Source organism: Clostridium cylindrosporum DSM 605 (assembly GCF_001047375.1).
GTDB lineage: Bacteria > Bacillota > Clostridia > Clostridiales > Caloramatoraceae > Clostridium_AB > Clostridium_AB cylindrosporum.
On sequence record NZ_LFVU01000026.1, the window covers coordinates 115,344 to 312,805 of the forward strand.

Below are 197,462 nucleotides of genomic sequence, written 5' to 3' on the forward strand. Positions count from 1 at the left end.
AATTTTGTAAAAGGAGGCGCATATGAAGTTAGATAGAAGAAATTCTTAGATGATATTAAAAAAAGGGCTAAAGGCATATGGTATATGTATTTGGTTGTTACAATTGTTACTTTTGTCATATACCCATTTAACTTAAATATTTATAATGATGTTGAGAGTATTTTGTATGTTGTAGGAATAGTAGCATTTGTGGTTTATATTTCTATTATACTTTTAGTAAAGTCTACTATAAATGAGTGTAAAGAATAGGAGGATAAAAATGTTAGGTAAGGAAGAAATGCTTTATGAAGCAATAAATATAGCGAGTACGAAACACAGGGGACAAAAGGATAAAGGGGGAAGCCCATATATTCTTCACCCTCTAGCAGTAATGAATAGTGTAAGGACAATAGATGAAAAGATAGTAGCTATTCTTCATGATATAATTGAGGATACTGATGTTACAAAGGAAGATTTATATGCTATCTTTGATAAGGATATAGTTGAAGCTGTAGATACTATAAGTAAGAAAAAGGGACAAAGATATGAAGAGTACATAGAGCTTATTAAGAATAATAAGCTAGCTAGAAAGGTGAAGATAGCAGATTATAAGCATAACTTAGATATTTCAAGACTTAATAGAGAATGCACAGATGAGGATTTAAAAAGGGTTAATAAGTATGTAAAATACATGATATATCTAAACTCAGATCATAAGGAAGACTTTGATGTTGTATGTCCAAGATGTGCATCTAGGAATAATTACTCCATAGAAGGAAATCAAGAGCTTCATGTTAAGTGTAGTAGATGTGAGTACATTACTGAGATAGAGGAGTAAGGGGAGATGATAATGGACCTTTTTCAAATAGGGGCCTTAGGATCAATATTTATATTTTATTTAGCATACTTTATAAAGCAAGTTATGCTAAGAAGAAAAGGTATATCAACTAATAGATTAGCTAAGGGAGACAAGAAAGCTAAGACATTTTATATTGAATTATGTTTAATTATAGTGACATACTTAACTGCTGCAATTCAGCTTTGTAGTATAATTTTTCAAAGGTATTTAGTAATTATGATAAACTCTAGTTATATTAGAGCTTTAGGTATTTTTATTGCCTTTAGTGGAGTAGTATTTTTCATTATGGCACTTATAGTTATGAGGGACAGCTGGAGGGCAGGTATAGATAATACACAAACAACTAAGTTAATAAGTAGTGGTGTTTATAAGCTAAGTAGGAATCCTGCTTTTGTGGGATTTGATCTTTTATACATAGGTATAGCACTATCTTTTTCAAATATATTTAACGTAATAATCTCATTAATAGCAGTAATAACACTTCATCTTCAAATCTTAGAAGAGGAAAAGTATTTGCCTACTGTATTTGGAGATGAATATGAAAGATATAAAAGGAGCACAAATAGATATTTTATGTTTTAGTTTTAAGTAGAAATTAAACTTAGGTGTAAGATTTGGTTTTACATAAGAAAAGAGTACAAAGGGGAATTAGAGAAAATGCATATAGATATGATAGATAAACAGGAAGCGAGTATAGATAACATTCAATGGATTAAGCAGCATAAGGTTTCGGATATATTAACTGCATCTAGTGGAGTGAATTATAGTTTTAGTGACACTAGATATGTAGCTACTAATGAAACAGAAGAACAGTTAATTGAGGAAGAAATTGCTGAAGAAAGTGAATTAAGTGACAAGGAGATTTTTGATTTATATAAAAAAGGAGCTGCAGATGGCGACCCTGATTCTATGAATAGTATAGGATGGATGTATAATTACGGCGAAGGGGTAGAGATTGACCTTGATGAAGCTATTAAGTGGTATAAAATGGCCTCAGATAAGGGACATGCAGAGGCTACATATAATATAGGTATGATATATGATAGTGCTGAAGGAGATAAGAGAAACATGGAGGAGGCACTTAAATGGTATAAAAAGGCTGCCGGCATGGGAAGTATTGATTCTATGTATAGTATAGCATATACCTATGAACAGGGGGATGGTATAAAAAAAGACTATCAAGAAGCTTTAAAGTGGTATAAAAGAGCTTCACAAGCAGGTGACCCAGATGCTACATATGCAATAGGAATAATGTACGAAAAGGGAGAAGGTGTAAAGAAAAACTATGCAGAGGCGCTTAAGTGGTATAGGAAGGCAGCGGAGGAAGGAAGCTCAGATGCTATATACAACTTAGGAGTTATTTATGAATTCGGAAAAGGCGTAGATGTTAACTTAAAAGAAGCATTTAAGTGGTATAGGAAGGCCGCAGAGGAAGGGTATGTAGATGCTATGAATAGCATAGCCGCTATGTATCATGATGGAAAAGGAGTAAAGTTAGACTATAAAGAGTCACAAAAGTGGTATGAACTTTCAATAGAAAATGGAAGTCCAGAGGCTACAGTTAGACTGGCAGATATGTACTATAGGGGAGAAGGTGTGAGACTAGACTACAAAAAAGCCTTTGATATGTTTAGTGAGGCAGCAAGAAATGGAGAACCAGAGGCTATGTTTAAGTTATCTCTTATGTATATGGATGGACAAGGCGTAAAGGCAAATGATAAAGAGTCATTTAGATGGTTTTTAAAGGGTATTGTTGAAGGTACAAAGTACATATATAGAATGGCAGTAGAAGATATATAGAGTATGTATTAAAATTATTAAAATGCAAATAATAGTATTAAGTTTTTAGCAAGTAATTAGTACTTAGGAGAGTTATTTATGTGGAGAGAATTTAAGAAGTTTGCATTTAAAGATAATGTTATTAGTTTAGCTATAGGGGTTATTATAGGTGGAGCATTTGGAAAGATTGTAACTTCACTTGTTAATGACCTTTTTATGCCTGTTTTTGGTTATATTACAGCAGGTGTAGATTTTAAGGATTTAAAGTTTGTTTTAAGTCCAGCTTTATATGGGATTAATGGCTCGCTAGTAAAGCCTGAGTCTGCTATTATGTACGGAAGATTCATTCAAAATGTAGTTGATTTTTTAGTTGTATCATTTTGTATTTTCTTATTTGTTTATATAACTAATAAGATAATGGAAAGAGATTGTATTGAGAATATGACAGCGAATAATGGAGGTAAAACTGATAAGGTTGAAGACCTTTTAGTGGAGATTAGGGACCTTTTAAAGAATCAAGAAAATAATAAGTAAATTAATGCTACCGACCGTATTAATAGTTGGTAGCATTTTCTTATATTAAACTATTGTTTAGAACCACTTTTGCTTTTTAAAGTAGATAATGGAAACTCCAACTACCACAAGGCTTAAAATTATAACAAATGGATATCCATACACCCAATTAAACTCTGGCATTTTTAAGTTCATTCCATACCATGCAGCAATTAGGCTTAGTGGTAGGAATATAGCTGTAATAACAGTGAATATCTTCATAATTTTATTTAGGCTAATATCTACCTGTGCTTGGTAAGCTTCCCTTACCTGAGTTATGTACTCCCTTAAGTTAAGGGTCTTCTGGCTTAACCTATCAATACGATTAGAAAAAATCTTAAAGTACCTTAAAATATTCTTACTTAGAAGGTTATTTTCGTTTTCTTGTAGTCCATCTAGCACTGTATAAAACTGCTCATAGTAGCTTTTTAGAATCATAATTTTTCTACGTATAACTATGATTTCCTTAATATAATCCTCTGAACCGCCTTCTAGTAACTCATCCTCTAGAGAAGATATTCTTTCTTCAATGTCACCTAGTATATCAGAATCATAAAGGGTAAGCTGCTTAAGTATATAGTATAGTGTTTTTTCAAGTGTGATTTCTTCATCGGATTCAGTAATATATTCAGTAATAATTCCTAGAATCTTCTCATCATCACAAAACAGCAACATCTTTCCCTTATCTAAATAAATAAGTATTCTATTCTTAAAGATGGTAACATCATTTTTATTTATTACATTAAGAAAAATTAAGTCAAATCCCTCATGACTTTCAAACTTTCCCTGTTTTGATACTTTAAACTCATCTATTATACTTTTCCTTATAGAAAACTTTTGAAATACCTTTTCTAGTTTTTTAGTTGTAAATACACCAATGTAATTAGAATCCTTATCCTTAAATTGGTTTAATTCTATTGCTTCAGAACTAGAGCCATTAATCTTATAAAGCAATTTTTCTACCTCCTTTGTATTTTATAGTACTTTTTAAATATACTACATTTATTCCTAAATGTTAAAACTAAAAAGCTACCAACGAATAGTTGGTAGCTTAAAAACTCTTTTATTTAGAAAAGAACTTAATTATTCCATTTGCTATACCATTTGCAGCCTTAAGCTGAAAGTCTTCATCCTTTAACTTGGCTTCTTCATTTGGATTATTAATAAAAGCAAGTTCTACTAATGCAGCTGGCATAGTCGTATTATCAAGTACTGCTAAGTCATTAGGTTTTGCACCCCTATCACGTAGCCCTATAGATTTAACTAATTCTTTTTGTATTAAGGTTGCAAGTTCCTTATCTTTACTTGATTTTTTTGTGCTATAAAAAGTTTCTGTTCCACTTCCAGGAACACCATCGGTACTATTGCAATGAATTGAAACAAAAATATCAGCACCATTTGTATTTGCAAGGTTTGCCCTATACCTTAATGACTCATTTTTGTTTAAGCTATTCCAGTTAACATTTTCATTATCATCCCTTGTGTAAAGAATTTCATATCCATTTGATTCTAAGATAGGTCCAAGCTTTAAAGCAACACTTAAAACTATATCTCTTTCATTAGTACCGCTTGAGGATAAGCTACCTGGGTCTTTTCCACCATGACCTGGGTCTATAACTATTTTCTTTTTAACAGGTTCTGGTTTTGTTGCATTTATCTCTAGTTTCTTAAAGTCTTCGTATACATCATTTTTTACACTGGACCTTTTAGACCAAATAAGAACCTTGTTTTTACCCTCTTCAAGTGGAGTATTAAGCTCAAGTGTAGTCACCTCGCCACTTTTTATATCATTTATATAATTAGAGGCATCAATCCACTTATCCTTATTCTTTGAGTACAAGAAGGCCTTGTAGCTTATATTGCTTCCATCTCCTGATTCGCCTTTAATACTTATCTTTGCCTTAGATCCTATGGTAAATTTATCTCCCTCAGCTTTTACATCTAAAATCTTAGATGCATTTTTATCAACAGGTACATCAACTATGTAATTCGTAGATGAATCATAGCCACTTGAAGTCATTGGTGGAAGTCCATCTTTTTTAATCCATACTCTAAATGTATTTTTACCTGGCTTAAGTGGAGAGGTTGTTTTTATAGTTGTAGGCTTACTTGGTTCTGTACCCTTTGTATATCCATTTGAAACATCCTCGAATACTTCTTTACTTTCTGAGTATAAAAGCACCTTATATTGTACCTTTACATTTCCGCTTGACTTTACTGTTACTGAAGGTATTTGTCCTAGTTTAATTTCTTTTTTGTCTATACTTACACTTGTAACCTTAGGAATGAAATTATTATCAGCTACTTTAACTTTATAGCTTAAGGCACTGTCATAGCCCCCCTTATTAAGAGGCTTTTTTCCTGCCCTTTTTACCCATACACTGAAAATATTATCACCTTGGTGTAGTGGAGTTTTTAGTTTAATTGAGTAAGGTTTAGTACCTGATACAGCCTTAGTATATCCTCCAGATACATTTTGCCAAGTTTTCTTAGCTGGAATATATTTATAAACGCTATACTGTACAGAAGAATATCCCTTAGAAGTTAACTTAAGAGTTGGATATAAACCTACTCTAGGAGACTTGTCTACTATTTGAGCTCCTGTTATTTTAGGATATGATGCTGCATGTACATCTTGAGCCGGATTTACTAGTCCTAAAACATTTAATACAAAAGTAAATAGTAAGACAAATGGTATTATGATTTTTGTTCTAACTCTTTTAATTTTGCACACCCCTTTTAATTTAAATTTACAAATAATGTTAAGTGATATATACATGATACCATAAAAATCCATATTATATTACCTTAGTTATTTAAATTATAAATATATTAATTAGGGCTTAGCTTAGCATTTATTATGAGTCTATGAGTAGCTACTCTTACAGGGGTACAGGTTATAAGAGTCATTGTTGCATTCTTTGTAGAATTTAACACCTCCACCTGTTCAGGAAGAACTATCTTTTTATTATAAACAATGTACTTATATGTTCCATTTGTTGTTTTTACTATTATTTCATCCCCGACTTCAAGCTCGTCTAGTCTATTAAAGTATTCACCATAGGTATAGTTTCTATGACCAGCAACACAAAAATTACCCTTTTCTCCTGGCATTGCTGTGTCTTTAAAATGTCCTATAGCATACTTTAAAGTGGATGAGTCGGTTCCCTCACCAATTGTTACTTTTAGATCTATTTTATTTATTATCAATATCCCTATTGTGCCGGATTTATATTTATCAACACCTGAAGATGTTTTGTTAGGATGTTTTTGGTGATTTTCTATTTGTTTCTCATAGTATTTGGTTAAGTGATTTTGTTTATTTAATGACCATAACTTAGCTAAGATAGCATATGAAATCATAATAATACCTATACTAATAAGTATCAAACTAAACAATTTCAATCTTTTCAATAGTTTATCCTCCTGATTTAGGGTATAGTTCTAATAATTCTAATCACTTGAAGGATATATGTCAATATGGAATATAATTGCTACTTTTTACAAAATAATACTGTAAGATAATTGTCACATCTTTGTGAGAGAATGACTATATATTTTAAAGTAAAGTAGGAGAATGTAATATTCAATGAAGAGTCTATTAAGATTATTTATAGTTTTAGGAATGGTATTTGTTTTATTAGTTATATTAAACTACGAATCAGTATACTCACATAAAGGTATAGAAGCAAAAAAAGGTAAAATGGATCTTACTAATTGGGATTTTGGAAGAGACGGAATAATAAGACTTGATGGTGAGTGGGAAGTATACGAAGGTAGACTGTTAACACCTAAGGACTTTAAAGGAATAGGGAACTTAAAGCCACTACCAACAGGGTACGTAAAGCTAACCTTATCACCTATTCATAATGAAGAAGGTTTTAATCTAAGTCCTAAGGGAGTAAGAACCTACAGGTTAAATATTACCCTTAAAAACACTAAGGATATTTTGGGGTTAAAAGTAGAAAACATAAAAATGAGTAATAGGGTATTTATAAATAGCAAATTAGAAGGACAAAGTGGAAACCCTGCATTTAAGGATAAAGGTTACAAGCCTAATACTGCTCCATATAGTACCTATTTTGCTATAGATGGAAACAAACTTCAAATAATCTTGCAGGTAGCCAATTTTGATTATCCCTTTCAAGGATATTTATACAAGTTGCATTTAGGATTACAAGAACATATTTCCTTAGTTACAACCACTAAGATTTCATTAGAAATGGCTGTAACTATATGTGCATTTTTCTTTAGTATTTACTATTTAAGTATATATTCTATGAGTAAGAAGGATAAGAGTTATCTCTACTGGGGAATTAATATTATTACGATTATGATAGCTTTGTTCGTCTCAGGCCAAATGATACTAGTAGAGCTACTTCCTAGAATACCTTTTTATGCCTTCATTAAACTGAAACAGCTTGCTTATATGCTACGTATATTATCGCTAATTGGGATTGTAAATCAGATAAATAAAAATATTATAAGAAAAAATGAGTTAAAGGCTGTTAAGATTATTGGAATTTCTTATATAACTGTAGTTTTAATTACAAGTTACTCTATAAGTGTTTATATAGACTCAGTTATTTACATACCTATGATTTGTTTTTTAATTATACTAACTACACGATTAGCAACTGATATATTTAAAAACAAAAAAGAAGCCTTAGATAGAAAGGAAAGTACACTATTTGTTCACTGTATGATTTCTATAATAATCAATGCAATAAATAATCAACTTTATTCATTTAACTTGGTCTATAGTAGGCTTATAGGATCTAGTGCATTAGGCTTTTTTATGATATATATGGCTTATATTTTATCCAATAGATATTTTTTAGCATATAGAAATATGGAAAGCATGGCAGACAGGCTTATGCAGATGGACATAATAAAGGATGAATTTATCACAAAAACATCCTATGAACTTAAGGCACCTTTATATGGGATAGTTAAAATTTCAGAAACAATTATAAGAGAGAATAGGGAACTATTAGATAACTCAGATTTCAACAAAATAATAATGCTAAGAAGTATGGCACTTAGGTTATCTGGAATTGTTAATAATACTTTGGATGTAACTCTTCTAAGAAATAATCAACTTAAGCTTAGTATATCATTTGTTGATATTATGGTTTGTGCAAACATAGTTGTAGAAGGATTTAAATACATAACCCAAAAAAAAGATATAGAAATAACAAACAATATAAGAGAATCTGTAATGGTTAAGGGGGATAAAAACAAAATAGGTCAAGTACTTTTCAACCTTATTAATAATGCTGTAGAAAATATGGATAAGGGGAAAATTGAAATAAACATTAAAAAACAAGGCAGTAGGGTATCTATATCAGTTGAAGATACAGGGTTTGGTATTTCATTAGAAAAGATAGAAAAGGTATTTAGGCCATATGAGTATGAAGGTTCAGAGGAAAGAAGTTTTGGACTCTATATTAGTAGACAGCTAGTAGAACTTATGGAGGGAGAACTGTATTTAGATTGGACAGAAGTAAATGTAGGAAGTAGATTTATATTTTCCCTACCATATACAGATAAAAAGAGTAATTTAGAGTCTAAAATAAGTGAAATAGATAATTATAATATTAAACCATTAACAGGCATCTTAGAAAAAGAAAACATAGCTGGAGAGAGAAATACTATTTTAATAGTAGAGGATGAGATGGAAAATATTATGGTGGCCCTTAGCATTTTAAGAAATGAAGATTACAATGTTTTAATTGCTTCCTCTAAGGATGATGCTATGAGAAAAGTTGCAGAAAACAATATTGACTTAGTAATTTTAGATTTAATTATCCCAGGAGCATCAGGAATAGACATATGTAAGGAAATGAGAAAAGTATACACATTAATAGAGATGCCAATACTAATATCTACACTTAAAAACACAAATTATGATTTAAACTTAGCTTTAAGAGCAGGTGCAAATGACTTTATAACAAAACCATTTGAAGAAAAGGAAATGATTGCGAGAGTAAAGACATTAATTAACTTGAAAAAATCCATGGAAGAGGCAGTTAAAAATGAATTGGCTTTTTTACAGGCTCAGATAAAACCTCACTTTTTATATAATTCATTAACCGCTATTATATCCTTTTGCTATACCGATGGAGAGAGGGCAGCTAAGTTACTTACCCATTTTAGCAAGTATTTAAGATTTACATTTGATATGGACAATAAAGCTATGTATACAATACTGAGAAAGGAACTTGAAGCAGTAGATGCATATGTGGAGATTAAAAAAGCACGGTTAGGAGAAAAAATAAAAATAGAATATGATATTCAACCGGATATGATGGATGAAAAGATTCCTTCTTTATACATACAGCCTCTAGTAGAAAATGCAATAAACCATGGGCTTTATGAAAAGGAAGATGGAGGAACAGTATCCGTATCTGTTAGAAGAATAGAAGGAAGAGTTTTTATTCAGGTTAAAGATGATGGGGTTGGTATGACTAAGGAGAAACTTAAGGAGCTTAATAGCATGGACTATAATAACTCTGGAGTAGGACTTTCGAACATAAGAAAAAGGGCCAGAAGGCTTAATGAAGCTGATATGATTATTCACAGTATTGAGGGAAAAGGCACTACAATAACTATAATTTTTAGATATTTGTAGTTAGGATCTTTTCGGGAGGAAGTTTGAATGAGGACCATAATTATTGATGATGAAAAACCTATATTAGACCTTATGAAAATAATGATTAGCAAAAATAAGAATTTAGAAATAGTAGGTGAATTTACTAGTTCTAAAGAGGCCCTAGTAGAAATACAAAGACTTATGCCAGATGTTATTTTTGTTGATATTGAAATGCCTTATATGAATGGTATAGAGTTTGCAGAGAAGGTAGAGAAGTTAAATCAAGATATTCAAATAGTTTTTATAACCGCATATGAAAACTATGCAATTGATGCATTTAAAGTTAATGCAGTAAATTATATTTTAAAACCAATTAATGAGGAGGACATAGATACAACTGTATCTAGACTACTTAAAAATAGAGGCTTAAATACTTCAAATGAGGTATTAGCTGAAAGCAACAAAATATACTGTCTCGGACATTTTAAGGTATATGGAAAAGATGGATGTGAAATAGAAAAGTGGTATACATCTAAGGTGCAAGAAGCCTTTGCATATTTTATATATAAGGGTGGAGAGGGAGTAGATAAATGGCAGCTATGTGAGGTTCTGTGGGAGGACTCTCCACCGAAGAAAGCAGAAAGTAATCTACATAGCACTATATATAGACTGAAAAGGGTTTTAAAAAATGCTGCAATAGAAAATAAGGTAATTAATCAAGGTGGAAAATACAAAATGGATTTTACAGGGTTTAGTTGTGACTTATGGGAGTTCCTAAGCTTTATGAAGAAAAACCCAAGAGTTAATGGTGAAGGCATTGAAAATTATAAGAAAATAATAGATCTATATAATGGGTCTCTATTTGGTAGTAAGGATTATGTATGGGCTGTAGAATTAAATGAGAAGATAAATAGATATTATAGCTATGGAGTTAAGAATATAGCCAATTACTATATTGATATGGAAAATTACAATGAAGCCTATGAATATCTAAGAAAGTTAATTGAAGTAAATCCATTTGATGAGGATGCACATGAGCTAATAATAAGGGTTCACTTCCTTATTGGAGATAGGATTGGATTAATTTCTCACTATACTAAAATGGTTGAGATATTTGAAAAAGAGCTAGATATACCTATTAAGGAATCTACTAGAAAACTTTATAGAGAAATGCTGGGGAAGCTATAGTTAAACAAGGGGTTGATGCAAACTTAATTTGCATCAACCCATTAATCTTTAGTAAGAATATTGTAAGTTATATGATAGTTATTTGTTAGAGAGGTTTATTATCATCTAATTAGCCGAGAAAAATTGACAAAAGACTAAAAGAAAGGAGTGAGAGTATGATTAAACAAAAAAGGCTAGTATCTCTAATAATAGCTAGCATATTTATCCTACAGGTAATAGGAATGAATTTTCCTATTACTGAAGTAAAAGCACTGAGTAATGATATTACCAGTAAGTTTCAGTTTATAACTGGAGTAAAATTAAAAGATGGGAATGGAAATGACCTATCCAGTGTTAATGGTGTAGACATAAATTCAAAAGTTCGTATAGAATATGGCTTTGAACTCCCAGATGATGTTGAGATTAGTAGTGGAGATTATTATAAAATGTCCTTACCGAAGGAGATTAAAATCGTATCTACAATATCCAAGGGCATTTATAATGGGAGTGATAAAGTAGCTGACCTATATGTTGGTACCGATGGGGAAATAAAAATAACATTTACAGATTACGTAGAGAACCATTTAGGTATAGCTGGAGGTTTTTATGTTGAATGTGGTTTTGATGAAAGCAGTATACCAGAGAAGAACCCAGTAGAAATATATTTTGATATTCAAGGAGATTCAGATCCAATTAAAATAATTATAAATTTTAATGAGCCTGAATATGATCCAATTACTGTTCTAAAGTCTGGAGAATATATTTCTAGTTCAAAAGAAATAGAATGGAAGATTATAGTGAATCCTAAAAAATCTATGATTTATGCAAATGATGTATTTGCAGATAATATTCCAAAGGGACAAGAATATGTAGAGGGATCAGCAAGAATTGATAACGGGGCAGATATTTCAGGATTTTCATATGAGAAATCTTCAGATGGAGTAAAAACAGGGACTTTAAAATATAAGTTTACTGAAAATACTAAGAATACCTATACCATTTCATTTAAAACTAAACCAGACCTAAATATGGCACAGCATATAAATAAGGCGACAGTGATGAATGGAGATAATCTAATAGCTTCAAATGAAGCAAGGGTTAATATTCAAGTAGGAGAAGTTGTCACATCTATTAAAAAGTTAGGAAAGTATGATGAGATAAATAAAAAAATTGACTGGCAGATAATTGTAAATGAAAATAACCAATCAATTCAAAATGCGATTGTTACTGACACAATCCCAAAGGGATTAGCCTTAGATAAGGAAAGTGTAAAATTAAATGGTGTGTCTATACAAGAAGGGAAATATACCTATATAGATAATAAAATTATCTATAATTTTGAAGGTACTATTACAGATAAACAAGTAATTACCTTTTCCACCTATGTAGACCCTAGTTACTATTATACAAATAAAATTTATAATTTTGTAAATACTGCAAAATTAAATGGTGACAATATACCTGAAGTTACAGTTTCATCTAATGTGGTTCAAGTTGTAGCCAGTGTTATCTCAAAGTATGGAGTTTATGATGAAGACAAAAAAGAGATAACATGGTTTATAAAAGTTAATAGTAAAAGTGCAGAGTTAAATAATCCTAAAGTTATAGATAAAATACCTGTAGGACTAGATTATATACAAGGTTCAGCATATATAAGTAAAAATGGTAGTACCGATAAAAAGTACGATGGTTTTGAATATAATTCTGATAAAAATGAATTAACCTATCAATTTCAAGAATCAATTCGTGAAGTATATACAATCGTATTTAAAACAAAGGTACAAGAAAAATATTATTATACTAACGCCACAGTAACATTTAAGAATTTAGCTGGTATAGAGATTAATGGTTTGTATACTGAATATCCAAGCTCATATATGTTTGATAGTAATTTAATTAAAAAGTCTGCAAATTATACGCAGGGGAATGATTATATTGACTGGACTATAAATATTAATAGTAATGCTATACCAGTTGATAGCCCAACTATAGAAGATAAGCTACAAGATGGACTTGAACTTCAAACAGATACTGTAACACTTAATAAGTTAGTTAAAGATAGTAGTGGGAATATTACAAAGGAAAATATACCTATATCTGAAGGGAGCATTATTTATGATATAAAAACAGGAGTATTTCAGTTTAAGTTTTCAGGAGAAAAAATTGATAGTACATATGAGTTAAACTTTAGAACAAGTGTTACGAAACCTGGAGAGTACAGTAATACTGCTTCATTTAAAGGTAAAGGTGTAGATGAGAGTTCAACAGTTAATAAGGTTGGTGTTTCATACTCTGATGGAGGAGGATGGGCAACTGGAACAACTGCTAAAATAAAGATTATAAAAGTGGACTCCGAGGATAACTCAAAGAAGCTAAAAGGAGCAGTATTCGAGCTGCTAGATCAGTATAAAAACCCTATAAAGATGTCCATGCCTACAGGGGATGATGGAGTAGTAATTTTTGATAAGGTTAAGTATAGATTAGCTCACTATATCAGAGAAGTTACTCCACCAGAAGGATATGAAAAAAGCGATATGCTTTATGAATATAAGCCACAAAGCGAATCAACTGGGAAAGATATAGAATATGTAGTTGAAAACGGGAAGGCAAAAATAAGAGGTAATATAGAAATAATCAAAGTAGATCCAAGTGGAAATGTTCTTGAAGGTGCAGAGTTTAAGATCTACAAGAAAAGTGACACATCATTTAGTAATCCTATAGATACTAAGATTAGTGATGTAAATGGGCTTGTAAGATTTGAGAATATTGAATCTGGGGAATATATTGTTAAAGAAACCAATGCTCCTATAGGATATTTTCTTTCAACTGAAGTTAGGTTTGTAAGTATAGATGTAAATGGAGAAACAATAAAACTTGGCACTTTTGTAAATAAAGAAGGTATTCCGTTACCTAGTATTGATGGAGAGATAAAACTTAAAAAGATTAATGAAGAAGGAACTCCATTAGAAGGAGTAGAGTTCTCCTTAATAGATGAAAAAGGTAATATAGTAAAAACTGGTTTAACAGATGCTAATGGATTACTAGAATTTAAAGACTTAGAATATGGTAAATATACTGTAAAGGAAACTAAGTCACTTGTTGGATACAATACTTCTAGTGAAGTATTTAATGTAGAACTAAGTGGAAGCAGTAAAATCCATGATATAGGAACAGTAACAAATACCAAGATTAAAGGTAATATTCAAATCAATAAGGTAGATGAAAGCTCAAATCCACTTGAAGGTGCAGAATTCACTTTATTTGATATTAATGAAAAGGCTATAAAAAATAGCGTAGCAGATGCAAATGGTTATGTAAAATTTGAGAATATCGAATATGGAGAATACAATATAAAAGAAACAAAGGCACCAACAGGATATGAAATTTCAGATAAGATTATACCTGTAAGTATTAAGGAAAATGGAAAAACAATTGAGCTAGGAGAGTTTGTAAACAATAAGATTCCGAAGGACGGAATAATAAAACTTAAAAAGATTAATGAAGAAGGAACTCCATTAGAAGGAGTAGAGTTCTCCTTAATAGATGAAAAAGGTAACATAGTAAAAAATAGTTTAACAGATGCTAATGGATTACTAGAATTTAAAGACTTAGAATATGGTAAATATACTGTAAAGGAAACTAAGCCACTTGTTGGATATAATACTTCTAGTGAAGTATTTAATGTAGAGCTAAGTGGAAGTAGTAAAATCCATGATATAGGAACAGTAACAAATACCAAAATCAAAGGTAATATTCAAATCAATAAGGTAGATGAAAGCTCAAATCCACTTGAAGGTGCAGAATTCACTTTATTTGATATTAATGAAAAGGCTATAAAAAATAGCGTAGCAGATGCAAATGGTTATGTAAAATTTGAGAATATTGAATATGGAGACTACAATATAAAAGAAACAAAGGCACCAACAGGGTATGAAATTTCAGATAAGATTATACCTGTAAGTATTAAGGAAAATGGAAAAATAATTGAGCTAGGAGAGTTTGTAAACGATAAAATTGATTCCACTAATAATGATACTGAAATTCTTGATGATGATGGAATAATAAAACTTAAAAAGCTTAATGAAGAAGGAACTCCATTAGAAGGAGTAGAGTTCTCTTTAATAGATGAAAATGGACAAGTAGTTAGAACATTAACAACAGATGCTAATGGATTACTGGAATTTAAAGAATTAGAATATGGTAAATATACTGTAAAGGAAACTAAACCACTTGTTGGATACAAAATATGTACTGAAAGTTTTAACGCTAATCTAAGTGAAACCCAAAAAACCCTTGATATTGGAACAATTATAAACACTAAGATAAAGGGGAGTATCGAGTTTGTAAAGATAGGTGAAGGTTCAGACTTAAATGGACTTAAAGGAGCAGAGTTTACTCTTTATGCAAAAAATGATAGTACATATTCAACTTCAGTTGCTACAGCAATTAGTGATGATAATGGACGAGTACACTTTAAAAACATAGAGTATGGGGAATATAGAATTAAAGAAACAAAAGCTCCATCAGGATATAATCTTTCAAGTGAGGTTATACCTGTAAGCATCAAGGTAGATAAAGAAACAGTAGTACTTAGTAAGTTTGTTAACAATAAAATTACTTCGAATAATAACGGTAGTGGAAGTAGCAATAATTCTGGAGATAATGATGATGGGATAATAAAGCTTAAAAAGATTGGTGAAGATAATACTCCACTTAAGGGAGTAGAGTTTGCGCTATTAGATGAAAACCAAAAGATAATAAAAACAGGCCTAACAGATATTAATGGATTACTAGAGTTTAAGGGATTAAGGTACGGTAAGTATACAGTTAAGGAAACCAGGGCACTTGATGGGTATAAGATAAATAATATAAGTTTTATATCAAAGCTAGATAGTGTCAATAGAATTTATGATATTGGAACAATTATTAATACTAAAATCAAAGGGGATGTTCAAATAAATAAGGTAGATGAAAATTTAAAGCCTTTAAAAGGTGCAGAATTTACTTTATTTGATAGTAATGGACAAAGTATTAAGTCTAAGATATCAGGTTCCAATGGAATAATAATATTTGAAAACCTAGTTTATGGAGAGTATGTAATTAAAGAAACAAAATCACCTAAGGGTTATGCTATTAACAAGAATCCTATAAATGTTTCTATAAAAACATCTGAAACTCAGGTCTTTACTGTAGAGAACAAAGTTGATAAGAATGCTGAGGAAGAAGATAAAGATGAGGTGAAACCAGGGGATGAGGATAGCGATAATACTAATGGGGACAAAGAAGATAATGGAGAAATAAAGCCAGAGGATGAAGGTAAAGATAGTACTGATGCTGATAAAGAAGATAATGGACAAATAAAACCAGGGGATGAAAATACAGATAGCAATGCTGAAAAAATCAAGGGTAAAATACCACAAACAGGATTTGCCTTAGACACAGTTGTTTTATTAGTGGCAGGAGTAGTGTCAGTTATCATAGGAGCTATTATGCTAATTACAAGATATATTTTCTATAGACAATAAAGTAAAAAGAACCTAGATTATAAATCTAGGTTCTTTTTCATTATGTTATCTTTTTTTTACTTTATGTGAATTAATTATAATTCTTATATCCTGACCGAAGAATTCAAAAATGTCAAAGTTCCCAAAGATTCTCGAAACTATTCTTTGATGATACTTTACTTGAAGTTCATCAAGTGATAGGTTCGTTGATATTATGGTTTTTTTACGTCTTAGAATTCTTTCATTAATTATATTAAAGATCTCCGATTGAGAAGATTGGGTTATGTTCTCTGTTCCAAGGTCATCTATGATAAGTAAGTCACAATTAAGTGTATAATCAAGTTTTGATTTATCAGTATCACTGTACTTAATGTTTCTTATATTATCTATTAATGTAGATGATGTATTATATACAACAGACTTTCCCTTTTTTAGAACCTCCATTGCTATACAGTTACAAAGGAATGTTTTCCCAAGGCCTGTACTACCGGTAAAGAGGAGGTTGGTATTATTGTTATCAAATGTCTCACAAAAATCTACACAACGAGCGCTGATTTCCATAATGTTGTCCCTTGGAGAAACCCCATAGGTTTCACTTTTAACAGTACTATAGTAGTCCATTTTAAAGGTAGTAAAATTCTCTCTTTGAAGAACATTTGTAAGATTTGATTGTTTGTAGTAAAGGTTTATAAGCTTTTGCTTAAAGCAGTTGCATTTTTTAGCATCAACGTATCCTGTATCCTTACACTTACTACATTTATAATTTATATCCATGTAATCATGAGCAAAGCCGTTTTCCGTAAGTATAACAGCTTTTTCCTGCTTTAATGATTCTATTTCTTTACGTTTATTTGATATAAACTCCTCAGCATCAATTCCTTCCTTAGAAAGCTTAAAAATGCTTGATGCTATTTCAAATCCAATTGAACTTATTTTACTGTCTATATCCCTTATAACTGGAAGACGAGTATAAACCTCTTCAATTCTTTGTCTTTGGAGGTTTTCATTTCTTAAGCGTAGTGACTCGTATTCCTCAAGTATTTCTGTAATATTAGATTTCATAGTTAATCACCTAATCCTAATAGCTGTTTTCTTATTTTAGACATATCATAGCTATACTCATCCTTCTTAATAGGCTCAAATGATGCAGGTTGCACTTTAGGTGAGTAACCTTTCTTCTTATGAACATCTATATCTTCAGGTGTTTTAACACCTTTTTTGTGCCAATCAGTAAGAATGGTATCTATATATTTAAGATTTGTTCCGTTAGTTTTTAGTATACAAATCTCACAGGCTTTATATATAATATCCGTGGAGAATTTATATACGAATAACCATTTATTAAATAATTCTTCCTGAGGCTTAGTAATGTCTGCACCTGTTTTTCCAAGAAAGCCAAGTATATCTCTGTATTTGCTCCATTTTTTATCATAGTCCGCTATAAGATTCATAGCATCATCAGGAGTTTTGACACCTGCCTCGTGCCAACTCATAGCAACCTTTTCGATATATCTAACATCTGGTTTGTTTTTAGATATACAATACTGAACAAGTATCATTATAACCTCTGGACAAAGAGAGTAATCAGATAGTATAGATTTAAATATATCCACATCTCTAAATGAAAGAGGTCTTCCAAGTGTTTGCTCAAGTTCGGTTAACATATCACGAAGACGGTTATCAAATAAAAGCTCATCATCCCTTTTCTCTGTAAGAGAATTTATTTCTATATGACCTGTATTCTCAAGAGTTAAAACACCAAGCCTGTTAAGCTCTTCAAATGCTCTATAAACATCGGTTTCAAGCATTGCAAGGGTGTTTGCTATATGAGATATATTAACCTGTCTTTCCGCAAAACCTTGTCTTAAACAAAAAAGATATACCTTTAGAAAATCTCCACGTATATCTTTTAGGTAGTTATCTATGAAAGTATTGTCTACAGGGGTAAACCCTGGTGACTTTAAGCTTATTTTTATGTTTGACATGTAATCACATCCTAATTATATCAAGTTCTAAAATTAAAGACTGCCTACATTATAACAAAACGAAAAGCTACACTCAACATCGAATAAACCTTATATAATTCTATAAATTAAGCCTATACCTACATAGGGCAATATAACCTTATTTTTTGTTAGGGTTTGAGAAGATACCTCTTTTATAAGCTGCAAATAAAAATAGTCCAATTGTAAGAACGGATACTCCTACAGACCATAAAATGAAGGTCGGATTGAAGCCTGATAAGTAGCTGAACATAAAGGCAGAGCCAATAATTGTTATAATTCCAAGTATCATAGCGTCTCTTCTAGTCATAATAAAACCCCCTAAATATATTAATATAGTATATCTTTATTCTAATGTATAACCTTATATAAATAAAGTATAAAATTTTCAAACAATTTAAAGGAGACATATTTAGTAGACATAATTATATTCCCCAATAATTTAGTAACTAATCATTTAAAGTTGCATAATCAGTGACAAAGCTTTCGGTTTGTCTTAAAAATCTTAAAAGTATAATTTAATTAAAACTATAAAAATTTATAATAATCATCTATTATATGGGAACACTACTTTTGTGACTAAAAATCAATTTTTACGAAAGGTAGTGTGTTCTATGAGAAGAGGTAAAGCATCTAGAAGAGGAAGTAGTATAGCCCCAAAGGTTATAGCTACAGCATTTTTACTTATAACTATAGCAGCTATGATAGTTATAGTTAAGATGCCAAATGAAACTTTTATGAAGGTGCTACCAGACACTGTTAAGACTAATATTAATGTCCTAAAGGAGGAGATTTCTGCTTTAGGAGAGGAGAAGGAAGGGGCTGTTGAAACAGGAACAAAGCCTGTAGTTAATTATAAAGTTCCTGATTCAATGGAGGCTAGAAAAGAGAGAGCAGAGACATATCTTGAGACAGCTCTTCTTACCACAATCACTAGAAGTGTAAAAACTAGTACCACCATAAATCATAAGGTAGAGGTTATTAAGACAGCGGCTCTTAAAAAAGGAGAGAAGAAGATAATAACTAAGGGACAAGACGGGCTAAAGGAGATTAATAAAGAACTTACATATAAAGGTGATGAACTTACAGAATCTGAAGTAGTAAGTACTAAAACCGTGAAAAAAGTAGTTAACGAGGTTATTCTACAAGGAATAGAAAGCAAAGTACCTATTTTAATGGTACCAGCTAAGGGAAGATACTCATCTTTCTATGGTGAAAGATGGAACAGAATGCACAAAGGAGTGGACATAGCAGGTCCAGTAGGAACCCCTATTAAAGCCGCAGAGGGAGGAGAAGTTGTCTTTTCTGGTGACAGAGGTACATATGGAAAGTGCGTAATTATTAAACATATAAATGGCTATGAAACCCTTTATGCACATAATAGTAAGCTTATCGCAAAACAAGGAGATAAGGTAGATAAGGGAGAGATAATCTCAGAGCTTGGAAACACAGGAAGATCAACAGGGCCTCATCTTCACTTTGAAGTTAAAGTTAACGGAAAACAAATAGATCCGATGAGTTATTTAAAGAAGTAGTTGTTTAAAGATGCTGTGTTGCAATAGTGTCCTATTTAGTTGAAGTCACGAGATACTTAGCAGAGCTTCTAAACCCAATATATTTACCTTAGACTAAGGAAGTCCATAAACTCGCTGCGCTCAAACATATGGACTTGACTAAGTCTAAGGTAATATATTGAGTTAAGAATCTCTAGCCTCACACTCTATACTTCAACTAAATAGGACACTATTGGCATAAAATCATACTTTTAAAAATTTTTGAAGACTTTAGTTAAGCTTTGTTTTATTAATTTAGAAGAAAAGCTGAGTAGTAGTATTTTTAGTGCATCGAACTATTACTTGGCTTTTTTACTTTTAAGTAAATTATTTTAGATAGAAATAATATACCGGTTAATGGGAAAATAAATGTTTTAAATAAATAAAATACATTTTTATATACTTCATGGTTAAATTCTTGAAGTTCCATACGCTGTACAAGATAAAGTACTAGGAGTGTAAGTAATATAAAATGATTAATATTGCTACCATAATCGGAATCAAGCATTATTATATTTAAAGCCATAGTAACTGATAGTATAGGTAGAACGGTACTAAAATAAATGTCATTTAACAGATTGATTTCTACATACTTTGAAAAGTAAGTATAAATACCAATAGACATAAGCCATATAGGTATAGTAGTTAATAATATTTTTGTTTTCCCCTTCATTTTTACCTCGTATATTAAAATTCTTTTAATAAAAGTATTTTTTTTTATTATCTTTTCTGCAGAAGGGAAGTCGGATTAGACTTCCCTTCATTTATGCTTTATAGTAAAGTTGCTTCAAAGCATAGGGCATCATTGCTGTACCCTTTAATAATATTTCCTTCTTGTTTTATGTACACTTGATTGCATCCGTAAACAGGGTGGACATATTTTACTTCTATTTCATTACTCTTAGTTGTGTCACAAAGTTCTTTTAATATAAATAGCCCTTGAACAACAGGGTTGTCTGTTAGGTGAATAGAGTTTGTATCACCTGTTACATGACTAAACTCTGCAATCTCTTCCTTAGAAAAGTTTCTCCATAAAGATCCTGTGGCCTCTACAGTTTTTGTTTCAACAGGTTCCTTAACAACTGCATTCATCATTAAATAAACTGTTAAGGTCTCAGAGGGTTCATTATTAATATATCCACTACAACTAACAACACAAAGTCGTCTATTACTTTTCACAATTTCAACTTTATATGTTTTCTTATCTGTATTTTCTTGAAATCTTTGATATTTTACCTTACCTATAAATGCACCTTCATAGAAGAAATCTTCTTGAGTTGCAAAGGCTCTAAATAAATCTAACATTATTATTCTCCTTATATCAATTTAATAAAGACAATCACAATTAATTATAGTTGGGATTATCCTTATTAAATTATACAAGAATATTAATATAAGTTCCAATACTTAACATTTACCCATATGAAAGGATTTCTCTACTAACTCCCTAATCACAAAGAAGTTCTTCAACCAATCAATCTATAGATCAAATTTTCATAAGCAATGGGGATATAGGTAATGTAGACAGTAGAGCCGAGAATTAGAGTTTCTTGCTTATGTATTTATGCTAAGCTTAATAAGAAAGCATGTTTGAGCGTTAGCGAGTTTGCGTCGCATTTGGCTTAGCATAAATATATAAGCTTAGAAGCTCTATTCAAGGTCTCGTTGTCTAAATTACCTATATCCCCATTGCCTTAGGAGAAAACTTTTATCTATAGCCTACTTTTTATCTTTTATTAAATTACTAAACATTACTATTCCTCTACCTTGGGTATTTCTATTTTCACCGATACTTTTACTACCTAAATAGAGGATTGATCTTATATCCTTAGGGGTTAGGTCACCGTACTTTTCTATTAGTAGGGCACAGACTCCAGCTATGATGGCAGATGATACAGATGTTCCACTAAGCGATGTTGTGCCGATAGTTTCCTTATCTATAAGTTTACCACCTGGAGTGTAGAATATATCTGACCTTAATGATATTATTCCTTCAGATAGTGAAAGTACGTCTGGTTTTAGGTAATCTACCTTAAGGGGTCCCCTTGATGAATAATCAGTTATTCTAAAGTTATCATCCTTTATAGTACATCCACCTACAGTTATTACTTCCTTATATGATGCTGGCTCGTGTATACTGTATGGATTAGGTCCACTATTACCCGATGGAGCTATAAAAACTATGTTTTTGCTATGAAGCAGTTCTATAGTTTCTCTTAAAGGATTAGCCCTAAGGTCTGGCATATCCTTTATTTCAAATGGAAGTAGGAATATTTTAACCTCTGGGGTTGATGCATAAATATCTTCTACAGCTTTTAGGATATTTGAAAGGCTTCCATAGCCTGTTTTATCAAATGCCTTTGCAACTGAAAGTGAACAGTCAGGGGCTATTCCAAGTGCATAGTCGAAGTTAGATGCTATAATTCCACTTAAATATGTTCCATGACCATTATCGTCATAGGGCTTTGAATCTCCATTTATTATATCTTTAAAATACTTTATAGTATTTGGTTTTAAGGTTAGGCCTTTATGGGGAAAGATACCACTATCAACGATTCCAATGGTTACATCTCTCCCTGTTAGATTGAAGCCTTTGCTTAAATCTATAGAAAGTGACTTTGTTGCTCTATGAATACATAGAGACGCTTTATGGTCATAATAAAGTGATCTAACCTCTGGCATAGATGAAATTTTTTCTATTGAGCTTAGTGGAATGCTTGCAGCAAGTGTTTGAGTTAAGACATATTCATGTGTAATACCTGCCCCTGTGTATTTAATTTTATTTTTGACAGTTTTTGTATCACCTTTATATGATATAAGAACAGGCAATTTAGTCCTGGTTGTAAGCTTAGATAATGACTTAAGATAAGGGTCTAATTTCTTCTTTCGATTAAAGGGCCACATAGATACCACCTATATAATTGATGCAATATACATTATATGCTGAGAGAAGAATTATGTTACTTAATGAACATAATTCAGAGTATGATAAAAGTGAAAAATTTTTCATTTACCTTAAATAGTGTGAATAATTTAAGAGAAAAAGTAATATAATAAAAGAAAACTCCAAGACACGTCTTGAAGTTTCTAATTATCTGTTCCAGTTATGTTTTTATAAAATGCCTTTGAAGCTGGTGATAAAGTTCTTTTTGTATGAATAACAGCGAATATTTCTCTTGAAATATTTAAGCCTTTAACTATATGTTTTCTTATAAGTCCAGATTTTATGTAGTCCTCACATGCGAGTTCAGATACTACAGATACACCAGTTCCATTTTTTACGAACTGAAGAACAGCCTCCAGTGAACTTACTTCAGCAAATATTTTAAGCTTTGATGGAGGGAAGCCTTGTGCTTCTAGTGCATCCTCAAAGGTACGTCTTGTTGCTGAGCCTTTTTCTCTAAGTATAAAGCACTCATTGAATATATCCTCAAGTTCAAGTTCCTCTGGTAGATTCTTTTTATTACTTACAAGTACAAGATTATCATCAGATATTTTTAAATACTTTAGTCTACTATCCTTTAGGATTTCTCCTACTATACCTATTTCAGATTCCCCACCGATAATCATATCAACAACATCCTTAGTACTTTGTTCCTTGATATCAAATGTTACATCATCATATAAACTTTTAAATACAGTAACAAGCTTTGGTAGAATAAATCTACATGGGGCTGTACTTGAGGCTATAGTAAGTTTACCTGCTATTTTATTGTTATAGTCTGCAAGGTTAGTTATTGCTGTATTTCTGATATTGATAAGATTGATAGCGTACTCTAAGAATAGTGATCCGCCATGTGTAAGTCTTATATCCTTTCCATTTCTATCAAATAAAGTAATACCCAGTTCCTGTTCAAGTGATGCGATGTGGGCACTTATAGTTGGTTGTGAAAGGTATATAGCATCTGCGGCTTTTGAGAAACTCTTATATTTTGCAACGTTCACAAAGGCTTCTATTTGTTTAAAATCCATGTAATCACCCCACATTCATTATCACCTATATTATAAGTTTTTTCAATACCTTTTATTAAAAATTCCTATTATAAAGTAATAATAAGTTGTTAATATATGTAACTTAAAAAGTATAAATAAACCGTTACAAAAATATGCATTCAATGGTATAATAACAAAGTATAGTTATATAATGCTGAAATTATGTCTATAACACATAGGTTAAAATAGAAAAGGATGGGTGCAATAATGGAAAAATTACTTATAGAAGGTGGAAAGAAGCTTAGTGGTAAGGTTAAGATAAGTGGAGCTAAAAATGCTGCTGTTGCAATACTACCTGCTGCTATCCTTGCTGATCACGGAGTTTGTACTATAGATAATTTACCTGACATAGAGGATACAAATTGCTTAGAGCATATAATAAGAAATCTTGGAGCTACTGTTGAGAAACTTGACGGGGCCATGAAAATAGATCCAACAGGAATAACATCCCACCTTGCACTTAGAGACGAAGTTAAGAGAATGAGAGCTTCATATTACTTAATAGGAGCATTACTTGCTAAATTCGGTAAAGCAGAAGTTGTTTTTCCAGGTGGTTGTAATATAGGGGTTAGACCTATTGACCAACACATCAAGGGCTTCGAAGCTATGGGTGCAAAGGTTAGTATAGAACATGGGGTAATAAAGGCTTATACAGAAAATGGGCTAAAAGGTGCCAATGTTTATCTAGATGTAGTATCTGTAGGGGCTACTATAAATATTATGCTTGCAGCAACAAGAGCGGAAGGTACAACTATAATAGAAAATGCTGCAAAGGAACCACATATAGTTGATGTTGCTAATTTCCTAAATTCAATGGGAGCAAACATTAAAGGTGCAGGAACAGATGTAATTAAGGTTAAAGGGGTAACTGAAATGGTAGCAAATGATTATTCAGTTATACCAGACCAAATTGAAGCAGGAACATTCATGATAGCAGCTGCTGCAACAAGGGGAGACGTAACACTATTAAACGTTATACCTAAACACTTAGAATCAATAACAGCAAAGCTTCTTGAAATGGGTATATCTGTTGAGGAAGGCGAAGATTCTCTAAGAGTATATACAAATGAAAGACCTAAGGGAATAAACCTTAAGACACTTCCATATCCAGGATTCCCAACAGACCTACAACAACCAATGTCTACACTTCTTGCTATATCAGAGGGAAGAAGTATGATTAATGAAAGTATATGGGAAGGTAGATTTAAGCACATTGATGAGCTTAAGAAAATGGGAGCAAGCGGTAAGGTTGAAGGCAAAATTGCAATACTTGAGGGAGTAGAAACTCTTTCAGGAACAGAGGTTGAAGCCACTGACCTTAGAGCAGGTGCAGCAATGGTTATAGCAGGACTTGTAGCTAAGGGGACAACTAGGGTAACTAATCTTGTTCATGTTGATAGAGGATATGAAAAGATAGAAGATAAATTTACAGCACTTGGTGCATCTATAAGAAGAATAGAAGAGTAAACTTTTTTCTTATTACATAGGCTGGATTTAAAATACACTTAAAATGAAGATAATAAGAGGGCTATGCTAGGGATTAACCTTGGCATAGCCACTTTTATTTTTATATATATGTATAAAGTCGTTTTTCACAGAACTTATATCTTCGTATGTTGGTAAAAACCCCATAAGCTTCTTAAGAAATATCATTTCATCCTCATTAAGAGACAACTCATTATACCAAGGCTGACTTTTTTTAGAGGTTACTTCGTAGTTTGAATAGTATAGATATAGAAGAAAATCACCTATTCTTGAAAAGTCATCTGAAAAGTGATATCTATTACTTTGATATCTAGCTAGACCAAAGTCAATAAGATATACATCCTCACCGTTTATGATAACATTAGGTATTCTAATATCTCTATGAACAATGTTTTTACCATGAACATACTCAAGTATTGATAGTAGCTTTAAGCCAATGTTATAGATTTCACTGTAGGAAAATTTTTGATTGTCACCAAAAATAATATCCTCAGCGGTTTTTCCCTCTATATACTCAAGTATATATCCATAAATTTTTGGACTTTTGATAAAGTCAACTAACTTAGGTATGTTTGGATGACCAAGACTCATAAGAATCTCTCTCTCATGGGGAACAGTGTTTGGTTTTTTCTTAAGATATTTTCTTTTAAGTTCCTTTAAGATGTACTTTCTAGAGTCCTTTTCTACGAGATAACATCTTCCGAAGCGGCCTTCCCCTATAAAGTCTAGTATTTTATAGCCGTTTATAATGGAGTCCTTTTTAAGAAGTTTCCTAAAAAAGGGAAACTCTAGGACCATGAACTATATTTCTTTCTATGGTGTTTTCTGTGGTAATCACTACTTGAAAAGCTTGTAAATACATTGTGTCTTTTCTTACCAGAATGAGATTTAGATAGGAATGCATTAAATAATTTATCTAAAAAGCCTGTTTTCTTATAGTGCTTACTTCCATGATGTTTGTGCTTATGATGCTTATTGCTTGAAGATGAGAAAAAACTCATAATCATCCCTCCTATATTTAACTTTTACTATATATTACATTAAAAAGATTAATAAGGGAACAACATCTAGTCAGTAGGTAAAAGTTACTGATTTATCTATTTCTACTAAAGTAAATTAAAGTGTGAAAACTTGAAAATATCCCTGTGGATGGTCACATGCCGGGCAAACCTCTGGAGCTGAATCTCCTGTATGAACATAGCCACAGTTATTACACTTCCAATCTACAAATCTACTTTTTTTAAATAATGTGTTTGCTTCTAGGTTCTTTAATATATGATTAAATCTAGCCTCATGGAATCTTTCTGCTACAAGTATGTTTTCAAATGAAGTTGCAACATCTTCAAATCCTTCTTCACGGGCAACTTTTGCGAACTCTGGGTAAAGGTCTGTCCACTCTTCATTTTCTCCATATGCTGCTGATTTAAGATTTTCTACAGTAGAGTTATTTAGAGATACTGGGAATGTAGCTTCTATAGTAAGACATTCTCCGTTAAGATCTCTTGATAGATAGCGGAAAAAAGTCTTAGCATGCTGAGATTCTTGATCTGCTACTTCATTAAATAGGTTTGAAGCCTCTATATAGCCATCTTTTTTTGCTGCCTTGGCGAAGAATGTGTATCTGTTTCTAGCCTGTGACTCTCCTGCAAATGACTTCATTAGGTTCTCAGCTGTTTTTGTCCCTTTTAGTGATTTCATAAATAATACCCCTTTGTTTTTTATTTCTTATGTATAAGATAAATGATAATTATTATTTATAAATACAAATTATCATAATATGAAATACTTGTCAATATTGGTTATACTCTAAATACATATGAAAGTCCTCCTAAGAAAAGGTTCCTAGGAGGATTTGTCTACTTTATAAATATATATCCATCTATATAGTTGTCTTTAGACTCTAAACTTTCGTACTTTAGGAGAGAAAGTGATACCTTGTTCTTTAACTCATTTTCCTCAAGGCAGTACTCCTTATTAAATCCATTTTCTCTATGATGATTCATATTAAAGGTGCAATAAATAAGCCTTCCACCTGGATTTAGCATTCCCTCAATTGTAGGTATTAGAAAATCATCTATTTTATATTTACTTATTAGTATATTATCAAATTTACCAAGGAAAAGTAGGTTCTCCTTTAATGATAGATCAAGTAGTGCTGTTTTTAGAGATGCATTTTCACTTTTGGAGAATCTTTCAAGGCGTTTAAGGGCCTCAATAGAAAAGTCCGCAGCGGTAACATCAAATCCTTTTTTAGCAAGAAATATAGAGTTTCGACCATCACCTGAAGCAAGGTCAAGAAGTGAACCCTTTAATAAGTTATCAACATTATCCACAACAAAACCCTCAGGTTCTTTTAAGTTATCCCCTTTATTTCGGTATTTGTCGTCCCATTTTTTGATACTCTCCATAAAACCCTCCTAAATAAAAACTCTTCTTAAGAGTAATTATATCCAATTAAGAAGAGTTTCAGTATTGTCTTAGTATTAAGTTTTAGTTATTTTAGTCTTGAAACACCGCTATCTATAGCAGCCTTATGTACATACTCAGCAACCTTCTTTTGAACAGTTATATCAAATGCCTTAGGAATTATGTAGTCCTCATTTAATTCACTTTCTGTTACTGATTCGGCAATTGCAATAGCTGCAGCTACCTTCATTTCCTCATTAATGTCTGATGCCACTGCATCTAGTGCTCCTCTAAATACCCCTGGGAATGCAAGTACATTGTTGATTTGATTAGGGTAGTCTGAACGTCCTGTACCAACTATTTTAGCTCCAGCTTCCTTTGCTTCATCTGGGAAGATTTCTGGAACAGGGTTTGCCATAGCAAAGATTATAGCATCAGAATTCATTGTCTTTACCATATCCTTAGTTAGTGTTCCAGGTGCTGATACTCCGATAAATACATCTGCATTTTTAATAACATCTGAAAGCACTCCATCCTCACCATTTGGGTTAGTGATAGTTGAGATTTCTTCCTTATAGCCAGTAAGGTTTCTCTTTGTGCTTATAGCACCTGTTCTATCACACATAATTATATTCTTAGCACCTGAAGATAGAAGAAGCTTAGTTATAGAAACACCAGCTGCACCTGCACCGTTTACTACTATCTTTAGGTCAGCTATGTTCTTGTTAACGATTTTTAGTGCGTTAAGTAATGCTGCAAGTACAACAATTGCAGTTCCATGTTGGTCATCGTGGAAAACAGGAATATCTAGCTTTTCTTTAAGTTTCTTTTCGATTTCAAAACATCTTGGAGCTGATATATCCTCAAGGTTAATTCCACCAAATGATGGTGCTATCTTAACTAGAGTATCTACTATTTCATTAACTGTCTTAGTGTCTAGTAGTATAGGGAATGCATCTACATCTCCAAACTTTTTAAATAGGATAGATTTTCCCTCCATAACTGGAAGTGATGCAAGAGCTCCTATATCCCCAAGTCCTAGAACCGCTGTACCATCAGAAACAACAGCAATAGTGTTCCACTTTCTAGTGTACTTGTAAGCAAGTGCTGGGTCCTTTTCTATCTCAAGACAAGGCTGAGCAACTCCCGGTGTGTATGCAAGTGATAGGTCTTCAGCTGAGTTAACTGGAACTCTAATTGCAACCTCTAGCTTTCCTTTGCTTTCTTCATGAAATTTTAAAGCTTCATCATATATAGTCATTATTGATCCTCCTATAAATAAGTGTTATATGTAAAAAGGTCTTTTTTACGGGGTTTAAGGGCATTTTATTATGTATTATTTTAAGTAAATTATACTAAATATATACTAATTATAAGTGCTGTGAAAAATTACTTCAACTTACATCTAAATACTCTTTTACTTTAATAGGACATGCTATAATATATTCTATAGTGTACTGTTATAAAAAACTTATTTTTTATAATAGAGAGACATAGAAAGGGGAAAAAGACTAATGCAGTTTTGTTCATTATATAGTGGAAGTAGCGGAAATTGCCTATATGTAGCTAGTGAAAATACTAAGATACTTATAGATGCAGGACTTTCAGGAAAGAGAATAGAATCCGCTTTAAAGGATAGAGATATAAATCCAAATGAAATAAAGGGGATAGTGGTAACCCATGAACATTCAGACCATACTAAGGGAGTAGGAATTTTATCAAGAAGGTTTAATATACCGATTTTTGCTAATACTAATACATGGAAGGCGATGTATCCATCTCTAGGGAAGATAAGTGATGAGAACATTAAGGTTTTCGGAAGTTATAAATCATTTGAGATAGGAGATATAGTAGTTAATCCATTTCCTATTCCACATGATGCAGTTGAACCCTGTGGATATAGTTTCATCAAGGGGAATAAGAAAATAACTATAGCCACTGATATAGGCTATGTTACAGATGCTATTAGATGGAATATGAAGGATTCTGACCTTATGTTACTTGAGTCTAACCATGATGTTGATATGCTAAAGGTAGGGCCATATCCTTACGAATTAAAAAGAAGAGTTCTAAGTGATAGAGGTCACCTATCAAATGAAAACGCAGGTAAGGCGATATTAGAGGTATTGAGTAGTAAGATAAAGAATATATTACTAGGTCATTTAAGTGACACAAATAACTACCCATGTTTAGCACACGAAACCGTAACATCTGTTCTTAAGATGGAGGGAGTGAACCCAGGCAAGGACTTTACTCTAGATGTTGCAACAAGGGATGAACCAACTAAAATTTATTGCATTTAGGAGGTAGAGATGGATTTTAAAGAATTTAAAGGAGGAAGACAAAGGTCTTTCTTTGGATACTTCGTCGTTGGAGTAGTAGGAGCAGTAGTAGGAGCTTTTACAGTACTTTTATTTGCTCCAGCGGGGCTTTTTCCATCATCCTCTGCACCAGTCCAAACACCAACAACTACACAGGTGCAAAAAGTTGAAGGAAGAAGTGAAAAGGTAAGCATTACAACGGATGTATCAACCGCAGCTGCTGCTGTTAGTCCATCTGTTGTAGGGGTTGTTACAACTAAGCTAGAAAGAAACCTTTATGACCAGACCAAGAAGACTCAGGGGGTAGGTTCAGGAATAATAGTAGATGCATCTGGATACATATTAACTAACAATCACGTAGCTAATATGAGTGCAAGTTCAATAACTGTTATGACTTCAGATGGTAAGGAGCATAAGGCAACTCCAGTATGGTCAGACCCTGCACTTGATTTATCTGTTATTAAGGTAGAGACTACAGGACTTTCACCTGCAAAGATGGGAGACTCTAGTGTTATAACAGTAGGAGAACCTGCTATAGCCATAGGGAATCCACTAGGACTAACATTCCAAAGAACAGTTACTTCAGGAATAGTTAGTGCGATTAACAGAACCCTTGAGATTGAAAGAGGAGTTTTTATGGAAGACTTAATCCAAACAGACGCCTCAATTAACCCAGGTAACAGTGGTGGACCACTTCTTAACATTAAGGGAGAAGTTATAGGTGTGAATACAGCTAAGGTCTCAACTGCGGAGGGTATAGGATTTGCAGTACCTATCAACATAATCAAACCTGTCTTAGAAAGCATAATAGCAACTGGAAAGTTTGAAGCTCCATACATTGGTATAACAGGCTTCGATAAGGAGATTTCAGGATATTATGGACTAGATGTAAAGGCAGGGGTATATGTAGCTAAGTTAGATAGAGTAGGACCTGCGGCACTTGCCGGAATTAGAGAAAAAGATATTATCCTGCAAGTTGATGGAAAGCCAACAAACACAATGATGGATTTTAGAGAAGCACTATACCTAAGAAAACCTGGAGAAACTGTAAAGGTAAAGGTTCAGGATTCTAAGGGAGCTACTCGAGATATAGATGTAACACTTAAAAAGCATAGCTAAGGTGAAACTTTAGAATTCACATTAGCGAATATAAATTAAGCTTAATAAAATATGAAATAAAGAGGCCATTTATACTATGGGTATAGATGGCCTTGATTTTTTTAGCCTAGAATTATTGGAGTTACTTGTTGTAGTTCAGTATGATATAGTAAATGTAATTATATAAAGGGGAGGATTTTATGAATATTAAATTTGAATTAACTAAACAAGATTATATAGACTTTAATATTTTTCACTTAAGCTATTCTGATAGCATTAGAAAGTCATTATTTATACAAAGGTATATCGTCTCATTGATTTTTCTAGTTGTACCATTTGTTTTTGCAGATTTTAGTACTATACCTTTATGGTATTGGCTTATTGGATTTGTAGCAATATATATAGGTTGGGTAAGTTTTTATCCTAGATATATAAAAGGTGTCGTGTCAAAACGAACTTCGAAAATGATAGATGAGGGTAATAATGTAGGGATAATAGGACATGGTAGTTTAACACTAAATGATAACGGAATTGAAGGTAAAGGTGAACATAGCGAATCAAAAACAAATTGGAGTGCAGTTGAAAATGTAGCAGAAACTAAGAATCATATATTTATATATATAAGTGGTGTTTCCGCATATATTGTTCCAGTTAGAGGATTTAATAGTGTAGGGGAAAAGAATGAATTTATTGATAAAATAAACTATTTCATTAATAAGAATAAATCTGAGGCATAATATATTTTAAGTATTATTTTTATCAGTGCTAAATTAAGAGAATTATATTCTAAAATAGAGTGCAATATAGTAATGATATAGTAATATGAAAAAGGAGTGTTTCTATGGATATCAACTATGAATTAACTAAACAAGACTTTATAGACTTTAATATTTTTCATATGAGTTATTCTAGTACATTTAAGAAGGTATTGTTTATACAAAGATATATTCTCCCTTTAATCTTTTTTGTTGTACCATTTATTATTGCAAGCATGAGTAATGTACCTTTACTTTATTGGATTATTGCAGCACTGCTAGGCTATCTTCTATGGGCTAATTTCTATCCAAGACTTTTGAAAAGGATCATGGCAAAGAAAATTTCTGAAATGATAGATGAGGGTAAAAGTGCAGAGTTTTTAGGGAGCCGTAGATTAATACTAAATGATGATGGAATTATAGGTAGTAGTGAACATAACGAGTCAAAGACAGACTGGAGTTCAGTAGGAGATGTAGTGGAAACTAAGAGCCATATCTTCATATATATAGATTCTGTGTCTGCACATATTGTTCCAATCAGAGAGTTCAAAAATGCAGAGGAGAAAAGTAAATTCATTGAGAAAATAGAATGCTTCAAGAATAAGAACAAGGCTTAGGCATTAGCATAGGTTAAGGATATAAAAATGGCAATATAAAGGCTATATAAATCGAACTGTAGGTGTTGGATTTATATAGCCTTTTTTCAAGTAAATAGATCTAAATAAATATAGTACGTATAAGAACTCTACCAAGAAAGACACCGATTAAACTTAGTGAAACATTAAGTATTATATTAAGTCCTCCTAGCATATAGTTAGAACTTGAGAATAAATTAATTGTCTCAAGACTAAATGTAGAAAATGTAGTAAGGCCACCCATAATTCCAGTAGTTAAAAATGTTCTAAGTAAAGGTGACATATCTCTAGCATCACTAAACTCCATAATAGCTCCAATTAAAAACCCTCCAAGAACATTAACTATAAGGGTTCCAAAGGGAAATGATGCTCCAAATAGTTTAGCTGAATTAAGTGATATAAGATATCTAAGAATAGCACCTATACATCCCCCAATTCCTACACAAATTATATTAAGTCCCATAATAACCTCCACATAAACAGAATTCTTGAATCAGTATTCCTTTAACTCCCACTGATTCTTAGAAGTCGTTATCCAGGAGCTTAGCTAAGCTAAGCTATCGGACAAACATAAGCTACTATAATTATAGCCTAATTTCTTATATTAGAAAAAAGTTTTACTAGTGGAAAAAAATAAACACAAGGGCATATATTATAAAAATATAGGAAAAATATGATTATATCAAAATGAACTTAGAGTTGATTTTACATTTGAAACAGGATAGTATTGTTCCTATACCTAAATTCAATTGTGTACATGATTAAGGATCATTCCTTGAAAAGAAGATTGAAAGGGGGAAGATAAGTTGAATAGGAAAACCATAATATCTAAGACTATATTATTCATATGTATAGTTGGATTCATAACTATTTTCATGTCTATATTCAGTAAAGATAATACTTTAGTAGGAGTTACTGTAGTTACTGCAACTCTTATGTTTTTACAAAGAGACCTTACACATAATTTAGGAAGATTTTTTCTAGTTTTTCTAGTTATTAATATATCCCAAGGGATGCTGGCATATATATCCCAGGTTAATATATGGATAGGCATACCTGCTACATTTGTAGCTATGTTTATAACTGGGTTCATGTTTACATACAACGTTAAGGCGCCTATGTATATAGCATTTGGGCTTCAGTATCTTTTCATGCTTTACTATCCTGTTACTATAGATAGACTTCCATTAAGGGTTTTATCACTAGCTGTTGGTGCAGTGATTATTATATTAGCTCAACTAATCTTTAATAGAAACAAGCTTAAAAAGGTATCAAAGGCCACTTTGCCAAGGATTACAAAGGGGCTAAGTGAGAAGATAGACCTTATAATAAAGAAAAAGTACAAACATCAACATGATATGGACATAATCCTTTATATTAAGGAACTTAGAAAGGCTATCTTAGATAGTAGAGAGGCTTACTTTCACACTACACTAGAGGGAAAGATTAACCTTAATATATCAATAGCACTTGAGAGAATCAACATACTTGTAGATAGGATTAACTCTGGGATTATTAATAAGCCATTAAACATTACACTAAAGGATAGACAACTTTTAACTAGTGTTATGGAGATTGTAAGTCAGCTAGATATTTGTATAGAGGATAAGGAAGTAACCCATCAGGAGATAGAGAAAATAAATGCATTTATAAGTACCTATGCTATTCCTGACAAAGGTGATGGAGATGATAAGTTAAACGCCATATCAAAGAATCATCTAGAGCAAATTCTAGAGATTATGGACTTTATAAGGCATAACCTAGAAGAGGTGATAAACTTAAGTGGTGAGGAATATAGAAAGATAATTAGAAAAACAGATATACCAAAGGTCTTTAGAGCTGGTTATGTTATGAGGAAGAACTTTCATCTAAAGTCGGTTAAGTTATCCTATGCATTAAGAAGTGCAGTAGTTGTTACCCTAGGTTACTTTATAGTTAAGTACTTTAACCTACCTGAGGGAAGGTGGCTTGTATTTACACTATTTGCTCTAATTCAACCATATATGCAGGATACAGAAATCAAAACATGGCACAGAATAAAGGGAACCCTAGTTGGAGTAATAGTATTTATCATACTATTCTCGCTGGTTAAGGATTTTACACTAAGGTCAGTTATTGTTTTACTTGTAGGGTATATTAACTCCTTCCTAGATAAATCTGGATATGATAAGCAGATGATATTTATAACAATATCAGCACTAGGGGTTGCTGCAATAACTGGAGACATTGGGGCACTTGCTACTGAGAGGATAGTGTACGTTCTTATAGGAGTTTTAATTGCACTTATAGCTAATAGATTAATACTTCCATATAGAGTAGAGGATGCATTAAGCGACCTTCTTCATATATATAGTGAGATACTTGATAGGATTAAGATGGAGATATCACTAGCACATGAGGGCAAGGGTAACATTCAAAACATGAGAAACCTAATAATGCAGACTAGTTTACTTGAGGATAAGATATTTATTATAATCGATACAGAGAATGAAAGAAGTCAAGAGAAGATAAAGGACTATATAGTGAAAAATAGAATACTAGTAAATGATCTTTATGATGAGTACCTAGCAGCACATAGTGCGGTGAAGGTCTAATTCAAAGGCTCTATGTAAGGGAAACCCTATATAGGGCTTTTTTCTGTAATCAGTAGTAGTCAATATTGACTTTAACCTCCCATTAATAATAAAATCAAGCATACAAGGATGTGGTAAAGTGAGTAACTTAAGGGAAGAAAAATACCTATATACAATCAACTATACTAGTGATGAGGAAAGTCTATGTAGACTTGAGATGAAGTCTATTTTTCAAGTGGAAGTTCAGGGAAAATTAATAATATCTGAAAGATTAATAGATCCATCAAGAAGTCCATTTATCAAGGAAAGATTATCATTTATATATGAAGGGGAAAGCCTTGAGAATATAATAAACCTCATAAAAGCGGATAACCTAAGCTATGAAGACTTTAAGGTTAACTATGTGAAAAATGAAGAAAGTACTTTAGAGTATAGTGAAAGACTTAGAGTTATTAAGGAAGTTGGACTATCTATAAATGGAGAGGCGGATATATATAACCCTAAAATAGAGTTCGGTATAACGACTATAGGAGATACATGGGTATTTGGTGAGTATATGAAGCATGATAATGAGTGGCATATACATGATAAAAAGCCTTATACCTACTCAAATGGACTTAACTTTAAGGTAGCAAGATCTATCATCAACATAGCAGTAGGGGATATGGAAAATCCAAGAATAGTTGACCCTTGCTGTGGTATCGGAACAGTACTTATGGAAGGGTTGTCTCTAGGGTATAACATAGTAGGCTATGAGATAAATCCTATGATAGGAGACAATGCTAAGAGAAATCTTCTATTCTTTGACTATAAAGATGTAGTAACCATAATGGATATGCACAAGGTTAAGGAGAAGTACGATGCATGTATCATAGACCTTCCATATGGACTATTTAACCCGATAACCCTAAAGGAGCAGGAAGGTTTAATCTATAAATCTAGGGAGATTGCAGAAAAGCTCGTGCTAGTAACATATGAAGAAATGGATAGCATAATTGAAGGGGCAGGATTCGAAATAGTAGATAGATGCACTATATCTAAGGGTAAGTTTAAAAGATATGTAACAGTATGTATTTAGATGTAGGCTAGTGGTACTGCAAGGATGTGTTGTCTCTAGCTAAAACGACGAGTCCATTTCACAGATCTTCTAATCAATGCAAATTATTAAATACCAAGTGCGACTAACTAAAAAACCGCTTTGCTTAGGCGAAGTCTTCTAGGTATTTAATAATTTGCATCGATAAGAATCTCTAATTCACGGCTCTATTGTTTTATCCAGAGACAACACATCTCTGCAGAGATACTATCAACACAGAATTCTACATTACTTTCTTTAACAGATTGAAGATGCCAAATTAAGTTATAATAGTAATTTTGATATCTACCGAAGAGGGTAGGTATTTTTTTATTTATAGCAATTGCAAAAAATTGAAACCTTTCCTTAGTTTAGAAAGTCTAATATATGTAAGTATGAAAACATTGGAGGGGAAAAAGTGAATAATACAGTTAGTATAGGTGAGTATTATGATGAATCGGAGAATGATATAAAGAGTTATAGTCAAAGAATTATTATTAAAAGTGCCATTAAAGGTGATAAGGACGCATATGGAACTTTAATCAAAAATGAGAAAGCTTATCTATATAAAATAGCTTATTTGTATCTAAAGAATGAAGAGGATGCACTTGAGGTACTTCAAGAAGCAGTTTATAGAGGATTTTTGAGCATACATAAACTAAAAAATCCAGAGTTTTTTAAAACATGGATAACAAGAATACTTATAAATTCAGCAACAGACCATATAAGAAAAAAGGGTAGAGATGTTAGTATTGAAGGTGATTCTAGTGTGCTAATAGACTCTTCTAAGGTAAGTGTTGAGGAGAAGGTTGATCTTTATAGGGCAATTGACTTATTAAATGATAAATATAAAACAGTAATTATAATGAAGTATTTTAATGATATGAAGGTATTAGATATAGCCTCGATAATGGATATTCCAGAGGGCACGGTGAAGACGTACTTAAGTAGAGCTAAGAGAGATCTTAAAAATATATTAAAGGAGGATTACTTAAATGACTAAACTAGATGATATTAAAGTACCTGAGAATATTGATAAGATTATAGATGATGGAATTAACATGGCTTACGAGGAGAAGAAAAGAGTTAGATTAAGAAGGTGTAAGAAAGTATTTAGTGGGGTTGCTGCCGGAATTGGAATAGTATTTACACTTGGAATAACAAACCCAGCACTAGCTAGAAAGTTACCTATAATAGGAAGTGTATTTGAAGCTATTCAGGATAAGGTTAGCTTCTCAGGTGATTATACAAAGTATGCTACTAAAGTTAATCAAAAGATAGTGGATAACGGGGTAGGGGTTACTCTTTCAGAAGTTTTTTGTGATGGGGAATCACTGTTTGTTACATATAGGATAGAAAGTAATGAGCCATTTAAATATAGAAAATATAAGTATGATCCAGTAGGGGATTATGATATCACTAAGGAAATAGCTGATAAGATAGAAGGAGATCAGATTATAGATGATTCAACTGCGAAGTTAAGCTTTACGAATAAGGAACTTGATAATAGTGGGGTTTCAGGATTTGAGGGAAGATATATAGATGAGAATACATTTGTAGGAGTGGAGAAATATAGCTTGAAGAACCTAGGGAGCATTCCAAATGAATTCGAATATGAAATTAAGATTAAAGGCTTAAAATCCATTGCATGGAGAGGGACGGATAAGGACCAAGTATTTAAGGGGAACTGGAATTTTAAGGTGCCAGTTAAAGTAGATAGGTCAGTAGTGAAAGAAATAAAAGTTAATCATGTAAAAAATGGTATTGGGATTAAGAAGGTAACTATAACTCCATTTGAGATAAGTATAGAAACTATACATGATAAAAATAGGAGGCCGTGGAGTTATTTTCTTAGAGTTAAAGATGAGAATGGTAAAGAAGTTGCACTTGAATCATCTGGATGGGATAAAGAAGGTACTTTAAATACATTAATGAGACAAGGTAAAAATCCTAAAAAGTTAGTTGTTGAATTATATCGTGAAATTTTAAAGTCTAATGGGAAAGGTGGATTTGAAAGTATAGGTTATAAGACTCTTTATACTAAGGAAATAGAAATAAAATAAATATTATATTTAATGAAAAGAGCTGAAGAAAATGAATTTCCTCAGCTCTTTTAGTATATGTATAGAAAGGGTATATGACACAATCTATGGAATAATCATAACTGGTACAGGAGACCTTTTAAGGATGTGGCTCGTTACTGAGCCTACAATATACTTATCAAAAAGTCCTTTTCCTGTCTTAGTCATAATAACTAAATCAACTTCATTAGAATCTATGGTTTTAAGAATATCAGTAACTACAGATGAGTGTGAACCTAGAACAGCGATTTTCTCTACGTTATATCCATTAAGTAGTGATTCGCCTTTATCAAGGACATCCTTACTTAGATCACTTGCAGTGTTTGGATTTCTTGCATCTATTCCACGAACATCATAATTATCAACAATATGTAGAAGCTTTATAGCTGCTTTATCCTTATCAAATAGAACTTTAGTAGTGTTTATAGATTCTAATGTTCTCTCAGAATCATCTAAAGGTATTAAAATATTCTTTATTTTCATAAAATTCACTCCTTTTAATTATTATACTACTCGAAAAGAGTACAAGCAATGGAAAATCCTATAGAAATACAAATTAAAATATAATTTCACTTTAAGTATCAATATAATTAATACAACTTTAAGGGGTTTTTAAATTATTATGTGCAATATTACAGATTAATATTAGAGGATATAGGTTGGATTAAAGCCTATAGATAGGTTAGAATTACTATATAAGTAGCATGAATATGCATATAGGAATATTCGTTTAGAAAATCCTATGTATAACAAATTAGATACAAGGAGTGAAAAGGTTAATGGTATATGTACATTTAGCAAATGGTCTTGAGGAAATAGAAACTATAACAATAGTTGATATATTACGTAGAGCAGGAGTAGAAGTTAAGACGGTTTCTATAATGGGAAAGAAGGAAGTTACAGGTGCCTGGGGAGTTACAATATCCTCTGACTTATTATTTGAAGAAGTAGATTATTCAAATGGGGATATGATAGTACTTCCAGGGGGAGGCCTTGGAACTGAGAACCTAAAGAGCCACGCGGGAATCAATAAAGAAATTATGAATTATCATAGTGAAGGAAAGTGGGTTGCAGCTATATGTGCAGCGCCTATGGTATTTGGAAGTCTTGGAATACTTAAGGGGCGTGAGGCTGTTTGCTATCCTGGCTGTGAAGAAGAATTAACAGGTGCAATTCTTAAAGGTGATAACGTCGTAGTTGATAAGGATATCATTACATCTAAGGGGCCTGGAACTGCATTTGAATTTGCCCTTAAGCTTGTAGAGGTTCTAAAGGGAATAGATGAAGTTAATAGATTGAAACAAGATATGATATATAACCTATAAATGAGTAGAGGCTATCTCAAAGATTTACTATGAGATAGCCTTTTGACATGTATAATTATGGGGCATTATGGGATTATTGTAACAGGTACAGGTGATATCTTTAGGAGGCGGCTTGTCACAGAGCCGAGGATAAACTTATGATAGAAACCTTTACCTGTTTTGGTCATAATAACAGCATCTATATTATTCTCATCTATTACATCTACTATATCCTTAGCAATAGATGTGCCAGTAGCAAGTTTAGAAATCTTATTAACATTATAGCTTGGAAGCATTTCCTCAGCCTTATTTAATATATTCATACTTAGAACCTTCTCTTCGTCTAAGTTTCCGAACTCTGATAGGGCAAATTTATAATCATCTATAATATGTAAAACATAAATTACAACTTCTTTATCACCAAAAAGAGATTTAACAGAATTAATTGATTCTAAAGTTCTTGTTGAGTCATCCAAAGGTATTAAAATATTTTTTATTTTCATAATATTCTCCCCTTTTGATTTTAATTATACTATGAGAGTTTGCATTTTTCAACACTAATTGACAGAAAATTTTTGTTATTGTAAAAAGTTAAATTTATAATAGAAGATTATTATTTATAGAGTTCATAAACAAGCTTAGGCTATTGTAAAGTGATTAGGGCTTTACAATAGCCTTTTTAAAATGTATAGATATAAAGTTAAGAGGTCACGGAGTTACTATTACAGGTACAGGAGATATTTTTAGAAGACGACTAGTTTCAGAGCCTATAATATATTTATCAAAAAATCCTTTTCCTGTTTTTGTCATGAAAACAGCGTCTATATTATTTTCATTTATTACCTTTAATATATCCATAGCAATAGATAGTTCAGTGGCTATCTGTGTAATCTTATTAACCTTATATCCAGAAAGCATCTTTTCAGCTTTATTTAGTATATTAAGACTTTTTAATTGGTCTTCGTGAGGATTGCTAGGTTCTGATAATGCAATCTTATACCTATTCACAACGTGTACAACATGAATGACAACCTCTTGATGGTTAAAAAGTGACTTTACTGTATTCACTGACTCAAGGGTCTTTTCAGATTCATCTAGAGGTATCAAGATATTTTTTATTTTCATAGTAATCACCCCTTGAGTACATTATACAAAATAAATTTGTAATACTCAATACAAATTAACTGAATATTATAAAACTTATCCGATAATTAATTTTCCGTAGTATACTCACTTTTACAAGTGATAGATAAGGGATCCTAAGTTCATTGATAATGATCTCTAAGAATTAAAGAGAGTTAAAACTCCATATAATTTAAGAATTTTGTTTATGTGGTAAAATAACAGGAGAAAATAGATAAGGGTAGGTTAGATTATGAATATAAAGATAATTACAGTTGGAAAGATAAAAGAAAAGTTTATGAGGGATGCAATAGATGAGTATGCGAAAAGGTTATCCCGTTATTGTAAGCTTGATATAGTGGAACTTCAAGACGAGAAAACACCTGACAATGCATCTGAGAAGGAAGAGGATGCAATAAAGGAAAAAGAAGGTGTTAAGATAAGGGGACATATAAAGGATAGTGATTATGTGATAGCTCTAGATCTTAAGGGGAAGCACCTGACTTCAGAGGAGTTCTCGGAGAAAATAGAGACTCTAGGTATAGAGGGGAAAAGCAGTATAGTGTTTATTATAGGGGGATCCCTTGGAATAAGTGCAGAGACGCTGAAGAGGGCAGATTATAAGATGGCTTTCTCAAAGATGACTTTCCCTCATCAGCTTTTTAGGATAATGTTACTGGAACAGATATATAGGGCGTTCAGGATTATGAAGGGTGAACCGTACCATAAGTAACGGAGATTTTTTTGAAAAAGTATTGCAGAGTTTGGAATTCAAAATAATATTAATATAGCCGATATTTTTAAAATAAGATTAATATAATGGGAAGTACATCAATCGAGATTATGCAACTTTATATGGATAAAAGAAATTGGAAAGCGATTAACTTTTAGAGTAAGAATGAACTACTTTTATTAACTCAGCACGTTTTTTAGGTAAAGCAACAATCTTCAATTTGATTCCTGACCTTTGATGACGAGTATCAAAACTGTTTATCATAGCCATTAAACACTTAAATGTCATTGCTGAACTGTCAAATCCCGAATCACTAAGATTGTTGTTATCTCCTATTAATGGGACAGCGATTGTTTCACCATGATTTTCATTAACAATGGTTTCAAACAAACCTTGTAATGACTTCTCATAGAAATCTTTTGGTTGCTTTGTCTTTTTTCTATCAGTAAAAACTAATAAATAAACTTTCTTATCATCATGCTGTATCTTAATTGTTTTTCCGTACTCATGCGGTGCAACACTGCTTCCTAATTCTGCGGAAATTAAAGATTCAAGCCGTTCAGTATCGTTAAGAAAATATCTATTTACATAAATTCCTAACAACGAATCAGGAGCTATCCATTCACCAGTTGGGTTCACATCATAATGGCGGTTTGTTGTGATGACAAAACATTTTTCTTCAAATAAATCCCCAAATTCAAACGATATGTCGGATTTTCCAACCGTTATTAGCTTGAAGTTACGTCTTACCATAGCTATAATAAATGGAATTATAAACGCTAATGCAAAAAAAGCAATAACTATTAACAGAGCAATATAGTTATATTTTTCGTCAAATGGAACAACCGCCACTAACCCTATTATAGTAGCGATATATCCAAGCCAAGTAAAATATTGTGAACAAGCATACTTTATGTAACTCATCATATAGGCATAGCCAACTTATCAAATGCGTCTTTTACGCTTTGATAATCCCAATAAAGTTTGTTGTCTGTACCATACATAACCATTTTTGCGTGAGCCTTTGCAACTTTAACAACCGAATCGATACACTTGCTTTTGTCAATTGTTGTCGAATTATAAAGAACAATAATCGGTAGATTATTTCTTACAGCATAATCGCACTCATACTCAACATACGACTTATTGGTTTTGTATGTATACTGGCAATAGCTATATGCTTTACAATACATACAGTAACCACTACGTAAACTTTTTGTTTTATCACCAACGATAAGTACAAAAAATTTAGAATGGTCAAAGTTTTGTGAACAGTTCTTTTTAATGTTACAGTTATTTGTGTCATCACTTAAACACTGACTTAATTCGTGAGCATCACCGAAAGTCAGTCCCCAATGTTTACTACTGTTCCATTTCATTAACTGGTCAACAGCGTCCTTGTCGTCAGTCCAATCAGCAGCAATGTAAGTTCTTGTTCTGTAAATCATAATAGTTCTCCTCATATTTATTTTTTCTTCGCTTTATAGTCATAATCTAAACACAAGCAACTTCCCTTTATTACTATAATGAGACTTGTTCAAATCGTCAAATTACTATTTATCGGTTAGTTTATAAATAATTCATATGCCATATTATAGAAACATTTGGAAATGAAATCTTAAATTTATTATAACATAAATCGCCAACAACATAGTATAAATGAAAAAAATAGTATATGACGATATTAGCCAAATAATGTTGAAGTAATAAATACTATTTTGAAATATATATTATAATATTGAAAACTCTTACCTTGAAAATGTAGGTAAGAGTTTTTTTATTTTTAGAGGAGGTTACTATGGCACATCTTTCAGATAGTAAGGAACAAAGGATAGCTGAAAAACTAATTTTAGAGGGGTTAGAGGCTTATATAGGTATTCCAAGTGGGGCACTTAAGACTAAGAAGATTAAGCTAGATAACGTAGTTAGTGTAGAAATAGATGGATACAGTGATGAGTATAAAATTATGGTAGAGGTATTTGCTAGAATAGGAAAACTAGCACCAGCACATCAAGAAAAACTTGCAAATGATATACTAAAACTAAATCTAGCTGAGAATATTTTAAAGATTCCGTATAAGAAATATCTTGCTATATGTGGAGAGGATGCTGAACGATATCTTACTGGCTCTTCTTGGAAGGCGTTTGCTGTTAAATATTATGATTTTGAGGTTGTTAGAATAGATTTATCAGAAGAAAATAGAGAGATGATTCTTAATGCTCAAAGACGTCAAAAAGAAGGTATGAAGCTTTAAGTTTAAGTATGAATAAAGTTAAAAACCGCACTTGCAAGTAATACGGAGAACCATATCATAAGTAAGTGAAGAAATATACCTAATTATTTATATTTACCAGTTAAGGCGATTTATGTAGAATAGAATAGCGTATAATAGGTGTTGCTAATATCAGGGTTTACAATAAAAATCGTATAATATTATGAGATAAAAGAAAAAATTTTGTATAATATGTTATTTATTGAAAAATAATGATATAATAATTATCGAAAATAAACAAAGTGGTAGGGTGATTTTTTGGCTGGTATAAGAGTTTTTGTGTCATCAACTTGTTACGATTTAAATATTTTAAGGTCACAGTTAAGAGTTTTTTTAAACTCATTAGGGTATGAACCTATGATGAGCGATTTTAATGATATTTTATATGATCCGAGAACTCATACACATACTAGTTGTGTGGATGAAGTTTCAAATTGTGATATTTTGGTATTGATAATAGGGTCACGGTTTGGGGGACAGGCTGTTCCTGAGGCAATAGATAAAATAAATTTTGAGGGAATAGAAAAAAATGATATTAATGTGGAGATGTTAAAAAACCAGGATAAAGTTTCTATTACTCAATTAGAAGTATTGAAAGCAATAGAGCAGTCTATACCTGTCTATACATTTATAGAGCAGAAGGTTTGGCATGATCATCAGTTATATCAAAAAAATAAAAGTAAAGCTATAATTAAACAAATTGATTTCCCTTCAATTGAGAAGCAAGATACAGCAGAATATATATTTGAATTTATTAATTTTGTTAGATTAAGATCTAAGGGAAATAATATATTTACGTTTAATAAAATTGATGATATTGAAAGTGTGTTAAAAAAACAGTGGTCAAGTTATTTCCAAAGGTTATTAAGTGAACAAAGGTATAATTATATACAGGGAAAAAAAATAGAAAACTTAACTAATCAATTTGAAGATTTAAAGACTGCAATACTTACTTCGATAGGCTCAAACAATCAAAAAGAAGTAGCTATGGGAGTTGTAAAATATAGAAGATTGTTTGAATTTATCCAAGCATTAAGAATTATAGATTTTAATTCAATAAAAACGAGCATTTTAACTTGGGAAGATTTGCTTGAAGAATATGGAATTGTTAAAGTTTTAGATTGTAGAGAAATAGATGAGTTGAGAGAAAGAGGCCCTATGGGAAGAGGAAGTATTTTACTTAAAGATGATGATACTTTTTATTTGTGTAGATATTCAATAGAAGTGATAAATGAATTGTCATTAGATTGGGGTACTTTTACTAGACTAAATAATGATACAAGAAGTATAATTGCAGATGCACTATCAGAGATACCTAACAGAGGTATAATGATGTCTTATTTTAGAGAAAGTTTAAGTGAATATATAGAGAGAAAGTATAAAAAGTATTCAATTTCTGAATATGTAGTGGTAGAATAATCAGGAATATTAAAGTTGATGATTATTTCCACATGAATAAAAATGACTAAAATATCTAAACTTATGATTATGGAGTAAATAAAAAAAATTTTTATATAATGAGGGGGAAGTATGGCTGTAGATGCATTAATTGGAGTTGCAGGAACGTTGTTAGGAACTTTATTAGGATACCTTTTGAATGAATATTCTAAAAAAGGAAAAAATAGAATTAGATTTGAGAATGTGGATATAGTTTGCAAATACTATGGTATTGCAAATTGCACAATAGGAATTTCTTTAACCCTAAATACTATCAACTCATCATCAGAAATAAAAAATATAATAAAACCTAAAATCATTCTTAAAAAAGATAATATAATATTGGTGGAAGAGTATGTTAAAGTATACACTGAAAAATTAGGGTATAATAATCATTTTTGCTGTCATCCCAAAATATTTAATGCTATTAAATTAACTGAAGTTTCCAAGACTATTCAGTTTAACAATCGATCATCCAATAAGTTAACAATAATGACTGAATGGTTTCAAAATTGCGAGTTGTTTTTTAGTTACACAAATGACAATGGTAAAATTAAAAAGAAGCGTATTTTTAAAGACTGTTTGAATGAAAATGAAAAGTTTAGAAATTCACTCATAGAACAGCAAGAAAGTGGAAAGTTAGTTATTTAAATATGCTAGAAAGTGTTATTACTTAAGCATTGGTTAATATTTGGTGAGGAAAAACAAGAAGTAATTAAAACGTTTGCAGAAGAAGAAGTTAATATGCTTACTAATTTCAGAGATAACACTTGATGAGAAAAGAGAAATGTATAAGATAAGTCTTAATATAAATAATCAACTTATAGAATACTTAAATATAAAAGAGGGAGTGTCTAAAATAGTCACTCCTTCTTCTTTTTATACTAAATTAGATATAAGTGTAAAAATGATCTAATAACTTAATTGAAAATATAATTTTTGTATTTATATAATTAAAAAAAGAATGATGTAGTCGGATTGAAGTCAGAGTAAATATGTGGAGATAATTTTTAGAAAGAAAGAAGGGCAATTTAAGAAATTAAAGCAAGCTTGTAATATAAATAAGAAAACCGCACATTAATATGATACGCAGAACCATATTATAAGTAGTGACGCTTTCTCCTAAAATTGGATTTAGCGTTTTTGGCAGAAATGTATTGTAAGTGATGCAGATTTTAAAATAGGACTTAACATTAAAAAGAAATCCTTGATGCATCTTATAAGGAGAGTGTAAATAAATTCCCTCTTAGTATTGAGATTTTGTTATATAATCTGAATGCTAAGAGGGGATTTTATTTACTGTTATAGAGAATACAATTTAAAGCAACTTAACAAGCTCTTCTAACTCTTCAGATAAAGCTTTTGCAAGTTCAAAATTGGTATCTTTTAAAGCCAATTCTATTTTCGTTTCAATTGATTTTTTCTTTTGTTCAACTTCTAAATAATCCCTATCAAAATGATTAGCATAAATCTTCCTTCTAAATTTCTTCATAGTCATTTTTCTAAGGTTCTTATCTTCAATGATTAAAACATAATCCATGCAATTGGATATAAAATAGTAATCATGAGAGATCATTAGAATAGCGCCTTTATAGTTTTCTATGGCTTTTTCAAGGGCTATTTGTGAATATGTATCTAAATGACTTGTAGGTTCATCAAGAAGCAACATGCCTGCTTTAATAGCAGAAACCTTAGCTAATTGAAGGAGATTTTTTTCTCCGCCAGATAAGGAACCTATTTTTTGATTAACTATTTCTCCCTCAAAACCATACTCTGAAATATATGACTCAATATCTGTATAGGTTTTAAAACCTACATCGAAAAATTCTTCAAGTATTGTATTAGACTCATTTAGTGTTTCATCTTGATGTTGAGATAAATAAGCCATTTTAATATCAGGACTAATTTCAATTGAATCACTATTATTCTTAAAAATGGCTCTCAATAAAGTGGTTTTTCCAGTACCATTTGAACCTATAATAGCTACCTTATCAGTAGGTTGAATCTCGAAATTAATATTTTCTAAAAGCATTTCATCATAGGAAACACTGTAATCATTAACTTTTAAAGCGATGGTATCTTCCACATCAATATCAGTTTCAAAAATGATATTAGGCTGCGCAATATCTAGAAAAGGCTCTTTAATACGTCTTGCTTCTAATCTTTCTTGAATTTTCACTCTAGCCTTTAGAGATCTTCCTCTAGCAGCTTCAGCATTATTAGTTGCAATATATCTTAGTTTATCTACTAACTTAGCATTTCTCTCAATTTCTTCATTATCCGCTATAGCCAGTTCTTGCAGTTCAATTTTAGTTTGAAGTAATGAAAGGTTATAATCAATAAATCTTCCATCAAACTCTTGAAGTTCCATATTTTCAAGGTGCAGAATTTTGTTAAAACAATGATTCAGCAGATATCTGTTGTGGGTAATAATTAATAGTGTTCCTTTATGTGAATTAATTAGGTCTTTAAGGGAATTAAGGTTTTCAAAGTCTAAAAATACATCTGGTTCATCCATAATCATTAAGTCTGGATTACTTAGCATTTCCTTAATCACCTGTATAAGTTTGAATTCTCCACCACTAAGCTCAGATATCATTAGATCTTTATGCTTAGTTAGGTTTGCAAGATTTAGTTTTTTATCTATGATGCTTTCGAAATCATCCCCACCAATTGCATTAAATGCGTCTAAAGCTTGCTGGTATTTTTCTAGTAAAGTATCAATATCCATAGATGTTTCCATTTGAGTACAAATAGATGTTATTTCATTTTGTAATTCAATAAATTCTGTTCCTATATATTCGTAAACTGTAGTATCTTTTATTTTCTCTATTTCCGAGAACTGACTTACATACCCAATTCTACAATTAGGGTCCATGTCTAATTTACCATCGAACATGTACTTTTCTGGATTCATAATTATATCTATTAATGTACTTTTTCCATTTCCGTTTCTCCCTATAAAAGCGCAATGTTGACCATCTTCTAATGAAAACGAAATATTATTATATAGATCTTTTTGCGGGAAGGAGTAAGACAAATTATCAACTTTTATCATTTTATTACCTCTCTTTATCATTTGAAAAGAGCCTATAAAATAAGCTCTTTAATATATAATATTGCCAATCTTAATTTTGAAATTCAGTATTACACAGCAATAATATTATTTTTGATTCCAGTGGATAACATAACACTTTTTTTTACTAGTTACAATAGGCCTAAATAAAATACCAGTTTAAATTAAGTTTACTTTTAGACTTCTATACAAAATTCGATAAATGTACTAATATGGATTTATTACAATAATATTTCAATTTTAGATAAAGTCTTACATAAGGTTGCTATTTAGAGGTTGGTATATAAATAGCATTTATTCATTACTATATATTAGTTTTAATAATAGAGAGAATCATATTTATAAAAATAGAATAATAAATTTTTAGTTTAAAGAAAACATATAAGGGAGGTATTTATATAGAGTGGGTTTAATGAAGGGCATATTTAAAGGGTTAGGGAAAGTTGCCGGCACTGTTGTTGAGTATGGTGTTAAGGCTACTGGTGAGACTGTAGGATTTATTGCGGATATAACAGATAATCATGAAATAGCAGAAACATCAAGAAAGGTCGGTAAGTCAGTTGGTGAGTTTATGGGCAATTCCACTAAAACAGTAGCAAATGCAACAGGGTCTGTTATAGAAAAAGCTGTTGAGATTGGTTCTGAGTTAGGCAGTGGAGTAGCAGGATTTGCTGCTGAAGTATATGGAGCTGATGAAAAAAATATACAAAGAGCAAAAACAGTTGGAAAGGTCATAGGTGGAGGTGCTGTAGGATTAGTAACTGGTGATATTATAGGAACTGCTGTTTCAGGGGTTACTGCTGCTGTAGGTGTTGCAAGTACAGGTACTGCAATATCCTCTTTACATGGTGTTGCTTCAACAAATGCAACATTGGCAGCTTTAGGTGGAGGAGCAATTTCAGCTGGTGGCGGAGGTATAGCAGCTGGACAAGCTGTGTTAACAGGTATTAATACAGTAACCACTATAGCCGGAAGTGTTGAAGGTGTTCTAAAAAATGATAATAAAAAATAAAATAATATATTAATAAATGGAGGACAAATTATAATGGGACTTTTCGATAATTTAAGAGTTGCAACAAAAATAACAACTGAATCTATAAGTAAGGCTGCAACGAATGCAGTTAATACTGTTGTTACTGCATCTAAGGAGACTGCAAAAATAAATAGTTTAAAAACAGAGTTAACAGCAATTAATGGTGAACTTGATGCTGCATATAAACAAATAGGAGAAAAATTCGTTGAATATGTTTTAACAACTAATGAGATGCCAGGAATCAATGTAGAAAATATACTTAAACTTATGGAACCTAAATTAGAAAAGAAAAAAGAGCTTGAGATAGAATTAATTGAAATAGAAAAGAGATTAAAGGATCAGGTTATTATTCAAGAAAAAGCTCAATTAGAGAATGAATTTAGACAACAAAAAGAAACTCTTGATAAGGCGATAGCAATGGATATTATATCACAAGAAGAGTACAATTCAAAGATTGAACAATTTAGAAGAAAAATTGATAATTTTGAGGCTATAAGAAATGTTAAAAAGCAACATGAACTTGGAATAATTAGTTATGATGAATTACATATGAAATTAAGAGAATTAAGTTAAGTTTATTTATTATAATCTTTTTATAGATTTAGATAGATTATTTTAAAGAAAGTAAGCCGTGTTGGAAATATGGAAAATAAGCAGTAGAGGAACTAACCTAAGAGAAACTTTAGAGGATAATTTAACAGGTATGTTTTTGGAAATAGAGAAAAGAACTGCTTTATAGGCATAATAAAAGACAGCACTAAGTTTTTAGTGCTGTTAAATATGTTATGCTTAATTTTCTAAAATGCTAATTACTATAAATTATGCTTACTATTATATTAGTAATTTCTGAGGTATTATTAGAAAGCAAAAATTCATTAATAGAGCTTGAATCTACAGAGTTAATTAAAATCAAATCATTTTTAATAGTTTCAAAAACCTTATCATTAATAGTAGAGGTAAATCCACCATTTACAGTGTAAAAACAAATTGCTTCTAAATCTTTATTTAATGAAGTTTTATATTCGAATTTAAGCTGTTTATTAGGGCTAATATTAATATGAAGTAATTCACCATTATAATTTTCTCTTGTCATTAAATTAAAAACAGAAGCTTTACCATAGGTTTTAGTTGTCCAATCCCCCATAAAATCGTCTTGCTCAAATGGATTAAGTAGTTTTTTATACTTATTTTCATGGTCCAAAGTTATTTTTCCTTCTATAACCATGAATTTACGAGAAACTTTTGGTAGGCTACTAAAAGTAGATTCTGGTATATCAATTTTAGCAACCCCTAGCCTCCATAAAAAGTTTTTGCTAGCATAATCAGAATCTAAGGGATATGTTGTCAGTTCTGTAGCTACTCCTCCAGACCAAAATGTTGGCTTATAATTTTCTTGCCTTAGTAATTCTACATTATAGTTCATGTATTAATACACCTCTTCTTATATATCTTTTATGTTCATTATATTTAAAGATATATATATATTCAATTAAGTTAATGTGAGTTCAAAATATTAATTGATTTATGGTTTGAGTTGTTTAAAAAGAAAGCCTCAGAAGTATTAGGTTTTGAAATTATTTATGTTAGAGTATAATTTTAGTATATAGAATCAGAAGACAAAGTTAAGATTCATATAATTAAGATATTTATTGAGAAAAATTAGAGAGGTTTGAACATATGATAAGGTCAATTTTAAAGGATGAAGTTTTTTTAAGAGAGAAATCAGTACCTGCAACACAAGATGATATAACTGTTATTGATGATTTAGTGGATACATTAAGAGCAAATTTAGATGAGTGTGTTGGTATGGCTGCTAATATGATAGGAATAAAAAAACGTATATTGGTATTTAGTGTAGGGGATAGCATTATTTCTATGGTGAATCCAGTTATACTAAAGAAAGAGAAAAGTTATGAGACTGAGGAGAGTTGTTTGTCATTAACTGGTTTCAGAAAAACAACAAGATATGAAACAATAGAAGTAGAGTATCTTGATAGAGACTTTAAGAAGCATAAAGAAATATTTAATGGATTTACTGCTCAGATTATTCAGCATGAAGTAGATCATTTCGAAGGTATAATAATCTAAGAAGTGAATTTCAGTAATATAACTTTAAAAGGGTTAATAGTCACTTAGCATTAATAATTAAATGATGAAGCACATATATAAAGCGTGATAGAAAAGTACTATCACGCTTTTGTATTATTATAAGTTACTTTACCATATCTAATATTTCATCTTCTGGAATTGAAGAATCACAACGAACCTCTATTTTTCTGTTTTTACTAACAATAAATCCTGGTACAGTTACAATATTATATTTTTCTCTAAGTGAGCTAATTCCATTATCTGAAAAGTTATCAGTATCCACATAATAAATAGTTGTGTTAATTTTATTAGCTAATCCACTTAACTTATTAACAAATTTACGGCAAAATGGGCATGTTCCACGGCCAATATAAGCAACAGCTAAGTCTTCATTAGATAATAATTCATCTGCTTGTGTAGAAGTTACTTTTTCAAATAACTTTACATCTTCTTCGTATCTATCATTTTCAAACATTTGTATCCTCCTAAGTTTTTAAAGTATTATATCAAAGCTAAATTATTACATCAAATTTAGTTAGCTTCTATAGTAGTTAGTTTGTGAAATTATAGAAAGTATTATAAGTATACATAATATAATATTGACCATATTTTAAGGTATAAAAGTATTATCGCTTATTGTTAAGATATAGAGAAAAATCCAAGTTTATCTGGAATATATGGTATGGAGTGGCATAAACTTTTATAAAGATTGGATATGGGGGTAATAGATATGTCTGAGTATTCTTTAAAAATTCTTATATGTGATGATTCAATGTTAATGAGAAAAAGATTAAAAGAAAGTTTATCTTTATGCGGTTGCTTCGATATTCTAGAAGCAACTAATGGCCAGGCAGCAGTAGATATTTATAAGGAAGAAAGTCCGGATTTAGTATTTATGGACTTAGTTATGCCAATAAAGGATGGGATAACCGCAGTTTTTGAAATAAAGGAATTTGATAAAAAGGCTAAAATTATTATAGCTTCTTCTTCGGGGACACAGGAGAACCTAAAGAAAGCTATTAAGGCTGGGGCAATTGAATTTATTCAGAAGCCATGGGGACAAGATCAACTTAATAGGATAATTAAGAACTTTACGAAGAAGGAGGAATAGATTATGTTTACTCAATATTTTGGACATTATTTATTGAATAAAGGATATATTAATCCAGAACAATTGCATGACGGATTGGAACACCAGAAGAATACAAGGTTAAAATTAGGAGTTTTGGCTGTAAATGCAGGATACATGAATGCATATGAGGCTGATAGGGTAAATGAGGCGCAAAAGAGGCTGGACAAAAGATTTGGTGAACTAGCAGTAGATATGGGATACTTAAAAGAAGAACAAGTAGAAAAATTGTTATCCTCACAAAAACTTGGACATCTTTTATTAGGTCAGGTTCTTGTAGATAAAGAATATATGACTCTTCAAGAATTTGAAAAGGCAATAAATGAATATAAAAGAGACTACAGCATTTCAGATAAGGAATTTGAAGCCATACAAAGAGATGATGTAGATAAAATCATAAACACATTTACAAAATTTCAAGGCAGTAAAAATGAAGAGACACTTAAAGATTATTTAGCATTATTTATAAGAAATTTAATTAGATTTATAGATACAGAAGCAATGATAGGTGAAGTAGTTAAATTAAAAGATTATGAATGCAAATTCACTGCTAAACAAGATATACAAGGAAAAGTAGCTCTATCTACTTATATTGAAGCAGAAGAGAATTCTTTTATAAGATTCGCATCTAAATATGCGGAGGAGGAGTTAAGCTCTATTGATGAAATGGCAGAAGCTTCCGTTGGGGAATTCTTAAATTTGCAGAATGGAATCTTTTTAGTTAATGTTTCTAATTCAGGAGTAGAATTAGAATTGACTCCACAGGAAGTTTACTCCAACATAAAGGTGCATGATGTTTATAAAATATCTATAGATTTATCCTTTGGTAAAATTAGTATTTTGATTAAAGAGGAGTAAAATATCATAGGGTTCTTTACTTAGACTCAATTTTCATAAGTGACAATTCTATATTTAAAACATTATCTTTAAATGAATCTTATATGAATGCTATTAAATGAGCAATATATAATAGATGGGGTTCCTGATGGAAGAATAGTATAGAAATATAAGGGGGTTTTCATAGAAAGCCCCCTTAATAGTTCTTTTCTTAATATGAATTTTTTATTATTTAAAAGCTTATTAAGGTTAGGGTATGCACCTAGAGATTTCCTTTGATGATTCTGATTTAGAAAATAGAATATAATCTTCTTCAGTTAAAGGCTTGGAGAAATAATATCCTTGAATGGTGTCTACTCCTAGTTCCTTTAGTAGCTTGTATTGTTCAAAGGTCTCCACTCCTTCTACTATTACCTTCAGGTTTATAGAGTGAGAAAGCTTCAATACTCCTTCTATTAAGGATAGGCTGTGAATATCTGATCCAATATTGTCTACAAAGGATTTATCTATTTTCAAAGTATCAATTGGTAGTTGACTTAGATAGCTAAGTGAGGAATATCCTGTTCCGAAGTCATCTAATGAAATTTTAAACCCTTTAGCTTTTAGTTCATTAAGAATTCTAACACAGTCTACCATATTATCTATAAAAACTTGTTCTGTTATTTCAAGTGTTATCTGAGAGGGAGAAATACCTTCTTGCTCAACAATATGAATGATCTTCTCTACAAAATTAACCTGTCTAAATTGTTTAGGAGATATATTTACTGAAATGTTTTGTTTTATTCCAAGTTCTGATTCTAGTCGCTTTAAGTAGTGGCAGGTTTCTCTTAGAACCCAGTTTCCTAGTGCATCTATCGTACCACTGTTTTCAGCCACTTCAATAAACTCAAGGGGAAAAACAAGTCCTAATTCTTTATCATTCCATCTAATTAATGCCTCAGCCCCTTTAAATTCAGATTCCGAGGAAATAGGAACCTGTGGTTGGTAGACTAAACTAAAAAAGCTAAAATCATTTCTAGTGATTAAAGTTCTAAGTCTAGATTCTACAAGGGCTCTTCTTTGCATTTCTTCTCCCATTTCATCTCCGAAGAAACTATATTGACTTTTTCCCTTAGCTTTAGAGTTATACATAGCCATATCAGCATTTTTAAATAGTGTATCAACATCGAGTCCACTTTCGGGGAAGAAACTAACCCCTATACTTGCTGAAATATTAATTTTTTTATTGTTAGTTGAAGACATATTACTTAACCTATTTAGAATATCTTTACAAAAAGAATGAACTTCATCTTCTAATACAATGTCTTTAAACAAGGTGATAAATTCATCTCCTCCAATTCTTGAAGTTACAATTCTGTTATCCATATAGGAGATTTCTTTAAATATTTTGGCTACAAATTTAAGTAGCTTATCTCCCTTTTCATGTCCAAACACATCATTTACATTTTTAAAGTCGTCTAAATCTAGAAATATTACTGCACATCTATCTTCCTTTTTTGCATTCTTTATATAATTAGATATTTGATTTGTGATACTAAGTCTATTACATAAACCTGTAAGTGAATCACTATATGCTATAATTTCTATTTCACCTTGTAGTCTTGTAAGCTCTGTAATATATTCACCTTTATTTAACAGTTGCCATTCTAGATAGATAACGAAGGAAAGAAGACATGTAAGTGCTAAAGCAAGTAAGATTGCCTTTTTCATTACAACTCCCATAACATCTTCTTTACTTTCTATTTGGACAATCCAGGTAACCCCTTCTATGTTTACGTTTTTAATATAAGTATTTTCTCCATTAAATCCTTTAGATTTAAATATTGTTTTTCCATTTGGAGTGCTAACAAGCATCTCATTTTTGTTAAGTGTACTTTTAAACTTTACTCCTGAGAACATACCATGGGCATCTATAGTAATAGAAAGAAAGCCTATTAACTTTCTATTTTTATACATTGGATATAAAATATCGATTTCTTGATCCGAGTATATGGATGGTTTCATTTCTATGTCTATCTTTGATGTTTTTACAGAAGAATTCATTTTAAGTGAAGAAGCTTCTATAGATTTTCCTTTATATTTATATGTAAGATCTGATCCAGAATTATTTAGTGAAGAAAGAATTCTTCCATCTTTATCTGCAAAGGATATCTTACTTATTTGTGGGTTGCTAGATAAGTATCCTTTAACTATAGGATAAATATTATTTTGATGGAAATTAGGTGTGGTTTCTAAATCGTAGACTATGGCTTTTAATATACCATAGTTATTGTATAAATCACCTTTTGATTTTTCAAACACCTGTTGAATGCTCTCCTCCATGTTTATAGCATGCTTGGCTTCATTTGATTTATAGTAATTTAAAACTAAAATAACACCTATAATAGAAAGAATTATTACTTGTATGAAAATTTTCATGGGATTATTAAGGTTCTTGATTTTTTTAATCATTAAAAATTCCTCCTTTCATTTTTTCAAGGTTAGTATTCATACAAATCTACACTAGAATTGAATATAGAAAATTCCATATAGGGTAGATATGAGTTTACCTTATAACCTTTGAAAAATTATTTTTAAAATTAAAAAGAAGAAACCATTCAGTGATAAAGCAAATTTTCAGGATTAAATTTTCTAGATTAATTTTTCAAGTTAAACGTTTTCAGTATAGGACTTACTTCGTCTTGGATTTAGGAAATCTTGAATTTTACTATGAATATGTGAAAGATTATATGATAGGTTAATTAACAACAGCCTAGTATACAATAATTTGTATACTAGGCTGTTAATCTTGTTATCTTATTAGATTAGAAAGGTTCATATCCTATTAATAATGCTTTGTATAGCACCTACCGTAAAGGAATTAATAGTTAATGATGAAAAATCTACTCCTACCAAAAGGTAAGGAATATTATTTAATTCTTTTAAATTTAAGCCTGTATTGATTCTAAATGATCAATAGCAAGTTGGATATATAGTTTTACTCCTATAGATAGAGCATCTTCATCAAAGTCAAATTTAGGATGATGCATAAGATTGATCAGTCCCTTTTCTTCATTTCTAGCTCCGATCATCATCATAACTCCTGGTACTTTTTCTACATAATAGGAGAAGTCCTCTGATCCCATATTAGGCTTATCTAATATAATTACATTTTCTTTTGTTACTATTTTTGCTACAGTTTCCTCTGCAAATGAGGCCTTTTCTATATCATTAATTAATGGAGGAACCCCAGGGATTATATTAATTTTATATTCCCCTCCTGACCCTTCCGCTACATGTTTTACAATTTCACAAATTCTCTTTTTTGCTTTAGCTCTTACTTCGTGGGAAAGTGTACGAATTGTACCTTTTAGCTTAGCATTTCCTTGAATAACATTACTTGCTGACCCTGAATTAAAAGCACCAACTGATATAATTACTGAGTCTACAGGGTCAAATTCCCTGCTTACCATAAATTGAAGATCATTATATACTTTAACTGCCATTGAAATAGCATCGATACATTCATGAGGCATAGATGCATGCCCACCTTTTCCTATCATCTCAATCTCAAAGTCATCAGATGAAGCCATAGCAGCACCTTTCTTAATTGATACAGTTCCAGTAGGATGCTCTGTTGTTAAATGTAATCCAAAAATTGCATCAACATCTTCCATAGCACCATCGTTTACCATATTTTCTGCACCTGAATTTGGGCCCTCTTCTTCTGGTTGAAAAATGAACTTAATATTACCCTTTATCATGTCTTTGTATTGAGATAATACCTTTGCTGCTCCAAGTAACATAGCAGTATGCCCATCATGTGCACAGGCGTGCATCTTACCATCATAAACTGACTTATAGCATACTTCGTTTTCTTCTTGTATTAAAAGGGCATCCATATCTGCTCTTAAGGCAACTGTATTTGAGGAGTTAGGATTTTGACCTCTTAAAATACCTACTACACCTGTTATACCAATACCAGTTTGAACTTCAAGTCCCCATTTCTTTAGTAAATCTGCAACAATTCCAGAAGTTCTTTCTAGATCTGAACCTACTTCTGGATGTATATGGAAATCTCTTCTAAGATCAATAATTTCTTGTTTTACTCTGTCTACTGTGTTATATATTTCTTGAATGTTCACCTTGTAACCTCCATTTAACTTTTAAACTTAGAAAATAAAGCATTAATCATTATACATTTAAATGATTATTTTTTCAAACAAGTTCTAGTGATGAAATCATTAATTATAATATATCTAGTTGTTTGACTATGTTAATTATTAGTGTTAATGTTAAGGTTAAGAAAAACCTTTTCTATTGAGGCTTTCAGATTAAACTTTTCCGTTAAATCTCAGTTAACAAATGAATCTAGCCAATCAAACAATCATAAATTTGTATGGTATTATTCATTTCCGTTAATAATCATCTTTGAATACCACTAGAATAACTACGAAAGAATTTGGCTATTAGTCAAATTGATAACTTTTACAGAAAAGAGGTGTTAATTTGTGCAGAAAACAATAAAAGAACAAAGGATGGAGCTTCTTATCCTTCTTAGTAATATATTTATTGTATTTCTAGGGGTAGGACTCGTTATTCCTGTTATGCCAGCTTTTATGAATAGTATGAACTTATCAGGGAAAACAATGGGTTATCTTATTTCCGCATTTGCTACGGCACAGCTAATTATGTCGCCATTTGCAGGAAGTTGGGTAGACCGTTATGGTAGAAAGAGAATTATCGTTATTGGACTTGTTGTATTTAGTATTTCGGAACTTATTTTTGCTCTAGGTACTCATGTATCAATGCTTTATATATCAAGATGTTTAGGAGGAATAAGTGCCGCCTTTATTATGCCAGGGGTTACTGCATATATTGCGGATATCACATCAATTGAGAATCGCCCAAAAGCCATGGGTTATATGTCAGCTGCTATTAGCACTGGATTTATTATAGGACCAGGTATTAGTGGTTTTGTTGCAGGGTATGGTATACGAATGCCTTTCTTTGTTGCATCAGCTGTTGGCTTTTTAGCATTTATTTCATCGATATTTTTCCTAAGGGAGACTTTAAGCAAGGAACAGATTAGAGAAAATTCTTTAGCTGTGAAAGAAGGAAACTTTATAAGTGATATGAAAAAGTCACTTAATCCAGTTTATCTTGTTGCCTTTATCATTGTATTTGTACTTGCTTTTGGTTTATCAGCCTATGAAACTGTTTTTACACTATTTTCTGATCACAAGTTTGGTTTTACCCCAAGGGATATTGCTCAAATTATCACTATAAGTGCAATTTTTGGTGCTATAGTTCAGATATCTATGTTTGGCAAGATAGTTAATGTAATTGGTGAAAAGAGATTAATCCAATTATGTCTGATTATTGGAGGGATACTTGCAGTGGTGTCTACTGTGATTTCTAGTTATATTGTTATATTAATAGTTACTTGTCTAATCTTTTTAGCATTTGACTTGCTTCGTCCAGCATTAACCACGTTTTTATCAAAGGCTGCACAGAAAGAGCAAGGATTTGTTGCTGGAATGAACTCAACTTATACTAGTTTAGGTAATATTGCAGGTCCTGCAATGGCGGGAGTGCTATTTGATATAAATATTAATTATCCTTATCTTTTAGCTGCTGTGGTTATGGTTATTGGTCTTTGCATTTCAGTTATGTGGAAAGAAAATCGATTAATGGAATCTTAAAGATACTAAAGTCATCTTAGAGGAGCTTCTAAGATGACTTTAGTAATGTAAATGTTTAACTTGATTGAGTACTTTGAGTAGAGGTTGATTCATTTGATGAACTACCTTCAGTAGAACTTTTTTTCTTTGATTGACTGCCTTCAGTAGAGTTCATTTCTTTATTTAAGAAATAGGATATTACAGTTCTAATTACAACTATAGCCGCAAGTCTAAATATATCATTAAGAGTAGGATTTAATATAGATCCTATAATATCTGCACCTATTAAAATCTCAAGACCTAACAATATATAGGAACCTAGATAATTTTTTACAGATGTAATCTTTTGAACTATAGTTAATCTATTCCCAGCGGATATTTCTACTTTAATAAAGTTTATGAGGCAAAGAAGAACCCCCCAAACTATTATTATTATAGACAATCCTTGTAAAGCTATTATAAGAAATTCGAGAATACGCTTAATATCCAAAAAAACACCTCCTTCATTAGAATATATTTTGGCCATAATTTCAACAGAGTAAACAAATCATATTTTAATGCTTAGGAAGTTTAAGTTTTTACATAGTAAAAAATTCTTGACTTATAGAAAAAAAATTTGGTATATTTTAAACAGACCGGTTGGTCTAGAGGAGGTAGATTATATGAATACAAAGTCAATGATTATAGATATTGCAACGACCCTATTCCAGCAAAAAGGATATAAAGGGGTAGGGTTAACCGAAATCTTAAAAGCATGTGATATTTCAAAGGGTTCACTTTATCATCACTTTCCAAATGGAAAGGAGGAATTATTAATCGCATGTCTTCAATCTCTAAATGATTTTATTACTAGAGAGATTGTGGAGATTTTTAAGAAGTATCCTACGACAGAGGAGGCTACTAGGGCAACTATTGATAAGCTAATTCTTGATTTCGAGACTAAGGGAACAATTACTGGATACACATTTAGTAGTATTGTTAGTGAAATGGCTTCACTAAGTGACCCAGCAAGAGAGGCATGTGCTAATCTATATCATAAAATACAGGATATATACTTTAATAAGTTATTAGCAGATGGATTTGAAAAAGAGAAGGCGAGTTCAATTGCTCTTATGATGACAGCTTCTATAGAAGGTGGAATGATGCTTTGTCTAACAGAAAAGGCGACAACTCCACTAAAAGTTATTTCACAGGTTATAACTAATCTATTAAAGGAGTTTTGATAAATGAATCAATCAAACATAGAATCAATAGCTGAAAAGCAATATAAAACAGGGCAAATAATGGCAGCACTTTTAGTTGCAGGATTTGTTGGGCTTTTTAGTGAGACAGCATTAAATATTGCATTAGGTGACTTAAGTAAAATATTTAGTGTAAATGCTACAACTATTCAATGGCTAGCAACAGGCTATTTTCTAACACTAGGTATTTTAGTACCTGTTACAGGTATATTGATGCAAAAGTTTACTACTAGGCAAATGTTTATAACATCAATACTTTTATTTATATTAGGTACAGTTTTAGCAGCAGTAGCACCTGCATTTAGTATTTTGCTACTTGGACGTTTTATTCAAGCAGCGGGGCTTGCTATTAATTTACCTTTAACTCAAAACGTTATTTTTACCATTTTCCCTCAACATAAAAGAGGGGCGGCTATGGGAGTTATGGGTCTTGTAATGCTTGCAGGTCCAGCGCTAGGGCCAACACTTGCAGGACTTATTTTAGATACATTATCATGGCATTGGGTTTTCTTATTTACACTACCTTTTTTACTGTTTTCTCTTATATTTGGATATATATATTTGCCGAATGTTAACAAGGTGAAAAAGGTATCAATTAATATATTTTCACTTGTTCTTTCAACAATAGGATTTGGTGGCATAGTTTACGGAGTTAGTATAGCAGGAGAAGCTGGATGGACAAGTTCAAGTGTTATTGCATCAATTGCAATTGGATTTGTAGCATTGATATTATTCTGCACTCAACAAAACAAAATGGAGAATCCTATGCTTAATCTAAAAGCATTTAATTATCCACTTTTCCTTCTTGGAGTTTTCATGAGTTTTATAACATTCTTTAATATGTTATCACTACTTGTAGTTCTGCCAATGTATATGCAAATGGCACTACTTATTGCTTCATTTACAACGGGGCTTATACTTTTACCAGGTAGTTTGCTTAATTGCATACTAGCACCGAAAATAGGTAGATTATTTGATGAATATGGACCTAGGGCAGTTATTACACCTGGAACGATTTTAGTAGCTATTGCATATTCAGTATACTCACAGTTTGATACACATACAGCTTCATGGGCGATTGTGTTAACTCATATAGTAATGATGCTTGGAATAGGAATGGTGCTTGCATCGGTACAAACAAACACGCTAAATTCTCTTCCAGCTAAATACTACCCAGATGGAATAGCATTAACCCAAACAGTCCAACAGATATCAGGGGCTATAGGTATCGCTGTTATGGTATCTATTTTATCAGCAAAGCAAAATGCCTATCTAGAGGTGTTTTCGAATAATATGCCCTTGGCAGTGACAGAAGGGTCTACGCTAGTATTTAAAATAGGCTTACTACTAGCAATTATTAATGTTGTACTATCATTATTCATAAAAGACCCAATTAAAGAAAGAGGAAAATGTTAATATAAGTTGAAATTTATGCTCCTACCTAACAAAAATTAAAATATGAATGTTAGGTAGGAGATTTTTTATTATAAATAACTATAGGCAACTAATAGGATATATATAACATTAATACAGTATTTTGTATAAAATTTAATTGACACAGTAAATGGTGAATAGTAATATATAGAATATAATAAAACATATATGTTTAGTAGGGATTAATTAGATACAGTGTGGAGTACTAAAAAGGTTATTGAATATAGGGGGGTAAAATATGAAAAAATTTACTGATTTTAAATTATCCACTAAGTTAGTTATAAGCTTTATGGTTATGATCATTTTAATAGGGATGATAGGAATAATTGGGGTTATAAATGCAAACAAAATGGGTAATGCCTCCGATAAAATGTACAATAATAATATTGCATGTATAGTATCTATTAATCTTATAGATAAGAATATATCTAAGATTAACCTAATTCTACAGGAAATAGCTAAAGTTAAAGATTCCAATGAAGTTAATATGATGAAAAGTGATATTGAAGCCCTCAAAGAAGAAAGTAATGATGGAGTTAAAAAGTATAAGTCAGGAATTATAAGTGAAGAAAATAATTCTATGTTTTTAGACTTTGAAGAAAAGTTTAACATATACAAGAAACAAGTAGATGAATATATAACATTTGTATTAGACAGTAAGACTTTAGAGGCTTCGGATAAGCTTTCAGAGGTTAAACAATCAGGGGCTAATATGGATATGAAGTTAGAGGAGTTATTAAGTCTAAATAATAAGTGGGCAGAACAAAGCATGGCATCGAATAAGGCATCACTTAATAACATAATTATTTCATCAATAACTTTTACTGTATTAGGTGTTGTTATATCCATAGTATTAGCTGTTTCTGTAATAAGATTAATAACAAAACCTTTAAATAAAACTAGGGAGTTTGCAGATAGACTAGCAGAATATGATTTTTCGACTCCCCTTGATATAAAATCTAAAAATGAATTTGGTTATATGGCAGATGCATTAAATAGAGCTAGGATTAATGTAGCCTTTCTAATAAAAGATGTTATAAATAGTGCAGACATAATTAGTAATTCAAGTGCAGAATTATCAGCAACCGCAAGTGAAGTATCCTTAAAACTAGAGTCTGTAAATGAATCAGCTATACACATAAATGGTATGATACAGGAAACAACTTTTATAGTAGGAGAGGTAGCAGCTTCATCAGAGGAAGTAGATTCTAATGTGGAAGGTCTTGCAAGTAAAGCTAGTAATGGAAATGCAAGTTCTATAGAGATAAAAGAAAGAGCTTTTAAAATTGAAGAGGAAAGCAAGAAAGCCTTTGAAAATACAAGAAAGCTTTATGATATAGTAGAAAAAGAAATAATAGAGGATATTGAAAGAGGAAAAGTTGTTGAAAAAATTATATCTATGGCAGATACAATAGCAAATATATCTAATCAAACTAATTTATTAGCACTTAATGCATCAATAGAAGCAGCAAGAGCAGGTGAACTCGGTCGTGGATTTGCAGTTGTTGCAGATGAAGTTAAGGGTCTTGCACAAAAGTCCGCTGAAGAGGTTACAAATGTAAAGGATACTATAGAAGAAGTTCAAATGGCATTTAAAAGTTTATCAGGAAATAGCAATAAACTTCTAAGATTTATAAATGAAAATATTCTTCCTCAATTTGAGGAATTTGTAGAGGTAGGAGAGACCTACGGTAAGGATGGAGATTTTGTAAATAGTATGTCTGAGGACTTAGCACTAATGTCAGAGGAAATTTCAGCAACAATTAACCAGGTTGTAAATAATATACAAAGCATTTCAGAGGATGTATTAAGATCTTCACAGGATGTTGCAAGTATCCAAGAGGGTATTAGCCTTTCAAGTGAGGCAATGAACCAAGTAGTAAATGCTGCAAGTCAACAATCAGATTTAGCACAAAGTCTTAATGAAATGATTGCTAAATTTAAAGTTTAAAATATAGTAAAACAAAGGAGTCTATTCTAGCATTTAGAATAGACTCCTTTTGTAATTAAGAAAATATAGTTTAAATTAAATCATCTAAAACGTTAACTGTAGTTTGTTCATTTTCATTAATAGGAATAACTATACAGTTTTGACCATCAATTATTTGAGATTTTATTTGAGGTACTTTTTCAGATTTTACTTGAAGTATAACGTCATATTCAGGAGTAACTTCATTATCTTCTGAAGTTGCATCTTGAGTTTCTTCTGAAGTAACCTCTGAAGCTTCCTCTAAGTTAGTTTCTGAGTCCTCTCCTATAACTTCTTCTAAGTTGGCCTCTGAATCTTCTTCTAAAGCTAGATTATCATCACTAACTTCTGTAGGCTCTGTAGGCAGGGAAGCTTCATTAGCTGCAGCAGCTTCTTGCTTAACCTCTTCAAGTCTAGTTTGAAGTATTTCTACCTGCTTTAAAAGATTCTCTTCCTTTTTTCTTTGCTCATTTGCTTTAAGCACCTTTGGGTCAATTAGACTTTCTGCTAAAGGAAGATCATCACCAAAACTCTCCACATAGTATTTTTCTATTTTAGCAGTAGCTTCTTCTGGAACACCACTTTCTATTAAAATATTTTGCATAGCATCCTTTGTTAAGGTGATAGGTTCAGAGTCTAGATCATCAGACATAGAACTATATTCATCTATCATATTGTTTAGGTTTTCTTGTATTTCCATAAAAACTTTTTCAGACTCTTCATCATCAGCACTAACTGAATCTTTGATAATTGATTGGAATGTTTCCTTTTGTATAGTAGCTGTTTGTCTTGAATAACAGCCTAATACATTTTCCATTAATTCAGGATGTGTATCCTTTGCATTTTTAGTGTAATACATAACAGAATTAACATCTGAACTACGCTCAATAAAGGCAGGAAACACAAAGCCATTACTTGGGACATCAACTACCCAATCACGATCTCGTGCTGCTATTTTGTTTTCTTCTTCAAAGTATCTAAGACCAGCATTTGAAAGTGAAACAGGACATATTGCACATAGCACATATTCATATACTTCTTCCGATTCATCTATCTTTGCATTATCACTTGTTTTAGTAATAACATCATAGGCATCATGAAAAACAAGTATTAAAAAGTTATCAGAGCAAACATAGTTATCTATAATTAGTTGGTAAAAACTATCAAGGACAGAGTCATCCTTTAATTGACTGTTTCTAAGATGTAAAAGTGAAGATTGACTTTCATTTGTAAGGTCTTCATTCATAGGAAAGTTAAGCTCTAAAATATTATTGCCGATAGTCCCAGAGAGCACTTTTTTAGCGATTTCTAGGTACTTATAATATTCATCCTCTTCTAAGTTTAGAAAGGTTTCTCTAAATTTAAGAAGAATATTTTTTTCTCCATTAACATAGCAGCCACACATTTTGGTGAAGGTGCAATGATCCTTTTTTAAACGTCTCTTAAGTTCAAGTATATCTTTTTTTCTCATATATAAACCCCTCAATCTAGCATTTTCTATTCTAGGTATTAATCGATATGTATCATTATTAAGTATAGTATTTTTTTACATTTAATTAAAGATTTTATTAGATGAACTTAAACAAGATGATATGAAAACAATGAGCATTAAACTTTTAAAACAATATAGTTAAGGATCTAGTAAGCCTTATGGTAAGACCAACCACAACTAAAATGTTATAGTGGATTTTTATATTTATAAGGCAATTAACAAATTAATATTAGGTTTAATATAATGTAATATTAATTTAAGGAGAAGTTATAATGTATGATGGTATAAAAAAAGATTATAAGCCAATAGGGCCAAAGAATTTATATGCTTACTTTATTGAAAAGAACCCAGTTACTTCATTTAATCCTATAAGTGTATACCCTAAAATAAGTGATAGTGCATTTGTAGGACCATTTTCAAGTGTAATAGGTGATGTAACAATAAAAGATAATGTATTTTTAGGTGCTAGTGTAGTGATAAGAGCAGATGAGGGAAGCCCATTTTATATAGGTCATAACTCTAATATACAAGATAGAGTAGTATTACATGGACTAAAAGAAGCTAAATACTTGGTAAATGGTAAAGGATATTCAATATTTATTGGAGATAAAGTAAACATAGCCCATGGAGCATTAATTCATGGCCCAGCTGTTGTAGGAAGTAATACATTTGTTGGGTTTAATGCAATTGTATTTAACTCTATTGTAGAGGAGAATTGCTATATTGATACTGGAGCAATAGTAACAGGGGGAATAAGGATAGCTGCAAATAAATATGTTCCAATTGGTGCTATTATAAATACCCAGGATAAGGCAGATAATCTTTTAGAAGTACCAAAGGAACAATCAGATTTTTCAGAAAAGGTTAATGATATTAATGTAGAGTTTTCACAATCCTACAGCTTAAAATTTGGGGATATGAAATATGGGTTTTAGTTAAGATTTTTAATATAAATGTCTAGGTACAATTAAGTCCTTTGATAATATATAATTAGAAGCCCTGTAATTTTTTAATCCCAGGGCTTCATGCTTTATAAAGTGTATGAATAATAAGCATACTATGGGCACTATGAAGAATACAGCTTTGGAATATACATATCTTTCATACAAAAACGACCATATTTCTATATTATTCCATTGGATAGTGATTGTGTTAAAATAGAAATAATAACATTAATAACAGAATTTATTAGTACATATAAAATGAAGAAGTAATATAATGAAAATTAAATATAGGGGGATATATTATGGCAGTATATAAGTGTAGTGTATGTGGATATATTCACGACGAATATAAACAAGAAAAGCTATTTTCACAAATAACAGAATGTCCTATTTGTAAGCAGCCAAGAAGTGTATTTGAAGAAATAGAAGACAATGCTGTGCAAGGGATAGATAAGGTTACAGATGTAGTATCTGAAAATGAAATAGATCTGTCATATCCAAAGGACTATGAACGCGTGGATAAAGAGTGTAGATATATGTCAGAGATACATAAGATGGCAGTGACTGGAGAGCCTATTATAGAGGCAATGGGAACACAGATGACAATGCCTAGCTGGGATGATATTTTGATTTTAGGAGCTCAGTTAAATCCGCCACCACTAGAGGAACATGCTCCTGTTAGCACTACAACAATAATAGGGAAAAATGCAAAGAAACCAATGATATTAGAAAATCCAGTTTATATTTCTCATATGTCATTTGGAGCATTATCAAAGGAAACTAAAATAGCTCTTGCAAAGGGAAGTGCAATGGCTAAAACTGCAATGTGTAGTGGTGAAGGTGGGATTCTACCAGAGGAGATGAAGGAATCATATAAGTATATATTTGAATATGTACCGAATCTTTATAGTGTAACAAAGGAAAACCTACAAAATGCAGATGCAATAGAAATTAAAATAGGTCAGGGAACAAAGCCAGGTATGGGTGGTCACCTGCCAGGTAATAAGGTAACTAAGGAAATATCAGAGATTAGAAATAAACCAATAGGTGAAGACATTATAAGCCCTTCTAAATTCCCAAGTATTAATACAAAAGAAGATTTAAAGGAGCTTGTTTCAAGGCTTCGTGAAGAGTCTGATGGAAGACCAATTGGTATTAAAATTGCAGCTGGACGTATTGAGAAGGATATGGAATACTGTGTATTTGCAGAGCCAGATTTTATTACTATAGATGGAAGAGGCGGTGCAACAGGTGCTAGCCCTAAGATAATTCGTGATTCTACTAGTGTTCCTACAATATATGCTTTATATAGAGCAAGAAAGTATTTAGATTCTGTAGGTTCAGATATTTCTCTTGTAATAACAGGGGGACTCAGGGTATCCTCTGACTTTGCAAAAGCTATAGCAATGGGAGCAGACGCAGTTGCAGTAGCATCTGCTGTACTAATCGCAGCGGCTTGCCAGCAGTATAGAATTTGTGGAACAGGTATGTGTCCTGTTGGAATAGCAACTCAAGATCCTGAACTTAGAAAAAGACTAAAAGTAGATGTTGCAGCTAAAAGGGTTGGGAATTTCTTAAATTGTTCATTAGGTGAACTTGCTACATTTGCTAGAATAACTGGACATGATAACATACACCATATGAATGTTGATGACCTATGTACAATTAACAGGGAAATTTCAGAGTTTACAAATATAAATCATGCATAGGGAAATAAAATATGAAGTTAGATTAAATTCTCTAACTTCATATTTTTATATACAGTATTAGTAGTAGTGTTAATCTAAAGTTTTATATCCTCTAAGACTTTCTTTATATCAGCTATTATTAAATCCTTTGTTAGGTGATAACGCTTATATAATTCTTCAAGTGATACGCTATCTGTAAATTCCTTAGTAGCACCAAAGTTTAGCACTCTAATATCTTTATCAGAATAGAATCTTGATATCATTTCACCGAATCCACCATCAAGTACTCCATCCTCTAATGTTATTACTACCTTATGGTTGTCTAGAAGACTTGTTAGTAGTTCTTCATCTACTCCAGTTATAAATCTTGGGTTTATTAGTGTAGCATTTATTCCGATTTCTTTTAATCTTTCATGTACCTTTGCTCCTAGATGATAGAATGAGCCAAGTCCAAGAATAGCTACCTCATTTCCATCTTCAACCTTTACATATTTATTTAGTTCACTAAAATCAGCTTTAACCATATCTCCAGTTGAAACTACATTCATACGTGGAACACGAATAGCCACTGGATGCTTATCCTGTTCAATACCCCATTCCATCATTGCAATATATTCTTCCTTAGTAGTTGGAGCGAGGTATATGATATTTGGTATGTTTGATATTAGTGGGATATCAAATACTCCTAGATGAGTTACATCTGAAGCAGTGATTCCACCTCCATGAACCATAATCAATGCTGGGTTATTGTTTATAGCAAGGTCTTGAGATAGTTGGTCATAGGTTCTTTGTATAAATGAGCTTAGGAATGATACTACAGGTTTTCCCCCTCTTTTTGCTATACCTGATGCAAGCGCTATTGCATGTTCTTCAGCTATACCAACATCTACATATTGGTCTTTAAGTTCATATCTAATTGGATTTACTCCAACTATACCTGGAGTTGCTGCATTTATTGCTACGATGCTTTTATCTTTTCTAGCTTTCTCAAGTAGAAACTTACCTGTTATATCTGTGTAGGATTCACTTGATTCAAACTTTACTAAAGGTTCTTTGGTTTCTAGATCAAAAGGCATTACCCAATGGAAAGATTCCTTATTTACCTCTGCATCTTCATATCCTTTACCCTTTATAGTTTGCATGTGAATTACTACTGGATGATCTATATTCTTAACCTTTTCAAAGATCTCTATTAATAACTCAAGGTTATTTCCATCCTTAATGAAATAGTAATCAAGTCCTAATGTTTTGAAGAAGTTATTTTCTGCTTTTCCTTCAGTTTCGCGAAGTAAAGCTAGGTTTTGATATAGTCCTCCGTGATTTTCTGCTATAGACATATCATTGTCGTTTACTAATATTATTATGTTGCTTCCAAGTACCGCTGCGTTGTTTAGTCCCTCGTATGCTTCTCCACCGCTTAGAGAACCATCTCCGATTATGGCTACTATATTTTCATTGCCACCTTTAACATCACGACCTTTAGCAAGTCCACAGGCTAAACTTATTGAAGTTGATGTATGACCTATTGTAAAGAAATCATGTTCACTTTCCTTAGGTGAGGTATATCCTGCAACAGTTCCAAACTTTTCAGGATTTATAAATGCTTCCTTTCGTCCAGTTAATATCTTATGTGGGTAGGTTTGATGTGAAACATCATAAACAAACTTATCTACTGGAGAATTAAATACATAATGAAGTGCTATAGTAGCCTCTACCATGCCTAGGTTTGGCCCAAAGTGTCCTCCAGTTGAACTTACCTTTTTGATTAATACATTTCTTATTTCACTTGATAATAAGTTTAATTCATCCTTTGATAAAGACTTTAAGTCACTTGGTTCATTAATATTGTTTAATATGCTTAGTTCCATATAAGTCCTCCTTATATAAATATGTAATTAAGTATGTTATCCCATAGCTTAGTACTGCTAAGATGTTGGATAACGACCTCTAAGTGTGAGTTAAAAACCCCACTGATTGAAGAATTCTGTTTATGTTATATCAAAGAGTATAACCCCTAGAGTTAACTCTAAGTCAATATATTTTTATTTATAATATATTGTGAAAAACCCTGTAACTTTTTAAGTTACAGGGTTTTATGATTTGTATATGCTTTTTTAATTAAGAAAGAAATCCGATAAATCCGTAGATAATTCCAATGTTTATAAAGTCTATGAACAATGATCCTACTATTGGTACTACGAAAAATGCAGTCTTTGAATATACGTATTTTTCAGTAACTGAATTCATATTTGCCATTGCATTTGATGCAGAACCCATTCCAAATCCAGTTAAACCTGCTACCATTACAGCGGAGTCATAGTTTCTTCCCATAATTCTATAGGATACAAACATACCATAAAGGTACATCATTATACATTGAGCTAAAAGCAGAACTAGCATTGGAAGCGCTAGATCTATTAACTGCCAAAGCTTTAGTGTTATAAGTGCCATACCTAGGAATAGGTTTAGTGATACTTCTCCAATTACTTCAATTTCTTGCATATGAGTTTTGAAAAGATTTGAGCTGTCAGAGATATTTCTTATAACAGCTGCTACAAGCATTGCCCCTATATATGAAGGGAAAGCTACTCCAGTAACCCATTGTCCAACAAATTGATTTAAAGCAGTAGTTAAATAAGTTCCAAGAGCCATAGCTATTATTATTTGAAAGAAAGCCATGCTAAATTTATTAGTATCTAGTGTAGTTTTCTTATTTTCTACAAGGGATAAATCAATATTATTATCTTCAGAAGTCTCAGTCTTTTTCTTATTTACTAGATCATCCTTGATAATTAGGCGGTTTGCCATAGGACTACCAAGTAGAGAACCTGCTACAAGTCCAAATGTTGCTGCTGTTAAAGCTACTGTTAGAGCCTCAGGATATCCAAGGGCCTCAATGCTAGGTGCTACAGCTGCTGATGTACCATGTCCACCAGTTAAAGCTGGAGATGCAGTAAGTAGTGCTAGAAGTGGATTAATTCCTACGACTTTAGCAAGTCCAACAGCTACTACATTTTGAAGAACTGCAAAAACCGCTGCTATAAGTAGAAATATAAGTACTTTCTTGCCACCGATTTTAAGCATCTTTAAGCTTGCATTAAATCCAATAGTACAGAAGAACATAATTTGGAAAAATGTTTGTAATGTTGTATTGAATTCAAATGAAGCAACATTACTTTGTCTTAGAATCATATGGATAATTGAAAATATAAGTCCTCCAATTACCGGTGAAGGTATTGCGTATTTAGAGAATAAACTAACTTTACTTTTAACTGCCTTACCAAGTAAAAGGAAAATTACAGCCAATCCCATAGATTGAATCATATCTAATTGAATTGTCATTTTAAAGCCTCCTAAAAGCTACGAAAATTTTTTTGAATCATTTTAATAACCTAAGATTTTAGTTCTATATAAAAGCCTATTATAGGTGTAGTGTATAGAACTATATCGCTATGTTATTATATGAATAATAGGGTATTATTGTCTTGGTCTGACTATATTAGACAAATAATTTATAAGTTCGACATTCTGTATAATAATTCATTTTTAATGTAAAGTCAATTAAAGGTTTAAATTTATGATATTAATCTAAAAAGGCTACATGTATTTAATATACATGTAGCCTTTGAATAGTATTCCTTAAGTTAATGCTTTTTATATCTCCATGTTTGATATAATGTCGTCTATAGATACGTTTTCTAGTCCCTTAGGTATTTTAAAGTTAGGATTATCAAGTTCTCCTCCAAGACTCTTAAGAACCTGAATTGCTTTTTCAGCATCAGCTTCACTTGTCTCAACAATTACACAGCAATTAACATCTGCTATTTCCTCGAATCCTCCCATTCCACTAGCCATAGGACTTGCGGCTAAAAGAGGGTTAGGATCATCATTCCTCTCTGATCCTAATACAAGTCCAGAAAGGTTAGGTGCACTTTGTGTACCAGCCATGTTCGTAGTTACATTTCCAGTAACATAGTGATCATTTATATCTACATAAGCATTGGAAAATCCAGTGCTTTTCAGTTCTCTTACAGCTTGGTTAGCATTTTTAAATCCTTCAAAAAAGCACTTTATTTTCAAAGAAATCACCTCTCATATTCTAATGACATTATGTCATATTCATATAATATTTTCTCCATAGAGTTATTATAATATGCAGTATTTTTTCCAAGTTACTTAAAGTATAAATAATCTACTTTAGGTTATAAAATAATAACAAGGATTGTAGGGAAGTTATAGTTTTAAATATATAAAGGCGGTGAACAAATGAAAAAGGTATCTAGTATTAATTTAAAGTTTATATTAATAATTATTTTACTTATAGGAGTTATAGTAGGTTCTTTCACAATAAATTTTAAAGGTAACAGTGAAACACAAGCAACTTTTAAAGCGCAAAACATTAATGATATTATCCCAAAGCCTTTAAGTTATAAAAAAGGCGCAGGTAAGTTTATACTAAAAAAAGATGCTTTAATTTATGTAAAGGGAAATAGCGAAAAAGAAACAGAAGAAATTAGGAAAATTGCAGAATTTTTAAGAGGAAAATTAAAGCCTTCAACAGGTTTTGAGCTAAATATTATTAAAGGAGATAATCCTCCAGCAGGTAGTATTTATTTAACTACTGTAGGAGGAGAAGAAGGCATGGGCAATGAAGGGTATAGAGTTATAACCACTCCTGAAAAGGTTGAAATAATTGCATATAAGCCAGAGGGACTTTCAAGGGGAGTTCAAACATTAAGACAGCTACTACCACCTGATATTGAGAAAAGTGCTGTAGTTACTAATGTGGAATGGAGTATTCCAGTTTCAACAATAGATGATAAGCCTGAATATGGTTACAGAGGATTAATGATTGATGTAGCTAGACATTTCTTTACTGTAGATGAAATTAAGCGTCAAATAGATCATGCAGCTCAGTACAAAATAAATAAAGTTCATTTACACCTTAGCGACGATCAAGGATGGCGCTTAGAAATAAAAAAATGGCCAGACTTAACCACTATAGGTGGAAGTACACAGGTTGGTGGTGGACCTGGAGGGTATTATACACAGGAGCAATTTAAAGATTTAGTTAAATATGAATCTGAGAGATATGTGGAAATAATTCCTGAGTTTGATATGCCAGGTCATAGCAATGCAGCATTAGCTTCCTATGGATTTCTAAATCCAGATGGTAAAAAGAAGCCTTTATATACAGGTACAAAGGTAGGATTTAGTTCTTTTATGACACGTGATGAAAAAACATATGCATTTATTGATGATGTAATTAGGGAAGTTTCTGAAATATCACCTTCAAAATATATTCATATAGGAGGAGATGAGGCAGAGGCTACTAAAAAGCCAGAATATGATTATTTTGTAGGTAGGGTATCTGAAATAGTTAAGAAGTATGGAAAAACTCCAGTAGGTTGGGACCCAATTGATACATCCTCTACAATAGATTCAAGTGTAGTACTTCAAAATTGGAAGGATTCAAATACAGTAGCTAGAGAAAAAAATATGAAGATGATTATATCAATTGCGAAAAAGGCTTATTTAGATATGAAATATAATGAAAATACACCATATGGACTAAACTGGGCAGGGTACATTCCAGTAGAAACTGCATATAAATGGGATCCTACTGATTATGCTCCAAAGGAATTAGTTTTAGGTGTAGAAGCACCATTATGGACAGAAACAATTGCTGATGTAAAGGCTATGGACTATATGATATATCCAAGATTATTAGGTTATGCTGAAATAGGCTGGACACCTAAAGCCTCTAGAGATTGGAATGAGTATAAGATTAGACTGGAAAAGCAAGGTGAAAGAATGAAAAACCAAGGAATAAATTACTACAACGATAGTAGTATATGGGGAACTAAATAAGAATAATTAAAAAACAGTCTGAAGAAAGTATTTATCAGACTGTTTTTATTTTGATATATCCTAGCAGGAATAATTAGGGTTATCATACAAATGAACTAGTATAATTTTGATATAATGAAGATAAAGTTAAGACTTAATAATAACTATAGAATTTTGGAGGGTGTTTATGGAATTCGAAGATAAAGTTGTAGTTGTCACAGGTGGAGCTACAGGGATTGGTAAAACTATATGTGATGAGTTTAGAAAAGCTGGAGCAATAGTTTGTACAATTGATAAGGATAATAATGAATACTTCCTAGGTGACATAGCTGATGAAAGAACACTTAAAGAATTTGCTGAAAAGGTGATTTCAGATTATGGAAGAGTAGATTGCCTAATAAACAATGCAATGCTTAGTAAAGGCGGAATATTAGACTGTTCCTATGATGATTTTAATTATGTGCTACGTGTAGGAGTTAGTGCGCCATTTATGCTTTCAAAGCTTTTTTCTGAGCATTTTACACCAGGTGCAAGCATCATAAACATATCTTCCTCCCGTGATAGGATGAGTCAGCCTAATACAGAAAGTTATACTTCAGCTAAAGGGGGCATATCAGCTTTGACACATGCTTTAGCAGTGAGTTTTTCTGGGAAGGTACGTGTAAATTCAATATCCCCAGGTTGGATAGACAATTCATTTACAGTATATGATGATGCAAACGCATACCAACATCCTGCTGGTAGAGTAGGAAATCCAATAGACATAGCAAATATGGTTCTTTATTTGTGTAGTGATAAAGCAGGGTTTATTACAGGTGAAGATATTTGCATCGATGGAGGTATGACAAAACAGATGATTTATCATGATGACCTTGGGTGGAAATTAGATTTATAAGGAATGATTAATTATGATAAAAGTAAGTAATTTAAGAAAAAATTATGAGGTATACAAGCCTAAATACTCTGGTATTAGAGGATACATATTTAAAGAGAAAACAGAGGCTCAGGCTATAAAGGACATAAGCTTTGAAGTAGGAGCAGGTGAGATAGTAGGCTATATAGGTACTAATGGAGCGGGAAAGTCAACTACTGTAAAGATTCTTACAGGAATACTATCATCTACAAGTGGAGATATATCTGTTTGCAATATGGATCCATTTAAAATGAGAAAAAAGCTAGCTCGAGAAATAGGTGTGGTTTTTGGTCAGAGAAATCAATTGTTTTGGGATTTAACAGTTAAGGATACCTTTGAATTTAACAAAAGTATATATGAAATACCAGAAGGTGAATTTAAAAAACAACTAAATGTATTAAATGAGTGCTTTGACCTTGATAAAATATACAATAAGCACGTAAGAAGGCTTTCACTAGGACAAAGAATGAAGGCTAACTTTGCGCTAAACTATCTTCATAAACCTAAGATAGTATTTTTAGATGAGCCTACAATTGGACTTGATTTAGTTATAAAGAATTCTGTAAGGGAGTTCATAAAATACGATAGCCAAAAAAACAATACAACAGTTATGTTTACATCCCATGATATCTCTGATATAGATAGGATCTGCTCAAGAGTTATACTTATAGATGAGGGTAAAGTTAAGTATGATGGTGATAAGGATAGCTTAGCTACGGAATTTGATAAGTTATATTCAATAGAAATTAAGTTTTCAAAGGATATTAGTAAATTAGAAATAGAGAATTTAACTAGCTTAAAAGGTGTCACAGGAGCCCAGTTAAGCGGTGAGAATAGTATATTAATTAATTTCAATAATAACATAACAAGTCATATTTCAATAATAGATAATGCACTTAAAACCTATGGAGATATGGTTATAGACATTGATATTATAAGGCCTCAATTTGAGAAAGCTGTTTATGAGCTATTTCAAAGTAGGGAGGGGAAAAATGAATAAGTATATGAAGCTTATAGCTATGAGCTTTAAAGAAAACACAGTCTATAGGTCAAAGGTCATTTTATATATTATAGGTGGACTCATTCAAGTTTTTATGTACTACTATATATGGAATGCGGTGTTTGATAATGGTGGAAATGTAATTGGAGGCTATTCACGACTGGAATTTATAACATATATAATAGTATCATTTTCATTATCAGGGGTAATGCCAAGTTCAGTATCTAATGCCCTGTCAAAGGACGTAAGGACAGGAGACATAGTTTCATTAATGACTAAACCTATATCCATAGACTATTACTACTTATTTTATAATATAGGAGATGGGATTATCACAGGTATATTTATGGGACTTCCACTATTTATTATAGGATATTTTTATTTAGGGGTAATGCTACCTTACAATATACTCACATTTATAATAAGTTTAGCTTTAGGATTTGTTGTGGTTTTCTATCTAAACTTCATAATTGGACAACTTAGCTTTTTTACAACTAGTGTAGTTGGCATAGTTATAGCATATCAAAGCGTATCTATGTTTCTTTCGGGAAGTATAGTTCCACTTAGCCTACTGCCAGGTAGCGTTAGAACAGTTATAGAGGTACTTCCATTTAAGTCGGGATTTTCTATTCCCTTAAATATATACCTAGGTAAAATATCCGGAGAAGAAGTAGTGTATAATATTTTATTTCAAGTGATGTGGATATTTATATTGAAATTTCTCTCCGATAGAATATATAAACTTGGACTTGAAAAGAATTCAATATTAGGTGGATAGTATGAAAAATTATTTGAAAATTATTATGAAGATAATAAAGGTAAAGTTTTTATCCTGTTATGAATATAGAATAGACTTTTTCACTGGGATAATGTCCTCACTGGTGGTTCAGGTTACGAATATTTTGTTTTTATATATTATATTTGATAAGATTCCAAGGCTTAATGGATGGAGTCTTTATGAGACAGCTATATTGTCCTTTTCTGTAAGTCTTGCTATAGACTTTTATAAGCTTATATTTTCAGGATTAACTTATTTTCCTGATTATTATGTAAAGAGAGGACATTTTGATATTATTCTACTTAAGCCGATAAATGAGCTTTTGTTTCTAATTTTAGAAGGTATGCTGTTTACTAAGATATCAGGTATAATAGTTGACCTCATAATTCTTTTTATAGGGGTTAGTGGTGCAGGTTTTGGTATTGCGGAGTTTTTCGTTTTAGTTCTTACTAGCTTTATAGGGTCTTTAGTTATGGGAGCCTTACTTATCATATTTTGCTATATAAGTTTTTTACAACAGAGGTTTTTGCAGCTATAAAGATAATCAGCAATGTATGTGAGTTTTCTAAATACCCGGCTACAATATATCCAAATGCTATAAATGTTTTATTTACCTTTATACTTCCTTTATTTATAGTTGGATTTATTCCAGTTAGCTACTTTAAAGGTAGTGATATTACTATATTTATAGCACCTGTTTTAGTATCAGTAGCAATTATTGCACTAGCCTTAGTTCTTTGGAAAAAAGGACTTACAAAATATCAAAGTACAGGATCTTAAATATAAAAAGGACTTACTAAAATGTAGTAAGTCCTTAAATGTTTCACCTATCTATTAGTAAAACCGTTAAAGTGAACCTTGTCATACAGTAAATCATTATCTTCATAGGCCTTTTTATCCTCAGCTGGATAGCCTACTGCTATAATGCATTCCACTGCATAAGTATCAGGAAGATTAAACAGGTTCTTTACATAGTCCTCTGACATTCCTTCTTCACTAAATCTTTGTCTAGTTTGAATCCAGCATGAACCAAGTCCCATAGAATGTGCTGTAATATGTATTATAGATGCTGCAATAGAAGCGTCTTCTATCCACACGTCAGAGCGTTCCGTATCTGCAATTACTACTATGCACAGTGGTGCTTCTTCTAGAAACTGACTTCCATGCCTTTTACTTTGGGATAGTTTCTTAAGCAGCTCTTTATCTGTAACAGCTATAAATTCCCATGGTCTTTTGCTTCTAGATGATGGAGCTAAAAGTGCAGATTTTAAAAGTGTATCTACTTTTTCCATTTCTATTTCTTTATCTTGATATTTTCTTATGCTTCTTCTTGATTTTAATAATTCAATCATTTTAAAAACCTCCTATAAAATTAAATCCCTTAAAATATTAAAAATAATTATAGCATAAGTGGCGTAGATTTTTTCAAGGTCTTCATAGGTATCATACAAAAATTTGTACACATTTATTTTATTGAAAGGGGTAGAGAAACCTATATCTCTACCCCTACTTAATATATTAGTTTTTGATATCTGATTTAAGGAATGTAATAAAGCTTGCTACTATAAATATCACAGATAATACTGCAAGCTGAATTGCTCCAGATTTAACATCAAGTGTAACTCCGAAGCTACCCTTCATCATATTAGCGAACTCAGGAATTAACTTAAATATTGATAGGTTAATATATCCAAGTACAAACTTTGTTATTGACCCAAGCTTAAAGTTTGCAATTATAAATGTTATAGGTAGTGAACCTAGGTATAGTATTGAGCTAAGTCCTACAGAAAGTGCAGTACTTTTTACTATAGTTGATATCATAAAAGATAGTGATATTACAAAGATAACACTGATACTTGAGAAAAGTATGTTAGAAAGTAGGTACATAAAGTAGCTTTTCTCTACAACATTTCCATCTACAACAGAAAGTACATTTATGGATAAGCTATCAAATCCCATTACAAATCCACCGGATATTACAAGAACTAAAATACTTAAAAACATTACACCATAACCAATTAAGAAAACAGATACAAGCTTTGATAGAAGAATCTTAAACCTTGAAGCTGGTCTTATTAGTAGAAGTCTAACAGTTCCCTTAGAAAACTCTGATGATACTATTCCTCCTGCAATTATTATTGATATAATAGCAGATAACATAATAAATAGTTCATATGTTGCTTTAGTCATTCCCCTAGCACCATTATCAAAGTCTAGCTGAGGGATATTATTGTTTAGGCTATACCATCCTAACTTAATGTTATCTTGATTTTTCTTCTTGTTTTCACTATAAATTTGCTTATAGTCTTCATATGTTTTTCCCATGCCCATGTACTCAGGAGGGTTCTTTCTAAACTCTTCCTTTGACATCATTGGAGTATTTAATGCATTAATACTTGATGACATTTCTTCTAAGGTATTGCTTCTCCAGTTATCTTTCTCATATGTAATTTTATTTTTTAGTCTATATTCATCTAATTTAAGTAAGCTTTTTTCTGTATTTAAGTTTTCTTTAAGTGAAGCAATTTGATTTGAAATCTCTTTTTTATTAGTATTTAGCTTCTTTTCAAGATTTGCTATTTCAGTATTAGTATTCTTTATTGTTAAATCTCTATTTTTTATAGATTTTTTCACATAAGCTATATAATCATTTGATTTAATAGTCTTTTTAATTTCTTCCTTTTCCTTAGTTAAAGCATCTTTTTTACTTTTTAACTCTTCCTTTGATAGTTTTAAGTAACTTTGCAGTTCTTCTGCTTCAATAGGGTTAGCGCTTTTAGATGCATTAGTCATTACTATATTTTCATTTATCCCATTTAAAATACTATTTATTATAACTATTTTACTTGATATTTGTGAGTAAGATAGTACCTCGTTGTTTCTCCAATCATGATAATCTAAATTATTATCAATGCTTAGTTTAACAGATTCCTTTTCAGCTTCTAAAAAAGCCTTTTCAATTTTGTTTTCAGTTTTATCAATCTTTGATAATTCAGCAATTCTAGATTCTATACTAGTTAAGTTATATTTGTGGCTATTCATCATGAAATTTTTATCGTTATTCTTAGTAGAATTTAATATTAGAGGTAATGCTAATGCGAAAATTAAAGTAATTGCTATTATTACTTTAATACTTATTTTTTTATATTGTTTAGTAAGTTCATTTCTTGTTAGATTTAAAAGCTTCTTTAACAAAATTAACCCTTCCCTTCTATATAATTTGATTTTTAGAACCCTTTGTAACTTCCATAAATTCTTCCTCAAGTGTTTTAGTTACAACAGAACCTGGATAAATATTTATTCCTTCACTAATTAAAAGCTTGTTAATTTCCAGAGTCTCCTCTCTAGTACACTTAACTAAAATTCCATCATCACACTTAGAAACATTAGTGTTGTTAAATTCTTTAATAAGTTTAATCGCTTTATCAGAGTCATCAACATCAAGAAGAAAGGTTTTTATACTTTGTGATTTATCCTTTTTAAGGTCACCTATTGTCTTGAAATCTATAATTTTTCCTTGGTCTATTATTCCAAACCTATCACACATAAGCTCCATTTCACTTAAAAGATGACTAGATACAAGTACAGAAAGTCCTTCACTTTTACATAGGTTCTTTAGAGTTTGACGAAGCTCTTTGATTCCCATAGGATCAAGTCCATTTGTAGGCTCATCAAGTATTAAAAGTTTTGGCCTATGTAGTAGCGCCTGTGCAACACCAAGTCTTTGTCTCATACCTAGTGAGTATGTTTTAACCTTGTTGTTAATTCTATTTTCTAGCTTTACTAATTTCACTATTTCATTAATTCTCTCTATGCTAATGTTTCCGTGCATATTAGCATAAAGTTTAAGGTTGTCCATTCCGGATAAATAACCATACATTTCAGGGTTTTCAATTATCCCCCCAACATTTTCTAGGGCAGCTTCAAATTCATTTTTTACATTCTTACCATTTATAATTATTTCGCCCTCATCTATGCTTAAAAGCCCTGTAATCATTTTGATAGTAGTAGTTTTCCCAGCTCCATTAGGTCCTAGGAAGCCGAATATCTCTCCTTCGCTAATTTTAAAGCTTATGTTATCTACAACTCTTTTCTTACTAAGGATTTTACTAACATTTTTTAATTCAAGTATTGTTTTCATTTATTCACCTTCTTATTTATAAATATTATATTTAATACTAGTATTAATGTACTAGTTGAATTAGTACACCTAAAACATATCATACTAGAATGAAAAATTCAATAGCCTTCTTCATATTTTATATAGTTTTTCTAAATATAGGCATTTTACCGCTATAAGTTTCTTTAATATTCTTCATAGGTGTTTAGATTTATGCCATGAGTAAGAGGAGATATAAGGGATGTAAGTTTAAAACTTTGTTTTATATTAGGTTTAAAAAGTTATTTATATTAGATATACTTTTTAAGTAGACTTACATAAAAGTGACATTATACTTAGAAAGGAAGACTTGAGATGACGTTTAATTACTTTTTTCCACTTGTTTTAGTGATATTATCTAATCTTATTTATCATATAACAGCGAAGAATACTCCTAACAATATAAATTCATTTTTATCATTAACAGTAACATATGTTGTAGGTGCTATTGTTTCAGTTTTAATGTACTTTATTATTTCAAAACCTAGTGATGTACTTAAGGATATAAATAAATTAAATTGGACTACCTATATTTTAGGATTAGTGATTGTAGGACTAGAAATAGGCTATATTTATATGTACCGTGTAGGATGGAATATAAGCAAAGGTTCTATTGTAGCAAGTATTTCTGTTGCTATTTTACTAGTTTTAGTTGGTACATTGTTTTATAAAGAGATTATAGGAATGTATCAAGTTTCAGGTATTGTATTTTGTATTATTGGACTAATTTTAATTAACCTACATTAATGTGTAATATTATTTAATAAATAAAAGGACCTGCTTCATAAAAGCTTAAGTAGACATAATAAGGTAATGAGGTGAATGCAATACAGAAGAATACTCTTTCGAATAAAAGAAAGAAACAACGGATAAAAATAAGTAGCTTAAATGACTTTAAATGTGAATTGAAAAAAGAAGGATATGAGATAAATGAACTTGATGAAGAAGGTTTTAAAAGGGAAGTTGCAAAAATATTTAAGGTAGATAATAGTGTAGTAGAGAGTTTATATACATGCATTAGTGAGGATGAGATTACCTATAGGGCAAATGATATTATGGACTTAATTGACTACATAAAGAAAATGATATTATTTGAGAATGAACATAATAGGTTATGGGAGAAAATAAGTAAAATAAAAACATTAACTGTAGATAGGATTGAATATGAACGAGAACCCAGTGTTCAAGATAATGTTGATGATTTGCTAAGAACTGTTGAAGAAGTAGCAAGTGAAGTATCTAGAGTAATAAGTGAAGAAGATAAAATTAAACTAAGAGATTTGGAAAAGGAATTAGATAAGGAATACCTTTATGCAAAGGATATTGAATTACTAAAGAAGATGGTTATTATTAAGGGGGAAGAGATAAAAGAAACATATAATACTGGAACTAGAACTAAAACAATATCTATAGAAATACCTAAAAAAGTAAACCATCAATATATTACAGCAAAGAGGGGTACTGTACAGTATCATGATTATCTAAACAATAACATACCAAGAATGCAGCGTTTAATTAAGAATATACACAAATATATAAATGTGGATGAAGAAGAATCAGACGCATATAAAATACATCAAAGTGAAGCATTGCAGGATTCTATAAACATAGCAGTAGCAGTATATGATGAAAAAGAATTTAGGGCAATCAGTGGAAGTAATGAGATAATAAATTATTGCAGTGCACCACCACTAGAAAAGGCAAACTTTAAAAGTAGTAAAGTTAATAAGTTAGGTAAACTAGGAATAGGATATGATAGAGTTAATGATAGTGAAAAAAAGATATTTGAAGAAATACACAGACAAATAGAAGAGAAATCATTGAAGAATGAAGGTAGTCTTATTTTATATAGCAAATGGAAACCATGTCCAAGCTGCTATTCAGTAATCAATCAGTTTCGAAAAAGGCATCCAGGTATAAAGGTTCAAGTAAGATATGTAAAGAAGTATGGTGAATAATAGTAGAGGAGATAGCTGAGATTTCTATAAGTTAAGGGAAAATATATATTTAATATTAGGTGTTAGAGATAGAAATCAATCTCTAACACCTTTTGTTTTGTTTGTGACTTTGGGAGATCCTGAAACCTTAACTTTAACTTCTTCTTTTTTTAGTGTTTCTTCAATGTGTTTAATTTCCTGTATCTTTTGTTTATATATAGATACATCCTCTAGGGCAACTTTGTGTTTTGTTAATTCAACTTGTTCTTCACTAAGAGGTATACGGATAGTCTCTGTAGGAGAATCTTTAAGCTTTGAGTTGTTTGAAGAAAGAACTTTCTTCTCAATTACTAGTTCTTCACGTATAACAGGTATAGTAAAACTTTTTTCTTCAGTAAATTCTTCTCTATAGATTTTTACCTCTCCTGTTTTTATTAACTTCTTTGCTATATTAAGTTGTTCCTCTTTAATTTCAAGGGTTGCACTTTTACTAGGGATATATTTTTTCTGTTTACTTGAATTTGTTTGCTGATTATACTCAGAGTTTTTATTTTCAGGGGAGTATAGAGACAAGATTGCTCCAATAAATCCACCAATTATAATACCTAATAAAGTTGCAGAAATAATTTCATTAAGAGGGATATAGGAAAATACATTATATAGTGCTGGAATAGCTAGGATGCCGAATCTGTGAAGAGCTCCTAATAATATTCCTATAATACCTCCTATTATCATTCCAAAAAGTATATCCTTTGACATACCTGTCTTTTCATGTGTAACTGATGAACTTTTAGTCATATATTTACCCTCCATTTATTTTTAAAAACACCTGCGAATCTTCGTTGAGATCCGCAGGTGTTCAAAGTTTTACTAATGGTTATTGGTTGTTACTGCTACTATCAACTACATCTGGGTTACCGATTTTGTTTACCAGAACCTCTTCACGTTTAAGAGTTTCGTCTATACGTTCTGTACTTTCTATAGTACGCTTATGAGCTGAAACCTCACCTGTTACTACTGTACGTTTATCTACATCTATTCTTTCTTCATTTACAGGAATTTTAATTGGTTCTTCGTTAGTAATACATGAATTACTTGATTCATTGTTTATGCATTTTCTTTCAATTACTATTTCTTCACGTGTTACAGGAACCTCAACTGTTTTTTGCTCTTCTATAATTTCCTTACCAAGCTCTACTTCACCTTTTTGTACACTATATTTATTAATATCTAATTCTTCTTTATGAAGACGAAGTTTTGCGTTATCACTATTATTTTGTTTTTTAGTATCATTGTCGTTGTTGAAAAGTCCACCAAATATGCTCATATAGGCACCTCCAATAAATAATAATCTTTTACTGATTATTATATTGCCCTTAGGAAGAGTATATTATTCTACATAAACCTACATATAAAAGGGAATTATAATTTTAATAATTAATTTTTATTAAAAAAGGGATTACAAGCATACCTACTTACTTTATCAATGAAGGAAGCAATTTCCTTTGGGCTTTTTACCATACCACCTTGTATCCAGTTTTGCAGTATTGCAACACTTCCATTTATGGAGTAAATATAAAGTAGTTCTAGTTCATCTCCATTATAATTACCTTCACCTAGAACTTCCTTCCACTGGGTAAGTGTTTTATCATAGGCAATGTTTATAAGTTTTTTTAAAAACTCTTTATCTCCATATTCAGAAAAAAGGATTTTACATAGTTCACTATTTTCAACAATACGTTGACATATATCTTGAATACAATTAACTTCACTATTAATAGATGATTGGATTTTATCAAAAAACTTGTTTTCGATATGTATAAGTAGTTCCTGTGGACTAGAGTAGTGTGTGTAAAATGTATTTCTATTAATGTCTGCTAGTTTACATATATCAGTTACAGTAATTTTATTTATAGGTTTTTCCTTCATAATATCTAGAAGACTTTGTTCTAGAACCATTTTCGTATATCGAACCCTTCTATCTTCTTTTTCTGATTTCATGGTTTTCTCCTTTAAGTTAAAAATTTTACTTTATTTATAAAATAATAGACAGTTTTAAAGTTATTTGTTCGCTAAGTAACAAAAATATAACTAACTGCCTGTTGATAATCGAACACTGTGTATATTATAATTCACTTAAATTAAAAAGGCAAATTATAGATAAAGGAGTAGAGAGATGAGAAAAATTTTAAAACTACCTTGGGTTGTATTTGGGATATGGATAATAGCCACAGTGCTATTTGCATTTAATCAACCAAATCTTAATAAAATTCTACAGGAGAAGGGACAAGCTACAATAAGTAATGATTCTCCATCTAGCATTTCAACAAAAATGCTAAACAAAATGGGAGAATCAAAGGGTGAATCCCTAATTGTTGTTTTCAATAAATCCAGTAAAATGTCTGATAGTGATATGAAAAGTATTGAAAAAGGCATTAAAAATCTTGATTCGCAGAAGTCACAACTTAAGATAAATAATATAATTGATCCATTTAGTACTCCTGAAATTAAGAAGGAATTAACATCTAAGGATGGAACCACACTAATGGTTCAAGTTACCTATGAAAAGGGAAATAGGGACCCAGAGGTAATTATTAATGAGTTTAATAGTGCCCTAAAGGATGTTAAGGTTTCTCATTATTTAACCGGGGAAATGCCAATAAATCATGATTATAGCACTGCAACAACTGAGGGTGTAGATAAAAGTGCGATTATAACAGTTGGATTTATACTAATCGTACTAATGATAGTATTCCGTTCATTTATAACACCCGCTATATCACTATTTGCAGTTGCTATTTCATATCTATGCTCACTAGGGATAATAGGAATATTAATAGATACTGTTGATTTTCCTATAACTATGTTAACCCAAATGTTCCTAATTCTTATTCTTTTCGGTATAGGTACCGATTATAATATACTTTTATTTAATAGATTTAAGGAAGAGTTAGGAAAGGGATTAAGTATTGATGAAGCTATTGTTACTACTTACAAAACCGCAGGAAAAACAATAATATTTAGTGGTTTAACTGTATTCGTAGCATTTGCTAGTCTTAGTTTTGTACAGTTTCCTATATACCGTTCTGCAAATGCAGTAGCTATAGGAATTGCTGTACTACTTTTAGAGATATTAACATTTACTCCTGTAATAATGAAGTTTCTTGGTAAGAAGTTATTTTGGCCATCAAAAAATGCAGCTGGACACAAGGATAGTAGACTATGGGAAAAAGTTACTGCTACAAGTGTAAAGCATCCAGCTATATCTATGATATTAGTTGCTATAATTATTGCCCCAGTAATATTCTTTAATAGTACAAAGTTATCCTTTGATACTCTTAAGGATTTAAGGCCTGATACTCCATCAGTTAAAGGTTTTAACATTATAGCAGAGAAATTCGGACGTGGAAAGGCAATGCCAACTACGATAGTTATAGAGAATAAAGAGGCTATGAATAACAATGAATATCTTACTGTTATAGATACACTAACGGAAAAGTTAAAGAAGCTAGATGGTGTAGGTCAAGTATCCGGTGTAACACAGCCTACTGGAGAACCAATAGATAACTTTTATACAAATACTCAAGTTAACACCGTGGTAAATGGACTAGACTCTACTAATAATGGAGTTGAAAAGATAAACGGAGGACTTGAGAAGATAAATAGCAGTATGAAGACACCAGACTTTTCAAGTGTTCAAGACCTTTCTAATGGGACAGGTTCCATTGAAAATGGAATGGGAGAAGTAACAAAAGGTCTTGTAAAGATAAATACAGGGATAGAACAAGGTGCAAATGGTGCTGATAAGCTTACAAAGGGTATATCAGAACTTAAATCAGGAGTTTTATCAATTAATAAAGGGTTAAGGTCAATCTCAAGTAACCTAACTAGAGTTGAATCTGGATATAATCAAATAGGAGAAGGGTATAAGTCACTACCTGGTTCTATAGGGCAAATTAAACAGTTAGCAAGTGCTATGCAAGGACAGCTAACAGTTATAGGTGCTAAGCTTCCTGGAGATAAAGATGTAGCTCAGCTTAGTGGACTTATTTCCCAGCTTTCTTCAAGCTTAGATAAGGTATCAGGTGGATTAAGTTCTTTAAATTCAAATTATTCTGAGTTAACTTCAGGGCTTAATAAGCTAAATGATGGACTAAAGGTTATAATTCAAAACACTAGCAGTGAATCACAGTTAGTTAAAGGGATAAATCAGTTAGAAGCAGGTGAAGCTGCCTTAGCAAATGGACTTAGACAAGGAAGTGCAGGTCAAAAAACTGTAATTAGTAGCATGTTACAGTTAAAGGACGGGGCAGGTAAGGTAAAGGCAGGCCAGGAAGCTTTATATACTGGTCTTAATACCTTAAGCGGAGGAATGACAAAGCTTAAGGATGGAATAGGTAAAAGTAGTAATGGTTTAAAATCAGTTAGTAATGGTATAGGCAAAACTAATGATTTCCTAAATCAGCTAACGAATTCAAGATCTTTCTATATACCTAAGGAAGCCTTTAAAGCTAAGGATTTTAATAAAATGTTAGATGCTTATATGTCAAAGGACAGAAAGGTAACTAAGATAACTGTAAGCTTAAGTTCAGATCCATACTCATCAGAAGCTATAAAGGTTATAGGTGAAATGGATAATCTAGTTAAAAATCAATTAAAGGGAACAAAGCTTTCCAAAGCTAGCTACGGTATAGCAGGACCTACTGCAACTACAAATGATTTAAACAACATAGCTAACCATGATATAGTTTTCACACAAATTATAGTGCTTGTATCTATATTTATATTACTAGTAATAGTAATAAGGTCATTCTGGATTCCAGTTTATATAGTAGGATCACTTATGGCTGCTTACTATACTGCAATTTCAGTAACTTCATTCCTAACAGATAAACTGTTTAGTGGTGTAGGTGGAATGTCATGGAATGTACCTTTCTTCTCATTTATAGTAATTGCAGCCCTTGGGGTAGATTACAGTATATTTATTATGGAACGCTATAAAGAATATACTGACCTAAAGCCTACAGAGGCAATAGTTCTTGCATCTAAGAATATAGGTGGAGTAGTTATGTCTGCGGTAGTAATATTATGTGGTACCTTTGCTACACTATATCCATCAAACATACATCTATTAATGGAACTTGCTATTTGTATAATAACAGGACTTGTGGTATTAAGTTTTGTACTACTTCCTATTGCTATACCAGCGTTAATATCTATTAATCATAGGTTGACCACTAGGGAAGAAAAAACTAAAGCTGCTTCTAATAGTAGACAAATATTACAAAACTAAAATCTCAAAATATAAAAGAGTTAAGGAATTACTATGATAATGTAAATCCTTAACTCTTTTTATAATTTATAATTCTACTTATCTTTTTCTTTGTCAGTTGGATGATTACGGACTATAAGAATTTCTACTCTTCTATTTTTAGCCCTTCCATCTGGTGTTGAATTATCAAACTTAGGCTTGTACTCTGCAAAAGCTTGAACTGAGAATTTATTAGCAGGAAGGCCACCTTTAGAAACCATAAACTTCATTACATTTAGAGAACGTGTATAGCTTAGGTCCCAGTTAGAATGGAATTTACTATTACTTATTGGCAGATTATCTGTATGTCCTGCAATTCTTATGTCATTATTAAAACCTTTTATTAAAGTAGAGATTTGGGTAAGTGCAGGATGAAACCCTGTTAGTATCTCTGCATCACCTGAATTAAAAAGTACCGTGTCTTGCATAGAAATCAATAGTCCTTCACCATTAAGTTCTACCTTTACTTTGTCGGCATGTCCACTTTTTTTAATTTCTTCTTCTAATGTACTCTTAACTGATACCATTTTATCCTGTTCAACTATTTGGCTCATTGTAGTATTACCCGGTGTAATTGTACTACCGCTATTTTCAAGAACCCCAGTACCCCCAGCAAAAACAATATTAAATTGTTCAGCGGCTTTTTGAAGTTTTTCCTTATCTACTTGACTCATAGCAAACATAACGATAAATAGTGCTAGTAGAAGAGTAAGCATATCTGCATAAGGAAGTAGCCATGCTTCATCAACATGTTCCTCATGATGCTGTTTTTTCTTGCCCATCGCTAATCTCCTTGTTATTATTCATTACTACTATTTTGTTCTAGTCTTGCTCTATCCTTTGGTTTTAGCATAGTTGCTAACTTCTTTTCAATAGCATTAGGATTAACTCCTTGTTGAATAGCTATAGCGCCTTCAAGGATTATTTGCATTTTATTAGCTTCTACTTGAGATTTTCTCTTAAGTCTAGATGCAAATGGGTGACAAACTACATAACCGATGAATATACCGTAAAGAGTTGCAACAAAGGCTGCTGCTATCATGTGTGCAAGTTTTTCCGTGTCATTTAGGTTTCCAAGGGCACCGATAAGACCGATAACTGCACCTAAAACCCCAAGGGTTGGAGCACTACTACCAGCACAAGTAAAAAGCTGTGCTCCTGCACGGTGTCTATCCTCCATGCATGAAATTTCATCACTTAAAACTTCTCTAACGTATTGTGGATCTGAACCATCCACTATCATTTCTAAGGCTGTTTTCATAAACTTATTATCTACACCCTCTATCATACTTTCTAGGGCAAGTAGTCCATTTTTTCTAGTTTCCTTTGACATATTTACTAATCTTTCTATCAAAGAAACAGGATCATCGCCTTTTTTGTCACTAAAAAGAACTCCTAAGAGTTTACCAGTATTAAGGAATTCCTCCTTAGGGAAAGAGTTCATAACAGCAGCTACAGTACCAACACAGATTATTATCGCTGCAGCAGGGTTTAGAAGTACTGCTACATCTGCACCTTTTACAATCATACCTACAATAACTGAAAGAAGACCTGTAATTAAGCCTATAATTAAAAAGATATCCATAGTTCACCTCTCGAAAATAATTAATATGTACTTAATGAAAATGAAACTTGTAGATATTTATATATATTTGCAAGTTTCTGATATACATATAATAACATAACAGTTATTATATAATAAATAGTGAATATTATAACAATAAAACTATTTACTATAATTTATGAAATACATTTGCTAAAAATTAATTCATTATACTTATAAAGTTACAAGCTACTATATTTATCGTATGATTTAATTTAGGAGATAGAGGCTATAGTTGATAAAATACTATATTAATTTAAGTTATTTATGTAATGATATCGAATGCCTTAGATTTCAAGGGTGTTAAGTGGTGCTTAATATAAAAGTAAAGGACTTACGGTTTTGTGTAAGTCCTTTACTTTTAGAAATTTTAAGATGAATAGTTAATAACTAGGAAAACTATGGAGTATATCGCATATTGTGCATTAAAAATTGTAGAAAAAAATCGATAAATATAGTAGACATTTAGACTAATCTACGTGGGAATAAGGTGAATTTATGAAACTTATTAAGAAGGATATTTGTAAGATAGTAGTTTTATTAGTTGTATTTATTATATATGTAATTGGATTAATATATAAAAATCACCTGATAGGGTATATATTATCTCCTTTAGTTGCTTTTTTTGCAACTTTGATTATATTTAATGTTTATAGAAAAAGTAATAATATAGCTTGGTTAGTTTTGTTACTATCTGGAACTAGTTGGGTGATAGCAGATATGATATGGGGGTATTATGCTATAGCGTTAAAGCTAAAACCACAAGAGTTGTTAATGTTTGATTATATATATATGATCCCAGGATTATTTATATTAGGCTCTCTAATACTATTATTTAAGAATAAAATGGGATATATAGAGAAAGAAAAACTTATAATAGATGTACTTACAATTGTTATACTACTTATAAGTATATTTTGGATTATGATTCTTAAAAGACAGTTTCAACTTAAGCTAAAAACGATTCAAGAAATCATAATACTTATATATATTACAATTGATTTTGCCATAATAAGCGTATTATGTCTGAACTATTTATCATTTAGACCTATTAATGTAAAAGATGATATTCGTTATATATATTTAGGAGCACTTACATATTTTTTTGCAGATATTTGTCTTGAACATCAGTGGATAAATGGTACTTATACCCCAAATTCAATTGTGGACGGAGGATTTATCTTAGCATTTGTTATATTTGCGGTAGGAGGACTTATAGAAACTTCAATTAAAGAAAAAAAGCAAACCTATGAAAAAAACGAAAATAAAGTAGTAAAATCAGTTCAGGTTAACAGCTGGATTATGCTAGGGGTAGTGATAATACTTTATTTACTTGGAGGTCTAGATAACTTGGTGGCTATACTAATGATAGTGGTGATATTTACACATAGGGCAGCAAGTTCATATATTAAGAATCAAAGTATTAATAAAAAGATACTAGAAGAGAAGATAGAAGAGAAGACAAGAAGCCTAAGTGAATCAAATGAAAAGTTAAGTATACTATTACAACATGATTCTATGAGCGGATTATATAATAGAAGGTATTTTATAGAGAAATTAGAAGTGTTAATTTCTGAGAAAAAAGCTGAGGAAGTAATAGCTGTATTATTTATAGATTTAGATAGATTCAAGGCTATAAATGATTACTATGGTCATGATATGGGTGATAACGTACTAAAAATAATATCTAGTAGGCTAAAGTCTATTATGCCAGAAGATACACTATTGGCTCGCCTTGGGGGAGATGAGTTTGTAATTGCAAAATCAGGGATATTTGAGAATAGCAAACTTGAACTATTTGTAAAGAAAATGATTGAAACCTGTAAAGAGCCTATAATAATAGAACCCTATAATTTTAATATTTCTATGAGTGTTGGTATTGCAACTACTGGGATATGCAAATCAGATAGAGGTATATTAATGAAAAATGCAGATATTGCAATGTATGATGCAAAGGAATGTGTAAGTAAAAATTACTCCTTCTATAATCAAGAACTTCATAGAAAAATAGAAAGAAAAAACAAACTAGAATTACTTCTTAAGAGAATATCATTTGATAAAGAGTTTGAAGTTTATTATCAACCTCAATTCAAAACCAAAACAAAAGAGTTAGTTGGAATAGAGGCACTTGTAAGATGGTCTAATTCTAAGGAAGGATCTATATCACCTAGAGAGTTTATACCAATAGCTGAAGAATCAAATCTAATAGTTAAAATAGGAAGTTGGGTTATGAAAAAAGCAATAGAACAAGTATCTAAGTGGAATAGAGATTACAATAAAAGTCTTAGAGTTGGAATTAATATCTCACCGAAGCAAATGGATTCTATTGATTTTGTAAGTAATCTAAAGGAAATAGTAAAAAAAACAGATATGAATCCAAATTTAGTAGATATAGAAATAACCGAAAGTGTTGCTATGGATAAAGGAACAGGTATAAAAAATGTTTTGAATAAGCTTTCTGAAGAAGGCTTTATAATATCTGTTGATGATTTTGGCACAGGATATTCATCATTAGGGTATATCAAAAGATATGATATAGACAGGCTGAAAATAGCAAAGGAATTAATAGATAATATATCTATAGATGAAGTAGAATTTCAAATAGTTGAAGCTATTATAATGATGGCAAGGTCTATGAAGATTGAAACTATAGCTGAGGGAGTAGAAAAAGATTGGCAATTAGAAAGGCTTAGAGATTTAGGGTGTGACGAAGTGCAGGGATATATATGGGAAAAACCTTTAACTGTTACTGAATTTGAAAAGAAATACTTAAATTAAATTTCATGATTATAAGTAAAAGTGATCTATCCAAATGATAGATCACTTTTTAAATAACTATCTATTTATTTCATCCTCATCAGAATCAGAAGGGGTGACATTATTTATACCAGTGTATATACCACTATATATGCCATTCCTTATAGCATTATCAATTTTATCATCTGTACTATTCTTATTTCCTATATTATCAATATCGAAGTCTTCTCCTGCTTCCATATTAAAGCTAGCTCTGTTACTTTGGAATAGGTTAGCATCAGAATTTGGGGCAACTTCCCTATTATTAAGTAGATATTTATGGAAGAAGTATTCTGCCACAGCTATAATAACCCCAAAAACAATATAGCCTGTTCCAGTAGCTCTAAAACCATAGGTGAATAGACCTATAAGATAGGCTGTAAACATAGCAAGAAAACCATCACCTATAGATGCTATTGTATTGCCAAAACTACGAAGAACAATTAAATCTCCTATTACATAACTTATCAAGGTGGCAACTATAGAAACTATTAGTATAGATGTAAAAGTACTAGCACCAAGTAGTGAAAAGGCAATCCAAGTAACTACTAGGGTTATCACAAATTTAATTAATAGTGCTGTTGATGTCTTACTCATTTTATTACCCCTTTCAATATAGTTTATAAGTTCTACTATGAAACTTCTTTAATAAACTTAAAGTTGTTAAATTCTATTTTAAAAGCTTTAAGTTTATTAAAAGTATGTGTAGAAATCTGTAAAATATCCAGATTTCAATAATTTATATATAGTAAGTTGCATATAATTTATAGTTATAAATGAAGAAAAGAAATTCATAAAAAGGGGGATATTATGAATTTTAATCATAACCAAAATGAAGAGATAAGAATTAAAGATTTAAGAAAAAATGCAACATATAAAACAAAGCTTATAAATGAAGAAACATATAAAAAAATAAATTGGGATAAAGTACAAAATGAAAATAATTTAGCAAAGAAAGGAATGCTCCTTAATGCAAACTTACCTGTAATTAAAAGTGAGGACTCTTTAATTCCTGTTTGGGACTTAAGAAGTTATGATTTTTTATTAAATAATGTTATACCTTATACCGTAAATCCAAAGCTATGGATACAAGGTAATCTAAATCTAAATGTGGGACTATTTAAGGTTACAGATAATATATATCAGGTTAGAGGCTTTGATCTTGCTAATATGACATTTGTTAAAGGCGATAGTGGCTGGATTGTAATTGATTGTTTAAGTTCAAAGGAAACTGCAGAAGCAGCCATAGATTTAGTTAATGATTATTTCGGAGAGATTCCTGTTAGTGCAGTTATTATAACTCACTCACATGAGGATCATTATGGAGGAATATTAGGTGTTTTAGGTAGCTTCACCAAAAAGGATGTTAAGATTTATGCTCCGAAAAATTTTATCCATTCAGCTTTAGAAGAGAATGTAAATGCAGGTGTTGCAATGTCTAGACGAGGCATCTATATGTTCGGTGTAGAACTACCTCGAGATAAGAAAGGACAGATTGATGATGGTATTGGAAAAAGGCAATCAACTGGAACAGTAACCTTTACACAAAATCTTTATGAAATTAATGAACAATATGCAGAAATATTAGTTGATGGAATTAAAATGGAGTTTCAACTAGCCTTAGATACTGAGGCACCATCGGAAATGTTTGTATATATACCAAGTGAACGTTCATTATGTATAGCAGAGGATTGCAATGCAACACTTCATAATTTACTAACATTAAGAGGTGCTAAGGTTAGAGATGCAATATCCTGGGCTAAAAGTTTACAAAACGCAATTGACTTATGGGGAAGTAAATTAACTTCTGTATTCGGAGTTCACAATTGGCCTCGATTTGGAAATAAATCCTGCATCGAATACCTAGAAAAACAAAGAGATTTATACCAATATATAAATGATCAAACTTTAAGACTTATAAACAAAGGGCATACAATTGAAGAGGTTGGAAGAATGGTTAAGATTCCAGATAGCCTTTCAGATGAATGGTATAATAGTCAATTTTATGGAACTGTCATTCATAATGCAAAGGCAGTTTATCAAAGATATCTAGGATGGTATAACGGGAATCCGGTGGAGCTAAATAAATTACTTCCAGAGGAATCTGCAAAGAAGTATGTAGAATATATGGGCGGAGAAGATAGTGTTATAGAGAAGGCTAGAAGGTCTTTCTTAGATGGAGAATACCAATGGGTTGCAGAGGTTACAAAGCAAGTGATTTATGCGAATCCAAATAATAAAGATGCAAAAATGCTGTGTGCTGATGCCCTAGAGCAATTAGGATATATTGCGGAATCAGGGCCTTGGAGAAATGAATACTTAATGGGGGCTCAGGAACTACGCTATGGTATTATTCCAATTAAAGGTGAATTTATTTCCTATGACGTGTTAAATAACTTACCTATAGAAGACGTTATTTATCTACTTAGTATACGAATAGAAGGGTATAAAGCTGGAGATCTTGATTACAAAATTAATTTTATTATTCCAGATAGAGAAGAGACAGCTTCAACAGAGGTTAAACGAGGGATATTTAGGTATTTAAATGATAGCCTAGCAGAGGATGCAGCTGTTACTGTTACTATGCCAAAGGAAGTTTTATATAACTTGGCAACAACTAATGAAAAAATAGATAATTCGAAGATATTAGTAGAAGGAGACATTAATAAATGGAATACATTTGTATCTCTAATAGATAGGATAAATCATAACTTTAATATTATGACACCTGTATCTAAATAATTAGTACTATTATGAATGTCTACTTAAAATAAAGTAAGGAATATTCTCTATGAATATTCCTTTTAAATTTAAGATTCTACTTACAAATAGGTTCTTCCCACCAACCAAGTGCTATTGAAGCTTTGGAACTAGAATTAAGTGAATCTATACTAGATAAAAACACTAAAAAGGAACCTCCAGGTGGAAAATAAATTTACCATCTTCTTCGGATACCAGGGTTGAGCCAGGTTGTCCAATTCTAAAGTAAGCTTCATCTCCTCCATTAGGTTCTCCTGTAACATCTTTTGAATACTGAAGTTTTATCCTTGATTTAGGTAAAGGGTGAAGTGCTAAATTCGCAGGGGTTACGAAATTTGATTTATAAGGTACTCCAGGGGGATTCGTATTAAACCAGATTCCAGCACGAAAAGGAGATTCAGATAAATCTGATACAGTCCAAACTGTTACATGTAGGTTTACCCCTGAATCTTTAGGGTTATATAGCCTAGCCCAGGCCCCAGTACATCTTCCAAATGTTAAGTTTTCAACATGACCAACAAAGTATTTTCCTTCTAAAGATTTAGCTAGGCTAATTGGAACAGAAACGTTATAGTCTAGTGAGGGCTTGACTATGCTTGGTTTAATATGATTATCACATTGGTGATGTCTATTATGTTCATGGTAATAATTATCTTCATTATCATATCTATAGGTATCTCGTCTTTCATATTCTCTATCGTAATCATTGTTATAGTAGTTTCCCATAAAATAAACATCCTTTCCTATTATTTTCACATTATAATATGTGATTTACTAAAAAAGGTGCAATTATAAGTATATATCTTAAATGGTGAAGAAAGAGATGACTATCTTAACATGATAATCATCTCTTTCTATAATAAGCCTATTTTGTTTTAAGTTCATCTACTATATTAATAACTTCTTCATCGGTAGTTTGCTGGAAGTTTTCGTAGTATGCCCCAACAGCATAAAAGTCGTAGGGTACTATTAGGCATATAACTTCATCTACAATTTCTTCAAGCTGTGATATTACATCCTGAGCACCTACTGGTACTGCTAGGATAATTTTCTTTGCATTATGTTTTTTAATTGATTCTATAGCAGCTTGTATAGTAAAGCCAGTTGCAATTCCATCATCGATAATTATAACTGTTCTTTTATTTACATCAGGGAAATCTTCATTTCCTTTATATTTTTTCAGTCTTCTTTTAATCTCTTCTGTTTGCTTTGATATCTCTTCACCTAAATAGTCATGGGAGATATTTAGCATATCTAGGTATCTTTCATTAAAAAGATAGGTTCCATCTAAGGAAATAGCACCAATAGCAACTTCTTTATTTTGAGGGGCACCGATTTTTCTTGGTATAATTAAATCCCAGTCGAATCCAAGCCTTTTAATAGTGTCATAGGCTGTTACTATTCCTCCCCTTGGTATAGCAAGAACAATTGGATTATCATCTTTGAATTTCTCAAGAACTACAGAAAGCTTTTCTCCTGCATCTTTTCTATCTATAAACATAATATTAACTCTCCTTAATTTATCCCATAGTCAAAGGTGTTTAATATAATTTAAAAATGGCCTATCCACATGATAGACCACTTTTTAAATAACTATTTATTTTTTTTACGTTGGTTCTTAGTATCCTTATTACAAGATACATTATTTGTATTATTTGAATTACTTGAATGCTCTCTTAGATCTCTAACTATTATATTATCATCAGCACCAAGGTCTTCTCCTGCTTCCATGTTGAAATTCGGCTTTTGATTCTCTAATACGTCAGATTCATATTTGGGGGAAAAGTCTTCGTTTTTAGCCAAGTATGCATGGAAGAAATATTCACCTACAGCTATAATAACTCCAAAGAGAATATAAGCAGTTGCAGGGAATCTAATACCGTATATAACTGCTATAGCATAAGCTGTTAGGATAGAAATAATACCATCACATATACAACCTACTATATTTCCTAAATTACGAAGGATTAGTAAGTCTCCAAGTAAATAGTTTATTATAGTACCCACTACTCCAACTACTAGTACAAATGTAAATGCACCAGTAGCTCCAAATAATGAAAATGCAATCCAAGCGGCTGCTAGTGTTAGTAAAAACTTAATTAATAATGCGGTTGATGTTCTACTCATTTTATTACCCCTTTCAAAGTTGATTTTTAGATTGTAAGGCTAATAAAAGTATGTGTAGAAATCTGTAAAATATTCTGGTTTTAATATTTGGAAGAGTCTAAATATATTTTAGTTTTTAGTCTTTTGCTTATTAATCTTATTATCTGTATTGCTACTATTTATATCTGGATTAATTTCATTTCCTGCTTCAGTATTATAGTTAACTCTATTACTACGAAATAAGTCGTCATTAGGATTTGGTGCAACCTCTTTAGTTCTAAGTATATACATATGAAGAAAATATTCTATAATAGCTATAAGAACTCCATAGGTAATAAAGGAAATTATATTAGCATTGAAGCTAGCAGCAAATGAACCTACTATATAAGCTGTTATCATAGCGAGTCCACTATCAGATATAGTAGCTGTGAGATTTCCAAAGTTGCGAAGAACAAACAATTCACCTACTAAGTAATTTAAAACTGTAACAACTACGGAGAGTGTTAGTACAAATGCAAGGATATTATTAGCAATTAGTGAAAAAGAAATCCAAGTAGCAACTAGAGTAGCAATAAGTTTAGTTAATAAAAGACCTGTTGATTTACTCATTTTTCTACACCTCTCAAAAGCTTTATAAGTTCTATATTAAAAATTTTTATCATTAAAACTTAATTAGAATTTATAAGTTTAGTAGAAGTATGCGTAGAATTATATAAAGTATTCGGGTTAAAATATATCTTATATATCAGAAAAATTAAAATATACTTCCTGTAGCTTTTTAATATCCAACAACTTAAATCTATCTCTATGGTATGAGATTATCCCTTCTTTTTGTAGTTCAGAAAGTTCTCTAGATAGGGCACTACGATTCACTGCTAAGTAGTTAGCAAGTTCCTCTCTATTAAATGGTATAGTTACCTCTGTTTTTTTGTCTATATGCATTTCAGATACTAAATAAAAAAGCAGCTTTTCCTTAGTTGTTTTCTTAGTTATACAGTGTATTCTATTATTTAGGTTAAGATTTTTCTTGGCTACTAGTTTAAGCATATTATCAATTATTTTCTTATGAAAACTACATGCATTACTACATACTGAAGTTATCTTCTCACCTCTTATGAGAAGAACAGTACTATCAACAACTGCTTGAGCTGACACTTCATATGCATCAACCTTTCCTATGCAAAATGCCTCGCCAAATACCTGAGATGGTGAAGTGCTTGATATAACAATTCTATTTCCAAGTATATCTTCTTTTATAATGTTAATTTGTCCTTTAACAACAATTCCAAAGTAGTCAGCACTGTCACCATCATGCCAGATATAAGAACCCTTTGGGAATTCCTTTTCCTTTACGTCGAGACAATTTAAGGCGTAACTTATTTCCTTTTCATTTAGGCCATCAAATAGTGGAGAATTAGTATCATATATATTTTTCAAAAAAATCACCTCTTAAGTTGCAATTGCAACATAAACTTTTATTAGAGTGTATTATACTATGATTAACAAGTCAAGACAACATTACTTAACAAGCAGTAGTTAAGAAGAAATATAAGAAATATTATTAGAAGCAATTAGAAGGAGAAGATATAAATATGATTAATTGTTTAATAAATAAATATAAAAAATACTTCGGTAAAAGTGAAGCTGAAATTCAGCAAATGTTCTGTTTCCAATGCCAAGAAGCAGCAGGGGGAAAGGGATGTTCTAAAGTTGGTGTTTGTGGAAAGAAGCCAGAAACAGCAGGACTACAAGATACTTTAGTTTATACACTAAAGGGAATTTCATACCTAGCTAATAAGGCGAATAATGCAGGAATCAAAACAAAGGATGCTGATGAATTTGTTATGAATGGACTATTTATGACAATCACTAACGCAAACTTTGATGATGAAAGATTCGTAGAAGAAATACTAAAAGGTTTAAAATTAAGAGACAGCCTAAAGGATAAACTAGCAGCTAAGAAGATTAAGTTCGATAAGGCTCTAGATGTAGTAAGATGGACAGCTAAAACATCTGAAGATATTAAGGCTAAGGCAAATGCTAAGGAAGTTGGAGTTCTTTCAACTGATAACGAAGATTTAAGATCTCTTAGAGAACTAATCACTTATGGACTAAAAGGTCTAACTGCATATGCTCATCATGCAGCTAACCTAAAATTTGAAAGTGAAGATATATATAAATTTGTGCACAAGGCTATGGCAGCACTAGTTGATGATTCACTAAGCAGTGGAGATTTAATAGCTCTAACACTTGAAACAGGTAAATACGGTGTTGATGTAATGGCTCTACTAGATAAGGCTAATACATCAAGATTCGGTAACCCAGAAATTACAGAGGTTAATATAGGTGTTAGAAATAACCCAGCAATTCTTATTAGTGGACATGATCTAAACGACATGGAACAACTATTAGAACAAACAAATGGTACTGGAGTAGATGTATATACTCATAGTGAAATGCTACCAGCTAATTACTACCCAGCATTTAAGAAGTATGATCACTTTGTAGGAAATTACGGAAATGCATGGTGGAAGCAATTAGAAGAGTTTAAGACATTTAATGGTCCTATACTATTTACAACAAACTGTATAGTTCCACCAAGAGATGAGGAAATAAGAAAGAGAATATTTACTACAGGTGCATCAGGATACCCAGGATGTACTCATATAGAAGAAGATAAAAACGGTAAGAAGGATTTCTCAAAGGTTATTGAAATGGCTAAGAAATGTAAACCACCAGTAGAAATTGAAAAGGGTAAAATAGTAGGTGGATTCGCACATGCACAGGTATTTGCAGTAGCAGATAAGGTAGTAGAAGCAGTTAAAACAGGTGCTATTAAGAAGTTCTTCGTAATGGCAGGTTGTGACGGTAGAATGAAGTCTAGAGATTACTATGCTGAATTTGCTTCAAAACTACCAAAGGATACTGTTATATTAACAGCAGGTTGCGCGAAGTATAAATACAACAAACTTGATTTAGGTGATATAGGGGGAATTCCAAGAGTTCTTGATGCTGGTCAATGTAACGACTCATATTCACTAGCAGTTATAGCACTTAAACTTAAGGAAATATTCGAACTTGAAGATATTAATGAATTACCAATTGCATATAATATCGCATGGTATGAGCAAAAGGCTGTAATAGTTTTACTTGCTCTGCTACACCTAGGAGTTAAGAACATACACCTAGGACCAACTCTACCAGCTTTCCTTTCACCAAATGTAGCTAAGGTACTAGTTGAAAACTTTGGAATAGCTGGAATTGGAACAGTTGATGAAGATTTAAAACTATTCTTATCATAATAGCATTATATAAATCAAAGACATCTGCAGTATTTGTAGATGTCTTTGTTGTAATATGTTGATATAGATTGAAAAATGAGGAACATTCTGATATTATTTTACAGTGGATATATTTATGTAAATAAATTACTTTATTTCATAAAGTATATAGAATGTATATGCGTTTTAGAAAGGTAATAATTAAGAGTGTTCAAAATGGAGATTACTAATATTAAAGAAAAGTTTTTAGATAGGTTAAGAAGTAGATATCTTAGTGCGCTTATATATATAGTGCTATTTGCAGGGTCTATATATTTAGGTAATAAGAATTTCTTGGTGTATCATACTGTAATAGAGTTAGTTGGGGTTATAATTGGTTTTGCTATGAGCATAATTTCTATTAATACCTATAATTTAAACAAGGATAATAGAATAATATTTCTTGGAGTAGCCTTTGGGTTTATAGCCTTTACTAGCTTAATACATCTACTAGGATATAAAGGGATGAATATAAGTAATATATTGACCTTCAATACTTCTATACAACTATGGCTGGTTGGTACATATATACAAAGTATATCTTTTTTAATTTGTTTTATGTTACCACATAAGAGATATAGTTTAGCAAGATTATTATTTACATATTCACTTATATTAGGGTTAGTTCTTATTTCTATATTTTATCTGCATGTTTTTCCAGCTGTTTATATAGAGGGCGTTGGATTTACTCATTTTAAATTAATAATTGGGTATATTAATTGTGGAATTCTATTAATTGGACTTTTATATCTAATAAAGAACAAACCTAAGAATCTAAGTAAGGCTGATAAAGCTTTGAATTTTTCTATAGTATTTAAAGCAATATCAGAGTTAATTTTTCTTTTTTATAGTAGCGTTGGTGACTTTTATAGTGTTATAGGACATGTATTTGAGTTATTATCTTTTTATTATATATATATTGCTTTAGTTCGATCAAGCCTTCAAGAGCCTCACTATTCTCTTATTGAATTAAATAATATTTTAAGTAATAAGAACGAAAGACTAGAAAGTTTAGTTAATAGACTAGCCTTAGAATGTGAAGAAAGAAAAAAAGTTGAAGTTGAGAGGCAAAGGAAGAAACAAATATTAAATGGAATATTAGAATCTGTAGTAGATGGGATATTAGTTATAAATAATAATGGAAAGATACTACGTGTAAATAATCAATTTATAAATATGCTAAATATCCCCTTTGATGTTAATTCTAAAACTACTAATCATGAAGTTATAGATTTTGTTATGAAGCAAATTGAGAATCCAGAGGAATTTTTAGATCATATTAAAAATGAGTGGAAAATAGAGAAAGAATATATACAGTATATGTATCTAAAAGATGGAAGAATAATAGAAACATCATCTGTTCCTCTTTTCGATAACAACACTATTCAAGGAAGAGTAATTGTATATAGAGATATTACTGAGAAGAGGAAAATTGAAGAACTACAAAAGCAGGTAGAGATAAGACAAGCTTCACTAGAAAAAGCAAGAGAATTTGATCAACTGAAAACTGACTTTTTCTGTACTGTATCCCACGAACTTAAAACCCCAATTAATATTATTTTAGGGGTTATACAGCTAGCGGCATACACAAATGAAGGTAGTTCAGAGTGTGTAAATGGGTTTTCTAATAAGTACATTAAGATGATGAAACAAAACTGTTATAGATTAATAAAACTCGCTAATAACCTTATAGATATTACTAAAATCGATGCAGGTTATACAGAGATGAAAATTAGAAACCATAATATTGTTTCTGTTATTGAAGATATTACATTATCAGTAGCAGAGTACGTTAAGAGCAAAGATATTTCTCTAGTTTTTGATACCGATATAGAGGTGAAGACTATTGCATGTGATGGTGAACAGTTAGAAAGAGTAATGCTTAATCTATTATCAAATGCAATTAAGTATACAGATGCAAAGGGTGAAATAGAAGTATATATAAAAGATAAGGAAGATTCCGTAGTTATATCCGTAAAGGATAGTGGTGTTGGCATACCAAAGGATAAGATAGATATAGTTTTCGATAGATTTAGACAGGTTGACTCTACCTTAACAAGACAAAAAGAGGGTAGTGGAATAGGTCTTGCCCTTGTTAAATCAATAATAGAAAAGCATGGAGGAAGTATTTCACTAAAAAGTGAAATAGGTAAAGGTAGTGAATTTATAATTGAATTACCTGTAAAAGTAGTTGATGAGAACATTGTAGATGAAGTAGCTGCAACTAAGGATATGAATGTAGATAGGATAAACATAGAGTTTTCTGATATATATGAATTAAATGTATACTAGAAAAATATCTTTATAAAACTTAATATAAAAAGCTTTATGTTAAAGGGGGCTGTCTCGCTATAGAAGTTACTTTCTATTTTGAGACAGACCCTTTAATAATTTATTTTAAAGGCAATTCAATTCTCCTAAAGTTTGGTGAGTTTTTATCATCATATTCTACTATAATTTTACTAGGAATTTTCTTCATAGGTTTAAATTTCTCTAAACCACTATATCCCCAGAAGTCATCACCATAACCACTTCCTCCAATAACTTCGATAACATTTTCGTTTTCATTTTTAAATTTTAATTTACTACTATCAAAGTCAGAATTATTTGCACTAAATAGAATAACTGTAGATATTGGAGAGAAGCTTAACTTTTCGAATGTGAAAGTAACATTCTTTCCATTATCATTTTTAATTATAAGTTGCTTGTTAAGGAAATATGTTTTAATACTTTTAGAGATTTTTTCCTTAGAGTAAAAGAAACCAAATTTCCAATTTCCATTAATTCTATTAACTTTTTTAAAATCAATTTCTACATCAAGGTTTTGTGAAATATTTTTTGTGTATATATCATAATCTTCAATTACCTGAACAGTATAATCATTAATTATTTTATAATTAGCCCTTGATGCACCGCCAAAGTCCTTACCATTAAACTTTATACTTTTACCAGGAGTATATGGGTATGAAGTAGTCCAACCTTTAGTGATTTCAGAGAACTTTTTATCGGATTTTATTGTGTATATTAACCTAAAGCTAAAGTCATCCATAACTACTTCATCTATTTTAACCTCATATCCTTTGTCCTTTTTTACTTTTCCTACGACCTGAGTATAATCTTCAAAGTTTCCTCCATATGAGGAATCAAAGCTCTTGAATACTGAATTTAGTATTGGTATATTTTCAGCAAGTGCAGTAAATGAAAGCTTAGGTATAATTGATGAGGATAGAAGAATTAGTAATATCCCAGATACAATTAATCTAGTTTTAAATATAACTCTGTGTTTTTTTACTTTAATTGAATTTTTTATATTGTTTTTAATTCTCTTCTTAGCTATATCATCAAGTTCTAGATTAACTGAATTTATCTCATCTAAATCAACTTCTATATCATTAAATTTCTTGTATATATTGCTCATTAATGGTTTCCTCCCTTTGAGAAGATAGTAATTTTTGTTTTAATAATTTTTTACCCCTTGAAAGCCTTGTATCCACAACGTTTCTTGATACAGAAAGTTTAACTGCGATGCCATTTATGCTTTCTTCTAGGTAAAATCTCATTAAAAATATCTTTCTATCAATTTCATTCATTTCATTAATATAGGCAAGTATCTCTTTCCTATTTTCATTTATGAGTATCTTATCCTCTGTTGTAAAGTCAGAGGCAATTACACAATCATTAATATTAATTACTTCTTTATTCTTTGAAATTTTTCTTTGATAGTCTATAGCCTTATATTTAGCAATTACGCAAATCCAATGAATGAATTTTTCAGGTTTTCCTGAAAACATATTTGAGTTATCCCATATAGCGAGGAGTACATCATTTAAGCATTCTTCAATTATTTCTTTTTCATCGTAACTTCCTAGAACTTTGTATATAACCTTATACAACAGGTTACTATATGTATCAACTAAAAAGTCCAAGGCTTTTAAATTCCTATTTTGCAATTGCTTAGCTAGGTTAGTTTCAGTTATTTTCAAATCTTCTATCTCCTTTACCTGTATTTGAGAGCCTTTATCTATATAAACGAAGTATCTACCTGATTTCTTACAGCAAAAGTAAAAAATATCTTTTAATTACCTAAATTGAAAAATAAATATAGCATGATTTTCCAGGGAATAAAAGATAGTTTATTAATATATGTTTAAATTAATTATATTTCTATGTAAAATGTTCTTAGAAAGATAAAATAATAAACGTAATAGTATGGAGGAATTATAATGGTTTATGCTGATGATGATATCATTCAAGAGTTTGAAGGTGAACTTAGATATTTAAAGCTTTTATCAAAGCAATATCCAACTATAGCTGCAGCTTGTACAGAGATAATAAACCTACAGGCAGTACTAAACCTTCCTAAGGGGACTGAGCATTTTTTAACAGATATTCATGGTGAGTATGAAGCCTTTAACCATGTATTGAAAAATGCATCAGGGGTTATAAAGCGTAAGATAAAGGATTCATTAGGAAACTCTTTAACTGAAAAAGATGTAAAAAGCCTAGCAACACTTATTTATTATCCAGAACAAAAGCTTGAACTTATTCTTAAAAATGAGCAAAATATCGATGATTGGTACAAGGTTACTCTATATAGATTAGTTGAGATATGTAGACATGTAGCTTCTAAGTATACTAGACACAAGGTAAGAAAGGCTTTGCCAAAGGATTTTGCATATATAATAGAGGAGCTTTTACATGAGCGTCCTGATAGGATTGATAAGGAAGAATATTATAGTGAAATTATAAAGACGATAATTAGAATTGGACGTGCTAATGAATTTATAACTGCAATATCGAAGCTTATACAAAGGCTTGTAATAGATAGACTTCATATTGTAGGAGACATATTTGATAGAGGCCCTGGTGCAGATATTGTAATGGATACACTTATAAATTATCACAATGTAGATATTCAATGGGGTAACCATGACATTCTGTGGATGGGGGCAGCTGCTGGAAGTGAAGCCTGCATAGCAACTGTTCTTAGAATATGCGCGAGATACGTGAACTTAGACACTATAGAAGATGGATATGGAATTAACCTTCTTCCCCTAGCTACATTTGCCTTAGAATTCTATAAGAATGATGATTGCAAGTGCTTTAAGCCAAAGGTTGATAACAACATGGATTATAGCGAAAAGGACATAAAGCTTATAGCTAAGATGCATAAAGCTATATCTATTTTACAGTTTAAATTAGAAGGGGAAATAATCAAAAGACGCCCTCATCTAGGTATGGATGATAGACTTCTATTAAATAATATTGATTATAAAGAGGGTACAATTAATATAGATGGGAAGATATATAAGTTAAAGGACAACAATTTCTCAACTATAAATCCTGAGAACCCATATGAACTAAGTCCAGAAGAAAAGGAACTTATGGAAAAGCTTAAGTCATCATTTGTTAATAGTGAAAGACTTCAAAAACACGTTAGGTTCCTATTTGCTAAGGGTAGTGTATACCTAAAGTGTAACTCTAACCTAATGTATCATGCATGTATTCCATTAAATGAAGATGGAAGCTTTAAAAAGGTAAAGATAGGTGCATCAGGAAAGGAATACAGTGGTAAGGCTTACTTAGATAGAATAGACATGTTAGTAAGGGAAGGGTATTTCTATAAAAATAATCCTGAAGCTAAGTTATATGGTATGGATTTAATTTGGTACCTATGGACTGGTTCAGATTCTCCTTTATTCGGTAAGGATAAAATGACTACCTTCGAAAGGTATTTTATAGAGGAGAAGGAAGCCCATGTTGAGAACAAGGATCCTTACTTTAAGTATCAAGATACTGAAGAAATGTGTAATATGATTTTAAAGGAATTTGGATTAAATCCTGAGGTTTCTCATATAGTTAATGGACATGTTCCTGTTAAACTAAAAAAAGGTGAAAGTCCTATAAAGGCAAATGGTAAATTATTAGTTATAGATGGTGGATTCTCAAGGGCTTACCAAAGCACAACTGGAATAGCTGGATATACACTTATATATAACTCATATGGTCTTTTACTAGTATCACATGAATCCTTTGAGTCAGCTCAAAAAGCTATTGAAGAGGAAAAGGATATTCTTTCAACTACTGTAGTATTAGAGCGTGAAGTTGAAAGAAAAAGAGTAGGAGATACAGACCTTGGTGAAGAACTAAGAAGTGAGATAAAGGATTTAGAGCTGCTTTTAGATGCTTACCAAAAGGGAGTTATTAAGGAACAAAAATAATAAAATTATATCTTGTAAAAGTATTAAGAGTTCTATAACCTGAAAATATAAATATTATCAGAGAATGGAATATTGAAATTATGAAAAGAAATAGAATTATATACTTAATTGCATCTATAATTGTGATTATACTAGGTTTAATGTCTAGGAAGATTAATAGCTTACCTAATTTTATTAAGACTTATTCAGGGGATGTTTTATGGGCATTAATGGTGTTTCTATTAATCTCTTTAATATTTAATAAAAGGTCCACTTTATTTAATGCAGTTTGTGCCATTGTATTTTCATATGGAATAGAGATAAGTCAACTTTATCATTCTCCATGGATTGATAGTATAAGAGCTACTATGCTTGGTGGACTAGTTTTAGGGTTTGGCTTTTTATATAGTGACTTATTGTGTTATATATTTGGAATAGCGCTAGGTATTGTATTAGACAAATTACTTAGTGCTAATAAGTAAAATATAAATTGAACTTAAATATATATGTTTAGTTTAAAGAAGTTTTTGAGAATTAAAGTCTTTGCAGATAAAATGTCTGCAAAGGCTTTTTTAATTTGTACTAATTTAAGCAATCCAGTTTAAATTCATTTAACAATCATATGCTCATCACATTAAATATATATACTTAGCTATAAATTAAATGATTATAGTGGAGGTGTTTACATGGAAAGGACATTTATAGCCTTTGGGACTATGAACACTATTGCTATTCAAGATGATATTTCTAAGGACATTTTAGATGAAGCTGTAGATATTGCACTTAAGCTAGATGACAAATTATCTGTTTTTAAAGCTAATAGTGAAGTAAGTCTTATAAATAAAAATGCAGGGATTCGTCTAGTTGAGGTAAGTGAAGAAACCTTAATGCTTATAGAAAAAGCTGTTTATTTCTCTGAGATTACAGAGGGTGCATTTGATATAACTATTCGCCCAGGAGTAAAGCTATGGAATATTGGGAAAGTAGAATCAAGAGAAAGGTATAGGTTTAGGATTTGGAATGTCTTATGTAAACATGTTATTCCTAAGATATCAAGGCTAAGAAGAATTCAGTCATTAGTAAATTATCGTGATATTAGAATAAGTAAGGATAAGTGTCAGGTAATGCTTAGTAAAAGGGGTCAGGGAATTGATCTTGGAGGTATAGCTAAGGGATATGCTGCGGATAAGATAAAAAGATATCTTATATCTAAAGGTGTTAAACATACCCTTATAAACCTTGGAGGAAATGTAATGGCTATAGGGGGGAGAAGAGATGGTGAAGCATTTAAAGTTGGTATTCAAAATCCCCTAGGGCTTCGTGGGGAAATGATAGGATTTATAGAACTTAATGATTTATCACTTGTAACCTCAGGGGTTAATGAAAGATTTTTTATTAAAGATGGACATAGGTATCATCATATATTAGATCCAAAGACCTTATCCCCTACAAACTCTCTACTTAGCGTTTCCCTTAAGGGAGAATGCTCTATGGAACTAGACGCCCTAACTACTGCATTGTTTGTAATTGGATATGAAAAGGGTATGGATTTGGTTCAAAGACTTGGTCTTGAGGCATTATTCATTTTAGATGATAAGCGCGTTTTCGCAACTAAAGACTTTGCGAATATGAAGATTTAAGAATAAATTTGAAAGGAAGATTCTATGAAAAGAATAAAAGAAATGGCATGGATTAGGACAATTATTCAGGCAATATGTTTTGTACTACTTCCAGGGTTATTTATAAGTACTTACACAAGTGTAAAAAATGTATTTAGTGGAATTATTCATCATACAACAAGTTTTAAAGGACTTTTACCTGATATATTACTAGTGGTAGCTATAGTTCCTATTACAATGATACTAGGAAGATTTTTCTGTGGATGGATGTGTTCATTTGGTAGCTTGCAGGATTTATTATTTAATATTACAAAAACCCTAAGAGGAAGGTCATTAACTCTCCCAGAGAAAGTTGATTTTTTGTTAAAGGGTATAAAGTATATTGTTTTAGGTATTTCAGTTATATTTATATGGACTCTTCAAATAGTGACTGTACCTAAAGGATACAATCCTTGGGATGTCTTTGGGATGGTAGTATCATTTGATGGGATGCTAAATCTAAAATTAGTTATTACAGATTTTTTACCAGGAGCTATACTGCTATTAGCATTAGTTTCAGCATCACTATTTATTGAAAGATTTTTCTGTAGATATATATGTCCACTAGGTGCTGTTTTTGCTATAGTTTCAAGGATAAGAATATTTAATATTAACAAGGAAAAAAGCAAGTGCGGTGCTTGCCGTGTATGTACTAAAGAATGTAGTATGGGGATTTCTTTATACAAGAAAGATGTTATTCATTCTGGAGAATGTATAAACTGCTTTAAATGTGTAGATGCTTGTCCAAGGGAAAATGTTAATTCAAAGCTAACTAAATTAGAAGTTACTCCTGAAGCTGCAGGCACAGTTGCAGCGGCGACAATGATTGGATTCTTTTACCTAGGTAATTTAGCTTCAAGTACACTTGAGGTATCAAGTAGTACACAAGGTGTACATGAAGTAGTTACTTCTTCTAAGTCCTCAAATGCAAAGGGTACCTATAAAGATGGCACATATGAAGGTGCTGGAACAGGTTTCCGTGGAAGCACAACTGTAGAAGTTAAGGTTTCAGGTGGAAAGATTACAGATGTTCAGCTTATTTCATCAGAGGATGATGATAGGTTTCTAGACAGGGCTACAGATACGGTTATTAGTGAAATAGTATCTAATCAGTCAGTTGATGTAGATGCAGTTTCAGGGGCTACTTATAGTAGTAATGGAATTATGGAGGCTGTAGCTAATGCATTAAACCTACCATATGAAAGTAAGCCAATTCAGGAAAGACCAGGTCACCGACATAGAGAATAAATAGCTGAATAACCCTATCATGGTTATATGATAGGGTTATTCTTATATAATTTCTTAAGGTGTAGTTATGTATAATTATGTGGTATAGTAACTTTTAATATATTAATTACATAATTAGGAGAATTTCATATGGAGAGTATTTATTTAATATTATCAGGGATAATTTTATTAGGAGTATTTTTCTACTGGGAAAATAATGTAATACAAACAACAAGAATAAAACTAGAAAGAAACCTTAAGTCCCCTATTAAAATTGTTCACCTATCTGATATTCATAGTAAGGAGTTTGGAGAAGGAAATCATAAGTTAATTAACAAAGTAGTAAGGTTAAAGCCAGATTTGATTATAGTCACAGGGGATCTTATTAACATGGACGGAAAAAATATTAATAAGATGATAGGTTTATTATGTTCATTAAATTCTATTGCTAATGTTTACTATATATTTGGTAACCATGAACATAGATTGAGGAACTTAGATAAATTAGCAGAGGATATAAAGGCAATTGGAGTTAAGTTACTATGTGATGAAATAGATACTATAAATATCAATAATAATAGGATTAGTATATTAGGGCTTGATGAGAATCAAGCATCTAGAGATGATTATATAAAACGAATGAAGGGAATTTATGAGTATAAGGATTATAGCAATCTGTTTAGTAAATTAGAAAGTGAGTGTAGTTTTAAGATTGTACTGTCTCATTATCCTGAGAACTTTTCTTTAATTGGGGATTTTTCCTATAAGAATTATAACTTTGATTTAATGATGTCAGGACATGCCCATGGTGGGCAATTTAGACTTCCCTTTATAGGTGGACTATATGCCCCAGGTCAAGGGGTTTTCCCAAGGTATACCGCTGGTCTTTATAAGGAAGATAGAAATCTCATTGTTAGTAGAGGTCTTGGTCCTAGTAGGTTCCCCTTAAGGCTTTTTAATAGACCTGAGATTATTCTTGTAGAGGTTATATAATGTTTTGATAAACTATTTACAGTTAAAAAATATAACTTTATATATTGATTGTTAGAGGATGTTGACTTAATTAAACATCCTCTATTTTTATTTAATTAAAAGATAATTTTTAATCCCTGGGATTCTTCTGATAAATACCTTCTATGGTGGCGTAAAATAAAACAATTTTTCGTAATATTGAATAATAAGTATTTTTTTATGAATAAAAAATGATATAATTGTATATAAATTGTAAATTTACCATATAATATGAAAGTTTGTGTGTTAGGGGTGAGGGAAGTGGATAGTATCAATGTTAAGGAAGAATTTTTGAATATGAATTATGGTATATTTCACAAAGTATTTATCTATATACTATTCTTTATAGGGGCATTGTACCTAGGAAAACAAAACTTTTTAGTATATCATACTTTAGTAGAGATTTTTGGTGTAGTTATTGGCTTTGTTATGGCAGTAATTTCTGTAAATACATATAAGCTACGTAAAGGTAATAAAATAATATTTTTAGGAATTGTATTTGGATTTGTTGCTTTCATTGACTTAATACATTTGTTAGCATATCAAGGGATTAATTATAGTAAAGTATTTACATTTAATACTTCCATGCAGGTTTGGTTAGTTGGAAGGTACATCCAAAGTACATCTTTTTTAATTTTCTTTATTTCAGGGGATAAAATATATAATTTGGTAAAAGCATCAATTAACTGCTTAGTTATCTTAGGGGTATCTTTTATTACAATATTCTATATTAAAGTTTTTCCTGACTATTATATAGAGGCATCTGGATTTACATTTTTCAAGTCAATAACTGCTTATATAAATTGTGGAATCCTATTATTTATGTTAGTTTTTTCAAGAAGAAAAGGTTCTGATAAATTAAGAAGGACAGACATATTTTTATATCTTTCCATAGTAAGTAGCTTAATTTGTGAAGTGCTTTTCATTTTTTCAGTTGAGAAATATGATTATTATTGTATTTTAGCACATATATTTCAGTTATTATCATTTTACTACATATATGTTGCTTTGATTCAATCAAGTTTAAGAGAACCTCACTATGCCCTGATTGAATTGAATAATGTACTGAAAAGTAAAAATGAGAACCTAAAAAGTCTAATTAAAAAGCTTGAATTAGAATATAAACAAAGAAGAGATTTAGAATATGAAAGGGAGAGAAAAAAACAAATACTAGATGGAATATTGGAATCGGTATTAGATGGCATATTAGTTATAAATATAGATAATAAAATAGTACATGTTAATAATCAATATATAAAAATGCTAGATATCCCCTTCAAAATAACCTCTGAAACCACTAATTACGAATTAATAGAATATATTAAAAGTCAAATAAATAATCCAGATGAATTCGTAAATCATATAAGAAAAGAATGGCGAACACAGGATGAATATATACAACATATATACTTTAAAAATGGAAAGATACTAGAAACATCATCTCTTCCATTTACTGAAAATAACATAGTTAATGGGAAAGTAATTATAGTTAGAGATATCACTGAGAAAAGAAAAATTGAGGATCTTCAAAGTCAGATACAGGTAAAGCAAGCATTACTAGAAAAAGCAAGGGAGTTTGATGAACTAAAAACTAACTTTTTCTGTACTGTATCACATGAACTAAAAACCCCAATAAATATTATCCTAGGTGTGATACAGCTGCTATCAGCTACGACAAAAAATGATTTAGAATACCTAAAGGAGCTTTCATCTAGTAAATATATAAATATGATGAAGCAAAACTGCTATAGGCTTATAAAACTTTCGAATAATCTAATCGATATTACCAAGATTGATGCAGGATATACTGAAATGAAAATAAAAAACCAGGATATTGTTTCTGTTATTGAAGATATTACTTTATCAGTAGCTGAATATGTTAAGATAAAGGATATATCATTAGTGTTTGATACAGATATAGAAGAAAGAGTTTTTGCCTTTGATAGTGAGCAATTAGAGAGAGTAATGCTTAATTTATTATCAAATGCAATTAAATTTACAGATTCAAAGGGAATGATAGAAGTTAATATAAAAAATAACGAGGAATCCGTGATTATATCAGTAAGGGATAGTGGAATTGGAATTCCTGAGGATAAGATAGATATAGTATTTGATAGATTTAGACAGGTTGATACTATCCTAAGAAGAAGAAAAGAGGGAAGTGGAATTGGTCTTTCACTTGTAAAGTCTATAATAGAAAAGCATGGTGGAAGTATTTCACTAAAAAGCAAAATAGGTAGGGGGAGCGAGTTTATTATTGAACTACCAATAAATGTGGTGGAGGATAATGATATTTTAGATGAAGTAAGTGCATCTAAAGAGATGAATGTTGATAGAATAAACATAGAGTTTTCTGATATATATGAATTAAATGTATACTAAAAAGTAATAAAAGATAACTAAAGCGTAGACTACAAAGTGTGTACGCTTTAGTTATTTTAATTTTAATAATTTATTTAGGAACAAACCATATTTCTTCCGCTTTGCTTTGCAATGTATAGTTTTTGGTCTGAGATTTCCTTTAAGTAGTTTATGTCATTTGTTGTTTCAGCATAAACAGCAATTCCTATAGAAATTGTTATAGAAACATTTTTCCCGCATGGGAGAATGAACCAGTGATTTTCAACAGCTATTCTTAATCTTTCCGCTATCTCCTTAGTTTTTTCCGCGGATAACCCTCGAAGTATTATAGAGAATTCCTCTCCACCAACTCTTGCTATAAAGTCATCTTCTCTAAAAGACTTTTTAAGTACCTTGCTTATCTCTCTTAATACAAAGTCTCCAGAATCATGTCCATATGTATCATTAATACTTTTAAAGTGATCAATATCTATAGTTATTAAGGATATGCTTTCATCAAGGTTATCTACATTTTCAATTATATTTTTATATCTTAGCTCAAATTCTCCCTTGTTGTATACTCCTGTTAAATAATCATAAATTGATTTTTTATATAATTCCGTAACCCTTTTGTGGCTTTCAATAAGATAGTTTATAAAAAAATATAATGCCACAGATACAATTATAGTAGCAAGGTTTATAAGATTTTCGTCATTAGAGGCTTCCTTATTACCGCTTAAGATTACCGAAAATACTGCTCTACGTATAAGTATGGAATAGATAAACATTAAAATCCACTTTAGGCGATCATTAATATTGAAGCTTGAGAATATACCACAGCCTAAACTTACAAGAATGGTACCTATAGCTGATACTATAGATATATCATTTATACCATGATAAGCTAGGTTAAATATGATAGATATTATCCCTGCAACTACAGATGGAACTATACCACCGAAAAAGGATACTATAATTATACAAAAGTACCTAAAATCAAGTGTTACATTAGATTTTATATGTATGGTAAAAACCATCATAATGCACGTAGATACTCCTGCGATAAACCCAAATAAGAGTCTTTGTTTAATTGGTGAAGAGGGGGTTATGCCCTTACCCATAAAAGCTTTAGCTGTTAAGAATATCAAAACCATAAGAATACATATATTTACAAATATGTCATGTAACATTTAATCAATCCTCCTAATCATATGTCTACTACTTAATAAGTCTAACTATAGTTTCGTCTCTCTTATGCATTTACTTTAAGGTAATAAAGCATAGATTATATAGGTAAATATTCAAAATAAAATTAATTATAATATTATTTGTAATAAATGTACTTAAGTGGAAAAGGTGATATAATTGATATATATTGTATAAGATTATCTTTTTATAGAAAGATAGTAATCAGGGGTGTTGAAAAGTGGAGAATAATAGTATTAATAAAAAAATTTTAGGCATGTCCTATGGTGTATATCTTAGTGCACTTATATATATACTATTTTTTACCGGTGCTATATATATGGGTATTAGGGATTTTTTAATATTTCATACTATGGTTGAGTTGTTCGGAATTGTAATTGGTTTTGTTATGGCTATAATTGCTATCAACACATATAAATTAAATAAGGATAATAGGATAGTATTTTTAGGTGTGGTATTTGGATTTATCGCATTTATTAACTTGATACATTTATTTGCCTATAGGGGAATGAATATTAGTGAAGTTTTTACATTTAATATTTCTATACAAGTATGGACTATTGGAAGATATCTTCAAGGCATAGCCTTTTTAGTTTTATTTACATCAAGAGAGGGGAACTATAACATAAAAAATATATCCATTACATGTTTGATTGTAGTAGGATTGCTCCTTGGTTCCGTATTCTATATAAAGGTATTTCCACAACTTTATATAAAGGGAACTGGATTTACCCTTGTAAAAATTATAGCTGGTTATCTAAATTGTGGTATTTTATTAGGTTTGCTAATTTTGTTAAGAAAAAGGAATCCTAATGGTTTAAATAAAAACGATAAGGCTTTAAGTTTATCGATATTATCTAACTTAGTATGTGAAATGTTTTTTGTTGCTTCTAGTATTACTTATGATATATATAGTGTTTTCGGACATGTATTCCAAATTGTATCATTTTACTATATATATATTGCTGTGGTTCGTTCAAGTCTACAGGAGCCACATTATTCTCTAATTGAACTAAATAGTGTTTTGGTAAATAAGAATGAAAATTTAAAAGCTTTGATTAGAAAGCTTGAGTTAGAATACCAACAAAGAAAAGAGCTTGAGGATGAGAAGGAAAGAAAGCAACAAATATTAAATGGAATACTAGAATCATCGGTAGATGGTATGATTGTTATAGATGATGATGATAAGGTAATTCATTTTAATAATCAATTTATAAGAATGTTAAATATCCCATTTGAAATAACTTCTAAAACAACTAATAGTGAGATTATAGAATTTGTTAAAAAGCAAATAAAAAATCCAGAAGAGTTTGAAGGTCATGTTAGAAAAGAGTGGGAAACATATGATGAATATTTACAATACATATACTTGAAGGATGGGAAGATATTCGAGACATCCTCAGTTCCCTTTATTGATAGTAACACAATCAAAGGGAGATTAATCATATGTAGAGATATAACTGAGAAGAGAAAGATTGAAGAACTTAAAAAGCAGATAGAAATAAGACAAGCCTCATTGGAAAAAGCAAGGGAATTTGATGAACTAAAAACTAATTTCTTCTGTACAGTATCTCATGAGCTGAAAACTCCAATAAATATTATTTTAGGTGTAATACAGCTAGTATCAAGAACAAAGGAAAGTGATTTAGAATATATAAAGAAGTTTTTATCTAATAAATATATTAATATGATGAAACAAAATTGTTTTAGGCTTATCAAGCTTTCAAATAACCTAATAGATATTACTAAAATTGACGCAGGTTATACAGAAATGAAAATTAAGAATCATGATATTATATCTGTTATTGAGGACATTATATTATCCGTTGCAGAATATACGAGAATTAAGGGTATAAACCTAACCTTTGACACGGATATAGAGGAAAAGATTGTTGCCTGTGATGCTGAACAGTTAGAAAGGGTAATGTTAAATTTATTATCAAATGCAATTAAGTATACAGAGTCTAATGGAGAAATAGAAGTAAATATAAAGGATAAGGAAGACTCTGTAGTTATATCAGTAAAGGATAGTGGAATCGGAATACCTAATGATAAGCTAAGTTTAGTATTTGAGAGATTTAGACAAGTTGATTCTACTTTAACTAGACAGAAAGAGGGAAGTGGAATTGGACTTGCTCTTGTAAAGTCTATTGTAGAAAAGCATGGGGGAAAAGTTTCACTAAAAAGTGAAATAGGCAAAGGAAGTGAGTTCATAGTTGAACTGCCAGCTAATTTAGTAATGGATGAAGATGCTATTAATGAAGTAGCTGCAACTAAGGACATGAATGTAGATAGAATAAATATAGAGTTTTCTGATATATATGAGCTAAATATATATTAGAAAAATATAGAATATAAAGCGCCAAGTTATTAAGATAGATAACTTGGCGTTTTATATTTTAGTGTGTTAATTTTACAAATTATTCTGAAAAGTGCTGATGTATCCTAGGAATCTACACGATAATTAAAATAGTGAATAAATGGAAAATTAATAATCTAAAATTAGTGAGGAGAGGATTCGATGGATAAGCATTTCTATTCTATGGGAGAAGTACTAGCATACTTAAAAAGCAACAATATATCTGATGTAGAGGAAAGAGCCAGATATGTACAGCACTTTATAGATAAAGAAAATATGGACATTGGATATGAATATGATAGATATATGGAGTATGGTGCTTCTAACTTTTCAAGTGTTGTTACAGAGCACAATAAAAAAAAGAAAGAATGTATATTATGGTGTGTTAATCACTATTTAAGTTTAAATAGAAATACAAGGGTAATAGACAATGCCTGTGATACTATAAGAAAGTTTGGTACAGGATGTGGTACCTCTGCATCATCCTGTGGCATGAGCTCACTACATAAGGAAATAGAAGAGAAGGTAGCAAAACTTGTTGGAAAGGAGAAGGCTATTCTTTTTCCTACAGGATTTAGTGCAAATGTAGCTGCAATTTCCTATCTAGTAGGCGCAAATGATTTAATTATTTTTGATAGAGAGTGTCATTCATCTATAATAAATGGGTTAAAATTATCTAATGCAAAATGGATTTCATTTAAGCATAATAATGTTTTAGACCTAAAGTCAAAAATAAAAAAGTATGAAAATTCCTATGATAATATATTTGTAGTTGTAGAGTCTGCATATTCTATGAGTGGAGATTTAGCACCTTTAAAGGAAATAATAGAACTTAAGAAAGATTTTAAATTCTACTTATATGTAGATGAAGCACATACCTTTGGTATCTACGGAGATAAAGGTCAAGGATATTGTTATCATGAGGGAGTAACTGAAGATGTTGATTTCATTATGTCAACTTTATCAAAGTCCACTGCATCTATAGGAGGTTTTATAGCTGCTAAGGAAAAGTATTGTTCACTACTTAAGTGGTCAGACCCCTATGTATTTCAGGCTTGTATGTCCCCAGCTGATGCCTCTGTAGTTCTTTCATCACTAGAAGAAATTGAAAGAAATCCATGGATGATAAAAGAAATCCATAAAAAGAATAGCTACATGAGGGAGTTATTAAAATCAAAGGGATTTAATTTAGGCAATAGTCAAAGTCCTATTATTCCAATATTTATAGAAGACCATGAAAAATTAAGAATGGTGGTTCGAGACCTTTATGATGAGGGAATATATTCAACTCCAATATGCTATCCAGCTGTTAAGCTAAATGAAGGTAGAATAAGACTTATTCTAAATCTTGGACATACAGTGGAACATATAAATATTACAGTAGAGGCACTTGAGAAGATATGTTCAAAGCATAATTGTTTGGCTTAAATAAAAAATAGCTCACAGGAAACCTGGGAGCTATTTCAATTTCTTTACATATAGGGGTATATACTTTAACTTTCCATTTATTCGGGTACTTTCCATCAAGGAAATCTTATCTACTATTATTGTCAAATCCTCTATAGCTATTTCATCTACTAGTTTACTGAAATCTCTATTTAGTACTACTTGTCTTCCTAGGGTAATATGTGGAGTAAACTTTTTACCTTCTTTCTTGATACTCACTTCTTCAAGTGAATTTTCCATATCTAGGTGAAGCTTATCAAGTGATTCACTTCTTTTTACTCCTACCCAAGGCATTGTTTTATTCCCTCTTGGGAACTCACCTAGTCTAGAAAATTGTAGGTTAAAATCATTTTGCCTTGAGGCTACATCATCTATACATACCTTGATCTTTTCTATGATTTCGTCCTCTACTTCTCCGATAAATTTAAGAGTTAAATGGAAGTTATCTTTAATAGTAAAGTTTCCTCTTGTGCTGTTTTTAATAATTTTATTTTGCATTTCCTGTAGGTAGTCCTTTATGCTTTCCTCAAGTTCTATTGCAATAAAAACTCTTTTATTGGTCAATTTAATCACATCTTTCTTTTATTAATACATTATTTAGTATTACCATTTATAGATATTTTATTGTTTTTAATGATTAATTGCCATTTACCTTTTTTATAAACTATAAATCCTACAATATCTGCGAGTATCCATCCAATAGGTATAGACCACCATATGCCCTTTTCTCCAATGAAAGGAATAGCAGAAAGAGAATATGCCATTAGAACCCTAGTACCAAGTGATATTACAGTGAGGATAATAGACATATTAAGACTTCCAACCCCTCTAAAAAATCCATAGAACATAAATAGGAACCCTATTAGGACATAAAAGATTCCAACTACAGATATATAATCTACACCTGTTTGTATTACATTTATTTCACTAGAATCTACAAACATTCTCATAAAATACTCAGAAAATGAGAATATGATTATAGATGCTATAGTACAAAAGGCTATAATTATCTTAACTGATGAGACTACACCTTTTTTTATTCTATCTAGTTTGCCTCCTCCTATGTTTTGAGCTACATAGGTAGAAAATGCATTTCCAAAGTCTTGAACAGGAAGGTATGCAAGTGAGTCAACCTTGACTGCTGCAGTATATGCGGCTATTACATCGGAGCCGAAGATGTTTACACGTCCCTGTACAGCTACCATTCCTATAGCCATAATGGACTGCTGCATAGATGATAAAATACTAAATCTCGCTATAGTAGAAAATAGTGACTTATCAAATACAAATTCTCCTATTTTCATCGTGAAAATTGGAACCTTAGAAAATGCATATATTAAGCAAAGTATAGAGGAAACAGCCTGAGCAATAACAGTTGCATATGCAGCACCATCTACACCCATATTGAAGTTTATAATGAATACTAGGTCTAGTACTACATTGATAACAGATGCGATAATTAGAAAATACAAAGGGGTTACCGAGTCCCCAACTGCTCTAAGCAATGATGCAGATATATTATATAGTGATGTAAATATTAATCCAGCAAATATTATACTAAGGTAGGAGGTTGCGCTATTTAATATCTCAGGAGGTGTTTTAATTAGTATCAAAAGCGGCTTAGTAAATACAACAGTTATAATTGTTAGGAATATAGTAAGGCCAAGTATAAATATAATAGAGGTTGATACTGAACCTTTTAAATTCTTATAATCCTCAGCACCAAAGTACTGGGATATAACTATTGAACTACCTATACATAGTCCTATGATAAGTAGGGTTATAAAGTTCATAAGGGAAAATGATGAGCCAACAGCAGCAAGGGCTTCTTTTCCTATGAATCTTCCAACAACAATAGAATCAACCATGTTATATAATTGCTGAAACACATTCCCTATCAACATAGGAAATGCAAACTTTAGCATAAGCTTAGTTGGATTACCTCTCCTCATATCAAGTGACATGCACTTACCTCCTTTACTTTAGATTATTTATAGTTGAACATCTTGAATGTTTCTACTTACTACATAATTAGCATTGATGCTATGATAACATGTAAGTAAATATATTAAAAATATTGATTATATTTGATTTGTATATGTTTTTCATATACTTGAAGGAGAATGATTAATGGATATTAAACAATTACGTTATTTTGTTGCTATAGTAGAGGAAGGGCAAATAACAGCTGCAGCTAAAAGACTACATATGACTCAGCCACCTTTAAGTCAGCAGTTAAGTATAATGGAAGAGGAGCTTGGTACCCGTTTATTTCACAAGGTAGGAAAGAGGCTAGAGCTTACAGATGCAGGGGAAGCACTGTATAGAAATGCTATAAACATAGTAAATCTTATGGAAGAATCAAATAAAGAAGTAAAGGAAATAGGAAAAGGGGATAGGGGTAAACTACTAATAGGGGTGAATACACTTTCCCACTATAAGCTTTCAAGTGTGCTTAGAAGATTTCAAGAAAGGCATCCTGAGGTTTCCTATAAGGTGCAACAAAATGAATCAGGTCAGCTATGTAAGTTATTGAAGGAAAGGGAGATAGAACTTGCTATAGTTCGTTTTCCAGTCGACTTAAAGAACTTTTCTGCCTTTTACTTTAAGGAGGATCCATTTTATTTTGTAACATCTAATAAGTTGGCCCTGCAAGGGAATAAGGTATCCTATGAGGATATAAAGGAGTTTCCTCTAATACTTCCAAGTACCGATGGGCTTGGACTTTATAATATGATTTTAGAGCAGTTTTCAAGTAGAGAATTAGAGGCAAATGTAATATGTGAGTGCTCTGATATATTAGTTTTACTAGAGTTAGTATCAGAGAGCTTCGGAGGAACTATAATTCCTGAGTCAGTACTTAAAATCCATAAAGGTTATAATTTAAAGAAATATAAAATAGATGATGATGCTTTCACCTCATCATCAGGAGTGATTTGGTTAAAGGATCGTTATCTATCTATGGCATCAAGAAACTTTATAAAACTTCTAAGGGAAATACACGAAGCATAGTAATCTTATTTATTAGATTTTTCTAAGGATTTGTTACAAATTTTCAAACTGGAATAGGAAAAACAAAAGTGATATCATGGGTTCTAGAGGTGATTTCTAATGATGAAGGTTGATATTGAAAAATGTATTGGATGTAAACAATGTGTAAGAGATTGCTTTCCAGGGGACATTAAGGTTGATAATGGCAAAGCAGAGATTAGAAATGTTGCCTGCTTTAAATGTGGGCACTGTATAGCTGTTTGCCCAACAGGAGCAATTTCAACAGATGATTATAAAATGGAAGACGTTGTAGAATATAATGAAGAAAAGTTTAACATAGACTCAGATACTCTGCTTAATTTTATTAAGTTTAGAAGAAGTATAAGACATTTCAAGGACAAGGATGTTGAAAAGGAAAAGCTTGAAAAGATAATAGAAGCAGGACGTTTTACTCAAACAGGTAGTAATAGTCAAGGGGTATCCTATGTAGTAGTAAAGGATAAATTAGAAGACTTAAAGGAAATCGTATTAAGAAGACTTAGTATTTTAGGTGAAGAAATACTAAATAATTTAAATTCCGAGACTATAAAATATAAAAGATATGCAATGATGTGGCAACAAATGTATAAGGATTATAAGGAAAATCCAAAGGCTGGAGATAAAGTATTCTTCAATGCACCAGCTGTAATACTTGTAATTTCAGACTCCCCAGTTGATGCAGCACTTGCATCATCAAACATGGAACTTATGACAAATGCACTTGGCCTTGGTACATTCTTTAGTGGATTCCTAGTAAGAGCTGCTATAGATAATCAAGAGTTAGTTGATCTACTAGGACTTAAGCCAAGTGATAAAATAGTAACCTCTATGGTTATAGGATATCCAGATATAAAGTTTAAAAGAACGGTACCTAGAAAAGATGCATCTATATTATGGAAATAATTAATATTAGAGCCTACTTGCACTAAGTTTAGTGTAAGTAGGCTTTTTTAGATTTTAGAAGGATGAATATTAGAGTTATTAATAATAATTTCATAGTAAATTGGTAGTAATTAAGCATAGATAATCGCCTATAAACATTATTATTTGTGCTTTTTTATTTTACTTTAGTAACTTCAATTACCTTTAAAGTTACTATTACCAAGGTATAGGTAAAGAAGCTATTTAAAGCAATAATTAATACACTTTAAGCATACAATTTCTATCAATTAAGTAGGGTAGGGGGTTAAAATCGACAAAAAAGTTTGTTATAATACGTAATGTGACAGAAAGGAGATGATTAAATGTCAGAGGTTAAAGCTTCAATTAATAGAAAGCCTAAAAAGAAAAGGATTAATCAGATTCCATTTGGAGTTGCATTATTTATATGTATTATAGGAGCAGGATACTTTATTGCAAACAGTTCACCTAAAGCTGCTTTGATGTGGACATTCGGAGTTATTTTAGGATTTACACTACAAAGGTCAAGGTTCTGTTTCACCGCTTCATTACGTGATCCTGTTTTAACAGGAAGCACATCATTAACAAAGGCGGTTGTAATTGCTATTGCAGTTGCTACAGTAGGATTTGCAGCTATCCAATATGGTGCTGAGCTAAAGAATATAGCTGTACCTGGCAATATTTCGCCGGTTGGTATTCATATAGTTATAGGGGCTGTAATGTTTGGTATAGGTATGGTAATCGCTGGGGGATGTGCCTCTGGAACTCTTATGAGAGTAGGAGAAGGATTCCTTATGCAAATACTTGCCTTAGTGTTTTTTATAATAGGGTCACTTTGGGGAGCAAAGGACTTTGGATGGTGGAAAAGCACATTTATGCCTAAAAAGGGTATATTCCTTCCTGAAGTTATAGGATGGGTACCAGCTTTACTTCTACAGTTCGGACTATTACTTGCAATATATATATTTGCGGACTGGTTTGGAAACAGAAAGTCAAACCAATAATTGAATTTATTATTTATTTTTAGGAGGTATTATTATGTCAGAACATAGATTAGATTGTTTAGGAGAGGCATGTCCAGTGCCATTAATAAAGACTCAAAAGAAATTTAGCACTTTAAATGTTGGAGATGTACTTATAGTTGAAATTGACCATAGCTGTGCTATGAAAAACGTACCAGAATGGGCAAGAAAAGAAGGATACAATGTGGAAATCGAAGAAGTTGACGATGGACAATGGGAAGTATATATAGAAAAAAATAAATAATGTTTTCCTTATGAATAAACAGGGGGTGAAACAGTGGATATTAGAAATAATTCTTATTATAAAAAATTATTAAAGGATCCATGGACATATACAACTGGAGCTGTAATACTAGGTATTATAAATATAGCTATGTTTGCTTCAACTAGTAAGGCATGGGGAGTAACAACTCCATTTTCTTATTGGGGAGCTTGGATATATAAGGCACTTGGTGGCCATCCTGAAAATTGGGTGTATTTTCAACAAAAAGCTCATGCAGCGGCTATTGCTAAAGGATTCTTTAATGATATGCACTCAGTATCAAATATAGGTATAATAGCAGGAGCATCTTTAGCTACATTGCTGGCTTCACAGTTTAAAATTAAAAAGATAAAATCATGGAAGCAGGTTGTAGCTGCAATTCTAGGTGGTTTGCTTATGGGATACGGTGCAAGAATTTCCTTTGGATGTAATATTGGAGCCTTATTTAGTGGAGTAGCGTCAATGTCTCTTCACGGATGGCTATACTGGATATTTATATTCCTTGGTGCTTGGATTGGAAGCAAGCTTTTAGTTAAATATTTTATATAGCATATACAGGGAATCAGGTTCGTTTAATAAACTTTAGTATTAGAACCTGGTTCTCTTTTTAGATTGAGAATATTTAAAACATGGAGATGATTGATATGGAAAAGAAACATGAATACTATGATGCAGTTATAATAGGAGGAGGAGCTTCAGGGTTAACATCTGCAATATACTGTGGAAGAGCAAAACTTAAAACTCTACTAATAGAAAAATCACTAGTAGGTGGACTTGCTACTTATACAAATGAAATAGCAAATTATCCAGGATTCCCAGGAGGAATAACAGGGACAGAACTTATGAACTTATTCCACAAGCAGGCAAAGGAATTTGGAGTGAATTTTAAACTTACTGATGTAAAGAAAGTTCAGCTTGAAGGAAAGGACAAACTAGTTGAAACCTTTAGAGTAGTGTATCATGCAAAATCAGTTATAATTTCTACTGGTGGGAAGCCAAGACTTACACAGGCTAAAAATGAGGAAAACTTCCTATATGATAGGGGAATCTCCTTCTGTGCAACCTGTGATGCAGCCTATAACACAGATAAGACGGTTATGGTTATAGGAAGTGGAGATGCAGCTATAGAGGAAGGGATATTCCTTACAAAGTTTGCAAGTAAGGTTATAGTCTCTGTAGTTCACGATGAAGGGATAATGGATGCAAATAAAATTGCACAGGAGCAGGCTCTGAAGAATCCAAGAATGGAATTTAAGTGGAATACTACTGTAGATTCATTTGAGGGTGAGGAAAGGTTAAATGCAGTAGTTCTAAAGAATGTTAAAACTGGGGAGATTGATAAGGTAGAGGTTGATGGATGTTTCCTATTTATAGGATATGTTCCTAACACAGAAATATTTGAGGGACAAATTAATCTTAGTCCTCAAGGTAATATAATAACAAATGAAAAGATGGAAACCAATCTTGAAGGTGTTTTTGCTATTGGAGATGTTAGAGATAAGTACGTGAAGCAAGTTGCTACAGCGGTAGGTGATGGTGCTATTGCTGGAGTAGGCGCAGAGAAATACATCGCTGAATCAGAAGTATTCGAAAATGAAATAATGCAAAGTGAAAAGATAGGGCTTATATATTTATGGGCACCTACTGATGAAACTAGCAGAAATTATATGAAGGTTATAGAAGAGGTTGAAAAGGAATTAAAGGAAAGTATAAAAGTTCAAAAAATAGATGTATATAAAAACTCAGGTCTTGCATCAAGACTTGGCACTACAGAGGTATCAACACTTGTTTATACTAAGGATGGTAAAGTAGTGAAAATTGATAAAGAAATTTCTAAAGAACATATAAAGGATATAATATCTTCACTTTAATATTAATATGTATGAAAAAGGCTCAATGTTTTTACATTGAGCCTTTTAAAATATAGTATTACTTTTTAAGTACTCCTACCTTAGGTAGATTTTCTAGAATACTTGATGATCCGTGGCAATTTTGAAACTCAGAGGTTAAATCTTTACCAGCTGATACTCCGAAGTGTACTCCTGAACTCCAATTTGGATTGTTGGTTACATCATATACAATTCCATTAACTGCTACATAGGTAGGTTTTCCCGCGGTGCCATCATACTGAGATAGTTCACTTAAAGTAAATTCCCTAGTCTCATTATCAGGATTCCTTAATCTAGACCAGTATTCCTCAGCTTCCTCTTCAAGCTTAACAAGTCTTACATAGTAATCAGGAAACTCTCTAAGATGTGATAAAGTTATTTTCCCTGTTAGAATTGGATCATCATTAGTTATATTTGTTTCAGAAAACTTTGATCCATGTTCTAGTTCAACATTTAATCCTATATTAAATTGTTTTAAATCAAAGAGTTCCTTATTAAAATCAAGTCTAAGTGCCTTTGCAATATCAGCTGCTTCCTCAGATGTAAACTCATCTTTATAAGATCTATAAATTTCATTTAAACTACTAAATGGGGTAAAGTACATTAGATTCCTCCTAAAATATAATTACATTACTATTTTATGCTATTGATTTGATTGTAGGACTCTAATACTAGATGTATAAGTTTATCTACAAAGTGTAAAGTCCAATACTTTTTAGTACTGGACTTTATAGTTAAGGATCTATTTGAATTTTTTAATAGTAAAGGTATCATTTAATAGTGACCAGTTTTCAGGATAAGGGAAACCAAGTGCCCAGTAAGTGATACCACGAAGATTATATTTTTTAACTAAGTCAAATTTGGCCTTAGCACTTCTTGCATCTTCAAACCAAACCTCATGTCCCTGTCCGTTTTCATCTACATATCGATAAAATGGTGCCTGTGCATTTGTATCATATTGAATTGTAGCACCATATTTCATTGCTCGATTTAGTGCTTCCTGAGGGCTAAATGTTTCTGCTACATTACCCTTAACGTGAGGAATAAGCCAATCCCTTGCATATATTTCGAAGCCTAAATGTATTTTATTAGCAGGCATAACTGACAGGGCATACTTAACTACTTTCTCTATTTCTTTTATAGGTGAGATTGCTTGAGGCGGTCCTAGACGGTACCCCCATTCATATGTCATTAAAACCACGAAATCAACGATATTACCAAGTGCGGGATAGTCATGTGCTTCATATAAAAGCCCAGGTTGAGTGCCACTTGTCTTTGGGGCAAGTGCAGTAGATACAATATATCCCCTTGGATGAAGGCGATTAACAGCAAGCTGAACAAAGCCAATATAAGCTTCACGATCAGATGGAAGCACATTTTCGAAATTTATGTTTAGTCCTTTATAACCTTTTTCATCCATAACATTAATAACATTTCTTAATAGCTTTTCTTGTAGGTCTTTACTAGATAAGATAGCATGAGCTGTTTGAGATCCAATGTCCCCGGGTTTGAAATTCATAATAGATAGAGTAGGAATAACATTGTTAAGCTTTGCAGCGGCAAGTTGCATCTCGTCTGGAGTTTCATCAAGTGTACCACTTTTTGTAACTACATAGGCTTTAGGGCTAAAGTAAGTAAGTGATTTTCCTACCTCATTAACAGACTTAGCACCTAATTTATCATCTTCATAGCTATAAGCATACACATCAATTATTGGTTTAGATGTAGGAATGATTAGTAGCATTCCAGGATAAATAATATTTGGGTTTGTAATTTCATTTGCGGATACAATTGACTCAACTGTTACTCCATGCTTATGTGCTATTGACCATAATGTATCTCCAGGCTGAACCCTATGGTATCCATTAAGTTTTGGAATAAGTAAGGCTTGACCAATTGCTAGTTGATTTGGACTTTGAAGCCCATTAACTTTAGCTATTAAGTCCATATTAACATTATAGCGATTGGCAATTTTCCAAAGAGTATCGCCTTTGTTAACAACATATATATCCAAAAAAGGCCTCCTTAAAATATTTACTCTCAATAATTTAATATATGTGGATTGTTGTAAAATGTGCAATAACTAACTTAAATCAAAGTCTAAATGGGTATACTACTTATAAATATCTTTCAAATTAAGTTTTTAGCCTGTGGAGGGTAGGTGGAGCATATGAATAAAGTAGAAAATGAAGAATTGGTGATAAAGTGTATTTTACTAGTAGGAACTTTACTAATGAAAAGTGGATCAGAGACCTATAGGGTTCAGGATACTATGAGAGATATTGCGCTTTCTAAGGGGTTTAATAATTCCAGAATAACTGTTACCTCTACGAAAGTTATTTTTTTACCAGGTACTAACTATGAATCAAAAACTATTAAGGTTACAAAACGAATAACGGACCTTGAAAAGATTTCACGTATTAATTCTGTCTCTCTTAATTTAATAAAGTCTAAGATAACTATAAAAGAAGCTTATAACGCTTTGCTTTATATAGATAAAACAAACATTTCACTACCTATTTTTGCACAAGTAGTTTTGCCGGCACTTGCTAGTGGAGGTTTTATAGTTTTATTTCAAGGTAAATATATTGATATTCCAGCTGCTATACTTGCAGGAGGACTTGGATATGGAACATTTCTTATGCTTTTTAAGCTAACAAATATAAAATTTATATCAGATTTTATAGCTTCAGTTGTTATTGCATTAGTGGCATTAGGAGCAACAAAATATGGCTTAGGGACAGATATAGAAAAGATTATTGTTGGTTCTGTTATGCCATTAGTACCAGGTATCACTATTGCAAATGGAGTAAGGGATTTAGTAACAGGGCATTTTGTTGTGGCTATGCCAAGATGTGCAGAGTCTTGTCTTACTGCTTTAGCTGTTGGTTCAGGGATAGCTTCTGTAGTAGTATTTTAAGGTTAGGAGAAGAAAAGATGGATTGGTTTATGCAAGGGATAGGTAGCTTTCTAGCGGCAGTTGGAATCTCTGTAGTTTTTAATGCACCTGCAAAATTTCTAGTAAACTGCGGTGTATTAGGAATAATGGGGTGGATGACTTCCTATATACTTATAAAAAATTCAGTTAATATATATCCAGCTTCATTTGCAGGGGCATTTATAGTTGGAATTTTAGCCCATGTTTTAGCGAGTTACTTTAAAATGCCAACAATCCTCTTTAATGTTGCTGGGATTATACCTTTAGTTCCAGGGGGAATGGCATATGAAGCTATGCACTCGATTGCCTCAAATAAATATATTGAAGGGCTACAGTATGCAGCAAATGTAAGTGTATTATCAGCTGTAATTGTTGTAGGACTAGTATTTGCGGATGTGTTAATTAAATTAATAAGTTCGATTAAATATAGATTGAAAAGAGTGGTATAGTGTAATTCCAAATAAAAATATCTAATCCTTATTAAGCTGACGTAGAAGCTTAATGAATTGAAGTCTTACGGTTTATGACTATGAAGTTAAATTAAATTTAAAATAGTTTAAGTAAAGCATATTATTGTAGTATAAACATTTTTCCACTTACATAATAATAATTACTCTTGAAAAAATTTCCAGTGTAATTATTATGTGAAGGGGATAGTATTTTGGCAATGGAAGGAATTTCTAAAAAGTGGATGGTTTCAGAAGCAGAGTTAGATGATGAACAATACAAAATAAGACAATTAAAGTTTGATAATTATCTTATTGAGGGATGTGCAGGAAGCGGTAAAACTGTTTTGGCTTTACATAAAGCTAAAGAAATCCAAGATACAAAACGAGGTACTTATTTGGTAGTAATCTATACTAAAGCCTTAAGAAGTTTTATAGAAGATGGTGTTAAAAGTTTAGGATTAGATGCTTCAAAGGTATGTCATTATGATGATTTATCTAGATCAGGTATTTCATCTGCTGATTATATTATAGTAGATGAGGTACAGGATTTTTCAAGGGAAGAAATATCTAAGTTAATTAACATGGCAAACGAAAACTTTATCTTTTTTGGGGATGATGCACAACAGATATATACATCAAAAACCCATAATATCACTTTAAGTGATATTGAGTCTATAGCCCAAATTGATAGTAAAAATCATAAGAGACTTGATAAAAACTATCGTTTGCCGAGAAAAGTAGCTAAGTTTGCACAAAGCGTTACTGAAAAACAGAATAATATATTAAATAGATGTACTAGAATGGGTAAAGAAATTCCTATGATTATAAAATGTAAAGGGTTATATCAGGAATTAGATTACATTATTAATACCATACAGAATGAAAGATGGAGTGATGTAGGTATTTTATTAGCAAGTAATAAGGAAGTTATAAGCGTAAAAGATTACTTTGAGAGTAAAGGTATTGATGTTGAGTACAAATATGATGAAAGGAGAAAAACCTATAATACTTTAGACTTCTATAGTAATAAGCCTAAAATACTTACCTATCATAGTTCAAAGGGATTACAATTTGAAAATGTCTTTTTACCTGCATGTGAAGTAAGAAGTGATAGTATAAACTATAGCTATAAGGAGGCTTTATATGTAGCTGTTACTAGGACATGCAGCAATCTATTTATACTATATTCAAATGAATTATCTCCATTTTTAAAAAGTATTCCACGTGAATATTATGATTTTAAAGAATTTTAGTGTAATAAGATTATAAATATACATTTGTAGTTGCTCCCAGTTTTTAGGCTATATATTATAAGGACTGGGAGTTAGCTTTATAATTTAATATATAAGGAGAAAAAGTATGAAATTATATTTTCCAACTTCATCTTTGAATTTTAACGATATTTTTGCTACAGAAAGTATATCTCCAAGAGCATTTTATGAAAAAAGAACATATGGGACAAAAAGACACTTTGGAACTGAGTTATCGATTGGCAATAAGTTTATAACATTATTCTCAAAGGTTCCTAGTTTTAAATTAGCTGACAGCTTAGAGTCAGAATACGAGGAGTACCCTATAATTTTTGAATTTGATATTGATGATATAGAATATGAATTAGATAAGGTTTCACAAGATGTATATATTACATCAAAAACAATATACTTCAATAAGTCGAATACAAAGGTTTTATTTTTATCACAAGTACATTTGGATAGAATTTTAGCAAAGTCTAAAACTGTGTATGAAACTAAGCTAATAATTAAATATATAGATAAGTTTGAAGTAATAAAGGATTTATATCTTAATAATATAGAATTAGATGAAAATAAAGATTGTGAGTATACTCAAAGTGATATTGAAATTGAAATAATAAAAGATACGCTTTTTAACAATGTTAAAGGACTATATTATGCATATGCTATTAGGAGATGTATAGACCAATACATCAGGAAAGCGGAAGAATATAATCTAATGTTAAAATATATATCACCAGTTAAGAATTTAATAGGATTCTATAAAAAAACCAATACAAAATATAGTGAGATATTTATAGATAAATTTACTTTTGATATTAAATATATAGAAAGATATTCAGAGCTTTTAAGAGAAGAGTGTGATGAGTTTAATAACTGGTTAAATGTAATTGATGTTAATAATAATGAGATAAGTTTTTGCGATATAGGACTAAAAGATTCAGAGGAATTAAAAGTTTATGAAATTATTACTAACTGTATAATGAAAAGCCCAAAGTCTAAAGTTGGTGATATAGATAAGGAAGAGATAGAGGAGTTAATTAAAGGTATTGGAAAAGAAATTACAAAGCAATTTGGAGAAGAATCTTTGCAAAGAAAAGAATGTGCATTAATTTATAAAAAAATTGCAAATAGAATGTATGAGATAGATGTTAATGAAATTACTTCTGATGTCCTTCAAAACTTCCTAGCTTTTATTTCTAAGTATGATAACATTAGTGATATGAATGATTACTTGCAGTATAAGAATATTAAATATGATTATGTAGCATATTCTTTCTTAGGTGCATTTTTAGGTTTTTCTGGATTAGATAAGAATATATTTTATAATTTATTTAATAGTAGTAATGAAAAGATTCTAGAAACTATCGATAATAATTTAGATAAATTAAGAAAAGAAATTTATTTTAAAAATGAAGAACCTTCTAAATATGAAGAAAATAGTGGGGGAACTTTAGAGCCTATAGATGCCACTGAAAATAAAGGTGTAGTAGACGATGTCGAAAGTAAAAATGTATTAGAAGATAATGTGGTTAAGAAAGGAATATATGAAGAAATTCAAAGAATAAGAAAAGATAAAAAAATAAAGGATATTTTGAAGAAGAGTTTTATTGATGTTAAGAGTAGAATACAAGTAAAGATAGAGAACTTAGAATCCAATATTAGAATTACAGTACCTGAATCCGAGAATTTTAAAACTATGTATGTTTATTTAATACATAAAGATAGTATCCAAGAAGGGGAAAGGGAAGAATTTAAAAAGCAATTAAATGATATAGGTATAATTAATAATAGAATTCAAGGAAATTATCCTATTTATAGGTATAATAAGTTTTTTGAAGATAATGTATTTACTCTAAACCTTGAGGAAGAAGAGTTTTTATTGGAATGTTTAAAAGATATGTAGTAAATTTTTTTACATAAAATAGCTTAAATTTTCAACAGATAGGGGCTTATCAATAAACTTCTCATAGTATAGTTATATAATTAAAATAGTAGTAACCATTTGAAATTGGAGCTACTATTTTTTTGAGCTTTTTTCTATTAATGGCAATATTAAATATAATAGATATATGTATCACATCCCTTCAAAAAGGATGAGTGATAACCATAGCGCACATACAACCATATTGAATTGTACTAAAAAGATATAGCATATGTTATAACATAATTCTATAATAGAGTTATGATTATAAAAGTAAAAGTATTGATAGGAAAGAGAGTTACTATATAAAAATTGATATTAAAGGGGGAGTCATATGGATTTATTAATGACAGTATTATTATTGCTTGTTTGTTTATTAATTTCCAGTGTAATTAGCCATTACATACCATTTATTCCTACAGCTTTAACTCAAATAGCTTTTGGAATAATAATTGCACTTGTATTTAAAAATGTTTCAGTGGAAATAGAAACAGAGTGGTTTTTGCTACTATTTGTAGCACCTCTTTTATATAATGATGGGAGGCATTTCCCAAATGAAGAGTTGTGGAAGATGAGGGTACCAATACTAGGTAATGCAATTGTACTTGTGCTTTTAACAACTATTGGTGGAGGGTATTTTATTTACTGGGTTATACCAGATATTCCTCTTGCTGCATCATTTGCATTAGCGGCTATTTTATCACCTACTGATCCTGTATCTGTAAATGGTATCGCTAAAAGAATTCATATTCCAGAAAAGGTACTGAATCTTGTTAGAGGAGAATCTCTAATAAATGATGCATCAGGATTAGTTGCCTTTAACTATGCAGTTACTGCGGTAGTAACTGGATACTTCTCACTACAAAAAGCACTTTTTGATTTTTCATATACGTTTTTTGTAGGGGCTATCCTAGGATTAGTTCTTAGTCTTCTTATATCATGGATAGAATTTACTCTACGCAAACAGGGTATAAATGATGTTATATTTCATTCACTCCTTCAAATAATGACTCCATTTATTATTTTTATAATTACAGAAAAAATGCTACATGCATCAGGAGTTATTGCTGTAGTAGTAGCCGGTGTTGTGCACTCTTTAAGAAGAGCAAGAGTAGAAGCTAAGGCGGCGCAGCAACAATTACTTACAGAGAGTCTTTGGTCAACTGTTATATTTATTCTAAATGGGATTGTATTCTTATTATTAGGATTAAACATTCCTTCATCAATGGATGAAACTGTAGCTAATCCTAATATAAGCAATTGGTTAGCTGTAGGATATGTAATTGCAATCGGTGTTAGTATACTAGGGATTCGATTTATTTGGTCTTATATATTTTCTAACTATGAATATTACATTAGAAGAGTAAATGATTGTGCAAAGCCAAGTATTAAAGCATCATTATTAATTAGTTTAACTGGTGTTCGTGGCGGAGTTACAATGGCAGGGGTTTTATCAATACCTTATCTTTTAATGAGTGGAGAAGAATTTCCACAGCGTTCACTTATTCTCTTTTTAGCAGCTGGGGTTATCTTGTTTACACTAATTATTGCAACGGTGTTTTTACCTCTCTTAAGTAAAGTAGAGGTTGTAGAAGGTGAGGAAAAGGGCCTAATTGATATAAATGAGGCAAAAAGTAGACTTTTAATAGCAGCTATTAAAAAGATTAAGGAAGAAATAAATGAGGAAAATAGATCCGCAGCCTATGAGTTAATTAATGAATATAGAGTTATGTTTCAAAATACTCATCATGAAGAAAATTCAATTGAAAAAGGTTCAAGTGAATATCAACAGAGATTAAGAGAAGTACTATTAAAGGCTTTAAAAGCAGAAAGAAAGTACATTCATGATTTAAGAGAAAAGAATGGAATAGATGAAGAAGTCTTTAAAACATTTGAAAAATCTCTTGATCATAGAGAAGAAGCTATATCAAATAATGTTCTGTCTCGTACAAGATATCTTATTGGGAAAATAATAAGGAGCTTAAAGGACTATTTTAGTCGTTATAATAAAAATAGTGAAAGTAAAGCTACACAGCTACGTCTAGCAAAGGATATTCAAGTAAAGGTTTTATATAAGGTTCTTAGGAGATTAGCAGAGTATGCAAAGGAATATGAAAGACCGGAGATTGTTTTATCAGTGATTTTAGACTATAGAAAAATGGTTAATCGATTAAAAAGATCAACAACATCCTATAATCAAGAAATTGAAGTGCAGAAAGAAGAATTAAGGATTAAGGTTATAGATGTAGAGCGCTCTGAAATTCATAGAATGTATGAACTCGGTGAGATTAGTAGAGAACAGGTAAAGGAATTAAGAAGAGTTATTAACTATATTGAAAGTGTTACTTTATATGAACACGTTGAATAAATAATAAAAAAGGATTGTAATTATGAAGAAGAAATTAATATTTATAGGAATAGGAATTATTATATTATTCCTTGTATTACTTGGTACGTACAAGTTAATGGCCTCTAGAGAATATCAGTTATTTGGAGGGTTAACTAATTCCGTAAAGACAGATCAAAAAGTAGTGGCATTAACCTTTGATGATGGTCCCACGAAAAACGTAGATAAGATTTTACCTCTACTAGATAAATACAAGGCAAAGGTTACATTTTTTCTAATAGGAAGAGAAGTAGAGGAGAATCCTAAGGAAGCTAAAAAGATTATAGATGCAGGGCATCAAGTTGGAAACCATACATATTCACATAATCGAATGGTATTTAAAACTCCTTCCTATATAAAGAAAGAAGTAAATAAAACAGATAGGTTAATTAAATCCCAAGGATATAAGGGTAAAATTGACTTTAGACCACCAAATGGCAAGAAACTTATAGGCCTTCCGTATTACCTACATAAAAGAAATAAAGATACTATTATGTGGAATATGGAACCTGATACTTACTATAGTAATGCATCAGATAAGATAAAGTATGTTAAGGATAATGTAAAGCCAGGCTCTATAATACTAATGCATCCTATGTATGATAAGACTAATGAAGAATTTAAAGCAATCGAGGGAGTGCTTAAAGAGCTTTCTAAAGAAGGATATAAGTTTATAACAGTAGATGAACTTCAAAAACTTGAGGTTAATAAGTCTTTAAAACAATAAAAAGTTGTCTGAAAGTATATATTTATACTTTCAGTCAGCTTTTTTTATATATACTTTATACATTGAATTTTTAATAAGATAAATGTATAAAAATAGAAAAGTATGATGCATTTTGAAAATTGTATTTGAAATACATATTGGAGTGTAGTAACAAAGTTCTATATACTTTCTTTGTAGAAAATAGAAAACTAATTATGATAATAAGAATAATGAAAGATAGGTTTTGTATGAATTACTAACCCTATTTTTCTCTATATAGAAGTTTATAAAAAACTTAAATATATTATATGAGGAGCATAACCATATGAGGACAGGAAGAATGACAGATATGACACAGGGGAATCCCTTTAAGCTAATAGCGGCCTTTGCCATTCCAATGCTTTATGGAAATATTCTCACCCAATTATACAACGTAGTAGATAGTGTTATTGTAGGTAAGTTTGTAGGTGATTATGCACTAGCAGCGGTTGGAACAGGGTTCCCAGTTATATTTATGATAACTTCCATTTTCTCTGGATTTTCTACCGGTGCTACCATACTTGTAGCCCAATTTTATGGAAGTAAGAATATTGAAAGGGTATCTAGAACCGCAGATACTGTATACGGAGCAATTATGATAGGTATTGTACCTTTAACTGTTATAGGAGTAATATTCTGTGAACCATTATTACATATTATAAATGTTCCAGCAGATGTGTTTGAAGGAGCAAAGACATACATAAGTATTATTTTAGCTGGTATGTTTTGTTCTTTAGGGTATCATGTAAACACTGGAATTTTGCAGGGTCTAGGGGATAGCAAAACACCATTGATTTTTCTTCTCATATCCTGCGTAATTAATATTATATTAGACTTGATTTTGGTCATAGTGTTTAAGCAGGGAATTGCAGGGGTTGCCATATCTACAGTTATAGCAGAGTTTTTCTCGTGGCTTGCAGGATATATATACATAAAGAAAAAGTATAACTTTTTAAGGCTTAATCCCTTTCATATGGACAAGCATCTTTTTATGAAAGTTTTAAAAATAGGCATTCCGTATGGAGTGCAGCAGTCAATCTTTTCTATTGGAACACTTGGAATACAGTCACTTGCAAATTCATTTGGGTCAAGCTTTATGGCTGGATTTAATGTTGCAGGGAAGATAGATAGTTTTGCATACATGCCAATACAGAGTTTTAATAATGCAATTGTAACCTATACTGGACAAAATATTGGTGCAAAAAAGATGGATAGAGTTAAAAAGGGAACACATGCAGCTATGATATTATCATGCAGCGTTAGTATTGTAATTGGTGGATTACTAATAATATTTGCGAAAGAGATTATGTCTATATTTACTTCGAATGAGGAGGTTATTGCAGCTGGAAGTGCATATCTTTATAGAATATTGCCATTTTATTGTATGGTTTCAGTATTCGATGTTTGGAATTCTGTAATGAGAGGGGCAGGGGATATGGTTATCCCTATGCTATCTACAATAATATCACTATGGATAGCAAGAGTTCCTGTAGCATATTTATTTGCAGATATTTTTGGTAAGGAGAGCATGTTCTTTTGCTATGCAGCTGGTTGGGTAATTGGACTTATGATAACTGGATATTTCTATTTTAATGGTAAATGGCGTAATGTTGTAGAACAAGAGAAAAGTAATTTAGCTTGCCATTAAAAATTACAGTAGAAAGTTAATGTTAAAGGGTATTTATTTTAATATCTAAATATATATTAAGGAGTAAAGATATGGGTACTATTAATTATAAAAAAGGTAATATGCAAACAATTACTACTGAAAGATTAAAAGAGGTTTTAGATGATCCAAATTGGGTTGTTGTAGATACTAGAAGAAGTGAGGCCTTTAGTGGTTGGAAAATGGATGGACTTGAAATAGAAGGGCATATTAAGGGAGCTACAGATTTTGCTGCACACTGGCTTACTATCAATGGTGAGAAGGTTCAAGAAGAGCTTCTTAATTCTATGAACTTTAAGGGGATAACAGAAGATAAGAACATTGTACTTTATGATGGAAACAGTAAAGATGCAAAAGAGGTTGCAAAGTTTTTGATTGAAAAGGGTTGTGAAAATCTTTACTATTTTGACTTGAAAAATTGGGATGGAGAAGTAGAAGCCTATCCTCATTATGAGAGAGTAGTTACAGTACAGTGGGTAAAGGATGTTATTGATGGCAAGATACCAGAGCATTTTAAAGGTGGAAAGTATAAGATTTTTGAAGTTTCTTGGAAAGAAGCATCTGAAAAGTTTATTAAGCATCATATTCCAGGCTCCGTACATATAGATTCTGATGAGTTTGAATGCCTTCCTGCGTGGACACATCGCCCAGATGATGAACTTAAGCAGTTTGCAATAAATAACGGTATTGATGTAGATACAACAGTTATACTTTATGCCTGTGAACCTAATTCCTGTGCGGATTATAAATTAGCAACTATGCTTCAATATATGGGTGTAAATGATGTTCGTCCTATTAGTGGAGGACTAGATGCATGGATAGAAGCAGGATTTGAAACTGAATCAGGTAATCCTGAAAAACAGCCAGGTATATCCTTTAGTGGAGATATACCTAGTAAACCAAATATTATTGTACCTATTGAAGAGGCAAAGTATATACTCTCTAATTCAGAAGCTGGTCAACTTATAGATATAAGAGGATGGAAGCAATTTATAGGAGAGGACACAGGTTACGATTATTGTCCTAAGGCAGGAAGAATCCCTGATTCATTTTGGGTAGGAGGAATCAAAACCACTAATGTTGATGGCACAATGAGAAACCTTTCAGAGGTAGAGAAGCTTTGGAAGGGTCAGGATATTGATAAAAATAAAAGACTTGCTTTTTACTGTGGCTCTGCAGCTTGGGGTGGTGCTAGATCAAAGTTTTTTGCTGATATAGCTGGGTTTACTAGCACAGCTATATTTGAAGGTGGATGGTTTGAATGGCAACTTGATGATAATAATAAATATGAAACAGGTATACCAGAAGGATATACAGATAGTGGAATGAGAATATAAAATAGTTAAATATATATTAATTTAGAAGGTCCAATGCATTTTAGCGTTGGACTTTCTAAGTTTTATCTAAAATAAAATACATATTGACCTTAACGTAGCGGCATCCCTTATTATAGAATTTGGAGGTGATGAAATGGAATATACGATTAAAACATTAGCTCAAATGGCAGGTATTAGTTCAAGAACCTTAAGATATTATGATGAAATTGGTTTATTAAAGCCTTCTCGTATTAATTCATCTGGATATCGCATTTATGGACAAAGAGAAGTTGACCTTCTACAACAAATATTATTTTATAAATCAATAGAGATGAAACTAGAAGAGATACAACATATAATTTCACATCCTAATTTTGATATTAATAAGTCATTAATGGAACATCACCAAAGACTTATTGATAAACGAAATGAACTTGATAAGTTGATTTTAACTGTTGAAAAAACATTAGCATATAACAAAGGGGAGATAATAATGTCAGATAAAGAAAAGTTTCAAGGATTTAAAAAAGAAAAATTAGCTGAGAATGAAGAAATGTATGGGAATGAAATTAGAGAAAAGTATGGGAGGGAAACTGTAGAGGCCTCTAATAAAAAGTTTATGAACATGAGTGAAGGGGATTTTGAAAATATGAAAGAGATTGAAAATCAAATGTTTAAATCTCTTTCAGAGGTTGTGAAAACAAGTGATTTAGATTCACAAGCTGCTAAGGATGTTTATGAGAAACATAAAGCTTGGTTAAGCTTCTCATGGGAAAATTATTCTAAAGAAGCCCATATAGGCCTTGCTGAAATGTATGTTGCAGATGAAAGATTTGCTAAATATTATAATGACAGACTAGAATTAGAGGTAGTAACAGTACTACGTGATATTATTGTTAAATATGCAAAGTAAAAAAGTCCTCTTAAGCAGAAATATGCTTAAAAGGACTTAATACTTTTATACAAGTAATTTTAATCCAACTGCTGAGGATAAAACCATTAATATAAAAAGGATTCGTTTCCAGTCTCTTGATTCACCGAAGAAAATCATTCCTAGTATTGCACTACCAGAGGTGCCTATTCCTGTCCAAACTGCATAGGCTGTACCCATAGGTATTGATTTCATTGAATAAGAAAGAAGTATGAAACCTGATATAAAGCTAAGCATTACCATAATTAAAAATAATATTTTACGTGTTTGTTGGAATTTATTTATCATAGCAACACCAAGGATTTCACATAATCCAGCTACTATTATTGATGCCCACGCCATTATAAATCAACTCCTTTCTCATCCTTAACAGGAGTAATTAACTTTAACCCAATTACTCCTGCAAGTAAAAGTAGAATCAAAGCTACTTTTTCAAATTTAAGTGGTTCTCCAAAAAATATTATTTCAGATAAAACAGTTCCTCCTGTACCTAATCCTACAAAAACTGCATAAACAGTTCCTACAGGGAGCTTTTTACTAGCTTCTATCATTAAGTAAAAGCTTAATATAATAGAAAAAATAGTTCCTGTCCATGTCCAAAATCCATCGGCATGTTTTAAGCCAATAACCCATAGAACCTCGAAAAAAGCACCTATAAATACCTTGATCCATTGTGTATTCATAAAAAACCTCCAATATTAATATTTCTAAAAGTCAAAAGCCTAGGAGAACTATTAAATAAATTGTTTAATAGTATCTCCCAGGCTTTTATCCTTCCGTGGCACAGCGATAACTGTGTGTCTTCTCTCGGTCCAGACCAACAAAATTGCTGCGGAACCCTAGAAAACATTTAACATATATTCTATTACTACAAATTATACACAAATTTGAAGCTTATTCAAGTGTTAGATCAAGGCCTAAAAGCACTATGCTTATAGGACAAGGAATAGAGATGCAAAGTATTTCATCTCCAGTACAACATCCAGAAGGGCATGTTTATTGAGCTTGAACAGAATTATTAATATTGATTGACATAAATATCACTCTCCTTTTTTCGGGATATATTATGTGAATTTTTATAAAGTGTGAATAGAAATTAAAAAATCTTAGTGTTAATATCACTAAGATTTTTATGTTAAGTATTAATATAAAGTTTAATAACATTCGATAGGGCCATAGTGGTCCTTATCTAAAAGAGTTAATGCAAGTGTTAATTCCTCTACATGTTCCTTCTCATCCTTAGTTATTTTCTTTATTAACTTAATAAGATTCTTATCACATAGGTTTTCTATAAAGTGTTCATATAGTACTATAGCTTCAAGTTCCCCTTTAATAGCATCTCGAATACTTATAAGTAGATTATGTTTGCTCTCCTTTGAAAAGCTAGATTCTTTGTATTTATCTCTATCCCTATGAGGAATTTTCACATGATCCTTAGCTTTAACTCTAAGGTGATCTTGCTCTAGATCAATTTCTCTTAGAGCATTAAGGAACATTCCATAGTGTTCCTTTTCTTCCTCCATGATATGATGGAAGATATCCTTTACTTCTTTGTTGCTTGTTAAAGTAATGAATTTACTATAATCATTAATAGCAACAATTTCAGCAATCATTCCTTCTCTTAAAAATGCTTCCTTATTCATGAGGATGCCTTGAGGTTGTCTGTTAGTTGTATAGCTCATAAAAAACTCCAAAAAAATACTTTATATTATCATATTCATAATTAAAAACATATGTTACAAAATATAACTTTTTCTTTTGTTTTGTAATAGAATTAACAAATGGCCTATCACAATTTAGAAGTTCATTTATTTAGATTATATTTGTTGTAATATTTTGACTAAAAAGTAAATAGGTATCAGGAAAAATAAATTACATTTAATTTAGTATTGAAAAAACCAATAACTATTTAAATGATAGGATACATGGGATATAATCTACTCGACAATATTTTGTAAGAATTTAAAAGGAAAGTGATTAAATTGAATAATATATCACAGAATATGACCCCAAAGGAAAGAATATCAGAATACTTTAAAGGAAATGAAGTAGACAGATTGCCCTATGTACTTATGCTTGGAGAAACTGCTGCAAAATATGCAGGGGTTAAGGTAAAGGATTACTATTTTAATGTTGACTTAATGGTTGAAGTAGAGAAATATGCAATTAGAGAACTTGGTGCAGAATCCGCAATTTCAAAACTTACTTTAAGGGGAATAGCAGAGGCTATAGGAAGTAAAATTAAGTACACTGAGGATAGCATTTCTTATGTAGAGGAATTTATACTTGATGATTATAGTAAACTAGGTAGTTTGAAACTAATTGACCCATATAAAGATGGTAGAATTCCAATTGTACTAGAAGGATTAAAAAGACTACAAAAAGAAGTAGGAGACTTTGTTCCAGTTGGTACAGATATAGCAGCTCCTGTAAGTTTAGCAGCTTTAGTAAGGGGAGCGGACAAGCTTCTACGTGACTTTAGGAAAAATAAAGAAGAGCTACATACATTATTAGAATATTTAACAGAATGTAATTTGATTTTTGTTAAAACTGTTTATGATAACTTTGGAATTGCATGTGGAATAGATGATCCATTTATTTCAGGAAATCTTATAAGTTATAAGGTTTTTGAGGAATTTGGTAAACCATATCTTGAAAAAACTATAGATGGTATATATAAAATAACAGGACAAAAACCAGGATTACATATATGTGGAAAGACAAAACACCTATGGAATGATATAGGTAATATGAATATAGGGAACTTTAGTGTAGATAACTGTGAAGATATAGGTGAATTAAAGCAAGCTATAGGAAATAAGGTTTGTATAGTAGGTAATGTAGAACCTGTAGATACTTTAAGATATGGAAGTGTAGATGATATTTATAGGGAAGTAAAAACCTGCATTGAAAAAGCATCAGATAGCCCAAAGGGATATATTGCAGGACCAGGATGTCAAATGCCAATAGATACACCAATAGAGAATATAAGGGCATTTGGTGATGCTGTTAAAAAGTATTCAAAGGGAGCTAAAATAGGTACTAAATGTATCTAAGTATATTTTAAATTAAAGTAAATAAATTGCTAATAGCCTAGAGAAATAATGTCTCTAGGCTATTCTAATACAGTCCTTATTATGGAATCTATTTATTTATCCATTCAACAACACCTGGAGTTAATGATGCGACGTCATCCTTATCAACCTTAGTAACAAATATTAAGTCATTACTCTCAACACAATCCTTAAGCTTTGCTAGGATTTCATTTGATGATAATTCTGTTCTAACTAAGAAACTAGTAGGCATAAAGTGAGCCCATGTACCTAGTGTTTTTATATGAGAAGTGATTTCATAGTCATCGCGTCCATGGTGATGATGATCGTGATCATGATCTTCACAGCCACATGAATGTGATTCTTCCTTCAGATAATAAGTTATTGCATAAATTGACATAAGTATACCACCTTAAATTTATATTTGTGTTCGTCATAATTGAAATTATTGCTAAAACATATAAAAATGATAACATAGTTGATAATTAATTTCAATTAGGAAGGTGACGAAATTTAACATATGAGAAGACTTTAAAAAGCTTTCTTGTTATACATTATAGTCTAGAAAAGGTGTTAATAATCATTTATTCTTTTTGTAATAGAGTGTACTAATAGCTTTTATATCTTATAATTGTATAGTAATTATTTTTAGAATTTCGGAGGATTATAAGATGAAAAAATCTTTATTAACTTTGTTAAAGTTATTTTTAGGTCTTTTCCTATATGCAGTTGGTATAGCATTGACTATTAATGCAGACTTAGGGTTATCCCCTTGGGATGTTTATCATCAAGGATTATCAAAACTTACTAGCATTACAATGGGGCAAGCAAACATCGTAACTGGATTAGTAATTTTGATTATTGACTGGAAACTTGGAGAGAGAATTGGAATCGGAACTATATGCAATATGTTTTTTATAGGTATATTTATGGATCTACTTATGCTAAATGATGTAATTCCAGTATTCCATAGCATGATATTAAGAGTTATAACTATGCTTATTGGAATATTTATTATGGGAATCGCTACTTACTTCTATATTAGTGTAGGACTAGGTTCAGGACCTCGTGATGGGATAATGGTAGCAATAACGAAAAAGACTAATAAGTCTGTTAGATTTGTTAGAAACTCTATGGAGTTTTCAGTACTAATTATTGGCTATCTTTTAGGAGGAAGTGCAGGGATTGGAACTTTAATTATGGTAGTCGGGGTAGGCTACAGTGTACAATTTGCATTTAAAATATTTAAGTTTGATGTTAGAAAGCTTGAGCATAAGTACATTGATGATCATGTAAAGTACTTAAAGGAAAAATTATCAGAGAAGAAAAATGTACAAGTTTAAATAAATATATAGTAAGGGTTGCCTCAGCGAGGGTTTGTCGAGATAGTAATACTATGATAGTATATAAGCATATAAGAAAAACTTTATATTACTTTTTATGTAAATAAGATTATTTGATTAATATCATAATAGAAATTATAAAATTAAGTTTAAAATAATTATTATATAAATAAGTTAATTATTGGAGGAAAAAAATTATGTCTAACATACCAAATTGCCCAAAGTGCAATTCAGAATATACTTATGAAGATGGAAATCTAATTATTTGCCCAGAATGTGCACATGAATGGACTGCAGGTTCTGAAGGTGGAAGTAGTGAAGACGAAAGCGTTGTTAAGGATTCAAATGGAAATGTCCTAAATGATGGGGATACTGTAATAGTAATCAAAGACCTTAAGGTAAAGGGAGCATCATCAGACATAAAAAAAGGTACTAAGGTAAAAAATATACGTTTAGTTGATGGTGATCACAATATCGATTGTAAAATAGATGGATTCGGAGCTATGAGCTTAAAGTCTGAATTCGTTAAGAAGGCATAATAAATTCGATATAAGATTTTAAATAATAAAGTAAAGTTTATAAGAAAAATATAGCTAGGCATTTTGCCTAGCTTTTTATATTCATTAAGCATTTTTAATAAAATCATCCACTGTTATAACCTTAGCGAAGGTAGAAAGTGAAGCCATGAAGGAGTTGTGGACATTTTCCCAGTTAACTTTCTTTTCTCCTATAACAAGGTCACGGGTTGTACAGCAGTCTTCAACCAATGTACATTTAAGTCCTAGTTCAAAGCCACCTCTAACAGTAGAGTCTATACACATATGAGACATCATTCCACATACAACAACATTCTTGATATCTTCCTTTTCTAAGATTTCCATAAGGTTAGTTTTAAAGAAGGAGTTTGGATAATTCTTTTGAACTAAATGTTCTCCATCTATTGGTGTTACACCCTTATAAATTTCAACTCCAACAGAATCCTTTATGAAAAAAGTTGCATCTTCACTTAAAGAAATATGTTGAATATGAATAATAGGGTAGGAGTTATCTCTAAAGTAATCTAGAAGTTTTCTTATATTTTTAACTGTATTTGAAGTATTAGCAAGTTCAAATTTTCCACCAGGAAAGTAGTCATTTTGAATATCAACTAAAATAAGAGCTTGTTTCATAAAAGCACCACCTATTAAAAAATTTTTGTTTTAGTATAATTAGATTATAATAAAATTGTAAAAATCGGGTAATAACTTGATGAAAGGGAAACAATGAATTACTTTCGCCATGAAAGGATTGTGTATGATGATAGATGAAATTGATTTTAAGATATTAAATATATTAAAGAAAAATTCTAAGGTTAAGTGGAAGGACATAGGAAATGAGATTCATATGACAGGACAGGCTGTCGGTATGAGAATCAAAAGACTTGAAGAAAAGGAGATTATAAAGGCATATACCATACTTATAGATGAACTTAAGATATGTAAATGTTATATTGCGTTTATCACTGTAATTATGAAATCAAACAATCATGCAGGATTTCAAATTTACATAAAAAATGAACCTTCAATAATAGAGGCTCATAGAATTAGTGGAGACGGCTGCTATATGCTTAAGGTAAAGGTAGAGTCAGAAGAGGAGTTAAATATCCTTTTAGATGATGTGTTAAAGCATGGGAATTATAGGCTAAATATATCTATAAGCATGATAAAATAATCATAAAAAGAGTGATTAGACAATAAATCTAACCACTCTTTTATTATATGAATAAAAGGAGAACTATTTTAATATTCCACCTTCAACAACTACCTCAGCAGGATTCTTTACTGCATTACCAAATTCATTTTTAAGGTATTTGTCATAAAGTGTGTGTAGGTATTTTTCTTTTCCAAGGTTTTCAAGTTCTTTGTTTATCCAATCTTGAAGTTCCTTGTTTCCCTTCTTAACGGCAGGTGCTATTGTAGCTGGTTCATCAAATGTTTCATCTAGAACTTTAAAGTCCTTGTTGTCCTTAACCCATCCAAATAGAAGTAGGTTGTCATTTGAGTAAGCAGCACCACGTCCATCCTTAAGTGCGTTAAATGATTCTGTAACGTTGTCAAATTTTAGAAGTTCAACATCAAGCTTCTTTTCAAGAACTAGTTTTGAGAAGAATATATCAGCTGTTGTTCCCTTAGTAACTATAAGCTTCTTGCCCTTTAGTGATTCAACAGAATCTACTCCTGAGCCCTTCTTAGTTGCTAATTGTATAGAAACCTTAAGGATTGGGTTTGTGAAATCAACCTTTTCTTTTCTTTCATCAGTTACAGTCATGTTAGCCATAATTAGATCAACCTTGTTTGATTCAAGATATGGTACTCTGTTAGCTGGCTCTAATGGTACATATTCAATTTTTGATTCGTCTCCAAGTAGATCCTTTACAAATCTTCTTGCAAGTTCAACGTCGAATCCATCGTTTTTGCCCTTTTCATCTACGAATCCAAATGGAGGTTTATCTGTAAATACACCAATCTTAATTTTTCCGTTTTTCTTTATTTGTTCGATTGAACTTATATTAGAAGATTTATTTGATTCTGTATTAGATGATGTTGCAGCTTCTTTAGTACCGCATCCAACGAATACTCCTATTGATAGTAATAAGATTGTTATTAGTGCTAAAAGTTTTTTCATTTAATATCCCTTCCTTTCATGTTTTCTATATATGTGAATTGGCTTAAGAAGTGACGAGCTCTTTCTGTTTTAGGATTTTTAAAGAAAGACACTGGGTCACTTATTTCACAAATTTCACCTTCATTGATAAAGATAATTCTGTCGGCTACGGCCCTTGCAAAGCCTATTTCGTGGGTTACTATTGCCATAGTTCTTCCTTCATTAGCAAGTGATAGAATAACCTCTAGAACCTCCTTGACCATTTCAGGATCAAGAGCTGCTGTAACTTCATCAAAGAGCATAAGCTCAGGATTCATAGCTAGTGACCTAACTATTGCAATTCTTTGTTTTTGCCCACCTGATAACTCTCTAGGGTAGGAGTTCTTTTTGTCTAGAAGGCCTACCTTTTTAAGTAGAACTTCAACTTCTCCTAGGACCTCTTCCTTCTTTTTCCTTTGAACCTTTAGTGGTCCAAGAAGTATGTTATCCATTACGGTCATATGGGGAAAAAGTTCATAACTTTGAAAAACCATTCCTATATCTTGTCTTATCTGTCTCCAGTTTGTTTTTTTAGAGGTGAGTAGCTTAGTTTTAAAGTTTATTTCACCTGACTGAACATCCTCAAGCCCATTAAGACACCTTAGTAGTGTGCTTTTTCCACAGCCACTTGGGCCTAGGATTACAATAACTTCACCTTTATGAATTTGTAAGTTTATATTCTTTAAGATGTGCTTGTCCCCGAAGAATTTATTAACATTATGAAGTTCAATTAAAACTTCCTCTTCTTTAAATATCTTTTCTTCCATAACTAATCCTCCTTTTCAACATGATTTACTATCGGATTAAAGCGAGAATTTTCCTTCAAGTTTTTTAGAGTATAGTGAAAGAGGGTAGCAAAGCAGAAAATATATAACAAATAAGCTTGTATATATAACTGCTGATTGACTAGTTCTTTCAATAATTTGTTGTCCAACTTTTATAAGCTCCACAACCCCAATTAAAACTGTAAGGGAAGTAGTTTTTATAACTCTTGTACACACATTTATACTTGATGGTATGGTTCTTTTAATAGCCTGTGGTAAAAGAACATATCTATATAGTTCTAGTCTATTAAGTCCTAGTGACTTTCCAGCCTCTACTTGTCCCTTTGGAATGGACTCTATGGAACCTCTAACTATTTCACCTATTTCGGTAATAGCCCAAAGTGAAAAAACTATAATAGATGTAGATTTAGCAGAGATATCCATATTAAATGCAAGTGGAAGACCGAAGAAAAATATAAACAGCCATACTAAAAGTGGAACAGCCCTAAAAAACTCAATAAATATTCTTGTTATGATTCCAAATAATATGTTTTTAGAAGATCTTATAATTCCAAATAATATACCACCTAATATCCCTATTATGATTGAGACCACTGCTACATATAGTGTTTGCTGTAGTCCATCCCATAAAAGTGGCAGTGATTTTATAACAAGGTTAAGCCCCGTATTGTCCATATTTCATCCTCCTTTCTAAAAAGGATAGTAATAGTGAAATTGGTACAAATAAAACCACATAGAAAATTGTTAGCATAAGAAGCATTTCATATGTTTTGTAGTAGATTGCTATAAGTCCAGTTGTAGTGTGTAAAAGTTCTGGAACAGCTATAGCAGATGCTACTGATGTTTCCTTAAGTAGGAATATAGCGTTTGTAATTAAGGCTGGTATTGATATGTTTACAGCCTGTGGAAGTATCACATACTTAAGAAGTTCGAATCTGCTTAGTCCAATTGATAATCCAGATTCAATTTGTGGTTTTGAAATTGCTTCTATCCCTGCCCTAAAACTTTCTGTCATATATCCTCCCCCTAAGAAGCTAAGACCAATAGTTGCAGCAACAAATCCACTAAGCTTTATTCCAAAGGTCGGTAGAACAAAATACAGAAAAAATAACTGTATTAAAAAAGGAGTGTTACGTGCAACCTCAACATAAGCCTTAACAATAAATGAGAGGGGTTTAATATTTAGTTGATATATGAAGTTGTTCATAATAGCTATTCCTATAGATAGCGCTATAGCTATAAGTGCTATCTGGAAGGTTAAGATGCTTGCATCTATAAAAACAGGTATATGCTTCTGCATAAATGAAAGGTCCAAATTCATATCTAATCACCTACTTTTAACTTAAGAGTTATTTTATAGTATACTAAACCCATGTGAATAATGTGAATTATATCAGGAATAATTTTACATGTCAATTACTGGTTAAAACATAATTTTAATTATATATGAGAAGTGAAGGTAGAAGGGTATGGAAATGAGCTGTTTATGAGGATGTTTTAGAATAATGAAAAAAATGTTAATATATAAAATAACAATTTACTATACAGATAAATAGCTTAGAGGACTAAAATATTACAAGAATAGAGAGTGATACATATGCCAAAGGTAAGTAAGCGTTTAGACTTTTTTACTGAGTCTATAATTAGAAAAATGACTAGAATATCTAACCAATATGGTGCCATTAATCTATCTCAAGGCTACCCTGACTTTGACCCACCTAAAGAGTTATTGAAGGAGCTTAAGAAGGTAGCAAAGGAAGGCCCTCATCAATATGAGATAACATGGGGTTCTGAGGAATTTAGAAAGGCACTTGCTAAGAAGCAGTCAAAATTTATGGGAATAGATATTGACCCATACACTGATATAGTAGTTAGCTGTGGAAGTACTGAAGCTATGATGGTAGCTATGATGACTGCTTGTGAACCAGGAGATAAGGTTATAGTGTTTTCTCCTTTTTATGAAAATTATGTAGCTGATGTTGTTTTATCAGGTGCAGAGCCTATATATGTTCCATTAAACCCTCCTAATTTTAACTTTGATAAGGATGAATTGACCCGTGCATTTGAACAAAAGCCAAAGGCTATTATTATATGTAATCCTTCTAACCCTACAGGGAAGGTATTTACAAAGGAAGAATTGCAGTTTATAGCGGATTTGGCAGAGAAGCATGATACCTTTGTTATAACTGATGAGGTATATGAGCATATAGTTATGAAACCAAATAAACATGTTTACTTTGCTTCATTAAAGGGGATGTTTGAGAGAACTATTTCATGTAGTTCGCTATCAAAAACCTATGCTATAACTGGATGGAGACTTGGCTATATAATAGGGCCATCATATATTATAGATAAAGCCCGTACGGTACATGACTTTTTAACTGTTGGGGCTGCATCACCACTTCAAAAGGCAGCGATTCCAGGGCTTGAGATGCCAGATAAATATTATGAGGATCTTCAAGAATTATATACAAAGAAAAGGGACTTATTCATAAAGGGTCTAGATGAAGCGGGACTAAAATTTATAACTCCACAAGGTGCATACTATGTACTTGTTGATATAAGTGAATTTACTGGTGGTAAAATTGCTGATGTAGAATTCTGTGAATGGATGATTAAAGAAGTAGGGGTAGCAGCTGTCCCAGGCTCTAGTTTCTTTAAGGAACCAGTGAATCATCTAATAAGACTGCATTTTGCGAAGAAGACAGAAACTCTAAAGGATGCAGTAGATAGACTAAAGACATTAAGGGATAAATGGAATAAGAATAACATAGATATATCTACAAAATAATAATAAAAGGGATTAGAGAAAGTATTCTAATCCCTTTTATTTTACTTTATAAAAATATTTCAAAAAAATTTTAAAAAACTTTGCAAGGATTTATAAAGCTAAATCGTATTATGTATAGAAGGGGTTGAAAGTGAGTCTTTAGAAATTGTGATTAACCACAATATAAAAATAAAAACCATGTAGACATGATTTATATAATTTCTATATCACATATTCAGTACATATAACTTTGGCTATCAAATAAGCATTTTTAAAGGTTACAACTTTGAAGCCCTTTAATAGTGACTAATATAAATGCTAACTTAAACTTAGGTTAAATCAAATAAGATCTAAAGACTCAACGAATTAACTACACTAAAGATAAATACAATCCCTGGTATATTTAGTAGATATGATGGAGGGTAAACTATATGAAAAAGAAAATTGCAATAGCAACATGTATGGCAGTTTTATGTTTAGGTGGAGGGGGAGCTGCATATGCTCAATACAAGACACCAGTATCATACCTTAGCTTAGACATTAATCCAAGTGTAGAAATAGGAGTAAATGCATTTGGTAAGGTTATAAAGGTTGAGGGAAGTAATAAAGATGGTAGCAAGATACTTAATGGAGTAAAGATAACAGGTCTTAATGTTAAGAAGGCTGTTAATACACTACTTCTATCAGCTATCCAAAAGAATTACATAGCTAAGGATGGTTCATCAGTTGTTGCACTTACAGCAGAAACAGACGATAAAGAAACTTCAAATGAGATAAAAACAGCAGCAGAAGCAGGTGCTACTGAAGCTTTAAAGGAAAGCGATAAAACAGCAGCTATAGCAAAGGGAGAGGTTTCACTATCTCTTCGTGAAGAAGCAATGAAGTACAATATAACTCCAGGAAAGCTTAATCTAATAAAGAAGCTTCAAGTATTAGACAAGACTGCTACTGTAGAAAAGTACAAAGATGAAAGCGTAAAGAATATTATGTACGCTATAAAGGTGAAGAAGGGTAAGGGCAATGTTGCTAATAAAGCTGAAACTACTGTAACTGATAAGACAGAAGGAACAACAGCGTCAACAACAAATACACCAGGAACTTCAACAACACCAACTACGTCTACAAATACAAATACAACTACAGATACAACTAAAACTACAGCAACTACACCAGGAACTACAACAACTGACACTACAACTGACAAGACTGATGTAAGTACTAAAGATAATGTAGAAGAAACTAAGAAGGCTACAAGCACTAAGACTAAGAATATTACTGTAGTTAATAAGAATAAGACAATGACGATAAATAAGACAATGACTAAGTCAAACAACACTACTACAAAGAGTATGGTAAAGACTACAGTTAAGAACACTTCAAACAACAAAACAAATAATGCTAGTGCAAACGGTAAAGCAAGCAGCAACGGCAAAGGTAACAAGTAAAATATAGACATTACTACAAAATAGACATTACTATAAACAGAATTCTTGAATCAGGGGATTTTTAATACCATTGATTTTTAGAAGTCTTTATCTAGTAGCTTAGCATCGCCTATACCACCGCCCATCCCACCACTTATAAAAGCGGGGGTATTAGCGCTAGTTAGCTATTGAACAAATTAAGCAAACAAGTTAATAGAATAGATCACTCTATAATAAGTCTAAAAGGTGCAATTGTTTTAAACAATTGCACCTTTTGATTATTCTTAAAAGTGTTTTATATTCCAGATATATATTCGTCGATTGCATCTGCTACTTTTTTAGAGAACTTTACTGCTTCTACAACGGTTCTAGCACCAGTTACTACGTCTCCTGATGCGAAAACACCATCACGACTTGTACGTCCGAATTCATCTGCCTTAACTAGTCCAAATTCATTTAATTCAAGGTCCTTTGAGTAGGAGAAGGTATTCATACGTGCCATTTGACCAGTTGCTATAATAATAGAGTCTGCCTCAAATAGTTTCTTAGAAGCTTCTAAGGTTATTACTTTTTCATTGCCGTCCTCTGTAACCTTTTCAGTATCTAAGTATATTATTCCATCGTCATTAAATTCAACAGGGGTTTTGTAGAATTCAAAGTTAACTCCATCAAGCTTAGCATATGTTATTTCATGCTTACTAGCTGACATATCCTCTTCGCCTTTTCTATACATTATGTCTACTTTCTTTATGCCTTTTCTTAGAGCTGTTCTAGCTACATCTATAGCTACATTTCCTGCGCCAATTACACAAACCTTCTTACCTAGGTTATGTACATCAGGATTTTTTAGGTAGTCTATAGCGTAGTGTACATGACCTAGATGTTCTCCTTTAATGTTTAAAGGATTAGGTCTCCAAACCCCTGTACCAATAAATATAGCCTTATATCCGTCTCTAAATATATCATTGATAGTAGGAACAGAGCCTATTAAGCTATTAGGTTTTATCTTAACTCCTATAGATTTTAGTTTTTCCGTTAATCTATCTATAATAGTATTAGGTAATCTAAATTCTGGTATTCCGTATCTTAGAACCCCACCTATCTTATCATTCATTTCAAATAGTGTAATATCATAACCCCTTGATGCAAGAATAATTGAAATTGTAATTCCAGCAGGCCCTGAACCTACAATAGCTACTTTCTTGTTTGGGTCTATCGTAGTATTTATATTTACTTTATCTAGATAGTAGTCAGATATATAATGCTCAATAGAACTCCAGTGAATAGGGTTGCTTTTATGTGAAAGTACACAATGACCTTCACAGTATCTTTCGTGTGGACATACTAATGAACAAACAATTGAAAGAGGGTTGTTTGAGAATAACTTTTCTCCAGCCTCCACAATATTGCCCTCTAAAAGCATAGCAATAGCCTCATTTATAGGAGTATTAACTGGACAACCTGTTCTACATCTAGGTACCTTACATTGTAAACATCTTTTAGCTTCTTCAACAATATGATGAGCCACAAAATCACATCCTTTCCGAGTAATAATTAATATCGTATTATTTTAATATAAAAAATATAAAACATTATCTTTTACATGTTAATTCTATTTAATTTAATACATTAATCATTATACAAAGAGAATTGGAGTAAGGGAATATAGTATTTAAGTTTTTAAGAAAAAATTAAGCGGTAAGTTTGGTAGCTTAAGGGTTTTGCTGTTAAATAAATAACTGATTATACACAATTAACGAAGGAATATTGCATATAAATTTTTTATTATTAAATATAAATAGCTTAAAAGTGCAAGGATTTCTTATGGTGAATCGTTTTATATATGGAAGGGATTATTAATGTATTCTTAGTAGAAAATTTAACTTAAATTATCAAAGTGAATTAAACAACCAAAAATGAGATTTGTAGAATTTTTTACCACGTAACAATATTACACCTATATACTTTGAAGATTTAAGTTCTATCAATATTAGGAAGATATTAAATTTGTATATAAAGCATATTAACAGATGCATTAAGACAAATGGAATCCCAAGAAAAATTTAATTACTAAGGAGGAAATCTTATGAAAAAGAAAATAGCAGCTGCAACTTGTATGGCGGTTTTATGCCTTGGGGGTAGTTCAGCACTTGCTAGTATTCAAAAGCCAGTATCATACCTTAGCCTAGATAGTAAGCCAAGTATAGAACTTGGATTAAATGCATCTGGTAAGGTTATAAAGGTTGAAGTGAGTAATAAAGAAGGTAAGAAGGTATTAAGCGGTGTAAAGATAACAGGTCTTAGTGTTAAAAATGCTGTTAACACAATAGTTTCATCTTCTGTACGTAATAACTATATTACAAAGGATGGATCAACAGTTGTTGCAATTACATCAGAAACAAATAATAAAACAACTGCGGATAAAATAAAGTGTGAAGCAAATGCAGGTGCTGCTGAAGCTTTAAAGAAAAATAAGAAAAAAGCAGTTATACAAAATGAAAGCGTTTCATTATCTCTTCATGATGAGGCAAAGAAGTATGGCATAACTCCAGGGAAGCTTAACCTAATAAAGAAGCTTCAAGCACTAGATTCAACTGCTACTATCCAAAAGTACAAGGATGAAAGTGTAAAAAACATTATGTATGCTATAAAAGTAAAGAAGGCTAAGGGGAATGTAGCTAATAAAGCTAAGACTCCTGTGAGTAGTACAACAACTACTACAACTACTAAGTAAAACATAGTACACCAATTAACTATTTCAATATAAAAATCGCTACATAATAGGAGAGTGTGTAAAGATTAGTCTTACACACTCTTTTTATTAAAAAATTTGAGTAATTAGGAAAATATGTGCAAAGTATTTAAATTTTGCAAGGATTACAAATTATAAATCGTATTATATATAGAAAGGACTTAAACTTAGGTCCTTAGAAACTAGCTACATCATAAAAAATACTGTAAAATGATGTGGTAAGGTGTAGAATTAGTTTTTTATAATATAAGTTTAATGGGGTAATTGACTAAAATATGGTGAGGAAAGAGTTGCAGTGGTATTTATATCGCTGCAACTCTTTTTTTATATAAGTATAAAAAATAATCTTAGTGGGTAATCTTTTAATTAAGTAATAAAGGATATTAAGAGAGGTTGAATTTGTCATGAGAGTCTTTAAGAAACCTACTATTTTAATAAGTAATTGTATAGAAAATGAAGCTTGCAGATATAATGGGGCAGTTGCAAAAAGTCCATTTGTTAATAAACTTAAGCCATACGTAAATTTTGTATTAGTGTGTCCAGAAGTTGCTGTAGGACTACCAATTCCTAGAGAGGCATTAAGGATAATTTCAAATGATAATGGAAAAAGAATAGTCTTCTCTAAATCAGGAGAGGACTTAACTGATAAGGTAAATGAATTCTCTGATAAATTTATAGAGGAATTGTCATCTGATGAGATACATGGGGCAATACTAAAGAGTCGTTCCCCTTCCTGTGGAGTTAGAGATGTAAAGGTATATAATAATCATGGAAAGTCTGCATCTGTAGTAGAAAAAGGTAGAGGGTTATTTGCAGACAAGATTGTAACTAGGTTTAATCAAGTCCCTATTGAAGATGAGGGGAGACTTACAAACTATAATATAAGAGAACATTTTTTAACTAAAATATTCACTTTTGTTGATTTTAGAGAGATTAAGAAAAGGAAATGTATAGAATCTTTAATTGGGTTTCAAAGTGAGAATAAGTATCTACTTATGGCACATAGTCCAGGAAATCAAAAGAAGCTAGGTCAAATAATAGGTGACCATAAGAAAATAGATATCGATGATTTATTTAATGAGTATGAGCATTATCTACATAAAGCTCTATCTATTGCACCAACTACTATGCGTAATATAAATATGCTTCTTCATCTATTTGGGTATTTTTCAAATGAGCTTTCCCAGGAAGAAAAGGCGTTTTTCCTTGATAGTTTAGAAAATTATCGTACTAAGAAGGTGCCATTTTCTGTTCCATTAGCAATTGTTCATTCCTGGGTTATAAGATTTCAAAATGAGTATTTATTAAGTCAAACCATATTCGAAACCTTTCCAGGAGACCTTGTAGATGTTACAGATTCAGGAAAAGGTGTATAGTAACACTAAGTAAAATAAGGTTTTTAGAGTATTTAAGGTTAATATTTATACGAAAATGAACGATATTGTAATAAAAGGTAAAAATGTAATAAAGTTATGTTTATAATAAAAGATGTATAATTAGTAATAGGACTACTTCCTACAAAACTTAATATTAGATTGACGATAATAGCAAACTTATCGAAAGGTAAGGACGCAAAGCCATGGGTCTAAAGATAATAAATTATTCAATGATAGCCAGGTTGCCGAATTATATTAACTATAGTTATTAAAACTGTAATTTTAATTATTAAGCACCTATGATTTCATAGGTGCTTTTTTTTGAAAATAAAGGAGATGTGGGGAAATGTTTAAAAGTATGAAATTGTATCAAAAGATAGGAGTAGGTTTTCTTATTGTTATTTTACTTTCTGGAGTTTTAGGAGGTATAGGGGTTAAATACTTAACAGATTTAAGTAAATTAACAGAAAAGATGTACAAGCAGTCATTTACGATAAGCAATACGGCACTACAGATAGAAACCGATATAGTCAAGATTCATAGAGAAATGAAGGATGTAGTAATGTCTACAAATCCATTAGAAATCGAAAACTCTGTAAAGATTGCAGCGGATCTTGAAGAAAAGATTTTAAAGGAATTTGATGCTGTTTATCAAGGTTTTGAGGGGGATAAGTCCATAGTTAATAATGCACGTGATGCATTTAATGACTGGAAGCCAATAAGAGAGGAGACTACAAGGTTAACTCTAGAAGGAAAGTATGAAGAGGCTAAAGCTAATACAAAGACAGTATGTGCAAGTCAAGTTAAGTTAATAAGTGAGAACATGTCTAAGTTAATTAATTCAACAAAGAGCCATGCACAGGAAATACACAATATAACTATTAATAGTAGCAACATGGCAAAGAGCATTATTATAACCGTAATTATAAGTATCATAGTAATATCTATACTAATAGCATTTGTAATCACTACTAGTATAACGAGACCAATACATACTGCTGTAAACTTTGCAAGGGAAATTGCTAATAGAAATTTAGCAATACAGGAATTAGACCATGACAGTAGAGATGAAGTTGGCGTACTAGTTAATTATTTAAATGAAATGCATAAAAACCTAAGGTCTATTATTCAAGATATAATAGACAAATCTCATAATTTAGGTTCTTCTAGCCAGGAGCTAAGTGCTGCAGTTGAGGTTATAAATGGACAAACCCAAAGTATAAACTCAGGTTCGCAAGAAATAGCTGCAGGTATGGAGGAAACAAGTGCTTCAACAGAAGAAATTATTAATTCTAGTAAAGACATACATTTATCAACAGAGGACTTACTAAGTAGGGCAACTGAAGGCAATAAATCAGCTAAGGACATAGAAGTTAGAGCAAAGGAAATGAACAACAATGCAGTAAGATCTAAGGAAGTAGCTGAGATTACATATAAAGAAAAACAAGAAAAAATTATAAATGCAATTGCTGATGGTAAAGTGGTAGAAGAAATAGGAGTTATGGCAAATGTTATTTCTAGCATTTCAGATCAAATTAACCTGTTAGCTTTAAACGCAGCTATAGAAGCTGCAAGGGCAGGTGAGCAAGGAAAGGGATTCGCAGTTGTAGCCTCAGAAGTTCGAAAGCTATCAGAACAATCAGCGGAAACTGTAACTAGCATTCAACAAATGACAAAACAGGTTCAGGATGCATTTAAAAACCTATCAGAAAATGCAGAGGGTATATTAAACTTTATTGATGAAAAGGTAATTGTTGATTATCAGGTTTTAGTAGATACTGGATTACAATACCAAAGGGATGCGGAGTATGTAGGTGCACTAGTACACGACTTTGCAGATAGAACAGATCAAATATCAACAAAAACTCAGCAGATTAATGTAGGGGTAGAGGCTATAGCAAGTGCAGTTGAGGAAGCTACAGCAAGTACCTATGAAATCTCTGAAAATGTTACGGAGACTACAAATTCAATAGAGGAAGTTACAAGAGTTGCAAAGGATCAAGCTGAACTTGCACAGGAGCTTAGCAGTTTAGTTGCGAAGTTTAATATATAAGAATAATTAAAGAAAATAAATTTATAGTTGAGAATAACAATATTAAAGTAGGTATATTGTTATTCTCTTAATTTTTACACAGTATATATTTTATACTAAAGTACATTTAAGTATCTACTTGATGAATTAATACTCTAGGGATACAATAATAACAATACTTTCAAAGGATTTACTCTAGGAAGAGGTGAAGATATGAAAAATCAAAATGTAAATATAGTTGTAACAGGTGATATAGCAGTAAATTTATTTCAATGGAGAACTAACGATAAGGATACAAAGGGATTAAGTTTTAAGGCTTATCCTAGGGTACATAAAAGTGTGAAGTTAGGTGATGACTTTCTTCTATCAAAGCTTGTTGCTTTAGGTACAGAGGCAAATGTCATTTCACCAAAGATAGATTTAAGTCTAGGTAATATAAATGAAGAAGCTCTTATTTCAACAGTAGAGCTAGGTACTTTTCCGAAAAGAAAAAATGGTAAAGAGAAGGTTTTTCGTGTAAAGGAATACCTTGGATTTCAAGGGCCTAAATCAGGAGTACCTAAATTATTTAATATTATAAATGACGATGAGAATGCGGATATAGTTATACTAGATGATGAGAATAATGGATTTAATTCTAGTGAAGAGTTTTGGCCAGTAGCATTAAAGACTAGTGGAAAATCCCCAATAATAATTTATAAGACAAATAACCTTGCAAGTTCAAATAATCTTTGGAATCATTTAGAGAAGAATCATCTGAAAAATACCATAGTAGTTATTAATGCAGATGATTTGCGTTCAAAGGGAGTTAATATAAGTAAAAGTCTTTCATGGGAGAGAACAGCACTTGATTTTGTATGGCAAATGAATAATAATCCTAATCTTACGAGACTTTCAAAATGCCATAACTTAATAATTCCACTAGGTGTTGAAGGTGCTATTCATTATAAAAATGCAGGAAAATCTGAGTCTGAATTATATTTTTTAACCTATGAGTTTGAAGGCGGGTTTATTAAAGAAGATCAGGGGAAGATGTTTGGACTTACTTCTTGCTTCGTTGCTGGACTTGCACGTAATATTGTTTCAGGAATTCGAAATAAAGAGGATTTTGAAGGGTCCCTTAGTGAAGGTATACGTGAAGGAATTGTTGCTGCACAAAAGTACTTCATTAATGGGCTTGGAAGTAGCGTAGAGGAGAGTCTTTATCCAGATCCTATAATGTTTACTGAAGGCGAAAACGACTTTATATATAAAGAAAATATCCAAGATGTAAAAATACGAAATACAAAGAATCCTAATTGTAGGGCTTGTTGGTATATTATAAAGGATAAAAACTCATTTAACTTAGCAGAAATAGCCTATGATATAGTTAAAAATGGTGAGAAAAGTGCGCTGAAGTTTATACCTATAGCACAGTTTGGAAAGTTAAAAACAGTTGATAGAACAGAGATAGAAGCATATAGAAGTATTAAAAACCTTATGTCAGAGTATATCTCATCTAAGAATACAGTTAGACCACTTTCTATAGCGGTATTTGGAACTCCAGGCTCTGGAAAGTCATTTGGGGTTACAGAAATAGCATCAAGTATTGCTCCAAATCTTATAGAGAAACTAGACTTTAACCTATCTCAGTTCCAAACATTATCAGATTTAATCGTTGCATTCCATAAGGTAAGGGATTTGTCTCTAGAGGGAAAACTTCCTTTAGTGTTTTTCGATGAATTTGATAGTGCATTTGAAAGAAAACTAGGATGGCTTAAGTATTTCCTTGCACCTATGCAGGACGGGAAGTTTAGAGAAGGGGATGCTACTCACCCTATAGGAAAGGCTATTTTCGTATTTGCTGGAGGAACAAGTAGTACCTTTAATGAGTTCTGTGGTGAGGATATAGTAAGCGAAATAGAAAAGAAAGAATTTAAAAGAGAATTTCAAGCCTCTAAGGGTCCAGACTTTGTAAGTCGTTTAAGGGGATATGTTAACATACTTGGACCAAACCAAACCGATGAACAGTGGGACCAATTATTTATTATAAGACGTGCAATGCTGCTACGTACGCTTTTAGAGCGTAAGGTGCCTCATCTTATAGGTGGAGAAGGTGAAGCCCAAATAGATGATGGTGTTTTAAGAGCTCTACTTAAGGTGCCAAGATATAAGCATGAATCAAGATCAATGGAAGCAATCCTTGAGATGAGTATGTTAAATGAAGCTAAAAAGTGGGAGCAGGCTCATCTACCATCAAAGGAACAGTTAAAACTTCATGTAGATGAAGAGGAGTTTTCAAGACTTCTAATGCAGGAAGAGTTTTTCAGTGAAAAAATAGAAAAGCTTGCTAGAGAATTATATGAAAAGCATATAGAAGTGTATGGAAACGAAAACAAAACATCTATAAGGCGTCAGGCAAGACATATTCCTATAGCACTGCACAAGGTAAATTATGATCTTATATCTGTTATGGAAAAGCCAGAGGTTATAAGTTTTACAGAAAAGGAATTAAGTATCCTAGCAGAATATGAACATAAGCGCAGTTCCCTTGAGAAGAAGGAAGCAGGATGGACCTATGGTGAGAAGTTAGATAAAAAGAAGAAAACACATCCTTCACTTGTGCCATGGGATAGTCTACCAAGTGAGTATAAAGATAAGATAATAGAAAATGTTAAATCATGGCCAGAGATTTTGGCAAATTCAAACTTCAAGATAGAACGTCTAAAATTCCTATGTAATTGTGAAACTCAGCTTTTACCATAGTTAAAGCCCCTAAAGCCAAATGTAGGTTTAGGGGCTTTTGTTTATAGTATAACTTAGCGCTTCTAGATTAATTTAAATCTTAAATTTTTCGATATCTTTAACAAGAGTTTCAGCCATATCTGAAAGAGAATGTACAAATTCCCCGACCTCTTGTATACCTGCAGCCTGCTCCTCTGTTGTAGCTGCAGTAGAACTAGTTTCATTAATTATCTCATCTGAAATGCTATTTAGACTTATCATCGTCTCTGAAATAGCTTCCTTCTTTTCTTCAAGACTTGCTGAATTTGAAGCTATGATATTGATGTTATTTTTAGTGTCATTTATAAGTTCAGTAATACTCTTAAATGCTACACCAGCATTTTCAGCGATTTCCTCACCTTTAACTACACTGTCTATACCCTTTTCCATAGCATCTACTGCAAGCTTAGTGTTTTGTTGATTTTTTGCTATAAGCTCACGTATAATTCTTGCAGATTGATTTGATTGTTCAGCAAGCTTTCCAACTTCACCTGCAACAACAGCAAATCCTCTTCCAGCATCACCAGCTCTTGCAGCCTCTATTGATGCATTTAGAGCAAGAAGGTTAGTTTGCTCAGCTATTGATTCTATTGAATCTGTTATTCCTGTAATTTCAGCAGAACTTTTATCTAGTATATTTATAATTTCTCTTACTTCCTCAGTAGAAGCTTTAATGTTCTTTATTTGTCTTACAGTATTTTCTATAGAATCCATACCATAATCTGATTTTTCCATAACTTTATTTACTAGAAGTGAAACATTATCAACATTTGATTTAATAGTTTCAATACCATCTTCTACAATTTTAATTTGTTCATTACTTTCTATTACAAGCTTTCCTTGATCATTTATGATTGAAGAGATATGAACCGTAGATGATGAAGTTTGTTCAACTGCTTTGCTTATTTCTCCAAATGAGCTATTAAGCTGCTCCGATGCCTCAGCAGTTGTTTGTGCCGATTTTTTAAGGCTAGTTATTAGGTTAAGTATATTACTCGCCATTCTATTCATGCTTACTTCTATTAACCTAATTTCACCTTTACCATCCTCATTAAACTTAACAGTTAGGTCTCCTTCAGCAATTCTATTTATACCTTCTTGAAGTTTAACTAAAGGATTTATAAGCTTTGAAGAAATTAGTATAATAACACATGCAAGAATTGCTATAGTTATAGTTATTAATATTCCCTGTGTTACCTTAAAGGCAGTAAGATTTTTATTAAGTAGTTCTGTATTATATGTAATTTCAACTATCTTTCTTACATCTCCAGTATCAGGACCATAACCATTTGCTACATATATATATTTTTTAGTGTTAACACCTGTGTTATCTACATAGTTTTTAGCGTTTTTTGCTACGTTCTTTACAGTTTCCTGTGTTTTATTATCTATATTAGCTTCAGGATCACTTATAAGTTTTCCTGCACTTCCAAATATTCTTATGTCAGATATATGCTTATCCTTCTTTAGGTCTTCAACTATATTGTTATAGTCTATTTCCTTTAGCATATCCTTATAGTCCTCAGAGGTAACGCTCATTTGAAGAAGGTCCTTATGATTCTCAGTAGGCATAAATGCATACTTAGTTAATACACTAGAGTTTTGTGCGGTTATAAATGGATCGCTTACGAATTCATTACCCTTTCTTCTTTCTTGAAGAACATTATAAAAGTCTCCAAGAACTTTATAATCAAATCCTAAGTCATCTTTGTTTGTGGTATATCTAGTTATTCCATCTTCACCATTAATGTATAAATGATATTTTCCACCAAATTTTTGTCTTAAAGCTTCAAGATTTAATTTTTCTGGGGAACCAGCTTTTTTATATTCTTCAGCGAATGCATTCATTTTACCTCTTAAGTTGTCATCAAGACTTTTAGAAAGAAGATTATATCCGCTATTGGACATTGTTATTGCATTTACAACAGAGTTTTCTACTTGTTTTTGAAGGGTTTCATTATTTTCTGTTAGGCTTTTGCTTTGATTAAAATATCCAATGAAACTATAAATGCATATTATTGGGATTATAAATAGTACTAGCCAAAACATAAGAATATATTTTAGACTAGTGAAGCCCTTAGATTTGTTTTTACTATTTTTTACTTCTGTCATTAGTCGACTCCTTTTCCTAAGATTGTTTAAAATTACATATAATTCTACAAGTATTATCGTAAACATTAAAGGTTTCTTAACAGATAGTTAACATTTGAATAAGCTATAATTGTTATAAGTAAAAGAAATCCACCTAGGTATCTAGGTGGATTTTTAGTAAATTAATTAAAACTTATTGTATGTAACAACCTCTGAAATATCTTTTCTATTTGTATGATTAGGATGTGGCTTTGCCTCAACGCTTGGATAACCTAAAGGTAGTATACAAACAGGTTCAAGTTCATTAGGAATATTAAAGGACTTACAAACAGCCTCTGGGTCAAAGTGACCAACCCATGTTGTGCCAAGACCAAGTTCAGTTGCTTGTAACATCATATGGGTTGCAACTATACTTCCGTCTATATCTGTATGAACTTTTCCATCATACTTACGTGTCCAAGCTTCCTCTTTATTAGCACATATAAGTATAGCCATAGGTGCATTAAAGTGGTAGATTGTACATTCTTTTAGTTTCTCAAGTGCCTCATTACTTTCAATTACTAGTATTCTTTGAGGTTGACGATTTGCAGCAGTTGGTGAAACCTGTCCTGCTTCTAAAATTAAATCTAACTTCTCCTTTTCAACCTTTCTAGTATCAAAGCTTCTTAGAGAATATCTTTCCTTTGCAAGCTCTATAAGTTTCATATAAATGCCTCCTTTGCCTGCTTTTTATTATATTATTTCATAAAAGTCTATTAACATCTAGATTAGTTATGTATTTATAAGGAATAAAGATATAATATCAAAGTATGATATGATATTTGCAAAGGCCAAGTATAGCATAAAAATAGGTGATGTAGCTCCTAGAATCAATAATAATGGAAATTGATTGTGAAATTTTACAAAATACTGAAGTTTATATAAAAAATAATGAATTATACTAGTTAGAAAACCCTCTTAGGTTAGTACTTAAGAGGATTTTTCATTTATAAGGCTAATATCCATGAAATTTAATATTTGGAAACATAGGGAAAACTACTGTTGTTACTTGTATATATTAGGCTAGGATTTATTAATATTATCATTGAAAATATTATATTTTAATAATAATATTAATCTTATGCAATACAAAATGAAAACAAAATTTAGAAGTTTTGTATAAAAATTATTAATTATCCTTTGGAGGAGATAAAAGTATATGAAAAAAGTATTAATCGTAGATGATATGTTGTTTATGAGAAACTTATTAAAAACAATGCTTGAAGAAAATGGATTTGAAGTTGTTGCTGAGGCTGGGGATGGTTTAGAAGCAATAGAAAAGTACTCAGAATTTAGACCAGATGTTGTTACTATGGATATAACAATGAAGGAAATGGATGGAATAGAAGCAATTAAAGGAATTCGTGAAATAGATGAAAACTGCAAGGTGGTAGTAATTTCTGCACTTGGAATGGAAAGTATGGTTATGAAGGCAATCGCTGCAGGTGCAAAGGGATTTATTAGAAAACCATTTGAAAAGGAAAATGTTATCAAAACACTAAATGAGATTTAAAGGTTCTAATATAAAAATTTATGTCGATAAAAGGAGAAGATATGATTAGTAGTTTAGAAGAATTAAATAATATATTATCAAGTGGAGAAAATGATGTTTTTCAGATGTGGCTTGAAGAAATAAATACAAATAAGGTTGTTAAAAAAGGATTATTCTCTGAAAGAGATATTATTGATATTTCAAGTAAGTTATATAGGACATTTTTAAAGTTAAGAGATTATGATTTTAATAATGGATTAGTAGAGATTACAACATCTTCAGGTAAGGAATCTCTTGAGGAATTTTCTAAGATAATGGCAATAAAAAATCAAACTCCAACAGCAACAAGTATGTATATATATTCTTTGAAAAGTGTTATGTATAAATTTTTACAGAAACAAATTGAAGATTCAAGTTTGCTAAATAAGGAGATTTTAAGAACATCTGAGGTTATAGATAAAATGGGGCTTTATACCTTTAATTATTTTGTTAAGGAAAGAGAATCTATAATTCAAATGCAGCAGCAAGATATGATGGAGTTATCTACCCCTGTAATTAAAGTATGGGAAAATGTACTTGCTATTCCTCTTATTGGGACACTTGACAGCAAAAGAACACAAATGATTATGGAAAAACTTCTTGATATGATAGTAACTACATCCTCAAAGGTTGCAATAATAGATATTACAGGGGTTCCTACAGTAGATACCCTTGTTGCAAATCATTTAATTAAAACAGTAGCAGCTACAAGACTTCTTGGAGCTGAAATAATAATAACAGGTATAAGCCCAGTTATCGCTCAAACGATGGTACACTTAGGAATTGATTTGTCAGAGGTTATTACAAAGGCGGTTATGGAAGATGGAATAAAAACTGCACTTGAAATATGTGACTTTAAAATTCTTAAATTGAAATAGTATAAAATGGAGTGTTGATTTATGGTAAAGATACCTATACTAAAAATTAATGATATTTTGATTGTTTCTATACAGGAGGAATTAACCGACAAGGTAGCTCTTAAATTTCAGATGGATATTTTAAATAAAATATATTCATCAAAAGCAAAGGGAGTATTAATGGATATATCTTTACTGGATATCGTAGATTCATTTTTAGGAAAGGTTATATCGGAAACTGCAAAAATGATTAGACTTTTAGGGGCAGAACTTGTTCTTGTGGGAATGAAACCAGAGGTAGCTATAACAATAGTAGAACTCGGCCTTGAGATTAATGGAGTACATACATCATTAAACATTGAAGATGGAATAGAAAATCTAAATAACATTATAAAATCAAAGGCAATTCAAGAGATTACTAGGGAAGAGTTGCTGAAAGAGGAAAAACATGCTGAGATATGAAGTTGTTATTGAAGAAGAGAAGGATATTGTTATTGCAAGACAAGTAACAAGAGAGGCTGCAAAACAAATGAAATTTGGAATAGTTGACCAAACTCGAATTATAACTGCGGTAAGCGAACTTTCAAGAAATATATTTCAGTACGCGGGAAAAGGTTATGTTGTATTAGAGGAAGTTGTAGAAAATAATAAACATGGTCTTATGATATCCTTTGTTGATGAGGGACCTGGAATCCAAGACATTGATTATGTAATGCAGGGAGGAAACTCCTCAGGTAATGGAATGGGACTAGGCTTATGTGGAAGTAAAAGGCTTATGGACAATTTCTCTATTTGCTCACAGCTTGGCAAAGGTACTATTGTTATTATAAAAAAGTGGCTTTAATGAGGTGAGAAAGATAGAATCATTTGAAATCAAAAATGAATGGGATATAGGCAGTGCAAGAAGATATATAGCTAATAGCTGTAGAGATTTAGGCTTTAATGAAATTGAAGTAGGAGAAATCTCTATTGTAGTTAATGAGCTTTGTACAAATATTATTAAGCATGGATGTGTTGAGGGAAAGATAAAATTTAGTAAAATTAATAATGGTTTAGAAAGTGGCATTGAAATAATCTCCCATGATAAGGGCCCTGGTATTGAAAATATCGATGAGGTTATTAAAGATGGATTTTCTTCAAAGGGAACAATTGGGGGAGGGTTCGGTGCTATAAAGCGGTTAATGGATGATATGGAGGTATACTCTCAATTTAATGGAGATAGCTGTAATTATAACCCTTATAGTTATAATCTTAAGTTAAATTGTACAGGTACGATAATAGTTGCGAAAAAGTGGTTAAAAAGCGTAAAAAATATTGCAAGTCAGGATATAAAAATTAGCGTTATGAGTAGACCCCATCCAAACAGTAATGTAAATGGAGATGGGTATTATATTAAGCACTTAAAGGGTAAAAGTATTATTGCGGTTATTGATGGAATAGGTCATGGCACTGAAGCTAATAAGGCATCTAAAAAGGCATGTGAATTAATAGAAGAAAATATTAGTAAATGTCTAAAGGAAATAATATTAAGCTTAGATACAGGATTAAGGCATACAAGAGGTGTGGTTATAGGATTATTAGCTATTGATGAATTTAAAGGGGAGCTTACCTATGTTGGAATTGGCAATATTCAATTTACATATATTTTTGAGGATAATGTAGTTAGGATTTTACCTACAAGTGGAATATTAGGAGTTACCCCTAATAATAAAGTAAGGATTCAAAAAGTATTCTATCAGAAGGGATCAATTTTAATTATGAATACAGATGGCATATCTAATAAATGGCAAATTGATAACTATTCTAGGGAAGTTAGAGATAATCCTTCTTTTCTTTCAAATAGTATTCTTAAAGATTTTGGTAAAAATAATGATGATTCTACTGTTTTAGTAGCAGTTCTCTAGGTGACTTATGTATAGGGATAATTTTGAACTTTATTTAGCTATAGCACACCTAGTGAACCTTAAAGAAAGTCTTGAGCATAATAATTCTAAGTTAACAGAGGAACTTATAAAAACAAACCAAGATATACTAGCCTTACTACAGGAATTTGAGAATATTAATTTAGGTGATGTAGAAAAAAATGGATTCTTAGAAAACTTAAAAAGAACTAACAAGGAGCAAATGGAAAAAATAAGAGAACAGGAAAAAGCCCTTGTTCAAGCTGATAAAATGGCATCATTAGGGCAGCTTATTGCGGGTATTGCCCATGAAATAAATAATCCTACAACATATATAAAGTCAAATATTGAGCTTATGAAAAGATATTGGAAAGTGATTTTACCATGTATTGATATAAATAATAATAAAAAAGCTAAGATTGTAGTAGATGATGTAGAGGAAGTTCTAAATTCAATGTATAGGGGAACCGATAGAATAGTTGAAATTGTTAGTGGACTTAAGTACTTTTCAAGACAAGAAAAAGCCGATTTTAAACCTTTAAGCTTAAAGGATTGTATTGATGATGCCTATAAACTTGTTAAAAATGAATTAATGAAAAATAACATAGATTTTAAAAGTTTTATAGAATTAAATCAACATATGATATTTGGAGCAAAGCAACAAATAGAACAAGTTATTATAAATCTAATATTAAACTCTATTAATGCTATTAAATCTATTAGATCTAAGAATAATTTAAGTGGATTAATAGAAATTAAAGCATATCAAAATGATGATAAAGATTCTATTTGTTTATCTATAGAAGATAATGGATGTGGAATAAAGCAGGAAGAGATTAGTATGGTGTTTAATCCTTTTTTTACAACTAACCTTAAGGATGGGGGCACGGGACTCGGCCTTTCAATTGTTTATGGAATTATAGAAGAACATGGTGGAAGTATAAATGTTATTAGTGAAGAAAATATATTTACTAAGTTTACAATTATATTCCCATTATATAAATAGGCGAAGAAGGTGAATATATGAATAACTTAAGTCAAATGTACTTTGAAGAAACAGATGAACTTATACAGGAAGCTGAATACTATATGTTAGAACTTGAAAAGGAATATACTCAAGACAATATAAATGGTGTATTTAGATGTATTCACTCAATAAAAGGTTCATCGGCATCAATGGATTTTGTTGAAATAGCTAATCTATCCCATAGTCTAGAGGATATGTTGAATTTTATAAGAGAGGGTAAGTTAGAGTCAAGTCAGCTTATTTTAAATCTATGTTTTGAGGCAATAGATCAGGTGAAGTTTTTAGTTAATCATATGAAGAGTAATAAAGAGGTTAACTTAAATAGCATACAGTTAAATAAGTTAAATGAAATTCAAAGCTCAATTGAGGATATCCTAAAGGGAGTGTCCCTTGGTGTAAGTGAAGAAAAGGAAGAAACTCTAACATTTAAGGTGAATAGTGGCAACTACATTAATAAGTTTTTCATTAGAGTTTCCTTTGATGATGATATGTTTCATACAGTTACTAGATTTTTAGTAGTTAATACTATTAATGAACTAGGTTTTTTAGAATATTCAAGTCCTGGACTTTCTTTAATAGGTAATCCAAATTACGAAGAGTTTACGGAATATTATGAGTGTATTTTAAATACAAACTATGAGGAAGAGGATATACACATTAAACTTAACATAAATTATGTTAATAATGTACAAGCTATAAACCTATCAAATGATTCATTAATGAAAGCTGATTTTAAAGCTACTAAGGAACATAAAGAGGAGCTTGATAAAATTCTAAGTGACTTTAAAAATATAGGAAAGATACTTAAAACAAATAGTTTAGAAGCTAGTTATTATGAGTTAGAAAAGTCATTTATGTTAAGTTTAGAAAGCTTTGATTCTTTAGATAATGATGAATATTTAGGTCATTTAGTGAGGGAAATTTATAATTTTGAAGAATTATTCTTTATTTGTGCTAAAAGCCATAATGAAAGGGCCATTGAGGAATTTAAGAATTTAAGATATATACATAACAAGTTATCTGAAAAGATATATACAGCTTTAAGAAACAAGGTTATTTTTAAGTACCATAAATTAAAGTGTGAAAAGACAGTTTTAAATGAGTTAAAGAATTTCTTTGAAAAACTTGATAAAGAAATGTTTAAATATATTTTAGTAGATATAAGTAATTTAGAAATTATTCAGGTTGATGAATTAAAATACCTTATAAATATATATAAAAGTCTAAGGGAAAAAAACATTAGTATAGGCTTTATAAACAGAGGAATATATAAAAAAAGGATATTTAATATTTTTGACTCTATTGATGAGATATGTTGTTTCAATCAGTATAATGATGAGTTTTCAGCAGTTAAAGAGTGCATTTAAGTAATAGGGAGGAAATAGATTATGAAGCAAAGTTATAAAATATTGATAGTAGACGATGAAAGTGAAATTCTTGATTCCTTAAGAAAAAATCTTACTTTAGAAGGATACAGTGTAGACATAAGTTCAAATCCCTTAGAAGCTATAGAAAAAGTAAAGAATAATAAGTATCATATAGTTTTAACGGATATAGTTATGCCGGAAATGGACGGTATAGAACTTCTAAGAGAAGTTAAAACCTATGATTCATTAACACAGGTAATAATGATGACAGGATACTCAACTATGGATAAAACACTACAATCCTTAGAATATGGTGCAAATGATTATATTTTAAAACCATTTAAAAGCATAGAATTTGTAATGGATATAATAGACTATTCTATTCAAAAACTAGAAAGATGGAGAGAGTCTATTAAGGGTATGATTAAATAATAAGTAGAATTTTTAAGAGGGAGTTTAAACTCCCTCTTATTTTTTTGTAGTTATCTAGAGGATTAAGCATGATTATCTATAGGATAATTACTTATAGAAAATAATTGTTATTAAGCATACCTTGGTACTCTGAGTAAATATATTCTAGTTTTTCAATTAAAAGTTAATATTTTTTAAATAAAGTTAATATTTTTTAAAAAAATGGTTAAAAAATATTTACTAGAAATTAAAAAAAGCGTATTATTTTAGTATAAATTAGCACATAATGTTTAAAAATGTATTAATTTGGATTAAAACTATTTAATACAATTATATATGTATATATACATATGAGTAAGGTACAAGAAAAACTATGGGGGTATAGTATGGAAAAGAAACTTGCAAAACCAACTAATAATTTACGTTCTGATTCAAGGCCAAATCCAAACACTGAAAATGGTGGAGGGGATATAGAAAAAAAGAGACAGCTTGCTAGAAAACAAGCGCAGGAAAAAATGAGAGCAAGAACTTTAGCTAAACAACAACAAATAGCAGAAAGAATTGCTACAGCTACTGAACAACTAGCAGCTGGTATTGAACAGGCAAGTGCTGCATCTAGAGAACTTGGAGCTACTACTGAGGAAATCGCAACTGGGGCTAATCAAGCTTCATCAGCTGCAGAGCAAACTAGAGCCGCTATAAATCAAATTAATAAAACAGCAATAGTATCAGATAAAAGAGCTCAAGAATCAATTGAAAGAATAAATGCTGCACAAACACTAGTTATAAATACATCTAAGGAGATTGAACTTCTTGTTAATGGAATAAAGGAAGCAGCTGAAACTAATCTAGGATCAGTTGAGCTTATAACAGAACTTGAAAAGCAATCTAATGAGGTTGGGGATATTGTACAAGCTGTAGTTAGAATAGCGGATCAAACTAACTTACTTGCATTAAACGCTGCAATAGAAGCAGCAAGAGCAGGTGAACATGGTAGAGGTTTTGCAGTTGTAGCTGACGAGGTTAGAAACCTTGCAGAGATATCAGAAAAGTCAGCTAGAAATATAACGGAATTAGTAGATGAAATACAAAAAAATGTAAAGATTGTTGTTAAGGATATAGAAACAGCGGGAAGTGCAGCTAATGAAGAAGTGGAAAAAGCAAAGGAGATTACTTCAGATTTAATTGTAATAGAAGATGATATGGCTATTGTACAACAAGCAGTTGCAGAGGTTTCAGAAAATGCAGTTGATACTAACACTGGAGCCGGAGAATTCCTAGCTATTGCAGAGCAAATAGCAGCTGCAGCTGAGGAACAAGCAAGCGCTGCAGAGGAAGTAGATAGATCACTAGAGGAACAAAACAAAGCATTTGAAGAGCTAAATATAGCAGCATCTGAACTTTCACACATGTCAGAGGAGCTTAAGATATCAACAGATGTTCAAAAGTCATCAGAGGTATTAGCAGCTACTGCAGAGGAACTTTCAGCAAATGTGGAGGAATCAAATACTGTTGCGAGCCAAATAATGCAGGCAATTGAACAGGTAGCAATAGGAGCAGAAGCTCAAGCTCAACTTACTGATAAAGCATCTTCTCTTTCAGCGAGATTAGCAACTGCATCTGCTCAGATGAGCGGAAGAGCAATAGAATCAACAGAAAAGGTAGCGAAACTTCAAGCTTTACTAGAGGGTAATAAGTCAAGAGTTGATAACTTAATTCAAGGGATATCTTTATCAGCTGAATCTAGCATTGAGTCTTCAGGTAATATAAAAGTGCTTGAGGATACAACAAGAAAAATAGACAAAATCGTTGATGCAATTGTTAATGTTACAATACAAACAAATATGCTTGCAGTAAATGGATCTATTGAAGCTGCAAGAGCAGGAGAGTTTGGAAGAGGTTTCTCAGTTGTAGCAGGAGACATAAGAACTCTTGCTAATGAATCAGCAGAAAATACAGATCAAATAAAGGATTTAGTTAGGGCAATTCAAAGCCAGATTTTAAGAGTTGCAACAGATATTGAAGTTTCAGGTAGAACATCATTAGCAGAGGTAGAAAAGGCAAAGAAAATTACATATGGCCTTAATCTAATACAAGATGATATGATTACGATTCTATCAGGGGTTACTGAGGTTGCAAAATCTGCAGAGGAATCTATGAAGGCTCTTGAACAAGCTAGAACTGGAGTTGAACAAATATCAGCAGCAGCTCAAGAGGCAGCAAGATCTACAGAGGAAGCTACAAATGTTGCAATGGAACAATCAAGTGGTATGCAGGAACTTGCTGAAGCAATTGAAGAGATATCAGGGCTTGCAGATGAACTGCAAAATATGTAATAAGCGGGAGGTAGAGAAATGGCTTCTCTAGAAACAGATTTAAATATATCAGAGAGACAACTAGTTACCTTCCACCTTGGAAACGATGAATTTGGAGCAGACATAATGAATGTGAAAGAAATAGTAAGAGTTTCTGAGATAACTAAAGTACCTAATGCACCTTTTTATGTTGAAGGAATTTGTAATCTTAGGGGAAAAGTACTTCCAATAATTGATGGAAGATTAAGGTTTAATATGCACAAAAAGGATAAGGATGAAAATAGCAGAGTACTTGTTATAGATATAAATGGTAAGGCAACTGGGGTAATTGTAGATAGAGTTTCAGAGGTAATAAGAATAAATTCATCAGAGATTGAAGCAACTCCAAGTATTATGAGAAATGAGAATATGGATTATCTAAATGGGGTAGTTAAATTAGATAGTGGAAAAAGGCTTATAATGCTTCTTGACCTAATTAAAGTACTAAATGTTGAGGAAATTCAAAGTATTATTACAGATGGTAGCGATATAATTGATGGTGTTGCAGAGTTTAAAGAAAAGGAAAATATTGATGAGGAACATCTAGTTTCTTTTATACTAAACAAGGAAGAGTATGCAATAGATATAATGCAGGTAAAAGAAATTATAAGGATTATTGATATTGTAAAGGTTCCTAATTGTGAAGGCTATATAGAGGGAGTCGTTTCTATAAGAAATAACCTAGTTCCAATACTAAACCTAAGAAAATACTTTGGAATGGGAGAAATTGATATAACTGACCATACCAGAATACTAATTGTTGATATGGGTGCATTTACCTGTGGAATCATGGTTGATAAGGTATCTGAGGTTATACGTGTTTCGAAAAATGTTGTAGAGTCACCTCCAAATGTTTTCTATGATACAGAGGGGCAGCAGCTAAAAGGGGTTGCTAAGCTAAATGAAGGGAAACGATTAATTCTTCTTTTAGAACCAACAAAGTTATTAACTCAGGATAAAATCGCAGGTATTACAGAGGTTGAGTTAAGCTTAGAAGACCAAGGTGTAAAAAGCATTGAAAAGCAGCTTTTAGATGAGGAACAGTTAGTAACATTTAGGTTAGCTGATGAAGAGTATGCTATAAATATAGGATATGTAGAAGAGATTAATAGAATGACGGAAATAACAGAAATTCCAAGGGCTCCAATATTCATCAAAGGGATTGTAAACCTAAGAGGGAATGTAATACCTGCACTTGACCTTAGAAAGTTATTTAGTCTTGAAGAAAAAGAGATAACAGATGCTACAAGAATAATAATAGTTGATATAGATAATAGAAGAACTGGAATTATAGTAGATGCTGTTTCAGAGGTTTTAAGATTTGAAAAAAGCCTTATAGAGGAGCCTTCAAGTATACTTAGTAGCGGAGTAGATGCGGAGTATATTGATGGTGTTGGAAAACTAGACGAAGGAAAGAGAATGGTATTAATACTTAATCTTTTTAAGGTTCTAAACTTTAATAAATAATATTTAAAATAAGAAACATATAAAATGTGAGAATACTGAAAACTAAAATGTTTAAGGTATTTTCACATTTATCTATAAAAAGGGTGGGAACATTGTTAAGTAAAATTAAAGTATTATTAGTAGATGATTCAGCATTAATGAGAAGAGTTATTAAAGAAATATTGATAACAGATAGTGAAATAGAAATTGTTGGGGCGGCTAGAGATGGCGAAGATGCAGTGCAGAAGGTTAGAGAATTAAGGCCAGACGTTGTTACAATGGATATTAACATGCCGGTTATGGATGGATTAACATCTATGCAATATATTTTAAATGATTTTCCTGATATACCAGTTATTATATTAAGCTCCTTAACTACAGCGGGGGCTTTAACAACATTTGAAGCATTAGAACTAGGAGCCTTTGATTATATTGGAAAGCCATCTGGAACTGTATCTGCGGATTTACATATTATTGGTAGGGAAATAATACAAAAGGTAAAAGCAGCTTATAAAAGTTCAAGAAAAAATAGATTGAAAAGAAAGATTCATGAGTCTAAAAGAACTATAGTTGAAACTGTAAGTTGTTTAGAAAAAAGTAATCCTAGGAATAGTGTATCTAAGGTTGTAGTTATTGGAATTTCTACTGGAGGACCTAATACATTAATGGAAATAGTTCCTCATATACCTAGTAACCTTAAGGCGTCAATAATTATTGTACAGCATATGCCACCTACATTTACGAGCACCTTTGCAAAGAGAATTGATTCTGCAAGTCCATTTAGATTTAAGGAAGCTGAAGCAGGTGATGCTATTGTTGATGGACAAGGATTTGTTGTTCCTGGAGGGTATCATTTTATATCTAGGGAAAATAAATATAAAGGTGGTCATATAGTAAGGCTAACAGAGGAGCCGAAAACACTTTTTATACCATCCGTTAACATAGTTATGGAGTCTGCACTTGAATGCTTCGGAGCTAAAAAGACCATTGGAGTGATTATGACAGGCATGGGGGATGATGGAGCAGATGCAATGGTTAAAATAAGAAAAGCAGGTGGAGTTACAATAGCTCAAGATGAAAAAACATCAACTATTTTTGGGATGCCTAAGGAAGCTATAGAAAGAGGGGGAGCTGGAATTGTAGTTCCTTCATATAGAATTCCACAGGAAATAATTAGAGCAGTAAATAATTAAATATAAGGTGAAGGATACAATTTCCTAGGTTTATGGCGATAAAAGAACAGAAAATAATAATTAGAAGATTAGCTAATGTGTTTACTGAGCTATTACTAGATTGGAAGTGTAAATATGAAATTAGATGATGTCCTTTACAAGAAATATACCGACTTAATCTACAGCAAGACAGGTCTTTCATATGAACTTAATAAAAAGTACTTTGTTGAAAAAAGAATAGAAAACTGTATGGAGGATATAAATATTAGTGATTTTTTAGAGTATTATCACTTTATAAGATTTTCTCCAAATGAAAAAGAATTTTATAAATTAATTAATGAATTAACTGTAAATGAAACATACTTTTTTAGAGACTTTCCACAGCTAAGAAATTTTGCAGAGGATGTACTTCCTATTATAGTTAAGGAAAAGGAAAGAAAAAAAGATTATAGTATAAAAATATGGAGTGCTGCATGTGCAACAGGAGAGGAAGCCTATACACTTGCAATAATTTTGCTTGAAATGCTTGATAAGCCAGAGGTTTGGGATATTAAAATTATTGCTTCAGATATAAATAATAAGGTTCTTGATGCTGCTAAAAAAGGCATATATGATGATAGGGCAATGAGGGAAATGCCACAGGAATATTTAGTTAAGTATTTTACAGTGAAAGGTGATAGATACCATATTGATTTAAAGGTTAAAAAGTATGTAGAGTTTAAAAGGTTAAATTTGTTTAACTCAGATGAAATATTTAAAATAGGTAATTGTGATTTTATATTTTGCAGAAATGTACTTATATATTTTAGTACTGAATCAAGAAAAAAGGTAGTGGAAGCCCTTTACCATAGTTTAAGTCCTGGGGGATTTATTTTTCTTGGTCATTCTGAATCAATTGCTAGAATTTCATCTAGCTATAAAGCACAAAAAATTGGAGATACTATTGTTTATTCAAAACAATTACATAAATAATAGTATAAATTAGTACTACAATAGAAGAACTTGTTGGAAAAGGGCGTGTATAAAATGACTTATATTTTTGAAAACAGGGACTTAGACATATTAAATTCATATATAGAGGAAGCAGTAGAATACTTAGATGCCTTAGAAGAAGGATTACTTAACCTTGAAGCAAACACAGAAAAAAGTGAAGAAATAATAAATGACGTATTTAGAATGGTTCACAGTATAAAGGGAGGCTCATCCTTTCTAGGGCTTGTATGTATTACGAAGTTAAGTCATTCAATTGAAAATACATTAGATAGTTTAAGAAAGAAAAAAATCCAAATTAGTAGAAATATAATTGATAATCTAATAGAGGGAATAGACTTGCTTGGAGGACTTATATATGATATTAGATCTAAAATTAAAGATATAGATGATAGTAAGTCAGAGGACAATTTCCAAGTTGTATTAGATAATGAAGATAAAGTAGATGAGCTTATAACAAAAATTCAGGAAATTGTTGATATTAATAAAAATCCTAAGGACATAGGTGAATTAACTATAGAATCTAATAATCTAACTTCAGATGATAATAATGAAATAAGTGATAAAAGTACTACCAATCTCCATGATGAAAATTCTGTTGATATTTTGGAATCTGATGAATTTAAAAATACGGTTTTAAAAGAGATTAAGGATCAGTTTGTTGAGGAAACTTTCGAGCATTTAGAAAGAATCGAAAGTGAGTACTTAGTTAAACTTGATAAAGACAGTGATGATAGTGATGCTATGAATAATATGTTTAGAAGTATACATAGCACCAAGGGAGGAATTGGGGTACTGTTAAGTGTTTTAACAGCGGTAAACCCTATCTTATCTATTGCAAAAAATATATCCCAAGTAACCCATTCATTTGAGTCTTTACTTGTGATGTTTAGAGATAAATTAATTATATTTACAAAGGAAATGGTAGATTTAAGTTATGAGGTTGTTGATTACTTAAAGGCCTGCGTTAGTATTATTAATAATAATGAGTCAACTAATTTACCTAAGGATTCAATTTTAAGTAAGATAAATAAAATCCTAGAGCAAGGATTAGAATCATCAGATAAAAGAGATTTAAGTGAAGAATCTACAAAAAACGAAGTAGTAAACAATGTAGCAAGTGATAATTTAAAAAGAGATACTAGCTTACAGAGTATAAGAGTTAATCAGGATAAGATAGATAATATGATGAATATGATTGGGGAGTTAATGATAACCAAAAATTCATTTATGCATCTAGCTAAAAAGTTAAGTATAGAATATGACATTCCAGAACTTGCTAAGGAAGTTAAGGAAATTGGAGGCTCAGTTAATAGAATATCCGATGAACTTCAAAATGCTATTATGTCAATTCGAATGATAGAAATAAAAAATGTATTTCAGAAAATGCCAAGGATTATCAGAGATGTTTCTCAGGTTAGTAATAAAAAGATTAATTTAATAACAGAGGGAGAAACAACAGAAATAGACAAAACAATCATTGAACAAATAAGTGATCCACTTGTTCATATAATAAGAAATTCAGCTGACCATGGTATTGAAAGTTCAGAAAAGAGAAGAAGTAAAGGAAAGAATGAAATAGGAACAATATTTTTAAGAGCATACAACAAAAACAAATACGTTTATATTGAAGTAGAGGATGATGGTAAGGGAATAGACCATGAGGAAATAAAGCAAAAAGCTATTGAAAAAGGTTTTGTTAGTGTTAGTGATGCAAACAAGTTAAGCAAAAGTCAAATACTTAGTTTGATATTTATACCTGGATTTAGTACCGCAAAAAAGGTAACAGAAATATCAGGTAGAGGGGTAGGTATGGACGTTGTTAAAAGTAATATTACAAGTATTAGTGGAACTATAAGTATTGATAGCGAGGTAGATAAGGGAACTAAAATAACAATAAAACTACCTTTAACCTTAGCTATTTCTAGAGGGCTTTTAGTTGGAAGTCAAGGTCAGACTTATATAATACCTATCGAAAACGTAGTTGAAACTGTAAAAATTAATAATAATAATATTTATGAATTTGGGAAAAAGCACTTTACTCATCTTCGAGGAGATGTAATTGGTATAGAGTGGTTAAGTAGGATTTTAAATATTGGACAAGGTTCAGTTGTAAATGAAGAATTGAACATAGTTATAATTTCTAACGGAGTAGATAAAGTTGGAATTGTAGTAGACAAGTTAGTTAGTGAACAGGAATTTGTAATAAAGCCATTAATAGATTATCTTGCTAACATTCCTGGTATTTCAGGTTCAACGATTTTAGGAGATGGACAAGTAGTACTTATACTAAATGCTGGGGACATTATGAAAATGGCAGCATATTAAAAGAACTTGTATGTTTATATAAAGCAATTAATAAAAAATAAGTTACAAAAAGGGGATTATATATGGAAAGTAATAGAATTTTAATAGTAGATGATTCTCCAATGATACATAGCATAATAAAGAGAGCATTAGAACCTAATGGATTTGTGGTGTGTGGATGTGCTAAAAATGGAAAGCAAGGTATAGAACAGTTTAATGAATTAAATCCAGATTTAATTACAATGGATATAACTATGCCTATTATGGATGGACTTTGTGCATCTAGGGAAATAATGAATATTAATCCTAATGCAAATATACTTATGCTTAGTGCAATGGGAGATGAAGAGGTAATGAGTGAAGCAAAGGGAATAGGGGTAAAACATTTTTTAAAGAAGCCTTTTAAAGAAGATGAAATGCTTGAAGCTGTAAGAAATATTTTAAAGGGGTAAAAAAGTGATGGATAGAAAATTAATAGAAGCTTTTACGGTTAATATACTTGAAATTTTTGATCAAATGATTGGAATTAAAATTGAAGCTGAAAAGGAAATTAATGAGGACTCTGATAGCATAGTATCATATGGAGTTTCAAGTATTGTTTCATATACTGGGGAGCTAAAGGGAAGACTTCTTTTAGATATGGAGGCAAATCTTGCTATAAGTATTGCAAAATGTATTACAGGAGAAGAGTTTAGTGATGAAAGAGAAGATATGGTATTAGCCTCAGTTTCAGAATTAAATAACATAATAGCGGGTAGTGCAATAACTCAACTAAATAATGATTTAAAACTTAAGTTGAGACTTGCTCCACCAGTTGTATTTGCGGGAAAAGGTGCAGTGGTTTCTATTCCGAAGATTAACTCCATATCAGAGATGTATATATCACCATATGGTAAACTTAAAATAAACATAGCCTTTGAAGGAGGGCTAGATTAATGGATGTAAAGAATATTAATCCTTTTTTAGACTCATTAAAAGGCATACTTGAACAGTTTGGTGTAACGGATATTAAGGTTGCGGATTTATCTAGAAAAGAAAAAATGCTTGTAGAAAAGGAAGTTAGCGCTATTATCGGGATAGTAGGTGACTTAAAGGGAAATGTATCCTATTGTATGTCAGAGGATACTGCAAAAAAGGTTATTTCAGCTATGATGATGGGGATGTGTATTGAAGAGATAGATGAGATAGGAAGAAGTGCAGTAGGGGAACTTACTAATATGATTACAGGAAATGCAATTACTAGTATGTGTGAAAATGGTCGTAGTATAGATATAACTACACCATCTATGGTATTTGGTAGAGATATGTATTTTATTATTAGTACAGTTGATACAATAAGTGTAATTATGGATACATCAATTGGAGAATTTGAAGTAAATATAGGCTTAGAGATTTAGATTACATGCAGGAATATAAATAATTATATTCTTAGGGCAAAACACCCCTTTGACAGAAATGTCAAAGGGGTGTTTTAATATATATTTTCTTTGGTTAGATAGAGAATGAATTAATTCTTTGAAAATATTATTATAAGTTTGGGTAAAGTTTATAAATAATTCTGAAGTAATGTACGATAAATGTATAAATTAGCATATATTACAGAATATTGAAAATAAAATAATATATTATTAAAGAAATTCTCTAAGAAAGTTTTTCATCTAAAGGTATTTATGCACCATTCAGTGAGGTTAGGTGTAAAATATATTATAGGAAATTATTTGAATAATTAAAGTGAGTTTTATTTGTAATATGTGTATGTGAAAAGTAGGAGGAATATATGGATATAAAAAATATTGATCCATTTTTAGATTCTATGAAAAGTGTACTTGGGCAGTTTGGTATAACAGATATTAAGGTTTCAGGGATTAAGAAAAAAGAGGAAATGTTTGTAGGTAAGGAAGTAACATCTATAATAGGGCTTATAGGAGATTTAAAGGGGAATGTATCCTACTGTATGTCTGAGGATACAGCTAAAAAGGTTATATCCGCTATGATGATGGGAATGTCTATTGATGAGATAGATGAGATGGGAAGAAGTGCAGTAAGTGAACTTACTAATATGATTACAGGTAATGCAGCAACGATTATGGGTGAGAATGGATGCAGTGTAGATATATCAACACCTTCAATGATATTTGGAAAAGATGTACATCTTATGATAAGTAAAAATGAAGTAATTAGTGTTAATATGGATACATCTATTGGAGAATTTGAAGTAAACATTGGTCTTAAGGTTTAAAATATAACTTTCTAAAAAAGGTCTGTGACCTCTTTATAGATAATTTCTACAAAGAGGATTCACAGACTATTTTTATGATAGAGATTTTATTTAACTAATTAAATTCTATCCTTAGACTTGTTATAAACATCTAGTAATTGTTCAGTAGGTGCACTATAAGGTTTCGCCCATTCTTTTTTTACTATTAGTTCTGTAAGAGCAGAATGCCCTCCTAGAACTTGTGTTAGGTTTCCTAGATATATTGCTCTAAGTTCTGGAGTAGTAGAAGTCATACCAGCACTTAGGTATGCTCCTGCACCAGCAGAAGCACTAGCTATCATACTAGTTGCTATAACATCATCAGTTATTTCCATAGTATCTTTAATTCTATTTGTAATGAAAGAAGCCATATTATAGTACCTCCTTTGTAAATGTAACTTGGTTTTCGTTAATGAATTGTTGGATTCCATTTATTCTACACTCTGTTGCAAGGATACCAGCTTCAGCTTGTCTTTTAAGGTCATCGTCTTTGATTAATGCTTGCATAGCCTTAGCAACTGTTAGTCCGTCATTTTCCATCTTAAGTAGTCCAGATAGTGATAGTACTTCAGCTTCAGTAAGTCTTCTCATATAATTCACCTCTAATTTCATTATTAATATTTACAACACTCTTAGTATGTGAAATAAAGGTCAAATTATGTCGTGTAATAATTATAATAATAGGAACTTATTTGTAATTATATGATTATCCTTGGAATTGCTAAAAGACAAGGGAATGGTTAATAATAAGTTTTAGTGGAAATATATAATAAGGTATTCTGAGTATACATGCTAAAATATAATATAAATATAATTATTAAATGGAGGAGTGAATATGCAGAGTTTAGATAATACATATAAAAAACGATGGTCAATTCTATTTATATTAGTAGTTCTACCATTTATGGCATCCTTAGATGCAAGTATAGTAAATGTAGCACTTCCTATTATGGCGAAAAAGCTTTCTGTAGGAATGGCGTCAATTGGCTGGGTTGTAACAAGTTATTTGATTGTAATTTCAGCTACGATTATAATTTTTGGAAGACTCGGTGATATTAAGGGAAAGACAACGATGTTTAACTTTGGTATTTGTTTGTTTACTATTGGTTCACTTCTTTGTGGCATTTCAAGTTCAATATCATTTTTAGTATTTTCAAGAATAGTTCAAGGTATTGGTGCAGCAGCAGCAATGGCGAATAATCAAGGAATAATAACTGAAATTTTTCCAGCTAATGAAAGAGGAAGGGCACTTGGTATATCTGCTACCTTTGTTGCTATAGGAAGTATGGTAGGCTCGCCTTTAGGAGGATTTATTGTTTCCTTTCTAAGTTGGCATTATATATTCTTAATAAATGTTCCTGTTGGGATAATAACATTTTTACTTGCTATTAAAATTCTTCCAAAGATGCAAAGAAAGCTTGATGAAAAACTTGATATAAAAGGAGCATTATTATTTGCAATTGTTATAGTTGTATTATTCTTCTCTATAATGAAGGGAGAACAGCTAGGATATGATAATCCAATTATTATTGCAGGATTTGTTGTTGTAATAATATCTAGTATTATCTATGTTAAATTTGAAAAGAAAACTAGTAATCCATTAATTGAATTAGAAATATTTAAGAATAAGTTATTCTCTATAAGTTTGTTTTGTGCATTTACTTCATATATAGCCATTATATGTGTAAATATAGTTCAGCCTTTTTATCTTCAAGATGTATTAAAATTTTCACCTGCATCTACAGGACTTATTATGTTTATATCTCCAATAATTGTTTCACTAATAGCTCCTATAAGTGGCTATATTTCAGATAAGGTAGGATCTGAGTCTATATCCTGTCTAGGTTTATTTTTAACAACTACAGCATTAGTTTTAATGAGTATGTTAAATGAAAGTTCAAGTTTAGTAACTATAATAATCTATATTTCAGTATTATCAATTGGAAATGGATTATTCCAATCACCTAATAACTCCTTAGTAATGTCTATGGTACCAAAGAATAAACTTGGAATTGCAGGAAGTATTAATGCATTAGTTAGAAACCTAGGTATGGTTTTTGGTGCATCAATTGCCACCGCACTTCTTTATAGTAGAATGAGTCATAAAATAGGCTATAAAGTGGCGGATTATATTAAGGGAAGGGAAGATGTATTCATATATGGAATGAGATTTGTATATATGACAACAGCAGTTATATGCTTCATTGGAGTAGTATTTACTGCATATAGGTTATATAAAAAAAGGCATAGAAATTTATCCAATAGTTAGACCTTTGCTTCGAGACTTAATCTATAATTAAATTCTATATTGTTAATGAAAAATTAATATCCAGAAAAAGAATTAAATGTCAATATATTTATATATTGACATTTAATTTTTGCGTTAGTATCATAGAAGTTAAATCATATAAAGTACCTTGGAATAATAGGAAATATTTTACATGATTTAATTCTATTTAAAGGAGGATAATTATGAAGAAACTAGACATTAAAACTATGGTTGCCATAGGTATAGGGGCAGCTCTATTTTTCGTACTTGGAAGATTTGTTGCTATTCCAAGTCCTATACCAGATACAAGCATCAATATCCAATATGCTGTTTTAGGACTATTTGCATTATTATTTGGACCTATTGCAGGTTTTTTAATTGGTATAATTGGGCATACACTGGTAGACCTCTCCTGGGGTGCACCATGGTGGAGTTGGATACTAGCATCAGGAATATTTGGTTTAGTTGTTGGATTAGGAAAGAATATTATTGATCTAGAAACAAAAAGTCTTGGACTAAAGGGAATTATTGCTTTTAATTTATCTCAAATATGTGGACATGCTGTAGCTTGGATGTTAGTTGCACCTGGACTTGATATTCTTATATATGGTGAACCAATAGATAAGGTATTTGCACAGGGAGCCTTTGCAGGATTATCAAATACTGCAACTACTGCAATTATAGGGACTATACTTTTAGTAGCCTTTTCAAAGACAAAGGTGAAAAAGGGAAGTTTACACATTGAACAATAAGCCTATAGCCCTAAGATAATATTTTTTATCTATTAATCAAAGAGCATAATTAGGAGATATTAAATGAAGAAACCAATAATAGAATTTAAAGACTTTACTTTTAAGTATTTATCACAGGCTGAACCAACATTACGTAATATTGACCTAACTATATATGAAGGTGAAAAAGTATTAATAGCTGGGGCTTCAGGTAGTGGTAAGAGTACACTTGCACATTGTATAAATGGACTTATACCTCATAGTTATAAAGGAGATATGAGTGGAGTTTTTAGAATTAATGGAAATGATACTAAAAACATGACTTTGTTCGATATTAGTAAAGATGTAGGTACAGTACTTCAGGATACCGATGGGCAGTTCATTGGCTTAACAGTTGGGGAGGACATTGCATTTACCCTTGAAAATGACCTTATAGATAGAGACGAGTTAATAGGTAAAACAAAGGTTACTGCAAAAATAGTTAGTATGGAGGATTACCTAGAGGTTTCTCCACATGATTTATCAGGGGGTCAAAAGCAAAGAGTATCTATGGCAGGGGTTATAGTAGGAGATGTAAAGATTCTATTATTTGATGAACCTCTTGCAAGTCTAGACCCAGCTACTGGGAAGAAAACAATTGAACTCATTGATGAGATAATGAAACAAAGAAGCTCTACTGTAGTTATTATAGAGCATAGACTTGAAGAAGTATTATATAAAGAAGTAGACCGTATTATACTTTTGGAAAATGGAATTATTAAAGCTGATATGTCACCAGATGAACTTTTATCAAGTTGCTTCTTAGTTAATGCTGGAATAAGGGAACCTTTATATCTATCTGCATTAAAGTATGCAGGGTGCCCAATTACTAAGGATATAAATCCAAGTGGAATAGATTCTATTAGTATAGATGATGATAACAAGAAAAAGGTTCAAAATTGGTGCTACGGTGTACAATTATCTGAAAGTCCAAGAAAAGATAAAGTCTTACTAGAACTTAAGGATATATCATTTAACTATAACATGGATAAGAATATATTAAAGCAAATAAGCTTTAAGGTGCATAAAGGTGAAATGCTAGGTATTGTAGGATGTAACGGTGCTGGGAAAAGTACACTTGCAAAGGTTATATGTGGCTTTGAGTCTAACTTTACTGGAGAAATACACCTAAATGATAATGATATATCAAATGAGGACATTAAAGAGAAGGCAAAGCATATAGGATATGTAATGCAAAACCCTAATCAAATGATTTCTAAAAGCATGATATTTGATGAGGTTGCACTTGTGCTTTATGCACAGGGAATTAGTGAAGAGGAAGTAAAGAAAAGGGTAGAGGATACATTAAAGGTCTGTGGTTTATATGAATTCCGTAATTGGCCTATTTCAGCCCTTAGTTTTGGACAGAAGAAAAGAGTTACTATAGCTAGTATATTAGTAACAAATCCCGAGATTATTATATTAGATGAACCTACAGCAGGTCAGGATTTTCGTCATTATACAGAGTTTATGGAATTTTTGAAAAGACTAAATTCTGAGGGGGTTACGGTTATTATGATTACACATGATATGCACCTTATGCTTGAATATATATCAAGGGTTTTGGTTTTTTCAGATGGTGAGATTATAGCCGACAATACACCTGTAGAAATTCTAACTAATCATGAGATTATAGAAAAAGCTAATTTAAAGGAAACTTCACTATTTAATCTAGCAGAGAAATGTAATATATCAGATCCTAAGGAATTTATAAAGAAGTTCATACATTATGATAGGCAGGTGAGAGGGTAATGGCAGGTAGTGTAACACTTTCCTATATAAAAAAAGATTCAATTATTCATAATCTTACAGGTGCTACAAAGTTAGTTTTTTTCCTGCTTTGGAGCATAGCTGCAATGTTTACCTATGATACCCCTGTACTTCTAAGTATGTTTATAATTAGTTTGGTACTTTTTAGAGTTTCCAAGATTAAGTTTAAGGAAGTTAAAGTTGCTTTAACATTTATGGCTGTTTTAATAATCATGAATATAATTGCAATATATATATTCTCCCCTGAACATGGTGTCAAGGTATATGGAACAAGGCATGAGGTTTTACACATTATTGGGAATTATACTATTACACTAGAACAATTATTTTATATGTTTAACTTTATGTTAAAGTATCTTGCGGTAATCCCTGTGGCATTATTATTTATTTTAGCAACAGACCCTAGTGAATTTGCATCAAGTTTAAATAGAATAGGTGTAAGTTATAAGGTAGGGTATGCAGTTGCTATAGCATTAAGATATATTCCAGACATACAAAAAGATTACTACAATATATCTAAGGCCCAGCAGGCTAAGGGAGTAGAACTTAGTAAAAAGGATAAGTTTCATAGAAGGCTTAAAAATTCAGCAACAATACTACTTCCTTTAATAATATCAAGTATAAATAGAATAGATGTAATATCTAATGCAATGCAGCTAAGAGGGTTTGGAAAGAATAAGAAGCGTACATGGTATGCTGAGAAACCCCTTAGAAAGCTTGATATTATTACACTAATTATTGTTATTATAGTACTCATATTATCATTTATAGTAACTTTTTATGATGGAAATAGATTTTATAATCCTTTTGTTAAGTAAATATATTATTTTGAGGATGGAGGAATTCAAATAAGAGTTCCTCCATTCTTATTCTTTTAAATTGCAGTGTTTTACTATATTAAAGATAAATTCAATGATACATATAGCGAATATAAAGCCTAAAGCTTTAAATAGTTCATGTTAAAAGATTGTCATAAACACTTTTCCTCTATAATTAAGTATACGATAATATAAGTGAAATTGATTTAAGCAATATGCTTTAGGAGGATTTACAAATGAAGAACAATAATCCTAAGACATCGATTTATGCCTCGATGGCTTTATACATAGTATTATATTATCTTTGGATAACATTTTTTAATGAAAACTTATATTTTAATTTTATATCTAATATATTTCAAACTATTCCTCTTTTAGTTGCAGCAGCATGTCTTATATATACTTATAAAAAAGAATGCAGTAAAAAGAGTTACTTCTGGCTTATTCTCTCAATAGGTTCTATAGTAAACCTTATGGGGCAAGTGGTAGTGGATTACTATGAGATGATTTTGGGGGTAAAAGTACCTACTGCAGGATGGGAACATTTTTTCTGGACATTATCAGCAGTGATATTTTTAATTTCCCTAGTTTATAAGTTTCATAATAAAATAAATAAATATCCTACCCTGCTATTAATACTAGACACTATGACAGTAGTATGTATAGCAGTTGCTTTAACCTGGGTTTATGTAATATTACCTAATATTATTAAAGTAGAAGTTACGAACTTTTTAGATTTAACCTTCTATATTATATATCCTGTAGTGGATATTGGGATTTTATTTATATTAACCTGTTATCTATTCTTAAAGGACCTACGTGATGAAAAGAAAAGTATGTCTATGATTGCAGCAGCTTTCTTTGTTCTGCTTATTGCTAATTCAGCCTATTGCTATCTACAGACAACTGGGAGTTATTTTACAGGAAGTCGTATAGACCCTTTATGGTCGATGTTTGCATTTTTATTAAGTAGTGCAGGGTTAAAGTTTAGGAAAGAATCAGGGAATGAATATATATCTGAAAATCAAACAATAGAATATAATAAAGTATTCAGATTCATGTTTTTTTTACCAGGAATGAGTGTGATATTACTATTTGTTTTACTTTTTATAAAAGAAGATATAGTAGTGTGGATTTGCTCCGGTATAAGTATAATCCTAATTAATATACGACAAGTAACAATAAATCTTCAAAACAAAGCTTTAATTAAAAAGCTAAAAGCACTAAATGAAACCTTGGAAACAAAGGTAGTAGAGAGGACAGAGGAACTTTTTCATTTGGCATTTTATGATTATTTAACTAATTTGCCTAATAGAAGATTTTTCGAAAATAGACTTCGAAGCTTAATGAATTCTAATAGAAAAGATAATAGTATGATAGCGGTAATGTTTATAGACTTAGATAGATTCAAATATGTTAACGATACATTTGGTCATTCCTGTGGTGATTTACTTCTTCAGATTGCTGCAAAACGTATAGAGGATAGTGTTGATAGAAGGGGAATTGTTTGTAGGCAAGGTGGAGATGAGTTTGCGATTATAATTAATGGTGTAGAGGATAAGATAGATGTTAAAAACACTGCTAATAAAATAATTAGTGATTTAAGCAGATGTATGGATTTAAATGGACATTGTTTACATATTACATGTAGTATTGGAATTGCCATTTATCCAATTGATGGTAATGATTATGAGAGTATAATTAAGCATGCAGATGCGGCAATGTATCACTCTAAGGAGAAAGGAAAAAACACATATAGCCTTTATTGTGATAAAATGGATAAGGAAAGTGTTGTTTAGCTCCTGTGAATAATATACCATATATTCCATTATATATACAAAAAATATTACAGTTTTGTCCTATATATCCGATATATTTATAGGGTATACATAATAAGTAAAGTATAATAATGGATATATGATAAATTTTTATCTTACTATGGTTAAATTTGTTGATAAAACTTTATAAGTTTTATATAATAAAATTAAAATTCTACACAATATGTATATAGTTACGTGATAAAATATAGGAAGTTACAAAAGGGTTACAAGTTTTTAAGGGGGAAATTACACATGTTAAAGATTAAGAAGTTAATACCTATGGCTGCAATAATGATAATGTTAACTTGCTCCAGCGTATTTGCAAGTGGGGTTAGTTTAATTAATAAAACTGCTACTATTACTGTTGGGGGATTAAATGTTAGAAAAACTCCAAAGATTGAAAGTGGAAATGTAATATCCACAGTTTCTAAGGGAGCTAACTTTCAAATAGTAGGTCAGCAAAGTGGATGGTATAAGATAAAGCTAAGTAGTAATAAGTACGGATGGGTTAGCTCAAAGTATGTTAAGTTAAATAGCCAAGTAAGTAAAGAAGAAGCTGAAAAGGTTAAACGTGATAAAATAGTAAAGCTAGCTAAGGCACAAATTGGAAAGCCTTATGTATGGGGAGCACAAGGTCCTAGGTCTTTTGATTGCTCGGGACTTGTTACATACGTGTATAAAAATGCAGGTGATATTAAGGCTCCTAGAACATCAGCAGAACAATCAAAAATGGGGACAACCGTAAAGCGTTCAAACTTAAAGCCAGGTGATTTAGTATTTTCTAGTACAAATGGCACAGGACGTGTAAGTCATGTTGGTATTTATGTAGGAAGCGGACAAATGATACACGCTCCAAGAGCAGGGTCTGTAGTACAGAAAACTAGTATAAATACAACATACTGGAATAAGGCCTATCTTTGGTCAAAGGATATTATCTAACAGAAATAAGCATTTGAATATAATATTCTAATGTGTTAGAATACATAATGTAAATTATAAATAATGGACAGTTCATTTAGACCATCCTGTCCTTAAAAAAAACTAGGCAAAAATTTTAAGTAAGAATACTTAAGGTTTGTTTATTATACTAGTTTTGTGTAATAAACAAACCTTTTTTATTAGAAAAATAAAAAAATAACAGACAGTTCGTTAGACCATCCTGTCTATAAATAAAACTAGGCAAAAATTTTAAGTGAAATTACTTAAGGTTTATATTTTTGCACTAGTTTAGCAGGAATATAAACCTTTTTTAGTTTAAGGAGAAATAATTATGTTTAAGATAAAAAGTGAAGTAGGATTTGACATGGCACATTATCTATGTGGATATGAAGGAAAGTGTGCAAATATACATGGGCATAGATATAGACTAGTTGCAACATTAAAGTCAGAGACGTTGCAGGAATCTGGACAATGTAGAGGAATGGTTGATGACTTTACAAATTTTAAAAAGGCATTAAAGGAGATTGCAGAGGACTTTGACCATAAGCTTCTTATAGAGGATAATGAAGAAGGGAGAGAGCTTGCTGCAAAGCTAGAGGTGCTTCCAAATAACTTTGACATTGTCTTTGTACCATACAGAACAACAGCTGAGGAAATGTCTAGGGATGTTTTTAATAGACTAAAGTCTAAGGGATTTAAGATTTATGAAGTAGAACTATTTGAAACGCCAACAAATAGCTGCATATATACGGAGGAATAAAAATGTTTAATATAATAGAAAAATTTTTATCTGTTGATGGAGAAGGTCCAACTTCTGGAGAACTTGCTACATTTATAAGATTTTTTAATTGTAATCTAAGATGTTCATGGTGTGATACTACCTATTCATGGGATAGGTATAATATAAGTGAGGTTTTATCAGCTAGAGATATCTATGATTATATAAAGGGAAATGGAGCTAGAAATGTTACATTAACAGGTGGAGAGCCATTAATTCAAGATGGAATTGAAAACCTTCTTGATATGCTTAATAAAGATAGTGATTTAGTAGTTCATATAGAAACTAACGGGTCTATTGATATATTACCTTTTAAGGAAAGGTTTCAAAATATAAGTTTTATAGTTGATTATAAGCTACCTAAAAGCGGAATGACAAATCGCATGAACACAGGAAATCTAAAAAGTGTTGAAATAGATGATGTGTATAAGTTTGTAGTAGGAAGTCGTGAGGATTTAGATGTAGCATATAGCATTATTAAAGAACATGAATTAACATCTAAATGCTTAGTTTACTTTAGCCCTGTTTTAGGGGAGATTGAAATGGAGACAATTGTAGATTTTATGAAGGAGAAGAAGCTTAATGAAGTTAGGCTTCAGGTTCAGCTGCATAAGGTTATATGGGATAAGGATGCTAGAGGAGTATAAACAAAGATCTTGAATCAAGGGAGTTTTTACTCACTTGATTCTTAGAGATTGTTATCCAGGAACAAGTAGTTATCGGATAGAAAGGATAGGAGATATGAATAAGAAAGCGGTAGTTGTATTTAGTGGTGGACAGGATTCTACTACATGTTTGTTTTGGGCACTTAAGGAATTTGATGAGGTAATAGCGGTTACATTTAACTATAACCAAAAACATAGTTTAGAAATAGATTGCGCAAAGGATATTGCAAAGGAACTTGGGGTTGAACATCATATACTTGATATGGAACTTCTTAATCAATTAGCCCCAAATGCACTAACTCGTGATGATATAAAGATAGAAAAAGGTGAGGATGGAGAGCTTCCATCAACCTTTGTTGAAGGGCGAAACATGCTGTTTTTAACATTCGCAGGTGTGTTAGCTAAGGTTAAAGGTGCAAAGCATATAGTAACAGGGGTATGTGAAACAGACTTTAGTGGATATCCTGACTGTAGAGACGTGTTCATAAAGTCCCTAAATGTTACACTAAACCTAGCTATGGACTATGATTTTGTAGTTCATACACCTTTAATGTGGCTAGATAAGGCCCAAACTTGGGAGATGGCGGATAAGTTCGGAAAACTTGACTATGTAAGAGAAAAGACACTTACATGCTACAATGGGATAATAGGGGATGGGTGCAAGGAATGTCCATCTTGCATACTTCGTAACAATGGACTAAATAAATACTTAGAAGATAAGAAGGAGAAATAGTTATGAGTCACAGTGGAAGAAAAGAATCAGAATTAGATAACATAACACTACTTGGAAATCAAGGAACAAAGTATGATTTTGGATATAACCCAGATATACTAGAAGCCTTTGATAATAAGCATCCTAATAACGACTACTTTGTAAAGTTTAATTGTCCAGAGTTTACAAGTCTATGCCCAATAACAGGTCAACCAGATTTTGCAACTATATATATAAGCTATATACCATCAATTAAAATGGTAGAAAGTAAGTCTTTGAAGTTATATCTATTTAGCTTTAGAAACCATGGAGATTTCCATGAGGATTGTATGAATATAATCATGAAGGACCTAATTAAGTTAATGGACCCTAAATATATAGAGGTATGGGGAAAGTTCACTCCAAGGGGAGGAATAAGTATAGACCCATATTGCAACTATGGAAAGCCAGGTACTAAGTATGAGGAAATGGCAAACTACAGACTAATGAATCATGATATGTATCCTGAAAAAGTAGATAATAGATAATACTGTTCCCTAAGGATTATGCCCTTAGGGAACTTTTAGTATATTAGGTAGTTTAACTCCTTGATAAATCTTAGTTTAGGGTATATACTTACCTAGGTAACTATTTTAAGAGGTGAATAAAGTTGGATTTATATGGACATAGAGCAAATCAATTAGCTAGGTATTTTAATAAAAGACTAAATGAGAGGATATCTCCACATGGATTGTACACTTCTCAATGGGGAATCATATTATATTTATACCAAAGGGGAGAGTGTACACAGGTTGAACTGTGTCAATATCTTTGCGTTGAGGCCCCAACTATTACTAGAACATTAAGTAGAATGGAAGAAATGGGCTGGATAATTAGAGGAGAAGGGAAGGATAAAAGGCAAAGGCTTATTAGTTTAACAGATAAGGCCTATGAAATGTTTCCTAAATGGAGTGCAGAATCATATAATCTAGAACAAGAGGCTATGCAAAACATAGATAAAGAAGAATTAGAAATATTTAAAAAGGTTTTACTTCAAATGATGAAAAACCTAGAATAGGGGAGATAACTATGGAAGAAAAAAGTAATGAGATAATAGATGATAACAAGGAAAAGAAGAATAGTGATATAGTTGATACACACAAAGAAACTGCATTGGCATATATAATTAGAGTTATGGTATTTGTAGGAGGAATATTTGTCTTAGCACTAGGTGCTGCAACCTCAATTACAGCGAATCTTGGAGTGGCTACATGGGATGTTCTTCACATAGGACTTTCTAATTTAAGTGGTTTATCTGTAGGTAGATGGGTTCAAATAGTAGGTATAATCATGGTTTTAACTACTTGTATTCTTGAGAGGGAAAAGCCAGCTATAGGAAGTATATTAAATATATTAATAGTTGGTTACTTTCTAAATCTTATACTAGACCTAGGATTTATACCTAATTTTACAGAAATACTACCAAGAAGCATACTTCTACTAATTGGTATTGTTCTCATGGGAACAGGATCAGGAATGTATGTAGCATCTAAGGTAGGGGCAGGACCAAGGGACGGAATGACACTTTATTTATCAAAGAGATTTTCAATTTCTGTTAGACTGGCTAGAACTATACTTGAAATATCAGCTCTAACAATAGGATGGTTAATAGGTGGACCAGTTGCAATAGGTACATTTTTATCAGTACCATTAGTAGGGCCAGTAATGCAAGCATCATTAAGATTTTGGATGAAGCAATTAACTAGGCTTCCTAAGACAAGTAATTAAAAAATATATGGAAAAGTTTTAAAATTTAGATATAATGTATATATAAAACCAAATAACTTGCTAGGGGTGCCAATATGGCTGAGAGGTTTAATACTAACCCTTGTACCTGATCTGGATAATGCCAGCGTAGGAAAGCTTTATGAAATATAATACTAAAGGTATGCATAAATTTAAGCATACTTTCGATTATATTTGTTTTTGTGCACCTTTGCAGCTATTTACCAATTAGGTAGGTAGCTGTTTTTTATTTGTAAAAAGGAGGGTAGCACACTAGATTTAAATTAAAAAACAATAAAAATAAAGGGGATAATAAAATGAAGTTTACTGATTACTTATTTGAAGAAGTAAATGAAATTTGGAATGGATATTTAGAACATCCTTTTGTAAAGGAGATAGGGGAAGGAATACTTAATAGGGAAAAGTTTAAGAACTATCTCATTCAAGACTACCTCTACTTAAAGGAATACATAAAGGTTTATGCAATAGGCATAACTAAAGCAAATGGACTTAAGGAAATGAAGTTTTTCTATGAAGCGATAGAAGGAATCATAGAGGATGAAGCTGCTGTACATATAAAATATCTAAAAGACTTTGGAATAAGCAAGGAGGAAGCTGAAAGATATGATATAGAAATTCCCAACTTAAGCTACACAAGCTATATGCAGTCAGTTGCACTTAAAGGGAACATTAAGGAGATAGCTATGGCTGTTATGCCATGTACATGGAGTTATAACTATATAGGAAAGAAGCTTTATGAAAAGTATAAGAATAATTTAGATAATAATTTTTATAAGCCTTGGATAGAAAGTTACGAGTCTGAAGGTTATACAGAATTTACAAACAAATGGATAGATTACATAAATGAAATATGCAAAGATGTTTCAGGGGAAGAAAAGAAGAATCTATTAGATATATTTATTAAATCAAGTATATACGAAATGGATTTTTGGAACATGGCATATAAAAAGGAGATGTAGCTAAAGGTGACAAGTAGTATATTGAATTTTTCCGATGTTACATTTAAATACAAATCTGAAGAGTTTAATTTAATAGAAAAACTAAATCTAAACATAAATAATGGAGAGTTTGTAAGTATAATAGGTCCAAGTGGATGCGGAAAAAGTACATTGTTTAGACTTATAACAAAGCTTGAAAAGGCTAGTAATGGAGAAATTATAATCAATAATCAAGATGTAGAAGGTAGAAAGGATTCTGTAGGTTATATGCCTCAAAGAGATTTGTTAATTCCATGGAGAACTATCCTTGAAAATGCATGTCTACCTTTAGAAATTAAAGGTGTTCCTAAGAAAGAAGCTATATCAAGAGGTAGGGAATACCTAAAAATATTTAAGCTTGAGGATTGTGAAAACAAGTATCCTAGGGAGCTTTCAGGAGGTATGAGACAAAGAGTATCCTTTTTAAGAACTCTTTTAACAGGATCTAACTTGTTACTACTTGATGAACCATTTAGTGCTTTAGATGCAATTACTAAGGTTACACTACAAGAGTGGCTACAGGAGCAGTGGATTAAACTTAAAAAAACGATAATCTTCATAACACATGACGTAGAAGAAGCGATGTTTTTATCAAGTAGAATATTTGTAGTTACAGATAAACCTATAAGTAAATTAAAAGAAATTGAAATTCCTTTAGACTATCCTAGAAATAGGCATATGTTAGCAAGGGAAGACTTAGTTAAGATTAAGGAACAACTTATAGATGAGTTAAAACAGAAGGTGAAAATATGAGAAAGTACACTCCAGCAATAATACTCACAAGTATTCTTCTAATTATATGGGAAGCAGTAGCTAGGAGTATAAACATAATGTTTATATTGCCATCTCCTACAAGGATACTAGTAAAGATATGGGAACTAAGAGAAATATTATTTACGGTACATTTGTCAGCAAGTTTAACAGTAACGGTTATAGGTCTTTTAATTTCTATATTACTAGGGGTAGGAGTAGCTGTTCTTATGAGTATTAATGAAAATATAAAAAATGCGGTATATCCTATTTTAGTTGCAACACAGACTATACCTATAACTGCATTAGCGCCGCTATTTATACTATGGTTTGGATATACAATATGGAGTAAAGTCTTAGTTGCAACATTAATAACCTTTTTTCCTATAGCAGTAAATGTTTTTGATGGGCTTTCATCTACTAAAAGGGAAATGGAAGAGCTTTTAATAACATACGGTGCTACTAAGAAGGATATTTTCTTAAAGCTAAGGATTCCATCATCTTTACCATACTTCTTTTCAGCCCTTAAAATATCAGTACCATTTGCAGTTATAGGTGCTGCAATAGGGGAATGGCTAGGGTCTCAAAGCGGACTTGGCTATCTTAGTAAAAGAATGATGACACAGCTGGATGGAGCAGGGGTATTTGCACCTATAGTTATATTATCCTTAATAGCTATTATATTTGTAAGTATAGTAAGGGTAATAGAAAGAAAAGTAATAACATGGAGGAATGAGTAGTGAAAAAATTTATAGTACTTGTAATCTTTATTGCATTGCTGTTTACATCTTGTGGGACAAGCAATACAAGTAGTAATAAAGAGAGTGGTAAGAAGTTAGAAGAAGTTAATTTGGTACTAGATTGGTATCCAAATGCTATACATAGTTTTATATATGCTGCAATTGAAAATGGATATTTTGAAGATGAGGGTATTAAGGTAAATATACAATTTCCATCTAATGCTACAGATGGACTGAGCTTAGTAGCAGCTGGGAAAGCAACCTTAGGTATAGACTATCCAAGTAATCTTATAATGAGTAAGGCTAAGGAAAACATACCTGTAAAATCTGTAGGTGCTGTGGTTCACTCATCATTAAGTATTCTAATGTCTTTAGATGAGAAAAAGATAAAATCACCTAAGGATTTAGAAGGAAAAAATGTTGGGTATTCAGGAAATCCACTAAATGAAGAATACGTAAGGACTATGGTAAAACAAGATGGTGGTGATCCGAATAAAGTTAAATTTACAGATGTAGGATTTGAAATGTTATCAGCAATTATGACTAAAAGAGTAGATTCAGTAAGTGGAGCACTTGTAAATCATGAGGTACCGGTTTTAGAAGATAAGGGATACAAGGTAAATTATTTAAATCCTTCAGACTATGGAGTGCCAAGGGAATATACTATGATATTTGTAGCTAATGATAAAACCATTAATAATGATAGAGAAAAGTTAGAAAAATTTATGAGAGGAGCTAAAAGGGGATTTGAATTCATGAAGAAAAACCCAGATAAGGCTCTAGAAATACTTCTTAAAAATCAACAAAAGGATAACTTCCCACTAACAGAATCTGTAGAAAAGAAGAGTATGAAAATCCTGCTACCTGGAATGGATTCAGTTGAAGAACCTTTCTTATCACAGGATAAGAAACATTGGGAAGATAATGCTAAATGGCTAAAGGAAAAGGGAATAATAGATAAGATTCCAAGTTCAGATGATTTGTTTGTTAATATATTAAATAAGTAAAATATAAATTTTTAAAGCTGCTTATGATGTGAATTGTAAGCAGTTTTTTATTTGAGCTGCTGTGTTGCAGTAGTGTAACTAACCCTAAACACCACTACTTGCAGGACTCTATGTGCTGATAAACGACCATATCCATGGATAACATTTCTAAACCTACACATAATATATTTAAACAAATTTCAAGGAGCTATTATGAGTTATACAAATTTCATAGGAGACCTAGATATAATACTTAGAAGTGTAGTGTCTGTTGTTGTTTTATTCCTACTTAGTAGGGCTATGGGTAAGAAGCATATTGCTAATTTAACATTTTTTGATTATGTTATAGGGATTTCTATAGGCTCTATAGCAGCATCATTTGCAGTAGATGAGAGTATACCATATGTTCATGGAGTTATAGCCCTTGTAGTATATGCAGTATTCGCCTTAATTGTCTCTAAGATTTCCTTAAAGGGAGTTAGGCTTCGTAATATATTAGGAGGCACTCCTACAATTCTTATTCAAAATGGCAATTTAATTGAGAAGAATCTTAAGAAGGAAAAATTCAGTATAAACGATTTACTTGAGGAGTGTAGACTAAATGGTGTATTCAATATCTCAGATGTAGATTATGCCATATTAGAGACTAATGGAAAGGTTAGTTTTTTACTTAAAGCTAAGAGTATGGGAGTTACATTAGGAGATATGAATATAAAGGGTAAAGATACCGGAATTCAAATTGAGTTAATCATTGATGGCTTCATAGTATATGACCATCTAAAAGAAATAAATAAAAATAAGTCTTGGTTACTTAATGAACTTAAAAAAAGAAATATAAATTCTCCTAAGAATGTACTTTTAGCAAGCATAGATAGTGTAGGGAACATGATAATACAGTTTAAGAATGATGATATAAATATTATTAATGGCCTAAAATAAAAGGTTAAGTTAAAAAGTAAATGCCAATTAGTGATAATTTTAAATTTATATAGGAAGGTGATATTTTGAGTAAGGAACCTATTCAAGAGAATTTTAAGTTTTTAGTATTTGATAAGGAAAGTGAGATTCCAATGGGAAGGATAATTCAGGTTAATGCAGAGGATTTAAGGTCAGCAGAGGATAGAGTAGAAAGATATATGGAAAAGCATAAGATATTTGAATCCGACTCAGTTACACTTTTTATATTAGAGGGAGAAACTTTAACTTTAGTATAACTCTAAAGTTCTATTTATAAGACTACAAATGTCTAAGACAGAGAATATTAAAGATAAACTGGGAAATAATAATTAAAAATATAATAAAAGAGAGGTGGAGTCTAATGGGAGGAATACACGAAACTGATACTTTTAAAGAGGCATATGGAGACAGAGGTTTTGATGGATTAGATGGTGGTGCAAGTTTTAGTATAGAAGAAATAAAAGACATAATAGAAAAGTTTAATAGCATTAAAGACTCAGATGATGAGAATCTAGTTATATTAGAAGATGATGTATATGGAAATATAGACCTTGGTGAAACAGTTCGCCGATTATTATATCATAAGCTTCATGACATTTATATTTTAGCTACTGTTCAATTTAATAAATTGCATGTAAAGCCAGCATTTTGTGGATTTGAAAGTGATCATTATCCTTTAAAAACTGGTATAAAGTATAGAATGATTAATGAACAATCCATGAGAAAGTTTATTGAGTCTGGGCAATATGAAGGACTAGATAGATATGTTTTAAATTCTGATATATATGAAGAATATAAGAAGCTACAAAATACAATTTACAGGTTTGAAGGTACACTTGATAAATTCCATAGAACAGGTATGAAATTCAGGGTAGATACATCAAATGATGTTAATAAAGATGCTGATGAAGGAAAATATAGATTCCTAGTATTTGATAATGGAATCGAAAATGGAAAGGCAAGGGTAGTTGAAGTTAATTGTGAAAACCTTAGAGATGCAGAGGAGAAGATGGAAAATTATATAGGTAAAGATAAAGGAATTAGAGAGAATTCAACTTGTTACATTATCTTAGAAGGAGATAGGATAGATAAGTTTTATAGTACAAATGGTAAAATGGACCTAAGTGCACTAGAGGTTGTTCGTAAGGATGTTTGTACGCAAAACTATAATTTCTTAGTGTATGGAAGAGGAAGAGAAGTAGGAAGAGGAAGAATTGTTGAACTTGAAGCTAAAAACCTTCAGGATGCAGAGGATAGAATAAAAAGATTTATAGACCAAAATGAGATTTATCAATCAGAATCTATTTGTCATCTTACTATACAAGGAGATATAGAGGAAATATAGTTTTAATATAAGGTATGAATAATTCTTATAGCTTTACATACCAAATATTAATACAGCTATTAATGCTAATATAATGGCACCTGTT

At 31.3% G+C, this 197,462-nt stretch carries 179 protein-coding genes, 1 pseudogene and 3 riboswitches; of the genes and pseudogenes, 114 read left to right on the forward strand and 66 right to left on the reverse strand.

The features are described from left to right. Positions 1 to 259 precede the first annotated feature (259 nt). The 4 genes from CLCY_RS07505 (at position 260) to mscL (ending at position 3,151) form a co-directional block, all read left to right on the forward strand. A complete protein-coding gene (locus tag CLCY_RS07505; RefSeq protein ID WP_200899970.1) occupies positions 260 to 817 on the forward strand; it encodes an HD domain-containing protein in 558 nt (185 codons plus the stop codon). 12 nt (positions 818 to 829) lie between these two features. Next, a complete protein-coding gene (locus CLCY_RS07510; protein ID WP_048570505.1) occupies positions 830 to 1,420 on the forward strand; it encodes a methyltransferase family protein in 591 nt (196 codons plus the stop codon). 75 nt (positions 1,421 to 1,495) lie between these two features. After that, a complete protein-coding gene (locus CLCY_RS07515; RefSeq protein ID WP_048570506.1) occupies positions 1,496 to 2,638 on the forward strand; it encodes an SEL1-like repeat protein in 1,143 nt (380 codons plus the stop codon). 78 nt (positions 2,639 to 2,716) lie between these two features. Beyond that, positions 2,717 to 3,151: a large-conductance mechanosensitive channel protein MscL gene (gene mscL / locus CLCY_RS07520; RefSeq protein ID WP_048570507.1), complete on the forward strand. Its 435-nt coding sequence runs from the start codon at positions 2,717 to 2,719 to the stop codon at positions 3,149 to 3,151. A 57-nt stretch (positions 3,152 to 3,208) separates the two neighbouring features. Here the strand turns inward: mscL and CLCY_RS07525 are convergent, their stop codons facing one another. The 3 genes from CLCY_RS07525 to CLCY_RS07535 all read right to left on the reverse strand — a co-directional run bounded on the left by CLCY_RS07525 (position 3,209) and on the right by CLCY_RS07535 (position 6,583). Continuing rightward, positions 3,209 to 4,123, reverse strand: coding sequence for a magnesium transporter CorA family protein (locus CLCY_RS07525; protein WP_048570508.1), 915 nt, complete (start codon positions 4,121 to 4,123; stop codon positions 3,209 to 3,211). 109 nt (positions 4,124 to 4,232) lie between these two features. Continuing rightward, positions 4,233 to 5,966 (reverse strand): N-acetylmuramoyl-L-alanine amidase family protein, encoded by a 1,734-nt coding sequence (locus CLCY_RS13350; RefSeq protein ID WP_053083288.1) that lies wholly within the window; start codon positions 5,964 to 5,966, stop codon positions 4,233 to 4,235. Between the two features lie 35 nt (positions 5,967 to 6,001). Continuing rightward, on the reverse strand, positions 6,002 to 6,583 hold the full coding sequence (locus tag CLCY_RS07535; RefSeq protein ID WP_048570509.1) for a class D sortase: 582 nt from the start codon (positions 6,581 to 6,583) through the stop codon (positions 6,002 to 6,004). A 175-nt stretch (positions 6,584 to 6,758) separates the two neighbouring features. Here CLCY_RS07535 and CLCY_RS07540 point away from each other — a divergent pair, with 175 nt between their 5' ends. From CLCY_RS07540 to CLCY_RS07550, 3 genes are all read left to right on the forward strand, one after another. Beyond that, entirely contained in the window at positions 6,759 to 9,803 is a 3,045-nt protein-coding gene (locus tag CLCY_RS07540) for an ATP-binding protein (protein ID WP_048570510.1), read from the forward strand. 27 nt (positions 9,804 to 9,830) lie between these two features. Further along, on the forward strand, positions 9,831 to 10,952 hold the full coding sequence (locus CLCY_RS07545; RefSeq protein WP_048570511.1) for a response regulator: 1,122 nt from the start codon (positions 9,831 to 9,833) through the stop codon (positions 10,950 to 10,952). 155 nt (positions 10,953 to 11,107) lie between these two features. Further along, positions 11,108 to 16,456 (forward strand): SpaA isopeptide-forming pilin-related protein, encoded by a 5,349-nt coding sequence (locus CLCY_RS07550; protein ID WP_048570512.1) that lies wholly within the window; start codon positions 11,108 to 11,110, stop codon positions 16,454 to 16,456. A 45-nt stretch (positions 16,457 to 16,501) separates the two neighbouring features. Here the strand turns inward: CLCY_RS07550 and CLCY_RS07555 are convergent, their stop codons facing one another. From CLCY_RS07555 to CLCY_RS07565, 3 genes are all read right to left on the reverse strand, one after another. After that, positions 16,502 to 17,497: an ATP-binding protein gene (locus CLCY_RS07555; RefSeq protein ID WP_048570513.1), complete on the reverse strand. Its 996-nt coding sequence runs from the start codon at positions 17,495 to 17,497 to the stop codon at positions 16,502 to 16,504. Positions 17,498 to 17,499: 2 nt separating this feature from the next. After that, complete coding sequence (locus tag CLCY_RS07560) at positions 17,500 to 18,420, reverse strand: DnaD domain protein (RefSeq protein ID WP_048570514.1); 921 nt, start codon at positions 18,418 to 18,420, stop codon at positions 17,500 to 17,502. 139 nt (positions 18,421 to 18,559) lie between these two features. After that, positions 18,560 to 18,748, reverse strand: a complete 189-nt coding sequence (locus tag CLCY_RS07565) for a hypothetical protein (RefSeq protein WP_048570515.1) — start codon at positions 18,746 to 18,748, stop codon at positions 18,560 to 18,562. 304 nt (positions 18,749 to 19,052) lie between these two features. On the opposite strand from CLCY_RS07565, the gene CLCY_RS07570 reads away from it, so the two are divergent. Next, positions 19,053 to 19,973: a peptidoglycan DD-metalloendopeptidase family protein gene (locus CLCY_RS07570; protein WP_048570516.1), complete on the forward strand. Its 921-nt coding sequence runs from the start codon at positions 19,053 to 19,055 to the stop codon at positions 19,971 to 19,973. Positions 19,974 to 20,274: 301 nt separating this feature from the next. Here CLCY_RS07570 and CLCY_RS07575 read toward each other — a convergent pair whose 3' ends face one another. From CLCY_RS07575 to CLCY_RS07590, 4 genes are all read right to left on the reverse strand, one after another. Next, the gene (locus CLCY_RS07575) at positions 20,275 to 20,664 is read right to left on the reverse strand and encodes a hypothetical protein (protein WP_048570517.1); all 390 of its coding nucleotides are present in this window, start codon (positions 20,662 to 20,664) and stop codon (positions 20,275 to 20,277) included. A 98-nt stretch (positions 20,665 to 20,762) separates the two neighbouring features. Beyond that, positions 20,763 to 21,296, reverse strand: coding sequence for a MaoC family dehydratase (locus tag CLCY_RS07580; protein ID WP_048570518.1), 534 nt, complete (start codon positions 21,294 to 21,296; stop codon positions 20,763 to 20,765). Between the two features lie 414 nt (positions 21,297 to 21,710). After that, a complete protein-coding gene (locus CLCY_RS07585; RefSeq protein WP_048570519.1) occupies positions 21,711 to 22,895 on the reverse strand; it encodes a S8 family peptidase in 1,185 nt (394 codons plus the stop codon). A 183-nt stretch (positions 22,896 to 23,078) separates the two neighbouring features. Beyond that, on the reverse strand, positions 23,079 to 23,963 hold the full coding sequence (locus tag CLCY_RS07590; protein WP_048570672.1) for a selenium metabolism-associated LysR family transcriptional regulator: 885 nt from the start codon (positions 23,961 to 23,963) through the stop codon (positions 23,079 to 23,081). Positions 23,964 to 24,191: 228 nt separating this feature from the next. Between CLCY_RS07590 and CLCY_RS07595 the strand changes: the two genes are divergently transcribed. Then, positions 24,192 to 25,451: a UDP-N-acetylglucosamine 1-carboxyvinyltransferase gene (locus CLCY_RS07595; protein WP_048570520.1), complete on the forward strand. Its 1,260-nt coding sequence runs from the start codon at positions 24,192 to 24,194 to the stop codon at positions 25,449 to 25,451. Positions 25,452 to 25,517: 66 nt separating this feature from the next. On the opposite strand, the gene CLCY_RS07600 is transcribed toward CLCY_RS07595, so the two are convergent. From CLCY_RS07600 to CLCY_RS07620, 5 genes are all read right to left on the reverse strand, one after another. Beyond that, positions 25,518 to 26,267 (reverse strand): serine/threonine protein kinase, encoded by a 750-nt coding sequence (locus CLCY_RS07600; RefSeq protein ID WP_048570521.1) that lies wholly within the window; start codon positions 26,265 to 26,267, stop codon positions 25,518 to 25,520. Beyond that, the gene (locus CLCY_RS07605) at positions 26,258 to 26,470 is read right to left on the reverse strand and encodes a hypothetical protein (RefSeq protein ID WP_048570522.1); all 213 of its coding nucleotides are present in this window, start codon (positions 26,468 to 26,470) and stop codon (positions 26,258 to 26,260) included. The genes CLCY_RS07600 and CLCY_RS07605 overlap by 10 nt, the downstream gene beginning before the upstream one ends. 115 nt (positions 26,471 to 26,585) lie before the next feature. Further along, positions 26,586 to 27,167 (reverse strand): rubrerythrin, encoded by a 582-nt coding sequence (gene rbr, locus CLCY_RS07610; protein WP_048570523.1) that lies wholly within the window; start codon positions 27,165 to 27,167, stop codon positions 26,586 to 26,588. A gap of 158 nt (positions 27,168 to 27,325) precedes the next feature. Next, positions 27,326 to 27,877 (reverse strand): class I SAM-dependent methyltransferase, encoded by a 552-nt coding sequence (locus CLCY_RS07615; protein ID WP_048570524.1) that lies wholly within the window; start codon positions 27,875 to 27,877, stop codon positions 27,326 to 27,328. 86 nt (positions 27,878 to 27,963) lie between these two features. Next, positions 27,964 to 29,136 carry an NAD(P)-dependent malic enzyme gene (locus CLCY_RS07620; RefSeq protein ID WP_048570525.1) on the reverse strand — a complete coding sequence of 391 codons (1,173 nt, stop codon included), beginning with the start codon at positions 29,134 to 29,136 and terminating at the stop codon, positions 27,964 to 27,966. A gap of 253 nt (positions 29,137 to 29,389) precedes the next feature. On the opposite strand from CLCY_RS07620, the gene CLCY_RS07625 reads away from it, so the two are divergent. From CLCY_RS07625 to CLCY_RS07640, 4 genes are all read left to right on the forward strand, one after another. Next, positions 29,390 to 30,178: an MBL fold metallo-hydrolase gene (locus tag CLCY_RS07625; protein ID WP_048570526.1), complete on the forward strand. Its 789-nt coding sequence runs from the start codon at positions 29,390 to 29,392 to the stop codon at positions 30,176 to 30,178. Positions 30,179 to 30,187: 9 nt separating this feature from the next. Continuing rightward, positions 30,188 to 31,315 (forward strand): S1C family serine protease, encoded by a 1,128-nt coding sequence (locus CLCY_RS07630; RefSeq protein WP_082141750.1) that lies wholly within the window; start codon positions 30,188 to 30,190, stop codon positions 31,313 to 31,315. Positions 31,316 to 31,494: 179 nt separating this feature from the next. After that, positions 31,495 to 32,031, forward strand: coding sequence for a YcxB family protein (locus CLCY_RS07635; RefSeq protein WP_048570527.1), 537 nt, complete (start codon positions 31,495 to 31,497; stop codon positions 32,029 to 32,031). Between the two features lie 104 nt (positions 32,032 to 32,135). Beyond that, a complete protein-coding gene (locus CLCY_RS07640) occupies positions 32,136 to 32,666 on the forward strand; it encodes a YcxB family protein (RefSeq protein WP_048570528.1) in 531 nt (176 codons plus the stop codon). A gap of 100 nt (positions 32,667 to 32,766) precedes the next feature. Here CLCY_RS07640 and crcB read toward each other — a convergent pair whose 3' ends face one another. Continuing rightward, positions 32,767 to 33,147 carry a fluoride efflux transporter CrcB gene (gene crcB / locus CLCY_RS07645; protein ID WP_048570529.1) on the reverse strand — a complete coding sequence of 127 codons (381 nt, stop codon included), beginning with the start codon at positions 33,145 to 33,147 and terminating at the stop codon, positions 32,767 to 32,769. 343 nt (positions 33,148 to 33,490) lie between these two features. On the opposite strand from crcB, the gene CLCY_RS07650 reads away from it, so the two are divergent. The 4 genes from CLCY_RS07650 (at position 33,491) to CLCY_RS07665 (ending at position 38,395) form a co-directional block, all read left to right on the forward strand. Continuing rightward, positions 33,491 to 35,278, forward strand: a complete 1,788-nt coding sequence (locus CLCY_RS07650) for an FUSC family protein (RefSeq protein ID WP_048570530.1) — start codon at positions 33,491 to 33,493, stop codon at positions 35,276 to 35,278. Between the two features lie 118 nt (positions 35,279 to 35,396). Continuing rightward, on the forward strand, positions 35,397 to 36,335 hold the full coding sequence (locus CLCY_RS07655) for a TRM11 family SAM-dependent methyltransferase (protein ID WP_242844953.1): 939 nt from the start codon (positions 35,397 to 35,399) through the stop codon (positions 36,333 to 36,335). 415 nt (positions 36,336 to 36,750) lie between these two features. Then, the gene (locus tag CLCY_RS07660; RefSeq protein WP_082141751.1) at positions 36,751 to 37,335 is read left to right on the forward strand and encodes a sigma-70 family RNA polymerase sigma factor; all 585 of its coding nucleotides are present in this window, start codon (positions 36,751 to 36,753) and stop codon (positions 37,333 to 37,335) included. Then, the gene (locus CLCY_RS07665; RefSeq protein ID WP_048570532.1) at positions 37,328 to 38,395 is read left to right on the forward strand and encodes a DUF4179 domain-containing protein; all 1,068 of its coding nucleotides are present in this window, start codon (positions 37,328 to 37,330) and stop codon (positions 38,393 to 38,395) included. Before CLCY_RS07660 ends, CLCY_RS07665 begins: the two co-directional genes overlap by 8 nt. 84 nt (positions 38,396 to 38,479) lie before the next feature. Here CLCY_RS07665 and CLCY_RS07670 read toward each other — a convergent pair whose 3' ends face one another. Continuing rightward, positions 38,480 to 38,896 carry a universal stress protein gene (locus CLCY_RS07670; protein ID WP_048570533.1) on the reverse strand — a complete coding sequence of 139 codons (417 nt, stop codon included), beginning with the start codon at positions 38,894 to 38,896 and terminating at the stop codon, positions 38,480 to 38,482. 296 nt (positions 38,897 to 39,192) lie between these two features. On the opposite strand from CLCY_RS07670, the gene CLCY_RS07675 reads away from it, so the two are divergent. Then, positions 39,193 to 39,738, forward strand: coding sequence for a DJ-1 family glyoxalase III (locus CLCY_RS07675; RefSeq protein WP_048570534.1), 546 nt, complete (start codon positions 39,193 to 39,195; stop codon positions 39,736 to 39,738). Positions 39,739 to 39,803: 65 nt separating this feature from the next. Here CLCY_RS07675 and CLCY_RS07680 read toward each other — a convergent pair whose 3' ends face one another. Both CLCY_RS07680 and CLCY_RS07685 read right to left on the reverse strand, forming a co-directional pair. Further along, entirely contained in the window at positions 39,804 to 40,220 is a 417-nt protein-coding gene (locus tag CLCY_RS07680; RefSeq protein WP_048570535.1) for a universal stress protein, read from the reverse strand. Between the two features lie 205 nt (positions 40,221 to 40,425). Next, complete coding sequence (locus tag CLCY_RS07685) at positions 40,426 to 40,842, reverse strand: universal stress protein (protein WP_048570536.1); 417 nt, start codon at positions 40,840 to 40,842, stop codon at positions 40,426 to 40,428. 250 nt (positions 40,843 to 41,092) lie between these two features. Between CLCY_RS07685 and rlmH the strand changes: the two genes are divergently transcribed. After that, positions 41,093 to 41,572 carry a 23S rRNA (pseudouridine(1915)-N(3))-methyltransferase RlmH gene (rlmH, locus tag CLCY_RS07690; RefSeq protein ID WP_048570537.1) on the forward strand — a complete coding sequence of 160 codons (480 nt, stop codon included), beginning with the start codon at positions 41,093 to 41,095 and terminating at the stop codon, positions 41,570 to 41,572. A gap of 147 nt (positions 41,573 to 41,719) precedes the next feature. On the opposite strand, the gene CLCY_RS07695 is transcribed toward rlmH, so the two are convergent. Together CLCY_RS07695 and CLCY_RS07700 are read right to left on the reverse strand one after the other, a co-directional pair. Continuing rightward, entirely contained in the window at positions 41,720 to 42,499 is a 780-nt protein-coding gene (locus CLCY_RS07695) for a macro domain-containing protein (protein WP_048570538.1), read from the reverse strand. Continuing rightward, the gene (locus CLCY_RS07700) at positions 42,496 to 43,020 is read right to left on the reverse strand and encodes a TIR domain-containing protein (RefSeq protein WP_048570539.1); all 525 of its coding nucleotides are present in this window, start codon (positions 43,018 to 43,020) and stop codon (positions 42,496 to 42,498) included. Before CLCY_RS07700 ends, CLCY_RS07695 begins: the two co-directional genes overlap by 4 nt. Positions 43,021 to 43,370: 350 nt before the next feature. Between CLCY_RS07700 and CLCY_RS07705 the strand changes: the two genes are divergently transcribed. The 3 genes from CLCY_RS07705 to CLCY_RS07715 all read left to right on the forward strand — a co-directional run bounded on the left by CLCY_RS07705 (position 43,371) and on the right by CLCY_RS07715 (position 45,932). Beyond that, positions 43,371 to 43,826 (forward strand): hypothetical protein, encoded by a 456-nt coding sequence (locus CLCY_RS07705; RefSeq protein ID WP_048570540.1) that lies wholly within the window; start codon positions 43,371 to 43,373, stop codon positions 43,824 to 43,826. A 276-nt stretch (positions 43,827 to 44,102) separates the two neighbouring features. Next, complete coding sequence (locus CLCY_RS07710; protein ID WP_082141752.1) at positions 44,103 to 45,263, forward strand: DUF4062 domain-containing protein; 1,161 nt, start codon at positions 44,103 to 44,105, stop codon at positions 45,261 to 45,263. Between the two features lie 111 nt (positions 45,264 to 45,374). Further along, entirely contained in the window at positions 45,375 to 45,932 is a 558-nt protein-coding gene (locus CLCY_RS07715; RefSeq protein WP_048570541.1) for a hypothetical protein, read from the forward strand. Positions 45,933 to 46,599: 667 nt separating this feature from the next. Here the strand turns inward: CLCY_RS07715 and CLCY_RS07725 are convergent. Then, entirely contained in the window at positions 46,600 to 48,339 is a 1,740-nt protein-coding gene (locus tag CLCY_RS07725) for an ABC-F family ATP-binding cassette domain-containing protein (RefSeq protein WP_048570543.1), read from the reverse strand. Positions 48,340 to 48,760: 421 nt separating this feature from the next. On the opposite strand from CLCY_RS07725, the gene CLCY_RS13840 reads away from it, so the two are divergent. Both CLCY_RS13840 and CLCY_RS07735 read left to right on the forward strand, forming a co-directional pair. After that, entirely contained in the window at positions 48,761 to 49,369 is a 609-nt protein-coding gene (locus tag CLCY_RS13840; RefSeq protein ID WP_048570544.1) for a hypothetical protein, read from the forward strand. A gap of 33 nt (positions 49,370 to 49,402) precedes the next feature. After that, positions 49,403 to 49,963, forward strand: coding sequence for a hypothetical protein (locus CLCY_RS07735; protein ID WP_048570545.1), 561 nt, complete (start codon positions 49,403 to 49,405; stop codon positions 49,961 to 49,963). A gap of 232 nt (positions 49,964 to 50,195) precedes the next feature. On the opposite strand, the gene CLCY_RS07740 is transcribed toward CLCY_RS07735, so the two are convergent. Continuing rightward, positions 50,196 to 50,813, reverse strand: coding sequence for a HutD family protein (locus CLCY_RS07740; RefSeq protein ID WP_048570546.1), 618 nt, complete (start codon positions 50,811 to 50,813; stop codon positions 50,196 to 50,198). A 254-nt stretch (positions 50,814 to 51,067) separates the two neighbouring features. On the opposite strand from CLCY_RS07740, the gene CLCY_RS07745 reads away from it, so the two are divergent. Further along, the gene (locus CLCY_RS07745) at positions 51,068 to 51,478 is read left to right on the forward strand and encodes a peptide deformylase (RefSeq protein ID WP_048570547.1); all 411 of its coding nucleotides are present in this window, start codon (positions 51,068 to 51,070) and stop codon (positions 51,476 to 51,478) included. 124 nt (positions 51,479 to 51,602) lie between these two features. Here the strand turns inward: CLCY_RS07745 and CLCY_RS07750 are convergent, their stop codons facing one another. Further along, complete coding sequence (locus tag CLCY_RS07750; RefSeq protein ID WP_048570548.1) at positions 51,603 to 51,953, reverse strand: DUF6568 family protein; 351 nt, start codon at positions 51,951 to 51,953, stop codon at positions 51,603 to 51,605. A 255-nt stretch (positions 51,954 to 52,208) separates the two neighbouring features. On the opposite strand from CLCY_RS07750, the gene CLCY_RS07755 reads away from it, so the two are divergent. Together CLCY_RS07755 and CLCY_RS07760 are read left to right on the forward strand one after the other, a co-directional pair. Then, positions 52,209 to 52,589, forward strand: a complete 381-nt coding sequence (locus CLCY_RS07755; RefSeq protein WP_048570549.1) for a response regulator — start codon at positions 52,209 to 52,211, stop codon at positions 52,587 to 52,589. Between the two features lie 3 nt (positions 52,590 to 52,592). Continuing rightward, positions 52,593 to 53,465 carry a cyclic di-GMP-binding domain-containing protein, MshE-related gene (locus tag CLCY_RS07760; protein WP_048570550.1) on the forward strand — a complete coding sequence of 291 codons (873 nt, stop codon included), beginning with the start codon at positions 52,593 to 52,595 and terminating at the stop codon, positions 53,463 to 53,465. 228 nt (positions 53,466 to 53,693) lie between these two features. On the opposite strand, the gene CLCY_RS07765 is transcribed toward CLCY_RS07760, so the two are convergent. Both CLCY_RS07765 and CLCY_RS07770 read right to left on the reverse strand, forming a co-directional pair. Then, a complete protein-coding gene (locus CLCY_RS07765) occupies positions 53,694 to 55,895 on the reverse strand; it encodes a bifunctional diguanylate cyclase/phosphodiesterase (protein ID WP_048570551.1) in 2,202 nt (733 codons plus the stop codon). 476 nt (positions 55,896 to 56,371) lie between these two features. Then, positions 56,372 to 57,568 carry a M20 metallopeptidase family protein gene (locus CLCY_RS07770; RefSeq protein WP_048570552.1) on the reverse strand — a complete coding sequence of 399 codons (1,197 nt, stop codon included), beginning with the start codon at positions 57,566 to 57,568 and terminating at the stop codon, positions 56,372 to 56,374. A 366-nt stretch (positions 57,569 to 57,934) separates the two neighbouring features. On the opposite strand from CLCY_RS07770, the gene CLCY_RS07775 reads away from it, so the two are divergent. Further along, positions 57,935 to 59,128, forward strand: coding sequence for an MFS transporter (locus tag CLCY_RS07775; protein WP_048570553.1), 1,194 nt, complete (start codon positions 57,935 to 57,937; stop codon positions 59,126 to 59,128). A gap of 55 nt (positions 59,129 to 59,183) precedes the next feature. On the opposite strand, the gene CLCY_RS07780 is transcribed toward CLCY_RS07775, so the two are convergent. Further along, positions 59,184 to 59,597: a DUF1622 domain-containing protein gene (locus CLCY_RS07780; RefSeq protein WP_341372100.1), complete on the reverse strand. Its 414-nt coding sequence runs from the start codon at positions 59,595 to 59,597 to the stop codon at positions 59,184 to 59,186. A 172-nt stretch (positions 59,598 to 59,769) separates the two neighbouring features. Here CLCY_RS07780 and CLCY_RS07785 point away from each other — a divergent pair, with 172 nt between their 5' ends. From CLCY_RS07785 to CLCY_RS07795, 3 genes are all read left to right on the forward strand, one after another. Next, a complete protein-coding gene (locus CLCY_RS07785) occupies positions 59,770 to 60,330 on the forward strand; it encodes a TetR/AcrR family transcriptional regulator (protein WP_048570555.1) in 561 nt (186 codons plus the stop codon). Positions 60,331 to 60,333: 3 nt separating this feature from the next. Further along, positions 60,334 to 61,764 (forward strand): MDR family MFS transporter, encoded by a 1,431-nt coding sequence (locus CLCY_RS07790; protein WP_048570556.1) that lies wholly within the window; start codon positions 60,334 to 60,336, stop codon positions 61,762 to 61,764. Positions 61,765 to 62,020: 256 nt separating this feature from the next. Beyond that, complete coding sequence (locus CLCY_RS07795) at positions 62,021 to 63,733, forward strand: methyl-accepting chemotaxis protein (RefSeq protein WP_048570557.1); 1,713 nt, start codon at positions 62,021 to 62,023, stop codon at positions 63,731 to 63,733. Positions 63,734 to 63,803: 70 nt separating this feature from the next. On the opposite strand, the gene CLCY_RS07800 is transcribed toward CLCY_RS07795, so the two are convergent. Beyond that, on the reverse strand, positions 63,804 to 65,222 hold the full coding sequence (locus CLCY_RS07800; RefSeq protein WP_048570558.1) for a DUF4317 domain-containing protein: 1,419 nt from the start codon (positions 65,220 to 65,222) through the stop codon (positions 63,804 to 63,806). A gap of 293 nt (positions 65,223 to 65,515) precedes the next feature. Between CLCY_RS07800 and CLCY_RS07805 the strand changes: the two genes are divergently transcribed. Further along, a complete protein-coding gene (locus CLCY_RS07805; RefSeq protein ID WP_048570559.1) occupies positions 65,516 to 66,178 on the forward strand; it encodes an LbetaH domain-containing protein in 663 nt (220 codons plus the stop codon). Positions 66,179 to 66,489: 311 nt separating this feature from the next. Further along, positions 66,490 to 67,896, forward strand: coding sequence for a glutamate synthase-related protein (locus CLCY_RS07810; protein WP_048570560.1), 1,407 nt, complete (start codon positions 66,490 to 66,492; stop codon positions 67,894 to 67,896). A 74-nt stretch (positions 67,897 to 67,970) separates the two neighbouring features. Here CLCY_RS07810 and CLCY_RS07815 read toward each other — a convergent pair whose 3' ends face one another. The 3 genes from CLCY_RS07815 to CLCY_RS07825 all read right to left on the reverse strand — a co-directional run bounded on the left by CLCY_RS07815 (position 67,971) and on the right by CLCY_RS07825 (position 71,955). Next, complete coding sequence (locus CLCY_RS07815) at positions 67,971 to 69,743, reverse strand: 1-deoxy-D-xylulose-5-phosphate synthase (RefSeq protein ID WP_048570561.1); 1,773 nt, start codon at positions 69,741 to 69,743, stop codon at positions 67,971 to 67,973. Positions 69,744 to 69,993: 250 nt separating this feature from the next. Continuing rightward, positions 69,994 to 71,217, reverse strand: a complete 1,224-nt coding sequence (gene gltS / locus CLCY_RS07820; RefSeq protein ID WP_048570562.1) for a sodium/glutamate symporter — start codon at positions 71,215 to 71,217, stop codon at positions 69,994 to 69,996. A gap of 312 nt (positions 71,218 to 71,529) precedes the next feature. Then, entirely contained in the window at positions 71,530 to 71,955 is a 426-nt protein-coding gene (locus CLCY_RS07825) for a hypothetical protein (RefSeq protein ID WP_048570563.1), read from the reverse strand. 186 nt (positions 71,956 to 72,141) lie between these two features. Between CLCY_RS07825 and CLCY_RS07830 the strand changes: the two genes are divergently transcribed. The 5 genes and pseudogenes from CLCY_RS07830 (at position 72,142) to CLCY_RS14000 (ending at position 77,196) form a co-directional block, all read left to right on the forward strand. After that, complete coding sequence (locus CLCY_RS07830) at positions 72,142 to 73,746, forward strand: family 20 glycosylhydrolase (protein ID WP_048570564.1); 1,605 nt, start codon at positions 72,142 to 72,144, stop codon at positions 73,744 to 73,746. Positions 73,747 to 73,912: 166 nt separating this feature from the next. Continuing rightward, a complete protein-coding gene (locus CLCY_RS07835) occupies positions 73,913 to 74,620 on the forward strand; it encodes an SDR family oxidoreductase (RefSeq protein ID WP_048570565.1) in 708 nt (235 codons plus the stop codon). 13 nt (positions 74,621 to 74,633) lie between these two features. Next, positions 74,634 to 75,638: an ABC transporter ATP-binding protein gene (locus CLCY_RS07840; protein ID WP_048570566.1), complete on the forward strand. Its 1,005-nt coding sequence runs from the start codon at positions 74,634 to 74,636 to the stop codon at positions 75,636 to 75,638. Next, the gene (locus tag CLCY_RS07845; protein WP_048570567.1) at positions 75,631 to 76,416 is read left to right on the forward strand and encodes an ABC transporter permease; all 786 of its coding nucleotides are present in this window, start codon (positions 75,631 to 75,633) and stop codon (positions 76,414 to 76,416) included. Before CLCY_RS07840 ends, CLCY_RS07845 begins: the two co-directional genes overlap by 8 nt. Before the next feature lie 91 nt (positions 76,417 to 76,507). Next, positions 76,508 to 77,196 (forward strand): annotated as a pseudogene (locus CLCY_RS14000) (ABC-2 family transporter protein). 47 nt (positions 77,197 to 77,243) lie between these two features. Here the strand turns inward: CLCY_RS14000 and CLCY_RS07860 are convergent. From CLCY_RS07860 to CLCY_RS07870, 3 genes are all read right to left on the reverse strand, one after another. Then, entirely contained in the window at positions 77,244 to 77,768 is a 525-nt protein-coding gene (locus CLCY_RS07860) for a nitroreductase family protein (RefSeq protein ID WP_048570570.1), read from the reverse strand. Between the two features lie 166 nt (positions 77,769 to 77,934). Continuing rightward, on the reverse strand, positions 77,935 to 79,611 hold the full coding sequence (locus tag CLCY_RS07865) for an ABC transporter permease (RefSeq protein WP_048570571.1): 1,677 nt from the start codon (positions 79,609 to 79,611) through the stop codon (positions 77,935 to 77,937). A 16-nt stretch (positions 79,612 to 79,627) separates the two neighbouring features. Next, a complete protein-coding gene (locus CLCY_RS07870; protein WP_048570572.1) occupies positions 79,628 to 80,557 on the reverse strand; it encodes an ABC transporter ATP-binding protein in 930 nt (309 codons plus the stop codon). 333 nt (positions 80,558 to 80,890) lie between these two features. Here CLCY_RS07870 and CLCY_RS07875 point away from each other — a divergent pair, with 333 nt between their 5' ends. Together CLCY_RS07875 and CLCY_RS07880 are read left to right on the forward strand one after the other, a co-directional pair. Then, entirely contained in the window at positions 80,891 to 81,322 is a 432-nt protein-coding gene (locus CLCY_RS07875; RefSeq protein ID WP_048570573.1) for an EamA family transporter, read from the forward strand. 71 nt (positions 81,323 to 81,393) lie between these two features. Then, positions 81,394 to 82,533 (forward strand): deaminase domain-containing protein, encoded by a 1,140-nt coding sequence (locus tag CLCY_RS07880; RefSeq protein WP_242844954.1) that lies wholly within the window; start codon positions 81,394 to 81,396, stop codon positions 82,531 to 82,533. 75 nt (positions 82,534 to 82,608) lie between these two features. On the opposite strand, the gene CLCY_RS13490 is transcribed toward CLCY_RS07880, so the two are convergent. The 3 genes from CLCY_RS13490 to CLCY_RS07895 form a co-directional block, all read right to left on the reverse strand. Then, positions 82,609 to 83,310 carry a YsnF/AvaK domain-containing protein gene (locus CLCY_RS13490; protein WP_242844955.1) on the reverse strand — a complete coding sequence of 234 codons (702 nt, stop codon included), beginning with the start codon at positions 83,308 to 83,310 and terminating at the stop codon, positions 82,609 to 82,611. A gap of 79 nt (positions 83,311 to 83,389) precedes the next feature. Then, on the reverse strand, positions 83,390 to 83,839 hold the full coding sequence (locus tag CLCY_RS07890; protein WP_048570574.1) for a YsnF/AvaK domain-containing protein: 450 nt from the start codon (positions 83,837 to 83,839) through the stop codon (positions 83,390 to 83,392). 110 nt (positions 83,840 to 83,949) lie between these two features. Next, positions 83,950 to 84,513, reverse strand: a complete 564-nt coding sequence (locus CLCY_RS07895) for a TetR/AcrR family transcriptional regulator (protein ID WP_048570575.1) — start codon at positions 84,511 to 84,513, stop codon at positions 83,950 to 83,952. 175 nt (positions 84,514 to 84,688) lie between these two features. Between CLCY_RS07895 and CLCY_RS07900 the strand changes: the two genes are divergently transcribed. Continuing rightward, on the forward strand, positions 84,689 to 87,805 hold the full coding sequence (locus tag CLCY_RS07900) for an MMPL family transporter (RefSeq protein WP_082141755.1): 3,117 nt from the start codon (positions 84,689 to 84,691) through the stop codon (positions 87,803 to 87,805). 74 nt (positions 87,806 to 87,879) lie between these two features. On the opposite strand, the gene CLCY_RS07905 is transcribed toward CLCY_RS07900, so the two are convergent. Together CLCY_RS07905 and motA are read right to left on the reverse strand one after the other, a co-directional pair. Beyond that, the gene (locus CLCY_RS07905) at positions 87,880 to 88,605 is read right to left on the reverse strand and encodes a flagellar motor protein MotB (protein WP_048570576.1); all 726 of its coding nucleotides are present in this window, start codon (positions 88,603 to 88,605) and stop codon (positions 87,880 to 87,882) included. A 17-nt stretch (positions 88,606 to 88,622) separates the two neighbouring features. Beyond that, on the reverse strand, positions 88,623 to 89,408 hold the full coding sequence (motA, locus tag CLCY_RS07910; RefSeq protein WP_048570577.1) for a flagellar motor stator protein MotA: 786 nt from the start codon (positions 89,406 to 89,408) through the stop codon (positions 88,623 to 88,625). 516 nt (positions 89,409 to 89,924) lie between these two features. Between motA and CLCY_RS07915 the strand changes: the two genes are divergently transcribed. Beyond that, entirely contained in the window at positions 89,925 to 92,204 is a 2,280-nt protein-coding gene (locus CLCY_RS07915) for a putative bifunctional diguanylate cyclase/phosphodiesterase (RefSeq protein WP_048570578.1), read from the forward strand. A 57-nt stretch (positions 92,205 to 92,261) separates the two neighbouring features. On the opposite strand, the gene CLCY_RS13495 is transcribed toward CLCY_RS07915, so the two are convergent. Continuing rightward, positions 92,262 to 92,819: a DUF2512 family protein gene (locus tag CLCY_RS13495; protein WP_082141756.1), complete on the reverse strand. Its 558-nt coding sequence runs from the start codon at positions 92,817 to 92,819 to the stop codon at positions 92,262 to 92,264. Positions 92,820 to 93,032: 213 nt separating this feature from the next. Here CLCY_RS13495 and CLCY_RS07925 point away from each other — a divergent pair, with 213 nt between their 5' ends. Further along, entirely contained in the window at positions 93,033 to 94,964 is a 1,932-nt protein-coding gene (locus CLCY_RS07925) for an alkyl/aryl-sulfatase (RefSeq protein ID WP_048570579.1), read from the forward strand. A 162-nt stretch (positions 94,965 to 95,126) separates the two neighbouring features. Here the strand turns inward: CLCY_RS07925 and CLCY_RS07930 are convergent, their stop codons facing one another. From CLCY_RS07930 to CLCY_RS07950, 5 genes are all read right to left on the reverse strand, one after another. Beyond that, a complete protein-coding gene (locus tag CLCY_RS07930; protein ID WP_242844956.1) occupies positions 95,127 to 95,708 on the reverse strand; it encodes a DUF6143 family protein in 582 nt (193 codons plus the stop codon). A 139-nt stretch (positions 95,709 to 95,847) separates the two neighbouring features. Further along, positions 95,848 to 96,483 (reverse strand): phosphoribosyltransferase, encoded by a 636-nt coding sequence (locus CLCY_RS07935; RefSeq protein WP_048570580.1) that lies wholly within the window; start codon positions 96,481 to 96,483, stop codon positions 95,848 to 95,850. 92 nt (positions 96,484 to 96,575) lie between these two features. Then, a complete protein-coding gene (locus CLCY_RS07940) occupies positions 96,576 to 97,109 on the reverse strand; it encodes a DUF2512 family protein (RefSeq protein WP_048570581.1) in 534 nt (177 codons plus the stop codon). Between the two features lie 108 nt (positions 97,110 to 97,217). Then, on the reverse strand, positions 97,218 to 97,697 hold the full coding sequence (locus tag CLCY_RS07945; protein ID WP_048570582.1) for a DUF2512 family protein: 480 nt from the start codon (positions 97,695 to 97,697) through the stop codon (positions 97,218 to 97,220). Positions 97,698 to 97,826: 129 nt separating this feature from the next. After that, positions 97,827 to 98,525: a Crp/Fnr family transcriptional regulator gene (locus CLCY_RS07950; RefSeq protein ID WP_048570583.1), complete on the reverse strand. Its 699-nt coding sequence runs from the start codon at positions 98,523 to 98,525 to the stop codon at positions 97,827 to 97,829. A 221-nt stretch (positions 98,526 to 98,746) separates the two neighbouring features. Here CLCY_RS07950 and hcp point away from each other — a divergent pair, with 221 nt between their 5' ends. Next, entirely contained in the window at positions 98,747 to 100,390 is a 1,644-nt protein-coding gene (hcp, locus tag CLCY_RS07955) for a hydroxylamine reductase (protein WP_048570680.1), read from the forward strand. A 195-nt stretch (positions 100,391 to 100,585) separates the two neighbouring features. Then, positions 100,586 to 102,700 (forward strand): MASE3 domain-containing sensor histidine kinase, encoded by a 2,115-nt coding sequence (locus tag CLCY_RS07960; protein WP_048570584.1) that lies wholly within the window; start codon positions 100,586 to 100,588, stop codon positions 102,698 to 102,700. Between the two features lie 100 nt (positions 102,701 to 102,800). On the opposite strand, the gene CLCY_RS07965 is transcribed toward CLCY_RS07960, so the two are convergent. Further along, positions 102,801 to 103,826: a DUF4179 domain-containing protein gene (locus CLCY_RS07965; protein WP_048570585.1), complete on the reverse strand. Its 1,026-nt coding sequence runs from the start codon at positions 103,824 to 103,826 to the stop codon at positions 102,801 to 102,803. Further along, the gene (locus CLCY_RS07970) at positions 103,801 to 104,391 is read right to left on the reverse strand and encodes a sigma-70 family RNA polymerase sigma factor (protein WP_048570586.1); all 591 of its coding nucleotides are present in this window, start codon (positions 104,389 to 104,391) and stop codon (positions 103,801 to 103,803) included. The genes CLCY_RS07965 and CLCY_RS07970 overlap by 26 nt, the downstream gene beginning before the upstream one ends. Positions 104,392 to 104,631: 240 nt before the next feature. Here CLCY_RS07970 and CLCY_RS07975 point away from each other — a divergent pair, with 240 nt between their 5' ends. The 6 genes from CLCY_RS07975 (at position 104,632) to CLCY_RS08000 (ending at position 112,886) form a co-directional block, all read left to right on the forward strand. Further along, complete coding sequence (locus CLCY_RS07975; RefSeq protein WP_048570587.1) at positions 104,632 to 106,629, forward strand: fructose-1,6-bisphosphatase; 1,998 nt, start codon at positions 104,632 to 104,634, stop codon at positions 106,627 to 106,629. An 80-nt stretch (positions 106,630 to 106,709) separates the two neighbouring features. Further along, a complete protein-coding gene (locus CLCY_RS07980; RefSeq protein ID WP_048570588.1) occupies positions 106,710 to 107,090 on the forward strand; it encodes a ribosomal maturation YjgA family protein in 381 nt (126 codons plus the stop codon). 204 nt (positions 107,091 to 107,294) lie between these two features. Further along, positions 107,295 to 108,248 carry an FAD:protein FMN transferase gene (locus CLCY_RS07985; RefSeq protein WP_048570589.1) on the forward strand — a complete coding sequence of 318 codons (954 nt, stop codon included), beginning with the start codon at positions 107,295 to 107,297 and terminating at the stop codon, positions 108,246 to 108,248. A 24-nt stretch (positions 108,249 to 108,272) separates the two neighbouring features. After that, the gene (locus CLCY_RS07990; protein ID WP_048570590.1) at positions 108,273 to 109,514 is read left to right on the forward strand and encodes a 4Fe-4S binding protein; all 1,242 of its coding nucleotides are present in this window, start codon (positions 108,273 to 108,275) and stop codon (positions 109,512 to 109,514) included. A gap of 129 nt (positions 109,515 to 109,643) precedes the next feature. Continuing rightward, entirely contained in the window at positions 109,644 to 110,486 is an 843-nt protein-coding gene (locus tag CLCY_RS07995) for a metallophosphoesterase (RefSeq protein ID WP_048570591.1), read from the forward strand. A gap of 279 nt (positions 110,487 to 110,765) precedes the next feature. After that, the gene (locus CLCY_RS08000; protein WP_048570592.1) at positions 110,766 to 112,886 is read left to right on the forward strand and encodes an MASE3 domain-containing sensor histidine kinase; all 2,121 of its coding nucleotides are present in this window, start codon (positions 110,766 to 110,768) and stop codon (positions 112,884 to 112,886) included. Between the two features lie 74 nt (positions 112,887 to 112,960). Here CLCY_RS08000 and CLCY_RS08005 read toward each other — a convergent pair whose 3' ends face one another. Further along, positions 112,961 to 114,034, reverse strand: coding sequence for a GGDEF domain-containing protein (locus CLCY_RS08005; RefSeq protein WP_048570593.1), 1,074 nt, complete (start codon positions 114,032 to 114,034; stop codon positions 112,961 to 112,963). A 236-nt stretch (positions 114,035 to 114,270) separates the two neighbouring features. Here CLCY_RS08005 and CLCY_RS08010 point away from each other — a divergent pair, with 236 nt between their 5' ends. Further along, the gene (locus CLCY_RS08010; RefSeq protein ID WP_048570594.1) at positions 114,271 to 116,391 is read left to right on the forward strand and encodes an MASE3 domain-containing sensor histidine kinase; all 2,121 of its coding nucleotides are present in this window, start codon (positions 114,271 to 114,273) and stop codon (positions 116,389 to 116,391) included. 180 nt (positions 116,392 to 116,571) lie between these two features. Then, positions 116,572 to 117,837 carry an aminotransferase class I/II-fold pyridoxal phosphate-dependent enzyme gene (locus tag CLCY_RS08015; RefSeq protein ID WP_048570595.1) on the forward strand — a complete coding sequence of 422 codons (1,266 nt, stop codon included), beginning with the start codon at positions 116,572 to 116,574 and terminating at the stop codon, positions 117,835 to 117,837. A 30-nt stretch (positions 117,838 to 117,867) separates the two neighbouring features. Here CLCY_RS08015 and thpR read toward each other — a convergent pair whose 3' ends face one another. Both thpR and CLCY_RS08025 read right to left on the reverse strand, forming a co-directional pair. Then, positions 117,868 to 118,419: an RNA 2',3'-cyclic phosphodiesterase gene (gene thpR / locus CLCY_RS08020; RefSeq protein WP_161797118.1), complete on the reverse strand. Its 552-nt coding sequence runs from the start codon at positions 118,417 to 118,419 to the stop codon at positions 117,868 to 117,870. Between the two features lie 29 nt (positions 118,420 to 118,448). Continuing rightward, positions 118,449 to 119,819, reverse strand: coding sequence for an MATE family efflux transporter (locus tag CLCY_RS08025; RefSeq protein WP_048570596.1), 1,371 nt, complete (start codon positions 119,817 to 119,819; stop codon positions 118,449 to 118,451). Positions 119,820 to 119,985: 166 nt separating this feature from the next. On the opposite strand from CLCY_RS08025, the gene CLCY_RS08030 reads away from it, so the two are divergent. The 6 genes from CLCY_RS08030 to CLCY_RS08055 all read left to right on the forward strand — a co-directional run bounded on the left by CLCY_RS08030 (position 119,986) and on the right by CLCY_RS08055 (position 124,940). Beyond that, positions 119,986 to 120,867, forward strand: a complete 882-nt coding sequence (locus tag CLCY_RS08030) for a LysR family transcriptional regulator (RefSeq protein WP_048570597.1) — start codon at positions 119,986 to 119,988, stop codon at positions 120,865 to 120,867. A 99-nt stretch (positions 120,868 to 120,966) separates the two neighbouring features. After that, positions 120,967 to 121,788 carry a nitroreductase family protein gene (locus CLCY_RS08035; RefSeq protein ID WP_048570598.1) on the forward strand — a complete coding sequence of 274 codons (822 nt, stop codon included), beginning with the start codon at positions 120,967 to 120,969 and terminating at the stop codon, positions 121,786 to 121,788. Positions 121,789 to 122,129: 341 nt separating this feature from the next. After that, complete coding sequence (locus CLCY_RS08040) at positions 122,130 to 122,789, forward strand: YeeE/YedE thiosulfate transporter family protein (RefSeq protein WP_048570599.1); 660 nt, start codon at positions 122,130 to 122,132, stop codon at positions 122,787 to 122,789. A gap of 34 nt (positions 122,790 to 122,823) precedes the next feature. Further along, positions 122,824 to 123,051, forward strand: a complete 228-nt coding sequence (locus CLCY_RS08045; protein WP_048570600.1) for a sulfurtransferase TusA family protein — start codon at positions 122,824 to 122,826, stop codon at positions 123,049 to 123,051. A gap of 33 nt (positions 123,052 to 123,084) precedes the next feature. Then, complete coding sequence (locus CLCY_RS08050; RefSeq protein WP_048570601.1) at positions 123,085 to 123,618, forward strand: YeeE/YedE thiosulfate transporter family protein; 534 nt, start codon at positions 123,085 to 123,087, stop codon at positions 123,616 to 123,618. Between the two features lie 95 nt (positions 123,619 to 123,713). After that, positions 123,714 to 124,940 (forward strand): FAD-dependent oxidoreductase, encoded by a 1,227-nt coding sequence (locus tag CLCY_RS08055; protein WP_048570602.1) that lies wholly within the window; start codon positions 123,714 to 123,716, stop codon positions 124,938 to 124,940. A 58-nt stretch (positions 124,941 to 124,998) separates the two neighbouring features. On the opposite strand, the gene CLCY_RS14005 is transcribed toward CLCY_RS08055, so the two are convergent. Continuing rightward, positions 124,999 to 125,562 carry a DUF5661 family protein gene (locus CLCY_RS14005; RefSeq protein WP_242844957.1) on the reverse strand — a complete coding sequence of 188 codons (564 nt, stop codon included), beginning with the start codon at positions 125,560 to 125,562 and terminating at the stop codon, positions 124,999 to 125,001. Positions 125,563 to 125,700: 138 nt separating this feature from the next. After that, positions 125,701 to 126,972 (reverse strand): glycoside hydrolase family 18 protein, encoded by a 1,272-nt coding sequence (locus tag CLCY_RS08065; RefSeq protein WP_048570603.1) that lies wholly within the window; start codon positions 126,970 to 126,972, stop codon positions 125,701 to 125,703. A 156-nt stretch (positions 126,973 to 127,128) separates the two neighbouring features. On the opposite strand from CLCY_RS08065, the gene CLCY_RS08070 reads away from it, so the two are divergent. From CLCY_RS08070 to CLCY_RS08110, 9 genes are all read left to right on the forward strand, one after another. After that, complete coding sequence (locus CLCY_RS08070; protein WP_048570604.1) at positions 127,129 to 127,878, forward strand: threonine/serine exporter family protein; 750 nt, start codon at positions 127,129 to 127,131, stop codon at positions 127,876 to 127,878. Positions 127,879 to 127,895: 17 nt separating this feature from the next. Next, positions 127,896 to 128,345, forward strand: a complete 450-nt coding sequence (locus CLCY_RS08075; RefSeq protein WP_048570605.1) for a threonine/serine exporter family protein — start codon at positions 127,896 to 127,898, stop codon at positions 128,343 to 128,345. A 218-nt stretch (positions 128,346 to 128,563) separates the two neighbouring features. After that, positions 128,564 to 129,598: a 3'-5' exonuclease gene (locus tag CLCY_RS08080; RefSeq protein ID WP_242844962.1), complete on the forward strand. Its 1,035-nt coding sequence runs from the start codon at positions 128,564 to 128,566 to the stop codon at positions 129,596 to 129,598. Positions 129,599 to 129,704: 106 nt separating this feature from the next. Next, positions 129,705 to 131,504 (forward strand): hypothetical protein, encoded by a 1,800-nt coding sequence (locus CLCY_RS08085; protein ID WP_048570607.1) that lies wholly within the window; start codon positions 129,705 to 129,707, stop codon positions 131,502 to 131,504. A 352-nt stretch (positions 131,505 to 131,856) separates the two neighbouring features. Continuing rightward, positions 131,857 to 133,890: a Na+/H+ antiporter gene (locus tag CLCY_RS08090; protein ID WP_048570608.1), complete on the forward strand. Its 2,034-nt coding sequence runs from the start codon at positions 131,857 to 131,859 to the stop codon at positions 133,888 to 133,890. A 22-nt stretch (positions 133,891 to 133,912) separates the two neighbouring features. Further along, positions 133,913 to 134,635: a polysaccharide deacetylase family protein gene (locus tag CLCY_RS08095; protein ID WP_048570609.1), complete on the forward strand. Its 723-nt coding sequence runs from the start codon at positions 133,913 to 133,915 to the stop codon at positions 134,633 to 134,635. A 304-nt stretch (positions 134,636 to 134,939) separates the two neighbouring features. Then, positions 134,940 to 136,301: an MATE family efflux transporter gene (locus CLCY_RS08100; RefSeq protein ID WP_048570610.1), complete on the forward strand. Its 1,362-nt coding sequence runs from the start codon at positions 134,940 to 134,942 to the stop codon at positions 136,299 to 136,301. Positions 136,302 to 136,372: 71 nt separating this feature from the next. After that, positions 136,373 to 137,656, forward strand: coding sequence for a rhodanese-like domain-containing protein (locus CLCY_RS08105; protein WP_048570611.1), 1,284 nt, complete (start codon positions 136,373 to 136,375; stop codon positions 137,654 to 137,656). Between the two features lie 133 nt (positions 137,657 to 137,789). After that, positions 137,790 to 138,548: a MerR family transcriptional regulator gene (locus tag CLCY_RS08110; protein WP_048570612.1), complete on the forward strand. Its 759-nt coding sequence runs from the start codon at positions 137,790 to 137,792 to the stop codon at positions 138,546 to 138,548. A gap of 45 nt (positions 138,549 to 138,593) precedes the next feature. Here CLCY_RS08110 and CLCY_RS08115 read toward each other — a convergent pair whose 3' ends face one another. The 3 genes from CLCY_RS08115 to CLCY_RS08125 all read right to left on the reverse strand — a co-directional run bounded on the left by CLCY_RS08115 (position 138,594) and on the right by CLCY_RS08125 (position 140,248). After that, positions 138,594 to 138,908 carry a DMT family transporter gene (locus CLCY_RS08115; RefSeq protein WP_048570613.1) on the reverse strand — a complete coding sequence of 105 codons (315 nt, stop codon included), beginning with the start codon at positions 138,906 to 138,908 and terminating at the stop codon, positions 138,594 to 138,596. Beyond that, positions 138,908 to 139,249, reverse strand: coding sequence for a DMT family transporter (locus CLCY_RS08120; protein WP_048570614.1), 342 nt, complete (start codon positions 139,247 to 139,249; stop codon positions 138,908 to 138,910). The genes CLCY_RS08115 and CLCY_RS08120 overlap by 1 nt, the downstream gene beginning before the upstream one ends. Before the next feature lie 72 nt (positions 139,250 to 139,321). Further along, positions 139,322 to 139,420: riboswitch (guanidine-I (ykkC/yxkD leader) on the reverse strand. Positions 139,421 to 139,720: 300 nt separating this feature from the next. Beyond that, on the reverse strand, positions 139,721 to 140,248 hold the full coding sequence (locus CLCY_RS08125) for a ferritin family protein (RefSeq protein WP_048570615.1): 528 nt from the start codon (positions 140,246 to 140,248) through the stop codon (positions 139,721 to 139,723). A 291-nt stretch (positions 140,249 to 140,539) separates the two neighbouring features. Between CLCY_RS08125 and CLCY_RS08130 the strand changes: the two genes are divergently transcribed. Beyond that, the gene (locus CLCY_RS08130; RefSeq protein ID WP_423230494.1) at positions 140,540 to 141,622 is read left to right on the forward strand and encodes a uroporphyrinogen decarboxylase family protein; all 1,083 of its coding nucleotides are present in this window, start codon (positions 140,540 to 140,542) and stop codon (positions 141,620 to 141,622) included. Positions 141,623 to 141,710: 88 nt separating this feature from the next. Here the strand turns inward: CLCY_RS08130 and CLCY_RS08135 are convergent, their stop codons facing one another. Further along, complete coding sequence (locus CLCY_RS08135; protein WP_048570616.1) at positions 141,711 to 142,019, reverse strand: hypothetical protein; 309 nt, start codon at positions 142,017 to 142,019, stop codon at positions 141,711 to 141,713. 271 nt (positions 142,020 to 142,290) lie between these two features. Here CLCY_RS08135 and CLCY_RS08140 point away from each other — a divergent pair, with 271 nt between their 5' ends. Both CLCY_RS08140 and CLCY_RS08145 read left to right on the forward strand, forming a co-directional pair. Beyond that, entirely contained in the window at positions 142,291 to 142,962 is a 672-nt protein-coding gene (locus CLCY_RS08140) for a YczE/YyaS/YitT family protein (protein ID WP_048570617.1), read from the forward strand. Between the two features lie 197 nt (positions 142,963 to 143,159). After that, entirely contained in the window at positions 143,160 to 143,501 is a 342-nt protein-coding gene (locus CLCY_RS08145) for a zinc ribbon domain-containing protein YjdM (RefSeq protein WP_048570618.1), read from the forward strand. An 84-nt stretch (positions 143,502 to 143,585) separates the two neighbouring features. Here the strand turns inward: CLCY_RS08145 and CLCY_RS08150 are convergent, their stop codons facing one another. Continuing rightward, complete coding sequence (locus CLCY_RS08150) at positions 143,586 to 144,131, reverse strand: cysteine hydrolase family protein (protein WP_048570619.1); 546 nt, start codon at positions 144,129 to 144,131, stop codon at positions 143,586 to 143,588. A 127-nt stretch (positions 144,132 to 144,258) separates the two neighbouring features. Between CLCY_RS08150 and CLCY_RS08155 the strand changes: the two genes are divergently transcribed. Then, the gene (locus CLCY_RS08155) at positions 144,259 to 144,672 is read left to right on the forward strand and encodes an Lrp/AsnC family transcriptional regulator (RefSeq protein ID WP_242844959.1); all 414 of its coding nucleotides are present in this window, start codon (positions 144,259 to 144,261) and stop codon (positions 144,670 to 144,672) included. Between the two features lie 63 nt (positions 144,673 to 144,735). On the opposite strand, the gene CLCY_RS08160 is transcribed toward CLCY_RS08155, so the two are convergent. From CLCY_RS08160 to CLCY_RS08175, 4 genes are read right to left on the reverse strand one after another with little or no spacing between them, the layout of a single operon-like run. Continuing rightward, complete coding sequence (locus CLCY_RS08160) at positions 144,736 to 145,626, reverse strand: transporter substrate-binding domain-containing protein (RefSeq protein WP_048570621.1); 891 nt, start codon at positions 145,624 to 145,626, stop codon at positions 144,736 to 144,738. After that, positions 145,623 to 146,411, reverse strand: a complete 789-nt coding sequence (locus CLCY_RS08165; RefSeq protein WP_048570622.1) for an amino acid ABC transporter ATP-binding protein — start codon at positions 146,409 to 146,411, stop codon at positions 145,623 to 145,625. The genes CLCY_RS08160 and CLCY_RS08165 overlap by 4 nt, the downstream gene beginning before the upstream one ends. 36 nt (positions 146,412 to 146,447) lie before the next feature. Next, positions 146,448 to 147,104, reverse strand: a complete 657-nt coding sequence (locus tag CLCY_RS08170; RefSeq protein ID WP_048570623.1) for an amino acid ABC transporter permease — start codon at positions 147,102 to 147,104, stop codon at positions 146,448 to 146,450. After that, positions 147,085 to 147,750: an amino acid ABC transporter permease gene (locus tag CLCY_RS08175; protein WP_048570624.1), complete on the reverse strand. Its 666-nt coding sequence runs from the start codon at positions 147,748 to 147,750 to the stop codon at positions 147,085 to 147,087. The genes CLCY_RS08170 and CLCY_RS08175 overlap by 20 nt, the downstream gene beginning before the upstream one ends. 276 nt (positions 147,751 to 148,026) lie before the next feature. Here CLCY_RS08175 and CLCY_RS08180 point away from each other — a divergent pair, with 276 nt between their 5' ends. Further along, positions 148,027 to 149,220 carry a pyridoxal phosphate-dependent aminotransferase gene (locus tag CLCY_RS08180; protein ID WP_048570625.1) on the forward strand — a complete coding sequence of 398 codons (1,194 nt, stop codon included), beginning with the start codon at positions 148,027 to 148,029 and terminating at the stop codon, positions 149,218 to 149,220. A 410-nt stretch (positions 149,221 to 149,630) separates the two neighbouring features. Next, complete coding sequence (locus CLCY_RS13355) at positions 149,631 to 150,644, forward strand: anti-sigma-I factor RsgI family protein (protein ID WP_053083289.1); 1,014 nt, start codon at positions 149,631 to 149,633, stop codon at positions 150,642 to 150,644. 274 nt (positions 150,645 to 150,918) lie between these two features. On the opposite strand, the gene CLCY_RS08190 is transcribed toward CLCY_RS13355, so the two are convergent. Continuing rightward, positions 150,919 to 152,151, reverse strand: coding sequence for an NAD(P)-dependent oxidoreductase (locus CLCY_RS08190; protein ID WP_048570626.1), 1,233 nt, complete (start codon positions 152,149 to 152,151; stop codon positions 150,919 to 150,921). A gap of 558 nt (positions 152,152 to 152,709) precedes the next feature. On the opposite strand from CLCY_RS08190, the gene CLCY_RS08195 reads away from it, so the two are divergent. The 4 genes from CLCY_RS08195 (at position 152,710) to CLCY_RS08210 (ending at position 159,528) form a co-directional block, all read left to right on the forward strand. Further along, positions 152,710 to 153,357 carry an anti-sigma-I factor RsgI family protein gene (locus CLCY_RS08195; protein WP_053083290.1) on the forward strand — a complete coding sequence of 216 codons (648 nt, stop codon included), beginning with the start codon at positions 152,710 to 152,712 and terminating at the stop codon, positions 153,355 to 153,357. 422 nt (positions 153,358 to 153,779) lie between these two features. Then, entirely contained in the window at positions 153,780 to 154,751 is a 972-nt protein-coding gene (locus tag CLCY_RS08200) for a YbgA family protein (protein WP_048570627.1), read from the forward strand. Positions 154,752 to 154,911: 160 nt separating this feature from the next. Beyond that, positions 154,912 to 155,001: riboswitch (cyclic di-GMP riboswitch) on the forward strand. Between the two features lie 96 nt (positions 155,002 to 155,097). Beyond that, entirely contained in the window at positions 155,098 to 156,804 is a 1,707-nt protein-coding gene (locus CLCY_RS08205; protein ID WP_048570628.1) for a methyl-accepting chemotaxis protein, read from the forward strand. A gap of 192 nt (positions 156,805 to 156,996) precedes the next feature. Continuing rightward, positions 156,997 to 159,528, forward strand: coding sequence for a RyR domain-containing protein (locus CLCY_RS08210; RefSeq protein ID WP_048570629.1), 2,532 nt, complete (start codon positions 156,997 to 156,999; stop codon positions 159,526 to 159,528). A 72-nt stretch (positions 159,529 to 159,600) separates the two neighbouring features. Here CLCY_RS08210 and CLCY_RS08215 read toward each other — a convergent pair whose 3' ends face one another. Then, on the reverse strand, positions 159,601 to 161,658 hold the full coding sequence (locus CLCY_RS08215) for a methyl-accepting chemotaxis protein (RefSeq protein ID WP_048570630.1): 2,058 nt from the start codon (positions 161,656 to 161,658) through the stop codon (positions 159,601 to 159,603). Positions 161,659 to 161,823: 165 nt separating this feature from the next. After that, complete coding sequence (locus tag CLCY_RS08220) at positions 161,824 to 162,342, reverse strand: nitroreductase family protein (RefSeq protein ID WP_048570631.1); 519 nt, start codon at positions 162,340 to 162,342, stop codon at positions 161,824 to 161,826. A 493-nt stretch (positions 162,343 to 162,835) separates the two neighbouring features. Here CLCY_RS08220 and CLCY_RS08225 point away from each other — a divergent pair, with 493 nt between their 5' ends. From CLCY_RS08225 to CLCY_RS08305, 17 genes are all read left to right on the forward strand, one after another. Further along, positions 162,836 to 163,189: a response regulator gene (locus tag CLCY_RS08225; protein ID WP_048570632.1), complete on the forward strand. Its 354-nt coding sequence runs from the start codon at positions 162,836 to 162,838 to the stop codon at positions 163,187 to 163,189. 41 nt (positions 163,190 to 163,230) lie between these two features. After that, the gene (locus CLCY_RS08230) at positions 163,231 to 164,085 is read left to right on the forward strand and encodes an STAS domain-containing protein (RefSeq protein ID WP_053083291.1); all 855 of its coding nucleotides are present in this window, start codon (positions 163,231 to 163,233) and stop codon (positions 164,083 to 164,085) included. Positions 164,086 to 164,106: 21 nt separating this feature from the next. Next, entirely contained in the window at positions 164,107 to 164,526 is a 420-nt protein-coding gene (locus tag CLCY_RS08235; protein WP_048570633.1) for an STAS domain-containing protein, read from the forward strand. Continuing rightward, on the forward strand, positions 164,513 to 164,908 hold the full coding sequence (locus CLCY_RS08240) for an anti-sigma regulatory factor (protein WP_048570634.1): 396 nt from the start codon (positions 164,513 to 164,515) through the stop codon (positions 164,906 to 164,908). Before CLCY_RS08235 ends, CLCY_RS08240 begins: the two co-directional genes overlap by 14 nt. A 4-nt stretch (positions 164,909 to 164,912) precedes the next feature. Beyond that, on the forward strand, positions 164,913 to 165,968 hold the full coding sequence (locus CLCY_RS08245; protein ID WP_048570635.1) for an ATP-binding SpoIIE family protein phosphatase: 1,056 nt from the start codon (positions 164,913 to 164,915) through the stop codon (positions 165,966 to 165,968). A 7-nt stretch (positions 165,969 to 165,975) separates the two neighbouring features. Further along, the gene (locus tag CLCY_RS08250; RefSeq protein ID WP_048570636.1) at positions 165,976 to 166,971 is read left to right on the forward strand and encodes a sensor histidine kinase; all 996 of its coding nucleotides are present in this window, start codon (positions 165,976 to 165,978) and stop codon (positions 166,969 to 166,971) included. Positions 166,972 to 166,988: 17 nt separating this feature from the next. Then, positions 166,989 to 168,359 (forward strand): Hpt domain-containing protein, encoded by a 1,371-nt coding sequence (locus tag CLCY_RS08255; protein ID WP_048570637.1) that lies wholly within the window; start codon positions 166,989 to 166,991, stop codon positions 168,357 to 168,359. A gap of 21 nt (positions 168,360 to 168,380) precedes the next feature. Then, the gene (locus tag CLCY_RS08260; protein ID WP_048570638.1) at positions 168,381 to 168,791 is read left to right on the forward strand and encodes a response regulator; all 411 of its coding nucleotides are present in this window, start codon (positions 168,381 to 168,383) and stop codon (positions 168,789 to 168,791) included. A 365-nt stretch (positions 168,792 to 169,156) separates the two neighbouring features. Beyond that, complete coding sequence (locus CLCY_RS08265) at positions 169,157 to 171,106, forward strand: methyl-accepting chemotaxis protein (protein ID WP_053083292.1); 1,950 nt, start codon at positions 169,157 to 169,159, stop codon at positions 171,104 to 171,106. Positions 171,107 to 171,124: 18 nt separating this feature from the next. Beyond that, positions 171,125 to 172,591 (forward strand): chemotaxis protein CheW, encoded by a 1,467-nt coding sequence (locus tag CLCY_RS08270; protein ID WP_048570639.1) that lies wholly within the window; start codon positions 171,125 to 171,127, stop codon positions 172,589 to 172,591. A 92-nt stretch (positions 172,592 to 172,683) separates the two neighbouring features. After that, entirely contained in the window at positions 172,684 to 173,763 is a 1,080-nt protein-coding gene (locus CLCY_RS08275) for a protein-glutamate methylesterase/protein-glutamine glutaminase (RefSeq protein WP_242844960.1), read from the forward strand. A 114-nt stretch (positions 173,764 to 173,877) separates the two neighbouring features. Next, positions 173,878 to 174,714, forward strand: a complete 837-nt coding sequence (locus CLCY_RS08280; protein WP_048570640.1) for a CheR family methyltransferase — start codon at positions 173,878 to 173,880, stop codon at positions 174,712 to 174,714. A gap of 54 nt (positions 174,715 to 174,768) precedes the next feature. Next, complete coding sequence (locus CLCY_RS08285) at positions 174,769 to 177,060, forward strand: chemotaxis protein CheA (protein ID WP_048570641.1); 2,292 nt, start codon at positions 174,769 to 174,771, stop codon at positions 177,058 to 177,060. 62 nt (positions 177,061 to 177,122) lie between these two features. Further along, complete coding sequence (locus CLCY_RS08290) at positions 177,123 to 177,491, forward strand: response regulator (RefSeq protein WP_048570642.1); 369 nt, start codon at positions 177,123 to 177,125, stop codon at positions 177,489 to 177,491. Between the two features lie 7 nt (positions 177,492 to 177,498). Next, positions 177,499 to 177,975 carry a chemotaxis protein CheX gene (locus tag CLCY_RS08295; RefSeq protein WP_048570643.1) on the forward strand — a complete coding sequence of 159 codons (477 nt, stop codon included), beginning with the start codon at positions 177,499 to 177,501 and terminating at the stop codon, positions 177,973 to 177,975. Next, positions 177,975 to 178,436 carry a chemotaxis protein CheX gene (locus CLCY_RS08300; RefSeq protein ID WP_053083293.1) on the forward strand — a complete coding sequence of 154 codons (462 nt, stop codon included), beginning with the start codon at positions 177,975 to 177,977 and terminating at the stop codon, positions 178,434 to 178,436. Before CLCY_RS08295 ends, CLCY_RS08300 begins: the two co-directional genes overlap by 1 nt. 380 nt (positions 178,437 to 178,816) lie before the next feature. Then, the gene (locus tag CLCY_RS08305; protein ID WP_048570644.1) at positions 178,817 to 179,278 is read left to right on the forward strand and encodes a chemotaxis protein CheX; all 462 of its coding nucleotides are present in this window, start codon (positions 178,817 to 178,819) and stop codon (positions 179,276 to 179,278) included. 98 nt (positions 179,279 to 179,376) lie between these two features. Here the strand turns inward: CLCY_RS08305 and CLCY_RS08310 are convergent, their stop codons facing one another. Together CLCY_RS08310 and CLCY_RS08315 are read right to left on the reverse strand one after the other, a co-directional pair. Continuing rightward, entirely contained in the window at positions 179,377 to 179,667 is a 291-nt protein-coding gene (locus CLCY_RS08310) for a spore coat protein (protein ID WP_048570645.1), read from the reverse strand. 1 nt (position 179,668) lies between these two features. Further along, positions 179,669 to 179,887, reverse strand: coding sequence for a hypothetical protein (locus tag CLCY_RS08315; protein WP_048570646.1), 219 nt, complete (start codon positions 179,885 to 179,887; stop codon positions 179,669 to 179,671). 244 nt (positions 179,888 to 180,131) lie between these two features. Here CLCY_RS08315 and CLCY_RS08320 point away from each other — a divergent pair, with 244 nt between their 5' ends. The 19 genes from CLCY_RS08320 to CLCY_RS08410 all read left to right on the forward strand — a co-directional run bounded on the left by CLCY_RS08320 (position 180,132) and on the right by CLCY_RS08410 (position 197,377). Further along, positions 180,132 to 181,565, forward strand: coding sequence for an MFS transporter (locus CLCY_RS08320; RefSeq protein WP_048570647.1), 1,434 nt, complete (start codon positions 180,132 to 180,134; stop codon positions 181,563 to 181,565). 203 nt (positions 181,566 to 181,768) lie between these two features. Then, entirely contained in the window at positions 181,769 to 182,317 is a 549-nt protein-coding gene (locus CLCY_RS08325; RefSeq protein WP_048570648.1) for an ECF-type riboflavin transporter substrate-binding protein, read from the forward strand. 63 nt (positions 182,318 to 182,380) lie between these two features. Then, positions 182,381 to 184,087: an ABC transporter ATP-binding protein gene (locus tag CLCY_RS08330; RefSeq protein ID WP_048570649.1), complete on the forward strand. Its 1,707-nt coding sequence runs from the start codon at positions 182,381 to 182,383 to the stop codon at positions 184,085 to 184,087. Further along, positions 184,087 to 184,923 (forward strand): energy-coupling factor transporter transmembrane component T family protein, encoded by an 837-nt coding sequence (locus CLCY_RS08335; protein ID WP_048570650.1) that lies wholly within the window; start codon positions 184,087 to 184,089, stop codon positions 184,921 to 184,923. Before CLCY_RS08330 ends, CLCY_RS08335 begins: the two co-directional genes overlap by 1 nt. 236 nt (positions 184,924 to 185,159) lie before the next feature. Then, a complete protein-coding gene (locus CLCY_RS08340; protein ID WP_048570651.1) occupies positions 185,160 to 186,722 on the forward strand; it encodes a GGDEF domain-containing protein in 1,563 nt (520 codons plus the stop codon). Positions 186,723 to 186,995: 273 nt separating this feature from the next. Continuing rightward, a complete protein-coding gene (locus CLCY_RS08345; RefSeq protein WP_048570652.1) occupies positions 186,996 to 187,682 on the forward strand; it encodes a C40 family peptidase in 687 nt (228 codons plus the stop codon). 331 nt (positions 187,683 to 188,013) lie between these two features. Then, a complete protein-coding gene (locus CLCY_RS08350) occupies positions 188,014 to 188,442 on the forward strand; it encodes a 6-pyruvoyl trahydropterin synthase family protein (protein ID WP_048570653.1) in 429 nt (142 codons plus the stop codon). 2 nt (positions 188,443 to 188,444) lie between these two features. Continuing rightward, complete coding sequence (gene queE, locus CLCY_RS08355) at positions 188,445 to 189,107, forward strand: putative 7-carboxy-7-deazaguanine synthase QueE (protein ID WP_048570654.1); 663 nt, start codon at positions 188,445 to 188,447, stop codon at positions 189,105 to 189,107. 94 nt (positions 189,108 to 189,201) lie between these two features. Then, entirely contained in the window at positions 189,202 to 189,858 is a 657-nt protein-coding gene (queC, locus tag CLCY_RS08360) for a 7-cyano-7-deazaguanine synthase QueC (protein WP_048570690.1), read from the forward strand. 2 nt (positions 189,859 to 189,860) lie between these two features. Continuing rightward, a complete protein-coding gene (gene queF, locus CLCY_RS08365; protein WP_048570655.1) occupies positions 189,861 to 190,364 on the forward strand; it encodes a preQ(1) synthase in 504 nt (167 codons plus the stop codon). Positions 190,365 to 190,486: 122 nt separating this feature from the next. Next, on the forward strand, positions 190,487 to 190,894 hold the full coding sequence (locus CLCY_RS08370) for a MarR family winged helix-turn-helix transcriptional regulator (RefSeq protein ID WP_048570656.1): 408 nt from the start codon (positions 190,487 to 190,489) through the stop codon (positions 190,892 to 190,894). A gap of 11 nt (positions 190,895 to 190,905) precedes the next feature. After that, on the forward strand, positions 190,906 to 191,604 hold the full coding sequence (locus CLCY_RS08375; RefSeq protein ID WP_053083294.1) for a YczE/YyaS/YitT family protein: 699 nt from the start codon (positions 190,906 to 190,908) through the stop codon (positions 191,602 to 191,604). Between the two features lie 52 nt (positions 191,605 to 191,656). Then, a riboswitch (TPP riboswitch) is annotated at positions 191,657 to 191,754 on the forward strand. Positions 191,755 to 191,918: 164 nt separating this feature from the next. Then, on the forward strand, positions 191,919 to 192,581 hold the full coding sequence (gene tenA, locus CLCY_RS08380; protein WP_048570657.1) for a thiaminase II: 663 nt from the start codon (positions 191,919 to 191,921) through the stop codon (positions 192,579 to 192,581). Between the two features lie 6 nt (positions 192,582 to 192,587). After that, the gene (locus tag CLCY_RS08385; RefSeq protein ID WP_278336153.1) at positions 192,588 to 193,352 is read left to right on the forward strand and encodes an ABC transporter ATP-binding protein; all 765 of its coding nucleotides are present in this window, start codon (positions 192,588 to 192,590) and stop codon (positions 193,350 to 193,352) included. Then, positions 193,349 to 194,089, forward strand: a complete 741-nt coding sequence (locus CLCY_RS08390; RefSeq protein WP_048570658.1) for an ABC transporter permease — start codon at positions 193,349 to 193,351, stop codon at positions 194,087 to 194,089. Before CLCY_RS08385 ends, CLCY_RS08390 begins: the two co-directional genes overlap by 4 nt. Continuing rightward, positions 194,089 to 195,096, forward strand: a complete 1,008-nt coding sequence (locus tag CLCY_RS08395; protein ID WP_048570659.1) for an ABC transporter substrate-binding protein — start codon at positions 194,089 to 194,091, stop codon at positions 195,094 to 195,096. Before CLCY_RS08390 ends, CLCY_RS08395 begins: the two co-directional genes overlap by 1 nt. 192 nt (positions 195,097 to 195,288) lie before the next feature. Then, positions 195,289 to 196,014 (forward strand): DUF421 domain-containing protein, encoded by a 726-nt coding sequence (locus CLCY_RS08400; RefSeq protein ID WP_048570660.1) that lies wholly within the window; start codon positions 195,289 to 195,291, stop codon positions 196,012 to 196,014. 65 nt (positions 196,015 to 196,079) lie between these two features. Further along, the gene (locus tag CLCY_RS08405; protein WP_048570661.1) at positions 196,080 to 196,289 is read left to right on the forward strand and encodes a hypothetical protein; all 210 of its coding nucleotides are present in this window, start codon (positions 196,080 to 196,082) and stop codon (positions 196,287 to 196,289) included. A gap of 104 nt (positions 196,290 to 196,393) precedes the next feature. Next, positions 196,394 to 197,377 (forward strand): hypothetical protein, encoded by a 984-nt coding sequence (locus tag CLCY_RS08410; RefSeq protein WP_048570662.1) that lies wholly within the window; start codon positions 196,394 to 196,396, stop codon positions 197,375 to 197,377. Positions 197,378 to 197,462 lie beyond the last annotated feature (85 nt).

Bases quoted from the DNA above. Each gene is read 5' to 3' on its own strand.
- CLCY_RS07505 (WP_200899970.1), top strand. From the start codon at position 260: ATGTTAGGTAAGGAAGAAATGCTTTATGAAGCAATAAATATAGCGAGT.
- CLCY_RS07510 (WP_048570505.1), top strand. From the start codon at position 830: ATGGACCTTTTTCAAATAGGGGCCTTAGGATCAATATTTATATTTTAT.
- CLCY_RS07515 (WP_048570506.1), top strand. From the start codon at position 1,496: ATGCATATAGATATGATAGATAAACAGGAAGCGAGTATAGATAACATT.
- mscL (WP_048570507.1), top strand. From the start codon at position 2,717: ATGTGGAGAGAATTTAAGAAGTTTGCATTTAAAGATAATGTTATTAGT.
- CLCY_RS13350 (WP_053083288.1), bottom strand. From the start codon at position 5,966: ATGGATTTTTATGGTATCATGTATATATCACTTAACATTATTTGTAAA.
- CLCY_RS07540 (WP_048570510.1), top strand. From the start codon at position 6,759: ATGAAGAGTCTATTAAGATTATTTATAGTTTTAGGAATGGTATTTGTT.
- CLCY_RS07545 (WP_048570511.1), top strand. From the start codon at position 9,831: ATGAGGACCATAATTATTGATGATGAAAAACCTATATTAGACCTTATG.
- CLCY_RS07550 (WP_048570512.1), top strand. From the start codon at position 11,108: ATGATTAAACAAAAAAGGCTAGTATCTCTAATAATAGCTAGCATATTT.
- CLCY_RS07555 (WP_048570513.1), bottom strand. From the start codon at position 17,497: ATGAAATCTAATATTACAGAAATACTTGAGGAATACGAGTCACTACGC.
- CLCY_RS07560 (WP_048570514.1), bottom strand. From the start codon at position 18,420: ATGTCAAACATAAAAATAAGCTTAAAGTCACCAGGGTTTACCCCTGTA.
- CLCY_RS07565 (WP_048570515.1), bottom strand. From the start codon at position 18,748: ATGACTAGAAGAGACGCTATGATACTTGGAATTATAACAATTATTGGC.
- CLCY_RS07570 (WP_048570516.1), top strand. From the start codon at position 19,053: ATGAGAAGAGGTAAAGCATCTAGAAGAGGAAGTAGTATAGCCCCAAAG.
- CLCY_RS07575 (WP_048570517.1), bottom strand. From the start codon at position 20,664: ATGAAGGGGAAAACAAAAATATTATTAACTACTATACCTATATGGCTT.
- CLCY_RS07580 (WP_048570518.1), bottom strand. From the start codon at position 21,296: ATGTTAGATTTATTTAGAGCCTTTGCAACTCAAGAAGATTTCTTCTAT.
- CLCY_RS07585 (WP_048570519.1), bottom strand. From the start codon at position 22,895: ATGTGGCCCTTTAATCGAAAGAAGAAATTAGACCCTTATCTTAAGTCA.
- CLCY_RS07590 (WP_048570672.1), bottom strand. From the start codon at position 23,963: ATGGATTTTAAACAAATAGAAGCCTTTGTGAACGTTGCAAAATATAAG.
- CLCY_RS07595 (WP_048570520.1), top strand. From the start codon at position 24,192: ATGGAAAAATTACTTATAGAAGGTGGAAAGAAGCTTAGTGGTAAGGTT.
- CLCY_RS07600 (WP_048570521.1), bottom strand. From the start codon at position 26,267: ATGGTCCTAGAGTTTCCCTTTTTTAGGAAACTTCTTAAAAAGGACTCC.
- CLCY_RS07605 (WP_048570522.1), bottom strand. From the start codon at position 26,470: ATGAGTTTTTTCTCATCTTCAAGCAATAAGCATCATAAGCACAAACAT.
- rbr (WP_048570523.1), bottom strand. From the start codon at position 27,167: ATGAAATCACTAAAAGGGACAAAAACAGCTGAGAACCTAATGAAGTCA.
- CLCY_RS07615 (WP_048570524.1), bottom strand. From the start codon at position 27,877: ATGGAGAGTATCAAAAAATGGGACGACAAATACCGAAATAAAGGGGAT.
- CLCY_RS07620 (WP_048570525.1), bottom strand. From the start codon at position 29,136: ATGACTATATATGATGAAGCTTTAAAATTTCATGAAGAAAGCAAAGGA.
- CLCY_RS07625 (WP_048570526.1), top strand. From the start codon at position 29,390: ATGCAGTTTTGTTCATTATATAGTGGAAGTAGCGGAAATTGCCTATAT.
- CLCY_RS07630 (WP_082141750.1), top strand. From the start codon at position 30,188: ATGGATTTTAAAGAATTTAAAGGAGGAAGACAAAGGTCTTTCTTTGGA.
- CLCY_RS07635 (WP_048570527.1), top strand. From the start codon at position 31,495: ATGAATATTAAATTTGAATTAACTAAACAAGATTATATAGACTTTAAT.
- CLCY_RS07640 (WP_048570528.1), top strand. From the start codon at position 32,136: ATGGATATCAACTATGAATTAACTAAACAAGACTTTATAGACTTTAAT.
- crcB (WP_048570529.1), bottom strand. From the start codon at position 33,147: ATGGGACTTAATATAATTTGTGTAGGAATTGGGGGATGTATAGGTGCT.
- CLCY_RS07665 (WP_048570532.1), top strand. From the start codon at position 37,328: ATGACTAAACTAGATGATATTAAAGTACCTGAGAATATTGATAAGATT.
- CLCY_RS07670 (WP_048570533.1), bottom strand. From the start codon at position 38,896: ATGAAAATAAAGAATATTTTAATACCTTTAGATGATTCTGAGAGAACA.
- CLCY_RS07675 (WP_048570534.1), top strand. From the start codon at position 39,193: ATGGTATATGTACATTTAGCAAATGGTCTTGAGGAAATAGAAACTATA.
- CLCY_RS07680 (WP_048570535.1), bottom strand. From the start codon at position 40,220: ATGAAAATAAAAAATATTTTAATACCTTTGGATGACTCAACAAGAACT.
- CLCY_RS07685 (WP_048570536.1), bottom strand. From the start codon at position 40,842: ATGAAAATAAAAAATATCTTGATACCTCTAGATGAATCTGAAAAGACC.
- rlmH (WP_048570537.1), top strand. From the start codon at position 41,093: ATGAATATAAAGATAATTACAGTTGGAAAGATAAAAGAAAAGTTTATG.
- CLCY_RS07695 (WP_048570538.1), bottom strand. From the start codon at position 42,499: ATGATGAGTTACATAAAGTATGCTTGTTCACAATATTTTACTTGGCTT.
- CLCY_RS07700 (WP_048570539.1), bottom strand. From the start codon at position 43,020: ATGATTTACAGAACAAGAACTTACATTGCTGCTGATTGGACTGACGAC.
- CLCY_RS07705 (WP_048570540.1), top strand. From the start codon at position 43,371: ATGGCACATCTTTCAGATAGTAAGGAACAAAGGATAGCTGAAAAACTA.
- CLCY_RS07715 (WP_048570541.1), top strand. From the start codon at position 45,375: ATGGCTGTAGATGCATTAATTGGAGTTGCAGGAACGTTGTTAGGAACT.
- CLCY_RS07725 (WP_048570543.1), bottom strand. From the start codon at position 48,339: ATGATAAAAGTTGATAATTTGTCTTACTCCTTCCCGCAAAAAGATCTA.
- CLCY_RS07735 (WP_048570545.1), top strand. From the start codon at position 49,403: ATGGGACTTTTCGATAATTTAAGAGTTGCAACAAAAATAACAACTGAA.
- CLCY_RS07740 (WP_048570546.1), bottom strand. From the start codon at position 50,813: ATGAACTATAATGTAGAATTACTAAGGCAAGAAAATTATAAGCCAACA.
- CLCY_RS07745 (WP_048570547.1), top strand. From the start codon at position 51,068: ATGATAAGGTCAATTTTAAAGGATGAAGTTTTTTTAAGAGAGAAATCA.
- CLCY_RS07750 (WP_048570548.1), bottom strand. From the start codon at position 51,953: ATGTTTGAAAATGATAGATACGAAGAAGATGTAAAGTTATTTGAAAAA.
- CLCY_RS07755 (WP_048570549.1), top strand. From the start codon at position 52,209: ATGTCTGAGTATTCTTTAAAAATTCTTATATGTGATGATTCAATGTTA.
- CLCY_RS07760 (WP_048570550.1), top strand. From the start codon at position 52,593: ATGTTTACTCAATATTTTGGACATTATTTATTGAATAAAGGATATATT.
- CLCY_RS07765 (WP_048570551.1), bottom strand. From the start codon at position 55,895: ATGATTAAAAAAATCAAGAACCTTAATAATCCCATGAAAATTTTCATA.
- CLCY_RS07785 (WP_048570555.1), top strand. From the start codon at position 59,770: ATGAATACAAAGTCAATGATTATAGATATTGCAACGACCCTATTCCAG.
- CLCY_RS07790 (WP_048570556.1), top strand. From the start codon at position 60,334: ATGAATCAATCAAACATAGAATCAATAGCTGAAAAGCAATATAAAACA.
- CLCY_RS07795 (WP_048570557.1), top strand. From the start codon at position 62,021: ATGAAAAAATTTACTGATTTTAAATTATCCACTAAGTTAGTTATAAGC.
- CLCY_RS07800 (WP_048570558.1), bottom strand. From the start codon at position 65,222: ATGAGAAAAAAAGATATACTTGAACTTAAGAGACGTTTAAAAAAGGAT.
- CLCY_RS07805 (WP_048570559.1), top strand. From the start codon at position 65,516: ATGTATGATGGTATAAAAAAAGATTATAAGCCAATAGGGCCAAAGAAT.
- CLCY_RS07810 (WP_048570560.1), top strand. From the start codon at position 66,490: ATGGCAGTATATAAGTGTAGTGTATGTGGATATATTCACGACGAATAT.
- CLCY_RS07815 (WP_048570561.1), bottom strand. From the start codon at position 69,743: ATGGAACTAAGCATATTAAACAATATTAATGAACCAAGTGACTTAAAG.
- gltS (WP_048570562.1), bottom strand. From the start codon at position 71,217: ATGACAATTCAATTAGATATGATTCAATCTATGGGATTGGCTGTAATT.
- CLCY_RS07830 (WP_048570564.1), top strand. From the start codon at position 72,142: ATGAAAAAGGTATCTAGTATTAATTTAAAGTTTATATTAATAATTATT.
- CLCY_RS07835 (WP_048570565.1), top strand. From the start codon at position 73,913: ATGGAATTCGAAGATAAAGTTGTAGTTGTCACAGGTGGAGCTACAGGG.
- CLCY_RS07840 (WP_048570566.1), top strand. From the start codon at position 74,634: ATGATAAAAGTAAGTAATTTAAGAAAAAATTATGAGGTATACAAGCCT.
- CLCY_RS07845 (WP_048570567.1), top strand. From the start codon at position 75,631: ATGAATAAGTATATGAAGCTTATAGCTATGAGCTTTAAAGAAAACACA.
- CLCY_RS07860 (WP_048570570.1), bottom strand. From the start codon at position 77,768: ATGATTGAATTATTAAAATCAAGAAGAAGCATAAGAAAATATCAAGAT.
- CLCY_RS07870 (WP_048570572.1), bottom strand. From the start codon at position 80,557: ATGAAAACAATACTTGAATTAAAAAATGTTAGTAAAATCCTTAGTAAG.
- CLCY_RS07875 (WP_048570573.1), top strand. From the start codon at position 80,891: ATGACGTTTAATTACTTTTTTCCACTTGTTTTAGTGATATTATCTAAT.
- CLCY_RS13490 (WP_242844955.1), bottom strand. From the start codon at position 83,310: ATGACTAAAAGTTCATCAGTTACACATGAAAAGACAGGTATGTCAAAG.
- CLCY_RS07890 (WP_048570574.1), bottom strand. From the start codon at position 83,839: ATGAGCATATTTGGTGGACTTTTCAACAACGACAATGATACTAAAAAA.
- CLCY_RS07895 (WP_048570575.1), bottom strand. From the start codon at position 84,513: ATGAAATCAGAAAAAGAAGATAGAAGGGTTCGATATACGAAAATGGTT.
- CLCY_RS07900 (WP_082141755.1), top strand. From the start codon at position 84,689: ATGAGAAAAATTTTAAAACTACCTTGGGTTGTATTTGGGATATGGATA.
- CLCY_RS07905 (WP_048570576.1), bottom strand. From the start codon at position 88,605: ATGGGCAAGAAAAAACAGCATCATGAGGAACATGTTGATGAAGCATGG.
- motA (WP_048570577.1), bottom strand. From the start codon at position 89,408: ATGGATATCTTTTTAATTATAGGCTTAATTACAGGTCTTCTTTCAGTT.
- CLCY_RS07915 (WP_048570578.1), top strand. From the start codon at position 89,925: ATGAAACTTATTAAGAAGGATATTTGTAAGATAGTAGTTTTATTAGTT.
- CLCY_RS13495 (WP_082141756.1), bottom strand. From the start codon at position 92,819: ATGAGTAAGACATCAACAGCACTATTAATTAAATTTGTGATAACCCTA.
- CLCY_RS07925 (WP_048570579.1), top strand. From the start codon at position 93,033: ATGAATTTTAATCATAACCAAAATGAAGAGATAAGAATTAAAGATTTA.
- CLCY_RS07930 (WP_242844956.1), bottom strand. From the start codon at position 95,708: ATGGGAAACTACTATAACAATGATTACGATAGAGAATATGAAAGACGA.
- CLCY_RS07935 (WP_048570580.1), bottom strand. From the start codon at position 96,483: ATGTTTATAGATAGAAAAGATGCAGGAGAAAAGCTTTCTGTAGTTCTT.
- CLCY_RS07940 (WP_048570581.1), bottom strand. From the start codon at position 97,109: ATGAGTAGAACATCAACCGCATTATTAATTAAGTTTTTACTAACACTA.
- CLCY_RS07945 (WP_048570582.1), bottom strand. From the start codon at position 97,697: ATGAGTAAATCAACAGGTCTTTTATTAACTAAACTTATTGCTACTCTA.
- hcp (WP_048570680.1), top strand. From the start codon at position 98,747: ATGTTCTGTTTCCAATGCCAAGAAGCAGCAGGGGGAAAGGGATGTTCT.
- CLCY_RS07960 (WP_048570584.1), top strand. From the start codon at position 100,586: ATGGAGATTACTAATATTAAAGAAAAGTTTTTAGATAGGTTAAGAAGT.
- CLCY_RS07965 (WP_048570585.1), bottom strand. From the start codon at position 103,826: ATGAGCAATATATACAAGAAATTTAATGATATAGAAGTTGATTTAGAT.
- CLCY_RS07975 (WP_048570587.1), top strand. From the start codon at position 104,632: ATGGTTTATGCTGATGATGATATCATTCAAGAGTTTGAAGGTGAACTT.
- CLCY_RS07980 (WP_048570588.1), top strand. From the start codon at position 106,710: ATGAAAAGAAATAGAATTATATACTTAATTGCATCTATAATTGTGATT.
- CLCY_RS07985 (WP_048570589.1), top strand. From the start codon at position 107,295: ATGGAAAGGACATTTATAGCCTTTGGGACTATGAACACTATTGCTATT.
- CLCY_RS07990 (WP_048570590.1), top strand. From the start codon at position 108,273: ATGAAAAGAATAAAAGAAATGGCATGGATTAGGACAATTATTCAGGCA.
- CLCY_RS07995 (WP_048570591.1), top strand. From the start codon at position 109,644: ATGGAGAGTATTTATTTAATATTATCAGGGATAATTTTATTAGGAGTA.
- CLCY_RS08005 (WP_048570593.1), bottom strand. From the start codon at position 114,034: ATGTTACATGACATATTTGTAAATATATGTATTCTTATGGTTTTGATA.
- CLCY_RS08015 (WP_048570595.1), top strand. From the start codon at position 116,572: ATGGATAAGCATTTCTATTCTATGGGAGAAGTACTAGCATACTTAAAA.
- CLCY_RS08025 (WP_048570596.1), bottom strand. From the start codon at position 119,819: ATGTCACTTGATATGAGGAGAGGTAATCCAACTAAGCTTATGCTAAAG.
- CLCY_RS08030 (WP_048570597.1), top strand. From the start codon at position 119,986: ATGGATATTAAACAATTACGTTATTTTGTTGCTATAGTAGAGGAAGGG.
- CLCY_RS08035 (WP_048570598.1), top strand. From the start codon at position 120,967: ATGATGAAGGTTGATATTGAAAAATGTATTGGATGTAAACAATGTGTA.
- CLCY_RS08040 (WP_048570599.1), top strand. From the start codon at position 122,130: ATGTCAGAGGTTAAAGCTTCAATTAATAGAAAGCCTAAAAAGAAAAGG.
- CLCY_RS08045 (WP_048570600.1), top strand. From the start codon at position 122,824: ATGTCAGAACATAGATTAGATTGTTTAGGAGAGGCATGTCCAGTGCCA.
- CLCY_RS08055 (WP_048570602.1), top strand. From the start codon at position 123,714: ATGGAAAAGAAACATGAATACTATGATGCAGTTATAATAGGAGGAGGA.
- CLCY_RS14005 (WP_242844957.1), bottom strand. From the start codon at position 125,562: ATGTACTTTACCCCATTTAGTAGTTTAAATGAAATTTATAGATCTTAT.
- CLCY_RS08070 (WP_048570604.1), top strand. From the start codon at position 127,129: ATGAATAAAGTAGAAAATGAAGAATTGGTGATAAAGTGTATTTTACTA.
- CLCY_RS08075 (WP_048570605.1), top strand. From the start codon at position 127,896: ATGGATTGGTTTATGCAAGGGATAGGTAGCTTTCTAGCGGCAGTTGGA.
- CLCY_RS08080 (WP_242844962.1), top strand. From the start codon at position 128,564: ATGGAAGGAATTTCTAAAAAGTGGATGGTTTCAGAAGCAGAGTTAGAT.
- CLCY_RS08085 (WP_048570607.1), top strand. From the start codon at position 129,705: ATGAAATTATATTTTCCAACTTCATCTTTGAATTTTAACGATATTTTT.
- CLCY_RS08090 (WP_048570608.1), top strand. From the start codon at position 131,857: ATGGATTTATTAATGACAGTATTATTATTGCTTGTTTGTTTATTAATT.
- CLCY_RS08095 (WP_048570609.1), top strand. From the start codon at position 133,913: ATGAAGAAGAAATTAATATTTATAGGAATAGGAATTATTATATTATTC.
- CLCY_RS08100 (WP_048570610.1), top strand. From the start codon at position 134,940: ATGAGGACAGGAAGAATGACAGATATGACACAGGGGAATCCCTTTAAG.
- CLCY_RS08105 (WP_048570611.1), top strand. From the start codon at position 136,373: ATGGGTACTATTAATTATAAAAAAGGTAATATGCAAACAATTACTACT.
- CLCY_RS08110 (WP_048570612.1), top strand. From the start codon at position 137,790: ATGGAATATACGATTAAAACATTAGCTCAAATGGCAGGTATTAGTTCA.
- CLCY_RS08115 (WP_048570613.1), bottom strand. From the start codon at position 138,908: ATGGCGTGGGCATCAATAATAGTAGCTGGATTATGTGAAATCCTTGGT.
- CLCY_RS08120 (WP_048570614.1), bottom strand. From the start codon at position 139,249: ATGAATACACAATGGATCAAGGTATTTATAGGTGCTTTTTTCGAGGTT.
- CLCY_RS08125 (WP_048570615.1), bottom strand. From the start codon at position 140,248: ATGAGCTATACAACTAACAGACAACCTCAAGGCATCCTCATGAATAAG.
- CLCY_RS08135 (WP_048570616.1), bottom strand. From the start codon at position 142,019: ATGTCAATTTATGCAATAACTTATTATCTGAAGGAAGAATCACATTCA.
- CLCY_RS08140 (WP_048570617.1), top strand. From the start codon at position 142,291: ATGAAAAAATCTTTATTAACTTTGTTAAAGTTATTTTTAGGTCTTTTC.
- CLCY_RS08145 (WP_048570618.1), top strand. From the start codon at position 143,160: ATGTCTAACATACCAAATTGCCCAAAGTGCAATTCAGAATATACTTAT.
- CLCY_RS08150 (WP_048570619.1), bottom strand. From the start codon at position 144,131: ATGAAACAAGCTCTTATTTTAGTTGATATTCAAAATGACTACTTTCCT.
- CLCY_RS08155 (WP_242844959.1), top strand. From the start codon at position 144,259: ATGATAGATGAAATTGATTTTAAGATATTAAATATATTAAAGAAAAAT.
- CLCY_RS08160 (WP_048570621.1), bottom strand. From the start codon at position 145,626: ATGAAAAAACTTTTAGCACTAATAACAATCTTATTACTATCAATAGGA.
- CLCY_RS08165 (WP_048570622.1), bottom strand. From the start codon at position 146,411: ATGGAAGAAAAGATATTTAAAGAAGAGGAAGTTTTAATTGAACTTCAT.
- CLCY_RS08170 (WP_048570623.1), bottom strand. From the start codon at position 147,104: ATGGACAATACGGGGCTTAACCTTGTTATAAAATCACTGCCACTTTTA.
- CLCY_RS08175 (WP_048570624.1), bottom strand. From the start codon at position 147,750: ATGAATTTGGACCTTTCATTTATGCAGAAGCATATACCTGTTTTTATA.
- CLCY_RS08180 (WP_048570625.1), top strand. From the start codon at position 148,027: ATGCCAAAGGTAAGTAAGCGTTTAGACTTTTTTACTGAGTCTATAATT.
- CLCY_RS13355 (WP_053083289.1), top strand. From the start codon at position 149,631: ATGAAAAAGAAAATTGCAATAGCAACATGTATGGCAGTTTTATGTTTA.
- CLCY_RS08195 (WP_053083290.1), top strand. From the start codon at position 152,710: ATGAAAAAGAAAATAGCAGCTGCAACTTGTATGGCGGTTTTATGCCTT.
- CLCY_RS08200 (WP_048570627.1), top strand. From the start codon at position 153,780: ATGAGAGTCTTTAAGAAACCTACTATTTTAATAAGTAATTGTATAGAA.
- CLCY_RS08205 (WP_048570628.1), top strand. From the start codon at position 155,098: ATGTTTAAAAGTATGAAATTGTATCAAAAGATAGGAGTAGGTTTTCTT.
- CLCY_RS08210 (WP_048570629.1), top strand. From the start codon at position 156,997: ATGAAAAATCAAAATGTAAATATAGTTGTAACAGGTGATATAGCAGTA.
- CLCY_RS08215 (WP_048570630.1), bottom strand. From the start codon at position 161,658: ATGACAGAAGTAAAAAATAGTAAAAACAAATCTAAGGGCTTCACTAGT.
- CLCY_RS08220 (WP_048570631.1), bottom strand. From the start codon at position 162,342: ATGAAACTTATAGAGCTTGCAAAGGAAAGATATTCTCTAAGAAGCTTT.
- CLCY_RS08225 (WP_048570632.1), top strand. From the start codon at position 162,836: ATGAAAAAAGTATTAATCGTAGATGATATGTTGTTTATGAGAAACTTA.
- CLCY_RS08230 (WP_053083291.1), top strand. From the start codon at position 163,231: ATGATTAGTAGTTTAGAAGAATTAAATAATATATTATCAAGTGGAGAA.
- CLCY_RS08235 (WP_048570633.1), top strand. From the start codon at position 164,107: ATGGTAAAGATACCTATACTAAAAATTAATGATATTTTGATTGTTTCT.
- CLCY_RS08240 (WP_048570634.1), top strand. From the start codon at position 164,513: ATGCTGAGATATGAAGTTGTTATTGAAGAAGAGAAGGATATTGTTATT.
- CLCY_RS08250 (WP_048570636.1), top strand. From the start codon at position 165,976: ATGTATAGGGATAATTTTGAACTTTATTTAGCTATAGCACACCTAGTG.
- CLCY_RS08255 (WP_048570637.1), top strand. From the start codon at position 166,989: ATGAATAACTTAAGTCAAATGTACTTTGAAGAAACAGATGAACTTATA.
- CLCY_RS08260 (WP_048570638.1), top strand. From the start codon at position 168,381: ATGAAGCAAAGTTATAAAATATTGATAGTAGACGATGAAAGTGAAATT.
- CLCY_RS08265 (WP_053083292.1), top strand. From the start codon at position 169,157: ATGGAAAAGAAACTTGCAAAACCAACTAATAATTTACGTTCTGATTCA.
- CLCY_RS08270 (WP_048570639.1), top strand. From the start codon at position 171,125: ATGGCTTCTCTAGAAACAGATTTAAATATATCAGAGAGACAACTAGTT.
- CLCY_RS08280 (WP_048570640.1), top strand. From the start codon at position 173,878: ATGAAATTAGATGATGTCCTTTACAAGAAATATACCGACTTAATCTAC.
- CLCY_RS08285 (WP_048570641.1), top strand. From the start codon at position 174,769: ATGACTTATATTTTTGAAAACAGGGACTTAGACATATTAAATTCATAT.
- CLCY_RS08290 (WP_048570642.1), top strand. From the start codon at position 177,123: ATGGAAAGTAATAGAATTTTAATAGTAGATGATTCTCCAATGATACAT.
- CLCY_RS08295 (WP_048570643.1), top strand. From the start codon at position 177,499: ATGGATAGAAAATTAATAGAAGCTTTTACGGTTAATATACTTGAAATT.
- CLCY_RS08300 (WP_053083293.1), top strand. From the start codon at position 177,975: ATGGATGTAAAGAATATTAATCCTTTTTTAGACTCATTAAAAGGCATA.
- CLCY_RS08305 (WP_048570644.1), top strand. From the start codon at position 178,817: ATGGATATAAAAAATATTGATCCATTTTTAGATTCTATGAAAAGTGTA.
- CLCY_RS08310 (WP_048570645.1), bottom strand. From the start codon at position 179,667: ATGGCTTCTTTCATTACAAATAGAATTAAAGATACTATGGAAATAACT.
- CLCY_RS08315 (WP_048570646.1), bottom strand. From the start codon at position 179,887: ATGAGAAGACTTACTGAAGCTGAAGTACTATCACTATCTGGACTACTT.
- CLCY_RS08320 (WP_048570647.1), top strand. From the start codon at position 180,132: ATGCAGAGTTTAGATAATACATATAAAAAACGATGGTCAATTCTATTT.
- CLCY_RS08325 (WP_048570648.1), top strand. From the start codon at position 181,769: ATGAAGAAACTAGACATTAAAACTATGGTTGCCATAGGTATAGGGGCA.
- CLCY_RS08330 (WP_048570649.1), top strand. From the start codon at position 182,381: ATGAAGAAACCAATAATAGAATTTAAAGACTTTACTTTTAAGTATTTA.
- CLCY_RS08335 (WP_048570650.1), top strand. From the start codon at position 184,087: ATGGCAGGTAGTGTAACACTTTCCTATATAAAAAAAGATTCAATTATT.
- CLCY_RS08340 (WP_048570651.1), top strand. From the start codon at position 185,160: ATGAAGAACAATAATCCTAAGACATCGATTTATGCCTCGATGGCTTTA.
- CLCY_RS08345 (WP_048570652.1), top strand. From the start codon at position 186,996: ATGTTAAAGATTAAGAAGTTAATACCTATGGCTGCAATAATGATAATG.
- CLCY_RS08350 (WP_048570653.1), top strand. From the start codon at position 188,014: ATGTTTAAGATAAAAAGTGAAGTAGGATTTGACATGGCACATTATCTA.
- queE (WP_048570654.1), top strand. From the start codon at position 188,445: ATGTTTAATATAATAGAAAAATTTTTATCTGTTGATGGAGAAGGTCCA.
- queC (WP_048570690.1), top strand. From the start codon at position 189,202: ATGAATAAGAAAGCGGTAGTTGTATTTAGTGGTGGACAGGATTCTACT.
- queF (WP_048570655.1), top strand. From the start codon at position 189,861: ATGAGTCACAGTGGAAGAAAAGAATCAGAATTAGATAACATAACACTA.
- CLCY_RS08375 (WP_053083294.1), top strand. From the start codon at position 190,906: ATGGAAGAAAAAAGTAATGAGATAATAGATGATAACAAGGAAAAGAAG.
- tenA (WP_048570657.1), top strand. From the start codon at position 191,919: ATGAAGTTTACTGATTACTTATTTGAAGAAGTAAATGAAATTTGGAAT.
- CLCY_RS08390 (WP_048570658.1), top strand. From the start codon at position 193,349: ATGAGAAAGTACACTCCAGCAATAATACTCACAAGTATTCTTCTAATT.
- CLCY_RS08400 (WP_048570660.1), top strand. From the start codon at position 195,289: ATGAGTTATACAAATTTCATAGGAGACCTAGATATAATACTTAGAAGT.
- CLCY_RS08410 (WP_048570662.1), top strand. From the start codon at position 196,394: ATGGGAGGAATACACGAAACTGATACTTTTAAAGAGGCATATGGAGAC.